This is a genomic window from Marivita hallyeonensis, assembly GCF_900129875.1.
In the GTDB taxonomy this organism is placed as follows: domain Bacteria; phylum Pseudomonadota; class Alphaproteobacteria; order Rhodobacterales; family Rhodobacteraceae; genus Marivita; species Marivita hallyeonensis.
Window position 1 is genome coordinate 57,317 of record NZ_FQXC01000004.1, and the last position, 223,847, is coordinate 281,163.

Annotated in this window: 231 protein-coding genes, 3 tRNA genes and 2 pseudogenes (2 of these 236 running past the window's edge); 107 read left to right on the forward strand and 129 right to left on the reverse strand. The window is 61.0% G+C overall.

All coding sequences use genetic code 11. The annotated features are described in order from the left end of the window. From dxr to pyrH, 5 genes are all read right to left on the reverse strand, one after another. Window positions 1–119, reverse strand: the 5' end (the start) of a protein-coding gene (gene dxr / locus BUA42_RS13120) for a 1-deoxy-D-xylulose-5-phosphate reductoisomerase (protein WP_072778542.1). 1,054 nt of this gene lie to the left of the window's left edge; 119 of the gene's 1,173 nt are visible here — the first part of the coding sequence; its start codon is at window positions 117–119; its stop codon lies off the left edge, out of view. Beyond that, a complete protein-coding gene (locus tag BUA42_RS13125) occupies window positions 116–904 on the reverse strand; it encodes a phosphatidate cytidylyltransferase (protein ID WP_072778543.1) in 789 nt (262 codons plus the stop codon). The genes dxr and BUA42_RS13125 overlap by 4 nt, the downstream gene beginning before the upstream one ends. Beyond that, window positions 901–1,632 carry an undecaprenyl pyrophosphate synthase gene (locus BUA42_RS13130; protein ID WP_072778545.1) on the reverse strand — a complete coding sequence of 244 codons (732 nt, stop codon included), beginning with the start codon at window positions 1,630–1,632 and terminating at the stop codon, window positions 901–903. Before BUA42_RS13130 ends, BUA42_RS13125 begins: the two co-directional genes overlap by 4 nt. A 29-nt stretch (window positions 1,633–1,661) precedes the next feature. Next, window positions 1,662–2,225 (reverse strand): ribosome recycling factor, encoded by a 564-nt coding sequence (gene frr / locus BUA42_RS13135; protein ID WP_072778546.1) that lies wholly within the window; start codon window positions 2,223–2,225, stop codon window positions 1,662–1,664. A 119-nt stretch (window positions 2,226–2,344) separates the two neighbouring features. Then, window positions 2,345–3,082, reverse strand: a complete 738-nt coding sequence (gene pyrH / locus BUA42_RS13140; protein ID WP_072778547.1) for a UMP kinase — start codon at window positions 3,080–3,082, stop codon at window positions 2,345–2,347. A 133-nt stretch (window positions 3,083–3,215) separates the two neighbouring features. Here pyrH and miaA point away from each other — a divergent pair, with 133 nt between their 5' ends. The 6 genes from miaA (at window position 3,216) to BUA42_RS21325 (ending at window position 10,912) form a co-directional block, all read left to right on the forward strand. After that, entirely contained in the window at window positions 3,216–4,118 is a 903-nt protein-coding gene (gene miaA / locus BUA42_RS13145) for a tRNA (adenosine(37)-N6)-dimethylallyltransferase MiaA (protein WP_072778549.1), read from the forward strand. Window positions 4,119–4,319: 201 nt separating this feature from the next. Beyond that, complete coding sequence (locus BUA42_RS13150) at window positions 4,320–5,990, forward strand: ABC transporter substrate-binding protein (protein WP_072778550.1); 1,671 nt, start codon at window positions 4,320–4,322, stop codon at window positions 5,988–5,990. A 113-nt stretch (window positions 5,991–6,103) separates the two neighbouring features. After that, a complete protein-coding gene (locus tag BUA42_RS13155) occupies window positions 6,104–7,150 on the forward strand; it encodes an ABC transporter permease (RefSeq protein ID WP_072778552.1) in 1,047 nt (348 codons plus the stop codon). A gap of 17 nt (window positions 7,151–7,167) precedes the next feature. Beyond that, complete coding sequence (locus BUA42_RS13160; RefSeq protein WP_072778553.1) at window positions 7,168–8,361, forward strand: ABC transporter permease; 1,194 nt, start codon at window positions 7,168–7,170, stop codon at window positions 8,359–8,361. Window positions 8,362–8,461: 100 nt separating this feature from the next. Next, window positions 8,462–10,546, forward strand: coding sequence for a dipeptide ABC transporter ATP-binding protein (locus tag BUA42_RS13165; RefSeq protein WP_072778555.1), 2,085 nt, complete (start codon window positions 8,462–8,464; stop codon window positions 10,544–10,546). A 3-nt stretch (window positions 10,547–10,549) separates the two neighbouring features. After that, entirely contained in the window at window positions 10,550–10,912 is a 363-nt protein-coding gene (locus BUA42_RS21325) for a hypothetical protein (protein ID WP_143152696.1), read from the forward strand. Between the two features lie 6 nt (window positions 10,913–10,918). Here BUA42_RS21325 and BUA42_RS13170 read toward each other — a convergent pair whose 3' ends face one another. Continuing rightward, entirely contained in the window at window positions 10,919–11,488 is a 570-nt protein-coding gene (locus BUA42_RS13170) for a lytic transglycosylase domain-containing protein (protein WP_072778556.1), read from the reverse strand. 224 nt (window positions 11,489–11,712) lie between these two features. Here BUA42_RS13170 and ssb point away from each other — a divergent pair, with 224 nt between their 5' ends. Continuing rightward, on the forward strand, window positions 11,713–12,213 hold the full coding sequence (gene ssb, locus BUA42_RS13175; protein WP_072778557.1) for a single-stranded DNA-binding protein: 501 nt from the start codon (window positions 11,713–11,715) through the stop codon (window positions 12,211–12,213). 7 nt (window positions 12,214–12,220) lie between these two features. On the opposite strand, the gene BUA42_RS13180 is transcribed toward ssb, so the two are convergent. From BUA42_RS13180 to BUA42_RS13190, 3 genes are read right to left on the reverse strand one after another with little or no spacing between them, the layout of a single operon-like run. After that, window positions 12,221–12,442, reverse strand: a complete 222-nt coding sequence (locus BUA42_RS13180; protein WP_072778559.1) for a hypothetical protein — start codon at window positions 12,440–12,442, stop codon at window positions 12,221–12,223. Then, the gene (gene aroB, locus BUA42_RS13185; RefSeq protein ID WP_072778561.1) at window positions 12,439–13,554 is read right to left on the reverse strand and encodes a 3-dehydroquinate synthase; all 1,116 of its coding nucleotides are present in this window, start codon (window positions 13,552–13,554) and stop codon (window positions 12,439–12,441) included. The genes BUA42_RS13180 and aroB overlap by 4 nt, the downstream gene beginning before the upstream one ends. Further along, window positions 13,551–14,099 (reverse strand): shikimate kinase, encoded by a 549-nt coding sequence (locus BUA42_RS13190; protein ID WP_072778563.1) that lies wholly within the window; start codon window positions 14,097–14,099, stop codon window positions 13,551–13,553. Before BUA42_RS13190 ends, aroB begins: the two co-directional genes overlap by 4 nt. 120 nt (window positions 14,100–14,219) lie before the next feature. Between BUA42_RS13190 and BUA42_RS21185 the strand changes: the two genes are divergently transcribed. From BUA42_RS21185 to BUA42_RS13205, 4 genes are all read left to right on the forward strand, one after another. Continuing rightward, window positions 14,220–14,369, forward strand: coding sequence for a hypothetical protein (locus BUA42_RS21185; protein WP_178346905.1), 150 nt, complete (start codon window positions 14,220–14,222; stop codon window positions 14,367–14,369). Beyond that, complete coding sequence (locus tag BUA42_RS13195) at window positions 14,359–15,915, forward strand: hypothetical protein (protein ID WP_072778565.1); 1,557 nt, start codon at window positions 14,359–14,361, stop codon at window positions 15,913–15,915. The genes BUA42_RS21185 and BUA42_RS13195 overlap by 11 nt, the downstream gene beginning before the upstream one ends. Then, the gene (locus BUA42_RS13200; protein ID WP_072778567.1) at window positions 15,912–16,841 is read left to right on the forward strand and encodes a site-specific tyrosine recombinase XerD; all 930 of its coding nucleotides are present in this window, start codon (window positions 15,912–15,914) and stop codon (window positions 16,839–16,841) included. The genes BUA42_RS13195 and BUA42_RS13200 overlap by 4 nt, the downstream gene beginning before the upstream one ends. A gap of 64 nt (window positions 16,842–16,905) precedes the next feature. Continuing rightward, window positions 16,906–18,222 carry an HlyC/CorC family transporter gene (locus BUA42_RS13205; RefSeq protein ID WP_072778569.1) on the forward strand — a complete coding sequence of 439 codons (1,317 nt, stop codon included), beginning with the start codon at window positions 16,906–16,908 and terminating at the stop codon, window positions 18,220–18,222. 156 nt (window positions 18,223–18,378) lie between these two features. Here the strand turns inward: BUA42_RS13205 and BUA42_RS13210 are convergent, their stop codons facing one another. Continuing rightward, on the reverse strand, window positions 18,379–20,793 hold the full coding sequence (locus tag BUA42_RS13210; RefSeq protein ID WP_072778571.1) for a GcvT family protein: 2,415 nt from the start codon (window positions 20,791–20,793) through the stop codon (window positions 18,379–18,381). 149 nt (window positions 20,794–20,942) lie between these two features. On the opposite strand from BUA42_RS13210, the gene BUA42_RS13215 reads away from it, so the two are divergent. From BUA42_RS13215 to BUA42_RS21190, 3 genes are read left to right on the forward strand one after another with little or no spacing between them, the layout of a single operon-like run. Beyond that, entirely contained in the window at window positions 20,943–23,348 is a 2,406-nt protein-coding gene (locus BUA42_RS13215) for a GcvT family protein (protein ID WP_072779316.1), read from the forward strand. Between the two features lie 9 nt (window positions 23,349–23,357). Beyond that, window positions 23,358–23,963, forward strand: coding sequence for a nucleotidyltransferase family protein (locus BUA42_RS13220; protein ID WP_072778573.1), 606 nt, complete (start codon window positions 23,358–23,360; stop codon window positions 23,961–23,963). 28 nt (window positions 23,964–23,991) lie between these two features. Continuing rightward, on the forward strand, window positions 23,992–24,171 hold the full coding sequence (locus BUA42_RS21190; RefSeq protein ID WP_072778575.1) for a hypothetical protein: 180 nt from the start codon (window positions 23,992–23,994) through the stop codon (window positions 24,169–24,171). 2 nt (window positions 24,172–24,173) lie between these two features. On the opposite strand, the gene BUA42_RS13230 is transcribed toward BUA42_RS21190, so the two are convergent. Genes BUA42_RS13230 through BUA42_RS13245 form a run of 4 tightly spaced genes read right to left on the reverse strand, consistent with a single transcriptional unit; the run spans window position 24,174 to window position 28,800 of the window. Next, complete coding sequence (locus BUA42_RS13230) at window positions 24,174–24,728, reverse strand: pyridoxamine 5'-phosphate oxidase family protein (protein ID WP_072778577.1); 555 nt, start codon at window positions 24,726–24,728, stop codon at window positions 24,174–24,176. Further along, entirely contained in the window at window positions 24,721–25,761 is a 1,041-nt protein-coding gene (locus BUA42_RS13235) for a lipocalin-like domain-containing protein (protein WP_072778579.1), read from the reverse strand. The genes BUA42_RS13230 and BUA42_RS13235 overlap by 8 nt, the downstream gene beginning before the upstream one ends. Continuing rightward, entirely contained in the window at window positions 25,751–28,147 is a 2,397-nt protein-coding gene (locus BUA42_RS13240) for an FtsX-like permease family protein (RefSeq protein WP_072778581.1), read from the reverse strand. Before BUA42_RS13240 ends, BUA42_RS13235 begins: the two co-directional genes overlap by 11 nt. After that, entirely contained in the window at window positions 28,144–28,800 is a 657-nt protein-coding gene (locus BUA42_RS13245; RefSeq protein WP_072778583.1) for an ABC transporter ATP-binding protein, read from the reverse strand. Before BUA42_RS13245 ends, BUA42_RS13240 begins: the two co-directional genes overlap by 4 nt. A 99-nt stretch (window positions 28,801–28,899) precedes the next feature. Between BUA42_RS13245 and BUA42_RS13250 the strand changes: the two genes are divergently transcribed. The 4 genes from BUA42_RS13250 to BUA42_RS13265 all read left to right on the forward strand — a co-directional run bounded on the left by BUA42_RS13250 (window position 28,900) and on the right by BUA42_RS13265 (window position 32,374). Continuing rightward, window positions 28,900–29,604: a hypothetical protein gene (locus BUA42_RS13250; RefSeq protein ID WP_084066227.1), complete on the forward strand. Its 705-nt coding sequence runs from the start codon at window positions 28,900–28,902 to the stop codon at window positions 29,602–29,604. Beyond that, the gene (locus tag BUA42_RS13255) at window positions 29,601–30,707 is read left to right on the forward strand and encodes an AAA family ATPase (protein ID WP_072778585.1); all 1,107 of its coding nucleotides are present in this window, start codon (window positions 29,601–29,603) and stop codon (window positions 30,705–30,707) included. Before BUA42_RS13250 ends, BUA42_RS13255 begins: the two co-directional genes overlap by 4 nt. A 2-nt stretch (window positions 30,708–30,709) precedes the next feature. Then, window positions 30,710–31,930 carry a vWA domain-containing protein gene (locus BUA42_RS13260; RefSeq protein ID WP_072778587.1) on the forward strand — a complete coding sequence of 407 codons (1,221 nt, stop codon included), beginning with the start codon at window positions 30,710–30,712 and terminating at the stop codon, window positions 31,928–31,930. Between the two features lie 123 nt (window positions 31,931–32,053). Next, complete coding sequence (locus tag BUA42_RS13265; RefSeq protein WP_072779318.1) at window positions 32,054–32,374, forward strand: hypothetical protein; 321 nt, start codon at window positions 32,054–32,056, stop codon at window positions 32,372–32,374. Window positions 32,375–32,529: 155 nt separating this feature from the next. On the opposite strand, the gene BUA42_RS13270 is transcribed toward BUA42_RS13265, so the two are convergent. Next, window positions 32,530–32,615 (reverse strand) — tRNA-Leu (locus BUA42_RS13270). A gap of 120 nt (window positions 32,616–32,735) precedes the next feature. On the opposite strand from BUA42_RS13270, the gene BUA42_RS13275 reads away from it, so the two are divergent. Continuing rightward, window positions 32,736–33,314, forward strand: a complete 579-nt coding sequence (locus BUA42_RS13275) for a YqaA family protein (protein ID WP_072779319.1) — start codon at window positions 32,736–32,738, stop codon at window positions 33,312–33,314. 20 nt (window positions 33,315–33,334) lie between these two features. Next, window positions 33,335–33,778: a disulfide bond formation protein B gene (locus tag BUA42_RS13280; RefSeq protein ID WP_084066228.1), complete on the forward strand. Its 444-nt coding sequence runs from the start codon at window positions 33,335–33,337 to the stop codon at window positions 33,776–33,778. On the opposite strand, the gene BUA42_RS13285 is transcribed toward BUA42_RS13280, so the two are convergent. Continuing rightward, a complete protein-coding gene (locus BUA42_RS13285) occupies window positions 33,775–34,200 on the reverse strand; it encodes an Lrp/AsnC family transcriptional regulator (protein ID WP_072778590.1) in 426 nt (141 codons plus the stop codon). The two genes, BUA42_RS13280 and BUA42_RS13285, sit on opposite strands and share 4 nt — an antisense overlap. A gap of 117 nt (window positions 34,201–34,317) precedes the next feature. Here BUA42_RS13285 and rocF point away from each other — a divergent pair, with 117 nt between their 5' ends. Together rocF and BUA42_RS13295 are read left to right on the forward strand one after the other, a co-directional pair. After that, on the forward strand, window positions 34,318–35,241 hold the full coding sequence (gene rocF / locus BUA42_RS13290) for an arginase (RefSeq protein ID WP_072778591.1): 924 nt from the start codon (window positions 34,318–34,320) through the stop codon (window positions 35,239–35,241). Window positions 35,242–35,249: 8 nt separating this feature from the next. Continuing rightward, entirely contained in the window at window positions 35,250–36,290 is a 1,041-nt protein-coding gene (locus BUA42_RS13295; RefSeq protein ID WP_072778592.1) for an ornithine cyclodeaminase, read from the forward strand. A gap of 76 nt (window positions 36,291–36,366) precedes the next feature. Here the strand turns inward: BUA42_RS13295 and BUA42_RS13300 are convergent, their stop codons facing one another. The 5 genes from BUA42_RS13300 to purC form a co-directional block, all read right to left on the reverse strand. Beyond that, on the reverse strand, window positions 36,367–37,701 hold the full coding sequence (locus BUA42_RS13300; protein ID WP_072778593.1) for a sigma-54-dependent transcriptional regulator: 1,335 nt from the start codon (window positions 37,699–37,701) through the stop codon (window positions 36,367–36,369). 4 nt (window positions 37,702–37,705) lie between these two features. Then, entirely contained in the window at window positions 37,706–39,469 is a 1,764-nt protein-coding gene (locus tag BUA42_RS13305; RefSeq protein ID WP_072778594.1) for a sensor histidine kinase, read from the reverse strand. A gap of 67 nt (window positions 39,470–39,536) precedes the next feature. Beyond that, window positions 39,537–40,205, reverse strand: a complete 669-nt coding sequence (gene purQ / locus BUA42_RS13310) for a phosphoribosylformylglycinamidine synthase subunit PurQ (protein WP_072778596.1) — start codon at window positions 40,203–40,205, stop codon at window positions 39,537–39,539. Beyond that, window positions 40,205–40,435, reverse strand: a complete 231-nt coding sequence (gene purS, locus BUA42_RS13315; protein WP_072779320.1) for a phosphoribosylformylglycinamidine synthase subunit PurS — start codon at window positions 40,433–40,435, stop codon at window positions 40,205–40,207. The genes purQ and purS overlap by 1 nt, the downstream gene beginning before the upstream one ends. Before the next feature lie 86 nt (window positions 40,436–40,521). Next, entirely contained in the window at window positions 40,522–41,283 is a 762-nt protein-coding gene (purC, locus tag BUA42_RS13320; protein ID WP_072778598.1) for a phosphoribosylaminoimidazolesuccinocarboxamide synthase, read from the reverse strand. Window positions 41,284–41,480: 197 nt separating this feature from the next. On the opposite strand from purC, the gene BUA42_RS13325 reads away from it, so the two are divergent. From BUA42_RS13325 to BUA42_RS13340, 4 genes are all read left to right on the forward strand, one after another. Further along, window positions 41,481–41,795, forward strand: coding sequence for a DUF1476 domain-containing protein (locus BUA42_RS13325; protein WP_072779321.1), 315 nt, complete (start codon window positions 41,481–41,483; stop codon window positions 41,793–41,795). A 76-nt stretch (window positions 41,796–41,871) separates the two neighbouring features. Further along, window positions 41,872–42,531 (forward strand): histidine phosphatase family protein, encoded by a 660-nt coding sequence (locus BUA42_RS13330; RefSeq protein ID WP_072778599.1) that lies wholly within the window; start codon window positions 41,872–41,874, stop codon window positions 42,529–42,531. Between the two features lie 68 nt (window positions 42,532–42,599). Continuing rightward, on the forward strand, window positions 42,600–43,649 hold the full coding sequence (locus BUA42_RS13335; protein ID WP_072778601.1) for a saccharopine dehydrogenase: 1,050 nt from the start codon (window positions 42,600–42,602) through the stop codon (window positions 43,647–43,649). Further along, the gene (locus BUA42_RS13340; protein ID WP_072778603.1) at window positions 43,646–44,773 is read left to right on the forward strand and encodes a saccharopine dehydrogenase family protein; all 1,128 of its coding nucleotides are present in this window, start codon (window positions 43,646–43,648) and stop codon (window positions 44,771–44,773) included. Before BUA42_RS13335 ends, BUA42_RS13340 begins: the two co-directional genes overlap by 4 nt. 398 nt (window positions 44,774–45,171) lie before the next feature. On the opposite strand, the gene purB is transcribed toward BUA42_RS13340, so the two are convergent. After that, the gene (purB, locus tag BUA42_RS13345; protein ID WP_072778604.1) at window positions 45,172–46,479 is read right to left on the reverse strand and encodes an adenylosuccinate lyase; all 1,308 of its coding nucleotides are present in this window, start codon (window positions 46,477–46,479) and stop codon (window positions 45,172–45,174) included. A gap of 161 nt (window positions 46,480–46,640) precedes the next feature. On the opposite strand from purB, the gene BUA42_RS13350 reads away from it, so the two are divergent. From BUA42_RS13350 to BUA42_RS13365, 4 genes are all read left to right on the forward strand, one after another. Beyond that, entirely contained in the window at window positions 46,641–47,069 is a 429-nt protein-coding gene (locus BUA42_RS13350) for a DUF6314 family protein (protein ID WP_072778606.1), read from the forward strand. 69 nt (window positions 47,070–47,138) lie between these two features. Next, on the forward strand, window positions 47,139–47,303 hold the full coding sequence (locus tag BUA42_RS13355; RefSeq protein WP_072778608.1) for a chitin-binding domain-containing protein: 165 nt from the start codon (window positions 47,139–47,141) through the stop codon (window positions 47,301–47,303). Window positions 47,304–47,398: 95 nt separating this feature from the next. Beyond that, window positions 47,399–47,599 carry a hypothetical protein gene (locus tag BUA42_RS13360; protein ID WP_072778609.1) on the forward strand — a complete coding sequence of 67 codons (201 nt, stop codon included), beginning with the start codon at window positions 47,399–47,401 and terminating at the stop codon, window positions 47,597–47,599. A gap of 54 nt (window positions 47,600–47,653) precedes the next feature. After that, complete coding sequence (locus tag BUA42_RS13365) at window positions 47,654–48,724, forward strand: flagellar motor switch protein FliG (protein WP_072778610.1); 1,071 nt, start codon at window positions 47,654–47,656, stop codon at window positions 48,722–48,724. On the opposite strand, the gene BUA42_RS13370 is transcribed toward BUA42_RS13365, so the two are convergent. From BUA42_RS13370 to BUA42_RS13410, 9 genes are all read right to left on the reverse strand, one after another. Beyond that, on the reverse strand, window positions 48,721–49,824 hold the full coding sequence (locus tag BUA42_RS13370; RefSeq protein ID WP_245819016.1) for an ABC transporter ATP-binding protein: 1,104 nt from the start codon (window positions 49,822–49,824) through the stop codon (window positions 48,721–48,723). The two genes, BUA42_RS13365 and BUA42_RS13370, sit on opposite strands and share 4 nt — an antisense overlap. A gap of 113 nt (window positions 49,825–49,937) precedes the next feature. Further along, window positions 49,938–51,203: a glutamate-5-semialdehyde dehydrogenase gene (locus BUA42_RS13375; RefSeq protein WP_072778612.1), complete on the reverse strand. Its 1,266-nt coding sequence runs from the start codon at window positions 51,201–51,203 to the stop codon at window positions 49,938–49,940. A 54-nt stretch (window positions 51,204–51,257) separates the two neighbouring features. Then, a complete protein-coding gene (proB, locus tag BUA42_RS13380; RefSeq protein ID WP_072778613.1) occupies window positions 51,258–52,364 on the reverse strand; it encodes a glutamate 5-kinase in 1,107 nt (368 codons plus the stop codon). Next, a complete protein-coding gene (obgE, locus tag BUA42_RS13385) occupies window positions 52,352–53,386 on the reverse strand; it encodes a GTPase ObgE (protein WP_072778614.1) in 1,035 nt (344 codons plus the stop codon). The genes proB and obgE overlap by 13 nt, the downstream gene beginning before the upstream one ends. After that, complete coding sequence (locus BUA42_RS13390; protein WP_218588633.1) at window positions 53,383–53,952, reverse strand: GNAT family N-acetyltransferase; 570 nt, start codon at window positions 53,950–53,952, stop codon at window positions 53,383–53,385. The genes obgE and BUA42_RS13390 overlap by 4 nt, the downstream gene beginning before the upstream one ends. A 39-nt stretch (window positions 53,953–53,991) precedes the next feature. After that, complete coding sequence (locus tag BUA42_RS13395; protein WP_072778617.1) at window positions 53,992–54,534, reverse strand: GNAT family N-acetyltransferase; 543 nt, start codon at window positions 54,532–54,534, stop codon at window positions 53,992–53,994. 103 nt (window positions 54,535–54,637) lie between these two features. After that, window positions 54,638–54,907, reverse strand: a complete 270-nt coding sequence (gene rpmA / locus BUA42_RS13400; RefSeq protein ID WP_072778619.1) for a 50S ribosomal protein L27 — start codon at window positions 54,905–54,907, stop codon at window positions 54,638–54,640. Window positions 54,908–54,920: 13 nt separating this feature from the next. Next, entirely contained in the window at window positions 54,921–55,601 is a 681-nt protein-coding gene (locus BUA42_RS13405) for a 50S ribosomal protein L21 (protein ID WP_072778621.1), read from the reverse strand. Between the two features lie 191 nt (window positions 55,602–55,792). Continuing rightward, window positions 55,793–56,602: a DUF2059 domain-containing protein gene (locus BUA42_RS13410; protein WP_143152697.1), complete on the reverse strand. Its 810-nt coding sequence runs from the start codon at window positions 56,600–56,602 to the stop codon at window positions 55,793–55,795. A gap of 246 nt (window positions 56,603–56,848) precedes the next feature. On the opposite strand from BUA42_RS13410, the gene BUA42_RS13415 reads away from it, so the two are divergent. Continuing rightward, window positions 56,849–57,655 carry a helix-turn-helix domain-containing protein gene (locus tag BUA42_RS13415; protein ID WP_072778624.1) on the forward strand — a complete coding sequence of 269 codons (807 nt, stop codon included), beginning with the start codon at window positions 56,849–56,851 and terminating at the stop codon, window positions 57,653–57,655. On the opposite strand, the gene BUA42_RS13420 is transcribed toward BUA42_RS13415, so the two are convergent. Continuing rightward, window positions 57,592–58,272, reverse strand: coding sequence for a hypothetical protein (locus tag BUA42_RS13420; RefSeq protein WP_143152698.1), 681 nt, complete (start codon window positions 58,270–58,272; stop codon window positions 57,592–57,594). The genes BUA42_RS13415 and BUA42_RS13420 overlap by 64 nt on opposite strands. Before the next feature lie 246 nt (window positions 58,273–58,518). Here BUA42_RS13420 and BUA42_RS13425 point away from each other — a divergent pair. After that, a tRNA-Ser gene (locus BUA42_RS13425) sits at window positions 58,519–58,608 on the forward strand. A 487-nt stretch (window positions 58,609–59,095) separates the two neighbouring features. Here BUA42_RS13425 and BUA42_RS21330 read toward each other — a convergent pair. From BUA42_RS21330 to BUA42_RS13460, 6 genes are all read right to left on the reverse strand, one after another. Beyond that, window positions 59,096–59,491, reverse strand: coding sequence for a tyrosine-type recombinase/integrase (locus BUA42_RS21330; protein ID WP_143152699.1), 396 nt, complete (start codon window positions 59,489–59,491; stop codon window positions 59,096–59,098). Window positions 59,492–59,523: 32 nt separating this feature from the next. Continuing rightward, window positions 59,524–59,751: a hypothetical protein gene (locus tag BUA42_RS13440; RefSeq protein ID WP_072778630.1), complete on the reverse strand. Its 228-nt coding sequence runs from the start codon at window positions 59,749–59,751 to the stop codon at window positions 59,524–59,526. Between the two features lie 104 nt (window positions 59,752–59,855). Continuing rightward, entirely contained in the window at window positions 59,856–60,269 is a 414-nt protein-coding gene (locus BUA42_RS13445; protein ID WP_072778631.1) for a helix-turn-helix domain-containing protein, read from the reverse strand. 7 nt (window positions 60,270–60,276) lie between these two features. Continuing rightward, window positions 60,277–60,492, reverse strand: a complete 216-nt coding sequence (locus BUA42_RS13450) for a helix-turn-helix domain-containing protein (protein WP_072778633.1) — start codon at window positions 60,490–60,492, stop codon at window positions 60,277–60,279. A 288-nt stretch (window positions 60,493–60,780) separates the two neighbouring features. Then, window positions 60,781–61,365 carry a hypothetical protein gene (locus BUA42_RS13455; protein ID WP_072778635.1) on the reverse strand — a complete coding sequence of 195 codons (585 nt, stop codon included), beginning with the start codon at window positions 61,363–61,365 and terminating at the stop codon, window positions 60,781–60,783. Between the two features lie 166 nt (window positions 61,366–61,531). Continuing rightward, window positions 61,532–62,656, reverse strand: coding sequence for a hypothetical protein (locus BUA42_RS13460; protein ID WP_072778637.1), 1,125 nt, complete (start codon window positions 62,654–62,656; stop codon window positions 61,532–61,534). A 212-nt stretch (window positions 62,657–62,868) separates the two neighbouring features. Between BUA42_RS13460 and BUA42_RS13465 the strand changes: the two genes are divergently transcribed. Beyond that, window positions 62,869–65,565 carry a Calx-beta domain-containing protein gene (locus BUA42_RS13465; protein WP_072778639.1) on the forward strand — a complete coding sequence of 899 codons (2,697 nt, stop codon included), beginning with the start codon at window positions 62,869–62,871 and terminating at the stop codon, window positions 65,563–65,565. 156 nt (window positions 65,566–65,721) lie between these two features. On the opposite strand, the gene BUA42_RS13470 is transcribed toward BUA42_RS13465, so the two are convergent. From BUA42_RS13470 to BUA42_RS13490, 7 genes and pseudogenes are all read right to left on the reverse strand, one after another. Next, window positions 65,722–69,210, reverse strand: coding sequence for a beta strand repeat-containing protein (locus BUA42_RS13470; RefSeq protein ID WP_072778640.1), 3,489 nt, complete (start codon window positions 69,208–69,210; stop codon window positions 65,722–65,724). A gap of 92 nt (window positions 69,211–69,302) precedes the next feature. Beyond that, window positions 69,303–69,830, reverse strand: a complete 528-nt coding sequence (locus BUA42_RS21335; protein ID WP_218588634.1) for a tyrosine-type recombinase/integrase — start codon at window positions 69,828–69,830, stop codon at window positions 69,303–69,305. 146 nt (window positions 69,831–69,976) lie between these two features. After that, window positions 69,977–70,234 (reverse strand): phage integrase central domain-containing protein, encoded by a 258-nt coding sequence (locus BUA42_RS21400; protein ID WP_245819039.1) that lies wholly within the window; start codon window positions 70,232–70,234, stop codon window positions 69,977–69,979. 43 nt (window positions 70,235–70,277) lie between these two features. Beyond that, window positions 70,278–70,481 (reverse strand): annotated as a pseudogene (locus BUA42_RS21405) (Arm DNA-binding domain-containing protein); the annotation flags it as partial. 164 nt (window positions 70,482–70,645) lie between these two features. After that, window positions 70,646–72,514 (reverse strand): DUF4214 domain-containing protein, encoded by a 1,869-nt coding sequence (locus BUA42_RS13480; protein ID WP_072778641.1) that lies wholly within the window; start codon window positions 72,512–72,514, stop codon window positions 70,646–70,648. A 128-nt stretch (window positions 72,515–72,642) separates the two neighbouring features. Then, window positions 72,643–73,647: a hypothetical protein gene (locus BUA42_RS13485; protein WP_072778642.1), complete on the reverse strand. Its 1,005-nt coding sequence runs from the start codon at window positions 73,645–73,647 to the stop codon at window positions 72,643–72,645. Window positions 73,648–73,720: 73 nt separating this feature from the next. Further along, window positions 73,721–74,419 (reverse strand): SIMPL domain-containing protein, encoded by a 699-nt coding sequence (locus BUA42_RS13490; RefSeq protein WP_072778643.1) that lies wholly within the window; start codon window positions 74,417–74,419, stop codon window positions 73,721–73,723. 150 nt (window positions 74,420–74,569) lie between these two features. Here BUA42_RS13490 and BUA42_RS13495 point away from each other — a divergent pair, with 150 nt between their 5' ends. Both BUA42_RS13495 and BUA42_RS13500 read left to right on the forward strand, forming a co-directional pair. After that, the gene (locus BUA42_RS13495) at window positions 74,570–77,101 is read left to right on the forward strand and encodes a hypothetical protein (RefSeq protein ID WP_143152701.1); all 2,532 of its coding nucleotides are present in this window, start codon (window positions 74,570–74,572) and stop codon (window positions 77,099–77,101) included. Between the two features lie 134 nt (window positions 77,102–77,235). Further along, window positions 77,236–79,116 carry a monovalent cation:proton antiporter-2 (CPA2) family protein gene (locus tag BUA42_RS13500; protein WP_072778644.1) on the forward strand — a complete coding sequence of 627 codons (1,881 nt, stop codon included), beginning with the start codon at window positions 77,236–77,238 and terminating at the stop codon, window positions 79,114–79,116. A gap of 48 nt (window positions 79,117–79,164) precedes the next feature. Here BUA42_RS13500 and BUA42_RS13505 read toward each other — a convergent pair whose 3' ends face one another. The 5 genes from BUA42_RS13505 to BUA42_RS13525 all read right to left on the reverse strand — a co-directional run bounded on the left by BUA42_RS13505 (window position 79,165) and on the right by BUA42_RS13525 (window position 84,233). Then, window positions 79,165–79,683, reverse strand: a complete 519-nt coding sequence (locus BUA42_RS13505; RefSeq protein ID WP_072778645.1) for a CarD family transcriptional regulator — start codon at window positions 79,681–79,683, stop codon at window positions 79,165–79,167. 276 nt (window positions 79,684–79,959) lie between these two features. After that, window positions 79,960–80,298 carry a ferredoxin FdxA gene (fdxA, locus tag BUA42_RS13510; RefSeq protein WP_072778646.1) on the reverse strand — a complete coding sequence of 113 codons (339 nt, stop codon included), beginning with the start codon at window positions 80,296–80,298 and terminating at the stop codon, window positions 79,960–79,962. A gap of 49 nt (window positions 80,299–80,347) precedes the next feature. Continuing rightward, complete coding sequence (locus tag BUA42_RS13515; RefSeq protein ID WP_072778647.1) at window positions 80,348–80,728, reverse strand: RNA-binding S4 domain-containing protein; 381 nt, start codon at window positions 80,726–80,728, stop codon at window positions 80,348–80,350. 1 nt (window position 80,729) lies between these two features. After that, complete coding sequence (locus BUA42_RS13520) at window positions 80,730–83,639, reverse strand: helicase-related protein (RefSeq protein WP_072778649.1); 2,910 nt, start codon at window positions 83,637–83,639, stop codon at window positions 80,730–80,732. Window positions 83,640–83,678: 39 nt separating this feature from the next. Then, window positions 83,679–84,233 carry a tetratricopeptide repeat protein gene (locus BUA42_RS13525; protein WP_245819017.1) on the reverse strand — a complete coding sequence of 185 codons (555 nt, stop codon included), beginning with the start codon at window positions 84,231–84,233 and terminating at the stop codon, window positions 83,679–83,681. A 92-nt stretch (window positions 84,234–84,325) separates the two neighbouring features. Between BUA42_RS13525 and BUA42_RS13530 the strand changes: the two genes are divergently transcribed. Next, window positions 84,326–84,616: an SCP2 sterol-binding domain-containing protein gene (locus BUA42_RS13530; protein ID WP_072778653.1), complete on the forward strand. Its 291-nt coding sequence runs from the start codon at window positions 84,326–84,328 to the stop codon at window positions 84,614–84,616. Next, window positions 84,616–85,551: an alpha/beta fold hydrolase gene (locus BUA42_RS13535; protein ID WP_072778655.1), complete on the forward strand. Its 936-nt coding sequence runs from the start codon at window positions 84,616–84,618 to the stop codon at window positions 85,549–85,551. Before BUA42_RS13530 ends, BUA42_RS13535 begins: the two co-directional genes overlap by 1 nt. A gap of 518 nt (window positions 85,552–86,069) precedes the next feature. On the opposite strand, the gene BUA42_RS13545 is transcribed toward BUA42_RS13535, so the two are convergent. Beyond that, complete coding sequence (locus BUA42_RS13545) at window positions 86,070–86,840, reverse strand: HpcH/HpaI aldolase family protein (RefSeq protein WP_072778659.1); 771 nt, start codon at window positions 86,838–86,840, stop codon at window positions 86,070–86,072. A gap of 96 nt (window positions 86,841–86,936) precedes the next feature. Here BUA42_RS13545 and BUA42_RS13550 point away from each other — a divergent pair, with 96 nt between their 5' ends. Genes BUA42_RS13550 through BUA42_RS13570 form a run of 5 tightly spaced genes read left to right on the forward strand, consistent with a single transcriptional unit; the run spans window position 86,937 to window position 92,504 of the window. Further along, a complete protein-coding gene (locus BUA42_RS13550; protein WP_072778661.1) occupies window positions 86,937–87,947 on the forward strand; it encodes a ligase-associated DNA damage response exonuclease in 1,011 nt (336 codons plus the stop codon). After that, complete coding sequence (locus BUA42_RS13555) at window positions 87,944–89,536, forward strand: ATP-dependent DNA ligase (RefSeq protein ID WP_072778663.1); 1,593 nt, start codon at window positions 87,944–87,946, stop codon at window positions 89,534–89,536. Before BUA42_RS13550 ends, BUA42_RS13555 begins: the two co-directional genes overlap by 4 nt. Further along, window positions 89,529–90,389, forward strand: coding sequence for an amidohydrolase family protein (locus BUA42_RS13560; protein ID WP_072778665.1), 861 nt, complete (start codon window positions 89,529–89,531; stop codon window positions 90,387–90,389). Before BUA42_RS13555 ends, BUA42_RS13560 begins: the two co-directional genes overlap by 8 nt. A gap of 54 nt (window positions 90,390–90,443) precedes the next feature. Further along, window positions 90,444–92,264, forward strand: a complete 1,821-nt coding sequence (locus tag BUA42_RS13565) for a M3 family oligoendopeptidase (protein ID WP_072778666.1) — start codon at window positions 90,444–90,446, stop codon at window positions 92,262–92,264. A 45-nt stretch (window positions 92,265–92,309) separates the two neighbouring features. Next, on the forward strand, window positions 92,310–92,504 hold the full coding sequence (locus BUA42_RS13570; protein WP_245819018.1) for a hypothetical protein: 195 nt from the start codon (window positions 92,310–92,312) through the stop codon (window positions 92,502–92,504). Here BUA42_RS13570 and BUA42_RS13575 read toward each other — a convergent pair whose 3' ends face one another. Continuing rightward, on the reverse strand, window positions 92,505–92,774 hold the full coding sequence (locus BUA42_RS13575) for a DksA/TraR family C4-type zinc finger protein (RefSeq protein WP_072779324.1): 270 nt from the start codon (window positions 92,772–92,774) through the stop codon (window positions 92,505–92,507). Between the two features lie 109 nt (window positions 92,775–92,883). On the opposite strand from BUA42_RS13575, the gene BUA42_RS13580 reads away from it, so the two are divergent. Both BUA42_RS13580 and BUA42_RS13585 read left to right on the forward strand, forming a co-directional pair. Continuing rightward, complete coding sequence (locus BUA42_RS13580; RefSeq protein ID WP_072779325.1) at window positions 92,884–93,504, forward strand: class I SAM-dependent DNA methyltransferase; 621 nt, start codon at window positions 92,884–92,886, stop codon at window positions 93,502–93,504. Window positions 93,505–93,555: 51 nt separating this feature from the next. Continuing rightward, window positions 93,556–94,074 (forward strand): glutathione peroxidase, encoded by a 519-nt coding sequence (locus BUA42_RS13585; RefSeq protein WP_072778670.1) that lies wholly within the window; start codon window positions 93,556–93,558, stop codon window positions 94,072–94,074. On the opposite strand, the gene BUA42_RS13590 is transcribed toward BUA42_RS13585, so the two are convergent. The 4 genes from BUA42_RS13590 to BUA42_RS13605 form a co-directional block, all read right to left on the reverse strand. After that, a complete protein-coding gene (locus tag BUA42_RS13590) occupies window positions 94,075–94,311 on the reverse strand; it encodes an HP1242/YdcH family protein (protein WP_072778672.1) in 237 nt (78 codons plus the stop codon). 81 nt (window positions 94,312–94,392) lie between these two features. After that, the gene (locus tag BUA42_RS13595; protein WP_072778673.1) at window positions 94,393–95,124 is read right to left on the reverse strand and encodes a thermonuclease family protein; all 732 of its coding nucleotides are present in this window, start codon (window positions 95,122–95,124) and stop codon (window positions 94,393–94,395) included. A gap of 58 nt (window positions 95,125–95,182) precedes the next feature. Then, a complete protein-coding gene (gene betC, locus BUA42_RS13600) occupies window positions 95,183–96,688 on the reverse strand; it encodes a choline-sulfatase (RefSeq protein ID WP_072779326.1) in 1,506 nt (501 codons plus the stop codon). Between the two features lie 177 nt (window positions 96,689–96,865). Next, window positions 96,866–97,813 (reverse strand): MBL fold metallo-hydrolase, encoded by a 948-nt coding sequence (locus tag BUA42_RS13605; protein WP_072778675.1) that lies wholly within the window; start codon window positions 97,811–97,813, stop codon window positions 96,866–96,868. Between the two features lie 128 nt (window positions 97,814–97,941). On the opposite strand from BUA42_RS13605, the gene BUA42_RS13610 reads away from it, so the two are divergent. From BUA42_RS13610 to kynU, 3 genes are read left to right on the forward strand one after another with little or no spacing between them, the layout of a single operon-like run. Continuing rightward, complete coding sequence (locus tag BUA42_RS13610; RefSeq protein ID WP_072778677.1) at window positions 97,942–98,697, forward strand: SDR family NAD(P)-dependent oxidoreductase; 756 nt, start codon at window positions 97,942–97,944, stop codon at window positions 98,695–98,697. Next, on the forward strand, window positions 98,694–99,527 hold the full coding sequence (gene kynA, locus BUA42_RS13615) for a tryptophan 2,3-dioxygenase (RefSeq protein WP_072778679.1): 834 nt from the start codon (window positions 98,694–98,696) through the stop codon (window positions 99,525–99,527). Before BUA42_RS13610 ends, kynA begins: the two co-directional genes overlap by 4 nt. Window positions 99,528–99,538: 11 nt before the next feature. Next, a complete protein-coding gene (gene kynU / locus BUA42_RS13620; RefSeq protein WP_072778680.1) occupies window positions 99,539–100,732 on the forward strand; it encodes a kynureninase in 1,194 nt (397 codons plus the stop codon). Between the two features lie 9 nt (window positions 100,733–100,741). Here the strand turns inward: kynU and BUA42_RS13625 are convergent, their stop codons facing one another. The 14 genes from BUA42_RS13625 to iscR form a co-directional block, all read right to left on the reverse strand. After that, window positions 100,742–101,524: a gamma-glutamyl-gamma-aminobutyrate hydrolase family protein gene (locus BUA42_RS13625; protein WP_072778682.1), complete on the reverse strand. Its 783-nt coding sequence runs from the start codon at window positions 101,522–101,524 to the stop codon at window positions 100,742–100,744. Window positions 101,525–101,534: 10 nt separating this feature from the next. After that, the gene (locus BUA42_RS13630) at window positions 101,535–101,963 is read right to left on the reverse strand and encodes a GlcG/HbpS family heme-binding protein (protein WP_072778683.1); all 429 of its coding nucleotides are present in this window, start codon (window positions 101,961–101,963) and stop codon (window positions 101,535–101,537) included. Window positions 101,964–101,972: 9 nt separating this feature from the next. Further along, window positions 101,973–103,193 (reverse strand): cysteine desulfurase, encoded by a 1,221-nt coding sequence (locus tag BUA42_RS13635; RefSeq protein WP_072778684.1) that lies wholly within the window; start codon window positions 103,191–103,193, stop codon window positions 101,973–101,975. Next, the gene (locus tag BUA42_RS13640; RefSeq protein WP_072778686.1) at window positions 103,186–103,776 is read right to left on the reverse strand and encodes a YIP1 family protein; all 591 of its coding nucleotides are present in this window, start codon (window positions 103,774–103,776) and stop codon (window positions 103,186–103,188) included. The genes BUA42_RS13635 and BUA42_RS13640 overlap by 8 nt, the downstream gene beginning before the upstream one ends. Next, a complete protein-coding gene (locus BUA42_RS13645) occupies window positions 103,773–104,261 on the reverse strand; it encodes a YIP1 family protein (protein WP_072778687.1) in 489 nt (162 codons plus the stop codon). The genes BUA42_RS13640 and BUA42_RS13645 overlap by 4 nt, the downstream gene beginning before the upstream one ends. Window positions 104,262–104,269: 8 nt before the next feature. Further along, window positions 104,270–105,547, reverse strand: a complete 1,278-nt coding sequence (locus tag BUA42_RS13650) for a SufB/SufD family protein (RefSeq protein ID WP_072778688.1) — start codon at window positions 105,545–105,547, stop codon at window positions 104,270–104,272. Then, window positions 105,547–106,302, reverse strand: coding sequence for a Fe-S cluster assembly ATPase SufC (gene sufC / locus BUA42_RS13655; RefSeq protein ID WP_072778690.1), 756 nt, complete (start codon window positions 106,300–106,302; stop codon window positions 105,547–105,549). The genes BUA42_RS13650 and sufC overlap by 1 nt, the downstream gene beginning before the upstream one ends. Next, window positions 106,302–106,619, reverse strand: a complete 318-nt coding sequence (locus BUA42_RS13660; protein WP_072778691.1) for a P-loop NTPase family protein — start codon at window positions 106,617–106,619, stop codon at window positions 106,302–106,304. Before BUA42_RS13660 ends, sufC begins: the two co-directional genes overlap by 1 nt. After that, complete coding sequence (locus tag BUA42_RS13665; RefSeq protein ID WP_072778693.1) at window positions 106,613–107,410, reverse strand: FkbM family methyltransferase; 798 nt, start codon at window positions 107,408–107,410, stop codon at window positions 106,613–106,615. Before BUA42_RS13665 ends, BUA42_RS13660 begins: the two co-directional genes overlap by 7 nt. Next, window positions 107,407–107,727: a heavy metal-binding domain-containing protein gene (locus BUA42_RS13670; protein WP_072778694.1), complete on the reverse strand. Its 321-nt coding sequence runs from the start codon at window positions 107,725–107,727 to the stop codon at window positions 107,407–107,409. The genes BUA42_RS13665 and BUA42_RS13670 overlap by 4 nt, the downstream gene beginning before the upstream one ends. Beyond that, complete coding sequence (locus BUA42_RS13675) at window positions 107,724–107,927, reverse strand: hypothetical protein (protein ID WP_072778695.1); 204 nt, start codon at window positions 107,925–107,927, stop codon at window positions 107,724–107,726. The genes BUA42_RS13670 and BUA42_RS13675 overlap by 4 nt, the downstream gene beginning before the upstream one ends. A gap of 3 nt (window positions 107,928–107,930) precedes the next feature. Next, the gene (gene sufB, locus BUA42_RS13680) at window positions 107,931–109,454 is read right to left on the reverse strand and encodes a Fe-S cluster assembly protein SufB (protein ID WP_072778725.1); all 1,524 of its coding nucleotides are present in this window, start codon (window positions 109,452–109,454) and stop codon (window positions 107,931–107,933) included. Window positions 109,455–109,473: 19 nt separating this feature from the next. Next, window positions 109,474–110,520, reverse strand: coding sequence for a cysteine desulfurase family protein (locus tag BUA42_RS13685; protein WP_072778726.1), 1,047 nt, complete (start codon window positions 110,518–110,520; stop codon window positions 109,474–109,476). 142 nt (window positions 110,521–110,662) lie between these two features. Beyond that, window positions 110,663–111,121, reverse strand: a complete 459-nt coding sequence (gene iscR / locus BUA42_RS13690; protein WP_072778727.1) for a Fe-S cluster assembly transcriptional regulator IscR — start codon at window positions 111,119–111,121, stop codon at window positions 110,663–110,665. A gap of 172 nt (window positions 111,122–111,293) precedes the next feature. On the opposite strand from iscR, the gene BUA42_RS13695 reads away from it, so the two are divergent. Further along, window positions 111,294–111,947, forward strand: a complete 654-nt coding sequence (locus BUA42_RS13695) for an alpha/beta hydrolase (RefSeq protein ID WP_072778728.1) — start codon at window positions 111,294–111,296, stop codon at window positions 111,945–111,947. A gap of 12 nt (window positions 111,948–111,959) precedes the next feature. Beyond that, window positions 111,960–112,187, forward strand: a complete 228-nt coding sequence (locus BUA42_RS13700; RefSeq protein WP_072778729.1) for a hypothetical protein — start codon at window positions 111,960–111,962, stop codon at window positions 112,185–112,187. A 3-nt stretch (window positions 112,188–112,190) separates the two neighbouring features. Here the strand turns inward: BUA42_RS13700 and BUA42_RS13705 are convergent, their stop codons facing one another. After that, window positions 112,191–112,619, reverse strand: coding sequence for a DUF1801 domain-containing protein (locus tag BUA42_RS13705; protein WP_072778730.1), 429 nt, complete (start codon window positions 112,617–112,619; stop codon window positions 112,191–112,193). Window positions 112,620–112,681: 62 nt separating this feature from the next. On the opposite strand from BUA42_RS13705, the gene BUA42_RS13710 reads away from it, so the two are divergent. After that, on the forward strand, window positions 112,682–113,260 hold the full coding sequence (locus tag BUA42_RS13710) for an HD domain-containing protein (RefSeq protein WP_072778731.1): 579 nt from the start codon (window positions 112,682–112,684) through the stop codon (window positions 113,258–113,260). A 49-nt stretch (window positions 113,261–113,309) separates the two neighbouring features. Next, window positions 113,310–114,053 carry an SDR family NAD(P)-dependent oxidoreductase gene (locus BUA42_RS13715; protein WP_072779327.1) on the forward strand — a complete coding sequence of 248 codons (744 nt, stop codon included), beginning with the start codon at window positions 113,310–113,312 and terminating at the stop codon, window positions 114,051–114,053. A 107-nt stretch (window positions 114,054–114,160) separates the two neighbouring features. Here the strand turns inward: BUA42_RS13715 and lpdA are convergent, their stop codons facing one another. The 3 genes from lpdA to BUA42_RS13730 form a co-directional block, all read right to left on the reverse strand. After that, entirely contained in the window at window positions 114,161–115,552 is a 1,392-nt protein-coding gene (gene lpdA, locus BUA42_RS13720; RefSeq protein WP_072778733.1) for a dihydrolipoyl dehydrogenase, read from the reverse strand. Window positions 115,553–115,717: 165 nt separating this feature from the next. Further along, window positions 115,718–116,176 (reverse strand): DNA polymerase III subunit chi, encoded by a 459-nt coding sequence (locus BUA42_RS13725; RefSeq protein ID WP_072778734.1) that lies wholly within the window; start codon window positions 116,174–116,176, stop codon window positions 115,718–115,720. A gap of 5 nt (window positions 116,177–116,181) precedes the next feature. Next, window positions 116,182–117,657, reverse strand: coding sequence for a leucyl aminopeptidase (locus tag BUA42_RS13730; protein ID WP_072778735.1), 1,476 nt, complete (start codon window positions 117,655–117,657; stop codon window positions 116,182–116,184). 153 nt (window positions 117,658–117,810) lie between these two features. On the opposite strand from BUA42_RS13730, the gene lptF reads away from it, so the two are divergent. The 6 genes from lptF to rsmA all read left to right on the forward strand — a co-directional run bounded on the left by lptF (window position 117,811) and on the right by rsmA (window position 125,263). Continuing rightward, the gene (gene lptF, locus BUA42_RS13735) at window positions 117,811–118,926 is read left to right on the forward strand and encodes an LPS export ABC transporter permease LptF (protein WP_072778736.1); all 1,116 of its coding nucleotides are present in this window, start codon (window positions 117,811–117,813) and stop codon (window positions 118,924–118,926) included. Further along, window positions 118,923–120,017 carry an LPS export ABC transporter permease LptG gene (lptG, locus tag BUA42_RS13740; RefSeq protein ID WP_072778737.1) on the forward strand — a complete coding sequence of 365 codons (1,095 nt, stop codon included), beginning with the start codon at window positions 118,923–118,925 and terminating at the stop codon, window positions 120,015–120,017. Before lptF ends, lptG begins: the two co-directional genes overlap by 4 nt. Beyond that, the gene (locus BUA42_RS13745; RefSeq protein WP_072778738.1) at window positions 120,017–122,170 is read left to right on the forward strand and encodes an LPS-assembly protein LptD; all 2,154 of its coding nucleotides are present in this window, start codon (window positions 120,017–120,019) and stop codon (window positions 122,168–122,170) included. Before lptG ends, BUA42_RS13745 begins: the two co-directional genes overlap by 1 nt. Beyond that, complete coding sequence (locus BUA42_RS13750; protein ID WP_143152704.1) at window positions 122,158–123,387, forward strand: peptidylprolyl isomerase; 1,230 nt, start codon at window positions 122,158–122,160, stop codon at window positions 123,385–123,387. Before BUA42_RS13745 ends, BUA42_RS13750 begins: the two co-directional genes overlap by 13 nt. Further along, a complete protein-coding gene (pdxA, locus tag BUA42_RS13755; RefSeq protein ID WP_072778739.1) occupies window positions 123,384–124,352 on the forward strand; it encodes a 4-hydroxythreonine-4-phosphate dehydrogenase PdxA in 969 nt (322 codons plus the stop codon). Before BUA42_RS13750 ends, pdxA begins: the two co-directional genes overlap by 4 nt. Before the next feature lie 68 nt (window positions 124,353–124,420). Next, entirely contained in the window at window positions 124,421–125,263 is an 843-nt protein-coding gene (rsmA, locus tag BUA42_RS13760; protein WP_072778740.1) for a 16S rRNA (adenine(1518)-N(6)/adenine(1519)-N(6))-dimethyltransferase RsmA, read from the forward strand. A 15-nt stretch (window positions 125,264–125,278) separates the two neighbouring features. On the opposite strand, the gene BUA42_RS13765 is transcribed toward rsmA, so the two are convergent. From BUA42_RS13765 to BUA42_RS13790, 6 genes are all read right to left on the reverse strand, one after another. After that, on the reverse strand, window positions 125,279–125,824 hold the full coding sequence (locus BUA42_RS13765) for a DUF4167 domain-containing protein (RefSeq protein WP_072778741.1): 546 nt from the start codon (window positions 125,822–125,824) through the stop codon (window positions 125,279–125,281). Between the two features lie 200 nt (window positions 125,825–126,024). Continuing rightward, entirely contained in the window at window positions 126,025–126,858 is an 834-nt protein-coding gene (prmC, locus tag BUA42_RS13770; RefSeq protein ID WP_072778743.1) for a peptide chain release factor N(5)-glutamine methyltransferase, read from the reverse strand. Beyond that, window positions 126,855–127,901 carry a peptide chain release factor 1 gene (prfA, locus tag BUA42_RS13775; protein ID WP_072778744.1) on the reverse strand — a complete coding sequence of 349 codons (1,047 nt, stop codon included), beginning with the start codon at window positions 127,899–127,901 and terminating at the stop codon, window positions 126,855–126,857. Before prfA ends, prmC begins: the two co-directional genes overlap by 4 nt. Before the next feature lie 37 nt (window positions 127,902–127,938). Continuing rightward, entirely contained in the window at window positions 127,939–128,346 is a 408-nt protein-coding gene (locus BUA42_RS13780; protein WP_084066232.1) for a DUF1499 domain-containing protein, read from the reverse strand. Between the two features lie 69 nt (window positions 128,347–128,415). Beyond that, a complete protein-coding gene (gene speB, locus BUA42_RS13785; RefSeq protein WP_072778748.1) occupies window positions 128,416–129,378 on the reverse strand; it encodes an agmatinase in 963 nt (320 codons plus the stop codon). Window positions 129,379–129,381: 3 nt separating this feature from the next. Further along, window positions 129,382–130,542: a M20 aminoacylase family protein gene (locus tag BUA42_RS13790; RefSeq protein WP_072778749.1), complete on the reverse strand. Its 1,161-nt coding sequence runs from the start codon at window positions 130,540–130,542 to the stop codon at window positions 129,382–129,384. Between the two features lie 64 nt (window positions 130,543–130,606). On the opposite strand from BUA42_RS13790, the gene mazG reads away from it, so the two are divergent. Next, the gene (mazG, locus tag BUA42_RS13795) at window positions 130,607–131,413 is read left to right on the forward strand and encodes a nucleoside triphosphate pyrophosphohydrolase (RefSeq protein ID WP_072779329.1); all 807 of its coding nucleotides are present in this window, start codon (window positions 130,607–130,609) and stop codon (window positions 131,411–131,413) included. A gap of 121 nt (window positions 131,414–131,534) precedes the next feature. Next, a complete protein-coding gene (locus BUA42_RS13800) occupies window positions 131,535–132,740 on the forward strand; it encodes an NADH:flavin oxidoreductase/NADH oxidase family protein (RefSeq protein ID WP_072778750.1) in 1,206 nt (401 codons plus the stop codon). 60 nt (window positions 132,741–132,800) lie between these two features. On the opposite strand, the gene BUA42_RS13805 is transcribed toward BUA42_RS13800, so the two are convergent. The 3 genes from BUA42_RS13805 to fabD all read right to left on the reverse strand — a co-directional run bounded on the left by BUA42_RS13805 (window position 132,801) and on the right by fabD (window position 135,063). After that, entirely contained in the window at window positions 132,801–133,034 is a 234-nt protein-coding gene (locus BUA42_RS13805; RefSeq protein ID WP_072778752.1) for an acyl carrier protein, read from the reverse strand. Between the two features lie 265 nt (window positions 133,035–133,299). Then, a complete protein-coding gene (fabG, locus tag BUA42_RS13810; RefSeq protein WP_072778753.1) occupies window positions 133,300–134,037 on the reverse strand; it encodes a 3-oxoacyl-ACP reductase FabG in 738 nt (245 codons plus the stop codon). A 90-nt stretch (window positions 134,038–134,127) separates the two neighbouring features. Beyond that, window positions 134,128–135,063 (reverse strand): ACP S-malonyltransferase, encoded by a 936-nt coding sequence (gene fabD / locus BUA42_RS13815; RefSeq protein WP_072778755.1) that lies wholly within the window; start codon window positions 135,061–135,063, stop codon window positions 134,128–134,130. Between the two features lie 160 nt (window positions 135,064–135,223). On the opposite strand from fabD, the gene BUA42_RS13820 reads away from it, so the two are divergent. Further along, window positions 135,224–136,420 carry a cytochrome b/b6 domain-containing protein gene (locus BUA42_RS13820; RefSeq protein ID WP_072778757.1) on the forward strand — a complete coding sequence of 399 codons (1,197 nt, stop codon included), beginning with the start codon at window positions 135,224–135,226 and terminating at the stop codon, window positions 136,418–136,420. 13 nt (window positions 136,421–136,433) lie between these two features. Here the strand turns inward: BUA42_RS13820 and BUA42_RS13825 are convergent, their stop codons facing one another. The 13 genes and pseudogenes from BUA42_RS13825 to BUA42_RS13885 all read right to left on the reverse strand — a co-directional run. Continuing rightward, window positions 136,434–136,925 (reverse strand): cupin domain-containing protein, encoded by a 492-nt coding sequence (locus tag BUA42_RS13825; RefSeq protein ID WP_072778758.1) that lies wholly within the window; start codon window positions 136,923–136,925, stop codon window positions 136,434–136,436. A 160-nt stretch (window positions 136,926–137,085) separates the two neighbouring features. Then, window positions 137,086–137,670, reverse strand: coding sequence for a YceI family protein (locus tag BUA42_RS13830; RefSeq protein WP_072778760.1), 585 nt, complete (start codon window positions 137,668–137,670; stop codon window positions 137,086–137,088). Window positions 137,671–137,803: 133 nt separating this feature from the next. Further along, window positions 137,804–138,019: a hypothetical protein gene (locus BUA42_RS13835; protein ID WP_072778761.1), complete on the reverse strand. Its 216-nt coding sequence runs from the start codon at window positions 138,017–138,019 to the stop codon at window positions 137,804–137,806. A 335-nt stretch (window positions 138,020–138,354) separates the two neighbouring features. Then, the gene (locus tag BUA42_RS13840) at window positions 138,355–139,278 is read right to left on the reverse strand and encodes a hypothetical protein (protein WP_178346908.1); all 924 of its coding nucleotides are present in this window, start codon (window positions 139,276–139,278) and stop codon (window positions 138,355–138,357) included. Window positions 139,279–139,506: 228 nt separating this feature from the next. After that, window positions 139,507–140,649, reverse strand: a complete 1,143-nt coding sequence (locus BUA42_RS13845) for a mandelate racemase/muconate lactonizing enzyme family protein (RefSeq protein WP_072778764.1) — start codon at window positions 140,647–140,649, stop codon at window positions 139,507–139,509. 116 nt (window positions 140,650–140,765) lie between these two features. Beyond that, complete coding sequence (locus tag BUA42_RS13850; RefSeq protein ID WP_072778766.1) at window positions 140,766–142,721, reverse strand: bifunctional 2',3'-cyclic-nucleotide 2'-phosphodiesterase/3'-nucleotidase; 1,956 nt, start codon at window positions 142,719–142,721, stop codon at window positions 140,766–140,768. Window positions 142,722–143,253: 532 nt separating this feature from the next. Continuing rightward, entirely contained in the window at window positions 143,254–143,604 is a 351-nt protein-coding gene (locus BUA42_RS13855) for an OmpA family protein (RefSeq protein WP_218588636.1), read from the reverse strand. 167 nt (window positions 143,605–143,771) lie between these two features. Then, window positions 143,772–144,260 carry a hypothetical protein gene (locus BUA42_RS13860; RefSeq protein ID WP_072778769.1) on the reverse strand — a complete coding sequence of 163 codons (489 nt, stop codon included), beginning with the start codon at window positions 144,258–144,260 and terminating at the stop codon, window positions 143,772–143,774. A gap of 217 nt (window positions 144,261–144,477) precedes the next feature. Next, window positions 144,478–145,038: a hypothetical protein gene (locus BUA42_RS13865; protein WP_072778770.1), complete on the reverse strand. Its 561-nt coding sequence runs from the start codon at window positions 145,036–145,038 to the stop codon at window positions 144,478–144,480. Window positions 145,039–145,229: 191 nt separating this feature from the next. After that, a complete protein-coding gene (gene rplI, locus BUA42_RS13870; RefSeq protein WP_072778772.1) occupies window positions 145,230–145,886 on the reverse strand; it encodes a 50S ribosomal protein L9 in 657 nt (218 codons plus the stop codon). A gap of 12 nt (window positions 145,887–145,898) precedes the next feature. After that, window positions 145,899–146,126 (reverse strand): 30S ribosomal protein S18, encoded by a 228-nt coding sequence (gene rpsR / locus BUA42_RS13875; protein WP_008328567.1) that lies wholly within the window; start codon window positions 146,124–146,126, stop codon window positions 145,899–145,901. A 25-nt stretch (window positions 146,127–146,151) separates the two neighbouring features. After that, complete coding sequence (rpsF, locus tag BUA42_RS13880; RefSeq protein ID WP_072778773.1) at window positions 146,152–146,508, reverse strand: 30S ribosomal protein S6; 357 nt, start codon at window positions 146,506–146,508, stop codon at window positions 146,152–146,154. A gap of 204 nt (window positions 146,509–146,712) precedes the next feature. Next, a pseudogene (locus BUA42_RS13885) lies at window positions 146,713–147,318 on the reverse strand (alpha/beta fold hydrolase); the annotation flags it as partial. A 164-nt stretch (window positions 147,319–147,482) separates the two neighbouring features. Here BUA42_RS13885 and BUA42_RS20850 point away from each other — a divergent pair. Further along, entirely contained in the window at window positions 147,483–147,701 is a 219-nt protein-coding gene (locus BUA42_RS20850; protein ID WP_084066235.1) for a hypothetical protein, read from the forward strand. Window positions 147,702–147,784: 83 nt separating this feature from the next. Here the strand turns inward: BUA42_RS20850 and BUA42_RS13890 are convergent, their stop codons facing one another. The 8 genes from BUA42_RS13890 to BUA42_RS13925 all read right to left on the reverse strand — a co-directional run bounded on the left by BUA42_RS13890 (window position 147,785) and on the right by BUA42_RS13925 (window position 153,426). Beyond that, window positions 147,785–148,279, reverse strand: a complete 495-nt coding sequence (locus BUA42_RS13890; RefSeq protein ID WP_072778774.1) for a hypothetical protein — start codon at window positions 148,277–148,279, stop codon at window positions 147,785–147,787. A gap of 241 nt (window positions 148,280–148,520) precedes the next feature. Continuing rightward, window positions 148,521–149,855, reverse strand: coding sequence for a trigger factor (gene tig / locus BUA42_RS13895; RefSeq protein WP_072779330.1), 1,335 nt, complete (start codon window positions 149,853–149,855; stop codon window positions 148,521–148,523). 167 nt (window positions 149,856–150,022) lie between these two features. Next, window positions 150,023–150,220 (reverse strand): CsbD family protein, encoded by a 198-nt coding sequence (locus BUA42_RS13900; protein ID WP_072778776.1) that lies wholly within the window; start codon window positions 150,218–150,220, stop codon window positions 150,023–150,025. A 66-nt stretch (window positions 150,221–150,286) separates the two neighbouring features. Beyond that, window positions 150,287–150,754 carry a baeRF12 domain-containing protein gene (locus tag BUA42_RS13905; protein WP_072778777.1) on the reverse strand — a complete coding sequence of 156 codons (468 nt, stop codon included), beginning with the start codon at window positions 150,752–150,754 and terminating at the stop codon, window positions 150,287–150,289. Continuing rightward, entirely contained in the window at window positions 150,747–150,956 is a 210-nt protein-coding gene (locus BUA42_RS13910; RefSeq protein ID WP_072778779.1) for a hypothetical protein, read from the reverse strand. The genes BUA42_RS13905 and BUA42_RS13910 overlap by 8 nt, the downstream gene beginning before the upstream one ends. Continuing rightward, the gene (locus tag BUA42_RS13915) at window positions 150,949–151,341 is read right to left on the reverse strand and encodes a DUF4112 domain-containing protein (protein WP_072778781.1); all 393 of its coding nucleotides are present in this window, start codon (window positions 151,339–151,341) and stop codon (window positions 150,949–150,951) included. The genes BUA42_RS13910 and BUA42_RS13915 overlap by 8 nt, the downstream gene beginning before the upstream one ends. 248 nt (window positions 151,342–151,589) lie before the next feature. Then, window positions 151,590–151,674: transfer RNA gene (locus BUA42_RS13920), tRNA-Leu, on the reverse strand. Window positions 151,675–151,770: 96 nt separating this feature from the next. After that, the gene (locus BUA42_RS13925; protein ID WP_072778783.1) at window positions 151,771–153,426 is read right to left on the reverse strand and encodes a bifunctional ADP-dependent NAD(P)H-hydrate dehydratase/NAD(P)H-hydrate epimerase; all 1,656 of its coding nucleotides are present in this window, start codon (window positions 153,424–153,426) and stop codon (window positions 151,771–151,773) included. A gap of 169 nt (window positions 153,427–153,595) precedes the next feature. Between BUA42_RS13925 and BUA42_RS13930 the strand changes: the two genes are divergently transcribed. The 5 genes from BUA42_RS13930 to BUA42_RS13950 all read left to right on the forward strand — a co-directional run bounded on the left by BUA42_RS13930 (window position 153,596) and on the right by BUA42_RS13950 (window position 157,825). After that, window positions 153,596–153,934, forward strand: a complete 339-nt coding sequence (locus tag BUA42_RS13930) for a P-II family nitrogen regulator (protein ID WP_072778785.1) — start codon at window positions 153,596–153,598, stop codon at window positions 153,932–153,934. 50 nt (window positions 153,935–153,984) lie between these two features. Next, on the forward strand, window positions 153,985–155,391 hold the full coding sequence (gene glnA / locus BUA42_RS13935) for a type I glutamate--ammonia ligase (protein ID WP_072778787.1): 1,407 nt from the start codon (window positions 153,985–153,987) through the stop codon (window positions 155,389–155,391). A gap of 212 nt (window positions 155,392–155,603) precedes the next feature. Then, window positions 155,604–155,864, forward strand: a complete 261-nt coding sequence (locus tag BUA42_RS13940) for a hypothetical protein (RefSeq protein WP_072778789.1) — start codon at window positions 155,604–155,606, stop codon at window positions 155,862–155,864. 259 nt (window positions 155,865–156,123) lie between these two features. After that, window positions 156,124–156,888, forward strand: coding sequence for a hypothetical protein (locus BUA42_RS13945; protein ID WP_072778791.1), 765 nt, complete (start codon window positions 156,124–156,126; stop codon window positions 156,886–156,888). 121 nt (window positions 156,889–157,009) lie between these two features. Beyond that, on the forward strand, window positions 157,010–157,825 hold the full coding sequence (locus tag BUA42_RS13950; protein ID WP_072778793.1) for a lytic murein transglycosylase: 816 nt from the start codon (window positions 157,010–157,012) through the stop codon (window positions 157,823–157,825). Here the strand turns inward: BUA42_RS13950 and BUA42_RS13955 are convergent. Next, window positions 157,807–158,571, reverse strand: a complete 765-nt coding sequence (locus tag BUA42_RS13955) for a heme-dependent oxidative N-demethylase family protein (RefSeq protein WP_072778795.1) — start codon at window positions 158,569–158,571, stop codon at window positions 157,807–157,809. The two genes, BUA42_RS13950 and BUA42_RS13955, sit on opposite strands and share 19 nt — an antisense overlap. A gap of 237 nt (window positions 158,572–158,808) precedes the next feature. Here BUA42_RS13955 and dddP point away from each other — a divergent pair, with 237 nt between their 5' ends. Then, window positions 158,809–160,149 carry a dimethylsulfonioproprionate lyase DddP gene (dddP, locus tag BUA42_RS13960; RefSeq protein WP_072779331.1) on the forward strand — a complete coding sequence of 447 codons (1,341 nt, stop codon included), beginning with the start codon at window positions 158,809–158,811 and terminating at the stop codon, window positions 160,147–160,149. Between the two features lie 3 nt (window positions 160,150–160,152). Here dddP and BUA42_RS13965 read toward each other — a convergent pair whose 3' ends face one another. Continuing rightward, window positions 160,153–161,022, reverse strand: coding sequence for an endonuclease/exonuclease/phosphatase family protein (locus BUA42_RS13965; protein ID WP_072778797.1), 870 nt, complete (start codon window positions 161,020–161,022; stop codon window positions 160,153–160,155). A gap of 110 nt (window positions 161,023–161,132) precedes the next feature. Here BUA42_RS13965 and BUA42_RS13970 point away from each other — a divergent pair, with 110 nt between their 5' ends. After that, window positions 161,133–162,341 carry a bifunctional alpha/beta hydrolase/OsmC family protein gene (locus BUA42_RS13970; RefSeq protein WP_072778799.1) on the forward strand — a complete coding sequence of 403 codons (1,209 nt, stop codon included), beginning with the start codon at window positions 161,133–161,135 and terminating at the stop codon, window positions 162,339–162,341. Window positions 162,342–162,481: 140 nt separating this feature from the next. Next, entirely contained in the window at window positions 162,482–163,498 is a 1,017-nt protein-coding gene (gene bmt, locus BUA42_RS13975; RefSeq protein WP_072778800.1) for a betaine--homocysteine S-methyltransferase, read from the forward strand. Between the two features lie 219 nt (window positions 163,499–163,717). Here bmt and BUA42_RS13980 read toward each other — a convergent pair whose 3' ends face one another. Next, window positions 163,718–164,803 (reverse strand): PA0069 family radical SAM protein, encoded by a 1,086-nt coding sequence (locus BUA42_RS13980; protein ID WP_072779332.1) that lies wholly within the window; start codon window positions 164,801–164,803, stop codon window positions 163,718–163,720. Between the two features lie 184 nt (window positions 164,804–164,987). On the opposite strand from BUA42_RS13980, the gene BUA42_RS13985 reads away from it, so the two are divergent. The 3 genes from BUA42_RS13985 (at window position 164,988) to BUA42_RS13990 (ending at window position 166,587) form a co-directional block, all read left to right on the forward strand. Next, window positions 164,988–165,692, forward strand: a complete 705-nt coding sequence (locus BUA42_RS13985; RefSeq protein ID WP_072778803.1) for a corrinoid protein — start codon at window positions 164,988–164,990, stop codon at window positions 165,690–165,692. 96 nt (window positions 165,693–165,788) lie between these two features. Next, window positions 165,789–165,962 (forward strand): hypothetical protein, encoded by a 174-nt coding sequence (locus BUA42_RS21200; RefSeq protein ID WP_178346909.1) that lies wholly within the window; start codon window positions 165,789–165,791, stop codon window positions 165,960–165,962. Continuing rightward, window positions 165,946–166,587 (forward strand): DUF1638 domain-containing protein, encoded by a 642-nt coding sequence (locus tag BUA42_RS13990; RefSeq protein WP_072778804.1) that lies wholly within the window; start codon window positions 165,946–165,948, stop codon window positions 166,585–166,587. Before BUA42_RS21200 ends, BUA42_RS13990 begins: the two co-directional genes overlap by 17 nt. A gap of 6 nt (window positions 166,588–166,593) precedes the next feature. Here the strand turns inward: BUA42_RS13990 and BUA42_RS13995 are convergent, their stop codons facing one another. Beyond that, complete coding sequence (locus BUA42_RS13995; RefSeq protein WP_072778806.1) at window positions 166,594–168,318, reverse strand: divergent polysaccharide deacetylase family protein; 1,725 nt, start codon at window positions 168,316–168,318, stop codon at window positions 166,594–166,596. A 150-nt stretch (window positions 168,319–168,468) separates the two neighbouring features. Between BUA42_RS13995 and BUA42_RS14000 the strand changes: the two genes are divergently transcribed. The 7 genes from BUA42_RS14000 to lexA all read left to right on the forward strand — a co-directional run bounded on the left by BUA42_RS14000 (window position 168,469) and on the right by lexA (window position 174,040). Then, window positions 168,469–169,050 (forward strand): anthranilate synthase component II, encoded by a 582-nt coding sequence (locus BUA42_RS14000; protein ID WP_072778809.1) that lies wholly within the window; start codon window positions 168,469–168,471, stop codon window positions 169,048–169,050. Beyond that, on the forward strand, window positions 169,047–170,063 hold the full coding sequence (gene trpD / locus BUA42_RS14005) for an anthranilate phosphoribosyltransferase (protein ID WP_072778810.1): 1,017 nt from the start codon (window positions 169,047–169,049) through the stop codon (window positions 170,061–170,063). The genes BUA42_RS14000 and trpD overlap by 4 nt, the downstream gene beginning before the upstream one ends. Window positions 170,064–170,157: 94 nt before the next feature. After that, window positions 170,158–170,805: a uracil-DNA glycosylase gene (locus BUA42_RS14010; protein WP_072778812.1), complete on the forward strand. Its 648-nt coding sequence runs from the start codon at window positions 170,158–170,160 to the stop codon at window positions 170,803–170,805. Then, on the forward strand, window positions 170,802–171,605 hold the full coding sequence (trpC, locus tag BUA42_RS14015) for an indole-3-glycerol phosphate synthase TrpC (RefSeq protein WP_072778815.1): 804 nt from the start codon (window positions 170,802–170,804) through the stop codon (window positions 171,603–171,605). The genes BUA42_RS14010 and trpC overlap by 4 nt, the downstream gene beginning before the upstream one ends. Further along, entirely contained in the window at window positions 171,602–172,078 is a 477-nt protein-coding gene (moaC, locus tag BUA42_RS14020) for a cyclic pyranopterin monophosphate synthase MoaC (protein WP_072778817.1), read from the forward strand. Before trpC ends, moaC begins: the two co-directional genes overlap by 4 nt. Continuing rightward, complete coding sequence (locus tag BUA42_RS14025) at window positions 172,075–173,244, forward strand: molybdopterin molybdotransferase MoeA (protein ID WP_072778818.1); 1,170 nt, start codon at window positions 172,075–172,077, stop codon at window positions 173,242–173,244. Before moaC ends, BUA42_RS14025 begins: the two co-directional genes overlap by 4 nt. A gap of 97 nt (window positions 173,245–173,341) precedes the next feature. Next, complete coding sequence (lexA, locus tag BUA42_RS14030; RefSeq protein WP_072778820.1) at window positions 173,342–174,040, forward strand: transcriptional repressor LexA; 699 nt, start codon at window positions 173,342–173,344, stop codon at window positions 174,038–174,040. Here the strand turns inward: lexA and BUA42_RS14035 are convergent. Continuing rightward, entirely contained in the window at window positions 174,034–176,067 is a 2,034-nt protein-coding gene (locus tag BUA42_RS14035) for a ComEC/Rec2 family competence protein (RefSeq protein ID WP_072778822.1), read from the reverse strand. The two genes, lexA and BUA42_RS14035, sit on opposite strands and share 7 nt — an antisense overlap. A 77-nt stretch (window positions 176,068–176,144) precedes the next feature. Between BUA42_RS14035 and gltX the strand changes: the two genes are divergently transcribed. The 3 genes from gltX to BUA42_RS14050 all read left to right on the forward strand — a co-directional run bounded on the left by gltX (window position 176,145) and on the right by BUA42_RS14050 (window position 179,503). After that, window positions 176,145–177,557 (forward strand): glutamate--tRNA ligase, encoded by a 1,413-nt coding sequence (gene gltX, locus BUA42_RS14040; protein ID WP_072778824.1) that lies wholly within the window; start codon window positions 176,145–176,147, stop codon window positions 177,555–177,557. 82 nt (window positions 177,558–177,639) lie between these two features. Next, the gene (gltA, locus tag BUA42_RS14045; RefSeq protein WP_072778825.1) at window positions 177,640–178,935 is read left to right on the forward strand and encodes a citrate synthase; all 1,296 of its coding nucleotides are present in this window, start codon (window positions 177,640–177,642) and stop codon (window positions 178,933–178,935) included. 58 nt (window positions 178,936–178,993) lie between these two features. Further along, window positions 178,994–179,503: a GNAT family N-acetyltransferase gene (locus BUA42_RS14050; protein WP_072778827.1), complete on the forward strand. Its 510-nt coding sequence runs from the start codon at window positions 178,994–178,996 to the stop codon at window positions 179,501–179,503. Window positions 179,504–179,545: 42 nt separating this feature from the next. On the opposite strand, the gene BUA42_RS14055 is transcribed toward BUA42_RS14050, so the two are convergent. Further along, window positions 179,546–180,322 carry an enoyl-CoA hydratase-related protein gene (locus BUA42_RS14055; RefSeq protein WP_072778828.1) on the reverse strand — a complete coding sequence of 259 codons (777 nt, stop codon included), beginning with the start codon at window positions 180,320–180,322 and terminating at the stop codon, window positions 179,546–179,548. 121 nt (window positions 180,323–180,443) lie between these two features. On the opposite strand from BUA42_RS14055, the gene BUA42_RS14060 reads away from it, so the two are divergent. Next, a complete protein-coding gene (locus BUA42_RS14060; RefSeq protein ID WP_072779333.1) occupies window positions 180,444–180,806 on the forward strand; it encodes a VOC family protein in 363 nt (120 codons plus the stop codon). Between the two features lie 4 nt (window positions 180,807–180,810). On the opposite strand, the gene BUA42_RS14065 is transcribed toward BUA42_RS14060, so the two are convergent. The 4 genes from BUA42_RS14065 to BUA42_RS14080 all read right to left on the reverse strand — a co-directional run bounded on the left by BUA42_RS14065 (window position 180,811) and on the right by BUA42_RS14080 (window position 184,462). Then, window positions 180,811–181,278, reverse strand: a complete 468-nt coding sequence (locus BUA42_RS14065) for a cytochrome c-type biogenesis protein (RefSeq protein ID WP_072779334.1) — start codon at window positions 181,276–181,278, stop codon at window positions 180,811–180,813. A 2-nt stretch (window positions 181,279–181,280) separates the two neighbouring features. Continuing rightward, the gene (locus BUA42_RS14070; protein ID WP_072778830.1) at window positions 181,281–183,248 is read right to left on the reverse strand and encodes a heme lyase CcmF/NrfE family subunit; all 1,968 of its coding nucleotides are present in this window, start codon (window positions 183,246–183,248) and stop codon (window positions 181,281–181,283) included. Between the two features lie 75 nt (window positions 183,249–183,323). Then, window positions 183,324–183,848 (reverse strand): holin family protein, encoded by a 525-nt coding sequence (locus tag BUA42_RS14075; RefSeq protein WP_072778832.1) that lies wholly within the window; start codon window positions 183,846–183,848, stop codon window positions 183,324–183,326. Beyond that, window positions 183,839–184,462, reverse strand: coding sequence for a holin-associated N-acetylmuramidase (locus BUA42_RS14080; RefSeq protein WP_072778834.1), 624 nt, complete (start codon window positions 184,460–184,462; stop codon window positions 183,839–183,841). Before BUA42_RS14080 ends, BUA42_RS14075 begins: the two co-directional genes overlap by 10 nt. Window positions 184,463–184,540: 78 nt before the next feature. On the opposite strand from BUA42_RS14080, the gene BUA42_RS14085 reads away from it, so the two are divergent. Both BUA42_RS14085 and BUA42_RS14090 read left to right on the forward strand, forming a co-directional pair. After that, the gene (locus tag BUA42_RS14085) at window positions 184,541–184,999 is read left to right on the forward strand and encodes a cupin domain-containing protein (RefSeq protein WP_072778835.1); all 459 of its coding nucleotides are present in this window, start codon (window positions 184,541–184,543) and stop codon (window positions 184,997–184,999) included. A 13-nt stretch (window positions 185,000–185,012) separates the two neighbouring features. Further along, window positions 185,013–185,486: an acyl-CoA thioesterase gene (locus BUA42_RS14090; RefSeq protein WP_072778837.1), complete on the forward strand. Its 474-nt coding sequence runs from the start codon at window positions 185,013–185,015 to the stop codon at window positions 185,484–185,486. A gap of 10 nt (window positions 185,487–185,496) precedes the next feature. Here BUA42_RS14090 and pgi read toward each other — a convergent pair whose 3' ends face one another. From pgi to BUA42_RS21205, 4 genes are all read right to left on the reverse strand, one after another. After that, complete coding sequence (gene pgi, locus BUA42_RS14095; RefSeq protein ID WP_072778838.1) at window positions 185,497–187,080, reverse strand: glucose-6-phosphate isomerase; 1,584 nt, start codon at window positions 187,078–187,080, stop codon at window positions 185,497–185,499. A gap of 5 nt (window positions 187,081–187,085) precedes the next feature. Then, on the reverse strand, window positions 187,086–187,763 hold the full coding sequence (pgl, locus tag BUA42_RS14100; RefSeq protein ID WP_245819020.1) for a 6-phosphogluconolactonase: 678 nt from the start codon (window positions 187,761–187,763) through the stop codon (window positions 187,086–187,088). Beyond that, complete coding sequence (gene zwf / locus BUA42_RS14105) at window positions 187,760–189,214, reverse strand: glucose-6-phosphate dehydrogenase (protein WP_072778841.1); 1,455 nt, start codon at window positions 189,212–189,214, stop codon at window positions 187,760–187,762. Before zwf ends, pgl begins: the two co-directional genes overlap by 4 nt. A gap of 70 nt (window positions 189,215–189,284) precedes the next feature. Further along, complete coding sequence (locus tag BUA42_RS21205; RefSeq protein WP_178346910.1) at window positions 189,285–189,455, reverse strand: hypothetical protein; 171 nt, start codon at window positions 189,453–189,455, stop codon at window positions 189,285–189,287. Between BUA42_RS21205 and BUA42_RS14110 the strand changes: the two genes are divergently transcribed. The 8 genes from BUA42_RS14110 (at window position 189,433) to eno (ending at window position 196,891) form a co-directional block, all read left to right on the forward strand. After that, entirely contained in the window at window positions 189,433–190,374 is a 942-nt protein-coding gene (locus BUA42_RS14110; protein WP_072779335.1) for a nucleoside hydrolase, read from the forward strand. The two genes, BUA42_RS21205 and BUA42_RS14110, sit on opposite strands and share 23 nt — an antisense overlap. Next, window positions 190,371–190,817 carry a GNAT family N-acetyltransferase gene (locus tag BUA42_RS14115; RefSeq protein ID WP_072778842.1) on the forward strand — a complete coding sequence of 149 codons (447 nt, stop codon included), beginning with the start codon at window positions 190,371–190,373 and terminating at the stop codon, window positions 190,815–190,817. The genes BUA42_RS14110 and BUA42_RS14115 overlap by 4 nt, the downstream gene beginning before the upstream one ends. 50 nt (window positions 190,818–190,867) lie before the next feature. Continuing rightward, a complete protein-coding gene (locus tag BUA42_RS14120; protein WP_072779336.1) occupies window positions 190,868–192,286 on the forward strand; it encodes a protein adenylyltransferase SelO in 1,419 nt (472 codons plus the stop codon). A 156-nt stretch (window positions 192,287–192,442) separates the two neighbouring features. Continuing rightward, a complete protein-coding gene (locus tag BUA42_RS14125; RefSeq protein ID WP_072778843.1) occupies window positions 192,443–193,228 on the forward strand; it encodes a DUF533 domain-containing protein in 786 nt (261 codons plus the stop codon). Between the two features lie 29 nt (window positions 193,229–193,257). Beyond that, window positions 193,258–194,103 (forward strand): DMT family transporter, encoded by an 846-nt coding sequence (locus BUA42_RS14130; protein WP_072778844.1) that lies wholly within the window; start codon window positions 193,258–193,260, stop codon window positions 194,101–194,103. Between the two features lie 76 nt (window positions 194,104–194,179). After that, on the forward strand, window positions 194,180–194,590 hold the full coding sequence (locus BUA42_RS14135; protein ID WP_072778845.1) for a Fur family transcriptional regulator: 411 nt from the start codon (window positions 194,180–194,182) through the stop codon (window positions 194,588–194,590). 52 nt (window positions 194,591–194,642) lie between these two features. After that, entirely contained in the window at window positions 194,643–195,536 is an 894-nt protein-coding gene (locus BUA42_RS14140) for a DMT family transporter (RefSeq protein WP_072778846.1), read from the forward strand. A 77-nt stretch (window positions 195,537–195,613) separates the two neighbouring features. Next, on the forward strand, window positions 195,614–196,891 hold the full coding sequence (eno, locus tag BUA42_RS14145; protein WP_072778847.1) for a phosphopyruvate hydratase: 1,278 nt from the start codon (window positions 195,614–195,616) through the stop codon (window positions 196,889–196,891). Window positions 196,892–196,985: 94 nt separating this feature from the next. On the opposite strand, the gene ccmE is transcribed toward eno, so the two are convergent. From ccmE to BUA42_RS14180, 7 genes are all read right to left on the reverse strand, one after another. After that, the gene (gene ccmE / locus BUA42_RS14150) at window positions 196,986–197,435 is read right to left on the reverse strand and encodes a cytochrome c maturation protein CcmE (protein WP_178346919.1); all 450 of its coding nucleotides are present in this window, start codon (window positions 197,433–197,435) and stop codon (window positions 196,986–196,988) included. A gap of 70 nt (window positions 197,436–197,505) precedes the next feature. Next, window positions 197,506–198,969 (reverse strand): UdgX family uracil-DNA binding protein, encoded by a 1,464-nt coding sequence (locus tag BUA42_RS14155; protein WP_072778850.1) that lies wholly within the window; start codon window positions 198,967–198,969, stop codon window positions 197,506–197,508. 12 nt (window positions 198,970–198,981) lie between these two features. Then, complete coding sequence (locus tag BUA42_RS14160; RefSeq protein WP_072778852.1) at window positions 198,982–200,214, reverse strand: putative DNA modification/repair radical SAM protein; 1,233 nt, start codon at window positions 200,212–200,214, stop codon at window positions 198,982–198,984. 78 nt (window positions 200,215–200,292) lie between these two features. Next, window positions 200,293–201,321, reverse strand: coding sequence for an N-acetyl-gamma-glutamyl-phosphate reductase (argC, locus tag BUA42_RS14165; RefSeq protein WP_072778854.1), 1,029 nt, complete (start codon window positions 201,319–201,321; stop codon window positions 200,293–200,295). A gap of 52 nt (window positions 201,322–201,373) precedes the next feature. Next, entirely contained in the window at window positions 201,374–202,186 is an 813-nt protein-coding gene (murI, locus tag BUA42_RS14170; protein ID WP_072778856.1) for a glutamate racemase, read from the reverse strand. Between the two features lie 26 nt (window positions 202,187–202,212). Further along, window positions 202,213–203,025, reverse strand: a complete 813-nt coding sequence (locus BUA42_RS14175) for a lysophospholipid acyltransferase family protein (protein WP_084066238.1) — start codon at window positions 203,023–203,025, stop codon at window positions 202,213–202,215. 169 nt (window positions 203,026–203,194) lie between these two features. Next, window positions 203,195–206,617 (reverse strand): indolepyruvate ferredoxin oxidoreductase family protein, encoded by a 3,423-nt coding sequence (locus BUA42_RS14180; protein WP_072778860.1) that lies wholly within the window; start codon window positions 206,615–206,617, stop codon window positions 203,195–203,197. A gap of 165 nt (window positions 206,618–206,782) precedes the next feature. On the opposite strand from BUA42_RS14180, the gene BUA42_RS14185 reads away from it, so the two are divergent. After that, the gene (locus BUA42_RS14185) at window positions 206,783–207,703 is read left to right on the forward strand and encodes a LysR family transcriptional regulator (protein WP_072778862.1); all 921 of its coding nucleotides are present in this window, start codon (window positions 206,783–206,785) and stop codon (window positions 207,701–207,703) included. Between the two features lie 170 nt (window positions 207,704–207,873). Here BUA42_RS14185 and BUA42_RS14190 read toward each other — a convergent pair whose 3' ends face one another. Continuing rightward, entirely contained in the window at window positions 207,874–208,884 is a 1,011-nt protein-coding gene (locus tag BUA42_RS14190) for an HWE histidine kinase domain-containing protein (RefSeq protein WP_072778864.1), read from the reverse strand. Window positions 208,885–209,072: 188 nt separating this feature from the next. Between BUA42_RS14190 and BUA42_RS14195 the strand changes: the two genes are divergently transcribed. The 3 genes from BUA42_RS14195 (at window position 209,073) to BUA42_RS14205 (ending at window position 212,412) form a co-directional block, all read left to right on the forward strand. After that, window positions 209,073–209,642 (forward strand): DUF6151 family protein, encoded by a 570-nt coding sequence (locus BUA42_RS14195; RefSeq protein ID WP_072778866.1) that lies wholly within the window; start codon window positions 209,073–209,075, stop codon window positions 209,640–209,642. A gap of 127 nt (window positions 209,643–209,769) precedes the next feature. Then, a complete protein-coding gene (purL, locus tag BUA42_RS14200) occupies window positions 209,770–211,929 on the forward strand; it encodes a phosphoribosylformylglycinamidine synthase subunit PurL (protein ID WP_072778868.1) in 2,160 nt (719 codons plus the stop codon). A gap of 66 nt (window positions 211,930–211,995) precedes the next feature. Beyond that, a complete protein-coding gene (locus BUA42_RS14205) occupies window positions 211,996–212,412 on the forward strand; it encodes a VOC family protein (RefSeq protein ID WP_072778869.1) in 417 nt (138 codons plus the stop codon). 51 nt (window positions 212,413–212,463) lie between these two features. On the opposite strand, the gene BUA42_RS14210 is transcribed toward BUA42_RS14205, so the two are convergent. Beyond that, entirely contained in the window at window positions 212,464–213,714 is a 1,251-nt protein-coding gene (locus tag BUA42_RS14210; protein ID WP_072778870.1) for a vWA domain-containing protein, read from the reverse strand. 61 nt (window positions 213,715–213,775) lie between these two features. Beyond that, window positions 213,776–214,684, reverse strand: coding sequence for an AAA family ATPase (locus BUA42_RS14215; protein WP_072778871.1), 909 nt, complete (start codon window positions 214,682–214,684; stop codon window positions 213,776–213,778). 144 nt (window positions 214,685–214,828) lie between these two features. Between BUA42_RS14215 and BUA42_RS14220 the strand changes: the two genes are divergently transcribed. The 9 genes from BUA42_RS14220 (at window position 214,829) to BUA42_RS14260 (ending at window position 222,895) form a co-directional block, all read left to right on the forward strand. After that, complete coding sequence (locus tag BUA42_RS14220) at window positions 214,829–215,887, forward strand: glycosyltransferase family 2 protein (RefSeq protein ID WP_072778876.1); 1,059 nt, start codon at window positions 214,829–214,831, stop codon at window positions 215,885–215,887. Between the two features lie 110 nt (window positions 215,888–215,997). Then, entirely contained in the window at window positions 215,998–216,945 is a 948-nt protein-coding gene (locus BUA42_RS14225; protein WP_143152706.1) for a phosphoadenosine phosphosulfate reductase, read from the forward strand. Between the two features lie 32 nt (window positions 216,946–216,977). Then, a complete protein-coding gene (gene pyrC / locus BUA42_RS14230; RefSeq protein WP_072778878.1) occupies window positions 216,978–218,021 on the forward strand; it encodes a dihydroorotase in 1,044 nt (347 codons plus the stop codon). Window positions 218,022–218,408: 387 nt separating this feature from the next. Then, a complete protein-coding gene (pufB, locus tag BUA42_RS14235) occupies window positions 218,409–218,567 on the forward strand; it encodes a light-harvesting antenna LH1, beta subunit (protein WP_072778883.1) in 159 nt (52 codons plus the stop codon). Between the two features lie 12 nt (window positions 218,568–218,579). Further along, window positions 218,580–218,900 (forward strand): light-harvesting protein, encoded by a 321-nt coding sequence (locus BUA42_RS14240; protein ID WP_072778884.1) that lies wholly within the window; start codon window positions 218,580–218,582, stop codon window positions 218,898–218,900. 102 nt (window positions 218,901–219,002) lie between these two features. Then, window positions 219,003–220,442, forward strand: coding sequence for a PucC family protein (locus tag BUA42_RS14245; protein WP_084066240.1), 1,440 nt, complete (start codon window positions 219,003–219,005; stop codon window positions 220,440–220,442). Further along, window positions 220,439–221,488, forward strand: coding sequence for a PucR family transcriptional regulator (locus tag BUA42_RS14250; RefSeq protein WP_072778886.1), 1,050 nt, complete (start codon window positions 220,439–220,441; stop codon window positions 221,486–221,488). Before BUA42_RS14245 ends, BUA42_RS14250 begins: the two co-directional genes overlap by 4 nt. A 201-nt stretch (window positions 221,489–221,689) precedes the next feature. Next, a complete protein-coding gene (locus BUA42_RS14255) occupies window positions 221,690–222,160 on the forward strand; it encodes a hypothetical protein (protein WP_072778888.1) in 471 nt (156 codons plus the stop codon). A 60-nt stretch (window positions 222,161–222,220) separates the two neighbouring features. After that, a complete protein-coding gene (locus BUA42_RS14260; RefSeq protein WP_072778889.1) occupies window positions 222,221–222,895 on the forward strand; it encodes an orotate phosphoribosyltransferase in 675 nt (224 codons plus the stop codon). Here the strand turns inward: BUA42_RS14260 and BUA42_RS14265 are convergent. Next, the gene (locus tag BUA42_RS14265) at window positions 222,858–223,598 is read right to left on the reverse strand and encodes a vWA domain-containing protein (RefSeq protein WP_072778891.1); all 741 of its coding nucleotides are present in this window, start codon (window positions 223,596–223,598) and stop codon (window positions 222,858–222,860) included. The genes BUA42_RS14260 and BUA42_RS14265 overlap by 38 nt on opposite strands. Window positions 223,599–223,840: 242 nt before the next feature. Between BUA42_RS14265 and BUA42_RS14270 the strand changes: the two genes are divergently transcribed. After that, on the forward strand, window positions 223,841–223,847 hold the 5' portion of the coding sequence (locus BUA42_RS14270; RefSeq protein WP_072779338.1) for a replicative DNA helicase. 1,484 nt of this gene lie beyond the right edge of the window; 7 of the gene's 1,491 nt are visible here — the first part of the coding sequence; it begins with the start codon at window positions 223,841–223,843; its stop codon lies off the right edge, out of view.

Here is a 223,847-nt window from a genome sequence, read left to right on the forward strand (position 1 = left end):
CGGATGTTTTGGCCCCCGGTCAGCGCCACAACGTCGTAGCTGTCCGGATCGCGTCCAATCAGATCGAGCGTGTTTTGACCGATAGAGCCCGTGGCCCCGAAAATCGTCACCCGCCTCATGATGTGCCCGGCGGAAATCCGATGAGCTGCCCGGCCAGAACGATGAACAACGCAGCCCCGAGCATCCCGTCGAATCGATCGAGCAGCCCACCGTGACCCGGGATCAGGTTGGAACTGTCCTTCACACCCGACCGCCGCTTGATCGCGCTTTCCGCGATATCGCCGATCTGGCTGGCCATGCTGACCGCAATGCTGACCCCGACAAGCCCGATCCCGGCCTGCGTTGATCCCGCGAAAAGCAGGGCCACGATGGACGACCCGACCCACCCGGCCACGGTGCCTGACCACGTTTTCTTCGGGCTGACACGGGGCCAGAGCTTCGGCCCACCGATCAAGCGGCCCGCGAAATACCCGGCGATGTCGGTAACCACGACAACAAGAAGCAACCAGACCATCCATGTCAAGCCGAAATCGTCCCTCAGGGCCATCAACCCATAACCGGCAAGAAGGATCAGAGCAGTGAACACAGCATAGGTCACGCCGCCCTTTTCCATGCGGCCCAATCCGATCATCGACGGCGCAAGCAAAAGCGGAAGGGCAAAAGCACCCGGCAATTCGATTGAAATCATCGCCACCGCGCCCGCTGTCATCGCCAACACAAGCGCGGATTTGCTTCGTTCGGTGTCGAGCATCTTCACAAGCTCCCACACCATCAGGCCAACAATAACCGAGATCATCGCGTGGAACCAAAGCCCGCCCAGCCAAACACCAAGCGCGCCGACGACGACCATGGCCACGGCGGAAAACAGCCGCGGTGCTAGGTCGTCCCACTTGCCTGAACTCATGCGGTCACGGCTCCAAATCGCCGGTCGCGTGTCCCGAAATCGCCAACGACAGAGCGGAATTCCTCTGCCGTGAAGTCCGGCCAGAGCGTGTCGATGAATTCGTACTCCGAATAGGCGGATTGCCACAGAAGGAAGTTGGAAATCCGCGCTTCGCCGCTCGTACGGATCACAAGATCAGGGTCCGGCAAAACACAAGTATCCAAATACTTTGGAAGCGTTTCTTCATCTACTGCTTCAGGATCAAGCTTGCCGGATGCCACGTCCCGGGCCAACCGTTTCGTCGCACGGGCCACCTCGTCCCGCCCGCCGTAGTTGATGGCGATCGTCAGGTTCACGGACCGGCAATTGGCTGTAAGGGCCTCCAGCTCGTCCATCATCGACACGAGTTTTCTGTCAAGACGCACCCGATCTCCGATGAACCGCACGCACACATCATTGGCCTTAAGCGACTTGGCTTCGCGCGTGATATAGCGACGGAACAGGTTCATGAGACCCGCCACCTCGGACTGCGTTCGTTTCCAGTTCTCGGTCGAGAAGGCAAAGACGGTCAGGTAATCAACGCCAAGGTCCGGGCACGCTTCAACGATTTCACGCACGCGCCGCGCCCCAGCCTGGTGACCGAAAAGACGTGGACGCCCCCGCTGCGTCGCCCAGCGACCGTTGCCATCCATGATGATCGCCACATGGCGAGGTCCACTGTCCGGTTGTTTCGGCTGCGGTTGCGCCATGCTACTCGTACCCTTCTTACACGCGGCCCTCAGACCTGCATGATCTCTTCCTGCTTGTTCTCCAAAGCAGCGTCGATTTTCTTGATGTAGGTGTCGGTCAGTTCCTGAACTTCGGTCTCCCAGAACTTCTGGTCGTCTTCCGACAGTCCGTCCGCCTTGGCCTTCTTGATCTGGTCCATGCCATCGCGTCGGATGTTCCGCACGGACACGCGGGCATGTTCTGCGTATTGACCGGCGACCTTGCCCAGTTCACGCCGCCGTTCTTCGTTCAGTTCGGGGATGGGCAGCATGATAATTGTGCCGTTTAGCTGAGGATTGATCCCCAACCCGCTTTCGCGAATGGCTTTTTCGACTTTGCCTACCAGGCCTTTGTCCCACACGTTTACGGTGACCATGCGCGGCTCTGGCACGTTCACGGTGCCAACCTGGTTGATGGGTGTCATGCTCCCGTAGGCATCGACCATCACAGGCTCCAGCATCGACGCGCTGGCACGGCCGGTGCGCAAGGACGCGAATTCGGTCCGCAGGTTGGCCATCGCCCCATCCATGCGCCGCGTCAGATCATCGGTATCGAGAAGAAAGTCGTCTGCCATAAGGCCCTCAAGATCGATTTTTTGTCTTTAGCCAAGCTTCTAAGCGACGCGCACCCAAAAGTATAGCGCCTTGCAGCAGGCCATCGCCGCTCTCGCGACTTCCGCGCAACGCGGTGGTGTCAGGAGCCGTGCACTGTGGTCGACGTGCCCTGACCCGAGAGGATGCCGCGGAAACCACCCGGTTCGTCCAATGAGAAAACGATGATGGGCAGATTATTGTCCCGCGCCAAAGCGATGGCAGAGGCGTCCATGACCTTGAGGTTCTTCTGCAGAACCTCATCGTAAGTCACCTTGTCGTAGCGCTTTGCATCCGCGTGCTGTTTCGGATCTTTGTCGTAAATGCCATCGACCCCGTTCTTGCCCATGAAGATGGCCTCGCACGCCATTTCATTGGCACGTAGTGCAGCTGCGGTGTCGGTGGTGAAATACGGGTTGCCGGTGCCACCCGCAAAAATGCAGACGCGCTTCTTCTCAAGGTGCCGCACCGCGCGGCGGCGGATGTAAGGCTCGGCGACCTCGTTCATGGTGATCGCGGAAATCACCCGGGTGAAGACGCCCAGCCCTTCCAGCGCCGACTGCATGGCCAGCGCGTTCATCACCGTCGCAAGCATCCCCATGTAATCCGCCGTCGTGCGCTCCATCCCCTGTGCAGAGCCTTGCAGCCCCCGGAACACGTTGCCGCCGCCGATGACCATGCAGATCTCGACCCCCAGATCGTGCACCGACTTCACTTCCTGCGCGATGCGCTCCACGGTGGGGGGATGCAGACCGAACCCCTGATCCCCCATCAAGGCCTCCCCCGAGATCTTCAGCATGACGCGTTTATATTTAGGGGTCGGGGTGTCGCTATCCGCCATGTTGCGCTCCGTTCGAACGAGAGTCTAAGGTTGGCGGCAAAATGTCGGAAAACCGACGCAGGGGCAAGGCGATGTGGGACCGCAAACAGCAGGGCACTCGAAGGACAGTCGGGCTGACAGGTAAGCACCTGTAATGGAGCGGATTTCCAAACTCCTGAACCAGCTCGACCCCGCCAAGCCCGTCCTGATCGCCGGTCCGACGGCAAGCGGAAAATCGGAATTGGCGCTACGTATCGCCGAGGCACAGGGCGGAACCATCGCCAATGCCGACGCGATCCAGGTGTACAGCGATTGGCGCGTCCTGACCGCGCGGCCGAGCGCCGAGGACGAAGCGCGCGCGCCGCACGCGCTGTACGGCCATGTTGCGGGGGATGTGCCGTACTCCGTCGGCGACTGGCTCCGCGATCTGGAGCCTTACCTAACCCGCCCGTCGCGCCCCATCATCGTCGGCGGAACGGGATTGTACTTCACCGCGCTGACCGAAGGCTTGGCACAGATCCCCGAGACGGCGGCCCATATCCGCGAAACGGCCATGAAACGGATTGCGGATGAAGGGCACGAAGCGCTGATCGCGGATTTGGACGAAGACACACGGTCGCGCATCGATCTTGCCAATCCAATGCGCGTTCAGCGTGCGTGGGAGGTACAGACCGCCACAGGCCAAGGGATCGCGCAGTGGCAGGATCACACCCCACCACCGCGTTTGCCGCGTGAAAAGACACATGCGTTGCTGGTCCACGCTCCGAAAGACTGGCTGACGCCGCGGATCGAAGCACGCTTCGCAAAAATGCTGGAAGCCGGCGCGCTTGAGGAAGCAGAGGCGAACCGGGCAACATGGTCGCCTTCCCTGCCCTCAGCCAAAGCGATTGGCGCGGCGGAACTGATGGCCGTGCTCGACGGGACGATGACATTGGACGACGCGCAGACACGCGCGACCGTTCTGACGCGCCAATTCGCAAAGCGACAGCGCACATGGTTTCGCGCCCGGATGCGGAACTGGACCGAAGTTGACGCGGCGGCACTGACGGCTTCGTGACCGGTCAACCCTGTTGCCGCGGGGGATATGTCGCTTTACGACAAGGATATTGTCGCATTCAGATCGCAAAAGGTCTAATCTGGCGATTGACGTCGGTCGACGCTTAAGGCGCAATGACGCCTATAACAAAATTCGTGCGCCACACCCTGGACGAAACCAGCCAGACGCACGCAATGACAAACGTGTCACAGGGAGAAACAGATGACGCACCACTCACCGATCAATCGGCTGCATCCGTCAGCCGAAATGTATGCACGCGAATTCAAGGCCGGCCACATGGACCGCCGCGAATTCCTGACGCGTACAACCGCACTGGGTCTGACGACGGCAGCGGCCTACGCCCTCGGCGGGCTGTCGCGCCCGGCCAAAGCCGCTGGCCACGCGCAACAGGGCGGCACGATCCGCTACCAGATGGAAGTCCGCGCGCTCAAGGATCCGCGCACCTATGACTGGACGCAGATTGCGACTTTCACCGCGGGCTGGCTTGAATATCTCGTCGAATACAACAACGACGGTTCCTTCGAGCCGATGCTGCTGGAAAGCTGGGAAGCCAATGACGACGCGACCGAGTACACGCTGAAGGTGCGTCAGGGCGTCAAATGGAACAATGGCGACGACTTCACCGCGGAAGACGTGGCGCGCAACATCATCGGCTGGTGCGACAGCGAAGTCGAAGGCAATTCGATGGCCGCGCGCATGGCATCACTGCAAGACCCGGATACCGGCAAGGCCGCCGAAGGCGCCGTCACCGTGGTTGACAGCCATACCGTGCTGCTCAAGGCCTCTGCGCCGGACATCACCCTGATCCCGGGCATGGCCGACTACCCTGCGGCGATCGTGCATTCCAGCTTTGACGCGAACAACATGCTGGCGAACCCGGTAGGCACAGGTTTCATGCTGCCCGAAAGCCACGAGGTTGGCGTGAAAGGCGTGCTGGTGCGCAACGAAGGCTTTGACTGGTGGGGCTATTCCGCTGGCAAAGGCGGCTTTATCGACCGGATCGAGTTCATCGACTACGGCACCGACCCGGCGGCATTCCTTGCAGCCTACGAGGCCGAAGAGATCGACATGAACTGGGAATCCGTTGGCGAATTCGTCGACGTGTTCGACGCCATCGGTCTGACCCGGTCGGAAATCCCCTCCGGCTTCACCATCGTGATCCGTCCGAACCAGCTGGCCGAAGATGAAAACGGCAACAAGATCTACGGCGACAAGCGGGTGCGTCAGGCCCTCGCAATGGCTGTTGACAATGAAGTGTGCCTCGAACTCGGCATGGCGGGATACGGCATCGCGGCCGACAACTGCCACGTCGGCCCCATGCACCCCGAGCATGATCCAAGCGTCACGCGCATCCCCTATGATCCGGCAGGTGCCAAGGCGCTGATGGAAGAAGCGGGCATGGCCGACTTCGTGCACGAAGTGCAGTCCATCGACGACGATTGGCGGCGCAACACCACGGCGGCGGTTGTGGCGCAATTGAACGATGCCGGGATCCAGGCAACCCACACGGTTCTGCCCGGCTCGACCTTCTGGAACGACTGGACGAAATACGCCTTCTCGTCGACCAACTGGAACCACCGTCCGCTCGGCACACAGGTTCTGGGCCTCGCCTACAAGTCCGGCGTCGCTTGGAACGAGTCCGGATTTGCGAATGATGAGTTCGACGTGCTTCTGGCCGAAGCCAACTCACTGGCAGACGTCGATGCGCGTCGCGAAGTGATGGCCAAGCTGCAGGCGATCATGATCGACGAGGGTGTGACGATCCAGCCGTACTGGCGGACCGCGATGCGTCACCACCGTGACAATCTGGTGGGGGTCGAGAAACACATCGCCGACCTGCCGCAGCTCTACAAGTTCGGCATCAAAGCCTGATCAAACTGAAAGCCGCGCCCCTCGGGGCGCGGTTTTTTCGTCCCGCCGGGGCGACGCGAACCAAAACAAAAAACCGGTCGTGGACTCGACGCAGTCCACAAACAGGGTGAACCATGGGACTTTTCATACTGAGACGGGTTGGCGTCATGATCCTGACGGGTCTGTGCCTGACCTTCCTCGTCTTTACCTTAACCAACCTCTACCCGAACCTGGAAAAGCTCGCCAAGACGCAGGGCAATTTCCGCATGTCGGACGAAGAAGTCACAAGCTTCCTGGAACGAGGCGGCTATCTGCAACCGATGGTCGTGAAATACGGGGAATGGTTGGGGGTTCTGCCATCTTATCGGCACGAAAATGCGGATGGTTCGATCCAGGGCCGATGTATCCTGCCCGGGCAAGCGCCAGAGGAGGCGCCCGAATTCTGCGGCGTGCTGCAAGGCTATTGGGGCTTCTCGACCGTGTTCAAGGACGAGGTGGGCAGCATCGTCGCGACGCGGCTTGGCCTGACCGGCAAGCTGATGTTCTGGGTCATGGTTCTCATGGTGCCTTCTGCCCTGATCCTTGGCGTCTTGTCAGGGATGAATGAGGGTTCGAAAACCGACCGAACCCTGTCGACCGTGGCCATCACAACGACCGCTACCCCGGAATACGTATCCGGCGTTATCCTGATTGCGGTCTTCGCGTCTTCCGCCGTGGGGCTCAAATGGTTCAAGGGAACCGCCACCTCGGCGATGGAGGATGCGAACTTTGAGAACTTCTTCCTGCCGGTTCTGACGATCTCGCTCTACGGAATGGGCTACATCGCGCGCATGACACGCGCGTCGATGGCCGAAGTCATGACCGCACAATACATCCGGACCGCCCGGCTCAAGGGCGTGAGTTTCCCGAACATCGTCGTCAAACACGCCTTGCGCAACGCGCTCATCGCGCCCTTCACCGTCATCATGTTGCAGTTCCCATGGCTGCTGAATGGTGTCGTCATCGTTGAGACGCTGTTCAACTACAAGGGCTTCGGATGGACACTGGTGCAAGCCGCCAGCAACAATGACATCGAACTGCTGCTGGGGGTCTCGGTCGTGTCGGTCTTCGTGGTGCTGGTGACCCAGCTCATATCCGACATCGGCTACGTGTACCTTAACCCACGCATCAGCGTGTCCTGAGCGGAAGGAATAGAGATATGGAACCGCTCAGCTGGATCGAAATCATCACCCGCGTCCTCCTGCAATTCACCCCTGTCTGGTTGTCGCTTGTCATCCTTTTTGTCCTGTCGATCACCTACAAGCGCAAACTTGGCCTTTACGGCAAACTCTTCGACTCCACGATCGGCATGATCGGCTTTGCCCTGGTCATGTTCTGGGTCTTCACGGGTATCTTCGGCTCCTTTGGCATGATCGTAACGCACGATGCCCTGGCACAGGTCTCGGGGATGAAGAACGAGTTGCCCGGAGCGCCGCTCCCCAACCCGGACGAGGGCCAGTACCCGTACTACCTCTTTGGTGGTGACAACCTTGCCCGCGACGTGTTCAGCCGCATGGTCAAGGGTGCGTGGATCGTTGTGCAGATCGCGCCACTGGCCACGCTTTTCGCTTTCATGGTGGGCATCACACTCGGCCTGCCTGCCGGCTATTACGGCGGTCGGCTCGACACGTTCCTGAGCTTTCTCGCCAACCTCATCCTCGCCTTCCCGGTGATCCTGCTCTTCTACCTGCTGGTCACACCCGAGATCGTGGAAACCGGTATCCCGAGCTACATGGCGACGGTGCTCTTCGTGTTCCCGCTGGTGTTTGTCGGCGTATTGCTGAACTCTCGCTACAAGACCCAGCCGAACATCCGCGCGCCACTGCTGATCGGGGTGCTCGGGATCATGGGCTGGCTCTACCTGTCGCTGATTTCCGAGATCGGATCGAAAGTCGCGGTGCTGCCCGGATTCCTTGACCTCTTCGACATTCCGAGCGGCATCCTCGTCGTTTTTGTCTCTGTCGTCTTCGTGAACTCACCGACCGTCTTCCGGATCGTCCGCGGCCTCGCCATGGACATCAAGACCCGCGATTATGTGGCGGCGGCGCAAACACGCGGAGAAGGCCCGTGGTACATCATGCTTTGGGAAATCCTGCCCAACGCGCGCGGACCGCTGATCGTCGATTTCTGCCTGCGGATCGGTTACACCACGATCCTCTTGGGCACGTTGGGTTTCTTTGGCCTCGGCCTCAGCCCCGAAAGCCCGGACTGGGGCACGACCATCAATGACGGGCGCCGCCTGCTGCAGATCTACCTGCACCCGGCAATCGTGCCCGCGCTGTCGCTCCTGAGCATGGTGCTTGGGCTCAACCTGCTGGCAGACGGTCTGCGCGAGGAATCGTTGCGCGATTGATGAAAGACGGTTTGGGGGGCCAGCCCCCCAAACCCCCCGAGGTATTTTTGAAACAGAGAAGCAGGGGACCTGCCCTGCCATCCCAGACGGGAGAGACGACATGAAAGACAGCTACGACGGCCCGATCCTCGAAATCGACACGCTCTCGATTTCCTTTTTCACCCGGCTGCGCGAAATCCCGGCAGTGATGGACTTCTCCGTTTCGGTTATGCCCGGAGAGGCCGTGGGCCTTGTCGGCGAATCCGGCTGTGGCAAATCAACCGTCGCCCTGGGTGTCATGCAGGACCTTGGCAAGAACGGCCGCATCGTCGGCGGGTCGATCAAGTTCAAGGGACGCAACCTCAATGAGATGAGCCAGGAAGAGCTGCGCAAGATCCGCGGCTCCGAGATCGCGATGATCTATCAGGAACCGATGGCCTCTCTGAACCCGGCCATGAAGATCGGCAGGCAGTTGATGGAAGTGCCGATGATCCACCGCGGCTCGTCCGAGAAAGAGGCCTATGAACGGGCGCTGCAAGTGGTCACGGATGTGAAACTGCCGGATCCCAAGCGCATTCTGGACGCGTATCCGCACCAGCTCTCCGGCGGCCAGCAGCAGCGCATCGTGATTGCGATGGCCCTGATGGCGGAACCGTCGCTTCTGATCCTCGATGAACCGACCACCGCCTTGGACGTGACGGTCGAGGCCGCTGTCGTGGAACTGGTGAAGGAGCTCGGCAAGAAATACGGCACCTCGATGCTGTTCATCTCTCACAACCTTGGTCTGGTTCTTGAGACCTGCGACCGGCTTTGCGTCATGTATTCCGGCGAGGCGGTCGAGCGCGGCTCGATCAAGGATGTGTTCGACGAGATGCAGCACCCCTACACGCAGGCGCTGTTCCGCTCGATCCCGCTGCCCGGCGCCGACAAGAACGCCCGACCCCTACGCGCGATTCCCGGCAACTTCCCCCTGCCCCATGAACGCCCGCCCGGCTGCAACTTCAGCCCGCGCTGCGACTATTTCGAGGCCGGGCGCTGCGACGCGCAGGATATCAAGATGCAGGCGGTGCCGGGCAATGATCGCCATGCCACGCGCTGCCTCAAGTTCCAGGAGATCGACTGGAATGCGCCGATAGAGGCAGGCGACCAAACCCAGAAGGGTGAGCCGGGTCGGGTTGTCCTCAAGATCGACAATCTCAAGAAGTATTACGAGGTGGCGGCCAACGCGCTGTTTGGCGGGGCGGGCGAGACCAAGGTGGTGAAGGCCAATGAAACCCTGAGTTTCGAGGCGCGCGAATCCGAAACGCTGGCCATCGTGGGCGAATCCGGCTGCGGCAAGTCCACCTTCGCCAAGGTTCTGATGGGGCTGGAGACGGCGACCGAGGGGCAGATTCTTCTCGACAACCGAAACATCGAGGCGACCCCGATCGAAGCTCGGGATACCCAGACCATCGCGGATGTGCAGATGGTGTTCCAGAACCCGTTCGACACGCTCAATCCGTCGATGTCCGTGGGTCGCCAGATCATCCGAGCGCTGGAAGTCTTTGGCATCGGCAAAAATGAAGGTGAGCGTCGCAAACGCATGCTGGAGCTGTTGGACCTCGTCAAACTGCCCCGTGCCTTTGCTGACCGGATGCCGCGCCAGTTGTCCGGTGGCCAGAAACAGCGTGTCGGCATCGCCCGCGCCTTTGCGGGCAACGCGCGCATTGTCGTGGCGGATGAACCCGTCTCGGCGCTCGACGTGTCGGTGCAGGCGGCGGTGACGGACCTGCTCATGGAGATCCAGCGCGAACAGAAAACCACGCTTCTCTTTATCAGCCATGACCTGAGCATCGTCCGCTATCTCTCTGATCGCGTTATGGTTATGTATCTTGGCCACGTCGTGGAGCTCGGCAGCACCGACCAGGTCTTCTCGCCACCCTATCACCCGTATACCGAAGCGCTTTTGTCCGCCGTGCCCATTGCCGATACGTCAGTCGAGAAAAAGCACATCGTGCTTGAAGGCGACATCCCTTCGGCGATGAACCCGCCTTCGGGCTGCCCGTTCCAGACACGGTGTCGCTGGAAATCCGAGGTTCCGGGCGGTCTGTGCGAGAAGGAAGTGCCACCCGTGCGCCAGTTGGGCGACGGCCACCAGATCAAGTGCCACCTCCCGGACGAGAAGCTGACCGAGATGGAACCGGTGATCCAGATCGCGGCGGAGTAGTTTATGGACGTCTTGTACGGCGTGCGCGAATTGGCGTTAAGTGTTATACTCGTAAACAGCGAATACGGGTTCGAAGTTGCAAATCGCTTCCAGTACTCGGAACCTACAGAGGTATGCTTGCGCTTTGCTTACGGTGAGACGTCTGCATGGTGGAATGCGCCACCAGAAGGGACATTCTACTATCAGGCGACCGGCCTAGAAACTGGCGATGAGCACAAATTGCTTTTCCTGGCGTTCATAGAACGGCCAGGACCAGACATTCGGTTTGATGGCCGCGATCATTGCATCGAAAAGGACGCCAATGAACCAGTGTGGTTCTCAGTTGCACCAAGAAGTGACACCCGTCTTGTGATTGGGCTCCACTAAAGAGCGTTACCGCCCCCAGATTGTCTTCACGTAATTGCGGGTTTCGCGGAACGGGGGGATGCCGCCGTGCTTTTGCACCGCGCCCGGTCCGGCGTTGTAGGCCGCCAGGGCCAGACGCCAGTTGCCGAACTTGCGGTACTGTTCCTTCAGGTAGCGCGCGCCGCCGTCGAGATTCTGTGCCGGATCGTTGGGATCGACCCGCAGATCCCGCGCCGTGCCGGGCATCAGCTGTGCCAGACCGATCGCCCCTTTGGATGAAATCGCGCGCGGATTGAAGTTCGATTCCTGTTGGACAAGCCGCAGGAAGAGGTCTTCGGGGATTCCATGCCGCCGTGCCGCATCACGCGCCATTCCGGCATAAACACCTTTGTAGCGGCCGCGATATTGCGGCATCACGCCGTCCTGTTCCTCCACGCCCCACTTTGTCGGAGTGACGACCTTGGGCGGCTGAAGGCGCACGGAATTCTTGTATTGCTGCGCCGCGCGCGTATCCAGAACACTGGTTTTGCTGGTGAAAAGCGCCGCACGATTCTTGGTGGAGAGGACTTCCGCACTCACGACACCTGCACTGCACATAGCGGTCAGCGACACGACCGCCAGCAATCTCTGTCTTCTCAATCGCATCTCTGCGTAAGCCCCACACTGAGATTTTGGAAAGGTATAGTCGCAAAAATCGCGTCACACCAGCCTTGGTTGGTCAGGATTTCTTAACCACAAGCTGATGCTATCCCACCGGTACGCTGGTATAGAGTCCGGCAAATGGCGCATCGCGCGAGAATCGATACACGGATGGGGGATGCATGGCAGGCTCAGTCAACAAGGTCATCATTGTCGGAAACCTGGGGCGCGACCCCGAAGTGCGTACGTTCCAGAACGGCGGGAAAGTCTGCAACCTGCGGATCGCAACGTCCGAAAACTGGAAAGACCGCAACACCGGCGAACGGCGCGAAAAGACCGAATGGCACAGCGTTGCGATTTTCTCGGAACCGCTCGCCCGGATTGCGGAGCAGTATCTGCGCAAGGGATCGAAGGTGTATATCGAAGGCCAGCTGGAAACCCGCAAATGGCAGGACCAGTCGGGTCAGGATCGCTACACGACCGAAGTCGTCCTGCGCCCGTACAAGGGTGAGCTGACACTCCTCGACAGTCGCGGCGAAGGCAGCGGCGGCGGGGGATACGGCGGCGGCAGCGGTGGTGATTACGGTGGCGACTACGGCGGTGATTACGGTGGAAGCAGCGGTGGCGGCAGTGGCCCCGCGCGGGCCCCGGCGCGCGACATCGATGATGAGATCCCGTTCTAGGATCGGATCACTCCGACCAGCCGAACGCTTCAAGGGCCGCCGCGCAGGCGGCCTCTTTCGTTTTATGTACCTGTAAGGGACGCACCTCTAGAACCCGCCAGCCATGCGGGTCTTCGGGATCGCGGCGGCAAAGCGCGGCGTCGTAGGTTTCATCGTTCAACTGGCGCACGTCGATACAATGCACACCATCCGCCGCCTCGATCGAGGCAAGGACCAGCGGTCGGGTCACACCCGCGCGCGCAGGGCGTCCTGCAGCAACGCGCGCACCGCCTCTTCCGGGACGTCGCTGGTGACGAAGGCCTGTCCGATGCCCCGGGCAAGGATGAAGCGCAACTGACCGTCGATCACCTTCTTGTCCTGCCCCATCAGCGCCAGCAGCGCGTCGGCATCCGGGAGATCACCCGGAATGTCGGACAGGGTCACCTTCATGCCCATGCGGCTTAGAAGTTCGCGCACGCGGCTCGGGTCTTCCTGTGCGCACAATCCCATGCGCGACGACAGATCGAACGCCAAGGCGCAGCCAACGGCGACGCCCTCCCCGTGCAAGAGCCGGTCGGAATAGCCCGTCGCGGCCTCCAGGGCATGGCAGAACGTGTGGCCGAGGTTCAAAAGCGCACGGTCGCCCTGTTCGGTTTCATCCCGGACAACAATCTCGGCCTTCATCTCGACCGACCGTTTGACCGCATAGGCCAATGCGTCGGGATCGCGGGCACGAATGGCTTCGAAGTGCGCATCCTGCCAGTCGAAGAATTCCGCGTCGCCGAGCAATCCGTATTTCACCACCTCACCGTAACCGGCCAGAAAATCACGCTCTGGCAAGCTGTTCAGAACCGCGATGTCCGCCAGCACCAAAGAAGGTTGATGAAACGCACCGATAAGGTTTTTGCCCTGCGGCGCGTTGATACCCGTCTTGCCGCCGACCGAGCTGTCCACTTGTGCCAGCAGCGACGTGGGAACCTGCACAAAGCGGATACCCCGGCGCAAGACAGCGGCAGCAAAGCCGACGAGGTCGCCAATCACCCCGCCGCCAAGCGCAATCACAACATCGCGGCGTTCGATCTTCTGCTCCAACAGCCATTCCACACAGCGCTCGAACTGCGGCCAGGCTTTCGTTGCCTCCCCGGCAGGCAGGGTCAGGCTGACGGCATCAATCCCGTCGGCCGAGAGCGCGTCTGTCAGTTTCTGAAGATGCATCTCCGCGACATTCGCGTCGGTCACGATGGCGACCCTGGGGCGGGCCAGCAACGGCCCGATCTCGGCACCCGCGCGCGCCAGCAAATCAGGCCCGATACGCACATCGTATGCGCGCCCCTCCAGCGGAACATGCACCGTTTGGATCATTCAGTCATCTCCAGAACATCAGGGCGTGTCCGGAGTGCCGCAATCACCCGTTCGGCCATGTCATCTATCGACAAGCCCGGCTCGGACACGACGGTCAGGTCCGCCTGGGCATAGATCGGCACACGGTCGTGATAGAGCTTGGTCAACGCGCTCAGCGGGTCCGGCACGCGCAACAACGGTCGTGTGTCCTTGTGCTTGACCCGGCTCCACAGCAGGTCGAGATCGGCGTTCAACCACACTGACACCCCTTTGCTGGTGATCAGATCCCGGTTCTCGGCCGCCAGAAACGCACCGCCACCGGTTGACAAAACGCCCTTCTTTTCCTCCAGAAGCCGCGCAATCACCTGCCGCTCCTTGACCCGAAAAAAGGACTCTCCATCCCGTTCGAAAATCTCGGGGATGGTCATGTTCGCGGCTTTTTCGATCTCGGCGTCCGAGTCCAGAAATGGCGCGTGCAGGGCTGCGGCAAGGGCCTTTCCGACGGCGGTTTTCCCGGCGCCCATCATCCCGACCATCACCACCGTTTTCTTCAGTCTCGCCCGCATTGCTCGTGTTTCTCGGCCAAGTGCCGCCAATTTCTTGCAATATTCGGCTGAATGACGTGATCTTGTGGAAAAGGCCAGTTATAAGTTGCAAAAAATCAATGAGGCAGGGTGAGGGTGTCCATGGGACGCATCGTGAAATGGCTGATCTATCTGTTGATCATCGGCGGATTGGCGCTTGTCGCCTATGCGTATATCGGCCCCTATTTCGGGGCTAATTTTTCCCCGCCCCAGACCGAGGTTCGGCAACCCGTGACGCTGGATGCGAATTAAGGCGGCACTCATCTGGTTTCTGGCCGGTGCGATCCCCGTAGCGGCGCAGGACGGACCGTTGTCGGCCATCGATTGGTTGGCCGTGCAACGCGAGATTCCGTCCGTGGTGGCCATCACACCGGCGCCAAACGAAGCCCCGGTCGCGGAAACCGCGGCAGTGCCCGATATCGAGGTACAAACCCTCAACGCCCCGTCAGTGGGCGGCACCGGACTTTTACCAAGCAGTATCACGGGACTTCCTCCGTCTCTCTGGCGTGGGAGTACAGAGGCCGATGTGATCGCCGCGCTGGAACCGCTGCGGCGCGGAAAGCCAGCCGTTCCCGCGCTGGACACCCTGTTGCACACCCTGCTGCTGGCCGAAGCCGACCCGCCACAAGCCTCCGACGGCAAGCGCTTGTTCGAGGCAAGGATCGACGCACTGTACGATCATGGCCTCGTCGCACCAGCCGAAGCCATGGTCGATCGCGCCGGTGATCTGACACCAACACTGTTCCAACGCGCGTTCGACCTTGCGCTCCTCACCGGGTCTGACGAGGCCCTGTGTCAGCGCCTCAACGAAAACCCCAGTCTCAGCCGTGATCTCTCCACGCGCATCTGGTGCGCGACCCGCGCCGGGGATTTTTCGCTAGCGATGACCGTGTATCAGACCGGCGTCACTCTTGCGCAATTGTCCGACACGGACGAAGAGCTGCTGCTGAGGTTTCTTGATCCTGAATACGCGGAACAGGTGGATCCGCTTCGGCCACCGGTGCGCCCGACACCGCTTCAGTTTCGTCTGTTCGAAGCCATCGGAGAGGCGCTGCCCACTGCGCCGCTGCCCCTGCCCTTCGCGGTGGTGGAACTCACCGGAGACGCCGGATGGCGGGCCCAGCTTCAGGCCGCCGAACGCCTCGCCCGTGCGGGCGCGATCGACGGCAACCAGCTTTTGGGCGCATACACCCAGCAAATGCGCGCGGCCTCCGGCGGTATCTGGGACAGGGTCGAAGCGCTGCAACGGTTCGAAACGGCGTTGACCACCGGCGATCCCGGCGCGGTCTCCTCCTCACTTGAGCGCGTGTGGCCGCAAATGCGCAATGCCGGGCTTTTGGTACCTTTTGCGAACCTCTTCGCCTCACGCCTGCAAGGGCTGCCCCTGTCGAGCCGCGCTGCGCGCATCGCGGCCTATGCGGCACTGCTGTCGGATGATTACGAAGCTCTGGCTGGCAATTTGGCCGACACCGACGACCCCCAAATCGCCTTCCTCGCCGCGATCGCCAAAGGACAGGCGCCGCAAACGCTGCCGCCCGATATGCCTCACCGCAGATCCCTCGCGGACACCTGGCAGGCAGCGCCTGTTGCCCCGCCGGACATGGCGCGGATGCCGGGGCAAAACCGCCTTGGCGAAGCGCTTCTTAGAACCATCGACACCTTCGAAAACGGCGCCAATGGCAACAGCGCCGATCTTACCTCGGCACTGACCACCCTGAGGGCCTTCGGCCTTGAAGACACTGCACGGCGCAGCGCATTGCAGCTGGCCATCCTCGACCTGGAGCGTGCCAGACGATGAGCGACACCCACTGGATCGCCGCTTTCCTCGATGCCCAAGCGGCAGAGCGCGGTGCTGCCACCAACACGCAACTGGCCTACGCGCGCGATCTGAAAGACTTCACGGATTGGCTCGAGCGGGAAGCTGCGTCACTGGCGACAGCGCAGAAATCGCATGTGGAAGACTATCTGGTCTATTGCGACGCACAGGGTCTGGCCAAATCGACCCGCGCGCGGCGTCTGTCTGCGATCAAGCAGCTCTACCACTTTTGTTTCGAGGAAGGTCTCCGGTCCGATAACCCCGCAGTCCAGATCAGTGGCCCGGGCCGTGACAAGCGCCTCCCGAAAACCCTGTCGACCGAGGAGGTCGACCGCTTGCTCGAGGCGGCCCTCACCCGGGGGCGCAGCCCGGATGACAGATGCCGCAACACCTGTCTGATGCAGTTGCTCTACGCCACTGGCATGCGCGTCAGCGAACTGGTGTCGCTGCCGCTGTCCTCGGCCAAGGGGGATCCGCGCATGCTGCTCATCAAGGGCAAGGGTGGCAAGGAACGTATGGTGCCCCTCTCCCCCCCGGCGCGCGCGGCCTTGCGCGACTGGCTCCAGCTACGCGAAGCGCAGGAGGACGCCGCGCGCGTCGATGGCAAATCCGGATCGACCTTCCTGTTCCCCTCGCGCGGCAAGTCCGGACACCTGACCCGGCACGCGTTCTACATCCTGATCAAGGACCTTGCTGTGACCGGCGGCGTCTCTCCGGCCAAAGTCACCCCGCACACGCTGCGCCACGCGTTTGCCACGCATCTCCTCGCCAACGGGGCTGATCTGCGGGCCATCCAGACCTTTCTCGGCCATGCCGATGTGTCGACCACCGAGATCTACACGCATGTTCTGGAAGAACGGCTGAAAGAGCTGGTGCTCGATCATCACCCACTGGCCCGCGATGCGTGACCGCCCCTTGAACGTGGCCCACCGTGCCCCCATAACCCGATAAACCTGTTTCAACGTTGGACCCATGGAACCCGCATCTACCGCGGCAGACGCCGCTTTCTGGATCACTGCCTCCGCCATCGTCGGATTGCTGGTCCTTTCGGCCTTTTTCTCCGGATCGGAAACCGCGCTGACCGCAGCCTCGCGCGGCAAGCTGCGCACGATGTCCGACAAGGGATCAATGGGCGCCGAACGCGCCCTGACGATCACCGAAGACAATGAGCGCCTTATCGGATCAGTGCTGCTGGGCAACAACCTGGTCAATATTCTGGCGACGTCTCTGGCAACCGCCCTCTTCACCCGGTTGTTCGGCGAAAGCGGCGTTGCCTTGGCGACGCTGGTCATGACCCTGCTTGTTCTGATCTTTGCCGAGGTGCTGCCCAAAACCTATGCCATCACCAATCCCGAAACCGCGGCAAGCCGTGTGTCGCCGGTCATTGCGCTTGTCATCACCGTCTTTTCACCGATCGTCGGTGCCGTTCGCATGTTGGTGCGCGGCGTGTTGCGCATCTTTGGGGTCAAGACGGATCCCGACAGCCACATCCTGGCCGTGCGCGAAGAAATCGCGGGCGCGCTGCAACTCGGACACTCCGAGGGCGTGGTCGAGAAAGAGGACCGCGATCGCATCCTCGGCGCGCTGGACCTGAGCGAACGCACGGTTGAGGAAATCATGCTCCATCGCTCGGGCATCGAAATGATCGACGCCGACAACGATCCGCAGGACATCCTCCGGCAGTGCCTCGAATCCAACCACACCCGCCTGCCCGTCTTCCGCGGCGACCCCGAGAACATCATCGGTGTGGTCCACGCCAAGGACCTGTTCCGCGCCATGTACACGTTCATGCAGGAAAGCGATCGTCCGGCGGACGCGATGAACGAATTCAAATTCGCCGACGTGGCAATGAAGCCGTACTTCATCCCCGAAAGCACGTCACTCGATGACCAGATGCGCCAGTTCCTCCGCCGCCGCACCCACTTCGCACTCGTCGTAGACGAATACGGCGCATTGCAGGGGTTGATCACGCTCGAAGATATCCTCGAAGAGATCGTTGGCGAGATCACGGACGAATTCGACCCCGACGGCGACCACCCGATCAAACGCGGGGACGACGGCAATTTCTGGATCGACGGGTCCATGACAATCCGCGATCTCAATCGCGCACTTGAGTGGAACCTGCCGGATGAAGAGGCCAACACAGTCGCAGGCCTCGTGATCCACGAGGCGCAGATGATCCCCACCATCGGCCAGTGCTTCAGCTTCCACGGGTTCCGCTTCGAGGTCACCGCCCGCGACAACAACCGCATCACCGCGCTGAAGATCCGCCCGCTCGCGCCCGAGTAAGTCAGGCCCCGTTTCCGTCACCGGAAACGCCGCGGCCCGCGCGCGCGGGCCGTCCTCTGCGCCCGGCAGAGGGCCCGTGTCCGTGACGGACACGTCTCCCCGGCTGCGCCGGGGATCAACACTGCGCGGCAGTGTCACGTTTCCAGTGATGGAAACTCACGCGCGCAGGCGCGCGCCGTCCGGGTCAAACGGCGGACGGTCGAGAATGGTCGCGCGGTGCGGGCGGCCGAGGATCATCACCTCCACGGCATCCCCGGGGGCGGCGTCCTTGACGTAGCCAAGCGCAAGCGACTGCCGGACATGGTACCCGTAGCCTCCTGATGTGACCCGGCCAATGCCGACGCCATCCTTGAAGATCGGTTCTCCTCCGGTCGCATCGGCGTTCGATGCGCTCACATCTGCATCGTCCAGCGCAAGCAGAACCATCCGCTCCCGCGGTGACGTGTTCATGGTCTCAACCGCTGCGCCCTTGTTAAGGAAGTCCGTGTCGAGTTTGCACAGGCGATCAAGCCCGCACTCCTGAGGCCAGTATTCCGGGCTGTATTCCCGCCCCCAGGATCCGTAGCCCTTCTCCAGCCGCAAGCTCATCAACGCGCGGCTGCCGACCGGGACGGCCCCGACCTCCCGGCCCGCCTCGAGCAGCGCGCCATACAGCGCCACCTGATCCTCGGCGCGGCAATGCAGTTCCCATCCCAGATCGCCTGTGAAGGACACCCGAAGCGCCATCACCGCGACCCCGGCCACCTCCATCGTCCGGGACCGCATGAACGGAAAACTGTCTGTGTCCAGCGATGTGTTGGTCAGCCGCTGCAAAAGCGCGCGGGCTTGCGGACCCGCAACATTGAAGCCGCACCAGGAGTCAGTCAGGCTTTCAAAAGCTGTCCCCTCGGGCAAAGGCACCTGATCGTAAAAGCGCGTCTGATAGCGCTCAGCCACGCCGGAACTGATGATCCAGAACTCATCTTCGGCCAAGCGCGTCACCGTCGCGTCTCCCGCAATGCCGCCTCGTTTGCCGATCAGCGGCGTCAGACAGGATCGGCCAATCTCGCGCGGCATCCGGTTCGCGAACACCGCATTCAGCCAGTCCTCCGCCCCGGGCCCGGACACCCGGTATTTGGCGAAGTTCGAAATGTCGATGATCCCCGCCGCCTCCCGCAAAGTGCGCGCCTCGTGTCCCACCACGTCCCACCAGGGCTGACGTGTGAACCCCGCGCTGTCGGGCACGTCCTTCGAGAAGTAAAGCGGGTGCTCCCACCCGTAGTTCAGCCCGAACACAGCGCCCATGTCGCGCTGCATCTGATAGACCGGGCGTGTGCGCACCGGGCGCCCCGCCGCGCGTTCCTCGTTCGGGAAATGGATCTTGAACCGATGGGCGTATTGATCACCGACCCGCGCCTTGGTGAACTTGGCATCCGCCCAGTCACCGAACCGCGCCACGTCCCACGCGAACATATCGTACTGCATCTCGCCTTCGATGATCCACTGCGCCACCATCAGCCCCATACCACCCGATTGGCTGAATCCCGGTATGATCCCGTTGCAGCAGAAATAGCCCGGCTTCCCGGGCACCGGACCCAAAAGAACGTTCGAATCCGGCGACCAGATCATCGGGCCGTTGATGACGCGCTTGATCCCGGCCTCACCAACCGCAGGCACGCGGGCGATCGCGCGCATCATGTTGTCCTCGATCCGCTCCAGATCATCGGCGAACAGCTCATGCCCAAAGCCTTGCGGCGTTCCGTCCTCCGCCCAGAAGCGCACGTCTTTCTCATATGCCCCGACCAGCAGGCCCTTGCCCTCTTGCCGCAGGTAGTACTCGCCGTCGCGATCCGCGACCGAGGGCAAACGACGCTCCATCGCGGCGATCTCGGCAATGGGTTCGGTCACGAAGTATTGGTGCTCGGTCGGCAAGAGCGGCAGCGTGATCCCGGCCAGAGCCGCCACCTCGCGCCCCCAAAGGCCGGCGGCGTTCACCACCCAATCCGTACGAATATCGCCCTTTGGCGTACGGACGACCCAGGTTCCGTCCGGCTGCGCCTCGGTCGCCGTCACGGGCGTGAAGCGATGGATCTCGGCCCCCCGCTGCCGCGCACCTGCCGCGTAGGCCGCCGTGACGCCGGACGGGTCGACGTTGCCGCCATCGGGTTCGTACATGATGCAGCGGATGCCGTCGAAATCGACGAGCGGATGCAGCCGCTCTGCTTCGTCCCGCGAGACTTCGTGGAAGTTCATTCCGTAAAGCCGCGCCTTAGCCTCTTGCAGGCGTAACTGGTGTTCCCGCGCTTCGGTCTGCGCCAGATACAGTGACCCCGGCTGGAACACACCGCAGGATTGTCCGGTCTCGGCTTCAAGCTCTTTGTAGAGGGTCATCGTGTAATGCTGCAGGCGGCTGATATTGGTGCTATCGTGCAGCCCGTGGATGTTCGCCGCCGCGTGCCATGTGCTGCCGCTGGTCAGCTCGTCGCGTTCCAACAGGACAACATCGGTCCAGCCCAATTTTACCAGATGGTACAAAATCGAGCAGCCGATAACGCCGCCCCCGATGACAACGGCCTGGGCGTGGGTTTTCATGGCGCATTTCTCCTGCCGAACGTGCCTCCACCCTTTTCCGACAATCGCAGAGAGGGTTGCCAAGAGCCGACACACAGTGTCGTTTTCGGGCAGGCAGGCCCGACACCGGGATGGACATGGTCGGGCAAACGCGAACAGGATCGGACGGTATGAAAACGCAAGCACGTGTGGTGGTCATAGGCGGCGGGGTCGTCGGGGTGTCAGTGCTCTACCACCTGACGAAACTCGGCTGGTCCGATGCGATGTTGGTCGAGCGGTCGGAACTGACCTCCGGCAGCACATGGCACGCGGCAGGCGGGTTTCATACGCTCAACGGCGATACCAACATGGCCGCGCTGCAGGGCTATACGATCCGTCTCTACAAGGAGCTTGAAGAGATCACCGGCATGTCCTGCGGATTGCACCACGTGGGCGGCATCACGCTCGCAGACAATCGCGACCGGTTCGACATGCTGCTCGCTGAACGGGCGAAGCATCGGTATATGGGGCTGGACACGCAGATCGTCGGACCGGAAGAGATCGCCAAGATCGCGCCGATCACCAACACCGATGGCATCCTTGGTGCACTCTACGACCCACTCGACGGCCATCTCGACCCGTCCGGGACCACCCACGCCTATGCCAAAGCGGCGCGTATGGGTGGGGCAACGATCGAAACCCATGTCATGGTGCAGGAAACCAACCAGCGCGCGGATGGCACTTGGGACGTGGTCACCGACAAGGGCACGATCCACGCGGAACACGTGGTCAACGCGGGCGGCCTTTGGGCGCGCGAGGTGGGCGCGATGGCGGGCGTCTACCTGCCGCTGCACCCGATGGAACATCAGTACATCGTCACCGATGAGATCGCAGATATCTACGAGCGTAGCGAAGAACACCCGCATGTGATGGACCCGGCAGGCGAAAGCTATCTCCGCCAGGAAGGGCGCGGCCTGTGCATCGGGTTCTATGAACAGCCCTGCCGCCCGTGGGCGGTCGATGGCACACCGTGGAGCTTTGGCCACGAACTCCTGCCCGACGACTTTGACAAGATCGAAGACAGCATCGCCTTCGCCTACCAGCGCTTCCCAGTCCTTGAGACCGCGGGCGTCAAATCGGTGATCCACGGGCCATTCACCTTCGCCCCCGATGGCAACCCGCTCGTTGGCCTCGTCCCCGGACTGCGCAACTACTGGTCCGCATGCGGCGTGATGGCAGGCTTCAGCCAGGGCGGCGGTGTCGGCCTGATGCTCGCGCAGTGGATGGTCGAGGGCGAATGCGAGCGGGACGTCAGCGCGATGGACGTCGCGCGGTTCGGCGACTGGATCAGCCCGGGCTACACGCTGCCGAAGGTGATCGAAAACTACCAGAAACGCTTTTCCGTCAGCTATCCCAATGAAGAACTCCCCGCTGCGCGACCCAACCGCACGACCCCGATGTACGACATTTTCGACCAGATGGGCGCGGTCTGGGGCGCGCAATTTGGGCTTGAGGTGGTGAACTACTTCGCCAACGACGGCGAAGACCGCTACGAGACCCCCAGTTTCCGCCGATCCAATGCCTTCGACGCCACCGCGCGCGAGGTGAAGGCCGTCCGGGAAGCCGTTGGAATCAATGAGATTCACAACTTCGGAAAGTACGAGGTCACCGGCCCGAATGCCCGCGACTGGCTTGACCGCATCATGGCAGGCCGCGTGCCGAAACCGGGCCGCCTGTCGCTGACCCCGATGCTGTCCCATAAGGGCAAACTGATCGGCGATTTCACCATCTCCTGCCTGTCGGACACGCATTTCCACCTGACCGCCAGCTACGGCGCGCAAGCTTATCACATGCGCTGGTTCGAACAGCACGCGCAGGACGGCGTGACCGTGCGCAATGTGTCGGACACGCTGACCGGATTTCAGATCGCCGGACCGAACGCCCGAAAGGTGCTGGACGCCGTGACCCGCGATGCGACCGACCTGCGGTTCATGGACGTGCGCGCGATGACCATCGGCACGACGCCCTGCCTCGTGCAGCGGGTCAGCTACACGGGCGGCTTGGGGTACGAGATCTATTGCGAACCCGTGGCGCAGCGTCAGCTCTGGCACACGCTATGGAGCTCCGGTCAGGACCACGGCATGCGCCCCTTCGGAATGCGGGCGATGATGTCGCTGCGCCTCGACAAGTTCTTCGGGTCTTGGCTGTCGGAGTTCTCACCCGACTATACCCCGGCCGAAACTGGCATGGATCGTTTCATCGCGTTCAAGAAAAACACCGACTTCATCGGGCGCGCCGCGGCAGAGGCCGAGAGGTCCAATTCGCCCGAACGAACCCTTGTTGCCTTCGAGGTCGATGCGCAGGACGCCGATGTGCAGGGCTATGAACCCGTCTGGGTCGACGGTGAGGTGCGCGGCTTTTGCACCTCGGGCGGGTACTCGCACCACGCGGGCAAGTCTATCGCTCTGGCCCTGATCCCGCGCGACCATGCTCAGGATGGAACCAAAGCGAAAATCGAAATTCTGGGCCAAATGTGCGACGCAACGCTCATCACCACCCCGCTTTACGATGCGGACGGGGCGCAGATGCGCGGCTAGACTGCGGCCATGACCGAAGTTGCCATCCTGATTCCCGCCGCAGGTGCCAGCCGCCGCATGCGCGGCACCGACAAATTGTTGGAAAGGGTCGACGGTCAGCCGCTTTTGCGTCTTGTGGCGGAACAGGCTTGCACCGTGGCAGCCCCGGTGATCGTCACGCTGGCAGAGGACGCTGACACGCGGGCGAAAGCGCTCGATGGGCTGTCCGTGCGGATCGTGCTCGTCAAGGACGCGGCAGAAGGCATGTCGGCGTCTCTGCGTGCCGCCGCGCGGGCGGTACCCGACACGACCGATGGCCTGCTCATCCGGCCAGCCGATATGCCGGACCTCACAGCCGACGACTTGCGCCATGTCATCAGTGCCTTTGTCGAGGCGGGCGGCAAAGACATCGTGCAAGGCACGGGCGCGGACGGGACACCCGGCCACCCTGTGGTGTTCCCGATCAGCCTTGTGCGGGACTTCGACACGCTGTCAGGAGATGCCGGTGCGCGGTCGATCCTGAAGGCGCACCGGAACCGCGTTCGATACGTGCCACTCCCGCAGGACCACGCCCTCACCGACCTCGACACACCCGAAGATTGGGCCGCGTGGCGTGCGCGAAATCCGGGTCGCTAACCTGTAGATAAGTCTGCGGACAAAAAAAATGGAACAGCTCTCCCCAACTGTCCCACCTTTTCCGGTTGCTGCCACTTTCGGGCGCTGCCGTGTGAAATTGTCGCGCGCTCCCCAGCGCTGGACGGACATTACTCAAGTTTTGCTTCAAGGCAAGGCGAAAAGTGACAAAGGCGTGATGTACGGCTTGGCTCTGATCGGCCAAAGATGACCCTACGGCACCCGCCATTCACCCGCCCAGTTGTCAGACGCCTTGAAAACAGCGCGTCTGTGCGGATCGACGAGTTGCATCAGCTCGATCTGATCGATCTTGCATGTCAACACGGTGAACCAGTCTTCGGTCGCCAATTTGGTGTAGGCATCGGCGCGGGGGATCGGTGTTCCGGGCGTGGGTGAGGCCCCATACGCGATGCGAGACCCGTCCGGCACACGTGACCATTTGTGACGCACGTCCTCGCCAGAGCGGATGTCCACCGATGTGGACAACCTGATCTGTAGTTTCGGCTTTACGTCCCAAATATGAAGCTGGGCAAACGGATGCACCGCAAGCGATCGCACCTTGTCCGAGCCGCCATCGGTGTGCACCTCCGCGGTTCCGGCGACACGATCCGCACCGCGCAGAACGACGGTGCGTGCTTCGGGATACCCGTCCGGCGAGACGGTTGCAAAGGTCGGATGCCGGGCGGCGGCACGCTTGTCTGCGACGCCGCGCGACAGGCGCTGCCAGCCAAGGTCGAGGAAGTCGGACAAGGCTTTGGTGTCACTCATAACCGGTCATCTCCAGATACCCTTTGCCCGAATGACTGCCCTCGACGGTCACCGGCCCTTCCCAATACGGGATCGAAACGCCCATCCAGGCATTCGGGTTCAGTGCCTTCACTGTGACGTCCACGTCTCGCTCGGGTAATTGCACCGCCCAACGGGTCGGAATGTCCCGACCCGCGACACGGGTGATGTCCAACGGCTGCGCGCGGAATGCCCCGTTCGGAAAGGCGGTCGTGGTTCCGTCGGGCGCGATCCAGGTGGCCGAGGAGAATGACGTGCCATCGGTCTCGCGCAGGAGGAATCCCATCAATTTGTCGCCGCTGTCAAAGGACAATGAGAACCAATCCCAACCCGATTGGGTGTCCGCCAGAGGTTGCGACGACCATTCCCGGTCAAGCCAGGCGGAACCGGTCACCGCGACCTCACCGCCCGGTAAAGTCAGAGAGCCCGACACACGGAAATAGGGCTGCGAGTAGTAGTAGCTCGCCTGCCCCTGATCCGATTTCACAGAATACCCGGCATCGCCATGAAAGACCAAAGGCCCTTCGGCCAGCAAGTTGAGGTCATAAGCGAACTCGGCTCCGCGTGCGGTCAGCCGCATGTCGTCAAAGGACGGGCCTGCCATACGCCAGTCGTCGATCCACGCATTGAACGGCTGCACGGTGACCCCCGCCTGCCCTATCCCGCCCCGCGCGATGCGTTCGGCGACGTAGTGGGCGTCCTCCGTTGTGAGCGCGGCATGCGCGAACCAGACCTGCGGGTCCCCCCAGCCATCGGCGGTTTCGGGGGCAAGCGCGGAGCGGAAAAGCGTCCATTGTACGCCGTAGGGCGTTCCATCCTCCGCTTCGAGGTTCGCGGTCAGGTACCACCATTCGATCCGAAAATCGGGATGCGGTCCGTGATCCTGCGGGAAGTCGAACCTATAGCCCGCACGCGGGACCGCGAAATCATCAGCCTCGGTACCCAGCCCGGCAAAACCCTGCGCCTGCGCCAATGCGGGCAGCAACAACAGGATCAGAAGAACCCTAGCGATCATTGGCAAAGACCTTGAGCAGACTGGACGGCGGCGTGCGCGACAACCGGAACGCCGGCCAGAGGGCCGCGACCGCAGCGGCTACGATGGCGAAGAGGCTCAGCACAGCGTAGTGGCCCGGGAACAGGTACATCGGCAATTGCCATCCGAATGCTTCAACATTCACATATGCAAGCAGCACCCAAGCAAGGAGCAATCCCAGCGGAATGGCCAGCAGCGTGGTCAGCAAAGCAAGGATGACAGACCGCAACAGCTCCAACCGACCCAGATCACGGCGCGTCATGCCCAACGCCCAGACCGGCGCCAGTTGCGGAACGCGCAAAGAGGCGAGTGTGAGCAGGCTCATCAGAATGGCAAAGGCGGCGACACCAAGCGTGAGCACGTTCAATGCGCCAGTGATGGTGAAGGTGCGCTCGAACACGCTGAGGGAAAACGCCTTGATGCGCGCCTGATCGATGACCGCGGCCGGTGGCAGACCCAAGTCGTCCAGCAAGATGCGCGTCAGCGCCTCCGGGTCCTCGGTCCGTACGCCGAATTGCGTGGCGATCTGGTCTGGATAGATCGAGCGGAACAGCGTTTCCGACATCACCGCCTGCCCCAAGGGATTTCCATAGTCGGCAACAATGCCCGCGATCGGCAACGTGACATCCGGTGCCACACGCACCGGATCGCCGACCCATAGTCCCGCACGCCGCGCCAGTTGCTCACTCACCACAACCGCATCTTCGTCCGCAACCTGTGACCAGACATCACCAGACCGGTCGAGAAAAAGCCAATTCTCGCGGTAGGTTGGCCCGACACGCACTCCGAAGAGGTCGGACGGCACGCCGGCAATCTCGGTTTCGACAGACAGCAGCGGCAGCACTTCCCGCGCCTCGTTGCGCAGCACGGTCTCAACTTCGGCACTCCGCGCCTCATCCTCGATCTGAACGAAAAGCTCGGGCGCCAACCGTTGGTCAAGGAAGTCGACAAAAGTCACACGAAAGCTCGACACCATGGTCGACACGCCGACATTTGCCGCCGTCGCCAGAAGCAGCGCCATCAGCGCAAGGCTCAGCCCCGGCACTTGCTGCCGTGTGTCAGCCCAAAACCATTGCCAGATGACAGTCGTCGAGAGGCGTTCTGCCAGTCCCACTGCGCTGCGCAGCATGAGCGGAAGGATCAAGGCCGCCCCGATCAGAACACAAGCCAGCAAGGCAAAACTGAGCAGCAGCCCCTGCCCCCAGATCGCAATCCCGGCACCAAGACCGAAAAGACCAAGCGCCACTGCGCCCAACCGCGTGGCACCTGACCCGGACGCAACGGACCATGCGCGCGGTCGTGCGCTTTCGAGGATGCTCATATGCGCGATCTTCCAAAGCGCTCCCGCCGCGGCAATCGCGGTTCCGCCAAGGGCAATGGCCATGCCGGACACCCACCATTCCGGACGCAGTTGCAACGTTCCGGCGACCTGTGCGCCGTAAAGGCCCTGCACAGTCGCCGCGACATTCGGCAAAAGCACGGACGCCATCACGTAGCCCAAGGCCACCCCAACCGCGCCCGCCAGCACCGCAAAGACCACCAGCTCGGCGATCGTCAGGACAACGAGCGTCCGCAAAGGCACACCAAGCGCGCGCAATGTCCGCACCATCCCGCGGCGTTGCTCGAACGCCAATGAAATCGTGCCATGGACGATGAAAATCCCGACGGCAAAGCTCAGAAGCCCGAAAGCGGTCAGGTTGAGGTGAAAGCTGTCGGTCAGCCGGTTGGCACCCGCGTCTTGCGCGGGCTGTCTCGTCAGATCGGGCGCAACGGCGCTAAGCGGCGGTAGGCCCATGGGCTGAACGCGGGCAAGCGTCAGACGGCTCAGTTGTCCGTCTGCCTCTAACAGCCTTTGCGCCGCGCCGATATCGGTCACAGCGATGCCCGGCGCGATGCCCTCGTCAATCAGGATGCGCTGCGGGATTTGGCCCTCCAGACGATCCGCCGTTTCGGCATTGGCGAAGACCAGCTCTCCTTCCAGGAACGCACCAAGGTCTGCGTCCGCGTTCATCGCCACCGGCGCCATCGTGCCCGGTGCGGTCAGCGGGTCGATCCCTAAAACGCGCACCCGTCCGCGATCCGCATCCAATCGCCCTTCAAGGATCGGCGACACCTGCCACCCTGCCCGCCTCAACGCGACATACGTATCTTGCGGAACCGTGCCACCCGCACGCGGGACCAGTTGATCGAACTGCCCTTCGCCCAGAGTTGCCGCTGCCGCGTCATAGCTCGCGCGGGCCTCTGCATTGATCGCCTGCACGCCCGACCACAACGCGGTCGCAAGCGCCAGCCCGGCGATCAGCGCGAAGAACTGCAGCCAATTCCGACGCCAGTGGGACAGGAGCGCTGTGAAAACGGTCAACGTCACGCAAGGCGACCCTGGCTCAGGTGTACGTGGCGGCTCATCCGGTCCGCGACGGCCTGCGAATGCGTCACAACCATCAACGCGGCCCCCGTTTCGGTCACCAGCGCAAGCATCTGGTCCAGCACCTCTGCCGCCGTGGCTTCGTCAAGATTGCCTGTCGGCTCATCCGCCAAAACAAGGCGTGGACGGGCGGCCAGCGTCCGTGCAATGGCGACACGTTGCTGTTGACCGCCGGAAATCGCTTCGGGGTATTTCTCGAGATGCGGCGTCAGACCCAGCGCCTTTGCCAGTGCCGCGACCTGCGTCGGATCGTGGCGCCCGGAGAGCCGCGCCTGGAACGCAATGTTCGCGGCCACGGTCAGGGATGGGATAAGGTTGAACTGCTGAAACACCACGCCGACCTCGGACCGCCGCAACGCGGCGCGCGCCGTATCGTCCATCTCTGTGATGTCCTGACCGTTCACGCGGATCACGCCGCTGTCGACCACGTCCAGCCCGCCAACAAGATGCAGAAGCGTGCTTTTTCCCGACCCGGATTCACCGGTGAGTGCCAGTGTTTCGCCGGCCTGCATCTGCAGGTCGACACCGCGCAGCACCGGTGTCGCTCCGTCCGCCCCGGCGAACGATTTGGTCACATTCTCAACGCTCAATACCATGGGGGTCAGGTATCACGCCTGACCGTCAGGGAAAGCCCCACCACGGAAAAACCCGTTGGGCGCTTTGCCGTCCGCATCCAAGATGCTACCTCGCTCAACATGAGTGTGTTCATTCTGACCCCCGACACGGTGCTGAACCCCAAGGCGTTGGAAACCGGTTCGGTTCCCCGAAAAGTCCTGCATCGCATCGCTTTCCTGCCGCGCGGTGGCGGGCTTGGCCTGATTGCGCGGGTCATCATGGAAAACGAGCCGCTGCGCTATTTCATTGCGCTGTCGCCCTTCGTCATCGCCATGTTCATCTGGCGCGACCTCGCGCTACCGATTTCGCAAGCGCCCGTCGCCATGATCATCGTGATCGGCTTTTTCGAGATGAAGGTCCTGCGCATGTCGCCCGAGAAGCGCGCAAAGCTGATGTCTGAAGACGACGCCGACCGTGTGCTGGACATGTTCCGCTACCGCGCGCGTCAGGTATTAAGCAAGATCGCGGCGCACCGGCAGCAGCGCTCTGGCGAATTGATGCTGGTCGTCGAGCAAAGCGAGCTGGCGCATGTCACACCGCTGACTCTTGTCTCTTTGCAGACGTCGAATGGCAAGCCGCGGATTTTGGAACTGGACGGGATCGAACAAACCCTTTTGAAATCAGACCTGTTCGACGACGCCTTCACAGTGCGTGACCTGCACCGCGCCAATCTGCGCGAGGACGTGTTTCTGCGGAGCGAGCGCTTTGACACTCGTGGCGTGTCGGGCCACGCGCGCCTTGCCGCGATCCTGGATCGCCCGTCGTCTCAGGAAGCCCCGGCATGAGCGTAAACGCCGCCACCCTGTCAGCTGGCGACGCGCTTGAGGTGCTGTCAGCCGCCTGGGACGCACAGGTCACCGGTGGTCTGACGACGTCCTGGATGCTGCACGGGCGACCCGGCGTCGGCAAGACCCAGCTCGTCCAGACCCTCGCCCAGCAACGCGACGCAGAACTGTACGATATCCGCCTCACGACCATCGAACCGCAGGACCTGCGCGGCCTTCCCTACTACGATCACGAGACCAAGAAGACGCTCTGGTACCGTCCCGAGGACTTGCCGGACGCCCCGGACCGGCCTGCGGTCCTGTTTCTGGACGAACTGACCGCCGCTTCTCCGTATCTCCAACCCACCGTCTACGGTCTCTTGCAGGAGCGCCGCGTCGGACGGCATCGCCTGCCGGACAGTGTTTTCATCGTCGCGGCCGGCAATACGGTGGAAGACGGCGCGATTGCCTACGAGATGGGAACGGCCCTGTCTGATCGACTGGTGCACCTGCATGTCAAAGCCAGCGCGAAAGACTGGCTGGAACGGTATGCCGTGGATCAACGCCTGCATCCGGCCGTGACAGCCTTCCTGCGCGCGCGTCCCGATTTGCTCGACACCACCGAGGACACCCTGCGGCGGGGCGACATGATTGCCTGCACCCCGCGATCGTGGGAACGCGTCAGCCAGATCATGCACGCCATCCCGGATCGGCGCATGCGCGACGCCATGGTCGCCGGTACGATCGGTATCGCCCCTGCGGCGGATTTCGCCCGCGTGGCGGATGAACTGGACAGCATGGTCACCGTCGCCGACCTGCTGCAGACCCCACGCAGCAAAAGACCGGAATTGTACCCGACATCGATGAATGGCCTTGTCGGCCTGATCTACGGGCTTGTCGCCCAGACCGACGCAGAGACCATCAAGGGCACCATCGAAGTGATGGCCGACATCCGCAGTCTGAAAAGCGATGCCGTATCCGCCCTGCCCCTCGCCGAACTGACCAGCTTTGGGTTCGAGCTTCTGATCCGCAAGGCGCTGGCCAACGGGCTGGAGGATGGCTTCCGCGGATCGGACGCCTACGCCCAGTACGCGGCCGAACGGGCAAAAGCCGAGGCCGGTTGAGCATGCGCCCGAGCCACAGTCGCCGAGCCCAAACCGCGCTGTCACACATGGCCGAGGTCGACCCGGCCGTGGCGGCTTTGGCCCTTTGGTGCGCGCATCGCGACCATGATGACCCAACCTGCACCCAGGGGGATACGATCCTCTACGGTCCCGAGTTCGAGGCGCTGTCTGTTCCCGAACAAATCGGCCTTGCCGCCCATCATGTGCTGCACGTCGCCCTGCGCCATAGCGCGCGGCAGACCGAAATGGCTTCGCGGCTCGGACGGAAATTCAAACCGCTGCTCTACAACCTCGCGAGCGATGCCATCGTGAACGAGGCGCTTCTCAACGGAAACCACGCCCTGCCACGCCCTGCAGTACGCGCCAAGGAGCTCATTGAATTGCTGCCCGGTCTGGACACCGTGGCTCCGGACATCCTTGGGGATTGGGACACCGATCGCCTTTACCACGCATTGGCGCGTCCGCGAGACGGGGATCCCTCCGAAACAAACCCGGCCATCGAGGATTATCTGCTCAAACGCCGGTTTGCGCCGGACCTGACCGCGGAAGGTACGTACGAGAGCCAAAGCGACGTCTGGTCGTCCCGCGTGGACCAGGCGCTCGACATGGGTCGATCTGGCGGGATAGGCATTGGCGTATCGCTTGCGCGGTTCGCGGACCTCCCACAGTCGCGAACACCGTGGGAACTGCGTTTGCGGCGCTTGCTGCTGAAGGCAGCGAGCGATGTGCCGCGCGTGTCACATCGGCGGCCCTCGTCCCGGTGGATCGCCAGCGATGCGCAGGCGCGACAGAGCGGCACTCGGACGCCCGCTTTTGAACCCGGAATGACGCGCGACATCCGTCGCCCGCGCCTTGCCATCGCCCTCGACACATCAAGCTCCGTCACCGATAGGCAGCTTGACCTCTTCGCCAGCGAAGCGGTCGGGATCCAGCGGCGGACCACTGCGGAACTGCACCTTCTCGCGTTCGACACCGAAGTCCACACGCACCAGCGGTTCGACCACGCAGACGACCTGACCCGGATCGACATGCGGCGTGGTGGCGGCACATCTTTCGACCCCGTCATCGCGAAGGCCGGTCAACTCGACCCGTCCTTGCTGATCGTCCTGACCGACCTTGAAGCTCCGCTGGGACCGCAACCCGGCTTCCCGGTGATCTGGGCGGTGCCATCCGCCGTCACGCGCGCTCCATCATTTGGGACGGTTCTGAGTATGCAGCACTAGCCGCGATGTGTCGGCGCGCCGACATCGCGCAGATTGCAAAAACTTCAGAGATCGCGCACGATCGAGATCCAAACACATTATTGCGTGACGGGCCTCAATCGGCTCAAGACGGAGAAGATTTCCATGCCTTCATTCACAAAACTCGCCCTCGGTTTGATCGCCAGCGCTGCTCTGACCGCCTGCGTCGAAGATACTGGGGATGCGGCCCCTCCGGCGGCCACACCTGCAGCAAGCAGTTTCTCTACGCCGGAAGAACGGGCCTGCCTGCGCGATGTAGCGTCGACGACGGGCAACAGTGACGTCTACGTCGTCTCGTCGGAATTCAGCCAGGCCGGCACGAATGTGACGATTGGCGTTGGATCGACAGGTCGTTGGAGCTGTACCGCGTTCTCTGACGGGACAACCGCGAATATCATGTCCACAACGGGTGAAGGGTTCCTCTAGCCTTAGAGGGCGCTCGACCACGCGCCCTCACAAAATTTTCTAGAGAGCCCCCAGAATCTTCGTACGAAGATTCTGCAGCGCGACCAGTAAATTTTGAATGGACGCACGTCGTGTTTCACACGCCGTGCGGCCCAATCGTCAAAGAAAGAAAACCGTGGTGCCCAAGGTGAGACTCGAACTCACACGCCCGTGAAGGCGGGGGATTTTGAATCCCCTGCGTCTACCATTCCGCCACTTGGGCCACGTCCGTTTCCTATCCAAGCTGCCACACCTCGTCCAGCGCAAAAACGCAGGACGCGCCGTGGGCTTGACCACCTCGGAAGCGCGTGGTCTTAGCCATCTCAACACGCGCGGAGCGATCATGATACGACGCCTATACGACTGGACCATGTCCCTCGCGGATCACCCAAAGGCCCTTTGGGTCCTGGCTTGCGTGGCGTTCATCGAAAGCTCTGTCTTTCCCATTCCGCCCGACGTCCTGATGATCCCCATGATCCTCGCCCGGCCGTCGCGGGCCTGGCTGATCGCTCTGGTGGCGACCGTGTCCTCCGTCCTCGGCGGCCTTCTGGGCTACGGGATCGGCTTCTTTTTCTACGAAGCCATCGGAGAGCCGATTCTGAGTGCGCTTGGCAAAGCAGACGCCATGGCCGAATTCAATGACCGCTTCAATGGAGTGGGTTTTTGGGCGGTCCTGATCGCGGGGATCACCCCCTTTCCCTACAAGGTCATCACGATCATGTCGGGCTGGACCGCGATGCCGCTCGCGACATTTGTCGTCACCTCGATCATCGCCCGGGCGTTCCGGTTCTTCATCGTCGCCAGCCTGCTTCGGGCCTTCGGGGCTCCGGTCCGACAATTCATCGAAAAGCAGTTGGGCCTTGTTTTCACGCTCTTCGTGCTGTTGTTGATTGGCGGGTTCTACGTCGTGAGGTTCCTGTGACGCTCAATCGGAAATCACTGATGCTGATTGCCGCCGGTGGATCATTGGCGTTGATGCTTGGCGCTTTTGCCTTTCAGTATCTTGGCGGTCTTCCGCCGTGCAAATTATGCATCTGGCAACGCTATCCGCATGTGATCGCCATCGGCATCGGCCTCATCGCGCTGCGCTTTGGCAATGCCCTACTGGCCTGGCTCGGTGCTCTTGCCGCATTCGCGACCGCCGCGATTGGCGGGTATCACACCGGCGTCGAACGCGGCTGGTGGGAGGGTCCCACCACATGCTCTGCCGGTCCCATTGGTGGGCTTTCGACGGATGAGCTTTTCGACCAGATCATGAATGCCCCGCTCGTGCGCTGCGACGAGGTGCCGTGGGAATTGTTCAGCCTGTCCATGGCAAGCTGGAACATGATCGTATCGCTGGGTCTCATGGCACTCTGGATCGCCGCAGCGCGCAAGTCCGCCTAGGTCCGCTTTCGCGTGGACAGCAGCAGAGACGTTTCCGACTGCGTGACGCCGTCGAACTTCCGGATCTCGAACAGAACGGCGTCAAGCGCTTCGAGCGTCTCCGTCCCCAGTTCTGCGATGATATCCCATCTGCCATTGGTCGAGTGCACGGCGCGCACCTGTGGCAATCCCGAAAGCTGCCGGATGATGCGGTCGGTCCCGCGGCCCTCGATGCCGATCATCATCAGGGCCCGCACCGGGTCTTGCGCCACGTCCTCTTTCAGGACCACGGTGTAACCGACGATATCGCCAGTCTCGCGCAACCGGTCCAACCGCGCACGTATCGTCGCGCGGGACATATGCAACATCGTTGCGAGGTCAGAGACCGACGCACGTCCATTGTGGCGAAGGGCCGAGATCAACTGTCGATCTGTTTTGTCCATAGTGACCAATCTCTATTCTCATTTCGACAAGTTGTATCTCATTTTGCGCACTCTGACCACTTCTCTGCTTCCCGCATTGCAACATATGAGCGTGTGAAACAGAGAACGGACTGAACCATGGATTCGAAAAGCATCGTCCTCGTCGGCGCACCGATGGATTGCGGAAAGGCGCGCAAAGGCTGTCTCATGGGGCCGGACGCCTATCGCACGGCTGGCATCGCACGCGCTTTGACGGATCTCGGGCATCACGTGACCGATGCCGGGGACGTGACCCCCGATGCCAACGACATCCCGGATCGGGATGGCCTGATAAACTTGGGCGAAACCATCGGCTGGACCACAGCGCTGATGCGCGCGGCCGAGAGCGCGATGGCGACGGGTCTGCCCATCTTCATGGGTGGGGACCATGCCTTGTCCCTCGGCACCGTTCCGGGCGTGGCGGCACACGCGGCCAAATCCGGTCAGCCGCAGTTCGTGCTTTGGCTGGACGCCCATAGCGATTTCAACACTCTGGAGACCACGGCCTCCGGCAACCTGCACGGCACACCCCTGGCTTACGCCACGGGTCAAAGAGGGTTCGAAGGGTTCCCCGACCTGCCCGTCACAGTGCCCGCCAGCCAGACCTGCATCATCGGACTGCGCTCCGTCGATCTGCCCGAGCGCGCCTTGATGGAACAAACAGATGTGCGCGGCTACGACATGCGCGCGATGGACGAACATGGTGTGGCGGCACTTTTGGTGCCCTTCCTCGACGACGTGGCCAAGGCCGGTGGCGCGCTGCATGTCTCGCTTGACGTCGACTTCATCGACCCGACGCACGCGCCTGCGGTCGGCACCACGGTTCCCGGCGGCGCCACGGTGCGCGAGGCGCATCTTGTCATGGAACTGCTCTGCGACAGCGGTCTGATGACCTCGCTCGATCTGGTGGAGTTGAACCCGATGCTCGACGAACGCGGGCGCACGGCACATCTGATGGTCGATCTCGCGGCATCTGCCCTTGGTCGACGGATCTTCGACCGCCCCACCCCCCGAATGATGTGAGGTCCACGATGCAACCGTCAGACAAGGCGCTCGTCCCGTTCGTGTCGGTCGACCACATGATGCAGCTTATCCATCGCGTTGGTCTGCCCGAGATGATCCGCCGGATCGCGGATGCCATCGAGGACGACTTCCGCCGCTGGGAAAGCTTCGACAAGACGCCCCGCGTCGCCGCGCACAGCCCTGTTGGCGTGATCGAACTCATGCCCACCGCAAATGACACGCAATACGCATTCAAATACGTGAACGGTCACCCGAAGAATACGGCTGAGGGTTTGCAAACGGTCACCGCGTTTGGGCTGCTGGCCGATGTGGACACGGGCTATCCGGTGCTCTTGTCCGAGATGACGATGCTCACCGCTCTGCGCACGGCTGCGATGTCGGCGCTGGTCGCGAAACACCTCGCGCCAAAGGGGGCCGACACGATGGCGATGATCGGCAACGGCGCGCAGGCGGAGTTTCAGAGCATCGCCATGCAGACCATCTGCGGGATCACCACGGTGCGTCTCTACGACAACGACCCGGACGCGACGCGAAAATGTGCAACCAACCTCACCGGAACCGGTTTGACGGTGGTGCCCTGCGCCACCGCGGAAGACGCCATCGAAGGTGCACAGATCCTGACGACCTGCACCGCGGACAAGCAATACGCAACGATCCTGACCGACAACATGGTCGGCAGCGGCGTCCACATCAACGCCATCGGAGGCGACTGCCCCGGCAAGACGGAACTGGCCGAGGCCATCCTGCACCGGTCATCGATCTTTGTGGAATACCCGCCGCAGACGCGGGTCGAGGGGGAAATCCAGCAGTTGGACCCGGATCACCCGGTGACGGAATTGTGGACGGTCTTCAGCGGTGCGCATCCCGGACGCCGCGATGCGCGTGAGATCACGCTTTTCGACAGCGTGGGTTTCGCCATCGAGGACTTCTCGGCCCTGCGCGTGGTTCATGCGCTGACGGTGGAAACCGGTCTCAACCTGCCGTTGGACTTGCTGGCAGACCCGGACAATCCGCGCGACCTCTACGGTATGTTGATGCGGGCGGGATAGCGGAAGGGCTATCGAAAACCCTTCTCTAATCGGTATCGAAACGGCGTCGGAAAGCGCCGTCTATGGCGCTTTACACTTATAGATAATCCGACCGCTGCAACCCGTATTTCGCCATCTTCTCGTTCAAGGTCCGGCGTGGCAGGCAAAGCTCCTCCATCACCGACGCAATCGACCCGCGATGGCGGCGCATCGTGTTGTCGATCAACATGCGTTCAAACGCCTCGACATATTCCTTGAGCGGCTTGCCCTCGGTCGTCATCACCGGCTGCATCTCGTCATGGTCGGACATCAGCAGCGACGCGATGGTCCCTGTGCCACGGCGCGACTGCAGCACCGCGCGTTCGGCCAAGTTGATGAGCTGACGCACATTTCCCGGCCACGGGGCCTGCAGAAGCTGGGCTGCCTCCTGCGCACTGACCTGCGGCGCGTCGCAGCCGTATTCGTCCGCGAACTGGTCCGCGAGAGCCGTAAAGAGCGTCAGGATATCCTCCCCGCGATTGCGCAAAGGCGGAGCGGTGATCTTGAGCGCCGCAAGGCGGTAGTATAGGTCCGGCCGAAGCGCGTCCTCGCAGGTGCGGCCTTCGTCCTGAAGGTTGCAGATAGCCACGATCCGCGTCTCGGGCGGGGTGCCCTGATCGTTGATCATCGTCAGCAGGCGCGCCTGCGCGGCATCCGACAGCGCTTCGATATCTTCCAGGACGAGCGTGCCGCCCCGTGCCTCTTCCACGGCAGGAAGGCGCACATCGTCCGGCTGCATCGGCCCGAAAAGACGGCGGATCAGCGTGTCCTCGTCCATCGCGGCGCAGGAGATCAGAACGAATTTCTTGCCCGCGCGGCTGCCCACGGCATGAAGCGCATGGGCGACCAGCGTTTTACCCGTTCCGGTTTCCCCGTCGATCAGGACATGCCCGTCCGCCTGCCCCAGATCGAGGATGTCTTCGCGCAACCGCTCCATCGCGGGGCTGGCCCCGATGAGCTTGCGCATCATCTGGTTGCCGTCGCCCAGTTCTCGCCGCAGCGCCCGGTTATCGAGCGTCAAACGACGCGCATTGGTGGCTTTCTTGGCAAGGTCCGACATGCGGTCCGGGTTGAACGGTTTCTCCAGAAAGTCGAACGCCCCGATCCGCATCGCCTCAACCGCAATCGGCACGTCGCCGTGGCCGGTAATCATGATCACCGGCAGCGCACTGTCCGACCCCATGAGTTTGCGCAGAAGCTGGATGCCATCCATGCCCGGCATCTTGATATCGGAAATCACGATGCCCGGATAATCCGGTCCCAGCGTGCCCAACGCCTCTTCGGCGCTCGAGAACGTCTCGGTGTCATAGCCTGACAAGGCCAGCCACTGGCTGATGGACTGGCGCATGTCCTTTTCGTCGTCGACAATCGCAATCTTCATGGCTTTTCCCATGGGTTTACTCCGCAGCCTGCGTCTGGTCGTTCAATATCGGCAGTTGCATCTCGAACACCGCGCCGCCCTGTTCGGCGTTGCGGGCCAAGAGCCTGCCCCCTAGGTCGTTGACGATCCCCGAAGAAATGGCAAGGCCCAGCCCGACGCCATCGCCCGGTTGCTTGGTCGTGTAGAACGGCTCAAAGAGCGCATCGAGGTCTTCGATCCCGTGCCCGTTGTCGCGGATCGCAAGGGTGGCCGTCTCGCCGCTGGCAAGGATGATCTCAAGCTGCGGGTCCGACACGGTCTTGGTGGCATCAAGCGCGTTGCGCAAGAGGTTCACCATGACCTGCTCGATCCGCATCCGGTCCCCCATCACGAGCACCGGATCTTCGGGCAGGATCTTGGTGATCTTGACCTTCCGCGACTTCAGCTGCGGCTCCATCATCGACAGCGACGAGGCGAGCGCTTCACCCATGTTTACAGGCGAAAACGCCTCTTGCCCCTTGCGCGCGTAGCTCTTCAGCTGCCGGGTGATCCCGCCCATGCGTTCGATCAGATCGTCGATCCGGCTGAACGCGGACAGCGCTTCATCCGGCCGGTTGCGGCGCATCAGGAGTTTGGCGCCGGCGAGATAGGTTTTCATTGCCGCCAAGGGTTGGTTCAACTCATGACTGACGGCGGCCGACATCTCCCCCAGGGCCGCCAGTTTCGAGCTTTGCGCAAGCGTCTGTTCGGCGACCGCAAGCGTTTCCTGCACCCGTTCCCGCTCGGCGATTTCCCGCTGTAGCCTTGCGTTCAATGCGCGAAGCTCTGCCGACTCCCGCTGGAACAGCGCCATCCTCAAGGCAGTTTTGCGGCTCAACGCGTAGAACGCCAGCGCCACCAGAATCGCAAACCCCATGATTTCGAGGGCGAGGACGGCATTAACCCGCTCACGCACGCTCGAATAGGTGGTGAAGGTCGTCATGTTCCAGCCTCGGAACGGAATGCGGCCCTCGATCTGCATCACGGCCTCGCCTTGCACATAGGCATCGGCGGGCAAGGCGGTCCAATCGGCGGTCGCGCGGATCGCCCGCTCGATGGCTCCGTCCGGCGGTTGCCGTTCCAGCGCCGTCTGGACGCTCTGACCCCGCCAGCGCGGCTCCGTGGCGAGGATGATCTCGCCCTCGCTGTTGGTCACCAGAACCGCATCCGAGATCCCCGCCCAGGCACGTTCGAACTTCGCAAGGTCCACCTCGACCACGATCACGCCGATAGATTGACCCTGACTTTCGATGCGCCGGCTATAGCTGAAATTAAAGCTGCCAACTTCCTCGCGTTGCGAGGTGAAGACGGTCGCGTTCGACCGAAGCGCTTCGATGAAATAGGCCTGACTGCGGTGTTGCTCGCCCAGCCTCTCTCGATCCGTCGCGGCGACGGTCCGGCCGTCGACGTCGAGCAGCATCAACGATGCCGCACCGATCTCGTCCACGAAGGAAATGAGCCGCTGCGAGCTTTGTGAAAAGTCTCCGGAATTCAATGCCCCGATCAAGGCGGGGTCCCTGGCAAGGAGTTGCGGCACAATAGCGTTGCGGCGCAACTCGGACACGAGGTTGCCGGAATACAGCGCGAGCCGCAGCTCAGCGCGGTTCTTGGTGCTCTCTGTGAACCGGTCGGTCAGGTAGCGATTGGTGAGATAGACCGTCGCCACGGCCACGGCGATCAGAGCACAGAGCGCGGCCCGCACGCGCCAGGACAGAGATCCGGACCGTTTGCCTTTGCTTTCAATGAATGTGTCGCGCGCCATTGCGCGAGAATACGCAGAACCTGCGCCCCTCTCAAGCGCAGGCTGCTCACGCCCGCGTCAACTGGCGCTATGCCGCCGCAAACGCATTGGCGAGACTGGTGAACACTGCCTTGCCATCGGTGCCGCCATGCCCTTCGTCCGCCGCGCGTTCGGGATGCGGCATCATGCCAAGCACACGGCGGTTCGCGGACAGGACACCCGCAATATCGGCTGCAGACCCATTGGGGTTCTCGGCGTAGCGGAATGCGATCCGGTCCTCGGACGCCAATTGCGCCAGAACCTCGTCGGACGCGGTGTAGTTGCCATCGTGATGCGCAATGGGAATGCCGATCTGCTGTCCCACGGTGTAGCCGCGCGTGTAGACGCTGTCGGTGGTGGCGACGATCAACGGCACGGTCCGGCAGATGTATTTCAGCCCTGCATTCCGCAAAAGCGCGCCGGGCAGCAATCCGGTCTCCGTGAGGACCTGAAAGCCGTTGCAAACACCCAGGACGTAGCCACCGCGATCTGCATGCGCCGTCACTTCGGTACAAATGGGAGAGTTCGCAGCAATCGCCCCGCAGCGCAGGTAGTCGCCAAAGGAAAACCCGCCCGGAATGCCGACAAGGTCGATCCCTTTCGGCAGAGCGGTATCCTTGTGCCAGACCATCTCGACCTGAATTCCCGCGTTCTGCAACGCGACAGCCAGGTCCCGATCACAGTTCGATCCGGGGAAAACAATGACCGCGGCGCGCATCAGCTCAGCTCGATCTGGTAGCTTTCGATCACCGTGTTCGCGAGCAGCTTTTCGCACATCTCGCGCACGGTGTCTTCGGAGGTGCCATCGGCGAGGTCCAGTTCGATCACCTTGCCCTGCCGCACTTTTTCGACGCCGTCAAAGCCCAGCCCGCCAAGCGCATGGCGGACTGCCTCGCCCTGGGGGTCCAGAACCCCGTCTTTCAGCATCACATGCACCCGTGCCTTCATCGTGCTCTCCGTTGCGATCAGGGGCGCGGACCCCCGCTTCTTCTTTTTCCAAATATGCCTGCCGAACGGTTCCGGCAGGCGCATCGTCAATTGATCAGCTTTGGCTTCTCCATCGGCGTCGCGTTTGCCGGCATTACGCCGAGGCGCCGCGCCACTTCGGTATAGGCATCGGCCAGATCGCCCAGATCGCGCCGGAACACGTCCTTGTCGAGCTTGCGGCCGGTCTCGATGTCCCACAAGCGACAGCTGTCGGGGCTGATCTCATCCGCCACGATCAGGCGTTGATAGTCTCCGTCATAGACGCGGCCGATCTCGATCTTGAAGTCGACCAGCTTGATACCGACGCCATACATCAGGCCCGACATGAAATCATTCACGCGGAGCGCAAGGCTCAGGATATCGTCCATGTCCTGCTGGCTCGCCCAGCCGAACGCGGCGATGTGTTCCTCGGTCACCAGAGGATCGCCGAGGCTGTCATCCTTGTAGCAATATTCCACGATCGGGCGCGGCAGCGCTGTGCCTTCTTCGATCCCAAGCCGTTTTGCCATCGTCCCAGCGGCAAAGTTGCGCACGATCACCTCGAGCGGGATGATCTCGCATTGCCGCACCAGCTGCTCGCGCATGTTCAGGCGTTTCATGAAATGCGTCGGAACACCGATCGAGTTGAGCCCAACCATGAAGAACTCGCTCAGGCGGTTGTTCAACACGCCCTTGCCGTCGATCACGTCCCGCTTTTCCGCATTGAATGCAGTCGCATCGTCCTTGAAATACTGGACGACCGTGCCCGGCTCGGGGCCTTCGTAAAGGATCTTGGCTTTGCCTTCGTAAATCTTCTTGCGACGGGCCATGTGAGGTCTTTCTGTCCAAAGCGCTCAAGAGCGCGAGAGCGGCTTTCTCGGGCGCGCAAAACGCAACGACCCAACGCCGGTTGCCTGCGTCTTAGTGCATGGGACCGTGTGCCGCAAGCGACGCATCCACTTGAACCATGCGGCGCGTCGGGCCATACCTGACCCAACGCCAACGCTTCTTTTTGGAGACCACACTCATGTCGACCTTTGACGACCGCGAACACGCCTTCGAGAACAAATTCGCCCATGACGCGGAAATGCTGTTCAAGGCCGAAGCCCGCCGCAACAAACTGCTTGGTCTCTGGGCAGCAGAGATCCTCGGCAAGACCGGTGATGACGCGGACGAATATGCGAAAGAGGTGGTCAAAGCCGATTTCGAGGAGGCCGGACACGAAGACGTGGTCCGCAAGGTCTCTGGCGACATGGGAGGCCGGGTGACCGATGACGAGATCCGCGCCAAGATGGCCGAACTCCTGATCGTGGCCAAAGGCCAGATTATGGACGAAGTCTGATCCATCACGCCATTTTGGAACGCGCCCGCGCTCCGGGCGCGTTTTTCTTTGCGTTTCAACCGATCCAAGAGGCGACATGTCCCAGATCGTTCTAGTGCGTCACGGTCAGGCCAATACCGGTGCGCGCGATGAAGCCGACTATGACCGGCTGAGCGATCTTGGCCACAAGCAGTCGCAATGGCTTGGCGCGCATTTCCGGGACAAGGGCGATGTCTTTGCACATGTCTGGACCGGCACCCTGCGGCGCCACGTTGAAACCGCCGAGGGTATCGGAGCATCGACGCCTGCGCATGTCACGCGCGACCCCCGGTTGAACGAACTTGAATACTTTACCATGTCGCAGCTTCTGGCCGAGCAGCATGACATCCATCTGCCGACGACTCGCGAAGGTTTCGTGCGGCATTTGCCGACGCTCTTCCAGTATTGGGAAGACGGCAAGCTGGAAGGCGCGCCCGAAGATTTCGATCATTTCGAGTCGCGTGTTCGGGATGTGATGGAAGAGGTCACGGCGCTGAACGGCCGCAGCCTGCTTGTTACCTCCGGTGGGCTGATCGGGATGGCGATGCGGCTTACGTTGCGGCTCGACATGGCTGCGTTCTGCAACATTTGCCTGTCGATCCAGAACACGTCGCTCAGCAGTTGGTTGCCACTGGAAGGCCATCTGGCGCTGACCCAGTTCAACGCGCTGCCGCATCTCGACACGCCAGACCGATTGTTTGCGCAAACCCATATCTGATGCGAGACCGGCTTTCGCCTGAACGGCGCTGTGACTAGGATGGCCCAAGCGAATACGGGAGGCAGACCATGACCCACCTCTGGGTGCGCGCGGAAAGTCGCGACAATGAAGAACGTGTCGGCATCCTGCCCGATGGCGTCGCCGCGCTGCTGGCGCAGGGGATGGAGGTCACCGTCGAAGACAGCCTGACCCGGGTGATCCCGACCGCCGACTACGCCGCAACCGGCGCGACGATCGCCGCCGAGGGCAGCTGGGAGAACGCGCCAACGGACGCGATCATATTCGGGTTAAAAGAATTACCGGATAATGACACACCGCTGCGCCACAGTCACATCATGTTCGGCCACGCCTACAAGGGCCAACCCGCCGGACAACGTCTGCTCGCGCGGTTCAAGCGCGGCGGCGGGACGCTCTACGACCTCGAATATCTGGAAGACCCGGATGGCCGCCGCGTCGCTGCCTTTGGCTATTGGGCGGGCTACGCAGGCGCCGCGGTGTCGCTTCTGGCCTTTGCGGCGCAAGGCATTGGTCCCTGCCCATCCGTGACGACGTGGCCTTCGTCGGAGGCGATGCGTGACGACGTCAGAACCGCTCTGAACGGAGCCACGCCCAATGCGCTGGTCATCGGGGCTTTGGGCCGCGTCGGCACCGGTGCGACTGACCTCTGCGAAGCGTTGGGGCTTGCTGTCACCAAGTGGGACATGGACGAAACGGCTCATGGTGGGCCCTTCCCCGAAGTGCTTGACCATAAACTGTTTTTCAACTGCATCCTGGCCCGCCCCGGTACTCCTGTCTTTGTCCCCGCTGACGCCTGCACACGTCCCCGCAAGCTGCGGGTGATTGGGGACATTGCCTGCGATCCGGACAGCGATTTCTCTCCGATCAAGGTCTACGACCGGGTGACAAGCTGGGCCGAACCGGTGGTCCGGGCGTGCGAGGATCCGCCGCTCGACGTGATGGCCATCGACAATCTGCCATCCCTGTTGCCGAAGGAGTCATCCGACGACTTCGCGGCGCAGCTTCTGCCGCATCTGAAGACACTGGACGCGCTGGACAGCAGTGTTTGGGGCCGCGCGAAGCGGTATTTCGACGACCACATCCAAAAGGTGACGATATGACCATTCACTGGTGCGGCACAGGGCTTTCCTCGGTCCCCGGCCTGAGGCGGCTGATACAGGACGGGTATTCCGTCGTGGTATGGAATCGCACCGTCGAGAAGGCCCGCGCGGCTGTGGGCGACCTGATCGACGACGTGCGCGCCTTTGACACCGAGGCGCTGGCCAGCGCGGTCACTGCCGGTGACGTGATCGTGTCGATGCTGCCGGGCGACTGGCATGTACCGCTGGCGCAGATCGCCATCGACAAGGGCGCGCATTTCGTTTCGTCTTCTTACATAGCGCCGGAGATGCGCGCGCTGGACGCGGCGGCGAAAGAGGCCGGAGTCGCTTTGGTGAACGAAGTCGGGCTGGACCCCGGAATCGATCACCTGATGGCGCATCACCTTGTCGCCGAGTACCGCAAGAGTGCGGCGTATCACGTTGAAAACACGATCTCTTTCAAGTCCTATTGCGGTGGCGTCCCGAAGGAAACCAACGCCTTTCGCTACAAGTTCAGCTGGGCGCCGGTTGGCGTTCTGAAGGCGCTCCGCTCGCCTTCGAAATCCATCCGGCACTTCACCGAACTGACCGTCGCGCGACCGTGGGATGCGATCAGCCGCTACGACGCGCCGTTGCCGCAACCCGAGACATTCGAGGTCTACCCGAACCGCGACAGCCTGCCCTTCATGCAGGACTACCAATTCGACGGACGGTGGCCGGTCAAGGAATTCGTGCGCGGCACGCTACGCCTCAACGGCTGGGCTGACGCGTGGTCGGACATCTTTGCCGAAGTCGGCACCGCCGACGACGCGCGACTGACCGAAATGGCCGATGCGCTGCTGGCCGACAACGCCTACGCGCCGGGCGAAGCTGATCGCGTTGTCCTGTGTGTCGATTTCCTCGCCGAACGGGACGGCACGCCGGTCTGGCACAAGACGTATGTGATGGACGCATGGGGCGACGCACGCGGCACCGCCATGGCCCGGCTGGTTTCTGTGCCCGTGTCGCTGGCCGTGGAAGCCGTGCTCGCCCATGAGATCCCGCCAGGTGTCAACCCCGCCCCGCACGACCCCAAGCTGGTCGCGCGTTGGCTGGACGAGGTGCAGACGCTGGCGCAACACCTGATGGTCGTGGATCACTTGTAGGTCGGGCAGCATTGTCCGACCTACGGGCACAGTGAATGGACATCCTCGGGCCTTCGCCGGAGGATGACAGTTGGTTTATCGCAGGCCGGGCTTCAACCCGGAAGCTCATTATAAAGAGAAGAAGCGGCGCCGCCCCATGGGCCTGACGGTTCTCTCAACGTCCCCGATTCAACGGGCGACCTGTACTTGGGGGATACCCAAGCCTGTTCGGAAACCGGTCTCTCATGGTCAGCCTTCCGGCGTGTGAGAGAATGCGTGTCGCAAAACACGCGGGTCAGAAAAGTCGCGGCATGGGAGTGACCCTTCCCGCTCGATGCGCATCGTGGGCGGGTGTGTGCCCCAGAGGTGGTTAACTGAGGACCAACGGGGCGCACGGTGGCATGGCCGTTTGATCGAGCTTAGTCCTCTCCGAACACCCGTACGAAGATCGTGTCGACATGTTTCGTGTGGTAGCCGAGGTCGAACTTCTCTTCGATCTCATCCACGCTCAGCGCCGCCGTCACGTCGGGATCGGCCAGAAGCTCGGCTTTGAAATCCGTGCGGTTTTCCCAGACCTTCAACGCGTTGCGCTGCACGTAGGTATAGGCGTCTTCCCGGCTGACCCCGGCTTGGGTCAACGCCAGCAAGACGCGCTGGGACATCACGAGGCCCGGGAACTTGTTCATATTTTCCAGCATGTTCTCGGGGAAGATCAGCATCTTGTCGATAACCCCGGTCAATCGCGCCAAGGCGAAATCAAGCGTGATCGTCGCATCGGGGCCGATCATCCGCTCTACCGAGGAGTGCGAGATATCGCGCTCGTGCCAAAGGGCCACGTTCTCCATCGCCGGGATCACCGCAGAACGCACCATGCGGGCGAGGCCCGTCAGGTTCTCGGTCAGGACCGGGTTCTTCTTGTGCGGCATGGCGGACGAGCCTTTTTGCCCCATGGAGAAGAACTCCGCCCCTTCCAGCACCTCGGTCCGTTGCATGTGACGGATCTCGATGGCGATGTTTTCGATCGACGACGCGATCACGCCAAGGGTGGCAAAAAACGCGGCGTGCCGGTCACGCGGGATGACCTGCGTGCTGATCGGTTCCGGCACCAGGCCCATCTTGTCACAGACATGTTCTTCCACGCGCGGGTCGATATTGGCAAAGGTGCCCACGGCGCCGGAAATCGCCCCCGTCGCGATCTCGGCCCGGGCATCGCGCATGCGGCTGAGGTTGCGGTCCATCTCGGCGTAGAAGCGCGCAAAGGTCAGGCCCATGGTCGTGGGTTCGGCGTGAATACCGTGGGACCGTCCGATGCGCAGCGTGTCTTTATGCTCGTACGCACGCCGCTTCAGCGCTGCCAACAGACCTTCGAGGTCGGCGATCAGAAGGTCCGCCGCACGCGTCAGCTGCACGTTCAGCGTCGTGTCGAGCACGTCGGACGAGGTCATGCCCTGATGCACGAACCGCGCTTCTTCTGCGCCGACATGCTCTGCCAGATGGGTCAGAAACGCGATCACGTCATGCTTCGTCACCGCCTCGATCTCGTCGATGCGCGCCACGTCGAATTCCACATCCTTGGCCTTCCAGACGGCCTCGGCGTTCTCCCGCGGGATCACCCCCAGATCCGCCATCGCGTCGCAGGCATGGGCCTCGATCTCGAACCAGATGCGGAACTTGGTGGCGGGTTCCCAGATGGCGACCATGTCGGGGCGGGAATAACGGGGGATCATGCGGGCGATCCTTTCATCGACTGACTTGCGGAATTTGCGCGCACTCCTAGACTGCACGCCCGATTGCCACAAGAGACCCCACCCCGGATGAGACGCTTTGCCCTGATCGCACCCGCCTGCCCGTCCGGCATCATCCGTGCCCGGACGCTGGATCGCCGGAAATGACGGACACGCTGACGCTGGATCTCGACCGGTTTCTTGGCGCTTGGGATCTGCATCGCACCATTGCCGACCGCCTGACGTCTTCTGACAGCCGGTTCACCGGCACGGCATCCTTTGAAACGCGGGACTGCGGTCTGCTTTACGCCGAAACCGGAATCCTGCACATGGTCGGCCAGACGCCGTTCAAGGCAGAACGCCGATACCTCTGGCGGCAAGAGGACGACCGTATCGTCGTCGATTTCGAGGACGGCCGTCCCTTCCACAGCTTTGCACCCGGCGATCCTACGGCCATGCATTGGTGTGATCCCGATACCTACAAGGTGGTCTACGATTTCACGAACTGGCCCGCGTGGCAGAGCACGTGGCGGGTGTCGGGGCCGAGGAAAGCCTACACCATGGTCAGCACCTACGCGCGTGCAGCGCACTGACGAAGACCTTTTTGCCAAATGCCAAATCCGTGCTACCGTTGCGTCACGCAACACGCAGGAGACTGACTGATGACCATCAAGACACTTCTGACCACCGCAGCCCTGACGCTGGCCACCGCGACCTCCGGTTTCGCAGCGTGCCAATGGGGCGACCACGACACGGCCTCCATGACCTGCGCCGCGGGCACGGTCTATGACGCCGAAACGAACACCTGCAAGGTTGTCAGCGGCTGATTCAAGCCTCGACAAAGTAACCTTAGAGGCGGCCGGGCTGGCCGTATTTTTCTTGTGCGCAAATTGCCTCTTGTCTAATCCATGACGTCAAACATGTGCCGCTTGCTTTTGACATAAACATTGAGCCGGACAGCCTTCTGGCGCGGTGTTATCTTGGGCAAGCGTTTGTCGAAGCGGGCAATGTCGAACTGGCCCAGCTTCAGCTCAGCGAAATCCGTCAGGGTGGTGGTCGCTCAACCTGGCCCGAAATGCAGCTGCACATGGCGATTCAATTCGGTCAGGGCTACAGCTACTGAGACTTTATTAACCCTGCTCCGCTATCCGGTGAGTGATCAACCGAATGACGGAGCATGGGCGTGACACAACTTCCTCAGGTTGCGGGGGTAAAGGCGGGCACTCCGCAGCCCGCGCCAGTCAAAAACCTGTCCCGGCGCGCCAAGGCGGCCATCGTTGTCCAGTTCATTCTCAAGGAAGGCGCGGACGTACCGCTGTCTTCACTCCCCGAGGACCTACAGGAACAGCTGACGCATCTTCTGGGCGAAATGCGCTATATCGATCGCAACACAATGAATGCAGTCATTTCGGAATTCACGGAAGAGCTTGATTCGGTTGGCCTTTCTTTCCCGGGCGGCATCGCTGACGCGTTGTCGGCTCTGGACGGGAAGATCAGCGCGCAAACCGCGTCACGCCTGCGAAAGGAAGCCGGTGTCTGCCAGATCGGTGATCCGTGGAAGCGGATCGCCGCGTTGCCGCAGGCAAGATTGAAGGATCTGGTGCGGTCCGAATCCATTCACGTCGTGGCGGTTCTGGTCTCAAAGCTCGACGTCACCAAAGCCGCCGAATTGCTTAGTAGCCTGCCCGGCGAACAGGCAAGGCGTATCACCTATGCCATGTCCATGACCGACGCCGTCACCCCCGACGCAGTGGACCGGATCGGCATCAGCCTCGCCACCCAGTTGGACGCTGAACCGCCGAAGGCATTCCGCTCACAACCGTCCGAACGCGTTGGCGCGATTCTGAACTTCTCGCGCGCGGCCAAGAGGGACGAATTGCTGACCGCATTGGATGAAGAGGACAAGGATTTCGCCGAGGAGGTCCGCAAATCCATCTTCACCTTCGCGCATATCGCGGAGCGGATGAACCCGATAGACGCGCCAAAGCTGACGCGGGACGTGGATCAGGACACCCTTGCCCGCATAATCAAAGGCGTCGAGACCGAGCAGGATCAGGCTGTGGTCGATTTCATCTTGTCGAATATTTCCAAACGGTTGGCAGAAGGCCTTCGTGAAGCAGCTGAAGATTTGCCGCAACTCAAACCGAAAGATGTCGAAGCGGCTATGAACGCTGTGGTACTGGCCGTTCGAACTCTGGAAGAGGCCGGCGAGATCACTTTGAACTCGCCTGAAGAGGGTGATGATTAGGGGCGGATCACCGACCCGCTGTCCTTGCGAAACACGAAGCAGCGGTCGCGTCGTACGGTCAGCCACATCACCGTTCCGGGTTTCGGCAGAAAGACATTCGGCACCGTGGCGCGAATGACGCTTTGGTCATGATCCATGCGAAACTCAACCAGGCTCTCTGACCCCATGAAGCGTGCCCGCTCCACCGTGCCGCGTGCCGGAGCGCCCGCCAAAGGTGTCGGGTTTGGGCCCCGCCCGTCGCGGTCGAAGTCGATGCCGACATGCTGCGGCCGGAACACGATCTCGACCTCGCCTCCATCCGGGACACCGGGTGCAAGAAACTGACCGAACGGCGTGTCGGTCAATGCGCCGCGCACGGTGCCGCTCAGGAGGTTTATGTCGGAAAAAAACGCCACGGCCGCCTTATCCGCCGGAGCATTGTAGATGTTGTAGGGCGCCCCGCGCTGGACGATCTTGCCGTCGCGCATCAGCGCGATTTCATCGGCCATGCGCATCGCCTCTTCCGGTTCGTGCGTCACGAGCAGGACAGAGGTGCCCTCTTCTTTCAGAAGCGCCAGCGTTTCATCGCGGATTCCGTCGCGCAGGCGATTGTCGAGACCGGAAAACGGTTCGTCCATCAGCATGATGGACGGCCGCGGCGCAATCGCGCGGGCCAGCGCCACACGCTGTTGTTCGCCACCGGACAACTGATGCGGGTATTCGTTGACGTAATGGGACAGCCCGACCCGTTCCAGCAATTCACCGACGCGCGGAGCCCTGTCCCGACGAGATCCGCTGAGACCGAACCCCACATTGTCGCCGACCGTGAGATGCGGAAACAGCGCAAAATCCTGAAAGATCAGACCGATAGAGCGCTTTTCCGGCGGCACGCGAAACACCGTGTCGCACACAAGCTGACCGTCGACATGGATCGTGCCGCTTGTCTGCATGTCCACACCGGCGATGATGCGCAGCGTCGTCGATTTCCCACAGCCCGAGGGACCGAGCAGACAGGTCACCTTGCCGGGGTCGATCGCCAGCGACACGTCATTCACCACGCGCTTGCCTTCGAAGTCGCGCACGATGTTGCGTATTTCGAGCCGGGGATGGGTGCCGGTCACCGGTGCCTCACGTATTTTCCGAGTGAAAGTGTCGGATTATCAGAGGTCAGGTATCAGTCGAACGCCCGGCTCGCAAGCCCCGAGAAAGGCTCGCGGAACCGGTGTAACCGCGATTATGGCCGCGTCGTGCCGTCGCCGACGACGATGTATTTGAAGCTTGTCAGCTGCTCTGCTCCGACCGGACCGCGCGCGTGCATCTTGCCCGTTGCGATGCCGATCTCGGCCCCCATGCCGAACTCGCCACCGTCGGCGAACTGCGTGGATGCGTTCCGCATCAGAATGGCGCTGTCCAGCCGCTCAAAGAAATGATCCGCCGTCGCATCGTCCTCGGTCAGGATGCAATCCGTGTGATTGGACCCGTATTTGCGAATATGCGCGATTGCGGCGTCCACGTCCTCCACGACCTTCGCCGCGATGATTGTGTCGAGGTATTCGCAGCCCCAGTCGTCGTCCGTGGCGGCAACGGTGCCTTCGATCGCGCGCAGCGTTTCGTCCGCGCGGACTTCGACGCCCGCGTCCAGAAGCGCACGGATCACGCCCTGCCCGATGGTCTCGACCGCATCGCGGTGAATCAGCAGGCATTCCGCCGCACCGCAAATCCCGGTGCGTCTGGTCTTGGCGTTGAGGATGACGTTCAGGCTTTTGACCGGGTCGGCGTCCTTGTCGACGTAAATGTGCACGATCCCTTCCAGGTGCGCGAAGACCGGCACCCGTGCCTCGCGCTGAACGAGACCCACAAGGCCCTTGCCGCCGCGCGGGACGATGACGTCGACGTAGTCCGTCATGGTGAGAAGCTCGCTCACCGCTGCGCGGTCGCGGGTGGGCACAAGCTGAATGGCATCTTCGGGCAACGCGGCGGCCTGTAGCCCTTCGATCAGACAGGCATGGATTGCGGTAGAGGAATGGAAGCCTTCGGACCCGCCCCGCAGGATCACCGCGTTGCCCGCCTTCAGGCAGAGCGCGCCCGCATCGGCGGTCACGTTGGGGCGGGATTCGTAGATCACCCCAATCACGCCGAGGGGCGTTCGCACCCGTTTGATGTGCAAGCCGTTCGGACGGTCCCATTCCGAGATCACGGCCCCCACCGGATCGGTCTGCTCAGCCACCGCGCGCAGGCCGTCGACGATGCCGCGCACGCGGTCTTCGTTCAGCATGAGCCGGTCCATCATGGCACCGCTCAGCCCCTTCTCGCGCCCGTATTCAAGGTCCTGCTTGTTGGCCTCGACGATCGCCGCGCGGTTTTTCCAAACCGCCTCTGCCGCGCCGATCAAGGCCGCATGTTTCCGCTCCGCGCTTGCGAATGCCAGCTCGGCAGCGGCTGCCTTCGCGCGGGCGCCGATGTCGGCCATGATTGCGGGAATGTCTGTCATGTCTTTCATATCGCTGGCCTTCTTGGCGGATGTCGCGTTGGCATATTTGAAAAAAGAAGAAGTTCAGACCGCCATATCGTCGCGGTGTATTACCACGGCGCGGCCCGGGTAGCCCAGAATTTCTTCGATCTCGGCGGAGTTGTGCCCCTTGATCGCCTGCGCTTCTTGCGCGGTGTAGCGGCTGAGACCCATCCCAAGCGTGCGGCCTTTGCCGTCCCGGATCATCACAGGCTCACCGCGCCCGAAGCTTCCCGACACGGCGGTGATCCCAGGCGGCAAAAGCGACGTGCCCCGCGCCAGCGCGCGCGCAGCACCATCGTCCACGGTGAGCGTCCCCTGCGGCTTCATGGCCGAAATCCAGCGCTTGCGGGCCGCGTGCGGGTCAAGCTGAGGCGTGAACCACGTCGCCCGCGCCCCGTCTTCCAGTGCTTGAAGCGGATGCAGCCGCGATCCTTCGGTGATGGCCATCGCACAGCCCGATGCCGTTGCGGTTTTGGCGGCCATCAGTTTCGTCTTCATGCCCCCTTTCGACAGCCCGGATCCGGCATCGCCCGCCATCGCCTCGATCTCGGGTGTGATGGCATCGATCACGGGGAAATGCGTGGCGGTGGGCACCTCGTGCGGATTGGCGTCATAGAAACCGTCCACATCGGAGAGCAGGACCAACTGGTCCGCCCCGACGGTAGCGGCGACCTGCGCTGCGAGGCGGTCATTGTCGCCGTAGCGAATTTCGTCGGTGGCGACGGTATCGTTTTCGTTGACGATGGGGATGACGCCAAAGCCGATCAGCGTCTCCAGTGTTGCCCGGCTGTTCAGGTAGCGGCGGCGGTCGGTGCTGTCCTCTAGCGTCACCAGAACCTGTGCTGTGGTCAGGTCATGCGGGGCCAGAGCCTCTTCATAGGCGCGGGCCAGCCGGATTTGTCCGACGGCGGCGGCGGCTTGTGACTGTTCAAGCGGCAGCACGCTGTGCGGCAGGCGAAGCACGCCCCGCCCCAGCGCGATCGAGCCGGAGGACACGAGGATCACATCCGTCCCGCGCGCCTTGATCCGCGCCACGTCTTCTGCCAGCGAGGTCAGCCAGTCACGGCGCAAAGTGCCGTTCGACTTGTCGACCAGTAGCGCCGACCCGATCTTTACAACGAGGCGACGCGCGTCGCTCAGGGTTGCCACGGCGCCTGCTCCTCTGTGGCCTGTTCGCGCTTGCGGGTGGTTCTCACGTGCTTGCGCAAGGCGCGCAGCACCTCTGTCAGCCCCTCGCCCGACACACCGGACATGAGCATGACGTCGTGCCCCGCTTTGCGTTCCAGCTCTTCCTTCAGGAACGCGCGTTCCTCGTCGTCCAGCGCGTCGATCTTGTTGAGCACCGTCACGCGGGGTTTGTCTGCCAATCCCGCACCATAGGCTTCGATCTCGTCGATGATGGTCTGGTAGTCTTCGAGCAGCGTGCCGGAGGTGCCGTCGATCAGATGCAAAAGCGCCGCACAGCGTTCGACATGGCCGAGAAACAGATCGCCCAGCCCCCGCCCCTCATGCGCGCCTTCGATAAGACCGGGAATGTCGGCAACCACGAATTCCGCGTCATCCACGCCGACGACGCCAAGATTAGGGTGCAGGGTGGTAAACGGGTAGTCCGCGACCTTGGGGCGGGCGTTCGAAGTTGCGGCGAGGAAGGTGGATTTGCCCGCGTTGGGCAGACCCAAGAGCCCGACGTCTGCAATGAGTTTCAGCCGCAGCCAGATCGTGCGCTCCACGCCCTCCTGCCCGGGATTGGCGCGGCGCGGTGCCTGGTTGGTGGAGGTTTTGAAATGCAGGTTGCCCCAGCCGCCGTTGCCGCCCTTGGCAAGCAGCACCCTCTGACCCAGTTCTGTGAGATCCGCGATGACGGTCTCTTCGTCTTCGTCGAGGATCTCCGTTCCTACGGGCACACGCAGAACAATATCGTCGCCATCCGCGCCGGTGCGCTGGCGGCCGGCTCCTGGCCGTCCGTTTTCCGCGAAGAAATGCTGCTGGTAGCGGAAGTCGATGAGCGTGTTGAGCCCATCCACCGCTTCGACCCACACATCGCCGCCGCGTCCGCCATCGCCGCCATCGGGACCACCGAATTCGATATACTTCTCGCGCCGGAAGCTGATGCAGCCATTCCCCCCCGATCCAGAGCGGATATAGACCTTGCAGAGATCGAGAAATTTCATGACGTGATGCCTTCCTTGGCGTCGGTGGACCGCGCAAAGCGCAGGCCCGTGCGATCTACATCCCCCCAGCTTTGGCGGTCAAGCCGGACCCGCACAACAGGGACATCTCGACCATGGAAATGCGCGTAAATCATCCGCACTTCCCCGGTTTCCTGAAACCCCAGCTTGCGGTGCACGCTTTCAGAGCCCGCGTTTTGCTGCATCCAGCCACTTGCCAGAACAGTGTGCCGGTCGAAGTGCCAATCGATCATCGCCGCCGCAGCCTCGGTCATCAGCCCGTGCCCCCACGCTTCACGGCACAGCCAAAAACCAATCTCGTGCGCCGCACCATCCCCATCCTTGGGCGTGATCGACACCACGCCACAACGGGTCCCGTCCCGTTCAATCATGCGGTAACCGGGACAATCGCGCACGCGGTCGATGTAACCCCGGGCGTCTTCCAGCCGATACGGGCGCGGCGGCGATGTCAGCCATTGATGGACCTCGGGCCGAGCGATCTCGGCCGCGAGCCAATCGGCATCGTCCGGGCGGAGCTGCCGCAGGATCAAGCGTTCTGTTTCGAGCATGGCGGTCATTTCGATATGTCCAAGCTGACCGCCGCGCGATCAGCTCATTCGTTTGAGATAGGTCCAGGTTTGGACGGTTGCATTTCGCGCGACAGAGAAGCTTTCCGCGTCGCCGATGTATTCAAAGCCGCAATGCGTCAGGACACGGGCCGACGCCGGGTTGTCCTGAAACACACTGGCGAAGATCGTGTCATTGCCAAGCGGATTGGCCGTGACCAAAGCCTCGACCGCGTCGGAGGCAAGGCCGGTATTCCAGAACGGTGGCCCGACCCAATAGCCGATCTCCGACTGGTTGCGGTCCATCCGTTCGAGCGAAATCAGACCCATAACCTCTGGCCCGCCAACCGCCGTGCCATCCATGGCCCAAACGTCTTCCAACCGGTCCGGTGCAAGTGCGCGATCGACAAAGCTCTGCGCCGCGCCCGGCGGCAAGGGATGCGAAATCGTGGTTGTCATGTTCGCAACACGCTTGTCGGCGGTGTAGTGTTCGATCAAGCCGACATCGGATGGCCTCAGCGGGCGCAGATCAAAGCGGTCTGTTTTCACCGCGGTTTGCGGTTCGGTCGTTGTGTCCAGTGACATCTGCTCGCTCCTCCTCGCAGATAGATCGGCTCCCCCAAGCCAACGAAAAAGGGACCGGCGTTTCCGCCGATCCCCTTGTTTTGTCCAAAACCTTAAGGTCGGCTTACTCAGCGGCCTCCGCCGCTGGCATGACAGAAATAAACGTGCGGCCCTTGAGACCTTTGTGGAAGGTCACGTTACCGTCGATGGTCGCGAAGATCGTGTGATCCTTGCCCATGCCCACGCCTTCGCCCGGCCAGAACTTGGTGCCGCGCTGACGCACGATGATGTTTCCTGGGATCGCGGACTGGCCACCGTAGAGTTTGACGCCAAGACGGCGTCCGGCAGAGTCGCGACCGTTGCGGGATGAACCGCCTGCTTTTTTATGTGCCATTGGTCAGGTCTCCTTACTTCGATGCCAGTTCTTTGGCCTGTTCGATCCAGCCTTCACGCTCGATCCGGCCCTTGAACGACAGCTTCTCGCCGAATTCCTCGACGTCTGCCTCGGTCCATGCAGCGATCTGGGCGAAGGTGGTGATACCAGCTTCGTGCAGCTTTTTCTCGAGCGCCGGGCCGACGCCGGAGAGTTGCTTGAGATCGTCTGCGCCAGCCGCCGCTTTCGGTGCTTCGGCTTTCTTTTCTGCTTTCGGGGCCGCGTCCGCCTTGGGTGCAGCCTCTTTCTTCGGTGCGGCCTTCTTCGGAGCCGCAGCGGCAACCGCCGCACCGGACACGGAGCCCGCGCCGATCGCCGCTTTCACGCCGGACTTGTCGGCGTCAGAAGCGAGGATGTCGGTCACACGCAGAAGCGTCAGTTGCTGGCGATGGCCAACGGTGCGCTTGGAGCTGTGCTTCCGGCGACGCTTGACGAAGTTGATGACCTTCTTGCCTTTGATCTGGTCAACGACCTCGGCCTGAACGGCGGCGCCGTCAACCAGAGGGGACCCGACAACAGGCTTATCACCGCCAAGCATCAGAATTTCATTGAACTGGACTGTTTCGCCTGCATCGGCTGCCAGCTTTTCGACGCGCAGTGTGTCGCCCGATTGGACCTTGTACTGCTTGCCGCCGGTTTTCATCACCGCGAACATGGTGGTCTTCCTTTGTTACCCGCGTCCTGTGGCCCCGGTCGCCCGGCGTTTCGGGGGTAAGCCCCGCCTCGAACAGCGCGCCCTTTTCGGGGCGAAGTTGTCTCAAAAAACAAAAGGCGGGACCGAAGCCCCGTCTTTGCGTGTCGCGGCTTATGCTGGGTCGCACCGCATTTGTCAACGGGCTTTGCGCCCTAAAGCTCTTGCACCTGCATCTGGCGCGCAACCGCAATGCCAAGCGCGTAAGAGATGTCATCGTACATCTTGTTGAACCCTGCGAACAGCGCACGATTCAAAGCCCGGCCCGGTTCGGTTTTCGACAGAGCCGTGTATTCCTCGACCACGCCGTGTTCGAGCGGCCGGTACGCCATCAGCAGAAATGCATACACCCACTCGCGCGTGTCGATGCGCGTTTCTTCCTCGGACGACCAGACTTCTGTCAGAATGTCCGCCTCGGACATCTCGAGTGCGCCTCCATCCACCATGCCGAGGTAGAACTGGTAGTTGGCGTTCATCGCCCCCACGAGATTGGCCTCGACAAGGTCATTGGTGTCGACGAAATCCGTGATTGTCGCCAGCGTCTCTGACTCCGTTCCCTCAAGATCCCGGAACGCTGCACGCGCGGCGTCTTCGATCTCTTGCTCCCGCATCGCGGTCCGGGCGCTGAGTTCCAGATCGATCACTTGTTGTCCGGTGTCCGAGGTGAAGAACTCCAGAAGTTGGGAGGTATCCGCGTCGCCGAATTCCTGCGAGAACACGCCGCGCACGGTCTCGAGCATCCGCGCCTCGTCGTAAATCCGCTCGATCGTTGCCTTCCAGCTGTCGGTTGCACCACCTGGCACCATGTCAGCGGCGAGCGTGTCGCCGTATTCGATACCCTCGGCCTGCATGATCTCAACAATTTGCGGCACACCAAGCGCATTCAGCAAATCATCGACATCGTCGGCATGGGCGGGTGCGGTCCAAGAGGCCAGAACCACCCCGGTCACTGCTGTCGCGAACATTTTGCGCATCATGGTCTCACCCCGTCTTTCTTGCCTCTGTCATACCTATGGCGCATGTCATGCAATGCCAACCCACTCCACCGTGATCGCAATGTCATGCCGTCAGATGACATTGCGACGTGAAGACCCGTATCGGCGACCAAGCAGACGGGACATGGGCAATGTCGATTTGTCTATACACGCATGACGGGTCTGACTAAGCTTTCGCCATCCTGTGCATATACGCCAATCAGACCGAGACGCACCATGAGTACGGTCCATTCCGACGACGCAATTCTGAAGAACTTCAAAACCAATATCGAGCTCATGCTGGTGAAACACGGCCTGACGGACGTGGAACTGTCAGAGCGCGCCGGGTTCGACGACAAGGGTCAGGTGAACGCCATCCTGAACAGCACGTCTTTGCCGAACATGGCCGTGCCCATGCGTCTGGCAGACGCGCTGCGCGTGCCGGTGGAGACGCTGCTGCGTGATCCGAAAGAGCACCTGTCGCAGAAGTTGGAGGTGCTTCCCCTGCAGGACGTGGACGCGCGGGCTGCACAGTTGATGACCGCCATCTTCAAGGCGACCGAAAAGACGCTAGAGCGCTTTGGCGACCGACCGACCATGGATTCGATCATCGCGTGGTGGAAGGAAACCGGCGGCAGTCTTGTTCAGTGCGATCAACTGTCACCGCATTTCGACCTTGTCGAGGCGAATAGCAGCGGCGGCGTTCCCGGTGTCCAGCACATGGGTGCCATGGGATTGTCCGCCACGACCCTTAGATCGCAGCAGAGCGCACGTCTCGAACAGTTTCTTGCGACACTGAACAAAACGGATCTCGATGAGCTCAATACGCATATCCGGACGGTCAGCCATTCGGGCGTGGGGATGATCTCCCCACAGACCCGTGTGGTCGAGCTGCCCGAGCTTGGTGATCCGATCGAAGTCAGCTTCGTGCGCCTCATGCTTCCGGTCACCGATATCAGCGGCCAGCCCTACGTGTTGAACTACTCGACGCTCTTGAGCGAATCCACGCCCAGGAGGCAGGAAGGCCGCATTCTGAAGAACTGAGCCATGCGCGCCAAATCCTCGGACGGCAGGGCGACAAGGTATTCACCCTCTGCCCTTCCGGCGGGACGCGTCTTCCAGGTATGCGCGCCGGGATATTGACGGGTGAATCCGTACTCGGAGGCATAGCCCAGACGAACATCGTCGGCGCGGACAAAGGCGTAAAGCCAATCCGGCTGCCAACGCAGGGCGCAATAGGCGAACAGCAGATGCGTATAAAGAGACAACAGGTTGCGCGACCCGCGGGCGGATTTGGCGATGAAGAACTCCCCCATATACACCACGTCCCCGGTGATCTCGTCGCAGTTCCGTGATCCGTCCAAAACGCCCGAGCCGTCATACAAACGCCGGTAGCTGCGCGCCCAGAACTCGGTCAGCCTTTCCGTCCAGAGCGTATCCAGCCGCGCGGCAACGCCACCGATATCGGTGCCGTCCCGTTGCAATATCAGCCACACGGCGCGGTCTTTCGATAGATCGTTGAACTCGGACGACAACATCGGTGTGAACGACGTCTTCCCGATCGCGGTCATCCGCGCTTCGGCGGCACCGAAGTCAGACGTCTCGTCGATGCTGATCCCGCGCTCTGCAAGACCGGCTTGGCACATACTGAAAAGGGTCATCACATCAAGATTGGCTATGGGGGTCATGGTAGAATCCACCTATGGTTGTTAACAGCCTGACGAGTGCAACTCATTCATGCCGGTTAACCAACCCTCGGGCCGTCAACTGCTTTTCAATCGGTGCTTTCCTGTGCCGTTGCTCCGACCCCGGATGCAGCGCCCCGCTTCACCGCCCGCCGGAATGCACCAAAATGAGTGAAACAGGGCTTGCAGTCGGCTTAGGAAAACTCTAGTGACGCCAACCGTGGAGAGGTGCCGGAGTGGTCGAACGGGGCGGTCTCGAAAACCGTTGTGGGTGCAAGCCCACCCAGGGTTCGAATCCCTGTCTCTCCGCCATATAACCACTTTAAAGTTCTTTAAATTAGTAAGTATCTCGACCGCAAACTAATGTGTTCCCACACTTGTTCCCACGTCCGGCGCTTTCTTCCAAAATGCGCCGCTAGCTATCGAGAACATCGTTAACCGACTCGCCGGTAATCAATTCTCGCTGCCGTTCGCGGCTGAGCTGACCATAGCTGCGCAAAGTGGTTAATACGTCCGTATGGCCAAGGTTCTGGGACGTCGCAACGATTTCAGCCACAGAGGTGCAAGTTTTGGCTGCGTGACGGGCGAGCATGTGAGGGAAGGCGTGAGGACCGAACGCCGGAAGACTTGCATTCTCAAACGCGACGTTGACAATTTTGCGCACAGGCTCGGTGCTTTTCCAAGGACGGCGTTCAAAGCCCTCGACGATGAAGCCGGTATTGGACTTAGGCGCAACAGCCGTTGCAGGAAACAGCGGGTCGTCCGGGCCGTAGAACGCTTTGTCGCCGAGGTAGGTTAACTATGCGCGCAATGCTTCTTCGGCCTCTGGGAAACCTCCGGCGAAGAAGGTGTCGATGCTCTTGCCAAACTTGGTTGCCACTTCGCGTGGGTTTTGGGTTACGGATTTCTCGTCCAGATCGATGCGTTTGATGCGCAAGGTGACTAGAGCCCCAACCCGAATGCCAGTCAGGCACAGAAGAGCAAAGACCGCCTTGTCGCGCATCTCGCGTACGGTTGTCATAGGCATACTCTCAAGGGCGCGTTTCGCTTGTTTGATGCTCGGCGCTGGGCGCGACGGAGCAGTGCGAGCTTCGGCTTCGTCGCGTCGTGAAAGTTTGAAGTAGTCTGCATCTGACGCTCGGATACGACTGCGAAACCCATCTTGCTGAGAAAGCCAGAGCGTGAACTCGCGCAAGGTTGCAAGGATCGCGCGCGTGGTAGACTTGCTCAAAGGCTTGCCGGTTGCAATCCTGGCTTATTGAGCTCGGCTCGGAAGCCCATGGCCCATTCGATGTGGAACCTCGCAAAATCCTTGCGCCCGTTCCAGATATCAAAGCGTTCAAGCGCGGCAAGCTCCCTGTCGAGAGACTTGTCGGAAAGCTGACGTGCGTGCTTGCGATAGTCCACGAACCGGCGCTTGAGGCGTTCGTTTTTCTCGTTCGGACGTTTGGTCACGGGAGCCTCCTTTTAGGCATAAAAAGCAAGGAAATCAGGTGCCGAAAGGGCATGTCGGGAAGTGGAAAAACAAGGGGGAGCACTGTCCACCACCTTAATGTTCGCTATAGCAGCGTGATTTTGAGATCGAGGGTCCGGGCAATTTCAGGGATAAGACTCTCGGCAACCGGCTTCGATACAACTGTTTCGTAGGTCTCACAGAAGGCCGTTAACTTGGCCCGCCCCTGTTTGACTTCACAGTCTACAAAGCCTTCGGCTGCGCGCCGTTCCTTCCGGCACTTCACACAGTAGAAAGCGTCGATCCGCGTTCTTACGGAGAGGCTTTTCCGCTTCGACTTGATGTAGTCGCGCAGGTCGTCGCCCCGGATCAACGCAGGTCGCGTGCCATTCATGACATGCAGCCCGTCTGACGCCCAGTTGCGGATTGTGCGGAGAGAGACGCCGGCAACCTCCGACGCCTCTCCGATGGTGTTGCAATAGAACGACTTGATCCCGCTCAGGCGGGCTTGCTTTGGCATGCGAACCTCACTCGCCCGCAGGGGACTCGTTGCGCTTCAACCAATCGCGCAAGGCACCAATTGTGATCAGGCGTCGCGTCCCGATTTTGACGCTTTTCAACTCGCCCGACGACAGCGCCGCATAGAGAGACGTGCGCCCTATGCCGCACAGGCGCGCGGCTTCGTTCGGCGACACCGCAAGGATTTGCGCTGGGTGATTGATGATGTCCGTTGCGTCCGTCATGGCCCATACTCCTTTGCTTGGGTGTATGGGAACGGTGGCGAACGCTGGTTGGGCAGAAAAAGCCGGTGGATAATTGACCAGTTATTGACCAGCCCTGACCTTGCTGACGTAGTCTTGCACGCGTGAAAGCGACGGCAACTTAAGACCCGGGTATTCTCTTTGGAAAATCGAAAGAACGGCCTTCACTTCTTCGTTGCGCCCGGTCAGGGCTTCGCTGGAGTCAATCCGTGATTGAATGATGCCAATGAGCAGTTTGCCGTATCTATTGGGCGCGCCGGACTTTTTGCCTTAGGGCACATCACCCAGTGTGCAGAGATCAAATTGAGGAATGAGGCAACCGTTTCTCGGTGACATTTCCACCAGTTCGTTCAGCGTGACCGTCATGGCTATGGAGATCGGCAATTGGCCTTCTGCGGACACGACCAAACGTGACGGTGCATGCACTTCTCTTGAAAGCGCATCTGCGAGTTGTCGGGCATCGTCCTCGTCGGACAAGCGAGGCAGAAAACAGAGCACGATGTCGCCTTGATCGGTTGATACTGACCCAATCCGCCAGGTCTCACCATACACGGGCGTTGCCTTACGACGTTTGCAGTCGAAAGCATCAGCTAGTTGGCCGATCAAGAATGGGAGGTTGGGCGTCACCGTATTCATTCGCTCTCGCGCGAGTTCGACGAAGCAAAGCTCAGGGCAATAATAGCCGTAAGTGCTATCTTCAAATTTAATTTGGGCGGTGTGAGGATCGCTGCACTCGGCGCACACAACGGCGGAAATAGCCCCGGTTTCCCTGAAGAAGCCGAACCCCAAAAGGTCGTTGTAACCTTGGCGATGGCGCAACGAGTGGGTTGGCGCCGCAGCTTCAAGAGCGATCATTTCGCTCAGCAAATCAACGGGGTTCAATTCACCGCCTCAACGACATCCACGTCCGGAAGTGGCGGAGCCAACAGTTTCCAGCGCTCCAAAAGGTTGAAGACAAAATGGCGATCCGCCTCCGTTTTGTTCGGTAGAGTAGTGGTGTTCGGTAAGCACAGAGTTACCGTCAGCGTACGACCGCGTTTCCATCTCTTGCTTTGAGAAATATTCGCAGCGTGGCACCGTAGATTTGCCATCCGCCTGCCCGAAGTGGTGAACAAGCCCCAAACCTTCGATCGAGAAAATCGTAGAGAGTTTCGTCATCGCCCCGCTTCTCGATGCGGGTGAAAGCTTGGCAGGATGAGAAGAAATCCAGTGACGACACTTCGACGCGCTCAATCCCGTCAGCGAACGCAGTCTCAAACTCGGGCAACTTGCGAAGCGTATCAAGTAACACCTCGCGTCTTGGTGTTTTGACCGGGGCGGCTGAGTGCGGCGCAAAGTTGTTGGCGAAAGACAAAGCGTATTCGTCCAAAAACTTTTTCCCGCCACTGGCCGATATCTCTACGATCCGGGATTTCAAATCGCAGGCGAAACCGACTTCCAGCACTTTCTGGACGAGTTGACGTTCCAACGTCTCAGCTTCGCCAAACGCCAATTCGCTGGCGGCTTTTTCCTCAACGTAGATGGTCGCGTGCAACAATGCTGCTTTTTCACCTGTGATTGGGTCGACGCGGATAGACTCGTACCAATCTGCTTCGCTTCTGCGATGATCCGGGACGTCCAGAATGCCTAGAACGTCGTTTAGAAAAGCACGACGCGCGTGTTCATCCTCCAGCTTCCATGGGTGGCCATCAACATCAAACTGGAACGCTGCCCAACCCCTTCCGCCAGTACGTCGCATGAGGGAAGTTTGCGCTGCGATACGGTCGATGATCTGCGGGAAATGGATAGCAAGCATCAGCAAAGTATGCTGAACGCTCTCAAGCCCCTCAAGATCGACGCCTTGTCCTGCGCATATTTGCTCCACTGCGAGGAGGCCATTTTCGTCCGCGATGCTGGCAAAGAGGTCTAAATCGGCTTTCAATTCGTCCTGTTTCCGATCGGGGAGGCCTCTTAGCAATTCTTCAATCGCTCGAACAAACTTGGTGCCACGCCCCTCGCTGTTCCAATCAAAATCATCAGGCGCTTGAATGCACCGGCATTCTAGAATGTTCAGACGCCGAGCAGTCGGTGATTTGCGGAGAAATCCGCTGAAAGATGTCACATCTGTGCCGCTTGAGATGAATAATTGAAAATATGTGGTTTCCACTTGTTTCGTTCAAGTTGATTGTGTTCGTCGCCGTCGTTGAATTTGGCTTGACGGCCAACTTAAATTTTAGTGGTAGCGATGTTTGCGCAAGCTGCGAAGATGAAAGGAACTAAGCGGTTTACGAATCGCAAAAACTGTGGGCCCTATTCATCAGTAAGAGCCGCGTTTTTCGCAACTCTCAAAGGTTATTAATCAGATACAAGAGGTGAATCTTGCCAGATATATCAATTGTCGGTGGCAGCGTAGCTGAGGACAGATTTAACTTTATTGAATTCACAGTCACGTTGTCGGAGCCTGCACTTGACGCGATATCAGTCTCATATCGCACCTTGCGCGACACAGCGCTTGATTTTGACTTGGACGACTCGCTTACCAGCGCTGACTATAATGGCACCTTGACCTTTGCACCGGGCGAGACATCGCTGTCGATCTTCCTCGAAGCTGGAAGCGACACGCTTGACGAGTTGGACGAGAATATCACGCTTGAATTATTCAATCCGACGTCGAATGCTGTTTTCGCAGGGGGAGCACCTGTACTCAGGAGCACTGGAGTTATTTTGGACAATGACGGCGTTGGTTCAAATCTCGCAGTTTTTGTCTCCGATCCTGTTCTCGTTGAGGGCGACAGTGGACAAAGTGAGGCTGTCTTTGAAGTGCGACTTTCGCAACCTGCGCCGACCGGGTTTACGTTCACGTATGAAACGGCCGATATTTCTGCGAAAGCCGGCGCGGACTACATCGCAACCAGTGGGACGCTAAGCTTTGCAGCCGGTCAGGAGGTGGCGTCTGTATCTGTCCCAGTCCTCAACGATACGATTGGCGAGGCCGATGAGCGATTTGCTTTGGTGGTCACGCCACCTGCTTCGCCTGTCATAGGTACGGATGGCGCGGTTGGCGAAGCACTTATCCTCGATACCGACACCAGCCCCCTTCCCGAGATCAGTGTGGAAGGTGATGTTGTAACTGAAGCCCGCTTTGACTTCCTCCGCTTCACAGTCACGTTGTCGGAGCCTGCACTTGACGCGATATCAGTCTCATATCGCACCTTGCGCGACACAGCGCTTGATTTTGACTTGGACGACTCGCTTACCAGCGCTGACTATAATGGCACCTTGACCTTTGCACCGGGCGAGACATCGCTGTCGATCTTCCTCGAAGCTGGAAGCGACACGCTTGACGAGTTGGACGAGAATATCACGCTTGAATTATTCAATCCGACGTCGAATGCTGTTTTCGCAGGGGGAGCACCTGTACTCAGGAGCACTGGAGTTATTTTGGACAATGACGGCGTTGGTTCAAATCTCGCAGTTTTTGTCTCCGATCCTGTTCTCGTTGAGGGCGACAGTGGACAAAGTGAGGCTGTCTTTGAAGTGCGACTTTCGCAACCTGCGCCGACCGGGTTTACGTTCACGTATGAAACGGCCGATATTTCTGCGAAAGCCGGCGCGGACTACATCGCAACCAGTGGGACGCTAAGCTTTGCAGCCGGTCAGGAGGTGGCGTCCGTATCTGTCCCAGTCCTCAACGATACGATTGGCGAGGCCGATGAGCGATTTGCTTTGGTGGTCACGCCACCTGCTTCGCCTGTCATAGGTACGGATGGCGCGGTTGGCGAAGCACTTATCCTCGATACCGACACCAGCCCCCTTCCCGAGATCAGTGTGGAAGGTGATGTTGTAACTGAAGCCCGCTTTGACTTCCTCCGCTTCACAGTCACGTTGTCGGAGGCAAGTTCGGAGGCGATATCGATTGATTATCAGGTCATCGAAGGCTCGGCGAACTCTTCTGACTTCGATGACGGGTTGTCGAATGGAACCCTTACGTTTGCACCCGGTGAGACAACTCGTTCCATTTTTGTTGAAGCTGGGTCAGACACATTAGATGAGCGCGACGAAAGTGTCTTTCTTCGCTTAGAAAATGCGGTCAATGCCGTATTTCCATTCGCCAACTCTCAGGCGTTTGCCACCGGCTTCATTCTAGACGATGACGGTGTTGGACCGAATATCGCAGGTGCAATCCAGCCCACCATCGTACGCGAAACGGGCTCAGAGTTTACGGACTACAGTGTCTTGGTCCATCTGTCGCAAGCATCGTCAACCGAACTCGTCTTTGACGCCACACTCCTGTCGGGCTCTGCAACCGTCGGCCAAGACATCCAACTTCTGGATAACACGCTCACGTTCGCACCTGGGGCCACCACAGCAGCATTAGATGTGCGTGTTCTGGGAGATGAAGCCACATCTGAAGGCAATGAAACACTTGAGTTGGCTCTCGTCCCTGCATCAGGCACGCCATTCGTTGGATCAATCGACAACGGTGAGATACTGATCTTGGATGGGCCAGCTTTTTCAGGCGAACCTTTTCCAGAGCCAGAGCCAGAACCGGAACCGGAGCCAGAACCCGAACCGCCAACTGACCCGGTTTCCAGTAACCTCGATGGCGCGGACTCCAACATAAACGTTGATGGTTTGATAAACGTATTCATCGATTTTGGCGGTCAGGACACCTACACGTTCCTGAGTTCGCTCGGGGCGGACGTTACAATAACCGACAATAATACGAGTACTATCAACCTTCCTGAAGGGATCGTAGTCACATCGGCGCTCTTTCTTGCTGATGGGGCCCAGTTTACGATCAACGGTAACACGGTGACGTTGTTGGGGAACCCGGCGAGCTTTGACTTCATTTTCGGAGGGACGCCGCTAGACCCGAATGCTGGCACGGCCTTGACCTTTACGCAAACCGCGAGCGCCTTCGGGACAACCGTTCCGTCTCTCGGTGGCGCGCCGAACGAGGCAACGGTGACCGGATCGGTGCAGATCGACGGCACGATCGGAGTGACCGCTTCGTCCGCCATGCTTCTAGGGATACAGGACACTGGGCCTGGCAGTGAATTTTCAATGGTTTAAGTGAAAAGAGAGGAGCCTTTTCGTACTTTATTCTGGAACGAGCGAAGAAAGTGCGAAGATGTGATTTGGGAAAAAGGTGCGTCAATAATATTAAATGCTAGTTTGTCGAAAGCATTCAAACCGCCCCGGAAATCCCGGAGCGGTTTTTCTTTTGGGTCAGAAAATCGCCTCTTGCACGGGAGCTAGGCTTGAACCAACGATTTGAGTAGCCGAGTTAAGGCTACCAGCTCCCGAAAAGTCTACGGTCAGCGTCGTGCCATCAGTCGCAAAACCCAACTCTATTGAATTACTTGCAGCCGCAGTCAAAGCTGCGGAGTCCACCTCAGTCAGCGAGTTGGCGTCGAATTCCACAAGCTGAACCGAGAAACCGCTATTGACCGTTATGCTGCTTCCTGTGACCAGATCAGCAGTAAAGCCGTCGAGATTAGTAATGCTGGATGCAAGAACATATAAAATGCCATCAAGCACCACGTCGCCCGACGCGGAGTAGGTATCATGTTCAATCAAGACGCCACCGCTAACCAGAAAGTCAAAGCCAAACCCACCGGTGTTCACAGTTAAGTCGCCATTGATCGTCAGGTCTTCTATTCCGGATGAACTGCGCAGGATGTTATCCTGAATGACATCAGCGTTCAGTTGGCCGCCACTGGTCACGTCCAAAATGCCATTATTGACGATCTCATCGCCTTCGAGGGTACCGCCGTTGCTGACGGTGACAATCGCATTGCCGCGCGCTCCAGGTGAATCTTCGGATAAGGATGCATCTGCACCGAAGTCAAAGACGCTGCCTGAGCCATCGACATTCAAGATACCTTCGGAACCATCATTCTCTGCCAAGATGAAAATTCCATCAGGATCATTGGTAATGATCCCGCCATCGAGCACATTGATTGTGCCGCTTGACCCGGCTTCGGCACCCGCACGGATAAACCCTGTCTCACCACCGTCGATGTCGATGTTGTCGGCGCCGTCAATGGAAATTGTCGACCCCGCGCCAGTGACGGTGAGCGTGCCGACACCTCCATCGTTTCGTCCTACTTGAAACCCGGGAAAATCGCCTCCGTCGCCAGTGATCGTAATGTCGGCTCCGTCACCCACCAAGATGCTGCCTTCTGCGTTGCGAGCCACATCCAGAAAGGCTCCGAACTCATTGCTGACTGTGGAACCTGCCAAGCTCAGCGTAGTGCCTTCTCCTTCGAAGACAGTGGCTGCCATACCATCTCTGCCAGAGGAAAAGAAATTAGCTTCAACATCCGCGCCGTCGGACACTGTGAAAGTGGACGAGCCTACGTTTCGACCAACTTCGATGGAGCCTTTGCCTGCAACGAGGAGTGTTCCTTCGCCGGTAATCTCCGCACTTGCTGTCCCACCATCACGATCACTTCCACCGGACAACTGCATACCGCCGCCGAACTCTTCACCTGCAAGAAGATGTATCTGAGCGCCGTCGCGAAGGATGAAAGAGCCAGTTCCTCCCTCTTCCGCAACACGCATGAAACCATTGTCGCCGACTCCGGAGGCGCTTCCAAGCGTCACCATCGTCCCAAGTCCCTCGACAATCAGAGTACCGTCAGCCGTCGCACCTTCCACGTTGTTGGCGTCACCGATTATAATTGACTGTCTCAGGCTGACGCTTGCGCCATCGGAAATGGTCACTGTGCCTTCAGCCACCGGGTCACCGTCGCCCACGACGTCCTGCCCACGAATTTCCGCGATGCCCATGCCGCCTTGCTCGCCATAGGATAGCGTCACAATCGTACCTTGCCCGGTGATCGTTGTAGTACCGGTACTGTTGATCGCAGTGTTGATGCCTTCTGCCGTTACGCTGGCACCGTTGGAAACAGTGAGTGTCGCGGTCCCAACGTTTCGGCCAACTTCGATATAGCCATCCTCAACCAGCAGTTCAGTACCAGACCCTGTGACATCGAAAGTTGCCGTGCCGCCTATACGATCGCTGCGGCCTGACAATTGGATACCCGCGCCGAACTCTTCGCCGGAAAGCAGGTCAAGTTGAGCACCATCGCGGAGCACCAAAGAGCCCGTGCCGCCGTCCTCTGCGATGCGCAAAAAACCATCTCTGCCAACACCACTCTCGCCGCCGAGAGTAACGTTGGTGCCAGCGCCCTCGATCGTTATGGATGCAGTCCCATCTTCCGCCGCGATTATGTCTCCCGCGAAAACAGTAGCACCGTCAGACACAGTGAACTCGGCCTGACCAGACCTATGGCCCACAAAAATACCGCCCTCTTCGACCAAGAGCGACGTGCCAACACCAGTGAAGAGAGCGGTAGCTGTGCCATTCTCGTCGCTTCCGCTCGATAGGTCGAGAAAAGCGCCGAATTCATCACCTGCGAAAAGACGCATTTCAGCACCATCCCGCAAAATGAGTTCACCATTGCCGCCTTCTTCGGCTACATTGATCCCGCCAGACCGACCTTCGTTTGTCGCCAGGCCGGCTGTGAACAACGTACCGTTACCTTCGACAATCAAAGTGCCGTTTGCGACAGCACCAGCCACGTTGTCGGCGTCCGCAATGCTCACAAAGTTGCGCACGTTGACTTCGGCGCCATCCCGGATGATCACCAAGCCATCAGCGGTTCGGTTCTGTGTTGTGTCGGTAACGCCGTCTTCGCCACTGCTGATGTTTGCTATTGTTAGAGACCCTCGTTCACCACCACCGGAATTTATGACCGATACCGTGGTCTGCGCCCCTTCGATCACCAAATTCCCCACAACGCTTTGGCCCCCGGGGAGCAACACGTCGTTTTCGATTTCCGGGCCTGAGTTACGGGCAATTTCGATGGACCCACGTGAGTCAGGGTCAAAGTGGTCAACTATTACTTGGGCTCCGTCGTTGATAAAAAATGTTCCCGTGGTCGAACGTCCATCACTTGTTGAAACCCTTAGCTGTGAGCTTCCACTGAACTCCGTACCGGGAAGAGTTACCAAAGTCGAAGGACCTGTAAGCGAAAAGACGCTATCTCCGTCACTGATCTGGAAGTCATCGCCAACCGTCAGTTCAGCGTTCTTCACAACAAAACTGGAGGGCGTTCCCGTTGCCGCAAAAATATCGCCGTTTGTTTCCAATTCCAGCAAGCCTTGTGGAGTGTCGCTACTGGTACCGGTATCTGTCGTGAAGAAAACATTCTCGAAGAAGATGCCATCTGGACTGTTCAATCCTGGATCGCTGGGCAAGTCGAACCCTACTTCGCCGACCGACCCATCGGCGTTGATTTCCCCCGTTTGAGTTGCTTCATTAGGCGGCTCTCCCTGCGCAGGCACACTTGTCCCAAAAGCAGCCGCTGTGTCGTCGAAATTCAGAGCGGTTCCTGCATTGGCATCAAGCGGTGTTCCGCCGAAGACAAATTGAGACAGCTGCGGGGTGCCGATGAAGGTCACGACGAAACCATTGACCTCAAATTGAACGCCATCGGAAAGAAACCAAGCATCCGTGATGCTCATGCCTTCAGGCAATAGTATTCGACTTTTCTGAACATCTGTGATCGTCACGTCACCGCTCAACGTAGGCAGGATTGTGTAGGTGTCGGTGCCGCCAAAATCCGTGAATTCGGTAATGGAGCCGTCAATGTTGATATTGTCGTTTGATGATCCAAGGTTTGCTATAAATTCCCCTTCCCAATACAAAATGGACTTACATTGAAAGCTAAACCGATTCTCCCACGTTCAGTGAAGAGTTTTTGAGTTTCAGTTTTGGTCTATTGGCATTGCGAAGAATTTCAGGCGGCCACGTGAACTCTTACTGCAGCCGCCCACGCTTCCATGAACTTCCGCCGTTTAACAATATGATCAGACCGTGCGTATGCTGCCTCGGCCTTGTCCTTGAGGCCGTGGGCCAGTGCAGTTTCGATGACTTCACGTGGAAAGCCCGTTGTCTCACCTGCCCAGTCCCGGAAGGTTGAGCGGAAGCCGTGAACCGTGATGTCCGAGCGGTTCATGCGCCGGAGCACCGCGGTCATTCTCATGTCGGAGATCGGTTTGCCAGGTGTCGCCTCGCTCCCATAGATCACGGCATCGTCGGGCATGGCTTTGCCGCTTTGTCCCAGTAATGCGATGGCGGCCTCGGTGAGCGGAACGCGATGCTCCTTTGCCGCTTTCATCCGATGCGCGGGGATGATCCAGAGCCTCGCCTTCACATCGACTTCGCCCCATGTCATGCCGCGCGTCTCGCCGGACCGCGCCGCCGTGAGGACCGTGAAGGCTAGCGCGCGCGCTGCAACGCTCTGTCGTTCCGCCAAATCGCGCATGAAGTCGCCAATCTCTGCATGGGGCAAAGCTGGGTGATGTCTGATCGCACAAACCTTCTTAGGTTTTGGCAAGAGATGGTCAAGATGACCGCGCCAATGGACCGGATTGTCACCGCTGCGAATGCCGAGTGCTGAGGCATAGTCGATTACTGCCTCGATACGTTGGCGGTCTCGGGTGTTTCCGCCCAAATCGGCGTGAGCGTTGCAATGACATCCGCCGTCTCGACCTTTGCCACCTGAACCGCGCCGATCTTCGGGAAGACATAGGCTTCAAGCGTCGAAGTCCACTGCGCGGCGTGCTTGGCGTTCTTCCAGCCGGACCGCTTGCTTTCGATCAGTTCCAGCGCAGCATCTCGGAACGTCTTGGGCTTGGCTCGCCGTTTCTGGGCGATTGGGATCGCCACCTTCCGCAATCAGTCTTCGCGCCTCCGCTGCGCGATCGCGGGCCATGGCGAGGCTGACATCGGGATTTGCACCTAACCCCAGATCACGCCGCCGTCCCTGTATTTGATAGCGGAGTACCCAAGAGCGAGCACCGGAGGGTTTGACATAGAGAAAAAGGCCTCGTCCATAGCCGTGCCGTCCGGGTCCTGCTGTTTCCACCTTTCGAGCGCTGAGCGGCACGACGTTCCCACATTCGTTCCTACACATAGCCACGATTCAGGGTGAACGTGCGCGGACTGCAATGGGAAGAGGTGAAGTTAATTGTCTGTTTTAAATTACACAATCCGACCAAACCCGAACGCGGTCAAACATGCAAGACCGTGGATTCTACGGACTGTCTCTCCGCCATCATTTTCAGGCTGTGCCGGACGTCAGACGACGACGTCGAAAGGATTGTCCAGTACTCCGATGAGCGGCGCGAGGAATGCACCGGTGTCCGGATCAAGCGCCTCGCCGTAGTACTGTTCGATCTCGGTCAGAGCTGCGTTTGTTCCTGCCTGCGTACCGTCGACGAGCGACATCACCTGAATGGCGTCTTCCACGTCCGACAAACCGCGATGTACCGCATAGAGTGCGCCGATATCCGTTTTGGTGGCGAGATAATCGCGATCGGCCAATTGCTGCTGGATGAAGTCCTGTGTTGCATCTGGAGCCGGATTGGACTTTGCGCCCTGAAGAACGGACAGAATGAACTGATCGCGCGCCACAGCTCCTGACTCCAGCGCGTTGACCCAGAATTCGTAACCAAGCTGGTCCGGAATGCGGCCCAGCACATTCTTGTAAACAGCCTCTGCGAAATCCGCGTTGCTCAGGTCAGACGGGTATGTTGCGCGAGTTTCTTCCTGGTCGTTGAAATGTGCCGCCATTTCGGTGAGTGATGTTCCGTCCGCGAAAGTGTTTCCCCAAAACCAGAGGCCGGTGGCATCCGGTGCGCGGTTGAAATATGCTATATACAGCTCGATAAACGACTCTAGGTCCTCTGCCAGCAGGTCTGTTGGGCCACCAAATTGCGTAAGGTCCAGGACTTCCTCTTCCGGATCACCATAAAAGACAAGATGTTCGATCTGTTCGACCGTATCCGTGCCGGTCCCGTCACTGCGCCGATCACGAACGGTCGTTCCAGTGGGGCTGTAGCTCACCGTGTAGCTTGATTTTTGTCCATCGAAGTATGCGGTGTCGACCCCGCCTTGACCGTTCAGAAAATCGTCACCCGCGAACCCTTCGAGCGAGTCGCTTCCGTTTCCGCCAAGCATCACGTTGGCAAAGGCATTTCCTCGAAGATCATCTGCGAACGGCGTGCCCGTGACGTTTTCAATGTCCCCTACCAACCAAACCAACTCTTTCGGACGTGAATTCGCAAGCGCACCTTCGAGCTGTTCCAGCGGCAGGGCGAACCCAAACATAGCGTCGACAAGCGGCGTAGCCCGCGTGTCCGGCAAGGACACCCGCCATCCCTGTGAAAGACCGGAAGCATCGACGCGATCCTTTCCGGACGCATCCCAGATCGTGTAGTAGTAGTTCGTGTTCTCCAACACATGATCGGTATTGCCCGCGTGGGTCATCGTGTTTGCGCCATACATGTACTGCAGGGCAAGCACATCAAGGAGCATTGGCGTTCCGGGATCCCACCTTTCCAGCTCACTTGTGTACTGGTCCTCGTAAGACATGATCGAGAACCAATCCATGTCTAGGATGTCGCTTCGATTGAGGTCTTGAATGGAGGGTCGACCGTCGTTGTTCTCGAAGGGGTGACGCAATCCCATAGCGTGACCTAGTTCATGAATGACGGTCAAAAACCCTTCCGATCCTGTCGCGTAACTGGACCCCGAAATCAGCGGGTCCGAGAAGTTCATGAAGATGTCACCGCCTTCATTCGGATTCCGTTCCGGTCGCGGATGATCCCTGTCCGGATAATAAGCGTAGGCCAAGGTGCCGTCGTTAGCGACGGTATTGTCCACGGAGTAGACAATATCCGCCCCCGCATTCCCTGCGGCGATCGGATCGTCGAACGTGCCAAGATATGAGAACTCTACTTCAATGAACGCCGCGAAACTCTCCACAGCACGGGTAAAGTGTTCAATGGCTGCCGAACTGTCATTCCAGACAAACCCGTCAAATCCATCCGACAGAGCCCAGGTGATCGTATTTGACTCAGACAGATCCCACTTTTGCCCACCAAAGAGGATGTCGATAATCGGATCGTTCGTCGGGCCAAAAAATTCGGCAGTGAGAAAGGCCATAATTGGCTCCCGTGGCGGATAGGTCGAAAAGCAAACACGTGGAATATGGGGGGTTTTGGTGAGTGCCGACGATCAGCCTATCCAATTGCTTAGGCGAGTAAATGGCTATGTTTTGAATAATCGGAGGCCTACACCATCCAGAAGCCGTTCTTCTTGATTTTCTGGCGGATGGGTTGTTCGCGTGACGGGAGGTTTTCCCTATCGAACAAGGCGCGGACCTTGTGACCGCGTTTCTGGTAGATCATGCGTTTGAAAGGCTCGTAGCCTTTGAGAAGCTTCTTCACCTGGTTTGGAGCGCTGATCTGTTCCAGCAGGGCGACGACGCCGTCGCTCTCGCGTGCGTAGAGCAAAGGCATGTTCCGGTAATGCACGCTTGTTTGGCCGTCGATGTATCCTTCGGGGAGGGTATCTCGACCGCCTCCCAGTTTGTGGATCACCAGCGGCAACGCGATCTGGTCGAGCCACGGGCTGAGCGGTTGGCAAACCAGTGCATCGGGGGGATCGTCCCGGATCGACAGCGCCATGTCGAGGAAACACTGCCCGAACTCATGTGGACATTTGTAGAAGAAGAAGCCCGCGTTGAAATACATGTATCGCCGCCAGTACTCATCCGGCTGGCTACGATCTAGCGAGCTTTCGAAATCGAGGTCGAAGCGGTCATAGAGCGACTTCCAGATCTCGGAGTATCCGGGGCCGTAGAGTTCGATCTGCGGCCACGTGCCTTCGACGCGCCGGGACGCGGTCGGACGCGCGAAGTCGAACGGCACGTCGCCCAGGTTTCCGGTGATCAGCGTATCGGTGTCGAAGAAGATAAACGGTTCACCCTTTGGGAGAGCAAAGAGCGCTTCAATCTTGTTTCCAAATGGATAATTGCTTCCGAAATGTTTGCTCTCGAAGGGGAGAATTTCACCTCCCTGCGCCTCGATCATGGCGCGCAGCTCGCCCGGCTTGATGGTTGGATCGTTGGGCCACAAAGCCCCGGGTTGAGGTTCGGCAACGAAGAGCCGAAACCGCGGGTCGGGTGTGTTGGCCTTGAATGACAGCGCAAAGAGCAGCGCTTCATAGGCCAGGCGGCCCATCTGCCCCACGATAAGCACATTTACGGTGTCGGATCCGGCCTGGCGGCGTGCCATGGTTTTCCTTTGGCGGAACTGCTCTTGTTTTCCGCCACTATACCGGCCCTCGGCGGCCGCGCAACGATTGCAATCAGGGGGTGCTGATCTCGTAGACGAGTGTGACGCTGGCGCGCAGTTCGGTCTCGCCCTGGGCGATCGGCACCCCCGCATCGGCAGCCCGCGCCATGCCCAGCATTTCGGGTTGAGGCATCGCAACGCCCGCCTCGCTTAGTGATATCAACGCACCAAGCTCCACCCCCGCCGCCTCGGCGAAAAGCTCTGCCTTCGCCCGCGCGTTGGCCACTGCAAGCCTGCGGGCGTCGTCAGTCAATGGATCGGGATCCGAGAGGGTGAAGTGCAGTCCGCCCAGGCGGTTCGCGCCATCCGACAGGGCCGCGTCGAGGATTTCGCCAAGTCGGTCCAGATCGCGCACGCGGGCCGTCACACGATTAGAAGCCTGATACCCATCGATCTGCGGACTGCCGTCGTTGCCGCCACGATTGCGCCAGACGGGCGACAGGGACAGGTCCGAGGTCTGTACATCGCGCGGTTCTATTCCGAACTCTGTCAGCCGGGTCAGAATCGCCGCCGTGATATCTGATGTCTGCGCCATGGCGTCTTGGGCTGTTTCCGCCTGTGATGTGGCGCCCATGGTGATGACGGCCATGTCGGGCACGGCTGCGACGCGCCCTTCCCCGGTCACCGTCAATCGGCCCTCTGTCTGCGCCGCCGAAGCCGATACACTCAGGATCAGGACAAACGTCGTTAATAAACCGTGCACCCACTGCATGTTAGCCTCATTCGATTACACCACGCAGGACAAGCATCCCGGCTGACCGCGTGCAACGCAAGTTCTGATTTTCCCCTGCGCGGCGGCTCGCTCTTCCGGCAGGATAGCGACGGTTTGAGACTCCCATCCCGGATCATTGGCTGTTAAAATATGAATATGACTCCAGCGTTCGCCCTGACACTCTCGTTTGACGGAATTTCACTGCTACGCCGCGTGCCGACAGGTTGGGCACGGGTTGGCGATGTGGCTCTTGACGCTGACGATCTGCGGGGCGCGCTCGCGGACCTGCGGACCGAGGCTGATACGCTGTCGCCCACTGGCGGTCAGGTCAAGCTTGTGATTCCGAACGAGCAGATCAAGTACCTCGCGCTGCCCGACACAGGGCTTAGCGGGCAGGCTCTGACCGCTGAGATTCGCAGCGCTCTGGATGGTGCCACGCCCTACGCTGTAGATGACCTCACGTTTGATTGGGTTCAAAAGAACGGATCGCTGTACGTCGCGGCCGTCGCGAACGAGACGCTGGACGAGGCCGAAGCCTTCGCCAAGAGCCATCATTTTGAACCGGTGTCTTTCGCGGCCAACGCACCCGACGGAGACTTCGTGGGCGAGGTTTTCTTCGGCGCCGCCGCAAGTTGGAGCGGTGCAGCACCGGAGAAGGATGACCATCCGTTCGACATCGTCACCGCTGTCGATCCGGAGCCGAACGCAACCACCACCGACACGGATGATCCGGACACTGCGTTGGCGGATTTGGTCGAGGACACGAGCGAGGACTTGAGCCTCGATCCCGAAGAGTCAAACGACGGATCGGAGTTCAAGAACGCCGAAGAAAACCTAGACGAGCGGGACGCGCTCGCACCCGGAGCGGCGGATGAGGCTGAAGCCGAAGAAACGCTTGCGCCGGAGACCATCACGTTTAAAGCATCTGCCAAGACGCCGGACGACACGCCCGCCCCGGTCTTCGGATCGATCCGCGCCTCGCGCGACGCACCGCCGACGGTGGCGCATAGCGCGACGCCGGCACCCGCGGTCAATGCGCCGGATGCACCGGTGACATCCCGGTTGAGGCTCGGCGGAGTTCGAAAATCGTCGAGCGATAGCGATGTCACCGCCCCGGTGCTTCAGGTGGAAACGTCAGACGCTGCCAGCGATCGCAAGATTTCCGGCTTTTTCAGCCGCCGGAAACCTGCAGAGACACCGTCACCTCCTGCGGAACCGCCGGTTTCGAAACCGAAGACCGAAGCGTCGCCCGCGCCCAAGGTTGAACCTCCGAAGCACGATCCTGCCCCGGCGCGTGCCGCCGTCGCGCGGATCGCCGCCATGCGCGCCGGTCGCGACACGGACATGCACGCGTCGTCTGACCAGGCCGCGGTGATCCCGGATGAACGCGAACGGATGACGATTTTCGGCGCGCGGACCGAGCCACAGGTCGGGGGCAAGCCACGTTTCCTTGGGCTGATGCTGACCAGCGCGCTGTTGATTTTCCTCTTGGCCGTGGCGGCGTGGGCCAGTGTCTTCCTCGACGAAGGCATATCGCGATTCTTTGATCGCAATGATGAGACACCGTCCATCGCCCGCATGCCGGATGTTGAGCTTGCGCCGCTCGACGGGTCGATTACCGAGCCGCTCGTCGAAGAGGATGGCGTTCAACTCGCCTCGCTGGAGCAACCGGATATCAGCGCGCCTGCGGAAGATGGTCTGTCCGACCTGTTACCGCCACCCGCCGCGATGACACCGGAGGAAATCGAAGCGACCTATGCTGCAACCGGTATCTGGTTGCACTCGCCCGAGGCGCCGTCTGCGCCCACGCAAACCAGCCTTGATGACCTTTATATCGCATCGATTGATGGCCGCGTGGAACAGTTCGACGCCGTAGCCCTGCCAAGCGCGCAGATGCTGCGCAATGATGAAGCCTATCTGTCGCAGCCCAACCCTTCGTTGCCCGGAACGCGGTACGAATTGGACCAGCGCGGTCTCGTCGTGGCGACGCCCGAGGGCACGGTGAACCCCGAAGGCGTTCGCGTCTTTGCCGGGCTTCCACCCGTCGTGCCCCCTGCCCGACCGAATGCGCCGGAGGTTGTGCCACAAGCGGATGACGCGGAAACGGTCGTCAACGCGGCACTGCAAGCGTTTCGGCCGCGCACGCGCCCGGGTGGCCTTTTGGAAGGCAATGAACGCGCGCAGCTCGGGGGACGAACCCGTGCCGAATTGGCAGCCCTTCGTCCCAACGCGCGGCCTGCCACGATCAAGGCGGTGGAAGAAGAAGCGCAGCCCGAAGCGACCCAATTCGCCGTGGCGCAATCGGTGGCGCCGGTCACGCGTCCGCGCAACTTCTCCCGCATTGTCGCCCGCGCGCAGGAACTTCGGCAGGTGCAGTCGACCCAGGTGACACAAGTGGCGTCCATTGCTCCCCGCACGGTGCAGCCACGCATTCCATCGAGCGCCAATGTGGCCCGGCAAGCCACCGTCACAAACGCCATCAATCTGCGGCGCATCAACCTGATCGGCGTCTATGGCAAACCGTCTTCGCGCCGCGCGCTGGTGCGCCTTTCCAATGGCAGATACCAGAAGGTGCAGGTGGGGGATCGTCTTGACGGTGGCCGTGTCGCAGCCATTGGCAACAGCGAATTGCGGTACACGAAAAACGGGCGCAACATCGTGCTCGACATGCCGGACGGTTGAGCCGGGCAATCCTTGCACAGACGCTGATCGCTCGTCACGAAATTGCCAAATAATACGGCGTTATTCGCATGGTCCGGTTGCCAAGACCCACGCCGAACCGCCATGCTGCCCGCAAATGATCAGGCAATTTAATTATGGGTGAATTTCTTTTCCTGGCTTCCGTGTTTTTGCTCGCGGCGGTGATCGCTGTTCCAATCGCGGCGCGGCTGGGACTGGGGTCTGTGCTTGGCTATCTGCTGGCGGGTGTTGCCATCGGACCCGGCCTCGGTCTTGTCGCGGACACCACCGACCTGCAGCACTACGCCGAGATCGGCGTTGTAATGATGCTGTTCCTGATCGGGCTCGAACTCGAACCGCGCGCCTTGTGGGACATGCGCCACCGATTGATCGGGCTGGGCGGATTGCAGGTCGGGATCACCATGCTCGCCGTCATGGTCGCGGCCATGTTAATGGGTCAGACATGGCAGATCTCGCTTGCCATAGGCATGATCTTTGCGTTGTCGTCGACCGCAATCGTCCTGCAAACGCTAAGTGAGAAGGGCCTGATGCAGACCAGCGGCGGTCGATCTGCGTTTTCGGTTCTGCTGACGCAGGACATCGCCGTCATTCCCATGCTGATCTTCTTGCCCTTGCTCGCTGTCCCGATCGGTCCGACGCTAAGCGACGACGGATCAATTCAGCGCAATCTGGCCGATCACGGCGAAGAAGCACACGGGCACGCCATGTCGTTGGTCGAAGGGCTGCCGGGTTGGGGCGTCACGCTTGTTACCTTAAGTGCCGTGGCGCTGATCATCCTTGGCGGCATCTACGGGGCCCGTCCGATTTTTCGCTACATCCACGCCGCGCATCTGCGCGAGATGTATACGGCTCTTGCCCTGCTTATCGTGATCGGGATCGCGTTCCTGATGACAGCGGTCGGTTTGTCCCCGGCCCTCGGCACCTTCCTCGCCGGTGTGGTTCTGGCAAACAGCGAATTCCGGCACGAACTCGAATCCGACATCGAGCCGTTCAAGGGTCTCCTTCTTGGCCTGTTCTTCATCACGGTGGGCGCAGGGATCAACTTTGATCTGCTCTTGTCCGAACCGCTCGAAATCCTTGGCCTCGCTCTTGGGGTCATGCTTCTGAAAGGCGTGATCCTATATATTCTAGGCCGCGCATTCCGATTGCGTGGGCGGGATCAGTGGCTGTTTACACTTGGCCTCGCGCAGGCGGGCGAATTTGGATTTGTGCTGATCTCGTTCTCGTTTCAGCAAGACATCCTGCCCGAGTTCCTGGCGAACCGGTTGCTGTTGATCGTCGCCCTATCGATGCTCATCACGCCATTGGCCTTCATCCTGTATGAGGTGCTGTCGAAGCGTATGACCGATGGCGGCGACGCACCCGAGCACGACCAGATCGATGAACAAGGCGCCGTCATTATCGCCGGGATCGGTCGGTTCGGGCAAATCGTGAACCGGCTTGTGCAGTCCGTCGGTGCAAAAACCGTCGTGATCGATAACAACCTCCAAACAATTCAACTGATGCGACGCTTTGGGTACCAAGGCTTTTTCGGCGATCCGCTCCGCCCTGATCTGCTGCACGCGGCGGGGATCGAAAAGGCGCGCGTGCTGATGGTGGCGCTGGATGATCCGAAAGCGGCAGAGCGACTTGTCAAATATGCGCGCCGCATCCGTCCCGATATCCATATCGTGGCCCGCGCCCGTGACAGGACACACACCTACCGTCTGTACCAGGCCGGAGCTGACGATATCGTCCGCGAGTTGTTCGACGGGTCGCTACGTGCGGGACGATACGTTCTGGAAAACATTGGACTGACGGAATTCGAAGCGTCGGAGGCAGAGAAACTGTTCTACCATCACGACCGTCACACCGTGCGTGAGTTGGCCTCGCTCTGGGATCCGAATACACCGTCCGCCCAAAACGACGCCTACATCGCGCGCGCGAAAGAGCTTGAGAAGGAGCTTGAGGCGTCCCTGCTTGCAGCGCTTGAAAGCAAATCAGACGACGCCGCATAAAAAAACGACCCCGTGACGGGGTCGTTTCTCAAACGTTCGGGAATTTGCTTAAGCAGCTGCCGGTGCGCGTGACATGAGCACCTCGTTCACCTGCTTGGCCGCGGAAAGCTCATCGCCGCCCGAAGTGGCCGCAACTTCACGTGTGAGGCGTTCAAGTGCCGCCTCGTAAAGCTGACGCTCGGAATAGCTTTGCTCACGCTGATCGTCGGCGCGGTGCAGGTCGCGCACCACTTCGGCGATGGCGATCAGATCGCCGGAGTTGATCTTTTGCTCATATTCCTGCGCCCGGCGCGACCACATCGCGCGCTTCACCTTGGCCTTGCCCTTCAGCGTTTTCATCGCCTGGTTCACCACATCGGGCGAACTCAGCGACCGCATGCCGATTTCCGTCGCCTTATGTGTCGGAACGCGCAACGTCATCTTGTCCTTTTCGAACGAGATGACAAACAGCTCCAGCGTGATACCAGCGATCTCTTGCTCTTCGATCGAGATGATCTGGCCAACGCCATGCGCGGGGTAGACGACATAGTCGTTCGGGCGGAATTCGGATTTCTTAGACTTGGTCATTCAGAACCTTTCTTGACATGCACCGGTGGAACGACCGACAAAAAGAACGCACGGAGGCAAAGCTTCCGTTCGTTTTAAGGTCGATCAAAAGAACAAGCTAATGTCAGCTTACCCGCGCCAGTCTCTGAAGCGCATGTCCCACTTTTGGCAGTTACAGCGGTAAGTCTACCATAAAATCGGCCGCCCCGGTAGGGGCCGAAGAACGGCATGAATTCATCAATTTTTCAGTAGGTTAGACGAGAATCGCGCGAGTTGCCCAACAAGTGCCTCGATTCGTCAACCGCCCTCGCCCGGAGCTTCGGAAAAGTACTTTTCGAGCTTTCCCTGCTCTCCATCACGCTCCTCTGCCCCCGGCAGCGGATCCTTTTTCGTGATGATCACCGGCCACATCTCGGAATACTTCCGATTGAACTCTACCCACTTTTCCATGTCCGGTTCGGTGTCCGGGCGGATCGCGTCAGCGGGGCATTCCGGTTCACACACGCCGCAATCGATGCACTCGTCAGGGTGGATGACAAGCATGTTCTCGCCTTCATAAAAACAATCGACCGGGCATACTTCGACGCAGTCGGTGTATTTACAGGCAATGCAAGCATCGTTGACGATATAGGTCATGCGGCGCGTCCGTTTGGTTGTTTTCCGCTAGCTAAGCGACTGGCGAAAATCATTCAAGCGCGTCCGTTCTGGTTTGTAGCAAAGCGCGACGATCTTTCTTGGTCGGCCTGCCTTTTCCGTCGAAACGAGGCACTTGAGGCGCGGCCTCCCTTGGTTTCGGCGGGTCGAGATCATCGTACAACAGCTGCGCTTCCGGAGCCGGCCCGCGTCGGACGCCCATCGCGACGATCTTGATCACGCGCACTTCTTTTGCCTGAGGAAACGTCAGCACATCGCCCGCACAGACAGAATAGGCCGGTTTCGAGATCGGCTGGCCATTGACGCGTAACTTGCCACCGGAAACAATCTTGGCGGCCAGACTGCGGGTTTTGAAAAACCGCGCATGCCACAGCCACTTGTCGATACGCAGCTTATCGGCTGTTTCGCTCAACTCAGTCCTTGTCCTTCAGCCCCATCAAGGCCGCCGCGAAGGGGTTGTCCGGATCGATGGCCTTTTCCTTTTTCGGCGGCTTGGACGCAAAGGTCTTTGGACCCGTATCGCGGACCTTGCCCTTACCCTTCGGCTTGCCGCCTTTGCCGCGCGGACGGTCGCCCTGCGGTTTGCCACCATCGCGACGTTGGCGATTGCCATCGCGGTTGCCTTGGCGGTTCGGGCGGTTCCCCCGCCATGTGAAGGTGTAGAACACCTCAAGCTCCGGTCCGGCCAGCGCTTCATCGGGCGCGGCACCCGGATCAATCTCGGTCTCGGAGTTCGTGGCGACCGGTTCCTCTGCGGGGGCCTCGACCGGCGTTTCGGTCATTGCGGATTGTCCATCGTCCGCGATCTGCGCTTCCGACTCGGTTGGTACCGGATCGACCGTTGCGCCCGGTGCCGCTTCGGCAGCCGCATCCATCACAGGCGTCTCTTCGGTTCCGGCGTCCGGTGTGGCGGCATCAGCTTCGGGAATGACGGCATCGACGGGACGCACCTTTTCCCGGTCGCCCTTTTCAGCTTTGTAGCCCAGACCTTCCATGAGGTCCGCGAACTGATCCAGCGTCAGACCAGTGATAGACAGCATATCCGGGTTCGCCTCGAACCCGCTCCGGCTGTCCTGCCCGCGCAGAAGATCGGCCAACCGCTCCAGCATATCGATGCGGATCGCACGCTCGCCAGCCGCTCGATAGCCTGACACCGTATGGTGCTCTGCGGGTGTGCCTTTGGGATTGGGAACGGTCACGAGACCCGGCGGCGGCGCTTCCGGGAAGACGTCCGCACCCTTGGACAGGCTCCACAATACAAGGCGAAGCCGCGTTGGCGCGGGCTTCAGCAAAAGTGGCATGAAGATCGTGAACTGGCCGAAACGAATGCCATGTTTGCGCAGCAGTCCGCGCGCATCCTGGTCCAGGGCCTTCACATCCTCTGCAACGTCGGCGCGCGGCAGAACGCCCATGCCCTCGACCATGCGGAACGCGAAGCCCCGCGCGAGACCGGTCAGCGTCTCGTCCTTCTGCAGGTTGATAAGCGGTTCGAACAGCGACGCGATCTTGCGGTCGATGAAATGCTGCAAACGGCGCTCGACCTTCTGCGCCACCTCCGCTCCTGCCTCATCATCGACGAAGGCCACGATACGTGGCTTGAGCGGATCATCCCCGGCGGCAAGTTTGCCGACCGCCTGATCGCCCCACATGAGGCCACCCTGTTCGGTGAAGTCCATCTCGGTATCGGGCGCGTTGTAGAAGCGGTCGGCGCGCAAATGAAAATGCGGCGCCAGGGCCTGCAGGGACGCGGACTTGAGTGTCTTTGCCTCCTGCCCGGTTGCGTCCTTGTCCTGGCGGAACCGGAACCCTTCCAACCGACCGACAAATTCGCCTTCGACGGTCACTTCACCTTGATCGTTCACTTCGGCCAAGAGGGCCTCCTTCTGTTTCAACCGCCGCAACAGCACGGATGTCCGCCGGTCGACAAATCGTTGTGTCAGACGCTCGTGCAGCGCGTCAGATAGCCGGTCTTCTACAGCGCGCGTCTGGTCACGCCAATGGCTTTCGTCATGAACCCAGCCTTTCCGCTGCGCGACGTAGGTCCATGTGCGGATATACGCCAAGCGTTTCGACAATGTGTCAATGTCACCATCGGTGCGGTCGATCCGGTTGACCTGCCGTGCCAGAAAGTCGTCCGGAATGCGCCCGCGTTCGTGCAGATGCCCATAGATAACTTCCAAAAGCCCAGCATGTTCCGAATGGCTGATCCCGCGGAAATCCGGGATACGACAGACATCCCACAAAAGTTGGACGGATTTCGGGTCCGAGGCCCGCGCGATCACCTCGGCCACCTGACCGAGCGCCTTCAGCGCCTGCAGATCGTCCGCCTCCCGTGCCTTGACCAGGCGCTCATCCGTTGGCGCGGCCTCCAACGAGGCGACGAGCGTGTCGATGGAACCGAACCGCAGATCGGCACTCCGCCAGTTGAGCTTTCGCAGCGGCGTGAAGCGGTGGTTGCAAATCGCATCGGCAACCTCTTCGTGCAGCGGGCTCGCCTCACCGGTGACGCCAAAGGTCCCGTTCGACATGCCACGCCCGGCCCGCCCGGCGATCTGCGCCAATTCGTTGGGCATCAAGGGCCGCATCCGCCGTCCGTCGAACTTTGAAAGCGACGAAAACGCCACGTGATTGATATCGAGGTTGAGCCCCATGCCAATCGCATCAGTGGCCACAAGGTAGTCCACCTCACCGTTCTGGTAGAGATCCACCTGAGCGTTCCGGGTCCGGGGGCTGAGCGCGCCCATGACGACCGCAGCCCCGCCTTTCTGGCGGCGCAACAGTTCCGCGATGGCATAGACGTTCTCGACCGAGAACCCGACAATCGCCGTGCGCGGCTGCAGGCGGCTGATCTTTTTCGATCCGGTGTAAGTGAGTTGGCTCATCCGTTCGCGCCGCACGAACTCGCAGCGCTCGACCAATTCGGAGATTGGCCCGCGCATGGTGTCGGACCCCATGAAAAGCGTCTCGTGCAAGCCGCGCATCCGCAACAGGCGGTCGGTGAAGACGTGGCCCCGCTCGGGATCGGCGCAAAGCTGGATTTCGTCAACCCCGACGAAATCGCAGCCCATGCCTTCGGGCATCGCTTCGACCGTGCAAACCCAGTACTGCGCCCGCGGGGGGACGATACGCTCTTCTCCGGTCACCAGCGCCACGACAGACGGACCGCGCGCCGCGACGATCTTGTCATAGACCTCGCGCGCCAGAAGTCGCAGGGGCAGACCGATCATCCCGGTCCGGTATCCCAGCATCCGTTCTATGGCGTAATGGGTCTTGCCTGTGTTGGTGGGGCCAAGAATGGCCGCAACCCGCGCTTGTCCGGCCATGTTGCCTGCCTTATGCCGCCCTGCTCAGGCGTCCGATGTTCAGAGTGTCTGGCCGTTCACCCGACGTTCCAACCGCTCCAACGCGTCGATCACGTCCGAGTCGTGCGGCCGAAGGGTCAGTACCCGCGAATAGGCGTCATAGGCAAGCGCAGGCTTGTCGACCTGTTCGAAGATCGCCCCAAGGCCACGCAACGCGCCGAAATGGTGCGGGTTGAGCGCCAGGGTCCGTTCCAGCGCATCCGCTGCCGGTCCAAACATCTCGGCCCGGTAATAGACCAGCGCGAGGCTATGCCAGCCTTCCGCGAAATCCGGGGCGTGATCCGTGAGCGCCGTGAGATGCTCCATCGCGGCGTCGATGTCATCGACATCCAATGCGTCCTGCCCCCGCTTCAACAGCAAATCCATCGTGGCAGAGCCAGACTTGGCCCACTCCTGTCGCACTTGCCGCTCAAGCCGGTTGGCCGCCTGTTCCGTCTCGGCCTGCGAAAGCTCTTCCATGAGCTGCGCCGCAACGTCGTCCTCGGCCGCCGCCGGAAGCGCCAAGGAAGACGCGGCAAATAGAAATGCCGCAACGGCAGATTTGTAATTGCGCATGGTGAACCTCATAACCACCTCTAAGTTTAGCGTGAGGTTCGGTGAATGCCAGACCTTACACCCCACGCGCGATCACGAAGGAGAAAGAGCGTATGAGCGACGTAGTGGCAGAAGCGGTAACGGCCCTGAACGAAAAGCTGGGCGGTGAAGGAATCGACGGCACCGCACAGTTCAATGTCGAAGGCGAAGGCAGCCTCTACGTGGATGGCGACGGCGCGCATCCGGGCGAAGCGGACGCGGATGTGACCTTTACCGCGGACGCCGACACGCTGAAGGAAATCTTCGAAGGCTCGCTGAACCCCACCAGCGCATTCATGTCGGGACGTCTGACCATCGACGGCGACATGGGGCTTGCGATGAAACTGGCGTCCACCCTCGCCTGATGGCGGACCCTGCCCCGTACCGCGCGGATCTGGCCCAAGGGCCGGACACGAATGCATTCTGGCTGCGCACCTCTGACGGGGTGCGCATTCGCGTGGGGCATGCGGCAGGCAATCACCTCAAGGGAACGGTCTTCATCCTGCCCGGCCGCACCGAATACATCGAGAAATACGGCTACCCATCGCAGGATTTCGTCGAAGCCGGTTTCGACACGCTGACCATCGACTGGCGCGGGCAAGGCATGGCCGACCGGCTCGGCGCGAACCCGATGGTGGGTCACGTGGACCGCTTTCAGGACTTTCAGAAAGACTGGTCCGCGATGCGCAGCTTTGCCGCTGCGCAAAACCTGCCAAAACCGTGGTTCATGGTGGCGCATTCGATGGGCGGCTGCATCGGCCTGCGCGCCCTGATGCAAGGGGCCGACATGAAGGCCGTGGTCTTCACCGGCCCGATGCTGGGCATCAGCATGGGTGCCCATATGCGCCCGCTGGCCTGGGCCGTCCCGAGAGTAGCCGAGCTTTTGGGGATGGGTCAGCGTCTGGCGCCCTTCACCTCTATCGAAAGCTATCTCACCGCGGCACCGTTCGAGGACAACCTGCTGAGCTCGGACCCCGAGATGTTCGCCTACATGCGCCGCCACGTGGAAGCCGAGCCGCAATTCGGCCTTGGCGGCCCCTCGCTCACATGGCTGAAATCCGCGATGACCGAGTGCAAGGCGTTGGCCGCCAAACCCTCTCCCGCGATCCCGGCGCTGTGTTTTGTCGGCTCACACGAACGCATCGTCGACACGACGGCGATCCGCCACCGCATGACCGGCTGGCCCGGCGGCAAACTCATGATCGTCGACGGCGCGGAACACGAGGTGCTGATGGAAGGCGAAACCATCCGCAAACAGATCACCGGGTCGGCCATTTCGCTGTTCTCAAGTTTGGCGTGAGCTCAGGCTGTCTTCGAAATGAAGCAGCGAAGGTCTGGAATGAGCCCAGACCTACCACGAGAGCTTGAAGTACATTTCTATGGAAGTAAATCTGACAAGGGATTGGTACGGGTGCTGGCACGCCATGCAAACATCAGAAGCTCCAGAGAGAGTTCTAGAAGCTTTGAGGCGATTCTTCGGGAATGACCTCCGAGTAGAAGATGTCAAAGCGGACACGCAGATCGTTACCGATCTGGGTATCTACGGCGACGATTTTTCCGAATTTTATGAAATACTTAGTGAAGTTTATGGCACCGAATTCCTTGTGCCCGCTGAGTGCATTCCAGGCGAATTCAGTTGGATGAGGTATCTGCGAGGGTGGTTGCCCTTTGTAGAAACGAAACGAGCCGTTCCAGTAACTTCCCTGACTGTAGCGGAATTGGATGCGATAATGTGTGGTAGAGGAAATCACGCAAACCAATAGGTGGAAGCTCTATTGGCAGCATTGTCCGCTCACCGTAAACTCACTCAAACCCGTGCTACACTTTCCCGATCTCGTGCACGCCCCTCGCCTCTGCCGTTGCACCCGCGCGCATCCAGGAATGCTCGGATGAGATGAAGAAACAGCTCATTCCGTATTGCGACCAGTCCTGCGCCTTCTGTGCGTTGGCGACCCAGGACACGTAGGCTTTCCCTGCGGCTCCTGCCGCCTTGCCGACACGCTCCATCGCGTGCGCAAGGTCGTCCGAGGTCTGGTTGTCATGCCCGTACCCGACAGACAGATCAGCGGGACCCAGGAACAGAGCGTCGACTCCGTCGGTCTCGGCGATTGCATCGGACGCGTCCACGCCTTCCGGTTCTTCGATTTGCACGATGACCACGGTCTCATCCTGCGATTTCTTCAGGAGGTCCGGCATGGACTGGGTCGCATACCCGGCCCAGCGGGTCGAACCGGCATAGCCCCGTCCGCCCCGCCCGAAGCGTGCGGCGCGTGCCACGTCCGCCGCCTTCGCGGCGCTGTCCACATGAGGCACCACGATTCCCACCGCGCCGCAATCCAGCGCCTGCAGGATCTCGCGGGCGGAACTGTCGCCGACACGCACCAGAACCGGGAAATCCAGTGCCCGGCCCATCGCGCAGCATGCGTCAATGGCGCTCCGGTCGAACGGTGCGTGTTCGGCATCGAGGCACACGAAATCCAACTCCGACTGCGCCAGGACCTCGATCAATTGCAGCGCCGGGGTCTTCAGAAACGTGCCCGCCAACGGCACGCGTGACAGCAAACGTTGGCGAAATCCGGCGATCTGCATGGGAGGCTCCTCGTGGTCTGGTCGGCCTACACTACGCCCCGGGCGCGCGGTGGCAAGCCTCTGGCGAAGGCAGGCACGGGTTCTATAGTGAGAGGCATGACCGATCCCGTCCTCAGCTTTACCGACCGTGGCATCTATTGCGCTGCGGGCGATTTCTACATCGACCCGTGGCGTCCAGTGGACCGCGCGCTTATCACACACGGCCATGCCGACCACGCGCGTCCGGGTCATCGGCGGTATCTCTGCACCGATGCCTGCGCCCCGGTGATGCGCCATCGGCTGGGAGAGATCAGCGTCGAAACCGTGCGCTTCGGCGAACAACGCAGGATCGGCGATGCACTTGTGTCCTTCCACCCGGCAGGCCACCTTCCCGGTTCGGCGCAAATCCGGGTCGAGGTTGGCGGAGAGGTCTGGGTCGCGTCCGGCGATTACAAGGTCGTGCCCGACGGTATTTCGGAGCCGTTCGAACCGGTGAAATGCCACAGCTTCATCACCGAATGCACCTTCGGCCTGCCCGTTTTCAAATGGGACGATCAGTCGGTTGTCGCCAAAGAACTGAACGACTGGTGGGCCAGCACCGCCGCCGACGGTAAGACGGCGATCCTCGGGGCCTATTCGCTGGGCAAAGCGCAGCGGCTCCTGTCGATGCTTGATCCGGATATCGGCCCGATCCTCACGCACGGCGCGGTCGAAAACACGAACGCCGTCCTTCGCGAACAAGGTTACGCGCTTCCCGACACCATTTACGTGACACCCGATCTGAATCCGAAGGACTTTCCCGGCGCTTTGGTCATCGCGCCGCCCTCGGCGCTCGGTTCGCAATGGTCGCGGCGGTTTGGCGCCGCATCCACCGCCTTTGCGTCGGGCTGGATGCGCCTGCGCGGTGTGCGGCGCAGACGGGCGGCGGATCGGGGGTTCGTCATTTCCGACCACGCCGATTGGGCGGGCCTGATGCAGGCGATCGAGGCGACAGGCGCAGAAAGTGTATATGCGACGCATGGATACACGGACATCTTCGCGCGATGGCTGAATACGCAAGGCTACAACGCACAGGTCGTCCCGACCGAATTTGGCGGTGAGGATGACGAGGCGGAGGAAGCGGCATGAAGGATTTCGCCGCCCTCTTCACCGCCGTCGATCAGACCACCAAGACCACCGCCAAAACCAAGGCGCTGGCGGAGTTCTTCACGACGGCCAGCGACGACGACAAGCTGTGGACCATCGCGCTCTTTTCCGGCCGACGCCCCAAGCGCGCTGTCACCACAACGCAGTTGCGCGAATGGGCTGCCGAGGTTGGTGGCGTCCCGCTCTGGCTGCTGGAGGAAAGCTATCCCATCGTCGGTGATCTGGCCGAGACCATCGCCCTCACCCTGCCGCCGCCGACCCGCGAAAGCGACCTGCCGCTCACCCATTGGATCACCGAACTCAAGTCCCTCGCGGCGCTGGACATTGATCAGCGCAAGGCACGCATCCTCGACGCGTGGGATCAGCTTGATCCGATCGAGCGGTTCCTGTTCAACAAGCTCATCACCGGCGGCTTCCGCATCGGCGTCAGCCGCAAGCTGATGACCCGCGCGCTGGCGCAGGCCACCGGGCAGGACGAACCCAGCCTTGCGCACCGCCTTATGGGCGGCTGGACGCCCGAGACGACCACGTTTCACGATCTGATTGAGGCCGAGGATGCCGAAGCAGACGATAGCCGCCCCTACCCGTTCTACCTCGCATATCAGCTGGAGGACGCGCCAGAGGACCTCGGATCACCCGAAGATTGGCGAGCGGAATGGAAATGGGACGGCATCCGCGGTCAGGTCATCCTGCGCAGCGGCACGCACCACGTCTGGTCACGCGGTGAAGAACTGATGACCGACCGCTTTCCCGAATTCGCCCGCCTGCCGGATTTTTTACCGGATGGTATAGTTGTCGATGGAGAGATCGTTGCGTGGGACGGTACTCAGCCGCATCCGTTCAACACGCTTCAGGCGCGGATCGGGCGGAAGACAGTGCCGAAAAAGCTTTTGAAAGAGGCGCCGGTGATCCTTCTGGCCTATGACCTTTTGGAAGAAAGCGGCGCAGACCTCCGCGATCTGCCCCTGCAGGACCGCCGCGCCCGCATGGATGCCCTGCTCCAAAACCTGCCCGACGACGCGCCCATTCGTCCGGCGCCTCCTTTGGCGTTTGACGATTGGGACTCACTCGCCAACATCCGCGCCACCGCCCGCGATCACCGCGCTGAGGGGGTGATGCTGAAACGGCTGGACAGCCCCTATCTCTCGGGGCGCAAAAAGGGCGACTGGTGGAAATGGAAGCTCGATCCGCTGACCGTCGATGCAGTGATGATCTACGCGCAGCAGGGCTCTGGACGACGCGCCAACCTCTTCACCGATTTCACCTTCGCGGTCTGGAACGGCAACGACCTTGTGCCCTTCACCAAAGCCTATTCCGGCCTCACGGACGAGGAATTCCGCAAGATCACGGCCTGGGTGCGCAAGAACACGCAGCAGCGTTTTGGACCGGTGCGGCAGGTGAAACCGGAACACGTCTTCGAAATCGCCTTCGAAGGCATCCACGCCTCGCCGCGCCACAAGTCCGGCATTGCACTCCGCTTTCCCCGCATGTCGCGCTGGCGTCATGACAAACCGCTGCAAGAGGCGAATACGCTCGACGATCTGAAAGACCTGTTGGAGACCTATGGATAAGCCCACCGCCATCGCACCGCCTGTGCAGATCACGCCGCCCAGCGCCACGTTGCCCGTGAATGCCTGCGATGCGCATGTGCACCTGATCGGCGATGACTTCGCTCTGTGGGACGGCCGGATCGAGAATCCGCCGCCCGGGACAATCGACACTTGGCTCGACCGCTATCGCGCGCATCTCGCAGCGCTCGGCTGCTCGCGTGGCGTCATCGTGCACTCCATCCTCTACGGCGGCGACAACAGTATCACGCTTGAGGCGACCCGACGTATGGGCGACCAGTTCCGCGCGGTCTGTCTGATTTCCGACAACGCGACCGAGGCCGAAATCGCTGCACTCGCCGGGAAAGGCTGCAAGGCGGTGCGGCTCAACTATGTGCACGGCGGGCTTTTGTCCTGGGACGGCATGAAGCGCCTCGCGCCGAAGCTCGCCGATCACGGGCTGCATGTCGAAATGCTCGCCCATTCCCACCTGCATCTTGAAGAGCTTGCGCCGCAAGTGCCACACCTGCCCGTCCAGGTCGTCTTCGACCACTGCGCGTGGCCCGACCCGAAGCTGGGCGTCACGGACGGGCACAAAGCTCTCGAACGCCTGCTGGCCGACGGCCACGCCTGGACCAAGCTCAGCGCCACCTACCGCCACACGCCAGAGCCGCAAGACCTGATCCGGCGTCTGGCCAAGGCCAACCCCGACCGCATCCTCTGGGGCAGTGACTGGCCGCATCTGATGCTGAACGGTGTGCTGATGCCCGATGCGGGCCAGCAACTGAACCTTGTCCTCGACGCAATCCCCGACGACACGACACGCCAGAAGCTCTTTACCGACAATCCGGCGCGCCTCTACGGCTTTGCCTCTTGAACCTTGGCCGCGCGCGGCACAGGTTCCACAGCAACAAGGAACAGGAGACGACCCATGCTGCGCACCCCTACCCCCGTATTCGATGCCAATGCCAAGACCGGCACCAAAGACCTCGGGGACCTGCCGGAATGGGATCTGACAGATCTCTATGCCTCTGACGAGGCTGCCGAGTTGAAGCGGGATCTCGACTGGTTGGAGGCAGCCTGCAAAAGCTTTGCCGCAGATTACGAAGGCAAGCTGGGCGATCTGACCGCCGAGCAATTCCTCGAAGCGATCCACCGTCACGAGAAGATCGAAAACATCGGCGGGCGCATAATGTCCTATGCGGGTCTGCGCTACTACCAGCTGACCACCGATGCCCAGCGCGCGAAGTTTCTGTCGGACCATCAGGAGAAGGTGACGATCTACACCACGCCGCTCGTCTTCTTCACGCTGGAACTCAACCGCATCGAAGACGCCAAGATCGACGCGCTGTTCGAGGCGAACGCAGACCTTGCCCGCTACAAACCCGCCATCCGCCGCATCCGCGCGATGAAACCCTACCAGCTGTCCGACGAGATGGAGAAGTTCCTGCACGATCTCGGCGTCGTCGGCGACGCGTGGGAGCGGCTGTTCGACGAAACCATCGCCGGGCTGGAATTCGAAGTGGACGGGGAGCCGCTCAATATCGAGGGCACGCTCAACCTGCTCACCGAACAGGACCGCGCAAAGCGCGAGGCGGCCGCGAAAGAGCTGGCCGCCGTCTTTGCCGAAAACATCAAGATCTTCGCCCGCGTCCACAACACGCAGGCCAAAGAGAAAGAGATCATGGACCGCTGGCGTGGCATGCCCACCGCCCAGACCGGGCGGCACTTGTCGAACGATGTGGAGCCCGAAGTGGTCGAGGCGCTGCGTGATGCGGTGGTGGCCGCCTACCCAAAACTCAGCCATCGCTACTACGAGCTGAAACGGAAGTGGCTCGGCCTCGACAAGATGCAAGTCTGGGATCGCAATGCGCCGCTGCCGATGGAAGCGACCCGCATCGTCAATTGGGACGAGGCGACCGAGACCGTGATGAACGCCTACAACGCCTTCGACCCGCGCATGTCAGAGATCGCCAAGCCGTTCTTCACCGATGGCTGGATCGACGCGGCGGTGAAACCGGGCAAGGCGCCCGGCGCGTTCGCCCACCCGACCGTCACGACCGTGCATCCTTACGTGATGCTTAACTACCTCGGCAAACCGCGCGACGTGATGACCCTCGCACATGAGCTGGGCCACGGCGTGCATCAGGTGCTGGCCGCCGATCAGGGCGAGATGCTGGCGTCGACGCCTTTGACGCTAGCGGAGACCGCCTCCGTTTTCGGCGAGATGCTCACCTTCCGCCGGATGCTCGACAACGCGAAGGACGATGCCGAGAAGAAGGTGCTTTTGGCCAGCAAGGTCGAAGACATGATCAACACGGTCGTCCGCCAGATCGCGTTCTACGATTTCGAATGCAAACTGCACGCCGCGCGGCGTGGCGGCGAACTCACCCCCGACGATATCAACACGCTCTGGATGTCCGTGCAGGCCGAGTCGCTCGGCCCTGCGTTCGAGTTCATGGACGGGTACGAGACGTTCTGGGCCTACATCCCGCACTTCGTGCACTCGCCCTTCTACGTATACGCATACGCCTTCGGTGACGGTTTGGTGAACGCGCTCTATGCGGTCTACGAAGAAAACCCTGAGGGCTTCCAGGACAAGTATTTCGACATGCTCAAGGCGGGCGGCTCTAAGCACCACAAGGATTTGCTCGCCCCGTTCGGCCTCGACGCCAGCGACCCGAAGTTCTGGGACAAGGGTCTCAGCATGATCTCGGTCTTCATCGACGAATTGGAGGCGATGGAAGACTAAGGCTTGCCCAGGGGTAAAACCGCTCAATTCAGCTGGCGCACCCGTTTGCGCCGGCTTCTCGTACGGATCCGCGCCCGTGTACCACCGGGATTGCGGCTTGTCCTGGGGCTCCTTTTGATCGTTGGCGGCATCCTCGGCTTCCTGCCGGTTCTGGGCTTCTGGATGATCCCCCTCGGATTCGCGGTGGCGGCACTCGATGTCGTTCCGGTCTGGCGATGGCTCAAGCGCAGACGGGAATGATCACTTCAACTGGCTGTCCTTGGACCCACGGCGGTTGATCCCCGCCCGCGCCTTGAAAGCTCCGTCGCGCTCTTGCTGGCAGTCGATGCAGAGCTTCACCCCCGGGATCGCGATGCGGCGCTTTTCGGGGATTTCCTCGTCACATTCGGCGCAATGGGTCAGGCTTTCGCCTACCGGTGATTTCCGCGCTTTCAGCCGCGCCAGTTCGTCCTGAATCGACGCGTCGATCTGATCTTGCACCGCACCGTCGCGGGTCCAACCGCCTGCCATGTCGCTTGCCCGCCAGTTTACACATTCACGATGGGCAGTGCGCCGGGCCGTTGCAAGAGGCTTGTCCGGTCCCGCGTCTCGCGCCATGGTTCCCACTTGGAGGTTTCTCATGCCCGATTTCGATCTCGAAAAGGCCTATGCCATCGACGGCGCAGAGGATGCCAAGGCGTTCTACGACACATGGGCCGCCGCCTATGACAGTGGGTTCAGCGACCGGCACGGCTATGTCGCGCCGCGCGAAATCGCACGTGTTTTCAAATCGCTCTCTGACGGCAATGATCCCATCCTCGATATCGGTGCAGGCACCGGATTGGTGGCGGAGCATCTGACCGGCTGCGTGGTTGACGGGATCGACATTTCCGAAGGTATGCTGGCCGAAGCGACGGCAAAGGGTGTCTATCGCACCTGCATCCAAGCGGACCTCACCAAGACGCTGCCCGTGGACGATGCAAGCTACGGTGGCTTCGTGTCCTGCGGGACGTTCACGCACGGTCATGTCGGCGCGGACGTCCTGCCGGAGCTGATCCGCATCGCGAGACCGGGGGCGCTGTTCACCTGTGGGGTGATCCCGTCCGTGTATGACGGGGCCGGGTTCGGATCGCGTTTGGCCTTGCTTGTCGCCACAGACGCGATCACGCCGGTCGATTTCCGCGAGTTCGCGATCTACGAAAACGCCACGCATGATCACGCCGACGATCGCGGGCTCGCCATGATTTTCCGCCGGCTCTGAGGCTTTCCTTTGGCGCAACCGCGCCTAGCTATTGCGCAAAGGAGAGACCCCATGCGCGTTTTGCTGTCCGCCCTCATCGTCTGCTGCGCCACGCTGGTTCACGCGGCGATGCCGAGCTTCACGTTCCCGTCCATCGACGGCGGCGATATCGATCTGGCGGACTGGCGTGGTCAGCCGGTTCTGGTTGTGAACACTGCATCCCGATGTGGGTTCACGCCGCAATACGACGGGTTGCAGGCGCTCTACGACCGCTATCGCGATCAGGGATTGGTCGTGCTGGCGGTGCCATCCAACGACTTCCGGCAGGAGCTGGCATCAAACGACGAGGTGAAGGACTTCTGCGAAGTGAATTTCGGCCTCGACATTCCGATGACGACGATCACGCCCGTGCTGGGCGAGGACGCGCATCCGTTTTACACATGGGTCCGCGAGGAAGCCGGGTTTGCGCCCGCTTGGAATTTCAACAAAATCCTGATTGCGCCAGATGGCAGTGTGGCCGCCACGTTCGGATCGAACGCGCGGCCACTGTCCCGTCCCGTCATCTCTGCGATAACGGCGGTTTTGAACTGATCACTTCTGCAGATAGGACCAGATTTCATCCTTGAGAGCACCGCGCTGCTTGCGCAGGTCGGTCTCGGCAAATGAATCTATCGGTTCGACATTGGTCTCGGCCCGGTGCACCGCGCGATTGACTTCGTGATAGCTGTCAAAAAGCTTGGCAAAATGCGCGTCCGACTGCTTGAGCGCGCTCATCTGTTCCACGTGGTCCGGGAATTCCTCGGCCAACTCGTGCGGGGTGTGTGACATGGGTTCACTCCTCTCCTGATGTCTTTCGACACAAGATGTCAGAGCCGTACACCTTTCACTTTGACCCGGATCAAACCGCTGTCATTTCCGCGCCTTGCGCCATCCCGCAGCCTGCGCCTCCGCCTCGGTGCAGAACCAGCGTTCGCCCTTGGTCAGTGAGATGCGGGTCTTGTCGTAATACTCCTGACCCGGAACATGATAGATGCGTTCGCCACTGTTGGGACTGACATTGCCTTTGATGGTGCAATTGGAATTGAGGGCATTGGGTAAAAGGCGTCTTCGTTCCGGCGCGCCGCGGTTGACGGTGACGGTCTTTGCACCGGTCTCCGTCGCGGGACGCGCGCGCGCACGCTGCGCGGACCGAAAAGCGGCCGGGGACATCACGCCTGTCGCGTGAAGCCCACGCGCGTTCACCGCCGCGCCTTTCTCCGCAAGATCATAGTCCATCCCGTAGCGACGATAAGCGAAGGCAAGCCCTTCGCTCACCAGAACTTCACCCGCATCACGCCCGTCGATTGTGCATGTTCCAACGGTGCGCCCGTACCGATCGGTGTCAGTGGCAGTGCAGCGGGCGTACCTGCCGTGGAACAGCGCGCGTGTCTCGGCACGCACCCACTCTCCGCAGGGCCACGCAGGACTGTTCGCATCGCCGCACATCTGATCGGTTTCTGGCGCGTCGATGGCGTGCAGACGCACGGTTGTGCCACCGACCTCGAACGTGTCGCCATCGATGACGCGAACCGTCCCCTCTGGCCCCGCCTGAGCGAGATGTGCCGTAAAAACGAGAGCGGAAATGCAGAAGAACCTTAACATACCGTTAAGATTGCCAGCAAAATCCGGCGGAACAATGGAATTCGTTGAGAAAGGTTAATTATTCCCCACGCGGGAAGCGCTGGCTGTCTTCGAGCACGTTCAGGTCCATGTGGTTGCGCATGAACCGCTCGGATGCATCGCGCAGCGGCTGGTAGTCCCAGGGGTAATACCCGCCCTGGCGCAACGCTTCATACACAACCCACCGCTTCGCCTGACTTGCGCGCACCTCAGCATCAAAGCGATCGAGATCCCAGCGCGCCTCTGATTTCGCGCGCAGGGTTTGCAGCGTGCCTTGGTGCTTGGGCGTGTCGGCCAAATTGGTCAATTCATGTGGATCCGCGTCAAGATCGAACAACTGGTCCGGATCGAGCGCGCAACGGGTGTACTTCCACTTGCCATAGCGCAGCGACACCAGCGGCGCGAAAGATGCCTCGGCCGCGTATTCCATCGCGACCGGGCTGGTGCGCTCCCCACCCTGCCCCAATGGCACCAGCGACTCGCCCGTGGTCCAGGGCATGACTTCGTCCATGCTGACCCCGGCCAGATCGCAAAGCGTCGGGCAGACATCGATGGTCGAGACCGGGTCAGCGACAAGGCCCGGCTTCATCCCCGGTGCCGAAATCATCAGCGGCACGCGCGCGGAGCCCTCGTAGAAGCACATCTTGAACCACAGGCCGCGCTCACCCAGCATGTCGCCGTGATCCGAGACAAACAGAATGATCGCCTCCTGCCGCGTGTCATCGAGCACTTGAAGGATCTCACCGATCTTATCGTCGAGATAGGAGATGTTGGCGAAATACGCGCGGCGTGAGCGGCGAATGTCGTCCTCTGTGATGTCGAAATTGCGCCAGTCATTGGCATCGAAAATGCGCCGAGCATGCGGGTCGTGGTCGTCATAGGCCATGGCCGGGACCTCGGGCAGCAGATGGTCGCAGTCTTCGTAGAGATCCCAGTATTTGCGACGCGCCACGTAAGGGTCGTGCGGGTGGGTGAAACTGACTGTCAGGCACCAGGGCCGCGCATCCTTGCCGCGCGCCAGATCGTAGAGCGCGAGTTTCGCCTGATACGCCACCTCGTCATCGTATTCGAGCTGGTTGGTGATCTCGGCCACGCCGCTGCCCGTGACCGAGCCCATGTTATGGTACCACCAGTCGATGCGTTCACCCGGTTTGCGGTAATCCGGTGTCCAGCCGAAATCCGCCGGGTAGATGTCGGTGGTCAGCCGCGCCTCGAACCCGTGGAGCTGGTCGGGGCCGACAAAATGCATCTTGCCCGACAGCGCCGTATAGTAGCCCGCGCGGCGCAGATGGTGCGCGTAGGTGGGGATGGACGACGGAAACTCGGCGGCATTGTCATAGACCCCCGTCGCCGAAGGCAGCTGCCCGGACATGAAGGCCGCCCGTCCCGGCGCACACAGCGGGCTGGCGGTATAGGCGTTGCGAAACCGGGTGGAGCGTGCGGCAAGTCTTTTCAGGTTCGGCGCGTGCAGCCAGTCGGCGGGGCCATCGGGAAACAGGGTTCCGGCCAGTTGGTCCACCACGAGGATCAGGATATTCGGTTTCATGGCGTCTCCGCGTGCCGCTTCTGGCGCGACACTGATCCGAACCGCCTGCAGCGTCAATCATGCGCGGGTGAAGATGCGCCGACGCATCTTCGCGTTTCCTTCGCCGGAAACGCATTGGGGGTCAGCCCCCAAACCCTCGGGAATATTTTTGAACCAGAGAAGTTCAGGACGACGAGCTTATTCCCATTCCATTTCTTCGAAAACGCGACCTGCATTGCGCGTTGCGAGTTCCTCGAACGTGTCGAGATGAGCCCAGCTCGACTGATCGACATAATACGCGCCCGCAAGATCGCCGCCCTCGTCAATATGCGTCCCGATCTTGGCGCGCAGGTCTTTAATATAGTCAGACGTATAGCGCGTGACCTGCGCCATGTTGGTCGGGTGGCCGTGGCCAGGGATGACGTAAGTGGCGTTCAGCTCGGTAAACGGGCCGTCGAATGTCTCGATCCAGCAGCTGGTGCACGTGTGCTCAAAAATCGGCGGCATGCGTTCGTGAAACGCGATGTCGCCTGCGATCACGATGTCCCATTGGGGGATCCAGACCTGCACGTCGCCCGGATCGTGCGCGGGGCCGAGATGCAGCACCTCAAGCGTTACATCGCCCATCTCGACGACGTGTTTGTCGGAAAAGCTGAGGTTCGCGGGGACGACCTCTGTGCCCTTCGCCTTGTCACGGTTGTAGCGTTTCATGCCTTCGAGGATGAAATGCCCATTGGCCTCGACCTCTGCGATGGCATCCTCGTGGGCGAGGATATCGACCCCGAGCGCCGCCCAGTAGGAATTGCCAAGCATTGCGTGGCCTTGCCCGTTCTCGTTGATGACCAGACGGACAGGCTGGTCCGTCACCGCTTTGATCTCTTCGTGCAACGCGGCGGCCAATCGCGCCGACGCGCCGCCATTGATGACGATCACACCGTCGCCGGTCACGACGAAACTCAGGTTGTTGTTGTGTCCCGAATTCTCATAGGTCGGCGGCGCGGTCGCGCCGATGGCCGAAAAGACATGCGGGATCACCTCGACCGGTTTGTCGTACAATTCGGATTGCGGGTATTTGTCGGGGATGTCTTCGCTCGCCACGGCGGTGGTCGCCATCACGGCTGCGGCTACGGTCATCGGGTATCGCATCGGGGTCTCCTTCTCTTGCGGTCACATTCACGAATATGAATGAGAAAATCAATCACCATCTGAGCCGATGACTTGCCACCACCCGTAGGCACGTTACGCTCCTTCACTGAGCGTGAGGGAGGATCGTCATGACACTGGCAGGCAAACACGCCCTGGTCACCGGCGGCGGCACCGGGATCGGATTGGGCATCGCAAAAGCGTTGCAGTCTGAGGGGGCCATCGTCACGATTACCGGACGCCGCGCCGACGTGCTTGAGACAGCGGCCAGGGATAACGGCCTGCATCCGCTTGTCATGGATGTGCAGGACGAGGATGCCATCGTCACTGGCGTGGCCAGTGCGGTGGATCAGCGTGGACCGATTCAGATCTGTGTGCCGAATGCGGGCATTGCCGAGGGACGCGCGTTGCACAAGACCGATTATGCCTTCTGGCGCAACATGATGGCGACCAATCTCGACGGCGCGTTTCTGACGATCCGCGAAAGCCTCAAGTCAATGCATGAAACCGATTGGGGCCGCGTCATTGCGGTCAGTTCCATCGCGGGCTTGCGCGGGTTGAAGGGCGCGCCCTGTTACACGGCATCGAAACACGCGATGATCGGTCTGATCCGCGGGCTGGCGGCGGATTACGCGGGCAAGCCCTACACGTTCAACGCGCTCTGCCCCGCCTATGTCGACACAGACATCGTGTCGAGCAACGCCGCCTCCATCGCCGCGCGCACCGGCATGGATGAAGACGCGGCGCGGCAGCTCATGGTCGACGTGAACCCGCATGGCCGCCTCATCGCGCCCGAGGAAGTGGCCGAGACAGCGCTCTGGCTCTGTGGTCCGCATTCGGGCAGCATCAACGGCCAAGCCATCCAGATCGCTGGAGGCGAGGTGTGAGCGACCCCTACGATCCTTCTGGTGAGGGTGCACAGATGGCCTTTGACGGGCGCATGTCCTACGGCGACTACCTTGGCCTTGACGCGCTTTTGTCCGCGCAACATCCGCTCAGCACGGCGCATGACGAGATGCTCTTCATCATCCAGCACCAGACGTCAGAGCTTTGGATGCGTCTTGCCTTGCACGAACTCAAGGCCGCACGGGAAACGCTGGCGCAAGACGACATCCGTCCGGCGTTCAAACTGCTCGCGCGGGTCACCCGCATTTTCGAGCAATTGAATTCCGCATGGGACGTGTTGCGCACGATGACACCCAGTGACTACACGACCTTCCGCGCGGCACTTGGCCAAAGCTCGGGCTTTCAGTCGGCGCAATACCGGGAGATCGAGTTTCTGTTGGGCAACCGCAATCCGGCGATGATCCGGCCACACGCGCACCGACCAGAGATCACAGCCCGGCTGGAGGCGGAACTCGGGACACCATCGCTCTACGATTGCGCGGTTGGTCGGCTGGCACGGTCCTTCCCCCTTACCGAAGCCGACATGAACCGCGACCGCTCTCTGCCCCATGCGCCGAACGACGCCATTCAGGCCGCCTGGGCCGAGGTCTACCGCGACCCGACCACGTATTGGGACCTGTATGAACTCGCAGAGAAGCTGGTCGATTTGGAGGATTACTTCCGTCGCTGGCGCTTCAACCATGTCACAACGGTCGAGCGCGTGATCGGTTTGAAACGCGGCACTGGCGGCACCGGAGGGGTGTCCTATCTCAAGCGGATGCTGGAGGTGGAGTTGTTCCCCGATCTCTGGCATCTGCGCACGCGCCTCTGACAGGACCTGACATGACCGATTTCTCCGCCACACGCGCCGCGTTCCATATCCCCGACGGGGTGATCTACCTTGATGGCAATTCGCTTGGGCCGCTCCCAAAGACCGCCGCGCGCCGCGTGTCCGAGGTCGTCACGCAGGAATGGGGCGATCACCTGATCAAGGGCTGGAACGATTGCGGTTGGATGGACATGCCAATGCGTCTAGGCGACCGGATCGGACGCCTGATTGGCGCGGAACCGGGTCATGTGGTCGTTGGCGACACCCTGTCGATCAAGGTCTTTCAGGCCCTGGCCGCCGCGATCAAGCTGAACCCGGACCGTCGCGTGATCCTGTCCGACACCGGGAATTTCCCGTCCGATCTTTACATGGCCGAAGGGCTGATCAGCCTCCTTGGACCTGACTACGACCTGCGGCTTGTCGCGCCAGAAGACGTAAGCGCGGCCATTACCGAAGAGATCGCCGTTACGCTGATCACCGAAGTGGATTACCGGACCGGGCGCAAACATGACATGGCCGCGCTGACCAAGAAAGCGCGGGCGCATGGCGTCGTCACTGTCTGGGATCTGGCGCATTCTGCGGGGGCGATCCCGGTCGATCTGCGCGGCGTCGGCGCGGATTTTGCGGTCGGGTGCACCTACAAGTACCTCAATGGCGGTCCGGGTGCGCCAGCGTTCATCTACGTGTCACCAGACCATGCGGAAAAGGCCCTTCCGGCGCTATCCGGTTGGCTTGGCCATGACAGCCCGTTCGCCTTTGATCTCGGCTACCGTGCGGGCGCGGGCGTCAGTCGCATGCGCGTCGGCACGCCGCCCATCGTGCAGATGGCCGCGCTCGAGGCGGCATTGGACATCTGGGACGGTGTCGATCTGCAAGATGTGCGCAACCGGTCGATTGACCTGTCGGAACGCTTCGTCGCCGGGGTCGAAGCGCACTGCCCGGGTCTGGTGCTGGCCAGCCCCCGCGATCCGGCACAGCGCGGCAGTCAGGTCAGCTTCCGATTTGAGCACGGATATGCCGCGATGCAGGCCTTGATCGCGAACGGCGTGATTGGCGATTTCCGCGCTCCGGACATGATGCGGTTTGGGTTTGCGCCGCTTTATCTCGACGAAGACGACATCGACGCGGCGGTCGACACTCTGCGTCGGGTGATAACGGACCGGCTGTGGGAGACGCCTGAATTTCAAAGGAAAAAGGCTGTCACCTGACCCGTGCGATCAGCTTGCCTTCGCCTGCGGATGTGCCGTCGTGAGACCCTTTGTCCAGTCGCGAACCGCATCGCCAAACGCCTGGAACAGCGGGCGTGAGACCGGGTCGTTCGCAGCATCCCATTCAGGGTGCCACTGCACCGACAAGGTGAAGCCGGGTGCATCCTTCACGTAGATTGCCTCGGGCGTACCGTCCGGCGCATGCCCTTCGATGACAATCCGCGCGCCGGGCGTCTTGATCCCCTGCCCATGCAAGGTGTTGGTCATGACCTCGGTCGCGCCGAAAACCTTGTGGAACACACCGCCCTCGACAACGGTCACGATGTGGCGAAGAGCAAACTTCTCCTCCAGCGTGCCATCGGGCGGCATCCGGTGGTTCATGCGCCCGGGCAAATCGCGGATCTCGGGATAAAGCGTGCCGCCCATTGCGACATTCACCTCTTGGAACCCACGGCAAATCCCCAGGATCGGTTGACCGCGCTCCACGCAGGCACGGATGAGGGGCAGCGTGATCGAATCCCGCGCCCGGTCAAAATCGCCATGCGCATCCGTGGCGGCCTCGCCGTATTCCTCCGGATGCACGTTCGGGCGCCCGCCGGTGAACAAAAACCCGTCGCAGGTTCGCAGAAGCTCGTCCACCGACACGAACCGGGGATCCGCAGGCACCAGAAGCGGCATGCAGCCCGCCACCTTCGAAACCGCCTCGGAATTCATCGTCCCGCCCGCATGAGCTGGATACTGATCGTTGATCAAATACTGGTTGCCGATGATCCCAACGACCGGGCGTGTCATGTGCGCCTCCCTAAATCTCGGCGGTGAGTCCAACCGCTTCGATCCCGGCGGTCGCCGCGATGGCATCATTGTCCGAGCTGTCGCCCGTGACGCCCACAGCCCCCAGCACGCGGCCCTTGGAATCGCGCACCAGCACACCGCCCGGCACCGGGATCAACTGACCGCCATACGCGCCATTCGCTGCGGCAATGAAATAGGCCTGCGCCTCGGCGCGTTGCATCTGCGCCGTACCCGCCATACCCAGCATGACCGCGCCATAAGCCTTGCCATGCGCGATCTGGAACCGCCCCGGGGACGCGCCGTCTTCACGCTCGAAGGCCTGAATGTTTCCGCCCGCATCGAGGACAATCACGGACAAAGGCTTCATCTCGGCCTCGCGGCCTTTCTCAAGCGCTTTGCGGATGATGGTGCGCGCCCGGCGCAGCGAAATCGATGCCATATGTCCCCCTCAGGCAAACAAATCATGCGCCAGTTCAAGCGCGTCGACCAGAACGTCCACTTCTTCTTCGGTGTTGTACAGACCAAAGGACGCGCGGCAGGTCGCCGTGACGCCCAAATGATCCATCAACGGTCCGGCACAGTGATGCCCCGCGCGTACCGCTACACCCTTCTTGTCGAGGATGGTCGAGATGTCATGTGCATGGCCAGCGCCATCCAGCGTGAAACTGAAGATCGCCGCTTTGTCCGGTGTCGTGCCTTGCACCTGCAACCAGTTCAGCCCATCCAGCCGGGTGCGCGCATAATCGCGCAGCTTCTTCTCATGCGCGGCGATGTTCTCCATCCCAAGCGACATCATGTATTCCAGCGCCACGCCCAGCCCGATTTGCTGAACGATTCCGGGGGTTCCCGCCTCGAACTTCATGGGCGGATCATTCCACGTGATCTCGTCTTTATGGACCTCACGGATCATGTCACCGCCGCCGATGAACGGCTCCATTTCGGCCATGCGCTCTTTCTTCATGAAGATCGCGCCAGAAGCTGACGGACCGTAGAGCTTGTGTCCAGTGATCGCGTAGAAATCACAGCCCAGTGCGTCGACATTGACCGGCATATGCACCGCGGCCTGCGAGCCATCGACCAACACCGCAACACCCTTGTCATGTGCGGCGTCCACGATAGTCTTCACATCAACAACGGTTCCCAACACATTGGAAAGATGCGTGATCGCGATCAACTTTGTGTTTGGCGTGATCGCATCGATCACCGCCTGCGGATCAAGATACCCCGTCGAATCCACATCGACCCATTTGATCACAACGCCCTGACGCTCGCGCAGGAAATGCCACGGCACGATGTTCGCGTGGTGCTCCATCACCGACAGGATGATCTCATCCCCAGCCTGCATCCGTGGCATGGCCCAGCCATAGGCCACGGTGTTGATCCCCATCGTCGTGCCGGTGTTCATGACGATCTCGTCTTCGTCCTTCACACCCAGGAACTTCGCAATGATCCCGCGCGTACCCTCGTATTTCTCGGTCGCGAGGTTCGACAGATAATGCAGACCGCGATGCACGTTGGCGTATTCCTCGCCATAGGCACGGCTGATCGCGTCGATCACCACCTTCGGTTTCTGCGCGCTCGCCCCGTTGTCGAGGTAGACCAACGGCTTGCCGTTCACCTCGCGCGATAGGATCGGGAAATCGCCGCGAATTTCGTTCACGTCATACATATCCAGGAAGTCCTCCGGTCTGTACGCCCAGCAAGCTGAAAATCATGCTCAGCCCCAGCATCATGCCGACGACCGCAAGCAAGAGGATCAACCCTGCCTTGAGCAAACTGCCCATCTCGTGCGCGACGTCGATGAAATTGACAAAGATCCAAATGCCCAGAACCGAGGCCGCGCTGATCACCACCCCCGACAGGAAAAGACTGGCAGGCCCGATCAGCACCACGGCCGCCTGCATCACAGCGCGCAGGGCCTGAAGCCAGATCACCAGCACCGCGATCTGCGCATATGTCGCGCGCCCGCCCAACGGGCGGCCGCAAAGCGTGACCGCAAAGATCAGCGCCGCCACCGATACCGCCAGCATGACCCCGAACACCATGGGGCTACCCAACACCGGACCAATAAGATCATTCGACGGGGTCGTGAGAAGCGACAGCGAGAACATCAGCGTGTTCAGCACCACAACCAACGCAAAGGCCAGCCACAGCGCCTGCTTGGGCAGGTTCATTGCCAGCAACAACCGCGCCACATCTCGTGGCGCAGTCACCGTGTTGATGGCCAGTTTGAAGAACCCGGGAACCGTCACGCCTCTGCCTCGCGATACACAGCCAGCATGCTGGCCAACCAAAACCACATGAACACCGCAAACCAGAGCACCCCGACGATGGTCAACTCGATCCCTGGCCCAATGAAGCCGGCCACTAGACCGTTCAGCAGAACCAGAGGCGACGACGCCAGCAAACTCCAAAAAAGCGAAACGCGCGCGTCGTAGGCGGACCCCTTCCCGCGCAGCAGCCGCGCGATCCAATGCGCGATCAATGCCAACCCGTAGAACAGAAGCGGCGCGAAAAAGATCGTCGCCATCAACGTGCCCCCAAGGAGCATGTTGAGTTCCTGCCCCTCAAGATGTGCTTGCCGTGCCAAGGCAGGCCAGCGCGCGATGAACAGGATCACACAGGCCCCCATGAGGATCGCCAGTGCACGATCCTCACGCGGTACGCCGGAGACAAGCCGACGCACCACTGTGCCCGGCCCCCGATACGTGGCCGCGATATCCCGGGTTAACGGCATCCTACCCCTTATCCGCGGCGACGCGTCAGCCAGGCTTCGACGCGGCCGTTGATTTCGTCTTGCAGGCTCTCGTCCTCGATCTCCATCACCGCTTCGGCCAGGAAAGCGAGCGTCAAGAGGTCGGTCGCCGGGCCTTCTTCGATCCCGCGCGAGCGCAGGTAGAACAGCCCCTCCTCGTCGATCGCGCCCGAGGTCGATCCATGCGAGCACGCGACGTCATCGGCGTAAATCTCAAGCTCCGGCTTGGCGAGGAACTGGCTGTCCTCGTCCAGAAGCAGCGACTGGCTGATCTGGTAGCCGTCGGTTTTCTGCGCGCCTTCTTTCACGAGGATCTTGCCCTGGAAAACACCCGTTGCCCCGTTGCGCAGCACCTTCTTGAACACCTGACGGCTCTCGCAGTTAAGCGCGTCGTGGGTGATAAACACCGTGTCGTCATGGTGGAAGTCGCCGTCACCGACGCAGGCTCCGGCCACATGCGCAATCGCATCGTCGCCTGTCAGTTCGACCACCATCTCATTGCGGGTCAGTACGCCATTGGCGGTGAGCGTAAAGGATTTGAAAACCGATTCCGAACCCAACCGCACGAACATCGCGGTCGCCGCGCGACGCTCTGGGTCCCGGCCCTGTGCGCGGACGTGGTGCAACACACCGCCGTCGGCAATGTCGATCTCCATGCACTTGTTGAACCGCGCCGCCGCCGGTCCGTTTTCAAGGATGGTCAGCTCGGCCCCGCTTTCGACCTTCACCACGTGGTGCAGGATCGCGTCGGACGTTTCAGATTCGTGACGGTAGATCAGGCTGACCGGCTTTGGCGCCTTGCCTGTCACATGGATCAGCACGCCGTCAGTGGCAAAGGCGGTGTTCAACGCCGCCAAGGGACGGTGCACCGGCGTCTGACCGCGTGTTTCGAGCACACCGTACAGGTCCTTGGCCCAGTGAATATCCGCAGCATCGGCAAGACGATCGATGGTGACGTGCTCCATCGCCAGATCGTCCGAGGCCTCGGCGTCGAACACACCGTCGACGAACACGATCTTGAGGCGGTCCACTTCGCCAAACACCGGTGTTTCTTCCGCTTCGAAGAGCGCGGCCTTCGGCGCGTCGGGCTGAACGAGCGTATCGGGCCGGGTGTACTTCCAGTACTCGTCCCGCGCGCCCGGCAACCCCATGTTCCGCACCCGCGCAACGGCCTCCTGGCGCGCTGTGTCAGACCATCCACCATCGGGCAGTGTCAGCGCGGCGAGCCGCGCATCCGTGGCATCCTGTTTGATCTGAGGCAGCGCCATTACGCCACCTCCGCCAGCAGATCTGCGTAGCCGTTGTTTTCGACTTCAAGTGCCAGCTCGGGACCGCCGGTCTTGATGATCCGACCATCTGCCATGATGTGCACCACGTCCGGCTTTATGTGATCGAGAAGCCGCTGATAGTGCGTGATGACAAGGAACCCACGGCCCGCATCGCGCAGCGCGTTCACACCATCAGCCACCAGCTTCATCGCATCCACATCAAGGCCCGAGTCGGTCTCGTCGAGAATGCACATCTTCGGCTCCAGCATCGCCATCTGAAGGATCTCGTTGCGCTTCTTCTCGCCCCCCGAAAACCCGACATTCACGGGACGCTTCAGCATATCCGCGTCGATCTTCAGCTCCTTGGCTTTCGCGCGGATCATCTTGAGAAAATCGGCCGCCGACATCTCTTCTTCACCGCGCGCCTTGCGCTGGGAATTCACGGCAGTGCGCAGGAAGGTCATGTTGCCCACGCCTGGAATCTCGACAGGGTACTGAAACGCGAGGAACAGCCCCGCCGCCGCGCGCTCTTCCGGCTCCATGTCAAGGATGTCCTCACCTTCGAGCGTCGCTTCGCCTTCGGTCACCTCATAGCCATCACGGCCCGACAGCACATAGGACAGGGTCGACTTGCCAGACCCGTTCGGCCCCATGATCGCATGCACCTTGCCCGCCTCGACGGAGAGGTCCACACCTTTGAGGATCTGCTTGTCCTCTTCCTCAAGTTTCACGTGCAGGTTCTTGATTTCCAGCATTATGAAAGTCTCCAGCTTGTGTCTTCCCGATGCACGAGAAGATGGTTTTCGTTTGTTCTGTACCGTGTGTTCTGCGCAATCGTAGCGCCGGCGGACGCCATCAGCATCGCATCGCCGACACCGGCGAAACCGACGTCGCCCACGGTCGCTTCGTGGCCCTCGCGGTTGATCGGTGCATAGGTCAGTGCAGACTTGAGCGACGCGTTCGGCGCGGCAATCGCAAGCACATTGCGCGCTTCGACAGGCAGGTCAAAGCCCGTCAGGGCCTGATTGTCGTGCCCCTCCAGCTCCGTATGAGGGTTCCGGATAGTCAACATGTCCACGAACCCCAGGTCTGATCTTCCTCATGGATGAGAAGAAAGTTTCTGTTCGGGTTGTACTTTTTACGTCTCGAATACGCCGTGTATCCGTGTTCACTGACCCAGGCTTCGAAAGCCTCGCGATTTTCGCGATCAACTTCGATGAGCATACGTGGTTTGCAGCGTTTGACGGTCTCCTTGAGAGACCGCAGAACATGCATCTCCATGCCTTCGACATCGATCTTGATGAAGCTGGCAGCGCGATCCCCGATCACGTCATCTGCGGGCACGACGCTGATGTCTCCGGCCCCTTCCACAAGACGTCCGGCACCGACATTGCTCATATGAAAGTCGAGGCCGAAGGTATCCACAGCCGCTTCGGCGATACCGTAGCCCAACCAAGTCATGTCCACGACATCGTCCACGTGATTGAGCAACACATTGCTGACCAGCACCTTGTAGGCGACCGGATTGGGCTCGACCACAACCACCTCGGACGGGCGCAGAAACTTGGCAACGAATAGCGCATGGTTTCCAACATTTGCGCCGATATCGATGTAGATGCCCCCCGGGGGAAACGCACGCCGCAGGATTTCTAGTTCTTCCTGCTCATAGAACACGCCGTTCGCGTGATATTTATTCTGGATGAGGTCGCGACGCGCCGCGACCGTGAAGAACACAGTCTCTCCGTTCACTTCCGACCGCACAATCGTCCCTCCGGGCAACCGAAAGATGCCCGGCGCGACCGTGAGTTCAGCCAACTCCGATGCGGCGATGGGGTTGAGAAGGTCCTTCGCCAAGATTGTCACCCCCGGTCCGTCAGAACAGCCGTACCGCTCGCGGACACCATCAACATTGAGTTGCCAACAACTTCGTAATCAAGATCGACCCCGATCACCGCATTGGCCCCGACAGCCGCTGCACGCTGTTCCAATTCGGACAGAGCGACATCGCGCGCGTCCTGCAACTTGGCCTCGTACGCACCGGACCGCCCACCGACGATATCGGTGATCGACGCAAAGATATCGCGCACCACGTTCGCGCCCATGATCGCTTCGCCGACCACGATCCCTTTATATTCAAGGATCTTGCTGCCCTCGATGCTGTTTGTCGTTGTCACGATCATTGACGTCGCTCCATCCACAATTTTACCAGAATGCCTGCCACCCCGCCGCTCACCCCGCCGGCAATCGCAAGCGCAAGGATCGTGCCGTCAGCCCACAGCGGCATCGACAGCATCATGACCACCAAGGTCAGGATCCCGGTCAGAATCGCATATCGGCCTTTCGGCTCTGCCGGAGTGCTCAGCCACTGCCACAGGGTCACGGGTCAGCCCACCGAACCTTCCAGCGAAATCGCGACAAGCTGCTGCGCTTCCATCGCGAATTCCATCGGCAGCGCCTGCAGCACGTCCTTGCAGAACCCGTTGACCACAAGCGCCACGGCCTCTTCCTCGTCCATGCCGCGCTGGCGGCAGTAGAAGAGCTGATCGTCATCCACCTTGGACGTCGTGGCTTCGTGCTCCACCCGAGACGAGTTGTTTTTCACCTCGATATACGGCACCGTATGCGCGCCGCACTTGTCGCCGATGAGAAGACTGTCGCACTGCGTATAGTTGCGCGAATTCTTCGCCTTCGGGTGCATCGACACGAGCCCGCGATAGGTGTTCTGCGCCTTGCCCGCGCTGATCCCCTTGGAGACGATCCGCGACTTTGTGTTCTTACCCAGATGCACCATTTTCGTGCCGGTGTCGGCCTGCTGCATGTTGTTGGTAATCGCGATCGAGTAGAACTCGCCCTGGCTGTCGTCGCCGCGCAGGATGCAGGACGGGTACTTCCACGTCACCGCCGACCCGGTCTCGACCTGCGTCCACATCACCTTCGCCCGGTCGCCCCGGCAGTCGGCGCGCTTCGTGACGAAGTTGTAGATGCCGCCCTTGCCGTTCTCGTCGCCCGGATACCAGTTCTGGACAGTAGAATACTTCACCTCCGCGTCTTCCTCGACGACGATTTCGACCACCGCCGCGTGAAGCTGCGCAACATCGCGCTGCGGCGCGGTGCAGCCTTCGAGGTAGGATACATACGACCCCTTGTCCGCGATGATTAGCGTCCGCTCGAACTGTCCCGTGTTCTCGGCATTGATCCGGAAATAGGTCGACAGCTCCATCGGACAGCGCACCCCCGGCGGGACGTAGACGAACGATCCGTCCGAGAACACCGCGCTGTTGAGCGTCGCGTAGAAGTTGTCGCTGACCGGAACCACGGACCCCAGGTACTTCTTGACGAGTTCGGGATGCTCCTTGATCGCCTCGGAGATCGAACAAAAGATCACGCCGGCTTTCTTCAGCTCTGCCTGAAAGGTCGTGCCCACGGAAACCGAGTCGAACACCGCATCCACAGCCACTTTACGGCCCTCTGCAGGCGCGTCCTCGGCCCCTTCCACACCGGCCAGGATCAGCTGCTCCTTGAGCGGGATACCCAGCTTTTCGTAGGTCGCCAGCAGCTTCGGATCGACCTCGTCCAGCGACTTCGGCTTCACCTCCATGCTCTTAGGGCGCGCATAGTAATACTGGTCCTGAAAGTCGATCTCGGGATAATCGACCATCGCCCAGGACGGCTCTTTCATCGAAAGCCACCGCTCATAAGCCTGAAGGCGCCACTCGGTCATCCACTCCGGCTCTTCGTTCTTTTCCGAGATCAACCGCACGATATCCGGCGTCAGCCCTTTCGGGGCGTATTCCATCTCGATATCGGTTTCCCAGCCGTATTTGTACTTGCCGCCGACCTGGCGCACCGCGTCAACGGTTTCCTGGTCCACGCCTTCCTTGACGGTCACATTGTCCAAAGCAGCCATTTGATGCCCCTTCACATTATCACGCGGCCCGCGCGCGGTGTTTTTCCCGTTTCGCCAGCCACGTCTCCGCGAACCGGCCGATATCGTCTTCTGTCGTTTCCGGACCAAGGCTCACGCGGATCGCGCTGCCGGCCGTCGCTTCGTCGAACCCCATTGCGGTGAGTACCGCGCTGGCTTTAACCTTTCCGCTGGAGCACGCGCTCCCGGCGCTGATCGCAAAGCCTGCCAGGTCCATCTGCATCACCTGCGTTTCGCCCTTCCAGCCGGGGGTCGCGAAACAGGACGTGTTCGGCAGGCGTTTCGCCTCTTTCCCGACAAAAATAGTCTCTTTTGCGCTGGCCTCAATAGACAATTCTAGAATGTTTCTAAGTTTTTCGACGCGGTGCCAGACACCCGCCTCCAAATCCCGCGCCGCAGCTTCAGCCGCAGCACCAAATCCCGCGATGCCAACGACATTTTCGGTGCCGGATCGCCGCCCCATTTCCTGACCGCCGCCCCTGATCTGTGCCGCAAGGTCAGTGCCGCGCCGCATCACCAACGCGCCAACGCCCTTCGGACCGCCGATCTTGTGCGCCGAAATCAGCGCCATCCCGCAGCTCATCCAGTTGAACGCCACGGGCAATTTGCCGAAGGCCTGCGTCGCATCCACAACCGCCAACCCCTCTGGCAGGTCCTGAACCACCCCGGTTTCGGAATTCGCCGCCTGCAATGCGGTGCCGCCGGGGTCGATCACCGACACACGCCCGACTGCATCGACCGGTAGGACCGGATCGATCCAGGCCCGCACCGCGTCATGCTCCACCGCGGCTCCGACAAGGCCGCGCCCCGCACAGGCCAAAGCCGCCGCTTCCGTCGCACCGGACACGAAGACCACATCCGCCCCATCCGCCCCGAAGGCCGCGGCCACCTGCGCCCGCGCGCGCTCGATCAGACCCTTGGCCCTGCGCCCTTCCGCATGCACAGATGACGGGTTGCCCACCACGTCCATCGCCGCGATCATCGCCTCACGAGCTTCGTGCCGCAGCGGCATGGTGGCGTTATGATCCAGATAGACCCGGTCCGTCACCGCACCGACCCCATCAGCTTCTCTGTTTCAAAAATACCTCGGGGGTGAATTGGCCAAAGGCCAAGAGGGGGCAGCGCCCCCTGCGCGTGCGTTTGCACCGCAAACGCACGTCCGTCGGATTGGCGCAGCCAATGCGACACCATCAGTCATCCACCACGGCAAACAGCGTCGGAACCGCCGGACAGGGGGCCAGGCTGTTGCCCACCACATCCGACAGCCGAGTTTGATGCAGAAAGACATAGACATGCGCCGACAGGCCTTCCCACAACCGGTTTGTCATGGATTGCGCGCGGCTACCGGACAATCCGCCCGATGCGCCGGCGCCCTTGTGCATCGCGTCCACGGTTTCATCCACCGCCGCGAGCACATCGACCACCCGGATCTCGCTGGCCGGTTTCGCCAGCCGATACCCGCCCCCGGGCCCCCGGACCGAGGCCACGAGACCGGCACGACGCAGCTTGACGAATAGCTGTTCGAGATAGGGGAGCGACACATCCTGTCGCTGCGCGATATCGCCAAGCGTGACAAGGCTGTCCTCGGGCTGCAGCGCGATATCGGCCAAAGCAACCATGGCGTAGCGCCCCTTCGTGCTCAACTTCATGGCAATCCCTCGCCGAATTCTACCTGCAATTGACCTTGCGCGGTCTATTGCCTATGTGCGGATAACCCAGATCCGGACAGGCCGGATTTAGAACCGTTCTAAGAAGCCTGAGCGAAGCTGTCAAGATTATCTGGCGGTGCCGGTCAGCGCCAAAGCAGGAGTCCCCACCCTCATGCCCGAGGTGATTTTTCCCGGACCAGAAGGCCGCCTCGAAGGCCGCTACCATCCGCAGAAAGAAAGCGATGCGCCCATCGCGATCATTTTGCACCCGCATCCCCAATTCGGCGGGACGATGAACAACAAGGTGGTCTACAACCTGCACTACGCATTCCACAAAATGGGGTTCACGGTGCTGCGCTTCAATTTCCGGGGTGTCGGCCGCAGCCAGGGTGAATACGATCAGGGAGTGGGAGAGCTGTCGGATGCGGCGGCGGCGCTCGACTACCTGCAATCCATGAACAACAATTCCAAGCACTGCTGGGTCGCCGGGTTCAGCTTCGGCGCGTGGATCGGCATGCAGCTTCTGATGCGGCGACCAGAGATCACCGGTTTCATCTCGGTCTCTCCACCGGCGAACATGTACGACTTCTCCTTCCTCGCGCCCTGCCCGTCATCGGGTCTCATCATCAACGGCACCGGGGATCGCGTGGCGCCGCCGGCCGACACCACGGCCCTCGTGGCAAAGCTGGCCGAGCAGAAGGGCATCACGGTCACCCATACCGAGATCGAAGGTGCGGACCATTTCTTCAAAGAGCCGCATATGGACACGATGATCGACCACGTGACCACCTACGTGAAACGCCGCCTGACCGAAAACACGCGCTAAGAGGTCTGTCCGATGTCCATGGTTGATGAACTGGCGGAACGCCTGGCCGACGACACGCTCAAGGCCATGAAGCATCTTGATGATGACCGCTTCTTCATGGAAGTCGCGGCAGAACTCGGCGCCGCCTCCACCACCTTGGAAGAGGCGTTCCTGACGGCGGTCCGTGTCCGCCTCGCCGAGCGTAAGGCGCGGGCCTTTATCAAGGGCCGGATCGACGGAACGATCAAGAAACCGGGCTGACGCTCAGGTCGGCTGCACCGGCCATCTTTTTCCCAGATCCGTTAACCCCGCCCGGACAATCCTGCGCAGCACGTCCAGATCGATCTTCGACAGGCGACCGACATAAAGGCACGACGCGCCGGTCTTGTGCGGGCCGAGATCTTTCAGCAGTTCCGAATAGTCCTGGTACCCCGGCATGATGTAGATCGACATGTTGGCCTTGCGCGGTGAAAACCCGGTCGCCAGGAAATCGCCCTCGCGACCGGACGCGTAGACATAATGGTACTGTCCATATCCGATTATCGACGGCCCCCACATGCGCGGCTGGAACCCGGTTTCGTCGCGAAACAGCTGATCCAGCACCCGCGCATCCTCGCGGCGCCCCGCATGGGTGACGCTGTCAATGAACGCCTCGACCGAGGCATCTGTCATGGCCGTGACATTGGACGACATGGCACATCTCCTGTTACATCCCCATACCGGTAGCACACCTGACCCAAGCAGCGGAGGACGGCATGTCGCGTCTCGACAAACAAATCGCATTTCTGACCGAGGCGGATCGCCTGAAGACCGTCCTGCGCGCCACGACCCTCTGCGACGGATCGCGGATCGAAAACAGTGCGGAGCATTCATGGCACATCGCGCTTTACGCCATGGTGCTGGCTGAGCATGCCGAAGAAGACGTGGACGTCTTGAAGATCCTGAAAATGCTTCTGCTGCACGATCTCGTTGAAATCGACGCAGGCGACGCTCCGGTCTTCGGCGATCACGACGAAGAGGCGCTGGCGGCTAAAGAGGCTGCTGCCGCCGAGCGCATTTTTGGTTTGCTCCCGGACGATCAGGCCAAAACCTTCCGCGCAATCTGGGAAGAGTTCGAGGCCAACGAAACTCCGGAAGCGGAATTCGCCAAGTCCATCGACCGGTTGCAGCCGCCGATCCAGAACCTGCAATCGGGTGGCGGGTCCTGGACGCAGTTCGACGTCACCCTGTCGCGGTTCGAAGCGCATATCGGACCAAAGATCAATCGCGGGGCGCCCGGCATCTGGGAGTGGCTTCGCCCGCAGGTCGCGGCCTTCTTCAACGCCAGGCTCTAGACAGCGCTTTCCCCTCGCCCTGCCCGAAGCGATGGCCTACGGTGGACGCATGGACTCCGCCCCGTCGCAACGCACGCTTCTGCTTACCGGTGCCAGCCGTGGCATCGGCCATGCGACCGTCAAGAAATTTGCAGCTGAAGGCTGGCGCGTCATCAGCTGCTCGCGCCAGGCGTTTGCGCCCGAGTGTCCGTGGCCCGGCGGGGAACGCAATCACATCCAGGTTGATCTGAGTGACCCGCAACAAACGATGACAGCGGTGGAGACCGTGAAGGAACGGCTGGACGGAGGTCGCCTGGACGCGCTGGTCAACAACGCAGGTATTTCGCCGAAAGCGCCGAACGGCGAACGGCTCAGCACGCTCGACACCGACCTGCGCGACTGGGGTAAGGTGTTTCACGTCAATTTCTTTGCCTCGGTTGTTCTGGGCCGCGGTCTTCGGGATGAATTGGCGAAGGCACAAGGCGCCATCGTCAATGTCACCTCGATCGCCGGATCACGGGTGCATCCGTTTGCCGGTGCGGCTTACGCGACCTCCAAGGCCGCCCTCGCGGCACTAACGCGGGAAATGGCGCATGATTTCGGACCGTTGGGCGTGCGCGTGAATGCCATCGCACCCGGCGAAGTGGAAACGAGCATTCTGAGCGAAGGCACCGACAAGATCGTCGAAAAGTTGCCCATGCGGCGCTTGGGTCAACCGAACGAAGTGGCGGATGTGATCTATTTCTTGTGCTCACACCCAAGCGCATATGTGTCCGGCACAGAGATCGAAGTGAATGGCGGTCAGCACGTCTAGCGTTTCACAAAATTTACTAGCGGGCCCCCAGAATCTTCGTACGAAGATTCTGCAGCGCGACCAGTAAATTTTAAATTGACGCGGGTTGGCCCGAGCTACGGCCAAACTCAATAATGGATCGCCCGCCCCCAGGCATCGAGCACCGCCTCGTGCATCATCTCTGACAAGGTCGGGTGCGGAAACACTGTCTGCATCAGATCTTCCTCGGTCGTCTCCAACTGCCGACCGACGACATAACCTTGAATGAGCTCCGTCACCTCGGCCCCCACCATATGCGCGCCCAGCAAAGCGCCGGTTTTCGCGTCGAATACCGTCTTCACAAGACCTTCCGGCTCGCCCAGGGCGATCGCCTTGCCGTTCCCGATGAAGGGGAACCGCCCGACCTTCACGTCGTAGCCTTGTTCTTTCGCCTGCGCTTCGGTCAGACCGACGCTGGCGACCTGCGGCAGGCAATAAGTGCAGCCCGCAATGCTGTCGGCGTCCACGGCATGCGGATGGCCGCCCGCGATCAGCTCGGCCACCATGACACCTTCGTGGCTCGCTTTGTGCGCCAGCCACGGAGCACCGGCGATATCGCCAATTGCGTACAGCCCATCGACACCGGTCCGGCAGCGCACGTCGGTCACGACATGGGTGCGATCCACGTTCACACCCAAAGCCTCCAGCCCCAGCCCTTCGGTATTGCCGACAATCCCGACAGCGGAAATCACGGTGTCGAATTCTTCCTTCGTCACCTTACCAGCTGCTTCGATATGTGCCGTGACCTTGCCCTTGCCACGATCAAGCTGCTTGACCATGGCCTTCTCGCGGATCGTCATGCCTTGCTTTTCAAACTGTTTCTTGGCGAACGTGCTGATCTCGGCATCTTCGACCGGCAGGATGCGATCCATGACCTCGACCACGGTCGTCTCGGATCCGAGTGCGTTGTAAAAGCTTGCGAATTCGATGCCGATGGCGCCGGAACCGATCACCAAAAGTTTCTTGGGCATGCGTTTTGGCACAAGCGCGTGTTTGTAGGTCCAGACCAGATCGCCATCCGCTTCCAGCCCGGGCAACTCGCGCGCGCGGGCGCCAGTGGCGAGGACGATGTTGTTGGACGTCAATTCCTCGGTGCCGTTTTCGGTTTTCACGGACACCTTGCCCTTGGCAGGCAGCGTCGCTTCGCCCATCAGGACGGCGACCTTGTTCTTCTTCAGAAGGTGCCCGACCCCCGAGTTCAGCTGTTTCGCGATGGCGCGCGAGCGTTTCACGACAGCGTCGAGGTCATAGCCGATCCCCTCGGCCTTCAACCCGAACTCCTTGGCGCGGTGCATGAGGTGAAACACTTCGGAGGTGCGCAGCATCGCCTTGGTGGGAATGCATCCCCAGTTGAGGCAGATGCCACCCAAATGCTCGCGCTCGACGATGGCAACCTTCAAGCCCAGCTGCGCGCCACGGATGGCGGCCACGTAACCGCCCGGGCCTGCGCCGATCACGATCATGTCGAAGCTTTTGCTCATCGCCCACTCTCCTCCCAAAGGGTCTGCTGTCGCGTGAGCCTAGGCGAAAGGCAATTGGCCGACAATGGGATCCGCGCGGATGGGTCCGAAACGGACCTTATGTTTCGCGCGCGAAACAATGGGTCAGCGCCACTGCCCCTTTAACCAATTGTTTAGAAACCGACTTCAGGCCTCCGCCTTCTTCTCCCAGCGACCTGACTCTTCGGACCAGTACTGCGCCGAACAGCCTGCGCCGGTCAGGTTGCGCCATTGCGTCCGCGCGACTTCGACCGCCGCCGGATCATTGCCGTCGAAAAGCACGCACACCCGGTCAAGTGCGTTCACGTCGTCCGCTTCCACTTCTGCACCGTCGACCGTCATCAGGCACTGCGGATCGTTTGCCGCCGCGTGCTCCGTGGTCAGAAGGACCGGCTGCATCGCGTCGTGCGGACCGCCCGCCAACCCGTGTGGCAGGAACCCCTCTTCGGGACCGAGCCAGAGTTTCTGGTCCAGCCATTCCATCCGCGCGGCGTCGGTGCCGCGCACCGCCACGCGCCAACCGACGTCGAGCGCCTTGCCCAAAAGCATAGGCAACGTGGCCTCAAGCGGCTTGTTGGTCAGGTGATAGAAATAGGCCGCGCCCATAGAGGTCAGTCCTTTGACTCGAACCCATCGGCAATCAGCCGGTCAAGCGCCCGCACACCCCAGCCTGTCGCACCTTTCGGCGACAGCTCAAGATCACGCGATACATGAGCAACGCCCGCGATGTCCAAGTGAATCCACGGCAAATCGTCTTTGACAAATCGCTTCAGGAACATCGCAGCGGTCACAGAGCCGGCTGGACGGCCGCCCACGTTCTTCATGTCCGCGACCGGCGATTTCAGCATGTCGTCATAGGATTTGCCCAACGGCATCCGCCATGCCCCTTCCTGTTCCGCCTCAGCTGCCTTGAGAAAGGCGTCGGCCAGTGTTTCATCGTTCGAATACACGGCGGCGTTTTCGTAGCCGAGTGCCACAATGCAGGCACCGGTGAGCGTCGCGAGGTCGATCATCGCGGCAGGCTTTTCGGTTTCCTGTGCGTGCCACATCACATCGCAGAGCACGAGACGCCCTTCGGCGTCGGTGTTCACCACTTCGATCGTGTCGCCCTTCATGGAGGTCACAACGTCCCCCGGGCGCACGGCGGCCCCTGAGGGCATGTTTTCGACAAGTCCCACCATGCCGACCACGTTGGCATTGGCTTTGCGTTTGGCGATGGCGTGCATCACCCCGGCCACCACGCCCGCGCCGCCCATGTCCATGGTCATGTCTTCCATGCCCGCCGCGGGCTTGAGAGAAATGCCGCCGGTGTCGAACACCACGCCCTTGCCGATCAGGGCCAACGGCGCGTCGCCCTTCTTTCCGCCTTTCCAGCGCATGATGACCACCTTGGACGGGCTTTCGGACCCCTGCCCGACGCACAGCAGCGCGCGCATACCCAGCTTTTCGAGCGCTTTCTCCTCAAGGACTTCAACCTCGACCCCAAGCGCGCTGAGCGCCTCAAGTCGGTTGGCGAATTCCGTAGTGGTCAGCACATTGGCAGGCTCGTTCACCAGATCGCGTGTAAGGTGTACCCCCTCGGCGACGGCGAGGCGCGGCGCCGCTGCGGCATCGGCCTCTTCCGGTTTGGCGCACATAAAAGTCGCCACACCCAAGAGTTCGCCTTTTTCGGTCTTGTGGGCGTCGAAGCCGTAGCTGCGCAACGTGAGCCCGAGCGCGATCTCTTCGCACCGTTTTGTGCCCTCGATGAGAACTGTCGTTTCTGCAGGTCCGGCCACCACCGCCAGGCTGGCCCCGGCCTTGCGCGCCAGTTCCGGGGTTGGACGACGCGGCAGTTTCACGAGGTCGACCGCCTTCGCCTCAAGTCCGGCAGGCCAGTTGAGCGACATGACTTTGCCTTCGCCCAGCTTTTCCCACGCCTCGGACGCGGTTGCGCGGGCCAGCGCGCCCTTGGTCAGCCGGTTCAGGCGCCGCGCGCCTGCGCTGAGTTTGAGATCGGGGGTGATGAATACCGCGATCCGACCTTGTGCCTTGGGCAATGCGTCCAGATCGACAGCCGTGAAAGCCACTGCGCGAAGTTCTGCCATGTTCCGCTCCGTTTCCCTGTTTCATCATAGGGGTAGCGCCGGTGCGCGCGGTTGACCAGAGGCGGGTTTTCCCGCAAACCCTAGGGTGTGAGGCGACGTCGCCCACCTTATGTCGTGTGAAGGGGTCATCGCGTGCCAAGATTCGACAGATACATGCTGTCGCAACTCATGGTCCTGTTTGGATTCTTCGCACTTGTGCTGGTGGCCGTCTACTGGGTGAACCGCGCGGTGGTCCTGTTTGACCGGTTGATCGCGGACGGGCATTCGGCGGCGGTCTTTCTTGAGTTTTCCGCCCTCAGCCTGCCCGGTGTGATCGCGCTTGTCATGCCGATGGCGTCGTTTGCCGCTGCGGTCTATGTGACCAACCGGTTGATGGGCGACTCGGAACTGACCGTGGTGCAGGCCACCGGGTACAGCCCGTGGCGTCTCGCGCGGCCGGTTCTGATCTTCGGTGTGCTGGTCGCTGTGATGATGTCGGTTCTCACGCATTTTCTTGTTCCCGCCTCCATCGCGCAGTTGAAGCAGCGCGAGGTGGATATCTCGGGCTCGGTCAGCGCACGGCTGTTGCGCGAAGGTACGTTTCTGCATCCCGGCCCCGGAGTGACGTTCTTTATCCGCGAGATCACGCCGGAGGGCGAGTTGCGCGACGTATTCCTGTCGGACCGCCGCCAGGACGACCGCGAGGTCACGTACACGGCGGAACGCGCCTATGTGGTGCAGGCCGAGGAAGGACCGAGGCTGGTGATGATCAGCGGTCTTGCGCAGACCCTGCGGCCGGAGACCGGGCGTCTGTCGACCACGATCTTCGAGAACTTCACCTACGACATCAGCAACATGATTGTTCAGAACCAGAACCTGAACCTGCGCCCGCGGCACCTTGCCACCATGGACCTGATCACCCGGCCGCAAGAGATGGCGGACCTTACCCGAACGACAGTGGCGCGGATCAATGAGGAATTGCACGGCCGCTTTCAGCAAGCCGTGCTTGGATTGGTGGCGGCCTTGATCGGGTTTTCTACGCTTTTGACCGGAAGCTTCAGCCGGTTCGGTGTGGGGCGTCAGATCGTGGTCGCGATCTTTTTCCTGGTCGTCGTCAAACTTGTCGAAAGCGCGGTCACGGAACCCACTCGCAGCAATGCGATGTTGTGGCCGCTGGTGTATCTCCCCTCCGTCGTTGGCCTTGCCATCACCTGGGTTGTCCTGCACATCGCCGCGCGGCCGTTCCGGCAACCGCGCAGTGCCGCAGAGCCGGTGGAGGGGGCGACATGACCCTGCACCTTTACTTTGCGCGGCGCTTTCTTTGGACGTTTCTCGGCATCTTTGGCGTGTTCTTCCTGTTCCAGATGCTGCTCGACCTCGTTGAGCAAATCCGGCGCTTGGACAGTTCGGTGAGCTTCGGGGAGGTGATGAAGCTGACGCTGCTGAACACGCCGGAGGGTATGTATCAGATCCTGCCGCTGGTGATGATCCTATCCTCCATCGCGCTTTTCGTGTCGCTGGCCCGTTCGTCCGAGCTTGTGGTGACGCGCGCGGCGGGACGATCCGGTTTGATCGCGCTGGTGGGACCCTTGGCGGTGGCGGCGATCATCGGCGGGCTGGCGGTCGGCATGGGCAACCCGATTGTTGCTGCGACCTCCAAGGCTTATTCCGATTTGCGCGAGACCTACCGCACGGGCGGCGCATCAGCTTTGTCCATCGGCGCGGAAGGATTATGGCTTCGTCAATCCGATCCGCGCGGCCAGACGGTGATCCGGGCGGCCCGGGCCAATCCAAACGGCACTGTGCTCTATGACGTGATGTTCGTGGCCTACGCCGAAGGCGGCGGACCGATCCGGCGGATCGAGGCGGCGGAAGCCGCGCTGCGTAACGGCGCATGGACGCTGAAAGACGCCAAGGTCTGGCCGTTGGTTGCCGGGATCAATCCCGAAACCAACGCGGCGGCGCATGACGAACTGATCGTGTCCTCGACCCTCACCGAAGAAAGCATCCGCGACCGCTTTGGCCGACCCTCGGCGATTTCGGTCTGGGAACTGAGCGGCTTCATCACCGATCTTGAAGATGCCGGGTTTTCCGCCCGACGGCACGAGGTCTGGTTACAGATGGAACTCGCGCGTCCGGTGTTCCTGATGTCGATGGTGCTTATCGGTGCGGCCTTCACCATGCGGCACAGTCGGATGGGCGGCACGGGTGTCGCGGTTCTGTCGGCGGTGCTTTTGGGATTCTCGCTTTATTACGTGCGCAACTTCGCGCAGATCCTCGGCGAGAACGGGCAGTTGAATGCGTTGGCGGCGGCGTGGGTGCCGCCTTTGGCGTCGGTGCTTCTGGCGCTCGGTCTCATCCTGCACCGGGAGGACGGGTAGTGCGACGCGCGCTTCTGGCTTGCCTGGCTGCTGCGGCACTTTGGGTGAGTCCGGCCCGCGCGCAGGACGGCAGCGTGCTGCTGCTGGCCGATACCGTGCTGGTCGAGGCTGGCGGCGACACACTGATTGCGAGCGGCAATGTCGAGGCGCTTTACGAAGGCACCCGGCTGACCGCCTCGACCATCATCTATGATCGCACCAGCAACACTTTGGACATTCAGGGGCCGATCCGGATCACTCAGCCGAACGGTGACGTTCTGACGGCAACCCGGGCGGAGCTGGATCAGGGGTTCGAGAACGGACTTCTGGAAAGTGCGCGCTTCGTGCTGGATGAACAGCTCCAGATCGCCTCAGCCCGCGCTGCGCGGGTCGGCGGGCGCTATACCGCGATGAGCCGGATCGCCGCGACGTCCTGCCAGGTCTGCGGCAGCGACCGACCGCCGCTTTGGGCCATTCGTGCGTCCCGCGTGGTGCACGACGCGGAGGAGCGGCAGATCTACTTCGACGACGCGCAGTTCCGCATCCTTGGCATGCCGGTCTTCTACCTGCCCCGGATGCGCCTGCCCGACCCGACGCTTGAGCGCGCACGGGGGTTCCTGATCCCGGAACTGAAGACGTCGACGCTTCTCGGCTTCGGGATCAAGCTACCCTACTTCATCCCGCTCGGGGACCATGCCGATCTGACGCTGACGCCGTATTTGTCGCCAGTGACGACGACGCTTGAATTGCGCTACCGGCAGGCCTTCCGCAACGGCGATCTCACCGTGAATAGCGCGGTCAGCCGGGACAGCCTTGATCGCGACCAGCCGCGCGGCTTTTTGTTCGCCAACGGGGCCTTTGATTTGCAGCGCGGATATCGGCTGTCCTTCGATATCGAAGCGGTCACCGATGAGGCTTATCTCAACGACTACAACAGCACCTTCAAGAAAGACCGTCTGGACAGCGCGGTGACCCTGTCCAGGACCCGGCGCAACAGCTTTTTCTCGACCAGCGTGATCCATTACGAAAGCCTGACAGATGGCGAGAACAACGCCACGCAGCCGACCATTATTGGCGATGTGCGCTACAACCGCCGGTTCTTTCCGCAGCGGCTTGGCGGCGAGGTCCGTCTTGGCGTCGCGGCGCACGGGCACTACCGCTACTCGGATCGGGACGTCGACGGGTCGGATGCGGACACCGTGGTCGATGGCCGCGATGTGGCCCGGCTGAACATCGACCTAAGCTGGCGGGATCGCTGGACCCTGCCAGGCGGGCTGCGCGCCGGGGCGCTGACGCAGGTGTGGGTTGACCAGTTCGACGTACGGCAGGACGCTGGTGCAGAAGGCACCTACTCCGAGATCACCCCCGCTGCATCGGTGGAGCTGCGCTGGCCGTTGGCCCGCACCACCGAGACCGGTGCGCGCATACTGCTTGAGCCTGTGGCGCAGCTTGGCTGGATCGGTGGGGAACGCACCGGGGTGCCGAACGACGAAAGCACGCGCGTCGAGTTCGACGAGGGCAATCTGTTGGCCCTGTCCCGCTTTCCCGCTGCCGACCGTCGCGAACGCGGCCTGATAGGCGCGGCTGGTCTGCGCTGGATGCGCGACGATCCCGATGGTTGGCGTGCGGCGCTCACCGTGGGGCGGGTGTGGCGCGAGGAAGAGGATGACAGCCTCTCTCGGTCGTCTGGCCTTGATGGCACGGAATCGGACTGGTTGGTGTCAGGTCAGTTTCAACACGAAACCGGCATCCAGCTTTTGGCGCGCGGTCTGTACGATGCCAGTGACCTGCGGTTCACGAAGGCCGAGATTCGCGCCAACGTTTCGCAGGAGCGCTATTCGCTTGGGGCATCCTACATTCTTCTGACCACCGATCCGGACGAAGACCGCGACGATGCGCAGTCACAATGGCGTCTGAACGGGCGGTACAATATCGACCGCCAATGGACCGCCACCGGCAACACCCGCTACGACATCGCCGAAGGGCAGTTCCTGACCGCCGGGATCGGCGCCGAGTATCGCAACGAATGTGTCATCGTGGACTTTTCGGTCTCGCGCAGCTTTGCCTCTTCCACTAACTTGGAACCATCGACAGATTTTGGCCTCACCGTCGCGCTGACCGGGTTCAGCACTGGCGGCAGCGGCAAGGAGTATCGCCGTTCATGCAGCAACTGAGCATTTCGATCCGCAAACTGAGCGCTCTTGTCCTTGGGGTCGCGCTGACGCTGGGAGTCGCGCCCGTTCAGGCGCAAAACCTCTTTGCGCCGGCGATCCGCATCAACGACTCTGTGGTGACTGCCTATGAGCTGGACCAGCGGGCGCGTATGCTGGCGGTGCTAAACGCACCCGGAAATCCGGAAACCCTCGCGCGGCAGCAGCTGATCGACGACCGTCTGCGGCTGCAGGCGGCAGAGGACGCCGGCATCGTGCCGTCGACCGAGGAAGTGCTGGACGGGATGAGCGAATTTGCCGGACGCGCCAACCTGACCCGCGACGAATTCATCCAGGCGCTTGAGGCGAACGGAGTGGCCGCGCAGACCTTCCGGGATTTCGTGCGGGCGGGTCTGAGCTGGCGCCTCTTGGTGCAGGCGCGCTTCACCAGCCGGATAAACCTTTCCGAAGACGAGATCGACCGCGCCTTGGGAGCATCGGGCGGATCGTCCGTGCGGGTGCTCTTGTCCGAAATCATCATGCCCGCCCCGCCGCCGCAGGCCGATGCAGTTCGGGAACGGGCTGAACGGATCAGCCAGATCACGTCCGAGGCTGCGTTTTCGGCGGAAGCGCGGCGCTTTTCGGCCACGGCAACCCGTGGCGCTGGGGGGCGTCTGCCGTGGCAGAACCTCGAAGACCTGCCGCCGGTGCTGAGGCCTCTGGTTCTCGCGCTCGCGCCGGGCGAGGTGACGGATCCGATCCCGATCCCGAACGCCATCGCCCTGTTCCAGTTGCGCGATATCGAGGAAACCGGCTTTACGTCTCCGACCTACGCCGCCATCGAATACGCCGCCTATTACATGCCGGGCGGGCGCAGTGAGACAACGCTGGCGCAGGCACGGGTGCTGGCGAGCCGCGTGGATCGCTGCGATGACCTTTACGGCGTGGCGCAGGGGCAACCCGAGGAGGTTCTGGAGCGGCAGGCCCTGCCGCCGTCCGAGATCCCGACGGATATCGCCTTCGAGCTGTCGAAGCTCGACCCGGGCGAGGTGTCCACCGCGCTGACGCGGTCGAACGGGCAGACGCTGGTGTTCCTGATGCTCTGCGGTCGGACCGCCGAAATCAACGAGGATGTGGACCGCGACCAGTTCGCGCTTGGCTTGCGCAACCAGCGTCTTGCGTCGCTGGCCGAAAGCTACCTTGCACAGTTGCGCGCCGACGCCCGTATCATCGAGCAATGACCGCAGCTCCGATTGCCCTGACCATCGGGGAACCCGCGGGCATCGGCCCCGAGCTTGCGGCGGCGGCGTGGCAGAGGTTGCGCGGCGAGGTCCCGTTTTTCCTGATCGGAGACCCGACCCATCTGCCGGATGGCACCGACTGGGTCGAGATCGCCGCGCCCGACGAAGTCAGACCGGACGGCACAGCCCTGCCCATCCTCCCCCATCCGTTCGAGAGCCCACGCATCCCCGGCAAAGCGCGTCCCGCGCATGCAAAGGACGTGATCGCGGTAATCGAAAGAGCGGTGGCGCTCGCAGCCTCGGGCAAGGCAGGCGGGGTTTGCACTTTGCCGATCCATAAGCAGGCTTTGCAGGACGGTGCCGGTTTCGGCTTTCCCGGGCATACAGAGTTTCTTGCGCATCTCTGCGACACGCGTGACGTGGTGATGATGCTGGCCAGCCCTGCCCTGCGGGTCGTGCCGGTGACGATCCATATCCCTTTGTCGGAGGTGAAGCTGGCATTGACAGCGCAGCTTCTGGAGACGCGCATCCGCATCACACACACGGCGCTGCGCGATCAGTTCGGTATCGCAGAGCCACGGCTTGCGGTGGCCGGGCTGAACCCGCATGCGGGCGAAGGCGGCAAGATGGGGACCGAGGAACAGACGCTTATCGCGCCCATCGTGGAGACTCTTCGCAACGAAGGCTTTCATATCGAAGGCCCGATGAGCGCGGACACGATGTTTCATGCGGCGGCGCGCGAGACCTACGATGCGGCGATCTGTATGTACCACGATCAGGCGCTGATCCCGATCAAGACACTGGATTTCGACCGGGGTGTGAACGTCACGCTGGGCCTGCCCATCGTGCGGACCTCGCCCGATCACGGCACGGCTTTCGACATCGCGGGAACGGGTCAGGCCAACCCGTCCTCGACCATCGAGGCGCTGCGCATGGCGTGGCAACTGGCGAGCGGTTCGGCCTGACGTTGCGCGGATTGGAAGGTCGGTTGATGCATATTTTTGAAAAGAAGAAGCAGGGGGCGCGCGCTTAGATGGCCGCCATCGACTCCCTGCCGCCGTTGCGTGACGTGATCGCCACCCACGGATTGAGCGCCAAGAAGGCGTTGGGCCAGAACTTCCTGCTCGATCTGAACCTCACGGCCAAGATCGCGCGTCAGGCGGGTGACCTGACCGGCATGGATGTGCTGGAAGTCGGCCCCGGCCCCGGTGGTCTGACGCGCGGGCTGTTGGCAGAAGGGGCGCGCAAGGTGATGGCGGTCGAGAAGGACGCCCGCTGCCTTCCCGCACTGGCCGAGATCGCGGCGGCCTATCCGGGACGACTGGACGTGATCGAAGGTGACGCGCTGGCGCTGAATGTGTTGGACCGACTCACGCCGCCGATCGCGATCTGCGCAAACCTGCCTTACAATGTCGGAACGGAGCTTCTGGTGCGCTGGCTCACGCCCGAGGTTTGGCCACCGGTCTGGGACAGTCTGACGTTGATGTTCCAGAAAGAGGTGGCGCAACGGATCGTGGCCCAGCCCGGTTCGAAGGCGTACGGACGGCTGGCCGTGCTTGCGCAATGGCGGTGCGAGGCACAGATCGTCATGCATCTCCCGCCAGAGGCCTTTACACCACCGCCGAAAGTCGGCTCTGCCGTGGTGCATATCAAAGCTTTGCCGAAGCCGAAATTCGACGCCGACGCAAAGGTTCTGGAACGGGTGGTGGCGGCGGCGTTCAATCAGAGGCGCAAGATGCTGCGCGCGTCCTTGAAAGGGCTGACACCGGATATCGAAGCGCGTCTGGCTGAGGTCGGCATCGCGCCTACGGAGCGGGCGGAACGCGTATCGGTCGAAGGGTTCTGCGCCCTCGCGCGATCCGTCGCCAAAGCTTAAGGAAAGCTTGGGATATTATTCCGCCGCGTCAGGCGCGGGTGTGTCCTGTGCCACCTCTGCCTGCGGCTCGGGCTTTTTGCGCGGTTTGCGCGGAGCACGGGGCTTCTTGGGCTTTTCGTCGGCCTTGGCCTCGGGTGTTTCGACCAGACCGCTGTCTTCATCCTTGGTGATGTCCACCACATCCGGCTGCGGTGCGCTTGACGGGTCGTCAGATTGTGGGTCGTTATCCTGCCGCGCGGCGCGGTCCGCGTCACGCTGCGCCTGGCGTTCGCGGTTTTCACGCTCCTGCTGTTCGCGGCGCGCGTCCTGTTCGCGCTGTGCCTCGGACAGAAGGCGCATGTAGTGTTCTGCGTGTTGCTGGAAGTTTTCGGCATTCACGCGGTCATTGGAAAGCTGCGCATCTCGGGCAAGCTGGTTGTATTTGTCGATGATCTGCTGCGGTGTGCCGCGCACTTTGCCTTCTGGGCCAGAGCTGTCGAACACACGATTGACCACATTGCCCATGTTTCCAGAGCGGTTGCGGTTGCTTTTGTTCCGCGAACGTTTGTTTGAAGAGCGCATTTTTAAATTTTCAGCCTTCTTTCAGCTGTTTTTGCGATTGCGGTGTGCGCTTCTTGCGCGAATATTCTGCAATTGCATCCATGTTTGGGCTTACCATCGCGCGAGAGGGTTAAGCGTCCTCGACCGCTGCGATATACCTGAGTAAGCATGTCCACCCCCTTCTTACAAGGGCAATTTGCGAAAAAACCGTTACAGGTCCGCTAATTCGTCGCGTTTTGTGGCGGGAACACGCCGGAAACCACCCGATCACGCCCGTCGAGGTCCGGATGAACGGTGACATCGGTAAAGCCGTGTGCTGCGAAAAGATCCGAGACGGCAACGGCCTGGGTCGGGCCGATCTCGACCAAAAGCCTGCCGCTTGGTTTGAGAAAGCGGCCGGCACCCGACGTGATCGCGCGGTAGGCGGTCAGCCCGTCGGCTTCATCGGTGAGCGCGAGGCGCGGCTCGAAGGAGAGTTCGGGCGCGAGGTCGGGCATCTCCACCTCTGCGATATAGGGCGGGTTCGACACGATCAGGTCAAACTGACCCTCGACCTTGTCGAACCAGTCCGACACCAGCAACGTTACTCGATCTTCGACGCCGACCCGCTGCGCATTCTGCCGCGCGATGTCGAGGGCTGGCTCTGACACGTCCACCCCAACCCCGGTCGCCTCTGGCACTTCGTAAAGCAAGGACAGCAGGATGCACCCCGACCCTGTGCCTAGATCAAGCACCCTGGCGAAAGACGTATCCGACGCGACGCTGACCAGCGTCTCGGTCTCGGGGCGCGGGTCGAGAACGGCGTCGGTGACGATGAAATCGTGCATCCAGAACGCGCGTTTTCCGACGATGTGGCTGATGGGCTCGCGCCGCGCGCGGCGTTGAATGTAGCGGTTCAACTCGGCCAATTGTGCGTCGCTGAGCGGGGTCCACGGTGGGGCGTCCCCTTGCACCTTGTCCATCAGCGCGCTGGCATCGCGTGCGGGGCTGGGTGAGCCTGCGATCTCAAGCTGACGGCGCGCGTCTTGCAGAGCTTCTTTCGGGTCGTGGCTCACTTCATCTCGGCCAGCATGGTGGCCTGTGCATCCGCCGTCAGCGCGTCGATGATCTCGTCCAGATCGCCGCCCATCACCGCGTCGAGTTTGTAGAGCGTGAGGCCGATACGATGATCGGTCAGACGGCCCTGCGGGAAGTTGTAGGTTCGGATGCGCTCGGACCGGTCGCCGGAGCCGACCTGGCTCTTGCGGTCGGCGGAACGTTCGCTGTCGATCTTCTGGCGTTCCAGATCGAACAGCCGTGTACGCAGCACTTGCATGGCGATCTCGCGGTTGCGGTGCTGGGACTTCTCGGAACTCGTGACGACGATCCCGGTGGGCAGATGCGTGATGCGCACGGCGGAATCGGTTGTGTTGACGTGCTGGCCTCCGGCCCCGGAGGATCGCATCGTGTCGATGCGAATGTCGTTTGGGTTGATCTGAATGTCCACGTCTTCGGCCTCGGGTAAAACAGCCACGGTGGCGGCAGAGGTGTGGATGCGCCCACCCGACTCCGTCTCAGGCACGCGCTGCACGCGGTGGACGCCGGATTCGTATTTGAGCCGCGCAAACACGTTGTCGCCAGTGATATGCGCGACGACTTCCTTGATGCCGCCGATCTCGGTCGTCTGTTCCTCGACAATCTCGAAGCGCCATCCGCGCGCTTCCGAGTAGCGTTGGTACATCCGCAAAAGATCTCCTGCGAAGAGCGCTGCTTCCTCGCCACCCGTCCCGGGGCGGATTTCCAGCATTGCAGGCCGCGCATCCGCCTTGTCACGCGGCAGGAGCGCCAGTTGCAGCGCGTGTTCGACCTCCGGCAACCGGGCCTTCAGGCTGGGAAGTTCCTCCTGCGCCAGTTCCCGCATCTCAGGGTCGTCAAGCATCGCTTCCGCGTCGGCGATATCGGCGGTGACCTGTTTCCATTCGGCGATCTGATCGACCACGGGTTTCAGGTCGGAATATTCCTTACCAATCGCGGCAATGTCGCCCGACCCTTCGGCCATCTGGGCTTCAAGGTATTCGAAACGTGACGTGATCTGGTGCAGGCGGTCTTCGGGGATCATGCGGTTCTGTCGGGCATCCGACGCGGTCGGTCAAGCGTTATCCGCGTTGGCCATCAAGCATTTGCAACCACCCCTCGACGCGCTGTTTGTTCACGCCCATGTCGGATTGTCCGAACCGCAGCCGGGCATGTAGCTCCAACACGTCCTCGTTGCGCATGACGGTGGTGTAGTCGGGAAATCCCATCCACTGGGACCGGGTGATGTAGGTAACCTTGCCGTCCTCGACGCTGCCCGCCAGCACTTCGGTGCGAGGCGTGGCGAGGATGATGCGGTCGAGCGCTTCGAACGTGCCGTCTTCGGCCGGAATGCGGCGGCGGACGCCACCGGCGAGGTCCTGATCCGCGGTGACCTGTGGATCCACATGCCAGACCTCTGGATCGGACGGTGCGAACCGGATCCAGGCCAGACCTGCCACAACGATGAGGACGATTGTCCAGAAGAACATTTTCACGACGCCTTTTCCCTGCCTCGGTTGGGCCTACCCCGGCCCAGATGGTCACATGTACCGAACGTTTCAACCGCGGCGGGTCCATCCCCAGAGAGAGAGAATCTCTGTCGCCACATGTGCACCCGCAATCGCCGTTGCGCCCGATGTATCGAAAGGCGGGCTGACTTCAACCACATCGCCTCCCATCAGCTCGATCCCGGCGATATTCCGCAGGATCGCCGCGATATCGGCGCTGGAAGGGCCACCCCAGACAGGAGTCCCGGTGCCGGGCGCGAAGGCCGGGTCGAGACAATCGATGTCGAATGTGAGGTATGTCGGGTAATCTTTTAGAATTTCGCAGATTTCCTCGGCCACCGCTTCGGGGCCCATGCGCTGCATCTCACGCGCGTCGATGATGTTGAAGCCCAGCGTGTCGGGGTTGTCGGTGCGGATGCCGACCTGAACGGAGCGGCTTGGATCGACCAAACCCAGCTTCACCGCCTTGTAAAGAAACGTGCCGTGATCGATGCGGTCCATGTCATCATCGACCCAGGTGTCGCTATGCGCATCGAATTGGAGAAGTGAGAGCGGCCCGTATTTCTCGGCATAGGCTTCGAGGATCGGCAAGGTGATATAGTGATCCCCACCAAGGGTGACCGTGGCCGTGTCCTGCGCAAGGATACCCGCGATGTGCGACTTCAGCGCCTCGGGGAAGTCCGAGACCTTCGCATAGTCGAAGGCCAGATCGCCGTAATCCGCAATCGCGAATTCCTCCAACACGTTGTAGCCCCATCCGAACGGCGCATCTGGCGATTGCAGGGCCGAGGCCTCCCGGATTCCGCGCGGACCGAAGCGTGTCCCGGGGCGGTTCGTCACCGCCTGATCGAACGGCACGCCGGTGACGGCCACGTCCACCCCTGTCAGGTCCTTCGTGTACCGCCGCCTCAGGAACGACGGCGCGCCGCCGAACGTGTTCTCGAAACTCGCGCCCTTCAGGTCATCGCGGGTGAAGGCGTGGTCGATTTGGGTTTTGGCGTCTTCGAGGGACATGGCTTACACCCCGTGTCGCGTTTCGATCAGGCGCGCGAAAAAGCTTGCGCCGATGGCCGAGACGTCATCGTTGAAGTCGAACGCCGGGTGGTGGCAGGACGGGCCGATCCCCTGCCCCAGCATCAGGTAGCTGCCTGGGCGGGCCTGCAGCATGTAAGCAAAATCCTCGGCCCCCATCTCGGGGTCACGTTGCGCGTTGACCTTGCCCGCGCCCGCCACATCGGCGGCGACTTGGGTGGCGAACTCTGTCTGGGCGTCATGATTCACTGTCGCGGGGTAATTGCGCTGGTACTCAAGATCCGCCGTCACACCGAAGCTCGCCGCCTGTCCGGCGACAATGTCGTGAAACCGCTTTTCGACCAGATCACGCAAATCGGGGTCGAAGGTGCGCACTGTGCCGCCCAGTTTCACCGATTCCGGGATCACATTCGTCGCATGACCCGCGTTGAAGATGGTCAGCGACACCACAAGCGCGTCACGCGGCGGCGCGTTGCGCGAGGCGATGGTCTGCAGCGCCTGCCCGATGGAGAGCGCACAGGGAACCGGGTCGATACATTCATGCGGAAACGCGCCGTGCCCGCCCTTGCCGGTAAGGGTAATGTGGAAATCATCGACCGCCGCCATGATCGGCCCGGGCGCGGTCGAAAACACACCTTCCTCGGTGAACGGATCGCAGTGAAGCGCGTAGACCTCTTCGATGCCGAACCGGTCCATAATGCCTTCCTCGACCATGATGCGTCCGCCGCCGATGGTTTCCTCGGCCGGTTGGAAGATGAGCGCGGCGGTACCTTTGAACTTGCGCGTCTCTGCAAGGTAGCGCGCCGCGCCAAGCAGCATCGTCGTGTGCCCGTCATGGCCGCAGGCGTGCATCTTGCCGGGGATGGTGCTGGCATAGTCCGCGCCGGTTTCTTCCTCGATGGGCAGCGCATCCATATCGGCGCGGAGCCCTGTCACGGCGCCGTCGCCCTGTCCGCGGATCAGCGCAACCACGCCGGTCTGCGCGATGCCTTCGTGGATCTCGTCCACGCCGAACTCCCTCAGACGCTCGACCACGAAACCCGCCGTCTCGTGACAATCGAGGCTCAACTCAGGGTGCATATGCAGATGCCGTCGCCAGGTTTTCATGTCCTCGGCGAATTCACCGATCCGGTTCACGATGGCCATGTCTGGACTCCTGCGCTCTGATCCCCCATCCCTGCCACAAGAGCAGTATTTCATGGGGGCCGCAATGCGTGATGATCTGATCCATGACCCGAAGGGCGGGATGCCCAGACTTCTGGAAATCATGCGCCGCCTGCGGGATCCGGACACCGGGTGCCCCTGGGACATCGAACAGGATTTCGCGTCCATCGCGCCCTACACGATCGAGGAGGCCTACGAGGTCGCCGACGCCATCGAGCGCGAGGCGTGGGATGAACTGAAGGGCGAATTGGGTGATCTTCTCTTGCAGTCGGTCTACCACACCCAGATGGCGGAGGAAGCCGGGCTGTTCAGTTTCGACGACGTGGCGAACGCGATCTCGGACAAGATGGTGGCCCGGCACCCGCACGTCTTTGGCGATGAGAGCCGGGACAAGAGCGCAGAACAACAGGTGCAGGACTGGGAGAAGATCAAGGCGAAAGAGCGCGCCGGAAAAGCCCAGAAAGGCGTGCTTGATGGTGTGGCCAAAGGCCTGCCCGCGCTCACCCGCGCCATCAAGCTCCAGAACCGCGCCGCGCGTGTCGGCTTTGACTGGCCCTCCACGGACGAGGTGCTCGACAAGATCGTCGAGGAAGCGCAGGAGTTGCGCGAGGTCACATCAGAGGACGCACGGTTCGAAGAGTTCGGCGACCTCTTGTTCGTGATGGTCAATCTTGGCCGCCACATGGGCCTCGACCCGGAGGCCGCCCTACGCGCCGCCAACGCCAAGTTTACTCGCCGGTTCGAGTCCATCGAAGCCGCCCTCGCCGCCGAGGGACGCGAGCCCAAGGACAGCACTTTGGAAGAAATGGATGCGCTTTGGGATGCTGCAAAGATGGCGGAAAAACAGGCGTGACAGACGATTGAAGCACGTATGGCGGCGGAATCCCGGCGCGGTTGTCGCGCACGCTTTGACAATCGCGGGTCGGGCCTGAAGTGTCCAGAAGACACGCGAGCAGCGGAGAAATGCATCGGCCATGGATCGTCTCAGCACACAGGGTCTGTTTGATCCCTTGCGCCTGCCATGCGGCACCGTGCTCAAGAACCGACTTGCGAAATCCGCGATGTCGGATTCGCTGGGCGATGGTCGCGGCGGGCCGACGGATGCGCAAATCAGGCTTTACGAACGGTGGGCCAATGGTGGTGTCGCGCTGTCGATCATCGGAGAGGTTCAGGGCACACCAGACTTCCCAGAGAAACCGGGCAATCTGGTTCTTGACGCACGGTCCGACCAGCAACGGTTTGAAACCCTTGCGCGACGCGGGTCCTCCAACGCCGCAAGCCTCTGGTTACAACTCGGCCATGCAGGCGCCATGGCGGATGCTCAGATCAGCAACCCGAAAGGACCAAGCGCGCTCGAGGTGCCGGGTCTCACCTGCGGTGCGCTTTCGCCCGACGAGATCGCCTCTCTGCCCGCCGCCTTTGCCCGCACCGCCGGACGTGCGAAAGCGCTTGGCTTCGGCGGTGTCGAAATCCATGCAGCACACGGCTTTCTTCTGAGCCAGTTTCTTTCGCCGCTCTTCAACACACGCACCGACGATTATGGCGGCAGTCTTGACAACCGCATGCGCCTGACGCTCGAAACCGTGGCGGCTGTGCGTCGCGCGGTGGGTCCTGATTTCCCGGTCGGACTGAAGCTGAACGCAACCGACCAGCTTGACGGTGGATTCCAGCAGGATGAGGCACTTGATGTTATCGCTGCGCTCGATCAGACGGGTCTCGACCTGATCGACATCAGCGGCGGTACGTATTTCCCCGGCGCGCCGTCCTCTTCGGAACGGGCCGGGTCAGGACCCTATTTTGTTGATTTTGCCGATCGCGCCCGCACGAAGACGACGATACCCCTTATGGTGACAGGTGGATTCAAGACGTTCGAGCAGGCGGATGCTGCTATTCGTGATGGCAAAGCCGACATCATCGGACTTGCGCGCGCGCTGATCGTGGATCCGGACCTCCCCGACAAATGGCGGAACGGAACGGCACGCAGCCCGTCATTTCCACGTTTCGATCGACCGCCCGAGGGCGGCGTGACGGCCTGGTACACGATGCAGATGACGCGGATTGCAAACGCGAAACCTGCCCTGCGCCCTGACGCGCTTGTCAGGGCGATCGCCGATTATGAAGCGCGCGATGAGGATCGCGGAAAGATCTGGACCAAACATTTCGACAGCCTGCAAGCATGACGAAAAAAACGCGCCCCGAGCTGGAGCGCGTTTTTTTGAATTCGTCAGACGTGAGGCGCGTTACTGCGCGTCTTTGATGAACTTCACCGCGTCGCCAAAGGTCTGGATGGTTTCGGCAGCGTCGTCCGGGATCTCGATGCCGAACTCTTCTTCGAAGGCCATGACCAGCTCAACGGTGTCGAGGCTGTCCGCGCCGAGGTCGTCGATGAAAGATGCATTCTCTACGACTTTGTCTTCTTCCACACCGAGGTGCTCGACAACAATTTTCTTAACGCGATCTGCGACGTCGCTCATGTTTTCTTCCTCACAGTTTCGTCGGCACGGAGGCCGGGTTCGCCCTTGCCCGGGCAGTCATTGGTCGTGCCCACACGGGCGCCGGTTTATATCACACTGAATTGTGTCGACCAGGGATACCCCTCGCGAGGCTGGTCCAAAACCTGCGCCGCTATAGCACATGGGAACCGGATGGCAAACGCTTTCGGCGCAAAGAATTGCCTTCGATTTTCGCAGTGAAAACAGCGGTTTCTGCATCTGCGAAACGTCGGTTTTCCGTTTGAAGTCAGAGCATTGCCATACCGCCGTTCACGTGAAGTGTGGTGCCCGTCACGTAGGCTGCCTCCGGGCTTGCCAAATATAGAACGGCCGCTGCGATCTCTTCCGGTGTCCCCATCCGTCCCGAAGGAATCTGTGTCAGGATGGCAGATTTCTGATCGTCGGTCAGCTTGTCGGTCATGGCCGTTTCAATGAACCCCGGAGCCACCGCGTTAACGGTGATTCCGCGGCTTGCGACCTCGTAGGCCAGCGATTTGGACATGCCGACCATGCCCGCCTTGGCGGCGGCGTAGTTGCCCTGCCCCGGGTTTCCGGTTGCGCCCACCACCGACGAGATGTTGATGATCCGCCCCCAGCGGGCCTTCATCATCCCGCGCAGCACGCCCTTGCACAGGCGGAAGGTCGAGGTCAGGTTGACGTCAATGACACTTTGCCATTCCTCGTCCGACATCCGCATGAAGAGGTTGTCGCGCGTGATGCCCGCGTTGTTGACGAGTATGTCGAGGCCACCCATCGCTTCGACCGCCTGTTTGGGCAGGGCTGTCACGGCCTCGGCATCACTCAGGTTGCAAGGCAGCACATGGGCGCGGTCGCCAAGCTCTGCAGCCAGCGCGTCGAGCGGTTCGGTGCGCGTGCCGGACAGCCCGACGGTTGCGCCGGCCTGATGAAGATGCCACGCGATGGCACCTCCGATACCGCCTGATGCGCCTGTGACCAGAGCGGTCTTGCCGGTCAAATCGAACATGGTGGGGTCCTCTTCATGATTTCTTCACCGAGCGCTGACAGAAAATTCGTACGAATTTTCTGGGCGCTCTCCAGTAAATTCTGTTGCGCGTCAGGCGGCCTCGGTGGCGGCTTTCACGTCCTCCGCCGTGCCCACGGCGCGCGTGGTCGCGGCGCGGTCGATGCGGCGCACCATACCGATCAGGGCCTTGCCTGCTCCGATCTCCCAGAACTCATCGACTCCTTGCTGCATCATCCAACTGACGGATTCCCGCCAACGCACCGCACCGGTGATTTGCTGGACAAGCAATCCCCGGATGGTCGACGGATCACTCACCGCCTCGGCCACCACGTTCGCGACCACGGGAACAGCGGGTTCCCCGATCTCGACACGGTCAAGCACGGTTGCCATGACATCCGCTGCAGGCGCCATCAGGGCGCAGTGGAACGGGGCGCTAACGGGCAACATCACCGCGCGTTTCGCGCCCGCGTTTTTCGCGAGATCGACCGCACGTTCGACCGCCGCCTTGTGGCCCGAGACCACCACCTGGCCGGGGTCGTTGTCATTTGCCGCAGCGCACACATCTCCGGCGCAGGCCTGTGCCGCCACCGATTGCACCGTCTCAAGATCGAGGCCAAGGATGGCCGCCATTGCCCCTTCGCCAGCCGGGACCGCCTTTTGCATCGCCATCCCGCGCGCGCGCAACAACCGTGCCGCATCCGCCACCGAAAGCGCCCCTGCGGCGGTCAGGGCGGAATATTCCCCCAGCGAGTGTCCCGCGACATAGGCAGCGGAGGTGATCGCGATACCTTCGGCCTCCAAGGCGCGCAGCGCGGCGATCGAAGTCGCCATCAGTGCGGGTTGCGCGTTCTGGGTCAGGGTCAGCGTCTCCAGGTCGCCCTCCCAGATCAGCGCGCTCAGCTTTTCGCCCAGCGCCTCATCGACCTCGTCGAACACGGCCTGCGCCGCCGGATAAGCGTCGGCCAGGTCTTTCCCCATGCCAATGGTTTGCGCCCCCTGCCCGGGAAAAAGGAAAGCTCGGCTCATCTGGCGTCTCCGTCTCTGGTCTTCTGTCCTTGGGAAGCCCTTACATTTTGCACCGATCCGACGCAACGTCCGCGCAGGCTTTCTGTGCATCTGCGAAGATTGCGCTGCGGGGGCGATGGCTTAGGTGTTCGGCCAAGTCGTTGAAAGGAAGACACACTCCATGCCCGTATCCAATACCACCGCGCAATATGGTTCTGTCGCCAAGGTCTTTCACTGGCTGACGGCGCTTGGCATCTTTCTTGTCATCCCGCTCGGGATCATTGCAAACGACTTGCCCTATGACACGGCAGAGGAACTGGCGCAGAAGGCGTGGCTCTTCTCACTGCACAAGACGGTGGGCATCACCATCTTCTTCGTCGCCCTTGCCCGCATCGTCTGGGCGCTGACGCAGCCCAAACCCGCAGCCTTGCACCCCGATCGCAAGGAAGAGTCGCTGGCGGCTGAAACCGTACATTGGTTGCTCTATGGCTCTCTGGTGCTTGTACCGCTCTCGGGTTGGGTGCACCACGCCGCTACGGAAGGCTTTGCGCCGATCTGGTGGCCCTTCGGACAAAACCTGCCGCTGGTTCCCGAAAGCAACACCGTCGCCGAGGCTGCCGCCGGTCTCCACATTGTGTTTGAACGGGTTCTGATCCTTTCACTGCTGTTGCACATTGCGGGGGCGGTTAAACATGCTGTCATAGACAAGGACGGCACCCTGTCCCGCATGTGGTTCGGCGCAGGAAAAGCCGAAGGCAAAGAGGCACCCCGCAAGCATGGCCTGCCTGCCGCCCTCGCCATCGTGATCTGGGCCGCGGCGCTTGGCATCGGTGGGACGCTGGGCGTCTACCAAAAGGGCTCTGTCGCGGCTGCAGTTGCGCTGCAGGAAGTGGAAAGCGACTGGCAAGTGCGGGACGGCACGCTCGCTATCACCGTGCAACAAATGGGATCGGCAGTGCGCGGCGAGTTCGCCACTTGGACCGCACAGATTGCGTTTGACGACACGGTCACGGAAGGGGTCGCGGGCAACGTCACCGTCGAGGTGGCCATTGCGTCACTGTCGCTCGGGTCCGTGACCAATCAGGCGATGGGTGCGGATTACTTCAACGCGGAGGCTTTCCCAACCGCGCAATTCACCGCTGATATCCTCAACACGGCAGATGGCTACGTCGCCGAAGGGACGCTTGCCCTGAAGGGCGTCGAGCAGCCGATCACCCTGCCCTTCGAGCTGACGCTCGACGGACCCTTGGCGACGATGGAAGGCAGCACGACGCTCAACCGCCAGAATTACGGCATCGGCGACGGCATGACGGATGAAAACCAGCTGGCCTTTGATGTGGTGGTGAACGTTGCACTCACGGCGCAGCGGGGCGAGTGATCTGCACAACCGGTCACTTCTTGCCCACTGAGCCGCCCAGTTCTTGCAGATCGCTGTGTTCGGCCACCGTCCAAGGCAGACCGTCATTGCGGAAGATGCGCTTGCCCTGCCGCGGATAGTCACCCACGTCATGGGCCAACCTTTCCCCCACGACCAGACAGCGCAGCGTCTCGTCCCCGGTGTTGCGGATCGAATGCGCCAGCCCGCCCTTCCGGTAGCCGAGAAAATCGCCCGGACCGATGGGGTGCGCCTCGTCCCCGAGATACGCGGTTGCGTGTCCACTAAGAACATAGACGCATTCGTCCTCGTGGTGATGCAGATGGTGCTCGGTCGTCTCATGGCCCGGGGCGACCTCGACAAGGTGAACGCCAATCCCTGTCAGACCGGTGGCATCGCCCAGCGACTTGTTCAGGCGTTTCGCATTGGCGTTCAGAAAATGCGTCTTGTCGGTACCCGGCATCGCCGCGATGTCGGACTGTTTGAGGATATACGGTGTCTCGCCCATTCGTTGTAACCTTCTGCGGTGGTGGTGACAGGAGCAAGCCCGATCCGATCACCGGATGCAACACACCGCACGGACCGGCAGGCTTTTGCCTTCGCGCAAAAAAAATCCCCGGGCGTGATCGACCGGGGATTTCCGTGAGTGGTGGTTTATCGGGTGTGCGTCAGCTCGCGTCTTCCATCACCTTGGAGGCTTCGATGGAAATCTGGATGTCGACCTCATCGCTCACGAAGGGGGCGAAATTGCCGACGTTGAAGTCGCTGCGCAGGATGGTCGTCGTGGCGTCGAAACCGGCCCAGGGCTGGTTCGCCATCGGGTGTTCGCTTGCCTGGTTCAAGGTCGCTGCGAGGGTGACCGGGCGCGTCACTTCGTTCAGCGTGAGATCGCCGGTGATGTTGGCGGTATTGTCGCCGGTCACTTCGATGGACGTGGACGTGAAGGTCACCATCTCGTCTTCACCTGCGCCGAAGAAATCTTCGGACATGAAATGGTTGAAGCGCGCTTCCCAGCCGGTGAACATGGAACGAACCGGGAAAGACACGGTCACAGTCGAATTGGCCGGGTTGTCCTGATCGAAGCTGATCTCGCCGTCAAAGCCCGAGAACATGCCCCAGGTCGTGGAGTATCCAAGGTGATCGTAGGAGAAAAGAATTTGGCTGTGGCTGGCGTCGAAGACATAGGCTTCCGGTTCGGCCTGGGCCGCGAAGGGTGCGGCGACCAGCGCTGCAGCGAGGAAAGTCTTTTTCATGGGTCCGTCCTGTTTAAGGTTGCGATGCTTTGAAATTGTCTCAGCCCGCAATGATCTCAACTGGCGGAAATCCCACAGTTTCTGTGTTCAAATGAACATAAGCGGCGATTTGCCGATGTGCCGTGCGGAATTGTCAGCGTCGGCCCACAAAGCACAGGCCCGCAATGCCCATGACAACAATCGACAGCGCCAGACCCAGGATGCGGGCCTCGGGCAGCGCGTCCTGCACGGCAATCCAGATACCGGGTACGGCGATCAGGCAAGCCACCCCGAACAACCGCCGCGTCCACCGGGACACCGATCTTGCCGGACGGGCATTTCCGAAAAACGGATCGTTGAACTCAACCATGTCTCACTCCTCACAGCGCCGGAATTGTCTCCGACTTGCAAACAGTGTGTTTTCAGAATGGGACAAGGTTACGACACCGACGGGACTGTTGCGTGCCAATCAGAGGGCGAAAATACGGCGCCGAACTCAGATGACGGGTTTGAGCCCCTATTGACCGATGCTGTGCATCGCATGAACGGCCGTGAAGCGCTGAGCGTCGACTTTTTTGCTAGGGCCTAAACAACGCCGTGAAATGGGCTTCGTGATACTGCAGTCGCAGTCTTTGTCGACGCGATTCACTTCACGCCACATTTGCGCCTTTCTCCAACGCAAAGAGTCCAAGTAATCTAGATGGTTCAAAAGACTGGAAAAATCAGCATATTGTTTAAGGCATCAATAACCGCGGCGGTATTTGCCAGATCCTGCATAATGCTATCGACGGTCACGCAATCACGACTCAAACCTACGGTTGCACATCCGACCCCAACCAATTCAACCCCACCTCCAATATGGAATTCTATATGTGGCATATCCATTCTATCGTCTCGGTCTTGCAGAGTATGGACATCACAGGTTGCCTTATAGCACTTTGCATACAGATAGCGCCCTGTAACCAATGGCCGGTTCGACAGGAATTCCTGAATGTCTGTAATGCGATCGCCATTTAACTTATAACGATGTGTCACGCGCCGGAAATGGTCATTATATTCCTCAAGAAATTCCGTCGGGGGTGCGCTAGGGTCCAACACAAGATCAGTTTCTGAACTGACCCGATCATACAATTGCGCGCCAAGCAAATTCTGGCGCTTGGTTGTGCCGAGCCATATCACCTTCTCGATCATTAGATCGCGCCGCCTGTCCGCGCCGAGGCCCAGTTCGCTGAAAAGTTCGTCAGTCAAATGAAGCACCTCAAAACGACGTCCGGCGTAGTATCGGCGCAAAAGGCGGCCATTGCCGTCAAATTGGTCGGCTTTTCGTGGGTGCCCCCATCCCGATGCGATAGGATGGCCCAGCTCATTCAGAGGCACATACAAGCGAGCGCGGCGCTCAGAAGGTGTGTCGTACATACCTGGCTCTAACTGGATCGTGAAGAAATCCATCGGCAAGGTGTTGCAATCAACCTCCATACACAGGCGCGTCCAAGACTGATTGCGTTCAGCCAGTGTAGGTGCCCAGTCTAGTTTTTCGGGACTGGACGGCTGATCGGGCAGAGCAAGTAAAAGCGTCACCGCCCACATACACACAGCGCCAAGCAAAATTGATCGCCAAAACAAAATCACTGAACAGCTCCATTCGATCTGTCAGCCATCGTCAAATAGTTTTCTGGCTTGAGCATGGCAGGTTTGCGGAAACAATAGTCAGTTCAAGCATAGCTGTTTTCGTGAATGCTGTGCCAAGCAAGAGCTGCCGGTAAGCACGCAAAGCGGTCTCTGTGTACAGGGATCAAAAGGCGGTTTCGTCCCGCAAAGCGACAAATGATAGTGCACCGCCATGCCATGTATGTGCCGCTACCGAACGAGTGTGTGATTGGCTGTCTGATAGCTCGCGACGGAGTCGGGCAATTCTGAGATCCCAAGGCCCGGCGCGGCTGAGATCTTCATTACTCCGCGTGTCTCCGTGTCGCCCCAGGGCGCAAAGGCATCACGCAGCGGGTTGGGATTTACGTCCACCTCCAAAAAGCCATCCCCGCCTGCCGCCGCCAGAAGATGGGCCGAGGCGATCAGGCCGATGCCGCCGCCAAGGAAATGTGGGCAAAAGCGCAGCCCGCTCTGGCGGATCGCTTGTGCGACCTGCCAGCAGCCTGACAGGCCGCCCCATTTTGCGATATCCGGTTGCAGGACGCTGAAGACGTCTGAGCCAATCGCGTCGCTGAACCCGCCAAGGCCGGTAATGTTCTCGCCCCCGGCCAAAGGCACATGTGCTGCCTTACGCAACGCCTGCCAGTCGGGCAGAGGCGCGTCCGCGGGTAATGGCTCTTCCAGCCAGCCAAGGGGCAAGTCGGTGGTCCGGTCGAGAAAGTCTTTCGCCGCGCTGAAATCCCACGCCTGATTGGCGTCGGCACAAAGCGTGTCGCCCTCCTTCAGACCGTCAAACGCTGCGCTTAGCAGGGCGACATCGCGGTCCGCGTCGAACCCGACCTTCACCTTGAAGGCCGAAAACCCGGCGGCGCGGCTTGCCGGGATTTCCGTTGCGGCCTGCGCGATGGCGATGCCGCTGGCGTAGCAGGGCACCTCGGGCGCGGCGTCCGGGTTCAGGAACCGGGCGACCGACACGTCGGCACGACGGGCCAGCAGATCGACATAGGCCGTATCCAGCCCCGCGATCACCTGTCGGAACGGCCCCCATTCCCCGCATTGCAGCGCGCGGATATGGGTCTTCCGGGTGAGCGTGTCGAAGAGGCCCGTCAGACCATTGAAGCTCTGACTGATCAGCAGGTCGGCAAAGTCCTCTGCCACCAGCCGCGCGCGGTGTTCGGCTCCGGCGGCGGGCCAGTTGGCGAAGATCTCACCAAAGCCGAACGCGCCGTCGCTGTCCTCCAAACGCACGAACACTGCAGGGCGGTTGGTCATCACGCCAAAGGACGTGGCTACTGGCGTGTCGATGGGAGCGCGATAGGCCGAGACGTCGATGCGGGTCAGAGTGATAGGCATGGGCCAAGAGGATCAGAGCGCGCAGCGGTCGGCAAGGTTTGATATGCCTGTCGCGCATGCGTCAGGCACACGTCCGCGCCCGTCCCACGGCGGGCGCTGAGCGCTGATATGGCCTTTCAGAGCTGCATGCGGAACAGCGCAAAGCCGTCGTCGTTGGTCCCGGCCTCTTCCAAAGTCATGCCCTGTAGCTCGCTGGCGTATTTCGCGCCCGACGGTCCGGTCTCGAAGATCACCGACGTGCCCTCCATCGGCTTGAACCGCCAGTTGAAATCGGCGCGGGGGCTAACGGTGCCTTGCTCCACGATAAAACGCACGATCACGTCGCGGTTGGTGTCGGGACCTTCGAAGACAATGGTGTCGCCCGTGCCCGGGAAACTGCCTCCGCCACCCGCGCGATAGTTGTTGGTGGCGATGATGAACTCGGCGTTCGGGTCGAGCGGCGCGCCATTGTAGCTCAGGTTCACGATACGGTTGGCGTCCGGGTTGATGACTGCCCCGTCGCGGTCGAACTTCGATGGCTGACTGAGGTCGATCTCGTAGGTGACTCCATCGATCACGTCGAAATTGTAGCTCGGGAAATTGGCGTTCAAGAGCGGCGCGTCGGCAGCCCCGGCCTCGACCTGGTTGAACATGCCGGCCGAGCGTTCGAGCCAATCTTTCACCTGCGCGCCCGTCACGCGCACGGCGCGCACCGTGTTCGGGTAGAGGTAGAGGTCCGCCACATTCTTGATGGCGACATCGCCGACCGGCACATCGGTGTAGTAGTCGGGGCCGCCCCGGCCTCCCGCTTTGAAGGGTGCGGCGGCCGACAGGATCGGAAGGCCCTCATGCGGCGTGCCTTGCATCATTTGTTCGATATACCAACGCTGGGCGTTCGATACGATCTGCACCGACGGGTCGTCCGCCACCAGCGCGAAATAGCTGTGCAGCGCGGCGTCGGTCTTGCCTACCGCGCGGCGGACATAGGCGAGTGTTTCTTCATGGTCCTGCGCGGTTGCCTCGAGCACGGGCTGGAAATCCTCGACCAGTGCCGTGATCGAGCGATCTTCATTGCGCTGGTAGATCGGGCGCGCCTCAGAGGTGTGGCTGACCACGCGCCAGCCACCGCCGTCACGTTCGAGCAGGAGATCGACCAGCCCCATATGGCTTCCCCAGAATCCGGCCATGACCCCCGGCTTGCCGCCGATGGTGCCCGCGTCAACGTCGAGACCCGGTGTCTCGGCATAGGTGGAAGAGGGGAAGACGAGGTGCGAATGCCCCGACAGGATCACGTCGATCCCGTCGACCCCGGCCAGCGGGATCGAGGCGTTCTCCATCATGTCCTCGGCTTCTGCCGCACCGATGCCGGAATGGGACAGCGCGATGATGATATCGGCCCCTTCCTCGCGCATTTGCGGGACGTAGGCGCGCGCGGTCTCGAGGATATCCCGCGCGGTGACATTGCCTTCGAGGTGGCGACGGTCCCAGGTCATGATCTGCGGTGGCACAAAGCCAATCAGACCGACGCGGATCGGATGCGCCTCGCCTGCGCCATCGACCAGCATCCGGTCGAGGATCGCGTAAGGCGGAACGAGTGTGTCGTCCTCGCGCGGCGTGGCGCCAGCCGTCTTGGCGACATTCGCGGTGACAACGGGGAAGGACGCGCCTGCAAGCGCCTTCATCAGGAAGTCGAGTCCGTAGTTGAATTCGTGGTTGCCCAGCGTCGAGCCTTCAAACCCCAACACGTTCATCGCAGTGATGATCGGGTGCATATCACCCTCCTTCATTCCGCGCTCGTAGGCGATGTAGTCGCCCATCGGATTGCCCTGAAGGAAGTCGCCATTGTCGAGCAGGAGGGAATTCCCCGCTTCGGCACGGATGCCTTCGACAATGGACGCGACGCGGCTCAGGCCGACCCGGTCGCTCGGTCTGTCGGCGTAGTAGTCATACGGATGCACGTGGACGTGAAGGTCCGTTGTCTCCATGATCCGCAAATGCGCTTGATTGGTGGACGCCTGGACGGCGTATGGATGCAGCGCGATGAAACCCGCCGTAGAGGCCAGGAATCCGCGACGATTGAGTTCGATCGGCATGGTGAGTCCCCCTGTTGGAATAGAACAAGGGTACTGCCGAATAGTCTCGGTCACATAGCAATTTCATCACGCTGGCATGAAACCGCGCTGCTCGATGCGTTGGGGCTGAAAAATCGTGCCGCTGTTTTTTGGGCAAGAGCCTGGACCTTGCGCGGCCTGAAGTCCTTGGGTCTTCGCCCGTGAACAATATTAACTGGTCCAGAGGACCGGAAAAGCAGGTGACGTCACCTCAGTTGAGTGGACATCCTCTCCCCTATGCAGAACCGACAAAGCGGCTCCGAACCTGTGCCCCTGACGAGGCCTATGAAACGCGTCTCTCATGGTCTGAACGCACCATGCGTCCGCAGAGAGAGGGTGGTCACTTGGGGTGCTCCATCGACAGACGAAACGGGTATCGGATCCAATGCGGCGGAGTATTGGACCGAATGGTTATCGTGGAAGAAACACGGCGTGCGGTCTTCGAAAAATTGCGCATGCCCTTGATGTTTTCTTGAGAGCTTAAGACAGCCGAAACAAGCCACCTGACAATGGGTCAACGGCGCAACAACACCTCGACTCGTCTGTTTTTTTGGCGCCCGATAGGGTTGTCGCGGCCCTCTGGGGTCACGTTTGGCGCGACTGGGGCGCCTTCACCAAGGCTTTCTGTCTTTAGCCGTCCGTCGTCTATCCCAAACCGTTGCGTCAAAGCCTGCGCCACCGCATCCGCACGGCGTTGACCAAGCTGGAGGTTGTAGCTTTCATCGCCTTTGGAATCCGTGTGCCCCCGAATAAGAATGTCCGCCGGTTGCTCTTCCATGATTATTTTGGCGAGCACACGCAGGCTCGGTAAGGCCGATGCCCGCAATACGGATTTGTCGAAGTCGAACAGAATGTCGCCTGGCATCGCCATCAAGAGCCCTTGAGGCGTTTCGGTCAGCGAGAACTGGCTCTCGTCAAGTGTTGCCAGTGTCGTGCCCGACGGCGCGGCGTCGGATAGAACTATGACGGATTTGGGAACGGGAATCGTCGTTGATGTGGAAGTCGGAACCGGAGTGAAAACACCAGAACTTGTCAGTTTTTTTTTGACCCTTCGGAAAAGGTGCCTTCGGGGAGAGCGATCGTGATTTCAAACCGAGGTGTGTGCGAGTTTTCGGATGAACTGCCAGCATCATCGTTGAGGACAAAAGTCACGTTATCAGTCTCTGGCAAGCGCCCCAAGAAAACAAGCTCACCCTCGAGTTTGGTCATCGCTGGAAGCTCAAACCGTTCGTTGTCCTCTGGCGGTGAGAGGAACAACCGTGTGCCATCTTCACTTGCAATGAAGCTGTCGTTCCTTCTGCTCAGCAAGCGGATTTCGCGTTTGAAGCCGTTGATCACCTGCACAGAAACCACTGTTTCCGATAGTCCGGCCTGCACGCTGCTGACTTGGAGAATTACTCCATTGGGGTGGGTTTGCTGGAGATCGACAAGGATTGGATTGCCGTCCGCAGCCAATGTTTGTGCTTGTACCTGTGCGCCTGCAAGGAGTGACAGAACCAGCGGCACAATCAGTTTAAACATCGGTCGAGCCTTCCCTTGAATCCGAGGAAAATATTAGGCCAATTCTCAAAATTTCCTAGCTATCGTCTCGCGAAGCAGCGTTTGAAGGCGTTTTTTGGCTCATTGAAGGGGTGCGGCAAGCTCTGAATAAAAGGGCACTCTGACAATGCGTAATTCGCGACCTTGGCTTCGTCTTCTAGGTGATGAGCGGGGAATGCGCCTTGAAAGGCGCTTGCCGCTATTCCCCTGACGTCCAGTTCGCGCGGATACGCCGTCCCGTCTCCGGCGTGATCACCAAGGGAGGCATGTGCACGTAACCGTTTTCCGTTTGAACAGACACAACGTCATCCGCGGCATTCCGTGCGCGAGTGGCGCTGGGATGACCATGGAAAGCAAGACCTCCGTGATCGTCATTGTGAAGGCCACAGCAGTGGATCAATTCGTGAAACGCGATCACCAACCGCACGGGACGTCCCAAGGCGCGCATCTGGGAATATTGCCCGGGCGTGGATGGAAGAAAGACGTGGGCCATTTCCATGCGGCCACCAATCGAAAAAGTCCGCGTGTTGCCAGCGCTTGCATTTCCGCGCAGGTTCACCGTGGTTGTCGTGCCGGCAAAAGAGGTCGACCGCGTGCCGTCGACGTTCCAAACGATGACGTTGGCCTGGTCCTCTGCGGCCTCGTCGACAAAGCTCACGCCCAGAGTTCCGCGCGTACTTATGCTGTTGAACTCGGTCATCGCGTCGGCCACGACACTGCGCCAGTCCCCAACAAGTGAATCCGTGCAATGAATTTTCAATCGACCGGACGCACGAACAGTGTCTTTCCAAGGTGTAGGCATCGGCATAACCCCCTGCGCGGCGCAGAGACGAGCATACCACAAGTTTGGGCTTTCAGGTAATCGACGTGAACAGACGCGCCCGCGTGTTGAAACAAAAAAACGCCCCGCCGAGGGGGGCGGGGCGTTGTATGTTTCGAAAGGAGGCGCGATCAGTCGTCGTCGCTGTCCAGCTTTTCGTCCAGCTCGGCTTTTTCCTGAACGGCGGGTTCGCCGGTCTGCTGTTCGACTTCGGTCTCCAGCTCGTCAAGCTGGGCGGCACCGATATCGTCGAATAGCTCTTGGATTTCGAACTCGGCCTGCGCTTCTTCTTCTGCGGCCAGTTCCTGAATGGACTTGCCAGAGGCCTGAAGTTCGGCTTCCTCGGGCGAACGAGCCACGTTCAACTCGATGGTGACCATCACCTCGGGGTGCAGGTGCACCTCGACCTCGTGCAGACCAAGCGTCTTGATCGGCTGACGAATGATGACCTGCTTGCGGTCGATGGTGTAACCTTCGGCAGTGGCCGTCTCTGCCGCGTCACGGGTGGTGACGGAGCCGTAGAGGTTGCCGCCGTCGGAGGCCTGACGAATCACGATGAACTGCTGTCCCCCAAGACGGTCGGCCATGGCTTCGGCCTCTTTCTTGGTCTCCAGGTTCTGCGCTTCGAGCTGAGCTTTCTGGTTTTCGAACGACGCGATGTTCTCTTTCGACGCGGTCAGCGCCTTGCCCTGCAGGAGCAGGTAGTTGCGCGCGAAGCCGGGCTTTACGTCGACGACGTCGCCCATCTGGCCCAACTTGGCCACGCGTTCCAGAAGGATAACTTGCATGTCAGTCTCTCCTTACTTCACTGCGTAGGGCAGCAGGGCGAGGAAGCGGGCGCGCTTGATTGCGCGGGCCAGCTCACGCTGTTTCTTGGCCGACACGGCCGTGATACGCGACGGCACGATCTTGCCGCGCTCAGAGATGTAGCGCTGCAGCAGCTTGGTGTCTTTGTAGTCGATCTTGGGTGCGTTGTCGCCCGAGAAGGGGCACACCTTGCGACGGCGGAAAAATGGTTTTGCAGCCATGGTTTAGCGTCCTTTCTTCAGGCGATCAATTACGACGTTCGCGGCGGTCGCCACGTTCGTCTCTCTTTTGCATCTGAACCGACGGACCTTCTTCGTGTTCGTCGACCTTGATGGTCAGAACCCGCATCACGTCGTCATGCAGCCGCATCAGGCGTTCCATCTCCTGCACGGCCTCTGCCGGGGCATCGGTGCGCAGATAGGCGTAGTGGCCCTTGCGGTTCTTGTTGATCTTGTAGGCCATCGTCTTGACGCCCCAGTACTCCTGTTCGACCAGCTTGCCGCCGTTGTCGGACAGGACCGTACCGAAATGTTCGATGAGACCTTCAGCCTGCGCGTTGGACAAATCCTGGCGCGAGATAAAAACATGCTCGTAAAGCGGCATGTGCACTCCGTTTCTGTTCTGGCGCATTTCAAAGGACAGGCGGTTGACCCTTTCGCACCTGCCCACGAGAGACTGCGCGGTAAAATCGTCTTGCGAAAGGAAGCGCCCGTATACACGGAATGTGCGGGGGATCAAGCCAAAGTGACGGTGCCCCGAGCGGCGCGGTGGTCGATGCCCGCGCTGCGTGACCTTCAGGCCGTTCAATTAAGCGTAAGAAGATAGAACGAAGCGCCGGATTTCGGCGTAAGCCTCGTCAGGTTTGTCAGCGATCACACCATGACCGCATTTTGAATACTTGACGTATGTCAAGTTGTCCCGCGAAAGACCCGCCGCGATTTCTTCACTGAAGACGGGCGGAGTGATGGGATCTTCGTCACCCACAAGCAACAGCGTCGAGCACTCAATCCGGCGGGGGTCCGATCGAAAGTCCATGCGCCCATGTTCATTTTTGGGCCCTTTGAACCAAAGCGCAGTTTCGTTTCGCCAAAGAATGCGGGTTTGCCAGTCAGACGAAACAGACTGATCATAATTGTAGAGTGGCACACAGCGATCACGGTAGAGGGCCCTACCCTCGGTTGTCGGGGCTTCCCAATAGGCTTTCGCTATATCGCGCATTTCGCTACCGCCGAGGCGCTGGAAGGCTTGGTACACGCTTTCGAATTCAACTTTCGCCGCAGTGCTGATGAGGACCAGTCCTGCAGCGTTTCTACGATACCGCGTAGCATAGGAAAGGGTTACAAATCCGCCGAAGGAAGTGCCAATAACGATAGGTTTCTCGATGCCAAGCTCATCACAGAGACCTTTGAGATCATCACCCCAATGCGCAAGATTCTAGGTCGACTCATCGCATAACTGGCTGCGTCCATTTCCCCGGTGGTCATTGTAAATGACCTGAGCAACATCAGTAAGCTGCGAAAAATCGGACTTGGATACAGTGTGATCAGCACCAGGGCCTCCATGAACCATGATCACAGTTGGCTTCTGACGCATCGACGGGCTATCAGGCGGCAGGCGGGGATGGGCTCTTGGAGGTTGACATCAATCCGAACCCTCTGCGGGATGCCTTTGCGCCATGGGGCAACACGGAGACACGCGGAGAAATGAAGATCTCAGCCGCGCCGGGCCTTGGGATCTCAGAATTGCCCGACGCCATCGCGAGCTATCAGACAGCCAACCACACACTCGTTCGGTAGGGACTGAAACGTGGCGTTCGCTGTGCATTTTCTTGTCGCGTGGCGGACATAGTGGCCGGTCGCTGCGTCCGCGCCAATGTCCCCTATTTGAGGCGCAAGTCTTTTGGGTTTTGTCGAACGACCAAAGCGACGCGCCACGCGTGGGCAACTCTACTCGCTACGAAAAAGAAAGGCGAAAGGACTCCATGTTCTTTGGCCTTTCGATCCGACAGGACGCGTTGCGCAGGAAAGTGTCCGTGGGATGCCGCCGAAATCAGGAACCGTTCGGCTTTGTCTGCTTCGCCACGATCTGCCATCGTCCGATAGACATAGTAGCCCATTGCAGGATCACCGGCATCTTCCAGCCAGCCGACAACTTTGTGTACGGTGGGTATGTCTTCTGCAGCCAAGGACAGCATGACCACCTCTCGCAGAACCGCGTTCAGGTCTCCGAACCTCGACGTGATCAACACGTTGCGCCTTTGGATCAGTTCGTCGTGATCGCCCGCAAAACTGCGCAAGCCTGCCCGGCCATATTCCAAGAGGGTCGCCAGGTCCCATGCCTCAATTTCCTCTTCGGTTGGGAGTCGTGTTGGCATGACAAACCTCTCGAAAAGCTCCGACCTCTAAATGTGCCACCTTGCCGATCAGCAATCTTCAGCTTCAAAAAGTCTAAAGTTGACGGGACTTTATGACAACGCCGGCATCGCCAAGACAACATTGGCTGCAATAGGACAGTCTTGCAAAACAAGGTTCACAGCGGCCGGACACAGTGACCACTTTCAAACAAAGAAGGCCGCCCACCGGGGCGGCCTTCTTTGAATTCGTATGATGCGACGCTTACTCGTCGTCCTCAAGCGCCTCGACCGCCTTCTGCAGATCGTCTTTGGAGACCTCTTTCTCGGTCACCGTCGCCTGCTCGGCGACGTGATCGACGACCTTGTCTTCGAAGATCGGCGCGCGGAGTTGCTGTTGCATCTGCTGGTTCTGGCGCACGAAGTCGAAGAACGCGCGCTCCTGACCCGGGTATTGGCGGGCCTGGTTCATGATGGCTTGAGTCATCTCCGCATCAGTTACTTCGATCTCGGCCTTCTGACCCAGTTCGGCCAGCAACAGACCCAGTTTCACGCGGCGCTCGGCGAGTTTGGTGTGCTCGTCCGTCGGCTCGACCTCGGGGTGATCGTGACCTTGCACGTCCGGGTTGTCTTCGTGCCAGAGCTGATGCGCGATCTGCTTGGCCTCGGCTTCGACGAGCGACGGCGGCAGGTCGACGGACACTTTCTCGTCCAACTGATCGAGCAAGTCGCGCTTCATGACCTGACGGGCGGCACCCGCGTATTCGGCCTCGAGGCGCTCGGCAATCTGGGTCTTCAGCGCGGCCAGGTCTTCGGCCCCGAACTTCGTCGCCAACTCATCGTTGATCTCGGCTGCGACGGGTTCTTTGACGGCTTTCACGGTGCATTCGAACACTGCCGCCTTGCCCTTGAGGTTTTCTGCGCCGTAATCGTCCGGGAAGGACACTTCGACGTTCTTTTCCTCACCGGCCTTCACGCCGACGAGCTGCTCCTCGAAGCCCGGGATGAACGAGCCGGAGCCCAGCACAAGCGGATAGTCCTCTGCGGCACCGCCGTCAAAGGCCTCGCCATCCACTTTGCCGAGGAAGTCGATCACAACCTGATCGCCGTCCTTCGCCTTGGCGTTCTTCTTGCGGTCTTTGAAATCCTGCGCGGTTTCGGCGAGGTTCTGAAGCGCTTCGTCCACCTCGGCGTCACCCGCCTTGACCACCATTTTTTCCAGCTTCAGCGCCGACAGGTCGACCTCGGGCATCTCGGGCAGCTTTTCGTAGTTCATCTCGACCTGGATGTCGTCGCCCTCTTTCCAGTCCTCGTTGGTCATCTTGACCTCGGGCTGGAGCGCCGGGCGGTCACCCGAGTCCTCGAAATGCTTCGACATCGCGCCGTCGATGGTTTCCTGCATCGCCTCGCCCAAAAGGCGCTGGCCGAATTGCTTTTTCAGAAGCGGCATCGGCACCTTGCCTTTGCGGAAACCTTTCATCTCGATGTCCGGCTGCGCTTCTTTCAGCTTGTCATTCACCTTTGCGTCCAGTTCCTCCGCCGAAACGGTGATCGAATAGCCGCGCTTGAGGCCCTCGTTGAGGGTTTCTGTGACCTGCATGTCGTCCTTATCCATTGCATAGGGGCCGCGGAGGCGTCCGCGGCGGTCAAAATCTGCGCCCTTCTATTGAGCGCCCCCCAGCTGTGCAAGGCGGATATGCCGGTCACGGGCGTGAAAACATGAAAAAACCGGCCCCACGCGGGGCCGGCCTTTGGAATGAACTGCGCTTAGATATCTGCGAGCACACGGTCCACGGTTTTACGGACCTCGTCCTTCGATTTGCCAAGCTTCTGTTCCAGCTTGCCGATCATCTGTTCGCGATCGCCCTTGGCTTCTTCGATGTCGTCGTCAGTCAGATCACCGTAGGCTTCACGCAGGCGGCCTTTGATCTCGGTCCATTTGCCGGAAATGCGATCCTTATCCATATCTGTCTCCTTCTTCGGTGTTGAGCACGGTTGTGTCCGTGCGGGAATTGCCGCGTCCGTTGATCCTCAGGCGTCAGTCAACGCGTCGGACAGTGCGGCCTCGATATCTTCGATCGGATGGTTCGTGAGCACTTTCGGCACGTCGAGGATGACCCTGTCGGCCACCTCTTTGTGCATCTCGTTTCTGAGTTCCGAGAGGACCACGCGGCTGGCCACGATGGCCAAGGCGTCGAAAGCACCCTTGTGAGCGTAACCGTATAACCGATCCGAGAGCTCCTTCGCGAACCGTTCCTTCTCAAGCTCGTGCCAGTCGGTGTCATCAACGGCTGAGCGTTGGACGCCCGGACCGTCATTAAACCGGCCGGGCCGGTTTTCGGCCCAGTCCTGCGCTTTCGGATTGTCCTGCTCGTCTTTGCGCAGCACGTCGAGGTTCATGTCCTGTTCGTCGCCGCGGTTGACAAGAAAGAGCGCTTTCTCGCCATCTGCGATGAGCACCCATGCGCCTGCGGGCAGTCCTGGCAAACGCTTAGTCATTGTCGGCCTCGTCTTTTTCCATCGATTTGGTGACGCGTGTCGCACCTGCGGGACGCTCTGCACTGCGCTTCAGCTCATCCTGGGTGCCGACGTCGCGAGGCAGACGCCCGCCGGTGCGACCGGATTGCGCTATGGCGCCCTCGGCTCCTAGGGTCTCCTCAGTTTCCTTCCGACCATCTTTAGATCGAGCACGTTCAGGCATATTTTTTCTCCTCTGCGGTAAGTGGCGCGTGTCGGCCAAGATCGGCTTCGACAAGCGCGAGATTGCGGCGGTTGGCCTTGAAGAAGAGGTCAAAGGCATCACCGATGACAGGCACGCCACCCAAAACAAAGTCAGCCGCTGCATTCGCGCCCATCCGGATCAGCGTCCGCTTGCGAACACCGAGGCGGTAGGCTTCGACGATCATGAGAGCGGCAGGTCCAACTGTGATCAGATCACCGAGCCCCGGCACGAGGCCGAGAACCGAGTCCCAGCCGAAGCGAATGCGCGTGCCCGGAATGCGAAATTGACTGTCCAGGCGACGCGCCAATGTTTGCATACGCGCCAAGCGGCGGTCCTTTTCGGATGCAGTGAGTGGCGCAGGCATTGGGCCCCTTTCCAGCGTTCCTTGCGGCGTCGAGGCTCTGGACCTGCGTGAGCAGGCCTCGACACATGCCAAGTTAGCAGGTCAACGCAGCGGTGGCGCGGTCCGTTCCAAAGTTATGTGGTAACGCGCGGTACAGATGAGAAGCGGTTGACGGCCGTCCGCGAGCTCTCCGTCGTGAACAGATGCGGCACGGTCCGTGGACACATGAGCGCGTTTTGCAGTGCTGCCGATCATGACAAGGAGAGTCATGGTGCGGGTGAAGGGACTTGAACCCCCACGCCTTGCGGCGCCAGAACCTAAATCTGGTGCGTCTACCAATTCCGCCACACCCGCATCGAGCGCGTCTCTAGCAAACCTGCGCGACAGAGGCGAGTGGATTTTTGCCCAAGAATTTACTGGGGAGCGTCAAGAATCTTCGTACGAAGATTCTTAGGTCGCGAGGGTTGAGAAAACCTTAGGCAGCATGTCGGGGAGGTCTTCTGCGATCAGCCCCGGTCCAAATTGCAGAGCCGCCTCGCAATGGAGCCACACCGCCGCCTCAACAACGCAGAAGAGATCAGGCGAGGTCGGCATCGCCGCAAGACCAGCGATCAAACCGGCCAGAACATCCCCTGCCCCAGCGGTAGCCAGCCACGGCACAGAACGAGGTCCAGTGGCGCTGTGCACGCTCGCCCCGCCACCGGGTTGCGCGATCACCGTGTCGACGCCTTTCAGCAGGACGATGCACCCCGCGCGGTCCGCAGCGATACGCACCGCATCGACCTTGGACAGATCGCCGCGCTCGGCTTGGGACAGGTCCGGGAACAGCCGGGCGAATTCTCCTTCGTGTGGCGTCAGCACCGTGCGAGCATGGGTATCTGCAAAAAGCGTCGCCGGGTTCTCCTCGAAAGAGATCAACGCATCGGCGTCAAGCACGATAGCGGTCTCGCGCCAGGCCCGATCACCGCCGGAATGGGCCAAAGCGGCCCGAACAAATGCGCGTGTACCAGGTCCGACCCCCATTCCGGGGCCAAGACAAAGGGCCGTGACGCGATCATCCGCGATCTGGCGAAACGCGTCCGCATCGGCGCAAGGGCGCAACATGACGGCATTCAGGTGACAAGCGTTTTCCTGCAACGCGTCCGGTGGACAAAGCAGCGTCACCAATCCCGCCCCAGCGCGCAGGGCAGTTCGGGCTGCCATCCGCCCCGCGCCGCCGCGACCCGGACCACCGGACAGGACCATCACATGTCCAAAGTCGTATTTGTGCCCGCCAACCTCCTTGGCGACGCAGGACCCTGGCCAGAAGCGGGTCGGCAGCGGTTTCTGCACAAAAATCGGATCGATCAGCCGAACGCGCTCTCGGTCCGGTGGGAGCCCGATCATGCTGCGCTCGGTGGCATCTTCACCGGTCAGACCAATGTCCACCACCTCCACCGTTCCGCAAACCGCTGGCCCCATGCCGATCTTGTGGCCGAGTTTCAGGCTGTGAAAGGCGACGGTCAGATCGGCGCAATTCATTTTGGGTACGAACAAAGCGTCTTCATCTTCGTCCTTGTCCGGCTGCGGCAACATCCCTGTGTCGAGGTTCAGGCCGGATGGGCAATCGATGGCGAGACGCCGTATCTTGTGGCTACCGCGCCACTTCCGCATGACTTCCGCGTCCAAAGCGTCCGCCAAGGCATCGGGGAGCGGCCGGGTGAGACCGGTGCCGAACACCGCATCCACGAAGAGGTCCGGTTTTCCGCAGGCGCGCATCGCGTCGTGGTCCAGCGGTGTCACGGTACCCTGCTCTGTCCACAGGTCATGATTGATCTTGGCGTCTGGTGGCAGCTTTTCCGCATCTCCGAATAGAAAAACGTCTATGTCCCAGCCTCGGTCTTTCAACCGCCGCGCGATGACGAAACCGTCGCCGCCATTGTTGCCCGGGCCGCAGAGGATCATGGCGCGATGTGCGCCCGTGGCCAGCTCGGGCCACCGCGCCAGCGCCGCCGCAACAGCGCCCCGCCCTGCCCGCTCCATCAGCTGCAATCCGGTGACCACCCCCGAGTCGATTTCGGCCAGTTCAATCGCGCGCATCTGCGCCGAGGTGAGCAATTCCGTCACTCAAAACACTCCCATAGATTCAATTTTGCCCTAAATTAAGGCAAACTGCATAATTTTTAGGCAACTCGTTTCAATCCACCAAACCGCCCCGGTTCTGTGCAGTCTAGTCGATTGTCGCCCTCGAACAGAAGTGGTCTCACCACCTCACTGCTGGAGCGAGGGACCTGCCATGAAAAAAATCGAAGCGATCATCAAGCCATTCAAACTTGATGAAGTCAAAGAAGCGCTGCAAGACGCAGGCATTCAGGGTCTCAGCGTTGTGGAAGTGAAAGGCTTTGGTCGCCAGAAAGGCCACACAGAGCTCTACCGCGGAGCCGAATATGTCGTTGATTTTCTGCCCAAAGTGAAAATCGAAGTGGTGCTCGACGACGATCAGGTCGACGGCGCTATCGCAGCGATCGTCGACGCAGCCAAGACCGACAAGATCGGCGACGGCAAAATCTTCGTCTCCCCCGTGGAGCAGGCCATCCGCATCCGCACCGGTGAGACCGGGTCCGACGCAATCTGACCCGACATCTATCACACAATTATACACTATCAGTGAAAGGGAACGAGAGAATGAGCACTGAAGCGCTTCTCAAAATGATTAAGGACGAAGATGTCGCTTACGTGGACATCCGGTTCACCGATCCACGTGGCAAACTCCAGCACGTGACGGTGATGGCCGACCAGGTGGACGAGGATTTCCTCGACGAAGGGTTCATGTTCGACGGCTCCTCCATTGCGGGTTGGAAGTCCATTGAAGCGTCCGACATGAAGCTCATGCCCGACACTGAGAGTGCCTATCTCGATCCGTTCTATGCCGAAAAGACCGTCTGCGTGCACTGCTCGGTTGTCGAGCCGGACACCGGCGAGGCCTACGAGCGCGACCCCCGTGGTACCGCCGAAAAGGCCGAAGCGTATCTGAAGTCCTCCGGCATCGGTGACGTCGCCTATTTTGGCCCGGAAGCGGAATTCTTCCTGTTCGACGACGTGCGCTTCTCGAACTCGATCAACAAGGTGTCCTACGAAGTCGACGCGCTGGACGCGTCCTGGAACACAGACACCGAATACGAAATGGGCAACACGGGCCACCGTCCGGGCGTCAAGGGCGGCTACTTCCCCGTGAACCCGATCGACGACGGTCAGGACATTCGCTCTGAGATGCTGTCCACGATGAAGCGTCTGGGCATGAAGGTCGACAAGCACCACCACGAGGTGGCGTCGTGCCAGCACGAGCTGGGCCTGATCTTCGACAGCCTGACCAAGCAGGCGGACGAGCTCCAGAAATACAAGTACGTCATCCACAATGTGGCACAGGCCTACGGCAAGTCGGCGACCTTCATGCCGAAGCCGATCTACGGCGACAACGGCACCGGCATGCACTGCAACATGTCGATCTGGAAAGACGGTAAGCCGCTCTTTGCGGGCGACAAGTACGCGGACCTGTCGCAGGAGGCTCTTTACTTCATCGGCGGCATCCTGAAGCACGCGAAAACGCTGAACGCCTTCACCAACCCGTCGACCAACTCTTACAAGCGACTGATCCCGGGCTTCGAAGCGCCAGTTCTGCGTGCCTATTCCGCGCGTAACCGGTCTGGCTGTGTCCGTATTCCGTGGACCGAAAGCCCGAAGGCCAAGCGCGTCGAGGCCCGCTTCCCCGATCCGTCGGCGAACCCGTATCTCTGCTTCGCGGCACTCCTGATGGCCGGTCTCGACGGCATCAAGAACAAGATCGATCCGGGCGAAGCCATGGACAAGAACCTCTACGATCTGCCGGCGGAAGAACTGGAAAGCATTCCGACCGTCTGTGGGTCGCTGCGCGAAGCGATCGACTGCCTGAAGGCCGATCACGACTTCCTGCTGGCTGGCGACGTGTTCACCAAGGACCAGATCGACGGCTATATCGAGCTGAAGATGGAAGAGATCGAACTCTACGAGCACACGCCGCACCCCGTCGAGTTCGGCATGTACTACAGCTGCTAATCCAGCACGGCGATCGCTGACGCCGAGAGAGACAAAAGGGCACCCCGACGGGTGCCCTTTTTTTGCTGCAAAGTGCCGTGCCGTATCCCGCAGCCGTCACGGCCCACAAATCGCCATTGTTGTGTCCATCGCGCGCCGCATCCGTTTGCGAGTCAGAAGCATCGCCTGGAACTTGGGCGTCGGTTGTAAGACACGAGCCACGGGATAGACCGATGAACGCTGATTTCGAACGTCGCATCGCGCGCCTTCAAGCAAAGGCCGAAGCAGAGATCCCGCAACCGGTCGCTGCGTCGAGGCGCCAGAGCGACATGCCGCGCGAATCAAGCGAAGCTCCCAAGCGAAATCTGCTCAAAGCGGTGGCTTTGGGGGCGTTCCTGATCATTCTGATCCCAACCCTGGCCATTCTCGGGACGATTTTTTTCTCGGAGAACGGTGACACGCTTTTGCAGATCATCGCGCATCTGGCATCGTGATCGCTGCGTCAACGGTCCGATTTTTGCCGCAAAGGCAACCCTGAATTATATTTAATTTCAAACAGTTAATGACCTGGCGCGAGCCTGAGGACGCATCGACTTTTGTGACAAACGGCCTTCCCCTGACCCGAAACTCCGCACGAGTTCGTCAAAAAAAGCACCAAGTTTACGTTTCCGTCAAATTGTCACCCGATTTCGAACACATTCTCACAGCAGAAGGTATTACGAAATAGTTAATCTGCACCTGAGAGGTTGTGAAATGTCTCGACAAGAAGTCACTGCAATCAGTCTGGTCACGCCGAAGACCCGCGATCATGTTGTTCGGTCCCTTATTCCCAATGTCGGTCGCGCCCTGGCCAGCCAGCGCGCCACCTATCACCGTCTGCCGCTGACCGGTGACAGCATCGACTGGGTCGTGAACGGCTCGGATGAGCTGACCGTGGCGCTTGATGATAGCAAGGATGACTGTGTGATCCTTGTTGCATCGCGCGGTGCAGAGACAGAAGACTGCACAACCCGCCTTGCCAATGTCGCCGCTGATCTGTGCCGTGATTTCGACGCCCACACAGTATTCTTGAACGGCGCGCAACAGCCAATTCCGGCAGCCGACTTCATCAACGCGGGCGACGCCGCGCAGGCTCGTGGTGCCAATCGCAGCCGGATCATTCCGCGCAAGGTACGCGTTGCCACCTCTCGTCGCCGCGAAGAGCGTGCGCGTCTGGCCAAGCAGGACAATCTGACGATGGCCGCGATGCGTTCACATTTGCTGAAGGCAAACTCAGAAGAATTCGAGCACCTTGAACTGGAAGAGCGTCGCGCGAAATCTGCGCCGCTGCGCCTGTCGGCATGGGCGATGTCGTTCTCGACCGCGTTGATCGCCGCACCGCTGGCGATCCCTTTGCTGGTTCACAATCTGGTGCGCGGTGAAGATGTGAAATCCGGTGCGATGGCACTTGGTGTGGCCGGGCTTTACGCCGCTTTGGCCCATACGGGCATGGCGCCTGGTCTGACCGAGCTTCTCTAGAACTCGTTTCGGATGCTGCGGAATGGCGGCCGTTCCTCGCGGAGCGGCCGTCAAGCGCTTGCCGATCACACGATATTTGCTAACGTCTGCCCCAACTGTTTTCGAGTTGGAGTGTTTCATTATGCGTCGCCTGATCGCTGCCGCCTGCCTTGTCGCCTGCACCACCCTGCCCGCTGCGGCGGCCCAGTGCATCACCAGCAAAAATGCCTTCAGCCAGTACAAGCAGACGCTGGCACGACAGGCATCTGCGGCGGGGGTCGGGCAACGCGGATTGTCGGCGCTGCAGAACGCCCAGTTGTCGAACATCACCTGGCGATTTGAATCGAACCCCAGTAACCAGACCGGGACATTGCAGGGCGACCCAGCGCGTTTCCTGGCGAAGCGGTCCGGCAGTTCGGCGGACGCCTTCATCAACCAGACCCGCCGCAAGATCGCGAACAATCCGAACACCTTCGCCGCGTTGGAGCGCAATTTCGGCGTTCCGGCCTCCATCCTTGCGACGATCTGGGGATTGGAAACCAGCTGGGGCGGATATCTTGGTGGCACGTCGGTCGTGGACGGGGCGGTCACGCTGTCCTCCTACTGCCGACGCCATCCCCGGTTCGAGCCGCACGCCATTGCGGCGTTGCAGATGGTGGATCAGGGGATCCTCTCACCTTCGACCAAGGGTGGACCCTCGGGTGAGTTGGGGCATATGCAATTCCTTGCCGGGAACTGGATGCGCTACCGCGTCGACGGCAATGGCGACGGCCGGGCAGACCCGTATAACGCGGTCGATGCGCTGGCGACGGCAGCGAACATGCTGCGCCAGAACGGCTGGCAGGCGGGGCAACCCTACGGCGAAGGGACGCGCAATTTCAACGTGTTGTCGGTCTGGAATGACAGCGGCAACTACTTGCGAGCCATCGTCTATTCCGCTCAGCGCGCGGGCAGCTGATCCGCAGGTGCAAACGCAGTCGCAACGGCCGCGCGTGGGATGACGAACGTGTGGATGGTGAAAAGCACGCCGCCGCTTTTCGGCAAGCGCCAGATCACCTGCCGTTCGCTCCGCAAGTAGGGGGCCGAGGTCTTGTCAGTCAGCTCGCGAGGGGTGTCGGACGAGCGCGGCTGGTGCAACTCCGGATCCGCGTACCAAAGTGCGTTGAACCGCCAGATCGCACGACCCGGCCGCACACCGTCGAACAGGCGTTGCACCCGTCGCGCGAGTTGGGCGTCGTAGTCTGGCACGGGCATGTGGATATGCGTTAGCGGATGTCCGATCTTTTCTGACAATCGCCAACTGGCCGGAAAACACAGCACCGCGCCGGTCAGGACGTGTTCATCGCCGCGCTTTTCCAAAAGGCAGACGTCTTCCTGCAGGATACGGCCCAACGTACGAAACGGCTCCGCGCGGTCGATGGGAACTGAGCGGCCATCGGGGCAAAGCACGGTGTCCTCCGCAATGCGGAATCCACTGGGCAAATGTGCGAGAACCTCGCTTAGCATCTCGCCCAGCGCCGCCTGTGACGGGGCATCCGTCGCCAAAACGTCATCTGCGCGCGTCGCCAAAAACGCTTCGCGATGCGCCATCTGGCCCGCGTAGGCGTCATCCACGATGAACCACGGATCGTCGCCGATCGGCGCAACGCCGGGCAGCGGACGCGGCGCAAAGACGTCGTACGGAAGAGCGGTCTGAAAGATCATGAAGTCGGCTTAGCAAGCTTTCCGGGTCAGCGAAACCGCAGGTCATCGCGATGCAGCGCCGCGCCATCGAGTAGCTTTCAGCGAGGTTTGATTGCGGGCGTGCAAACGGGAGGCAAACGGGTTTCTGGTGCGATGCACAGAAAACGGGCGCTTTTGATCATGCGCCGTGTCGCAAACTGGCATGAGCGCGGGCGCGGCACAGGTCAATTTGCAGGTCAGGCCTTGGAAGTCCTGCCCATGAACACGCATTTCCGCGACACGCGCAAAATCGACCCTAACCGCGGGGCGGTGACCGGCGACAACACCCCGAACGATCAGGACCGGATCGAGATCGGACCCACCCAACTTGCTTACGCGGAATGGGCGGCGGCGGGATTGGACCTTCCCGATCTGCAAGAGATGCGCCGCTACCGGTGGTCTCGATTGACGCAGCACATCGTGGACCGGGGGTATGGGGGGCTTTTACTGTTCGATCCGTTGAACATCCGCTACGCGACCGACAGCACCAACATGCAGCTCTGGAACACGCACAACCCGTTCCGCGCGGTCCTGCTCTGTGCCGATGGTTACATGGTGATGTGGGATTACAAGAACTCGCCTTTCCTGAGCAGTTTCAATCCCTTGGTCCGCGAACAACGCTCTGGCGCGTCGATGTTCTATTTCGCGAACGGCGACCGCAGTGATCTTGCTGCAGAGGCGTTTGTCGGAGAGATCGCAGATCTGATCCGGGACCACGGTGGCGGCAACAGGCGACTGGCCGTCGACAAGATCATGATCGCCGGATACCGCGCACTGACATCGGTCGGGTTCGAGGTGATGGAAGGCGAAGAGGTCACCGAGAAGGCCCGCGCGGTCAAGTGCCCGGACGAGATCAAGGCGATGCGCTGTGCGTCCCACGCCTGCGAAGCGGCGATGGTCGAGATGGAGCGCTTTGCGCGGCGCGAGGTGCCGCAAGGGCAGACTTCGGAAGACGACATCTGGGCCGTCCTGCACGCGGAAAACATCAAGCGCGGCGGCGAATGGATCGAGACGCGATTGCTGACATCTGGCCCGCGCACCAACCCGTGGTTCCAGGAATGCGGTGGCCGGATCGTGCAGAACAACGAAATCGTGGCCTTCGACACAGACTTGGTCGGCAGCTATGGCATTTGCGTTGATATCAGCCGGACGTGGTGGATCGGAGATCAGCGGCCGCGCCCCGACATGATCGACGCGATGAAACACGGGGTCGACCATATCATGTCCAATATGGAGATGCTGAAGCCCGGCGTCATGATCCCCGAACTGACCGCAAACACACATGTGCTGCGGCCAGAGTTCCAAAAAGGCAAATACAGCTGCCTTATGCACGGGGTTGGTCTGTGTGACGAATGGCCTTTGGTCGCCTATCCTGATCAAGCGGTGCCGGGGGCGTTCGATTACCCGCTTGAGGCTGGAATGACACTCTGCGTCGAGGCCTTGATCAGCCCCGAAGGCGGTGACTTTTCGATCAAGCTTGAGGATCAGGTTCTGGTCACCGAAGACGGGTTCGAAAACCTCACCAAATACCCGTTCGATCCGGCGTTGATGGGTGAATGAGTTTCATTCGAAAACAACGACTTCTGCCAGCACCCCGCTGTGATCGGACCCGGCCAGTGCACGCGGGCCGGCGCGGCCTCCTCCGGGGGCGAAGACATGGTCGATGGGCAACGGCGCTCCGGCCTTGCGCAGCGTGGGGAATAAAGGACCGGCGCGTGCGGTATCGGTGGTGACTGCGATCTGGCGCAGGGCATGAGACCACGGCACCATGTTGAAATCGCCGGCAAGAACCACCGGGTCGTCAAGCGTGGCCAGCACCGGCAGAACCACCTCCAACTGATCTGCCTGCCCATGCGGCCAAGGCCAGAACGCATGCAGGCTGAACGCCCAGAATGTGCCATCGGGAGAGGTGACACGCAGCCCGACCAGTCCCTGATTTTCCACGCAGATCTCACCCTCGACCGGCCAGCGCGACAGGACCGCGACACGCGCCCAGGTGGTCAGCGCACAGCTTGCCTGATGGGGATAGGCGTCGCGCAGCTGCTGGACGAGCGGCGCATTGCGCGAGGTGAGTTCCTGCAAGGCGATGACATCCGGGTTTGCCGCGACAATGTCGGCATAAAGCGCGTCGACCTGATTGTTCTCGAACAGCAGGTTCTTCTGATACACGACAACCGACCCCGGCGGATGCGCCGTATATTTCTGCGCCACGATCTGCCCCATGGCCCCAAGGCACAACACCGCCACGCTCCATCGCAACGCAGCAGGCCACGGCGACCAGATCACGACCAAAGCAAGCAGCGCCGCGATGGGCAGACGGAACACAGCGAAACTGTCTCCGGCCGGGTGCACAGCCCCCAGAAACCCGCCCACAAACGCGGCTGTCAGCGCCAGTGCAACAAAGATCACCAGCACCTGCCCTGCTCTCACCATCCTGTGACGCCTCCGACACATTGCTTGCTAAAGGGCCACACTGCCCACACTGTCTACCACACCGAAACCGCCAAAAGGGCCGCCTAGCCCGGCCCTGAAGGACCAAGACCATGACGACCGAACGCATCACATTCCCAGGCCATTCCGGCGACACACTGTCGGCGCGGCTCGACCTGCCCGAGGGGCCGCACCTGGCCACTGCCCTTTTTGCGCATTGCTTCACCTGTTCCAAGGACATTCCGGCGGCGCGGCGGATCGCTGCGCGATTGTCGGCCATGGGGATCGCGGTGCTGCGGTTCGATTTCACCGGTCTCGGCCATTCCAAAGGCGAGTTTTCAAACACCACGTTCACCTCGAATGTCGGGGATTTGCACGCAGCCGCCGCCTATTTGCGGGATCGCAACATGGCGCCGTCCATGCTGATCGGTCACTCCCTTGGTGGCGCGGCGGTGTTACGCGCCGCCGGGGATATGGAGGGCATCAAGGCGGTCGTGACTATTGGCGCCCCTTTCGATCCAGAACATGTGACGCATAATTTTGCGGATGCGCTGGAAGACATCGACCAGAAGGGCCAGGCCGAAGTCGATCTTGGCGGGCGTCCGTTCACAATCGGCAAGGCCTTTGTGCAGGACGTGAAAGCGCAGGCTCTGGCCCCGATCATTGGCAATCTGAAAGCGGCTTTGCTGGTCATGCACGCGCCGCGCGACGCCGTGGTGGGCATTGAAAACGCAACGAATATCTTCGTCGCCGCAAAACATCCCAAGAGTTTCGTCACGCTGGACGACGCAGATCACCTCGTGACCCGGGCAGAGGACGCGGAATACGCGGCGGATGTGATTTCGGCCTGGGTGGGGCGCTATCTGGGCCTGACCCCGCCCGCCCCGCCTGTGGGCGCGCCCGAAGGTGTGGTGCGCGTGTCCGAAGCGGATGTGAACGGGTTTCTGCAGGATGTGCAGTCCGGCCCGCATCACCTTCTGTCGGACGAACCGCTGGCCTATGGCGGCACCAATCGCGGGGTGTCGCCCTATGGTCTGCTGGCCGCCGGACTTGGTGCATGCACGTCGATGACGTTGCGCATGTACGCGCGGCGTAAGGGCTGGCCGATGACGCATGTTTCGGTCGATGTGAGCCACGACAAGGTCCACGCGCAGGATGCGGGCACGCAGACGGACGAGAATATCGACCTGTTCCGGCGACGCATCGCCGTCAGCGGTGATCTGGACGCCGAGCAACGGAAAAAGCTGCTTGAGATCGCCGATAAATGCCCGGTTCACAGGACGTTGGAAGCCTCTTCCCGGGTAGAGACAGAGCTGGTCTGACGCAGGTCTGCACGCGTCTTGGCGTATCACGCGACTGCGGTTCATCGGTTGCTTCATAATCGTGTTGAGAATTATGAATTTGTCTCAATACCCGCGCTGTGTCAGTGAAGATCACATCTTCCCTCTCATTACGGCGCGCCATGACCCAAGTTTTGCAAGACCTTCTGTCCAAACGTGACTGGCTTCTGGCCGATGGGGCCACGGGCACCAACCTGTTTAACATGGGGCTTGCCAGCGGTGATGCGCCGGAGCTTTGGAACGAGACCGAACAAAACAAAATCCGCGCGCTCTATGCCGGGGCGGTGGACGCGGGCAGCGATCTTTTCCTGACCAACACCTTCGGGTCCAACGCGTCGCGTCTCAGGTTGCACGATGCCGGTCACCGCGCGCATGAGCTGTCGCGTCTGGGGGCAGAACTGGCGCGCGAAGTTGCCGATGCGGCGGGACGTCCCGTTGTCGTGGCCGGGTCCGTGGGACCGACCGGAGAGATCATGCAGCCCGTTGGCACGCTGTCACACGCGAATGCGGTCGAGATGTTTCACGAACAGGCAGAGGGGCTGAAGGCTGGCGGGGCCGATGTGCTCTGGGTAGAGACCATCAGCGCACCGGAAGAGTATCGCGCGGCGGCAGAGGCCTTTGCGCTGGCGGACATGCCGTGGTGCGGGACCATGAGTTTCGACACCGCAGGTCGCACGATGATGGGCGTGACCTCGTCCGCGATGGTGGAACTGGTCGACAGCCTGCCCAACCCGCCCGTCGCCTTCGGCGCGAATTGCGGGACCGGTGCATCCGATCTTTTGCGCACGGTACTTGGGTTTACCGCCACCGGCACAGAGCGGGCGATCATCGCAAAAGGCAATGCGGGCATACCGAAATATGTGGACGGGCACATTCATTATGACGGCACGCCGGACCTGATGGCGCGCTATGCGGTGCTGGCCCGCGACGCAGGTGCGCGGATCATTGGGGGCTGCTGTGGAACCATGCCGGAACACTTGAAAGCCATGCGTGAAGCGCTTGAAACAGAGCCCAAATCCAGCGCGCCTACTCTGGACCTGATCGTGTCGGAGATCGGGCCTTTCAGCTCGGACAATGACGGCACCGGCGACCAGAGCGGAGCGCCAAAACGCGAACGCCGCGGGCGGCGCCGTGCGTGATCGCTTCCGATTGACGTCATGTGTTCCGACCCGGGCCCAGCCATGCGGGAATACGAAGTGACTTCGCCCCTGCCCGCACTGCCGAACGCGCGCCCGGATTGGATCGGTCTTGAAGTGACCTCGGCCCACGCCGCTATCGCGCCGCGCTCAGCCGCCGCCACGTGCTCGACTTTTTCCAAGTCGACGAGGCGAGACCCTTCAAAGGGTCTCTACGACACCTCAGAACAGCGACAGTTGATCGCCCAGTGCGGGCGGTGGCGCGAAGCGCGTGCAATCAGGCATGGGCAGGGTTTGATCCAGACCAAGGCGTTTTCGGGCCTTCGTGAACCGGTGCGCAATCAATTGGGCAAATGCCCCCTCGCCTCGCGTGCGTTTGAACCACTCTGCACTGTAGACCTTCCCGCCGTGCATCTCGCGCAGTTTCGACATCACACGCGACTTTCGGTCGGGATAATGGGCGTCCATCCACTCCTCCCAAAGCGGCGCAACCTCGTGCGGAAGGCGCAGCATCGCCCAGGTCGCGGCAACCGACCCGGCGTCGCGCGCTGTTTCAAGGATCGCCTCGATTTCGGGATCGGTCAGCCCGGGCACGACGGGAGAGACCATCACACGGACCGGAATGCCCGCGTCGGTCAGCTTGCGGATCGTCGCCAACCGCCGCTTCGGGCTTGGCACGCGCGGCTCCATCCGGCGGTTCAAGTCGGCGTCCAGTGTCGTGATCGTGATGCCGACACGCACCAGATTTTGCGCGGCCATCTCGGACAGGATATCGAGATCGCGCTCGATCAGCGTGCCTTTGGTGGCAATCATCACCGGGTGGCGAAAGTCACTGAGTACCTGCAGGCAGGCACGCATGATCCCGCGATCCCGTTCAATCGGCTGGTACGGGTCGGTGTTCGTCCCGATGGCGATCGGCGCGACCTTGTAGCGCCGCCGCCGCAATTCATGCGCCAAAAGCGCCGGGGCATCGGGGCGGGCCACCAGCTTCGTCTCGAAATCCAGCCCCGGCGACAGACCAAGCCAGGCATGGGTTGGGCGGGCAAAGCAGTAGATGCAGCCGTGCTCACACCCCCGGTACGGGTTGATCGTCCGGTCAAAGGACAGGTCCGGCGAGTTCACGTAGTTGATCAGGCTGCGCGGGCGTTCTTCACTGACCTCGGTGCGCAGGGTGCCCAGCTCTTCGGGGATGTCCCATCCATCACCCTCATCGACGTGCCGAAGACGTTCGAACCGGCCATTGTCCCGGCTCAATGCACCGCGCCCGCGACGGACGTCGGCATCGACTGTACGTTCAGACCGTGCCATGACCGCGATGTAGAACACATTAGGAACATCGACAAGAGCGAGCGTCGAGGCGGCCTGGCATCCAGGGGTTTCGTCGGTAGAGCGCGTGGCAATGTCGGAATTCTGCAACTGAGATCGCAAGAAAACCTCAAATAGTCGAAAAGAAACGCGCCCAGCCACGTGGCCGGGACCTGGAGTGACTCATATGGCTGACGAAGAAGACGATATCGTTCTGTCGGAATTGGATGACGATGAACTTGTCGAACAGATGTTCGACGACCTTTATGACGGTCTCAAGGAAGAGATTGAGGAAGGGGTCAACATCCTGCTGGAGCGTGGTTGGCAGCCATATGACATCCTGACCAAAGCGCTTGTCGGTGGGATGACCATCGTCGGAAAGGATTTCCGCGATGGCATCCTCTTCGTACCCGAGGTGCTTCTGGCGGCGAACGCGATGAAGGGCGGCATGGCCATCCTGAAGCCTCTTCTGGTCGAAACCGGCGCGCCCCGTGTGGGCAAGATGGTGATCGGCACCGTGAAGGGTGACATCCACGATATCGGCAAGAACCTCGTCTCGATGATGATGGAAGGCGCCGGGTTCGAGGTGGTGGACCTGGGGATCAACAACCCGGTGGAAAGCTACCTTGAAGCGCTCGAAACCGAAGCGCCCGACATCCTTGGCATGTCCGCGCTTTTGACCACGACGATGCCGTATATGAAGGTCGTCATCGACACGCTGGTCGAGAAAGGCCTGCGCGACGACTACATCGTTCTCGTGGGCGGTGCGCCGCTGAACGAAGAGTTCGGTAAGGCCATCGGCGCCGACGCCTATTGCCGGGATGCAGCGGTAGCGGTCGAGACGGCCAAAACCTTCGTCGCACGCAAACACAATCAGCTTGCCGCTGGGTAAGCATGCGCATTTTGACGCTTTTTGGGCCTCGCTTTCCGGCGAGGCCTTTTCTTATGCATGAAACTGCCCCATATTTTAAGGACAAAGGAGGGCAGCATGCCAGTGACCACCTTCGTTACCATGATTTTGGCCGTCTTTATGGCATCCGGTCTGACCGTCTGGGCGGTTGCAGAATTCGGACTTCTCAAGGTGCTTCCGGCTTTGATCGCGCTCGCTCTGCTCGCACGGTGGGGCATGGCGCATGTGCCCGGCGATGACGAGCCTGCCTGACGACACCACGCTGAGAACCGAAGGATTGGATGCCCGCGGCAGTGGGCGTGTGCTTGTTATTGGCTGCGGCGCGATTGCCCGCGAAATCCTTGCCATCCGGGACCGGAACGGCTGGTCGCATCTTGATCTGACCTGTCTGCCCGCGATCCTCCACAATCACCCCGAGCGCATCACCGATGCCGTGCGCACGGCGGTGACTGCGCACCGGGCAGATTACGAGACGATCTTCGTAGCCTATGCCGATTGCGGCACTGGCGGCCAGTTGGAGGCGGCCTGTGCGGAGATCGGTGTCGAGATGATCGCCGGGCCGCATTGCTACAGTTTTTTCGAAGGCAACGAGGTTTTCGCGGCGCGGGACGAGATAACGGCGTTCTACCTTACCGATTTCCTGGTGCGTCAGTTCGATGCGTTTGTGTGGAAGCCGCTGGGCCTCGACCGCCATCCCGATCTGCGAGACATGTATTTCGCGCATTACGACCGATTGGTGTATCAGGCGCAGACCGACGACCCCGCTTTGACCGACAAGGCAAAGCGCTGCGCAGAGCGTCTTGGCCTGCCATTTGAGCGGCGGATGACCGGGTACGGCGATCTGCAGGACACGTTGGCGCGATGGGCGCAGCGCTAGCTTACGCTACTGCGTCTGCTCCATCAGCACGGCCGACACCGGAACCATCGACACGCGCGCGGCACGGTCCTGCAGGCTCCAGAGAAGGAGCGCGGACACCGTGTCGGGTGTCAGCCGTCCCAGCATTACCGCTGACCCGTCCTGACGCGCGCGGAACGCAGCGCCATCGAGGAACCGGCGCTTGGTCCGGGCATCCTGCCCCTCCCCATCGAAATCACGCAAGACGCTGACCGTCGCGACATTTTCCCGGCGCGCGATGGCTTCGGCGGTGTTCAACCCGTTCGGCATGAACACGAGGCCGTGGCCGCTTTCGGCGGCGAAGCTCGTAATTTGCTCGGTTGTTGTGCGCGAGGACTGCAACGCGCCGGACGGAGCTTCGATCAGGGCCACAGAGTCAGGCAAAGCCGCGACCGCTCCGGCCAGAATCTGTTCCACATCCGTCGGCTGTGCACCCTCTGGCAGGTCCGCGAGGGTCGCAACCTCATAGCCAAGCGCCCGGTATGCCCGCATCCGTTCGGCCGCGCCGCTTTGCGTCGGATCAAGCGCGAAGGTGACCGGGAACGGGAAGTTTTCGAGCGTGTCCGGCCCAAGCGGCCCCGATCCGTCATCGATGAGCACGATGGACATCAGCGGCAGGTTTGGATCGGCAAGATCCACCTTGGCCGCGTAGCGCTGCAGCGGTGGAAGACTGTCATCAACCGGTGGTGTCTCTGAAGTCTCGGGCGTTGTGCCGTCAGTGACACTTGGCAATCGTGAAGCGCTTTCTCCGTCCCGTTCAATGAGAGACCCCGCCGGTCGCCCAATCGAAGGCCGCGTGAGAACTGCGGTATCGACAGACCCTTCGTCCGTCGCGTCCGGAGCCGGTGTGTCAGGGACAAGCCGACGCACCTGCGGGCGCTCGGGCGCCTCCCCGGGCGTCGTAGCCGCCGAGGCCTCGGGCTCAGACGCGTCGGGTGCATCCTGCGTCTCAGTGTCGGGTTCCGGGTCCGGCACAAGCGCCGTTTCGACCTCGGGCAAGGAGGGCACCGGCGGTTGTGCAGGTTCGGTCGATACCGACAGTCCAATCTCGCTATCCGGCGCGTCGAGCGTGGGTGCGGACGGCGGTGTTGGTGTGGCCGCGTCTGACGACGGAGTTGGCTGGGTGGCAGGTGTCTCCGGCGTTTCAGGTGTCGTCAGGGCCGCGACAGCCTCACCGGTTTCGGGCGCAGGCGTCGGGTCTTGCGCGACATTCTCTGGCGACGCATCGGCTCCCGCTGCAGGCGTGTCCAGTGCAGGCGCATCGGTTTCCGTCGTGACATCGGTTACATCCGCCGGGCGGCGTCCCGGCTCGGACGTGACGCCGGGATCGGGGGCGTCGGCTGTGTCGACCTCGGTCGGCGTCGTCTGTTCTGTGGTATCCGCCGGTTCGGCCGGTTGATCGGCATTTTCGGAAGTGATGGTTTCCGGCGTGGGTTCTGCGGTTTCCGTTGCTTCAGTCACCGCCTCGGATTCAACCAGTTCCGGCTCTTGCGTAGGCGGCGTCTGGTTCTCGCCATCGGACGCCGTCTGATCCGGCTCCGGTGTCTCTACGACTACAGCGGTGTCTTGTTCGGGTGCGGGTGGCGCGTCTACCGCTTCCGCCATCGCCTCGCGCCGCTCGGCCTCTGTGGAGTTGAGAACCGACAGCGCCCCCAGGGTTCCTACGGAAAGAACCGTGCCCCAGATGGCCCCTGAAACAAACCCTCTTGCCATGCTCTTTGCCCTCGTCTTGCCGTCTCACGCCTCTCCGGCATCATCGCTGCACCGGTTGTCGATCCGCGCCCTTGACGCGCTTTCGTCTGCCTGTGCATGTATACCGCGATTGACCCCTGCCCCACCAGCCCTGTCAGAGAAGAAACGACCATGCTGCTGCTCATCGATAACTACGACAGCTTCACATACAATTTGGTGCACTACCTGGGTGAGCTGGGCACAGACGTGAAAGTGGTGCGAAACGACGCCATCGACGTACAGGAAGCGATCGGCCTGAACCCGGCGGGCATCCTTCTGTCACCCGGACCTTGCGATCCGGACCAGGCGGGGATTTGCCTTGCTCTGACACTTGCGGCAGCGGAGACAAAAATACCCTTGATGGGCGTTTGCCTGGGCCACCAAACGCTTGGCCAGGCCTTTGGCGGCAAAGTGGTGCGCCATTCCGAAATCGTGCATGGCAAGATGGGGATCATGCATCACACCGGCAAAGGCGTTTTTGCGGGTCTGCCCTCGCCTTTCGAGGCGACGCGGTATCACTCGCTTGTGGTCGACAAGGACAGTGTACCGGAGTGTCTTGAGGTCACCGCCTGGCTTGAAGACGGCACGGTGATGGGTCTCAGCCACAAAGAGTTGCCAATGCATGGCGTGCAGTTTCATCCCGAAAGCATCGCCTCTGAGCATGGGCATGCCTTGCTGCAGAATTTCGTGAACGAACTAAAGGTACTCGCATGAGCGACGCGATGAAGCCCCTGATCTACGCCGCCTCCGAAGGGCCGTTGAGCCGCAGCCAGGCAGAACAGGCGTTTGAGATACTGTTCGCGGGTGAGGCGACACCTGCCCAGATGGGTGGTTTCCTGATGGCGCTGCGCGCGCGCGGCGAGGCGGTGTCGGAATATGCCGCCGCAGCGGCGGTGATGCGGGCCAAGTGTACGGCGGTCAAAGCCCCCGAAGGCGCCATGGATATCGTGGGCACCGGCGGCGATGGGATGGGCACGCTCAACATCTCGACCGCGACGGCATTTGTTGTGGCGGGGGCCGGGGTGCCGGTGGCCAAACACGGCAACCGGAACCTGTCGTCCAAATCCGGCGCGGCGGACGCGCTGACCGAGATGGGCGTGAACGTGATGGTCGGACCAGAGGTGGTGGAACGTGCCATCACCGAGGCCGGGATCGGTTTCATGATGGCGCCGATGCACCACCCAGCAATGAAGCACGTCATGCCGGTGCGGCAAGAGCTTGGGTCGAAGACGATCTTCAACATCCTCGGGCCACTCACCAACCCGGCGGGTGTGAAGCGGCAATTGACCGGAGCGTTTGCCATCGACCTGATTTTCCCGATGGCGGAAACCCTGAAGGAACTCGGCGCCGAGAAAGCCTGGCTGGTGCATGGCGATGATGGAACCGACGAGATCTCGATCTCGAAACCAACACAGGTCGCAGTCCTTGAGGACGGGAAAATCCGCGGCCGCGAGGTGCACCCCGAAGATGCGGGCCTGCCAGCGCATCCGTTTCGGGACATCCTGGGCGGAACACCGTCAGAGAATGCCGAAGCCTTCCGCGCCTTGCTGGACGGCACAAAGTCCGCCTATCGCGATGCCGTGCTGTTGAATGCGGCCGCGGCGTTGATCGTCGCGGACAAGGCCGACGATCTGGCCTCGGGTGTAGAGATGGCAACCGAGAGTATCGACAGCGGCGCAGCAAAAGCCCGTGTCGAAGCGCTTGCCCGGATCACGCAGGGGGCGTGACACGCGCATCTGCGATGGATGACCGGCCTATGGACTGGGGCTCTGCCCCAGACCCCGAGATATTTTTGAACCAGAGAAGCAAGGGACGCGCGCCATGTTGACGCCGCCGCCTGCTTGGAGCGATTTGCCGTTCTTCCGTGAGACGCTGCCGGACATTCAGACTGCTCTGGCCGACGACACAGGACTGGTTCTGCCGCCACCAGAGCAGGTTTTCGCGGCCTTGGAGCGAAACGCGCCAGAGGATGTGCGCGTCGTCATTCTGGGTCAGGATCCCTATCCCACACCCGGGCACGCGCATGGGCTGGCGTTTTCGGTCGATCCTCATGTCGCACCCCTGCCTCGGTCTTTGATTAATATTTTCAAAGAGTTGTCCGAGGATATTGGCCCCGCACCGCCAAATGGCGACCTGCGCTTTTGGGCGGACCAAGGGGTTCTGCTTTTGAACGATGTGCTGACGGTCCCGGTCGGCGCGGCACGCGGGCACCGGAGGCTTGGATGGCAGACGCTGGTGCCGCAGGTTCTGGACAGATTGGCAGACGCACCGCGCGCCTTCGTGCTTTGGGGGAACGACGCACGCGCGCATTCGCCCCGGCTCGATGGGCATGGTCACCTTGTCCTCGAAAGCGCTCATCCCTCGCCGCTCTCCGCGCGGCGCGGGTTTTTCGGCTCCCGCCCCTTTTCCAAGGTGAACGCGTGGCTTAAAGAACAAGGCCAACCGCCGATCAACTGGACAACGCCATGAGTGCCACCATTCTGGACAAGATCAAAGCCTACAAGCTCGAGGAGGTCGCCTCCGACAAAGCGCGCGTGCCCCTGTCAGAGGTCGAGGCAGCGGCAAAAGACGCGGGCCCGGTACGTCCGTTCGGCACGGCACTTCGCAAGGCGCAGGCGGATGGGTACGGTTTGATCGCCGAGGTCAAGAAAGCCTCTCCTTCAAAGGGTCTGATCCGTGCCGATTTCGATCCGGCAACGCTGGCACAGGCCTATGAGGCCGGTGGCGCGACATGTTTGTCAGTGCTGACAGACACGCCCAGCTTTCAGGGCGCAAAAGAGTTTCTTGTCGCGGCCCGCGCGGCGACTGCACTGCCGGCTTTGCGCAAGGATTTCATGTATGACACCTATCAGGTGGCCGAGGCGCGCAGCTTGGGCGCGGATTGCATCCTGATCATCATGGCCAGCGTGTCTGACGCGCAGGCGGCGGAACTGGAAGCGGCTGCGTTCGATTGGGGTATGGATGCGCTGATCGAGGTGCATGACCGGGCGGAACTGGATCGGGCGCTGAACTTGAAGTCGGACCTGATCGGTGTAAACAATCGTAACCTCAAGACGTTCGAAACCACTCTTGAGACAACACGTGAACTTTCCAGATACGTACCGAAAGACCGGCTTTTGATCTCGGAATCAGGGCTGTTCACCCCCGCCGATCTCGCCGACATGGCCGCATGCGGCGCGCGCAGCTTCCTGATCGGCGAAAGCCTGATGCGTCAACAGGACGTGGCGGCAGCGACACAGACGCTTCTGGCCGATCCGGTGGCGGCATGAGCGGTCTCACCCATTTCGACGCCAAGGGCGATGCGCATATGGTCGATGTGTCCGACAAGGCCGTGACATCGCGCATTGCCGTAGCGGAAGGCCACATCAAGATGGCGCGGGAAACCTTTGATATCATTTCGGAAGGCCGCGCCAAGAAAGGCGACGTGATCGGCGTCGCGCGGTTGGCCGGAATCATGGGAGCCAAGAAGACACCAGAGCTTATCCCGTTGTGCCATCCGCTTCCGATCACGAAGGTTTCGGTGGAGTTGACGCAGGACCCTGACCTGCCCGGCCTGCGTATCGAAGCGACGGTGAAAACCACCGGACAGACCGGCGTCGAGATGGAGGCTCTGACTGCGGTGTCCACCGCCGCGCTGACGGTTTACGACATGGCGAAGGCCGTCGACAAAGCCATGGAGATCGGCGGCATTCGCGTCGTGCTCAAGGACGGCGGCAAATCCGGGCGTTACGAGGCCGTATGATTTCGGTCGCCGAGGCGCTGGAGCAGCTATTCGCACTGGCATCGCCGCTTGAGGTCGAAACGGTTCCACTTTTGCAGGCCAATGGCCGCGTCCTGGCACGGGATGTTGCCGCCACACGCAACCAACCCCCGTTCGACGGCTCTGCCATGGACGGCTACGCGGTGACAGAGGCCGCGCCGGGACTGCGATTGCGGGTGATTGGCGAATCCGCTGCTGGCCACGGATTTTACCAAACGGTCAAAAACGGCGAAGCGGTCCGGATTTTTACCGGCGCACCGGTCCCGGATGGTGCGACGCGCGTCGTGATTCAAGAGGATGTCACGCGCGACGGAGACTGGATCACCCTCGGCGATGCGCTTGATGCCAGCACACATATCCGGCCCGCAGGCGGCGATTTCCGCGTTGGAGACAAAGTGCAGGCCGGCCGGGTTCTGGGGCCCAACGACATCGCCCTGCTGGCGTCGATGAACATACCCGAAGTTCCGGTTACCCGCCGTCCGGTGGTGGCCCTGATCTCGACCGGGGATGAGTTGGTGATGCCGGGAGAGTCCCCCGGCCGGGACCAGATCATCGCGTCGAACACGCTGGGGCTGCACGCCCTGATGCGCGATCTGGGGGCGGAACCGCGCCTCCTGCCCATCGCGCGGGACAATGAGGCCTCCCTGCGCACGGCGCTGGAAATGGCAGCCGCGACGGACCTGATCCTCACCATTGGCGGTGCCTCTGTCGGCGATCACGACGTGGTGGCCAACCTCGCACCGAAGCTCGGGTTGACGCAGGCCTTCTACAAGGTGGCGATGCGGCCGGGTAAACCGTTGATGGCAGGGCGCTTTGGCGATGCGATGATGATCGGCCTGCCGGGAAATCCCGTCTCTGCGATGGTGTGCGGTCATGTTTTTGTGGCCCCGGTGATCCGCGTCATGCTGGGCTTGCCCGCCCAGCCCGCGCCACGCGTCAAAGCCACGTTGGCCGAACCCCTTTCCGAGAATGGCCCGCGTGAACACTACATGCGCGCGAAACGGACCGAGGCTGGGCTTGTCGCCTTTGGCGCGCAGGACAGCTCGCTACTCAGCATCCTGAGCGATGCCGACGCCCTGATCGTGCGCCCACCGCGTGACGCGGCGCGGTCCGTGGGCGACAGAGTCGACTGCATCAATATTCGCTAAAACTTTACCTTTTCGCGCCACTCTGCCTGTGATTGTTGACACAAAACAGGAACATCCGTAGAACAAACGGTGAGGATCATGTGAGCAGAGGCGAAAAATGCTGACGAAAAAACAACTGGATTTGCTGGAATTCATCAACAAGCGCGTCGCGCGCGATGGGGTGCCGCCCAGCTTTGACGAAATGAAAGAGGCGCTGGATCTGCGGTCGAAATCGGGCATTCACCGCCTGATCACCGCGTTGGAAGAGCGCGGTTTCATCCGACGTCTGGCGCATCGCGCACGGGCCATCGAAATCGTGAAGCTTCCCGATACGCTCGCGGCCAAGCAACCGGGGTTCAACCCCGTGGTCATCGACGGCGATCTGCCGGATCAGCCAGCGCCCGCGAACGCGGTGGACATTGAAACCACCGATGCCGTGGGTCTTGACCTGATGGGCCGCATCGCCGCCGGTGTTCCCATTCAGGAAATCAACGATGTCCCGCCGAAGGTGACGGTGCCTGGAACCATGCTCAGCGGCAGCGGAAAGCACTACGCGCTTGAGGTCAAAGGCGATTCCATGATCGACGCCGGGATCAACGACGGCGATGTCGTGGTCATTCGCGAAAGCTCGTCCGCCGACAATGGCGATATCGTCGTGGCGCAGGTCGAGGGCTATGAGGCGACGCTCAAGCGGTACAAGCGCAAGGGCGAGAGCATCATCCTCGAAGCGGCAAATCCGGCTTATGAGCCGCGTATTCTACCAGTCGGCGATGTGAAGGTGCAGGGTCGGTTGGTGGGTCTTATTCGCACTTACTGACCTCTGCGCACAGTCGCATCGTTCCACAGGCGCGCGCCGGATCGGTCGCGCGCCGTTTCTATGTGATACCCGCCATCGGCGTCGACCCTGATGGCCAGACTGCCCGTCTGCTTCAGGTCGTCCGGCGCGAAGACCAGACAGGGCAGCGTGTTGGTGTCCATCGGCAAGTCAGAACTCGCGATCAGGACCTGCCGCGTTGTGCATCCGTCGAATTGGGCGGCGGCTTTCTTGCCGTGCACATGTCGAATACTCTCGGGCGGCGCGCGGTCCCAAAGCGAGGCGGCGAAAGCCTGATCCCTGCCCTGTCCGTCATTTTCCAGCCAGACACCCGCGATGAACCCGGACCCCTTTGCGCGGGACACCGCGCGTCCATCCGGCGTCATGACACCGACCAGCGTGCCGCCTTCTGCCACGAGAATGTCGGGGCGGTCCGACGCGCCCCAAAGCGCAACGGCGACGCCACACGCCACCAAGCCTCCCCATCGCGCACGACCTTTCCACAGGATCACCCAAAGCGCCCCGAGTGCAATCAGGGGCAAAACCGCAGGATCGGGCGTCACGACGGGACGCACCGCATATGTCCAATCATCGAGGGTCTGGGCGACGGCGAGGATCCACTCCAGCCCAAGCCCCATGAGTGTAAGGCCGATCTGTTCCAGGCCGACCGGTATCGCCGCCACAGCAAAAACCGCTGACGGGATCACCAGAACACCCATCAGGGGCACCGTGGCAAGATTGGCGATCAGCCCGTATTGCGCGATCTGGTTGAAATGCGCCATCGCGAACGGGGCCGTGGCGGCACCGGCGACCGCAGAGGACAGGATGACAGAAGCCACGTTGCGGGCCAGCTTGTGCCGTGGGAGCTCTGCCGGGCCATCCCGGAGCGCACCGAAGACAGCCACCAACGCGGTTGTCGCGGCGAAGGACATCTGGAAACCGGGGCCAAGCACCGCTTCGGGGCGCAGCACCAGCACGACCAGCGCCGCCAATGCCACCGCGCGGAGAGATATCGCGCGGCGGTCGCACATCACGGCGAGTAACATGACGGACACCATGACGAAGGCCCGCTCTGTCGCCACATTGCCTCCGGACAGGGCAAGATAGATGGCGGCGACGCAAAGCGCCCCTGCCGCTGCGATCTTCTTGATAGGCCAGCGCAGGCCGACGGGGGAAATCAGCAGTGCAAGACGGAGCGTGGCGAACACGAACGCGCTGACAAGTCCCATGTGCAGACCCGAGATCGCAAGAAGATGGGCGAGGTTGGTGTCACGCAGGGCTTGCAGGATGTCCTTGGGAATGGCGCTGCGGTCGCCGGTGATGATGGCCGTCGCAACGCCCCCTGTTTCGCCGGGCAGCGCGGTCTGTATGCGTTGCGACAGCGCCATGCGCGTGCGAAACAGCGTTTGCCCGTGCCCCGCCTCCTCCCACAAGACCAAAGGCACCCGAGTATAGCCAACCGCGCCAAGCCGCAGGAACCAGGCGTGGCGGCGGAAGTCGAACCCGCCCGGTTCGACAGCACCGCCCGGCGGGCCGAGATGACCTGTTGTCATGACGATCATCCCGGGCTCCGGGGCCATCCCCGGCGTCTTGCTGTGCAGCGACAACCGCACGCGGGTTGGCGTTTGCGCGGCATTCACGTCCGTCAGCCAAACCTGATCGAGTGTGACCCGCAAGGCATCCGACGCGGATCGGTCCAGCGCCACAACGCGGCCGGTGATCGGCCCGTAGTAGCGCCAATCGAGCACCGGACCGGCCACCAAATGCGCGCGCACCCCGGCAAGCGAGAATCCGAGCGCCACCATGGCAACCGCGCAAAGAAGGGGCGCACCCACAGATGCGCTGCGCCAGTAAAGCACAAGCGCGATCAGCCCCGCCGCACCGCTTGCGCCCAGCAACTGCCATGAGGGTTCGAACAGCAGGCTGAAATAGAGGCAAATCCCGATGCCGAGGAAGACAGGCACCCACGGAAACAGCGCCCCACGTTGCGCGAGCAATGCATCGGTCAGCAAAGACCAGACCCGCGCCATGCTTGCCCCCGTCCAAGGTGCTGGTTAAGAGACCGGTAAGATATCTCCCTCATGGTGAATGAAAGGTAAACGCCCGCATGTCAGGCCAGATCGTCACCCGTTTTGCTCCGTCGCCCACCGGTTTCCTGCATATCGGCGGGGCGCGCACGGCCTTGTTCAACTGGCTTTATGCGCGCGGGCGCGGCGGCAAGTTCCTGCTGCGGATCGAGGATACGGATAGAGCGCGGTCCACGCCGGAGGCGACAGACGCCATCCTGAAAGGCCTGGAGTGGCTGGGGCTCGACCATGATGGCGAGGTCATCAGTCAGTTCGCCCGCGCAGACCGACATGCCGAGGTGGCGCATGACTTGCTTGCCAAAGGCGCGGCTTACAAGTGCTTCTCGACCCAGGAAAAGATCGAAGCCTTCCGGGAACAGGCGCGGGCCGAAGGCCGATCCACCCTCTTCCAGAGCCCGTGGCGCGATGCGGACCCGTCAACCCATCCGGACGCACCTTTCGTCATCCGCCTGCGGACACCGCAGGACGGGACAACGGTGATCCGCGATCAGGTGCAAGGGGACGTGACCATCCGCAACGATCAGCTGGACGACATGGTGCTGCTTCGTTCTGACGGCACGCCGGTCTACATGCTGGCGGTGGTGGTCGATGACCATGACATGGGCGTCACCCATGTGATCCGCGGAGACGATCATCTGAACAACGCCGCGCGGCAGATGGGCATCTATACCGCGATGGGTTGGGATGTGCCGGTCTGGGCGCATATCCCGCTGATCCATGGGCCGGACGGCAAGAAGCTGTCCAAGCGGCACGGCGCGCTCGGGGTCGAAGAGTATCAGGTCATGGGCTACCCGGCTGCGGGCATGCGCAACTACCTCGCACGTCTTGGCTGGAGCCATGGCGACGATGAGTTTTTCACCGACGCGCAGGCGAAGGAGTGGTTCGATCTGAGCGGCATCGGCAAGTCCCCGGCCCGGTTCGACTTCAAGAAACTGGAGAATCTCAGTGGGCAACATATCGCGGCGGCGGACGATGCTGCACTGCTGCATGAATTGAAGGGTTATCTCGCTGCGGCGAAATTGCCCGCGCTGACAGACGCGCAGGAAGACGGGATGGGTCGTGCGATGTATTGCCTCAAGGAGCGGGCGCGCACCTTTCCAGAACTTATTGAAAAGGCTGAATTTGTTCTGGCTTCACGACCCATTCGACCTGACGAGAAAGCGGTGAAACAGCTTGATACGGTATCCCGTGGTATACTGGGATCGTTGACGCCGCAGCTGCAAAATGCTAGCTGGACGCGCGACGAGCTTGAAGCCGTCACATCCCGAATTGCAGAGGAGCACGGGACCAAATTCGGCAAGCTGGCCGGCCCGATGCGGGCGGCGCTGGCGGGCCGGGCTGTGACGCCGAGCGTGTTCGATATGATGCTGGTTCTGGGGCGAGAGGAAACAATCGCACGCCTGACGGATGCATCCGCCGAGGGGGGCAACTGACTTCAGATCAGTGGACCCGATTGGCGAGAGGGATAGCTGGCTTTGAACTTCCGTTCAAAGCATTGAGACGAAGGGACCACGAATGTCTGACACCTCCAAATCCGCGACGCTGACCATTGGGAATAACTCCTATGATTTGCCGATCTATTCGCCCACCGCCGGGCCGGATGTGATCGATATTCGCAAACTCTACGGCCAGGCGGGGGTGTTCACCTACGACCCTGGTTTCACATCGACCGCGGCATGCGACAGCACCATCACCTTCATTGACGGTGACAAAGGCGAGCTTCTGCACCGCGGTTATCCGATTGATCAGTTGGCGGCGAAATCGCACTACCTCGAAGTGTGCTACCTGCTGCTGTACGGCGAATTGCCATCTGCGAAGCAACTCGAAGAGTTCGAGAACACGATCACGCTGCACACGATGATCCACGAGCAGATGCACAACTTCTTCCGTGGGTTCCGTCGCGACGCGCACCCGATGGCGGTCATGGTGGGCGCTGTGGGAGCAATGGCAGCGTTCTATCACGACTCGACTGACATCAACGATCCGCGCCAACGCGAAATCGCCTCGCACCGCCTGATCGCAAAGGTGCCGACGATCGCGGCGATGGCGTACAAATACTCCATCGGCCAACCGTTCGTGTACCCGCGCAACGACCTCGATTATGCGGCCAATTTCCTGCACATGTGTTTCGCTGTTCCGGCCGAGGAATATCAGGTCGATCCGATCCTCGCCCGTGCGATGGATCGGATCTTCACCTTGCACGCCGATCACGAACAGAATGCGTCGACCTCGACCGTGCGTCTGGCCTCGTCGTCAGGGGCGAACCCGTTTGCCTGCATCGCTGCGGGTATCGCTTGTCTTTGGGGGCCTGCTCACGGCGGTGCGAACCAGGCCTGCCTCGAGATGCTCAAGGAAATCGGCACGCCAGACCGCATTCCAGAATTTATCGCTCGCGCCAAAGACAAGAACGATCCGTTCCGTTTGATGGGCTTCGGCCACCGGGTCTACAAGAACTTCGACCCACGCGCGACGGTCATGAAGCAATCGGCGGACGAGGTTCTGGACCTTCTGGGTGTAGAGAACAATCCGATCCTCGCGACCGCGAAGGAATTGGAGCAAGCCGCCCTGGCCGATCCCTATTTCGCCGAGAAGAAGCTCTTCCCGAACGTCGATTTCTATTCCGGCATCATCCTCGAAGCGATGGGCTTTCCGACGTCGATGTTCACGCCGATCTTCGCCCTGAGCCGGACCGTTGGCTGGGTGTCGCAGTGGAAAGAACAGCTCACCGACCCGCAGATGAAGATCGGCCGCCCGCGTCAGCTCTACCAGGGTGAAACCGCACGCGATTACGTGGATATCGAAAAACGCTGATCCGGCACTTGCGTGAATCACGTTGACTTTCAGGCCGCCTTCGGGCGGCCTGTTGCGTATGGGTGTGTTGAAAACAGAGCGATTGGTCCTGCGTGGACCTTCCTTGGATGACGTCGACGATTTGTTTGCCGTCTATGGCGATCCCCGGGTTATGCGCTATTGGTCCGAACCGCCGCATGCGGATCGGTCCGTCACCGAAACGATGGTGAAACGGCATATCGCTGCGTTTGATCATGCGCCGCTCTATTTCGTGATAGAACACAAAGGGCGCGCCATCGGACGTGGCGGTGTTCATGATGGGGACGAGGTCGGGTTCATCCTAGGCGCCGATTACTGGCAGCAGGGTCTGATGACCGAGGCGCTGTTCGCGATGATCGACCATTTCTTCGAAGACCTACGCTTTCCGCAACTGACCGCCGATGCGGACCCCCGCAACGCGGCTTCGGTCGCGACGCTGCAGAAGGTGGGATTTGTGCAGACGGGCGAGGCGAAGAACACGTTTTGCGTGAACGGCGAATGGTCCGACAGCGCATATTTCACGCTAAAAGCGCCACGGGAAGCGGCCTGAATTTCATCCGTGGATCAACGTCCCGGGATTGAGGCTATTGTCTCAACGACCCTCGTACTGCGCCGGACGCTTTTCCAGAAAGGCGACCACCCCCTCCTTGAAGTCCCGTGTCTTGCCGCACTGGCCTTGCAGTTTTGCCTCCAGAGCCAACTGTGCTTCCAGATCATTGTCGAAAGACCCGCGGATGGACTGCTTCACGCGTTGGTACGCTGCGGTCGGGCCTTTGGCGAGGTGCAGCGCACGCGCGCGCCAGTGGTCCGAAAAGCTGGCATCAGCCACCGCTTCCCAGATCATGCCCCAGTCGTCGGCTTGTTTCGCGGTGATCTTGTCGGCGAAAAGCGCCGCGCCCATCGCCTTTGCGAGCCCCATTTGCCGCGGCAGGTAATAGGTCCCACCGGCATCGGGGATGAGGCCGATCCGCGTGAAGGCTTGGAGGAAGAACGCCGACTCGGTCGCGATCACCACATCGGCTGCCAGGGCAAGGTTCGCCCCTGCCCCCGCCGCCGCACCGTTCACCGCGCTGATCGTCGGCACCGGGCAATCGAAAATCGCCCGCAGCATCGGCACGTATTCATCGCGCAAGGTCCGCTCCAGATCGAGGTTCGCGGCATTGGCCCGGTCGCCCAGGTCCTGGCCAGAGCAGAACGATTTGCCCGCCCCCGTCAAAACGACGACACGGGCGGTCTTGCCCGCGGTCAGGACCGCGTCGGTGATCTCTGCCCGCATCTGGGTGTTGAGCGCGTTCATCACCTCGGGCCGGTTCAACGTCACGGTCGCAATATCGTCGGTGATGTCAAATGTGATGGTGTCATAGTCCATGCCGCGCGCACTCCTTGAAACGGTTGCGCGCATCAAACACGGAAGTCGCAGGATTGGCAAAGCTGAACGCGGCGTCACGACCGCGATTGCCCGAAGGTCGAATGTGACGCATCATGTTACCATGAGTTATAAACCCGACGGCTATACTGATCTTGCCCCCTACCTCGTGATCCCTGATCCAGAGTCCGAGCTCTCGTTTTGTGAAACCGTGTTCGGGGCCGAGCGCCTGCGGGTCATTCCGGATGGCGACAGGATCATGCATGCCGAGTGCCGGATTGGCGACACGGTGCTGATGATGGGCGGGGCCGACGGTACGCCAGCGATGCTGCATCTCTACCTGCCCGACCCTGATGCCGCTTACGGCCGAGCGATCGAAGCCGGTGCAACGTCGATTGAGCCGATGTCTGAAAAAGGTGATGGCGACCGGCGTGGGGGATTCACGTCACCGAGCGGCACGCAGTGGTACGTGTCGAAACAGGTCTGAGCGGTCAGTCTTTCAGAAGCTCTTCAAGGCGCTTCTTCTCGTCCTCCGAAAGCGCCGCTTCGGTTGGTGCCACGGCACTTGCCCGTCCGCGCACATACGTGACGCCGACGCCGAGCGCGATCAGAAAGAGCGCCGGTCCCGACAGCCAGAGGATCAGGTTCCACCCATCGGTGCGGGGCTTCATCAGGACAAACTGGCCGTAACGTTCGACAAGGTAGTCGAGCACCTCGCTATCGCTGTCACCATCGACCAAACGTTCGCGCACCACGAGGCGCAATTCGCGCGCGAGGTCCGCATTGGATTCGTCGATGCTTTCGTTCTGGCAGACCACACACCGGATGCCCTTGGACAGCTCCCGCGCCCGCTCTTCAAGCGCAGGGTCGTCCAGCATCTCGTCCGGTTGAACGGCGAGTGACGGCACTGCCGCGAAAGCTATGATCAGCGACAGCAGAACCGCTTTCAGTGCCCGCATCGTCATTCTGCGGGCACGCCTTGCGGTGCGCGGACCTTCTTTTCACCAGCGGCAACGCGATAGCGACGATCCGAGAGCGACAGGAAGCCGCCAAGCGCCATGAGGATCGATCCCCCCCAGATCCAGTTGGCAAGCGGTTTGATGTAGGTGCGGATGACCCACCCGCCATCATCCTGCTGATCGCCGATCACCACGTAGATGTCGCGCAGGAACCGGTAGTCGATAGCCGCCTCGGTTGTGGGCATCTGAGCCACGGGGTAATTGCGCTTTTCCGGTTGTAGAACGATGATCTCTTCTCCGTCCTGGCGCACGGTCACGTCACCCATGGTCGAGAAATAGTTCGGCCCACGTACGTCGTTGACGGCTGTCAGCTCCAGCTCGAAATCGCCGACTGTGAACGGCTCACCGATTTGCGCGACGCGGATATCTTCGTCTTGCCATGCCATGAGGCCAGCGACGCCGATAAACGTGATCCCAAGCCCGGTATGCGCCACCGCCTTGCCCCAGTCGGCACGCGGCAGGCGCATCAGACGCGACAGGTCGCAGGTTTGGCCGGTGCGGTTCATCAGGTCCATCACCGCGCCCGAGATGATCCACGCCCCAAGGAACATTCCTACGGGGCCAAGCAGGCTGCGGCCTGTCTGCATGGTCCAGAATAGGCCAAGAAGCGCAAGGCACAGCCCGAACGCGGGCAGCATCTGGCGAACCGTGCGGCCCACCTTGGCCCGTTTCCAACTCAGCATGGACCCGATAGGCAGAAGTAGCCCGAGGAGCACCATGAACGGCGTGAAGGCCATGTTGAAGAAGGGCGGACCGACGCTCAGCTTCGTGTCGAAGAACATTTCGGCCACGACGGGCCACATGGTTCCGACGAAGACAACAAAGCAGCTCACGGCGAGAAGGACGTTATTGGCCACCAACGCACTTTCCCGGCTGGCCACACTGAACACACCTTTGGCTTCCATCGCGCTGGCGCGCGCCGCGAAAAGCGTGAGCGCGCCGCCGGTGAAGAAGACCATGATCATCAGAATGAAGACGCCGCGTTCAGGGTCATTGGCGAAGGCGTGGACAGAGGTCAGAAGGCCGGATCGGACAATGAAGGTGCCGATCAGCGAAAAACCGAATGCGAGGATGGCCAGCAGGATCGTCCAGCTTTTCAGCGCCTCGCGTTTCTCGACCACGATGGCCGAATGCAGTAGCGCGGCGGCAAGAAGCCACGGCATGAAGGATGCGTTTTCGACCGGGTCCCAGAACCAGAAACCGCCCCAGCCCAGCTCGTAGTAGGCCCACCACGATCCGAGCGCGATGCCGATCGTCAGAAAGGTCCACGCGGCCAAGGTCCATGGCCGGACCCAGCGGCCCCAAGCGGCGTCGACGCGCCCCTCGATCAGCGCGGCCACGGCAAAGCTGAAGCAGATGCTGAGGCCCACATAGCCGAGGTAGAGGAACGGCGGGTGAAAGGCGAGGCCCGGGTCCTGCAGAAGTGGATTGAGGTCCTGCCCGTCAAAGGGTGGCACCGCGAGGCGCAGGAACGGGTTGGAAGTGAAGAGGATAAAGGCAAAGAACGCGACCGCCACAGCCGACTGAACGGCCAGAACGCGCGCGCGCAAGGTCGGCGGCAGGCCTTTGCCGAACCACGCGGCCATCGCACCGAAGAGTGTCAGGATCAGCACCCAGAGGAGCATCGACCCTTCGTGGTTCCCCCAGACACCGCTGATCTTGTAGAGCATCGGCTTTGCGGAATGGCTGTTCAGCCAGACGAGCCGTAGTGAAAAGTCAGAGATGACAAACGCATAGGTCAGCGCGGCGAAAGAGAACGCGGTCAGCAGGAACTGCACGGTCGCCGCAGGTTCAGCGACAGCCATCCAGCCGGGCCAGCGTTTATGCGCCCCAACCAACGGTACGACGGATTGCACGATCGCGACCAGAAACGCGAGGATGAGGGCGAAATGTCCGAGCTCTGTAATCATGCATCGGAGTATAGGTGCAGCCGGGGCCACGGCCAATGCGATTCACCCAATGCCCCGGTTCACATTGTCGCGGGCTTACCGCCGATGTCGTCGCCAGTCCTCCAATGCGGCGTTTCCGTCGGCTTCGACCTCGGTTTCGCGCGGTTCGTCAGTGTCCCGTTCCGGCAGAACGGATTGGACCTTCGACAGGCGCTCAACAAGGTCACGCTGGAAATCTTGCCCCTTGGCCTGATGTCGTGCACCGAAATAAAAGCTGACAATCGCACCCAGCAACCACCAGAGCGGCTCCGGCACCAAGGCGATCCCCGCCATGCGCGCCGCAAACCAAACCGGATCGACCATCGCGGCGATGAACAACCCCAGCGTCCCCAACGCAAGTGCCGGACGTGGTACGCGGTTGAGCGCGTCCATGAACCGGTCAAACCAGCCGCGCTGTGGTGCGTAGAATTCCTCTGCAAACTGACGAAGGGACGCGCCATGCAATTCTTGGTCCCGTCCGGCTTGCGCCTCGGCATTGGGGCGGAAAACCTCCGCCGTTTCGCGGATCACGTTACGACCCGAACCGAAGACGAGAGAGAACACCTGTTCGATCAACCCCATTGCGCGACCCTTTCTTTGAATGCCCTGTCCGAGAGGTGATAGCGCGGCGCGATGAACTCTTCGGCGCGCTTGATCCATCCGCCCTTCCCGCCTGACCGGCTTTGGGCATATTTCCGGCTTTTGGGGCGTCGGTCCGCCAAAGCGAAGTAGTAATTGCGCCGTTCGATCCCGTAGGCATCCACGATATGATCGGACGCAGCCGCATGCGCGCGCGCCGTCGCCGCGATGGTTTTGGGTCCGATGGCCCCATCGACCCGAACCGGGAATCCCATCTTGCCCAGCAGACGCTGCAGGATGTTCACCGCATTCCCTCCGGCGTTCACGTACATGTCGAACACCGTAGGCTGCAGAGGCTCGGGCAGTTCGGCGATCCGCGGGCGCATGAAATAGTGATCAAGGAAAATGCCAATCGCCTGCTCGCGGCTCAGCCGCTGGACGTCGCGCGGCGTGACCCGGCCGTCGCCATCCAGATCCAGCCCGAGCCGCCGCATCGTGTGGATCGTGACCCCATGATTGGTCGCGCCACCCGGATCATCCGGATCGTTCACGTAGCCGCCTTCGCGGCGCACGATCTCTTCCGCGATTGCGCGCACCCGACGTGTTTCCTGTGCCATTTTCGCCCCGCATTGCCCAACCGCGCAAACCCTGCGAAGCTTTGGTTAACGGAACGAGAAGACACCGGACGGCACATCATGATCGGCACGCAAAATTCTGATATTGATAGAAAATCTGCTCAGAAAGTTATTAAGCATCTCGATCTCAGACCGCATCCCGAAGGCGGCCACTACCGGCAAACGTGGATGGCCGACAACGAAGGTCGCGCGACGGGCACATGTATCTACTTTCTTTTGGCGGCCGGAGAAGCAAGCCACTGGCACCGAGTCGATGCCGCCGAGATTTGGCACTACTACGCCGGCGCGCCGCTCATCCTGTCCATGTCCGACACCGATGCCGGGCCGGCGCAGGACCTCACGCTCGGACCAGATCTTTTCGCCGGGCAAGCGCCACAGATCATCGTACCAGCCCATCATTGGCAGGCCGCGCGCAGCACTGGCGATTGGACACTGGTCGGCTGTACCGTTAGCCCCGGCTTCGAATTCAACGGGTTCGAACTGGCCGCACCCAGATTTGACATTCCCCGCGCGGATTGAGACTGAGAATGCCATGACCTCCTATCTTTACCACACGCCCTTGTCCGATGAACAACAACACACGTTCGGCGTGGTTGAGGCCTGGCCTTTCGCACTTGCCGACCGTGTGCGCTTTGCCGAGCTTGACCCGCTGAACCACGTGAACAACGTGGCGTACCTGACATGGTTCGAAAGCGCGCGGGTCGCGTATTTCAAGCATATCGGCCTGTCGACATACCGCGACGGCGCCCACGAGCCGCGCATCGTGATCCGCCGAGGCGAGATGGACTGGCTGCAGGAAATGCGCGCGGACGAAGACTATGCAGTGCTGACCAAGGCCATCAACTACCGCAACACCAGTTTCACGTTGATGCAACAAATCTGGTCCGGTGGTACGAAACGGGCGGAGTTCCTGTGCGTCATCGTCCTTTTGACCGCGGATGGATCACAACGGATGCCGATCCCGGACACCATCCGCCAGCTGTTCGACGCAGAAATCGAAGGTTAATAAGACCCGGCTACGAGCGCCGTTTGACGTAGGCCAAAAGCGCCTGCGTGCTGCCGTCTTTTTCATCCGCCGGCGCATCGCCGCTGACAAGCGGTCCAAGCGACGTGGCAAGTTCCTTGCCCAGTTCGACCCCCCACTGATCGAACGAATTGATGCCAAGGATCACACCTTCGACAAACACGCGGTGTTCATAAAGAGCGATGATCTGGCCCAGCGCTTCGGGCGTCAGCTTCGGGATCATCAGCGTAGTTGACGGGCGGTTGCCCGGGAAAACCCGGTGCCGCGCTTGTCGCTCCAATTCCTCCCCGGTCAGCCCCTTTTGCGCCATCATCGCGCGCGCCTCGTCCAGGGATCGGCCCCGCATCAGGGCTTCAGACTGTGCAAGGCAATTCGCGATCAGAAGCGCGTGATGGTGCCTCAAGTCTGTCTCGTGCCCTTCGGCCGCCACCATGAACTCACAGGGGACAACGCGCGTGCCCTGATGGATCAACTGGTAGAACGCGTGTTGTCCGTTGGTACCGGGCTCGCCCCAGACGACGGGTCCCGAATTGACCGGAAGCCCCCGCCCGTCCATGGCAACCGATTTGCCATTCGACTCCATTTCGAGCTGTTGCAGGTAGGCCGGCAGACGTGACAGTCGGTTGTCGTAAGGCAGCACGGCGCGCGTCGCGTGGCCCAATCCCTGATTGTGCCAGATGCCGACCAGCGCCAGCATCACCGGCATATTTTCGTGCAAGGCGGCGGACTTGAAGTGCCGATCCATCGCCTGCCCTCCGCGCAGGAAGGCTTTGAATGCATCCGGCCCTATCGCGACCATGAGCGACAGGCCAATCGGCCCCCACATCGAATAGCGCCCTCCGACCCAGTCCTCGAAGCCGAGGACACGCTCAGCCGGAATACCCCACTCCGCTGCCGCCTCGGCATTGGAGGACAGTGCGATGAACCGACCGTCGGTGGACACCCCGTGATCCTGCAGCCACGCCCGCGCGGTACGCGCATTGGTCATGGTTTCGATAGTGGTGAAAGTCTTTGACGCCACGATGAACAGCGTCTTCTCGGGATCACAACCGCGCAGCGTGTCGGCAATATCTGCTGCATCCACGTTCGACACGAAATGGCATCGCGGGCCGTCGCAATAGGGTGCGAGAGCCAGGTACGCCATGGCGGGGCCAAGATCCGATCCGCCGATGCCGATATTGACCACGTCGGTGATGTCTGAATCCCGCACTTCTTCCGCAACGCGCACCATGCGATCCAGCGTGTCCAGAACGCCCGGCATAACGTCCTGTCCGTCAACGAAGACGGCATCCCCATCAAGATTGCGCAGCGCCGTGTGCAAGACCGCGCGGCCCTCTGTTTCGTTGATGATATCACCTGCGAACATCGCGTCCCGGCGCGCTTCCACGTCAGCGTCGCGCGCCAGCGCAAGCAAGACGTCGCGCGCGCCATCATCGATCTGCATTTTCGAGTAATCGAACAGCAAATCCAGCGCGGTCACGCTGAACCCCTCCGCCCGTCTCGCGTCCTCTGCGAACAAGTCCAGGATCTTGCGATCTTCGGCCGCCTTGGCCGCCGCTTTCAACTCAGTCCACATGTCGTCTACTCAGCCCAGTGTACAATTGCGCCGCTCAGAACCGCGTTGATCGGCGCGTCTTCCAGCCGCTTGCCTTGCGCATTCTCCAACGCTTTGCGTTTGTCGTCTCCGAAGATCAGGACATGCTTGCGCATCGCTTCGTTGAGCACACGTGCGCTCAACGTAACCCGCGGCTCCGGAGCGCCCGGAGCGCGCATCGCCACAAGAACCGGCGCATGTGGATCCAAGGCTTCCGCCAGCTGGTCCGCGCCCGGGAAGATCGACGCAGTGTGCATGTCGGTGCCCATGCCCAAAAGCACAACGGCAAGGGGGAGTGCGTTGGCGATCTGCACCTCAATCTCGGCGAGCACTTCCTCCGGCTCATGCGCCGGGGCGTATATGGGCAAAAGCCGCGCTTTGGCCGCGCGGTCGACCAAAAGACGTTCGCGGATCAGCCGCGTGTTCGAGCGGTCGCTGTCTTCGGGCACCCAGCGTTCATCGGTCAGCATGACATCGACCCGGTCCCAGTCGAGGTCGGCGGCACACAGCACGTCGAACACCGGCCCCGGCGAAGTACCGCCTGGCACCGCCAGTACGACACGGTCTTCGTGTGTCAGGATGCTGCGCAGGTCGCCCGCCAGGTTGTTGGCAAGATCCATGGCAAGCATGTCGCGGTCTGGATACGTCTGCAGGTCGTAGCTCACGCCTTGATCTCCCGCCATTTGCGTCCGTCCCGGTGCATAAGCATGAGCGCGTCCTCTGGTCCCGCCGTTCCCGGCTCGTATTCCTTGGGCACATCATTGCGCGTCTGCCAGCCTTCGATCAAGGGATCGGTCCAGGCCCAGGCGGCTTCAACCTCATCACCCCGCATGAAGAGTGTCTGGTTTCCACGGATCACATCCATGATGAGACGTTCATACGCATCGGGCGCTTCTTCCGCATCCGGCCCCAGGGCATCGGCAAAACTCATGTCGAGCGGCACGTCCAAAAGGCGCATGCCCCCCGGTCCCGGTTCCTTGATCGTCACATCGAGCGTCATGCCCTCGTTCGGCTGCAAGCGGATCGCGAGCACGTTGCGGTGGCGTCCTGCATCCACCCCAAAGATCGAATGCGGCGCGTCCTTGAACACCACGGCGATCTCGGACGTGCGCGCCTTCAATCGTTTGCCCGTCCGCATATAGAAAGGCGTACCCGCCCAGCGCCAGTTCGAGATGTGGCACTTCATGGCAATGAAGCTCTCTGTGCGCGATTTCGGGTCTTCGACATCGTCACGATAGCCCGGCCCGTTGTCATCTGCACCGTACTGGCCGCGCACGATGTGGTGCCAATCCACCGGCTCCAACGCACGGATCACCTTGAGTTTTTCGTCCCGCACCGCGTCCGGATCGAACTTGGCGGGCGGCTCCATCGCGATGAGGCAGAGAAGCTGCATCAGGTGGTTCTGCACCATATCCCGCATCGCGCCAGACTTGTCGTAATACCCGCCGCGCCCTCCGACGCCGACCGTTTCGGCGACGGTGATCTGGATGTGGTCGACGTATTGTGAGTTCCAAAGCGGCTCGAACAGCATGTTACCAAAGCGGACGGCCATCAGGTTCTGGACAGTTTCCTTGCCGAGGTAATGGTCGATCCGGTAAATCTGATGCTCGTCAAAATGTTCCGCCAGCGTGGCATTCAGCGCCTTCGCGCTTTGCAAGTCGTGTCCAAAAGGCTTTTCAACCACGACGCGGCTGTCGGGCGTGGTAAGCCCGAACGTGTGCAGTCGTTCAGCCAAATCGCCGAACAGCGACGGGCCGACGGAAAAGTAAAACGCCCTCACAACGCCATCGCGCAGCGTCGCCTGAAGCTCCTTCCAACCGCCGTCGCCTTTGGCGTCGCTTTTCACGTAATGGATGCGATGCAGAAACGCGTCGAGCGACGCGCTTTCACGGGACAGGACACCACCGAACTCGGCGATGGCCTCCGCGACCATGAGCCGATACTCCGCATCATCCAGATCGGACCGCGCCGACCCGATGATTTGCGAACCTTCTGGTACCTGACCAGCGCAGAAGCGGCGATAAAGCCCGGGCAGGATCTTGCGACGCGCCAGGTCACCTGTGCCGCCGAAGATGACAAGGTCAAAGGGATCAACTGGGATAACTCGAGACACCATGGCGCTGTCCTTCCGATTCTGGCGTGTCCGCCGCTTTGTTAGCGCTAACTATGCAGATGTAAATCCGTTTTCACAAAATCAGGCGCAGAGTACCACGCGACCGTGGCGCTGCAATCGACTTGCCCAAAGAAGCGGCAATCCCCCGCGCGGCCGTGATGATGCCGCTTGATCCTGCCCGGTCGCCATGCGACGACGCCGTCACCGACACGGAGACACCCATGGCAGCGCGCAAGATCATCATCGATACCGATCCGGGACAGGACGATGCGGTCGCGATTCTCCTTGCGCTCGCCTCTCCGGAAGAGATCGAGGTGCTCGGCATCACTGCGGTGGCAGGCAACGTACCTCTGCCGCTGACCGAAAAGAACGCGCGGATCGTGTGCGAACTGGCCGGCAAGCCCGAGACACGGGTCTTTGCTGGTTGCGACACGCCAATAGCACGCAAGCTTGTAACGGCAGAGCATGTGCACGGCAAAACCGGGCTGGACGGTCCAGAGCTTCCCGATCCGACGATGCCGTTGCAAGCGCAACACGGCGTCGATTTCATCATCGACACGCTTCGTTCAGAGCCTTCGGGAACAGTCACTCTGTGTCCGCTCGGCCCGCTTACCAACATTGCGGTGGCGCTACAGCGTGCTCCGGACATCGCTGGACGCATTCAGGACATCGTGCTCATGGGTGGCGCCTATTTCGAGGTCGGCAACATCACGCCCGCTGCCGAGTTCAACATCTACGTCGATCCGCAAGCCGCTGATATCGTATTCAAATCTGGCGCCCCGATTACGGTCATGCCACTTGATGTGACACATAAGGCGCTGGTGACGAAACCGCGCAACGATGCGTTTCGCGCAATTGGCAGCCCGGTTGGCGTCGCCGTCGCGGAGATGACGGATTTCTTCGAACGCTTCGATAAAGAGAAATACGGCAGCGCTGGCGCTCCACTGCACGATCCGTGTGTGACCGCCTATTTGATCAACCCCGATCTTTTCACCGGGCGGCGGATCAACGTGGAGATCGAGACGCAATCCGAACTGACCCTTGGCATGACGGTCGCGGACTGGTGGGGTGTCACCGACCGCCCACCAAACGCGATGTTCATGGGCGACATCGACGCCGACGGCTTCTTTGCGCTTCTCACAGAACGGCTGGCCCGCCTATGAGATCGCTTCACCTCGCCACCGTCGAAGACCTGCCCAAGCTCCTCCCCCTTGTTGCGGCGTTTCACGAACACCAGGGCTTCGACACGACGCCGACGCATCAGCACGACGCGATACTCCCGTTGCTCGAAGGCCTTCCGCATGGCGCGGTCTGGTTGATCGGACCACGTCGCGCGCCGGTGGGTTATGTGGTCGTCTCCTTCGGCTGGTCCGTCGAATACGGTGGGATGGATGCGATCGTTGATGAGCTTTACATCCGCACAGCGGTGCGCAAGCGCGGGATGGGGTCGGAAGCGATCAATGCGCTGGCCAGAGCGCTGAAAGACGGCGGCATCCGCGCGCTGCATCTCGAAGCGGATCAGGACAATCAGACGCTCGTCAAGTTTTACGAGCGCCTGAAGTTCGAGACGCGGAACGGCTACGCCTATATGTCTCGGATCTTGTAGGATCTCGCGCGGGGCTGGAGGCTGTGCCGCCCAGCCCCTATATGTCGGACATGACCCTGCACATCCCGTTCGACAACAGCTACGCCGCCCTGCCCGACAGCTTCTATGCCCGCGTCGCGCCGACGCCGGTGCGGGCGCCGGAACTGATCGCGTTCAACACCGATCTGGCAAAGACGCTTGGGATCGACGGGGCCGAAGATCCGGCTCTCGCCTCGGTTTTCGCGGGCAATACCCTTCCAGACGGCGCTACGCCGATTGCCCAGCTCTACGCCGGGCACCAATTCGGCCAGTACAATCCTCAACTGGGCGACGGCCGTGCGGTTCTGCTGGGCGAAACCATCGGGACCGATGGCATCCGGAGGGATATTCAGCTCAAGGGATCGGGACAGACGCCGTTCTCCCGCATGGGCGACGGTCGCGCGTGGCTGGGACCGGTCCTGCGCGAATATGTGGTGAGCGAGGCGATGCACGCCTTGGGCGTCCCGACGACGCGAGCGCTCGCAGCAGTCCGCACCGGGGAAACGGTGGTGCGGGAAGCGCCCCTGCCCGGCGCCGTCCTAACCCGCGTGGCGCAAAGTCATCTGCGTGTCGGCACGTTCCAGGTCTTCGCCGCGCGGGGCGACATCGACGGGTTGAAAACACTGTTCGACTACGCCGTGGACCGCCACGCGCCGGACGCCACCGATCCGGCCAGCTTTCTTGACACCGTGATGCGCAAACAGGCGGCATTGGTGGCACAGTGGCTGAGTCTTGGGTTCATCCATGGCGTGATGAACACCGACAATTGCAGCATTTCGGGCGAAACCATCGACTACGGGCCGTGCGCCTTCATGGACAGCTATCACCCCGAGACGGTCTATTCATCGATCGACCGGTTCGGGCGCTATGGCTATGCTGCGCAGGCCGACATCATCGTGTGGAACATGGCCCAGCTTGCCACCGCGCTACTCAACCTGATGCCGGACCCCGAAGCCGCCGTTGAACCGTTCACCGCGCAGATCCACGGCATGCCCGAAATGATCCGCGCAGAGTGGCTAAAGCAGTTCGGGGCGAAGATCGGCCTCAGCGCACCGACGCAAGATGACGCGCGCCTAATCGTCGATCTGCTTGCCGCAATGCAAGAGGTGGAGGCCGATTTCACCAATACCTTCAGAGGGCTGATTGACGGGAGCGCACGCGACCATTTCCCCGATCCCACTTTGTACGACGCTTGGTCGGACCGCTGGCAAGCCCGGCTTGAGGCCGAAGAAGACCCGCACGCGGTGATCCGCGCGGCCAATCCGGTGCTCATCCCGCGCAATCATCGCATCGAAGAGATGATCGCGGCGGCGGTCGACGGTGACGACACGCTATTTCACCGCTTGGTTGCAGCTTACGCCAAGCCCTACGATGACACGCAAAGCAACATCGATCTGCGCAATCCGCCCGCACCGAACGAAGTCGTGCAGGCAACGTTCTGCGGGACTTGAGCGCGGACATTCCAGGCGGGTTTGAGACCTGAGACTGGCACCCCGACCACTGCAAGCGCCAATGCCGAACGAACCCGTCGTGCCGCGACCGTTGCGCATGTCGCCAGACACGGCCGAATCTGTCATCGTGCCAACAACCAACACGGGAGACACGACATGAGCCTCATGGGAACCTTGGCAAAAGTAGCCATCGGATATGCAACTGCACGCGGGGTGGATCACCTGTCCGGCGGCAAGGGTCTTGGCGGGCTCATGGGAGGTGCGCAGGTGCCGGGCGACAATCCGATGGCGCAAATCCAGGCCCAGATGGGCCAGATGATGGGCGGCGCAGGGGGCGAAAACCCGCTCGCGGGCATCATGGAAAAACTGCAATCGGGTGGCCTCGACCTGTCCTCGCTCATGGGCGGCGGCGCGGCAGGGTCCGATCAGGGTGACAAGGGTGGGCTTCTCTCCTCACTTGGCGGCGGAGGTGGCGCAGGACTCGCCGGCCTTCTGGCAGCCGCAGGTGGTATGGCCGCGATGGGCGGCAAGAATATGGGCGGCATGATGGACCAGTTCGCAAAATCCGGCGCCGCTGCACCCGAGGCCGAGGCGACCGCCGCGCTCATGTTGCGCGCGATGATCCAGGCGGCAAAGTCCGACGGAGGCATCGACGAGGCCGAGCGCGCCAAGATTATCGACACCGTTGGCGATGATGCGGATGCCGAAGACATCGCCTTTGTGCAGGATCAACTTGCAGCGCCCATCGATGTCGAAGGGTTGGCAAATGACACGCCTGCCGCACTGCGCACCCAGGTCTACGCGGCGTCTCTGATGACGATTCGCCTCGATACCCAGCCCGAGGCACAGTATCTGGACGCTTTGGCCCGGGCGATGGACCTCGATCAACCGACCGTCAACGCGCTCCATATGCAGATGGGGGTTCAGCCGCTCTACAGCTGACGCGGTCCATCAAACCCTGACCTGCCTCGATGAAAGGCATCCTACTTGCCTGTCTCGGCGTGCTCATCCTCACGCCGGACGCGCTGTTGATACGCCTGTCCGAACTCAGCGCAGCGCCTTTGGTGGCATGGCGCGGCTTGGCAATGGGCACGTTCTTCCTCGTCGCGGCGCTTCTGATCGGTCAGGCCCGGCACTTACCGCGCCTTGCTTCCGGCGTCGGCGTTGCCCTGATCCTTGCGCAATGGGCCAATGCCGCGCTGTTCGCCCCGGCCATTTCGCTCGCCCCTGTCGCGCTGGTGCTGATTGCCGTGGCAACCGTACCGATCTGCGCCGCGCTCTGGTCGTGGCTGCTCTATCAGCAGCCAACGCGGCCAGTCACATGGGTGACCATTGCGATCGTCACCTGTGGTATCGCCTTCGCCATGTCCGGCAAGGGCGAAGTGGCTCTTTCAGGGAACTGGGTCTTGGGTGTCCTCTGCGGGATCGGGGTTGCGCTGAGCCTGTCGCTCAGCTTCACGCTTCTGCGTCACAACCCGGAGATGCCATTGCTGTTGGCCGTGGGCATCGGTGCCCTCCTGTCCGGGTCAAGCGCATTCCTGTTCACCAGCCCGGCCGAGATGGCCAGCGGCACCACATGGGCCATCGCTCTTGCCAGCTTTGTCGTACTTCCGCTGTCCTTCTACCTGATGTCCGAGGCTTCGCGTCATACGGCATCCGTCAATGTCAGTCTGGTGCTTTTGCTTGAAACGATCCTCGGACCGCTTTGGGTCTGGGCCGGGATCGGCGAAGCCCCCACCGCGCGCATGGTGATCGGCGGCGCGATCGTGATCGCCACGCTCGCTGTCTATCTCTGGCACCTGCGCCGCAGCGTCTGATTTTTCGAGCTGCTTTATGTGGCCTTGCGGCGCGCCATTGGCTAAACCGTCCCGCGCGAGCTTGAGAGACGGGATCATGTCCGACACCATCATTTCACGTTGCGAGGCCAAGGGCCTCCGCCTGACAGACCAACGGCGCACCATTGCGCAGGTTCTTGAAGACGCGGATGACCATCCCGATGTCGAAGAGCTTTATGCCCGCGCCTCCGGCATCGATCCCAATATCTCGATTGCAACCGTATACCGGACGGTAAAACTCTTCGAAGAGGCCGGGATCCTCGAAAAAGTCGACTTCGGTGACGGGCGGGCGCGGTACGAAGACGCCGAACGCGACCACCATGATCACCTGATCGACCTGCAATCAGGCGAGGTGATCGAATTCGTCGACCCCGAAATCGAGGCCCTGCAGGAAAAGATCGCGGCCAAGCTTGGGTACCGTCTCAAGGGTCACAAGCTCGAACTCTACGGCGTGCCGATCAAGAAATAGCATTCGCGCGGAACAACTGGTGTCCGTCGGCGAAACGGCGTAGCTGCTGGGGATGCAAACAATCCGCGCCATCCTCCTGATGATCCTCGCGATGGCGCTTCTGGCGCTGAGCGACATGTTCATCAAGCTGTCCTCTCGCGATCTGTCCCCGGGGCACGTGATGTTTTTCCTGAGCGCTGGCGGAACGCTGTGCTTCGTTCTCATCGCGAAATGGCAGGGAGCCAAGCTGATCACCCGCGATGCGCTGCACCCTTGGGTTCTGGCGCGAGGCGGTTTGGAAATCATCGGCGGGCTCGGCCTTGTTTTGTCCATCGGAAAGATCCCGCTCTCGCTCTTCGCCGCCATCATGCAGATGGCCCCGCTGGTCGTCACATTGGGTGCTGCGGTGTTTCTCAAGGAAACGGTAGGCACCCGGCGCTGGATCGCCATCTTCGTCGGCATCTTCGGGATGCTGCTGGTGATCCGACCCGGCGCCGAAGACTTCGAACCGGCAGCGCTTTTCGCGGTGATGGGAGTGTGTGGCCTTGGATTGCGCGATTTGATCACGCGGCTGGCCCCGCGCCATATCCCATCCATTTCGCTGGCCACCTGGGGGTTTTCCGCCACCATTCCAACCGGGCTGATCTTGGTCCTTGCCCTCGATGCACAGGCCAACATCAATGCAACCTCATCGATGAACATGCTCGGCGCGATCATCGTCACGGCCCTTGGGTATTATGCGGTTACCCAAGCCATGCGGATGGCGCCCGCCAGCATCGTCTCTCCCTTCCGCTACACGCGCCTCGTCTTCACCATGAGCTTGGGCATACTCGTGTTTGCCGAACAACCCGACGGTCTGACGCTGCTTGGTGCGGGGATCATTCTCGCCGCAGGCCTCTATGCGCTCTACCGAGAACGCCAGCTCGCGCTTGCCGCCGAGAAAACCGCCGAAGGAACACCACGTTAGCGCTACCAGCGATAGTTTACTTCGCGTCCATCCCTGATATACCGCCGCCAAACGCAGCTTAGTCAGGACCAGACGCCATGAGCACCATCATCGACATCTTCGCCCGCGAAATCCTCGACAGCCGGGGCAACCCCACTGTCGAAGTCGACGTCACACTGGAGGATGGCACCATCGGCCGCGCGGCCGTTCCGTCGGGCGCGTCGACCGGCGCTTATGAGGCAGTCGAGAAGCGCGATGGCGACAAATCCCGATACATGGGCAAAGGCGTGCTTGAAGCGGTAGCTGCCGTGAACGGAGAGATCGCAGAAGAGATCGTCGGCATGGACGCCACCGAACAGGTTGGCATCGACATGACGATGATCGAACTGGACGGCACCGACAACAAGGCGCGCCTTGGCGCAAACGCGATCCTCGGGGTAAGCCTCGCTGTCGCAAAAGCCGCCGCTGACTACACCACCCAGCCGCTGTTCCGCTATGTGGGCGGCACCTCGGCGCGCATGATGCCGGTTCCGATGATGAACATCATCAACGGCGGCGAACACGCGGACAACCCGATCGACATTCAGGAATTCATGATCATGCCGGTCGCGGCTGAGAACATCCGCGATGCGGTGCGCATGGGGTCCGAAGTGTTCCACACGCTCAAGAAAGAGCTTTCCGCCGCCGGAATGTCCACCGGTCTGGGCGACGAAGGAGGTTTCGCGCCTGAGCTCGGCTCCACCCGCGATGCGCTCGATTTCATCCTGAAATCCATCGAAAAGGCCGGATACAAGCCCGGAGAGGACATCTACCTCGCGCTCGACTGCGCCGCGACGGAATATTTCAAGGACGGAAAGTACGAGATGAAGGGCGAAGGCAAATCGCTGACCTCGGACGAAAACGTCGCCTACCTTCAGGGGCTTGTCACCGATTACCCGATCATCTCGATCGAGGACGGCATGTCCGAAGACGACTGGGACGGCTGGGCGAAGCTCACCGAAGTGCTGGGCGATCAGGTGCAGCTTGTCGGCGATGATCTGTTCGTCACCAACCCGGTCCGCCTTGCCGATGGGATCGCGAAAGGTTGTGCCAACTCGATGCTCGTGAAGGTGAACCAGATCGGCACGCTGACCGAGACCTTGCGCGCCGTCGATATGGCCCATCGCGCACGCTACACAAACGTGATGAGCCACCGCTCGGGCGAGACGGAGGACGCCACAATCGCCGACCTCGCCGTGGCCACCAACTGCGGTCAGATCAAGACCGGATCGCTAGCGCGCTCCGATAGGTTGGCGAAGTACAACCAATTGATCCGCATCGAGGAAATGCTGGCAGAATCAGCCGAGTACGCTGGGCGGTCGATCCTGAAAGGATAAATGCTTCGAATTTTCCTTCGGAAAATCCGACAAGCCGGGCGCTGCGCGCCCGGTTATTTGCATATTTGGAAAAAGAAGAAGCCAGGGGCGGGTTTCAGCTTCCGGCGTCCGGTTCTTTGTAGACGCCTTGCTCTTTCAGTGCGTCGACGACCTCAGCCGGCATATATTCCTCGTCGTGCCGCGCGAGGATCTCCTGGGCCTGAAATACGCCGTCAACGAAGCGGCCCGTGCCGACCATGCCTTCGTTTTCGTTGAAAAGGTCCGGCAGAACACCCGTATAGACGACCGGAACGGTTGCCCCACCATCGGTGACGCGGAACGACACCGCCTCGCCCTGCCCGCGCACGATAGACCCTTCTTCGACCAATCCACCAATCCGGAACACCTCTGTCGGAGCGGGCGGTTCGGCAACAACCTGGCTGGGCGAGCGGAAGAAGTTGATGCCATCGCGCATTGCGTACCCAATAAGCACCGTCGAGATGACCAAAGCCAGCGTCGCCAGTGCGATCACCTGAATGCGTCTTTGCTTCTTGAGCGATTTCAGTGCCATGGCGTCCTCGTCTCCTCGCTGACGTACATATAAGCACAAAAGCGCGCGTGAAAACTGCGACAGATCAAACTGTGGCGGATTGGGTCGCCATGCGGGCCGCAATCTCGGCAGCGGCTTTCAGGTCGGCGTGAAACGCGCGCTCCTCCCGCTGCCGCTGCTCGGCATCGCGCAATCGCAGAAGGTAGCTCGGGTGGACGGTGACGAAGATGGGCTGGCCGCCCGACATCTCGACCTTGCCACGCCGCTTGAGCAAGCCGTCGCCGTTTCCGGTTAATCCGCGCAGCGCGGTCGCGCCGAGGGCGACGATCAGCGCAGGGCGCACGCGTTCCCGTTCCAGATCGAGCCACCAGCGGCAATGGTCGATCTCATCACGGTTCGGAGACTGGTGCAGCCGCCGTTTGCCACGCGGCACGAATTTGAAATGCTTGACCGCGTTTGTGAGATACACCTCGGACCGGACGATACCCGTCGCTTCTAAGGCACGATCCAAAAGCTGCCCCGCCGGGCCGACAAAAGGCCGGCCTTCAAGGTCCTCGCGGTCGCCCGGCTGTTCGCCCACGAACATGAGCCGCGCGTCGAGCGGTCCCTCGCCCGGCACCGCCTGTGTCGCATCCTGCCAGAGTGGGCAGCGGCGGCAGGATGCCAGAGCGTCGGTCATCCGTTCTTCGCCGCCCGATGCACGCGCTGCGCCCAACATGTCCGACACCCGTGCCGTAACCTTTTCGGCGCGAAGCGGTGGCAGGGTTGGCGCGGCGGCCTGCATCTCGGCCGCCCGCGCCCGCGCGCCAGCGATCATCTCGGGCAGATGCGCGGTTTCTGGCATGTTCTTCCAGTATTTCTTCGGCATCTCGGCCTGCATCGCCTTCAGTTTCACGCGCGCCGGATTGAAGATGTTGCGGAAATAGGTGCCCCAGAGCTCTTCTGTGGCGTCTTCCGGCAGCGGAGGCTTCTCGACACCCGGTTCAAACCGCACCTTCCCGCCCTCGAACACCGCCGTCAGATCCGGTGTGAAGATCGTCCAGTCCATGTCGCCGAACCGCTTTGCGAAGAAGGGCGCCGTCGGCTCCACGATGTGGTGCGACGGCTCAAACCACGCGGCAAAACGACGGCGCGGCGCGGTACGGTCACCGATGTCCCGAAAGCGCACGAACGCGGTCATCTTGTGTTTGTCGCGCCCGACCTCTTTGGCCAGCGCATTGAGTTTGGCGACACGCGGGTCACCACAGTCCTCGAACAACCGTGGCGTCGATTGCAGGTCCCAAAGCACCGCGTAGGCGCGGGAAAATCGCTCTGGATCGCGATGCCACAGGGCCAGTTTCACAGTCGACAGATAGGTTTTCGGCACAGTGAAGCCAGCCTGCGCCGCGACATCCGGCAAAGCCGCGCTTTCCGTACCGAAAAGGTCGACCTCGCCCGCCCCCCTCTGCCAGATCACGGTCTCTGGCGGGATCGACGCGGCGAGCGCTCGGCGGGCCGCGTCGCGCCAGGCGTCGAAGGTGCCGATCTCGGGCAAGGTGATGCGAAACATGGGCCGCGCCTGTCAGAACAGCGCGAGTTGCTCGGGCGGCGGCGCGAAGCGGGCGCGCAGATCGGCAGCATCGAGACCCTTCGCCTGCCACCCCGGCAACGAGATGAACGACCGTGCGGATTTCAGGTTAGCCCCCATGCGTGTGAGGTCTTCCCACCGCACGGTGCGATGCCGTCGCGTCGCAAGGAGGCGCCCCACCGTGCGCGTCCCGAAACCCGGCACGCGCAGTAGCATATCCCGATCGGCACGGTTCACGTCCACCGGAAACAGCGCTCGGTTTTCCAGTGCCCAGGCGAGTTTGGGATCAAGCTCCAGATCCAGATTGCCGTCAGACCGCGCCGCAGTGATTTCCTTCGCATCGAAGCCGTAGAAGCGCATCAGCCAATCCGCCTGATACAAGCGATGTTCGCGCATCAGGGGCGGCTGGATCAGCGGCAATGTGGCCGAGGCATCCGGGATCGGTGAGAACGCCGAATAGTAGACCCGCTTCAATCGGTAGCCCGAGTAAAGCCGCGTCGAGGTCCTCAGGATCGTCGCATCATTCGCGCCATCGGCACCCACGATCATCTGCGTCGATTGCCCCGCCGGCGCAAAGCGTGGTGCGCGGCGGCCACGATAGGTCTTTTCCTTCCGCGCCTCTTTCAAAACCCGCACATCCGCCATCGCGCGGCGAATTTGGCTGGGGTCCTTCTCGGGCGCATATGTCTTCACCGCCGAGTCCGTTGGCAGTTCGATATTGATCGACAGGCGATCCGCGTATTTTCCAGCCTCTTCAATCAGGTGCGGCGAGGCGTCGGGGATGGTCTTGAGGTGCACATAGCCGCGAAAGGCGTGCTCTTCCCGCAAGCTCCGCACGATGCGCACCATGTCCGCCATGGTGTCATCCGGCGACCGGATGATGCCCGAGGACAAAAACAGCCCCTCGATGTAATTGCGGCGGTAGAACTCCAACGTCAGTTCCACCACCTCTTCCGGCGTGAACCGCGCGCGTTCCACGTTCGAGCTCACCCGGTTCACGCAATAGGCGCAATCGTAGATGCAGAAATTGGTCATCAGGATCTTGAGCAGGCTGATGCAGCGCCCGTCAGGCGCATAGGCGTGGCAGATACCCGACCCGGTGGTCGAACCGATCCCCTTACCGTCTTTCGAGTCGCGCTTTTGCCCCCCGCTGGACGCGCACGAGGCATCGTATTTGGCTGCATCCGACAGGATGGCGAGCTTCTGTTGCAGTGTGAGCCTGGACATAATGTTCACATTATGTTCCACACCCGTCAAACGCAAGACGCGCCGCGCTCACATCCGCAACAGCGGATCAGCCGCGTGTCAGGGGAAACAGGGCGCGAGCATCAGACCGGTGGTTTCCTCGACCCCCAACATCAGGTTCGCGTTCTGCAGCGCCTGTCCCGACGACCCTTTCGTCAGGTTGTCCAACGCCGCCACAACGATGGCACGTCCGTCGATCCGGTCCCCCGTCACGCCGATGTGGCAGAAGTTCGATCCGCGCACGTCATGGGTCGAGGGCGTCTGGCCGAACGGCAACACCTGAATGAACGGCTCATCGGCATAGGCAGCGCTGAGAGCCTTATAGATCGCCTGCGCCTCGCCGCTCACATAGCAGGTGGCCAAAATACCCCGGTTCGCCGGGATCAGGTGGGGCGTGAACTGGATACGCACCTCTTCACCCGCCAAGGCACTGAATTCCTGATCGAATTCCCCCAAATGCCGATGCGTGCCGCCGACCGCGTAAGCGTTGGTGCCTTCCGACAATTCGGCATGCAGCAGGTTCTCTTTCAACGACCGCCCTGCCCCCGACACCGCGCATTTCAGGTCGAGGATGATGTCCGTGAGACCGATCACCCGTTTGGCGATCAGCGGCCGCAGCACGTACTGCCCCGTCGCAGCGTTACATCCCGTCCCCGCCACAAGCCGCGCACCGCGGATGTCCTCGCGGTAGAATTCGGTCAGGCCATAAACGGCCTCTTTCTGCATCTCGACCGCCGCGTGTGGGTTGCCGTACCACTTTTGATAAACCTCCGGGTCACGCAGCCGGAAATCTGCGGACAAGTCGACAATCTTCAAGTTGGTCGGAAGCTTCGAAATCACCTCTTGGCTTGTCTTGTGCGGCAAGGCGCAGAAGCACAGGTCAATCTGCGAAAAATCGATCTCTTCCCAGGTCACAAGGGTTGGCAGGTCGAGATGCCTCAGGAACGGAAAAACCTGCGCGATGGTCTGCCCCGCCTTGGAATTCGCGGCCAGCGCGGCGATTTCCATTTCGGGATGGGTGGCGATGAGGCGCAGCAATTCGGCTCCGGTATAGCCGCTGGCACCGATGATGGCGATTTTGTAGGGCATGCGAACCTCCTTCAGGACGCAAATATCAGATCAGATTGGAAAATGTCGGGCGTCAGGCCGCTTCAAACGTGATCTGTCGTCGCAAAAACTGCGTCGCGTGATCCGACACTTTTTTCGGATCACCGGTTGTCAGGAACGTGGATGTCTCTCCAGAGCCCAGCATGTTCGGATGCCGGTCCAGATAGTCGGCCAAGGAATCGGCCACCAGATTGGCCTGCGAATAAACCGCCACATCCTGCCCCAGCGCATCCTGAAAGACGTCCTGCATCAACGGGTAATGCGTGCAGCCAAGAATGGCCGCTTCCGGGTCCGGCATCTTGCGCTTGAGCGCATCGACATGGGACCGCACCAACGCCTCGGCGAGGATCATGTCGCCCTCTTCGATGGCATCGACTAGCCCACCACAGGCCTGTGCTTCGACGTCGACCCCAATCGCACGGAACGCCAGCTCGCGCTGGAACGCCCGGCTGCGTACCGTTGCAGGCGTCGCGAAAAGCGCGACGTGCTTCACAGCCACTTCGCGCGGTGGGGAATTGTCGCCCCATTGCCGCTCTGTGAGCGCTTCGATGAGCGGGACAAACACACCCAGCACACGCTTGTTGGGAGGAATCCAGCTTTCCTGCATCCGCCGCAGAGCGGCCGCAGACGCGGTGTTGCACGCAAGAATGACCAGATCGCACCCGGCCTCCCACAGCCGTTCCGTCGCGGCACAAGTCAGGTTATAGACGTCATCCGCGTCGCGCACACCGTAGGGCGCGTGTTTGCTGTCTCCGAAATAGACAAACGGCACGTCGGGCAGGCGCTTGGAGACGGCATCCAGCACCGTCAATCCGCCCAATCCGCTGTCGAATACACCAACCGCCATGTCGCGACCCCTGTCGGGTGCTCGCGTTAGCGGGTCACCCGGTGTTTTTCATCAAACTCAAAGCCATATTCCTTGAAGGGAACTGGCGTTGGAGACAGCTCATACGTCGCTTCGCGCAGAAAATCCATGAGCTTCCGCGCGTCTTTTTGGCGTGTGGCAATCTCGTGCGATGGAATGGGGTCTCCGATCGATACATGAACCGGCGTATCCACCCGCGCGCGGAACTCGTGGATGAGAAGCCCCATGCGCAGATTGGCATGCAAATGGCTCGCCAACTGGAACATCCGGCTGGTGTGGCCGTGAAAATAGATCGGCAGAACCGTCGCCCCGGATTTGGCAATCATACGTGCCGTGAAGCTGCGCCAGCCCGGATCCACCGGATGGTCGAACGGTCGCGCCGCGGTGGACACCGTCCCGCCTGGGAAGACCCCGACGCAGCCCCCGTCGGCAAGATAGGTCAGAGCCGCTTTTCGAGTGGCGATATTCTGTGCCACTGCCTCTTTCGTCTCGTCGAAATTCACCGGAAGAATGACGCGCTTGAGGTCCTCCGCCTTCCGGAACACGTGATGCGCCAGAACCCGGAAATCGCCGCGTGCGACGGACAGGATATGCCCAAGGACAAGCCCGTCGAGAATGCCGTAGGGATGGTTGGCGATCACGATCAAAGGGCCGTTCGACGGGATATTCGACAAACACCCCTGCACCACGTCAAGCTCAAGACCGTAGCGGTCGACCATGACCTCCCAGAAATCGCGGCCCTGCGCGACTTCGCGCTCATACCCGGCGGCGCGCCGGATCAGGCCCATCCGCCCGGTCGCGTTCTCCATCAACCGGATCATCGCGCGGCCGGGTCGGGACCGGGCCACATGGGCATACGAGATGTCGCGGGCGACGGACTGCGCGGAACGGGATAGCACCGGGTACGGCTCCGAAAACGGTTTGCGGCCTGCTACCGCGCCCGTGTGCTACCGCAAAGCTGTAACAGTCGGATAACGGTGATTTGCCGCATCACTCCGCCGCTTGCTGTGTCACCGGCCCGCCGGCGCGCAACACTGCGATCAGCTCTTCCCGCCGCTTGGCCGCCTTGCGTTCGTTGGCTTCTTTCACCGGCCCAAAACCCCGGATCTGCAGGGGCAACTCGGCCAAAGCGACCAGCGCGTCCATGCTCTCGGGCGTTGCTTTCGGCAGCCACTCGACCATATCCGCCTCGTACTGCTTGATCAGCGCCCGCTCCATCCGCCGCTCCGCCGTGCGTCCAAACGGATCAAGCGGAGTGCCGCGCAGCTTCTTCATCCGCGCGAGCAGCGCGAAGGCCCGCAACATGCCTTCACCGTATTGCTTCTTCAAAGGACGACCGTCCGGCCCCTCCTTGCTCAGCATCGGCGGGGCAAGATGGAATGACATGCGGAAATCACCGTCGAACTGCTCTTTCGCCTTTTCGCGGGTTTCCAGATGCAGGCGCGCGACCTCGTATTCGTCCTTGTAGGCAAGAAGCTTGTGATACCCCTTCGCAACCGCCTCTTTCAGACGCGGATCGGACACCTGGTCGACCAGCCGTTGATACCGCTTCGCGTAGCGCTTGCTCTGATATTTTACCAAATGGTCAAATCTGTACCGAATACGATCATCCAGCGTCTTCGGCATCGCCACCACATTCGGCGTGATGAGCCGCGCCGCATCCTCGGGATGCGTGACCGCCCAGCGTCCAACTTCGAACGCGCGCTGGTTCTTCTCTGCTGCCGCGCCGTTCAGTTCCACCGCCTTGAGGATGGCCTCCCGGGTCAGCGGAACCAACCCACGCTGCCACGCGGCGCCAAGGATCATCATGTTGGAAAAGATCGAGTCGCCCATCACGGCCTTCGCCAGTTCGGACGCATCGAACAGGTCCAGACGATCCCGCAACCGCGCTTCAAGAGCAAGTTGTAACCGCTCAGACGGCAACGAAAATTCCGTGTTTCGTGTAAAGTCACCTGTGATGATTTCGTGGCTATTCACGACCGCACCCGTGCGCCCCGATTTCATCAGCCCAAGCGTTTTGGCCCCGGCACTGACCACCAGATCGCCGCCAATCACCGCATCCGCTTCGCCGGTCGCGACGCGAATGGCGCTGATGTCCTCGGGCTGCTCGGCCAGCCTCAGATGGATATGCACCGCGCCGCCCTTCTGGGCCAGACCTGCCATCTCCATCATGCCCGCGCCCTTGCCGTCGATCTGCGCCGCCTGCGCGAGAACCGCGCCGATAGTTACGACGCCTGTGCCACCGACGCCGGTAATGACCATATTCCACGTGCCGTCGATCGCCGGCAGCGTCGGCTCGGGCATGTCGGGCAAATCCAGAGAGGCCGTCGCGGCCTTCTTCACCGTTGCGCCCTCCAGGGTCACGAAGGACGGGCAAAACCCTTTCAGACAAGAGAAATCCTTGTTGCAGGAAGACTGGTCAATGGCCCGTTTGCGACCAAGCTCCGTCTCTTCCGGCACGATGGACACACAGTTCGATTGCACCCCGCAATCGCCACAGCCTTCACACACGTCGGTGTTGATGAAGACGCGCTTGTCCGGGTCGGGAAACTTGCCCCGTTTGCGGCGGCGGCGCTTTTCGGCGGCGCAGGTCTGGATGTAGACAATGGCGCTTACGCCTTCGGTCTTTGCAAACTTCTCCTGCACGGTTTGCAAATCCGCACGCTCTGCAAATTCAATGCCTTGCGGGAAAGCCTTCAGGTCGACATCTTCTTTTTCGTCGTAAACAACGGCCAGATGCTTCACCCCCATCGCGCGCAATTCCGCCGCGATCTGCTGCGGCGTCAACCCGCCATCGTTCTTCTGCCCACCGGTCATCGCGACTGCGTCATTGAAAAGGATTTTGTACGTGATCGTCGTGCCCGCCGCGATGGCGGCGCGGATCGCCTGCACGCCCGAGTGGTTATACGTCCCGTCACCGAGATTCTGGAACACGTGGTCCCGCTTGGAAAACAGCGACTCGCCGATCCAGTTCGCGCCCTCGGCTCCCATATGGGTGAAGCCAAACGTCTCGCGGTCCATCCACTGCACCATGAAATGGCACCCGATCCCGGCATACGCGCGGCTGCCCTCCGGCACCTTGGTTGACGTGTTGTGGGGACAGCCCGAACAGAAATACGGAAGACGCGCCGCGATCTCCTCGGCGTTATCCGCTTTCTGAGCTTCATCAATCGCTTGTAGACCGGCCTTGATGCGATCGGTGTCGCGACCTTCTTCGATAAGGATCGTGCCGAGCTTCTTTGCGATCATGATCGGATCAAGCGCCCAATGCGTCGGGAACAGCTCTTCCCCGTGCATCGACCCCGCGCCGCCGCCTTTATGCCAGCCGTACACCCGCCGTCCGCGCCGGTCGTCGAATATCGCTTCTTTGATCTGTACCTCGAGCAGCTTCCGCTTCTCTTCCACCACGACAATCAGGTCGAGCCCCTCGGCCCAATCGTGGAAGCCGCGCATATTCAGGGGCCAGGTCTGCCCCACCTTGTAGGTCGTGATGCCAAGCCGTTCGGCCTCGTCAGCGTCGATGCCCAAAAGCGACAGAGCGTGAACAAGGTCGAGCCAGTTCTTGCCCGCCGCCACAAACCCGATCTTGGCCCCCGGCTTGCCCCAGACGCGCTTGTCGATCCCGTTGGCATCGGCGAACGCCTCAGCGGCGAAGCGTTTGTATTGGATCAGCCGCGTTTCCTGCAGGTAACGGTCGTCGACAAGCCGGATGTTGAGCCCGTCTTTCGGCATGTCGAATTCAGGTGTCACGAAAGACATGCGGTCCGGCCGTCCATCGACAACGGCAGTCGCCTCCACCGTATCTTTCATCGTCTTGAGGCCAACCCAGAGACCGGAAAACCGCGACAAGGCAAAGCCGTAGAGGCCGAAATCCAGGATTTCCTGGACGCCCGCCGGCGACACCACTGGCATATAGGCGTCGACCATCGCCCATTCGGACTGGTGCAGCACGGTCGACGATTCACCGGTATGGTCGTCGCCCATGGCCATGAGCACACCGCCGTGTTTCGACGTGCCCGCCATATTGGCATGCCGCATGGCATCGCCCGAGCGGTCCACTCCGGGGCCTTTGCCGTACCAAAGGCCAAAGACACCGTCATGCGTACCTTCGCCCCGCAACTCGGCCTGTTGCGTGCCCCAGATTGCGGTGACGGCGAGATCCTCGTTCAGACCTTCCTGAAACACCACATCCGCCGCTTTGAGGTACTTTTCGGCGCGGTGCATCTGCATATCGACCGCGCCCAGTGGCGATCCGCGGTACCCGGTCACATAGCCTGCGGTGTTCAGCCCGGCGGCCAGGTCACGCGTCTTTTGCATGAGCATCAAACGCACCAGCGCCTGCGTTCCGTTCAGAAGAACAGGCGATTTGGACAGATCGAAACGGTCGTTCAGCGAAATTTCCGGCTTGCTCATTTGACGCCTCCCCGCGCGAAATGTGCATGTTGTATATCTAAATTTAGGTCATAAATTCTGACCTTACCACCAAAATCTACGTGATTTCGGTCAAGTCGCAAAACTTGTCGTTCATATATTTCTTTGTGTCATGTAGACCGCCGTCAACGAAGGAAAGCGAATACCATGGACTGGGACAAGCTCAGAATCTTTCACGCCGTTGCCGACGCCGGAAGCCTGACGCATGCCGGAGACGCGCTGCACCTGTCGCAATCTGCGGTGTCGCGGCAGATCCGGACGCTCGAAGAATCACTCAACACTGTCCTCTTTCACCGCCACGCGCGCGGTCTCATCCTCACGGAACAGGGTGAGCTTCTGTTCGACGCCACGCGCTCCATGAACAAGCGGATCGAGGCCGCGACGGCGCGCATCCGCGACAGTGAGGAAGAGGTGTTCGGCGAGTTGCGCGTGACCACGACGATCGGTTTCGGCTCTCTCTGGCTGGCCCCGCGCCTGCCGAAGCTCTACGAAAAGTATCCCGATCTGAACATCGACCTGATGCTAGAGGAACGCGTCCTCGATCTGCCGATGCGCGAGGCGGACGTTGCCGTGCGCATGAAAGAACCGAGCCAGGCTGACCTCATCCGCAAGAAGCTGATGACCATCCGCATGCGGCTTTACGCGTCGCCGGAATACCTTGCTCAGAACGGCGCACCCGAGCGGATCGAGGACATGGCACGGCATCGCCTGATCTGCCAGAATCCCCGGGCTGCACAGGTGAGCGCCGGCATGATGCTGGTGCAAGAGCTATTAACCTATGACATTCACTCAACACTGACGGTGAACAATTACTTCGGAGTTCTCCAAAGCGTTTTGTCCGGCCTCGGTATCGGCGTTCTGCCTGACTACGTGATCGAGGATTTCCCGAGCGTGCAGCGCGTGCTACCGAACGTTGAGTCCGTGGAAGTGCCTGTTTTCCTTGCCTATCCTGAAGAGCTCCGGCAATCGAAGCGCATCGCGGCCTTCCGCGATTTCGTTCAGGAGGAGATCTTCGCACACCGGCAGACGCGAAAAGCGCTTGAGGCGGACGCTGCGTCCAAGGTGTGACCCATGCGCCTCACGCATATCGGGATTGCCACCGGTAAAGGTACATATCACTTGATATGAATCAGACTGATGACATATTTGGCATATGTGAGATGAAACGCCGAATTGCGCATCATCTTCATACCTCCCTGTTGGACTTCGGCCGAGCTTTTGCTCGGCCTTTTTTTTGCTCAGGGAGCTAACGCGGAGTCGGGCAGGCTCATGCGGTAGGTGAAACCGCTTTCGTCATAGGAAACGGCCACATCCGCCTCGAGCGAGAGCTTCGGCAGTGTCTCCAGAACTTGGGTCCCGAATCCTCGGCGCGACGGTGACGTCACCTTGGGTCCGCCTCGCTCTTTCCAGACAAGCGCAGCATCTGAGTGAGCGAGCTCACCACCCCAATTCACCGAAACGCGCCCGCCCTGTTTGGACAACGCGCCGTGCTTGACGGCGTTGGTGGCGAGTTCATGCACAACCATGCCTACAACTTGCGCCGCCGCCGCGTTCAGACGCAACCTCGGCCCTGTCATCTCGACCCGCGAGGTCAACTCTTCATCGAACGGGGCAAGCTGCGACCGCAGCAATTCGCTCAACTCAAATGACCCGGCACCTTCCTTGACCATGGCGTCCTGATTTCGGACCAGCACCATCAGGCGTTTGTTCAGTTCCTCCGGAAACTCTTCGGGTGACACTGTACGAGCCAGAAGACGGCTGATGCCCTGAACGACCGTGATCAGATTTTTGGTCCGGTGGTTCAACTCGCCAATCAGCAGATTCGTCTGCTCTTTCGCGCGCATGTATTCGGTCACATCGACGACGGCGAAGACACCTTCGATTGGCCCCTCCGGACGTACCGCCCGGTCAAAGAACACGCGTTTGCGCGCGTTGACCCATCGCACCTGCCCTCCCGGTTGCAGGATGCGGTGCGTCAGATCAATCACATCCGGCAGTTCCGGCGCCAGAAGGATGTCCACTTCTCGCTCTACCACCGGCCAGTCGTCGGGATGAATGCGGGAATGAAACTCCGATCTTGGAATATCCACGTTGTCCGGAAAGCCGAAAAGCTCTGCGCTCAGCCCATCCATCCGCACGGTGTCTTTGAGGTAATCTACTCGTCCGATGCCCACGCGGGCAACTTCCAGTCCGACCTGCATTTCGGTCGATGACAAGTGGCTATACTGTGGTGCCACTTTGGTCGTCATAGTCTAAGGTCTCCTACGGCCCCAATCGTAAATTTAAAGTTACACCCTCATTGTATCTTTGTCTTGACAGATTGGCTACCGGGTAGTTCGGCGCATCTGAGGCTCTGAAGACAAAAGGCCGCCGGTTTGCATAATTGAGGCATCTCTGCTTGCTTCTTACACAGCCTGCCAAACAACGGAGCATCTGAATGACGGATGACAGACACCACACATGCCAATGCGGCAAGATGGAGTGGCGGATTGCCCCCACAGCTCCCGGGACACATTTGGTATGCTACTGCGCCGATTGCCAGACCTATGCCAACGTTCTGGACCACGGCGCAACGCGTGTGGATTCCGATGGCGGCACCGAGATCTTCCAGACACTGCCCGCGAATTTCGAATTCCTTCGCGGCCAAGACCACCTTGCCGTCCTGCGGCTTAGCCCGAAAGGCATTCTGCGATGGTACGCGGGGTGCTGCGGCACGCAGATCGCGAACACGCTACCGGGTCCCGGTCTGCCCTTTGTCGGTGCGGTCTTGCCGCCCGGCGCGAAAGGCTATGGCCCCATCACGGCGTTGCTCAGCACCGTTGGCACAGCCCCACATATCAAGGAAACCGGCGTGCTGAAGGCTCAGCTCTCGGTCATCGGGCGCATCCTGGGCGGCGTCTTTTCGCCCTCAAAGCGCGCATCACCGTTCTTCAACGACGACAAAACACCCGTCGTGGCCCCTCGAGTACTCAGCAAGTCCGAAAGGAACGCGGCGCGGCCGCAGTGATCGTCTGCCCCTAATGCTCGTTTCGACGGGGTGTGTGCGACCGGCAAATCGCAAAAGCTGCGGCACGAGGCCTTTCCCCCGGCGTCACGGTGTCCTAAACACCGCGTGCCAAGCTCAGGGACCCACGATGCAAGACCCAGCCATCACCGAAGACTTGATCGCCGCACACGGCATCAACGCAGATGAATACGCCGAAATCCTGAACATCATGGGTCGTGAACCAACTTTCACCGAGCTGGGGATTTTCTCGGCCATGTGGAACGAGCATTGCTCGTACAAATCCTCCAAGATCCACCTCAAGACCCTGCCGACCACCGGTCCGCAAGTGATCTGCGGTCCCGGAGAAAACGCTGGCGTGGTCGATATCGGCGACGGTCAAGCGGTCGTCTTCAAGATGGAAAGCCACAACCACCCGTCGTACATCGAGCCCTATCAAGGTGCCGCGACTGGCGTCGGCGGCATCCTGCGCGACGTGTTCACCATGGGCGCCCGCCCAATCGCGGCGATGAACGCGCTCAGCTTTGGTGAAAAGGATCATCCGAAAACGCGTCAGCTGGTGCATGGCGTCGTCGAGGGCATCGGCGGATACGGCAACTGCTTCGGCGTGCCGACGGTGGGTGGCGAAGTGCGCTTTCACCCCGCCTATAACGGCAACTGCCTTGTGAACGCATTCGCGGCGGGCCTCGCAGACGCGGACAGCATCTTCTACTCGGCGGCCAGCGGCGTGGGCCGCCCGGTCGTCTACCTTGGAGCCAAGACGGGCCGCGACGGCGTGGGCGGCGCGACGATGGCTTCGGCGGAATTCGACGACAGCATCGAGGAAAAACGCCCCACGGTTCAGGTCGGCGATCCATTTACCGAAAAGCGCCTGATGGAGGCGTGCCTCGAGCTGATGCAAACCGGCGCGGTGATCTCGATCCAGGACATGGGCGCAGCCGGACTGACCTGTTCGGCAGTCGAGATGGGCGACAAGGGTGGGCTTGGCATTCGGCTCGACCTTGAAAAGGTGCCGCAGCGCGAAGAGAACATGACTGCTTACGAGATGATGCTCTCGGAGTCACAGGAGCGGATGCTCATGGTGCTCGACCCCGCCAAAGAGGCCGAGGCGCGCGCGGTATTCGACAAATGGGACCTCGACTTCGCCATCGTTGGGGAAACAATCGCGGAAGATCGTTTCCTGATCATGCACAACAACGTGACCAAGGCTGACATGCCGCTATCGAAGCTCAGTTCTTCCGCACCGGAATACGACCGCCCCTGGGTGCCGACCGAAGCACCCGCACCGATGGAACCTGTGTCTGCAGTCGATCCCATCGAGGCGCTGAAAACGCTGATCAGCAGCCCGAACTATTGCGCCCGAAACTGGGTCTACGAACAATATGACACGATGGTCATGGCCGACACAGTGGAGGGCCCCGGTTGGGGCGCCGGGGTGATCCGTGTCCACGGGACCGACAAGATGCTTGCCTTCACCGCCGACGTGACCCCGCGCTACGTCAAGGCCAATCCCATCGAAGGCGGCAAACAGGCGGTGGCCGAGGCCTATCGGAACCTCTGCGCGGTCGGCGCCAAGCCGCTGGCGACCACGGACAACCTCAATTTCGGCAACCCCGAAAAGCCCGCGATCATGGGCCAGTTCGTCGGCGCGATTCAGGGGATCGGACGGGCCTGCGAAACGCTGGACATGCCCATCGTCTCCGGCAACGTCTCGCTCTACAACGAAACCGACGGTCAGGGAATCCTGCCCACCCCCACCATCGGTGCCGTGGGCCTGATCGCGGCGGGCGAAGAACCGATCCTCGGCCGGGCGCGAGAAGGCCACATGGCCCTCCTCATCGGAGACACCGCGGGGCATCTCGGCCAAACCGCACTGCTTGCCGAGGTGTTCAAGCGTGAAGACGGCGACGCCCCGGCGGTCGATCTTCTGGCCGAACGCCGCAATGGTGAATTCATCCGCGCCAATCGCGATGTGATCAAAGCCTGCACGGATCTCAGCGACGGCGGTCTTGCGCTTGCCGCGTTCGAAATGGCCTGCGCGTCCGGCGTTGGTGTCCAGATCGACGAGACCGATCAGGCAATGCTCTTCGGCGAAGACCAGGCCCGCTACCTTGTCGCCTGCAATTTCGATCAGGCCGAGGCGCTGTTTATCGCCGCCGGACAGGCCGACGTGCCGATCAAATCCGTGGGTCGCTTCACCGGCAACACGGTCAAACTCGGAGGTTCCGAGGCGTCTTTGGAGGCATTGTCCGAGATGCATGAAAACGCATTCGCCGGTCACTTCGCCTGATGGCCGGGGCTGCCAAACGGGCATGGGGGCCGCGGGCACTGCTGTCTGGCGGGTTGGAGAAAGCCAATGAAGCTTGAATTTCATCACATCAATTACGTCTCGAAAGACGTTGATACGATGCATGATTTCTACACACGCGTACTGGGACTGGACAACATCGCACAGGAGAACTTCCCGCGCACCGAGGCGAGCGCTTCTGCGGGCTATGACGGCAAGATCCGGTTCGCCACCGATGGCGGCATGCAGATGCATTTGGCAGAGCGCGACTTTTCCGTCGCCTTCAAAAACGGGCAGGTCATCAATCCCGTCGATCAAGGCCACATCGCCTTTCGCACCGATGACCTTGCCGCGTTCCTGGCTGTGCTCGACGCCGAGGGGATACCCTATTCCGACTACGGCACGACCTTCGCAAAGGAATGGCATCAGGTGTTTTTCCAGGACCCCGAAGGCAATGTCATCGAGGTGCACCAGCAGGTCGGATAACACTCCGCGTCATAGCAGAGTGCGCGTTCCGATAACGGAAAGCCGCTCCGATCAGAGCGTTGCCATCAATCTGGCCTTCTCCCCGAGATCATCTGGACGCGAGATCGCCTCGGCCAATTCCTCGAGCGACTGGATCGAATGCCCGGCGCGAAAGCTGTCCACATGGGGCAGCATCGCCCGGATCCCGGTTGCCTTGGGTGCAAACCCGTCCCAGCGCAAAAGCGGGTTGAGCCAAATCAGGCGACGCGAGGACAGGTGAAGGCGCTCCATCTCTTTTTCCAGCGCACCGGCATCGTCCCGGTCGAGCCCGTCAGTGATCAAGAGCACAACCGCGCCCTGCCCCATGACACGGCGCGACCAGTCTCGATTGAAGGCGTGCAGGCATTGACCGATCCGGGTGCCGCCTTCCCAATCCTGTGCCTCCGCGCCCGCGGCCTTCAAAGCCGCGTCCACGTCGCGGGTGGCCAGGTGCCGGGTGATGTTCGTCAGCCGCGTGCCGAAGGTGAAGGCGTGCACTTTGGCCCAGCCCGCGCCTTTCTCGTTCGCCACCGCGTGCAGGAAATGCAGCACCATCCGGGAATACTGGCTCATCGACCCAGAAATGTCGCACAAGACCACCAGATTGGGCCAGCGCAAGCGAGGCGTCTTGCGCGAGATTGACCGGATTTCTCCGCCGTAGCGCATCGACCGCATCAGCGTTCTCCGGTAATCCGCCTGCCGCCCCAGCACCGACGCCTTGCCCCGCCGTGAGGGGATGGGTTTCACAGGCAGTTTCAAACGTGCCAGCATGCGTTTGGCCTCTGCCATCTCGGCCGTGGACATCTGTTCGAAGTCGAGCGTCCTGAGCTTTTCCTCGGCCGACATGGTCAGAGTCGATTTGACCTCGATCTCGGTACCTTCCTCGGACTGTTCGTTTTCCGGCACCTCGGGCAAAAGATCGTCCAGAAGCGCCTGCGCCGCGCGTTTTTCGCCGGAGGCTGCCGATTTCTCCTCCTGCACGCCGCGAATGGCCGGCAGCATCATCGACATCATGTGCTCAAGGTAACGCGGATCGCGCCAATACAGGCGGAAGACCTGTGCAAAGATCACGCGGTGCTCTGGCCGGTTCACGAAACAGGCGTGCAACGTCCAGAAAAAATCCATCCGCTCCGTGAAGCCTGCGGCCTCGACCGCGCGAATGGCGTCGATCACCCGTCCCGGCCCGATGGGCAAACCCGCCCGGCGCAGGGCGCGGGCGAAATGGATGATGTTCTGCGCCAGACGCGGATTATCCGGCAGTTCGAGGGGGATGTATTCGGCCATTACATGGCCGACTGGAGGCTCTGCCTCCAGACCTCCGGCATATTTGTAAAAAGAAGAAGCATCAGGCCGGTTCGAGCGACGCCTTGGCCTCGTCCAGCAGGCGTTTGGCCTCGGAGCCTTGCAGTTTCTGGATGTCGTCCTGGTACTTCAAGATCGCGCCCAATGTGTCGGAGATCACTTCGGGCGATAGGTCGATCACGTCCAAAGCCAGCAGGCACTTGGCCCAGTCGATGGTTTCGGCCACGCCCGGTTTCTTGAAGATGTCCTCGGTGCGCAGCCGCTGAACGAAGGCGACGATCTCGCGGCTGAGCGTCTCTGCCGCCTCTGGCGCGCGGGCGCGCAGGATTTCCACTTCGCGGTCGAATTGCGGGTAATCGACCCAATGGTAAAGACAGCGCCGCTTGAGCGCGTCATGCACTTCGCGCGTGCGGTTGGAGGTCAGGATCACGATCGGCGGCTCGGGGGCCTTGATGGTGCCCATCTCTGGAATCGTGACCTGAAAATCCGACAGCGCCTCAAGCAGAAACGCTTCGAACGGCTCATCGGTGCGGTCCAGCTCGTCGATGAGCAGGACGGGCGCACCGTTGGCGTCGGGGCGCATGGCCTCGAGCAAGGGGCGTTCGACCAGGAAATCCGGGCCGAAGAGTTCCCGCTGCAGCATCTCGCGGTCGGCATTGCCCGCCGCCTCGGCAGTGCGGATGGCGATCATCTGTGCCGGGAAATTCCATTCGTAGACTGCGCTAGAGGCATCCAGACCCTCGTAGCATTGCAGCCGGATCAACTTGCGCCCCAGCGATGCCGCCAGCGCCTTGGCGATCTCGGTCTTTCCCACACCCGCTTCGCCTTCAAGGAAAAGTGGTCGGCCCAGCTTCAGCGACAGGAACACCACCGTGGCAAGCGCGCGGCCGCAGACATAGCCGGTCTCTGCCAGCATGGATTGAACGGCGTCGATACTGTCTGGGGTTTGCATGGGGCGTGCTCCTTGTTCCGACGTTGCTGCCCGTGCGGGCCAGCGAGGTCAATAGCCCCATAGTCGCAGGATCACGGGCGATTTGACGGCTGCGGGCCCGCCTGACACTGTGCGCGCAACGACCTGAACCCTGGAAGCGCTTTCGTGAAAATCACCGTCGTTCTCTGTGTCCGCAACGAAGCGGCGTTTCTTCTGGATTGGCTGGCCTGGCACCGAAGCGTTGGAGTGACGGATTTTGTTGTCGTGTCGAACGAGTGCGCTGACGGCACGGACGACCTGCTGGACCGCCTCGCAGAACTGGGGTGCCTGACCCATATCCGAAACGCTCCGCCTTATGGCAAAGGCGGCATTCAGTTCTCTGGGCTGAAACTGGCGAACAAGGCCGAGGCCGTGCGCAAGGCAGATTGGCTTTTGACGCTGGATATCGACGAATTCGTGACGGTCCATGCCGGCGACGGCACCCTTCCCGACCTGATCCACGCGCTGCCCGAGGCGACGGCCATCACCCTGACATGGCGTGTGTTCGGAAACTGTGGCGTCGTGGAGTACGTCGATGATCCCGTTCCGGTGCAATTCACCCGTGCCGCGCCGCGCACCGTCGGATGGCCCTGGCGTCTGGCCATGTTCAAGACTCTGTACCGAAACGACAAAACCTATCGTGCGCTCGGTGTCCACCGGCCGCGCAACCCGGTCGAGGACAGGCTACCAAACGCGCGCTGGTACGATGGAGAGGGTCGCCGCCTTGGGTCGGAAATGGCCACGGGTCGGCTCTTTTCGGACTACACGCAAAACAATAACAAGCTGGTCCAGTTGAACCACTATCCGCTGGGGTCGATCGAAAGCTATGTCCTCAAATCGGATCGCGGGCGGGCGGTCCACAGCGCGGACAGCCTGGGACTGGACTACTGGGTCGAACGCAACCTGAACACTGACGAAGACCGCTCAGCTGCCGATCTCTGGCACCGCGCGCAACCCTTTCGGGACGCCTTTGCAGCTGACCCGGTTGTGGCAGAGCTTCACGCCAAGGCCGTTGACTGGCGCAAGGCAAAGCTCGAAGAGCTTTTGCGGCAGGATCGGTTCCGCGATCTCTACGGTCGCCTGCTGATGGCACAGCCCTCGCGCGCACTGTCGAAGCAGGACGCAGCCCGATTGACGCGGGCGGCACAAAGATCGCGCGACGCATCGCGGGTGACGGGCACGTAATCTTCATAGAGTTCACTGTATTTTGGCTAAATTATGCCTAAATCCAACTCTAGCTTTGCGTTCAACAAATGACCTGAAACCGGGCGTAGAGTTACGAGGACATGTCGATCATGCAGGATACATCGGATCCGTTTTCCATAACTTTGACCGATTTGCGCCCCGTCCAGTGGTTGCAGGCGATGAAAGCACATGGCGACTCCTACGGGTTTTTCGAACCGCTCGGGCGCGATCACAACGCGGTCTTCATCGAAGACGGAGACACGCTTCTCGTCACCTTCGAAACCCTGCCCGCCATTCAGGCCCTGTCCGAAACGGCACGCCCCATCGGATTTGATCTTGCACGCGAAAAAGGCTGGTCCTGTTTGTCGGTCATCAGCAATCGCGACACATGGTTCCGCGATCCCGGGATTTTCGGATTTTTCGACCAGATGACCGATGACGATTTCTTTGAGGATTTCGACCAAGTGATCTTCTACGGTGCCGGACCATGCGGCTACGCGGCCTGTGCGTTTTCGGTGGCCGCGCCGGGCGCGACCGTGATCGCGCTTGAACCGCAGGCCACTCTCGACCCGCGGGTGACCGAGTGGGACGACCGGTTCACAGACATGCGGCGGCTCGATTTCACGGACCGTTACGGCTATGCGCCCGACATGCTGGAAGCCTCGAAAGCGGCCTACGTGGTCTATGACCCGCAAGAGCCGCTGGATGCCATGCACGCGGCGCTGTTCGAACGCAACGGCACGAAACGCTTTCGCGCGCGCCATCTTGGCGGCGGTATGCAGGCCCATTTCGACCTGATGGGTGTTCTGTCGCCGCTGGTGCAAAGCGCCGCTGCAGGAACTCTGGATGATGAAGTCTTCGCCGCGCTTTATCGCAGGCGGCGCGACCATGTCGCCTACTGCAAGAAGCTGTTCAGCAAGGTCGAGGCACAGGGACGTCATTGCCTCGCCGAAGCCGTTTGCGCCTATATCTGCGAGAAATGGGGCGCGCCGCGCTACCGGCGCAAACTCAAGGCCATGCGTCAGGCCCGCACACACGATGAGGCGGCTGAGGCCTAGTCTCAATCAGCGGCGCGTGCTACGCCCGCGATATGACCAAGACGATCACGCTTCGCACCCCCGACGACTGGCACCTTCATTTGCGCGACGGCGATATGCTGCGCGCTGTAGCGCCTGAGACAGCCCGCCACTTCGCCCGCGCCATCATCATGCCCAACCTCGTGCCGCCGGTGGTTACAGGGCGTGATGCTGCCGCGTATCGCGACCGGATTCTGAACGCCCTGCCCGCCGGGTCGACCTTTGACCCGCTGATGACGCTCTACCTAACCGAAGACACCGATCCGGACGATCTGGAAGCGGCGCATAAAGACGGGCTTGTGACAGCGGTGAAGCTTTATCCCGCTGGCGCGACAACCAATTCTGCGAGCGGCGTGCGTGACTTCGACAAGGTGCGGCCGGTGTTGGAACGGATGGCCGAAATCGGCTGCCCGCTCTGCGTGCATGGCGAAGTGACGGACAGCGATATCGACATCTTCGATCGGGAAGCCGTGTTCATTGAACGTGTGCTCGATCCGATCCGTCGTGGGACACCGGGCTTGCGTGTCGTTATGGAGCACATCACGACCATGCAAGGCGTGGAATACGCGTCAGAGAGTGGTCCCGACCTTGGCGCGACGATCACCACGCATCACCTCGTCATCAATCGCAACCATATCCTCGCCGGTGGAATCAAACCGCACTATTACTGTCTGCCGGTCGCCAAGCGCGAAGAACACCGGCTCGCTTTGCGCAAAGCGGCAACGAGCGGCGACCCGAGCTTCTTTCTTGGCACCGATAGCGCGCCGCACACGGATGCGAACAAGCTTTTGCCCTGCGGCTGCGCCGGATGTTTCACCGCAACCAACACCCTGTCGATCCTCGCCGAAGTGTTCGAGCAGGAAGACGCGCTGCACCATCTTGAGGCCTTCACATCTCTGAATGGCCCGAAATTCTACAGACTGCCGGTGAATGACGGCCAGATCACCCTGACCAAGGGAGACCCGGTCGCCTATCCCCCTCAGATCGAGACGACAGACGGCCCGGTCACCGTCTTCGACCCACAAATGCCGCTGCACTGGTGGGTCGAAACCGACTGACCTGACGGGGTCTCAGCGCTCCAACTCTTACGCCTGCGATGGATGAAACTGGCGCTTTGGCCGGGTTTTGACGTGCGGCCGCACGCTACCTAAGCGGCCGCGCGCCATTGTTTCAGTGTGCTTTCCAAACGCGAACCGCAATCAACTCATTGCTTTTACTTGAAAAAGACCGCGAATACGGCAGTTCACCTGCAAAACGAATAGTGTAAACTAAAGCTTACATTTGATTGTGTCAGATTAATGTGACAATATTTCGCATAGAAATTAGAATCTGGACGCCGGTGGTTGTTGGAGCGCTCGCCGGAGGTCTTGGGCCTGGTTCAGCCAACGGGTCCCCCATTTCAGCGCTCCGTGACCAATTGCAATCATCCTGAGGAGGATCCACCCATGGTTACTGATGACGAAGACAAGGTTTGGCCCACCGGTCTGACCCTGAAGGAAGCTGAGGAAGTTCACAGCTATCTCATCGACGGCACCCGAGTATTTGGTGCCATCGCTCTTGTGGCGCATTTTCTCGTCGCCGCTGCCACACCCTGGCTCGGATAACGGAGGCCCACCATGAATAACGCAAAAATGTGGTTGGTCGTCCCCCCCGCAGTGGGTGTTCCGGTCTTCCTGGGTGCCGTTGCCGTTGGCTCGTTCGCAGTACACGTGGCCGTTCTCAGCAACACGTCCTGGGTGTCCGATTTCCTCTCAGGTCAGGAACTTGGCTCAGGCGACATGGAAGCCGCAGCACGGATTGCGCCCGAGGCCAACACGGCCAAGGCGAGCTACGCCGTGGAACGCGCGGATGGAAGCCTCGAAGTGACGATCATCCTTCCGGATGGCAGATCGACGACGGCGCTCATTCAAGCGCCACCCTTGCAGCCAGAGTTATAACGCTTTTCGCAGGCCCAGTCGTTTCGAGTCGGGCCTGCGTTTTCCTTTTTCCGATTGAGCCCCGTCGCTGGGTGCTCGGTGACCCCTGATAAGGTGACCCGAATGCTCGACTTCCGCCGCATCGTTCTGCACCGCATCGCGACCGTTGGTCCGCGCTATTTCCCATTTGCCGATGTGGCAAGCAAGAACGTGCCGCTGTCCCGCCTCCTGCGTCTGGCGCTGTTTCAGGTCACCGTCGGCATGGCGCTGGTGCTTCTTGTAGGCACGTTGAACCGTGTGATGATTGTCGAACTCGCGGTCCCGGCGGGCCTTGTCGGTTCGATGCTGGCCTTGCCCATCGTCTTTGCCCCGTTCCGCGCGCTGATCGGTTTCAAATCCGACACTTACAAATCCGCGCTCGGTTTGCGCCGCCTGCCTTACATCTGGAAAGGCACGCTGTACCAGTTCGGCGGTTTTGCCATCATGCCTTTCGCGCTGCTCGTCCTGTCGGGCTACGGCGAGTCCTACGACGCCCCGAGATGGGTGGGCTACAGTTCTGCCGCGCTGGCCTTTCTGTTGGTCGGTGCGGGTGTGCATATTGTCCAAACCGTCGGTTTGGCTCTGGCAACCGACCTTGTGAAAGAGGCGGACCAGCCCAAGGTCGTGGGCCTGATGTATGTCATGCTTCTTTTCGGCATGGTGGTCAGCGCGATCGTTTTCGGGATGCTTCTTGAAAACTACTCGCCCGGCCGCCTGATCCAGGTGATCCAGGGCGCCGCCGTCGTGACCGTCGCACTTAACTTCATCGCCATGTGGAAACAGGAAGCGCGCGACCGGGTGCGCGCCCGCGCGATGGAAGCTGCGCCGGACATCGCCTTCGGCGATGCATGGGCCAAACTGATGGAACACCGGGGAATGCTCCGGCTGTTGCTTGTTATCGGCTTGGGAACCTTCGGCTTCGGCATGGCCGATGTGCTTCTGGAACCCTACGGGGGTGAAGCGCTTGGCCTGTCGGTGGCCAGCACGACAAAACTCACTGCCCTTCTTGCCGGTGGTACGCTTCTTGGCTTCGGCGTCGCATCGCGCGTCCTTGGCCGAGGCACTCCGCCATCGGCCCTGTCGCTCAGCGGTGCGCTGATCGGCATACCCGGTTTTGTCAGCATCATCTTCTCGGCCTATGGCGGCGGCACCACAGCCTTTCTAGCCGGCACCTTGATGATCGGCATCGGTGCCGGACTGTTCGGTCATTCGACCCTCACCGCTACGATGCGCGCCGCACCGAAAGACAATGTCGGCCTCGCGCTTGGTGCGTGGGGCAGTGTTCAGGCGACCGCGGCCGGTGTCGGCATGGCGCTGGCCGGATGGGTCCGCGATCTTATCATCGCCCTGCGCCCTGAAGGTGGGTTGGCGGTCGAAACGCCCTATCTGGCCGTGTTCTCAATAGAAATGGTCTTCCTCGCCCTGGCCGTTCTGATCACCCTTCCGCTCGTCACCCGCAGCACCCATTCAAACACGACGCGATCCGCACCCAACGCGCAATCCAGCCCAGTGGAGGCCCCATGACAACGATCATCACGAGGTATTTCGAAAACGCGGATCACGCGCGATCTGTTGAGCATGACTTGATTTATGACCACCAGGTCTCTCCGAGGATCATCAGTATCTACGACAACGCCGATGGGCTGGCCGATCGGCTGATCGCGGCGAACGTCCTGCCCGATACCGCGCAGGCGTACCAGGACAGGATGACCAAAGGTGGCGCGATCCTTTTGGTCCGCGCTGGGTACAAACCGCTCGGCGTAGCCAAGATCACCCGTCGCGTCGCAGATGAAGGCGGCGCTGCCGACATGGGATCTCTGGACGAATCCGTGTTCTTCAAAGACGAACGGAAACGCAGTCTGAGCGTCCTGACCGAGCATCCTTACATGCTGTCGCGGATGCGCAGCAGCAAAAGCAAGACCTACCATATGGCCGACTGGCCGATCCCGCTCATCAGCCGCCGCAAGCCGGCCGACGCCTTTGCGTTTCCCCGTCATGCCCGAATGGCTAATTTCCCAATCCCTCTGATCAGCAAACGCAAACCATCCGACGCCTTCGCCTTTCCACGCCACGCGCGAATGGCAAACTTTCCGATCCCTCTGATCAGCAAACGGAAGCCTTACGACAAGTTCGCCTTTCCACGGCACGCGCGGATGGCAAACTTTCCGATCCCGCTGATCAGCAAACGAAAGCCATACGACAAATTCGCCTTTCCGCGCCACATGCGCATGGCAAATTGGCCCTTCCCGCATCTGATCGACGGCGAAACGGGCACCAACGCCATTGTTCCCGGCCACCCGCATATGGCGAATTTTCCGATCCCCCTGCTGAGCGACCGGAAGCCATATGACAAATTCGCCTTCCCCCGCCACGCGCGAATGGCAAACCTGCTGATCCCGTTGATCAGCCGCCGCAAGCCGGTCACCAAATCGATCATCCCGCGCCATGCGCGCATGGCCGATGCCATTCTGCCGTTGGTGATCCGCCGGTCCGAGACGCGAAAATCCGACGGCGGACAAGGGTTTTCCTTCTCCAAATGGCTCGGCATGCCGACGATCAAGCGTCGCTGACCACGAACCAATGACACACATAGACCACCCAGGCTGACACGCTCGGCTGGCCTGTGCCGTTCCATACGTCACACGGCGTCGAAACCGCCCAAAAGGCGCGCAACCCTGTGTCTGCTGCGCAGCAGCTGCGACAATCTCTACGACTTTGGTCGTATAAGCCCTATTCTGATCTCGGGAGGATCAGAGCGAGAGGGCCTCCCGATGGAGATATTGATCGACGCGCTGCTCGATTGGATTGCGGATCACAGCGACTATGTCACCGAAGACCTGCCACACCCCGTGGTGCTGCAACTGACCCCCGAAGAGCTGACCACCGAGTATTACACCGGTGTTGCGCATCTCATGCCAGAAGATGGCGTTGATGAGCGGCTGAACGCGCTCTACGCGGCGACCGATGGCGCATACGGGACGATCTACTTGCGTGCCGCCGCAGGGTTCGATGAATCGGAGCATTTCGAAGATCCGACCGAAAACCCGCTCTGGCGTGAAGTTCTGCTGCACGAGCTGGTGCATCATGTGCAGTGGCAAAGCGGAGAGGCCCAGACATGGCACTGCCCGGCACAAGGGGAACGCGTCGCGTATCATCTGGGTGGGATCTACCTCGCTGAATCACACGTGTGGGACCCGATGGGCAATCGGGCGTTCTGGGCACACATGTATTCGCGCTGCTGACACTTCAAACTGCGCGCAGGATGGCGTAATGCGGCCTCACACCGTTTCAGGAGGCGCGCCATGATCCCGACATCCTATCCGCCAAAAGACGAAATCGCCCGCCTGACAGCCCGGATGCTGCTTGAAATTGGCGCGGTGAACTTTCGGCCGGACGATCCGTTCATCCTCGCGTCCGGCAAGCCTTCGCCCACCTATATCGACTGCCGCAAACTGATCTCCTTTCCGCGCATCCGTTCAACGCTGATGGATTTCCTGACGGTGACCGTCATGCGCGACGCCGGGTTCGAAGCGTTCGACAATATCGCCGGTGGTGAGACGGCAGGCATCCCCTTTGCGGCACTGGTCGCGGAACGCATGGCCTTGCCCATGACCTATGTGCGCAAGAAACCCAAGGGCTACGGCCGCAACGCCCGCATCGAAGGCGCCATGTCCGAAGGCGAGCGTGTGTTGCTCGTGGAAGATCTGACAACCGACGGTGGATCGAAACTCAGCTTCGTCGACGCGATCCGGGACACCGGCGCGACCTGCAGCCACACGGCGGTGATCTTCTATTACGATATCTTCCCCGAAACCGAAAAGACCCTTGGCGATCATGGGGTGACACTGCATCACCTCTGCACGTGGTGGGATGTTCTGGCCGAGGCACGCGCGCAAGCAGCGTTTGACGAGGACACTTTGACCGAGGTCGAAACGTTCCTCAAAGCGCCCCGAGCCTGGCAGGACGCGCGGGCGTAACCTCGCTGAGCACCTGACACCCAAGGGTCTGACGCAACGCGCCGATCAGATCGTCCAGCGTTTCGGTGTGCACATACATCCCCCCGGTGCGATCCGCGAGGCACCGGGCGACAGGTTCGATCATCATGTTTTGCGGCTGGTCCGGCCAGTTGAAGTGTTCGCCCCGCACACGAAATCCGATCACATGGACGGTCAGATCCGCCCCCGCCGCAAGGTCTGCCGCCAATTGGCAAGGCGACCCGCCGCAGGTTTCCTTGCCATCGGTGACAAGCACGATTTCTCCGGGCTTGTGTTCGTAATCCAGCACCCGCGCCGCTTCGGCAATGGCTTCGGTCAGCGGGGTCTCGCCCGCCGGATGAAGACGGTCGATCTCGGCAATGATCCGGTCAGCCGCATCCGGTTCTGGAGGGAAGCGCACAACAACACTGGAACAGCTTTCCTGCCGCCCGAACCCGTAAGTCACAAGACCCATCCGCCGTACCGGCGCAACCTGGGGCATGACAGTGCGCACGGCGCGGCGCGCGTCGAAAATGCGCGGTTCGTCCATCAGGTTGAACCCCATCTCGGCCATCGATCCCGACCCATCGAACACCACCATCGCGTCGCGGGTGCAGGTCTCCTGCGCTGCGACCGGCGTGATCGCCACACCAAGAGCCGTGACGCCACTCAGAATCGATTTCGCAGTTTTTGACGTCGCCCACATGCAGGTCAGCTTCGCACGCGCCTGTGTCGTCTGTAAACGAATTCTCAAACCACGCACTGGCGACTTGCTGCGTGTCTCTTGTGTCACAGCGAAGCGCCCATTCCACAATATGTTGACGAATGGCGTCTTCGCAGCGCAAGATGCACCCTCAGCAGACGCTCACAGCTTTTCCACAGGATATACATTTTGCGCTTCCAGCGACGCATCGCTACGCAAGGCCCGGGATCAACGGGGGTAACGAAATGAACG

Bases quoted from the DNA above. Each gene is read 5' to 3' on its own strand.
- BUA42_RS13125 (WP_072778543.1), bottom strand. From the start codon at position 904: ATGAGTTCAGGCAAGTGGGACGACCTAGCACCGCGGCTGTTTTCCGCC.
- BUA42_RS13130 (WP_072778545.1), bottom strand. From the start codon at position 1,632: ATGGCGCAACCGCAGCCGAAACAACCGGACAGTGGACCTCGCCATGTG.
- frr (WP_072778546.1), bottom strand. From the start codon at position 2,225: ATGGCAGACGACTTTCTTCTCGATACCGATGATCTGACGCGGCGCATG.
- pyrH (WP_072778547.1), bottom strand. From the start codon at position 3,082: ATGGCGGATAGCGACACCCCGACCCCTAAATATAAACGCGTCATGCTG.
- miaA (WP_072778549.1), top strand. From the start codon at position 3,216: ATGGAGCGGATTTCCAAACTCCTGAACCAGCTCGACCCCGCCAAGCCC.
- BUA42_RS13150 (WP_072778550.1), top strand. From the start codon at position 4,320: ATGACGCACCACTCACCGATCAATCGGCTGCATCCGTCAGCCGAAATG.
- BUA42_RS13155 (WP_072778552.1), top strand. From the start codon at position 6,104: ATGGGACTTTTCATACTGAGACGGGTTGGCGTCATGATCCTGACGGGT.
- BUA42_RS13160 (WP_072778553.1), top strand. From the start codon at position 7,168: ATGGAACCGCTCAGCTGGATCGAAATCATCACCCGCGTCCTCCTGCAA.
- BUA42_RS13165 (WP_072778555.1), top strand. From the start codon at position 8,462: ATGAAAGACAGCTACGACGGCCCGATCCTCGAAATCGACACGCTCTCG.
- BUA42_RS21325 (WP_143152696.1), top strand. From the start codon at position 10,550: ATGGACGTCTTGTACGGCGTGCGCGAATTGGCGTTAAGTGTTATACTC.
- BUA42_RS13170 (WP_072778556.1), bottom strand. From the start codon at position 11,488: ATGTGCAGTGCAGGTGTCGTGAGTGCGGAAGTCCTCTCCACCAAGAAT.
- ssb (WP_072778557.1), top strand. From the start codon at position 11,713: ATGGCAGGCTCAGTCAACAAGGTCATCATTGTCGGAAACCTGGGGCGC.
- aroB (WP_072778561.1), bottom strand. From the start codon at position 13,554: ATGATCCAAACGGTGCATGTTCCGCTGGAGGGGCGCGCATACGATGTG.
- BUA42_RS13190 (WP_072778563.1), bottom strand. From the start codon at position 14,099: ATGCGGGCGAGACTGAAGAAAACGGTGGTGATGGTCGGGATGATGGGC.
- BUA42_RS21185 (WP_178346905.1), top strand. From the start codon at position 14,220: ATGGGACGCATCGTGAAATGGCTGATCTATCTGTTGATCATCGGCGGA.
- BUA42_RS13195 (WP_072778565.1), top strand. From the start codon at position 14,359: ATGCGAATTAAGGCGGCACTCATCTGGTTTCTGGCCGGTGCGATCCCC.
- BUA42_RS13200 (WP_072778567.1), top strand. From the start codon at position 15,912: ATGAGCGACACCCACTGGATCGCCGCTTTCCTCGATGCCCAAGCGGCA.
- BUA42_RS13205 (WP_072778569.1), top strand. From the start codon at position 16,906: ATGGAACCCGCATCTACCGCGGCAGACGCCGCTTTCTGGATCACTGCC.
- BUA42_RS13210 (WP_072778571.1), bottom strand. From the start codon at position 20,793: ATGAAAACCCACGCCCAGGCCGTTGTCATCGGGGGCGGCGTTATCGGC.
- BUA42_RS13215 (WP_072779316.1), top strand. From the start codon at position 20,943: ATGAAAACGCAAGCACGTGTGGTGGTCATAGGCGGCGGGGTCGTCGGG.
- BUA42_RS13220 (WP_072778573.1), top strand. From the start codon at position 23,358: ATGACCGAAGTTGCCATCCTGATTCCCGCCGCAGGTGCCAGCCGCCGC.
- BUA42_RS21190 (WP_072778575.1), top strand. From the start codon at position 23,992: ATGGAACAGCTCTCCCCAACTGTCCCACCTTTTCCGGTTGCTGCCACT.
- BUA42_RS13230 (WP_072778577.1), bottom strand. From the start codon at position 24,728: ATGAGTGACACCAAAGCCTTGTCCGACTTCCTCGACCTTGGCTGGCAG.
- BUA42_RS13235 (WP_072778579.1), bottom strand. From the start codon at position 25,761: ATGATCGCTAGGGTTCTTCTGATCCTGTTGTTGCTGCCCGCATTGGCG.
- BUA42_RS13245 (WP_072778583.1), bottom strand. From the start codon at position 28,800: ATGGTATTGAGCGTTGAGAATGTGACCAAATCGTTCGCCGGGGCGGAC.
- BUA42_RS13250 (WP_084066227.1), top strand. From the start codon at position 28,900: ATGAGTGTGTTCATTCTGACCCCCGACACGGTGCTGAACCCCAAGGCG.
- BUA42_RS13255 (WP_072778585.1), top strand. From the start codon at position 29,601: ATGAGCGTAAACGCCGCCACCCTGTCAGCTGGCGACGCGCTTGAGGTG.
- BUA42_RS13260 (WP_072778587.1), top strand. From the start codon at position 30,710: ATGCGCCCGAGCCACAGTCGCCGAGCCCAAACCGCGCTGTCACACATG.
- BUA42_RS13265 (WP_072779318.1), top strand. From the start codon at position 32,054: ATGCCTTCATTCACAAAACTCGCCCTCGGTTTGATCGCCAGCGCTGCT.
- BUA42_RS13275 (WP_072779319.1), top strand. From the start codon at position 32,736: ATGATACGACGCCTATACGACTGGACCATGTCCCTCGCGGATCACCCA.
- BUA42_RS13280 (WP_084066228.1), top strand. From the start codon at position 33,335: ATGCTGATTGCCGCCGGTGGATCATTGGCGTTGATGCTTGGCGCTTTT.
- BUA42_RS13285 (WP_072778590.1), bottom strand. From the start codon at position 34,200: ATGGACAAAACAGATCGACAGTTGATCTCGGCCCTTCGCCACAATGGA.
- rocF (WP_072778591.1), top strand. From the start codon at position 34,318: ATGGATTCGAAAAGCATCGTCCTCGTCGGCGCACCGATGGATTGCGGA.
- BUA42_RS13295 (WP_072778592.1), top strand. From the start codon at position 35,250: ATGCAACCGTCAGACAAGGCGCTCGTCCCGTTCGTGTCGGTCGACCAC.
- BUA42_RS13300 (WP_072778593.1), bottom strand. From the start codon at position 37,701: ATGGGAAAAGCCATGAAGATTGCGATTGTCGACGACGAAAAGGACATG.
- BUA42_RS13305 (WP_072778594.1), bottom strand. From the start codon at position 39,469: ATGGCGCGCGACACATTCATTGAAAGCAAAGGCAAACGGTCCGGATCT.
- purQ (WP_072778596.1), bottom strand. From the start codon at position 40,205: ATGCGCGCCGCGGTCATTGTTTTCCCCGGATCGAACTGTGATCGGGAC.
- purS (WP_072779320.1), bottom strand. From the start codon at position 40,435: ATGAAGGCACGGGTGCATGTGATGCTGAAAGACGGGGTTCTGGACCCC.
- purC (WP_072778598.1), bottom strand. From the start codon at position 41,283: ATGGCCCGTCGCAAGAAGATTTACGAAGGCAAAGCCAAGATCCTTTAC.
- BUA42_RS13325 (WP_072779321.1), top strand. From the start codon at position 41,481: ATGTCGACCTTTGACGACCGCGAACACGCCTTCGAGAACAAATTCGCC.
- BUA42_RS13330 (WP_072778599.1), top strand. From the start codon at position 41,872: ATGTCCCAGATCGTTCTAGTGCGTCACGGTCAGGCCAATACCGGTGCG.
- BUA42_RS13335 (WP_072778601.1), top strand. From the start codon at position 42,600: ATGACCCACCTCTGGGTGCGCGCGGAAAGTCGCGACAATGAAGAACGT.
- BUA42_RS13340 (WP_072778603.1), top strand. From the start codon at position 43,646: ATGACCATTCACTGGTGCGGCACAGGGCTTTCCTCGGTCCCCGGCCTG.
- purB (WP_072778604.1), bottom strand. From the start codon at position 46,479: ATGATCCCCCGTTATTCCCGCCCCGACATGGTCGCCATCTGGGAACCC.
- BUA42_RS13350 (WP_072778606.1), top strand. From the start codon at position 46,641: ATGACGGACACGCTGACGCTGGATCTCGACCGGTTTCTTGGCGCTTGG.
- BUA42_RS13355 (WP_072778608.1), top strand. From the start codon at position 47,139: ATGACCATCAAGACACTTCTGACCACCGCAGCCCTGACGCTGGCCACC.
- BUA42_RS13365 (WP_072778610.1), top strand. From the start codon at position 47,654: ATGGGCGTGACACAACTTCCTCAGGTTGCGGGGGTAAAGGCGGGCACT.
- BUA42_RS13375 (WP_072778612.1), bottom strand. From the start codon at position 51,203: ATGAAAGACATGACAGACATTCCCGCAATCATGGCCGACATCGGCGCC.
- obgE (WP_072778614.1), bottom strand. From the start codon at position 53,386: ATGAAATTTCTCGATCTCTGCAAGGTCTATATCCGCTCTGGATCGGGG.
- BUA42_RS13390 (WP_218588633.1), bottom strand. From the start codon at position 53,952: ATGCTCGAAACAGAACGCTTGATCCTGCGGCAGCTCCGCCCGGACGAT.
- BUA42_RS13395 (WP_072778617.1), bottom strand. From the start codon at position 54,534: ATGTCACTGGACACAACGACCGAACCGCAAACCGCGGTGAAAACAGAC.
- rpmA (WP_072778619.1), bottom strand. From the start codon at position 54,907: ATGGCACATAAAAAAGCAGGCGGTTCATCCCGCAACGGTCGCGACTCT.
- BUA42_RS13405 (WP_072778621.1), bottom strand. From the start codon at position 55,601: ATGTTCGCGGTGATGAAAACCGGCGGCAAGCAGTACAAGGTCCAATCG.
- BUA42_RS13410 (WP_143152697.1), bottom strand. From the start codon at position 56,602: ATGTTCGCGACAGCAGTGACCGGGGTGGTTCTGGCCTCTTGGACCGCA.
- BUA42_RS13415 (WP_072778624.1), top strand. From the start codon at position 56,849: ATGAGTACGGTCCATTCCGACGACGCAATTCTGAAGAACTTCAAAACC.
- BUA42_RS13420 (WP_143152698.1), bottom strand. From the start codon at position 58,272: ATGACCCTTTTCAGTATGTGCCAAGCCGGTCTTGCAGAGCGCGGGATC.
- BUA42_RS13445 (WP_072778631.1), bottom strand. From the start codon at position 60,269: ATGCCAAAGCAAGCCCGCCTGAGCGGGATCAAGTCGTTCTATTGCAAC.
- BUA42_RS13450 (WP_072778633.1), bottom strand. From the start codon at position 60,492: ATGACGGACGCAACGGACATCATCAATCACCCAGCGCAAATCCTTGCG.
- BUA42_RS13455 (WP_072778635.1), bottom strand. From the start codon at position 61,365: ATGATCGCTCTTGAAGCTGCGGCGCCAACCCACTCGTTGCGCCATCGC.
- BUA42_RS21335 (WP_218588634.1), bottom strand. From the start codon at position 69,830: ATGCGCGATTTGGCGGAACGACAGAGCGTTGCAGCGCGCGCGCTAGCC.
- BUA42_RS13480 (WP_072778641.1), bottom strand. From the start codon at position 72,514: ATGGCCTTTCTCACTGCCGAATTTTTTGGCCCGACGAACGATCCGATT.
- BUA42_RS13485 (WP_072778642.1), bottom strand. From the start codon at position 73,647: ATGGCACGCCGCCAGGCCGGATCCGACACCGTAAATGTGCTTATCGTG.
- BUA42_RS13490 (WP_072778643.1), bottom strand. From the start codon at position 74,419: ATGCAGTGGGTGCACGGTTTATTAACGACGTTTGTCCTGATCCTGAGT.
- BUA42_RS13495 (WP_143152701.1), top strand. From the start codon at position 74,570: ATGAATATGACTCCAGCGTTCGCCCTGACACTCTCGTTTGACGGAATT.
- BUA42_RS13500 (WP_072778644.1), top strand. From the start codon at position 77,236: ATGGGTGAATTTCTTTTCCTGGCTTCCGTGTTTTTGCTCGCGGCGGTG.
- BUA42_RS13505 (WP_072778645.1), bottom strand. From the start codon at position 79,683: ATGACCAAGTCTAAGAAATCCGAATTCCGCCCGAACGACTATGTCGTC.
- fdxA (WP_072778646.1), bottom strand. From the start codon at position 80,298: ATGACCTATATCGTCAACGATGCTTGCATTGCCTGTAAATACACCGAC.
- BUA42_RS13520 (WP_072778649.1), bottom strand. From the start codon at position 83,639: ATGGCCGGACAAGCGCGGGTTGCGGCCATTCTTGGCCCCACCAACACA.
- BUA42_RS13525 (WP_245819017.1), bottom strand. From the start codon at position 84,233: ATGCGCAATTACAAATCTGCCGTTGCGGCATTTCTATTTGCCGCGTCT.
- BUA42_RS13530 (WP_072778653.1), top strand. From the start codon at position 84,326: ATGAGCGACGTAGTGGCAGAAGCGGTAACGGCCCTGAACGAAAAGCTG.
- BUA42_RS13535 (WP_072778655.1), top strand. From the start codon at position 84,616: ATGGCGGACCCTGCCCCGTACCGCGCGGATCTGGCCCAAGGGCCGGAC.
- BUA42_RS13545 (WP_072778659.1), bottom strand. From the start codon at position 86,840: ATGCAGATCGCCGGATTTCGCCAACGTTTGCTGTCACGCGTGCCGTTG.
- BUA42_RS13550 (WP_072778661.1), top strand. From the start codon at position 86,937: ATGACCGATCCCGTCCTCAGCTTTACCGACCGTGGCATCTATTGCGCT.
- BUA42_RS13555 (WP_072778663.1), top strand. From the start codon at position 87,944: ATGAAGGATTTCGCCGCCCTCTTCACCGCCGTCGATCAGACCACCAAG.
- BUA42_RS13560 (WP_072778665.1), top strand. From the start codon at position 89,529: ATGGATAAGCCCACCGCCATCGCACCGCCTGTGCAGATCACGCCGCCC.
- BUA42_RS13565 (WP_072778666.1), top strand. From the start codon at position 90,444: ATGCTGCGCACCCCTACCCCCGTATTCGATGCCAATGCCAAGACCGGC.
- BUA42_RS13575 (WP_072779324.1), bottom strand. From the start codon at position 92,774: ATGGCAGGCGGTTGGACCCGCGACGGTGCGGTGCAAGATCAGATCGAC.
- BUA42_RS13580 (WP_072779325.1), top strand. From the start codon at position 92,884: ATGCCCGATTTCGATCTCGAAAAGGCCTATGCCATCGACGGCGCAGAG.
- BUA42_RS13585 (WP_072778670.1), top strand. From the start codon at position 93,556: ATGCGCGTTTTGCTGTCCGCCCTCATCGTCTGCTGCGCCACGCTGGTT.
- BUA42_RS13590 (WP_072778672.1), bottom strand. From the start codon at position 94,311: ATGTCACACACCCCGCACGAGTTGGCCGAGGAATTCCCGGACCACGTG.
- BUA42_RS13595 (WP_072778673.1), bottom strand. From the start codon at position 95,124: ATGTTAAGGTTCTTCTGCATTTCCGCTCTCGTTTTTACGGCACATCTC.
- betC (WP_072779326.1), bottom strand. From the start codon at position 96,688: ATGAAACCGAATATCCTGATCCTCGTGGTGGACCAACTGGCCGGAACC.
- BUA42_RS13605 (WP_072778675.1), bottom strand. From the start codon at position 97,813: ATGCGATACCCGATGACCGTAGCCGCAGCCGTGATGGCGACCACCGCC.
- BUA42_RS13610 (WP_072778677.1), top strand. From the start codon at position 97,942: ATGACACTGGCAGGCAAACACGCCCTGGTCACCGGCGGCGGCACCGGG.
- kynU (WP_072778680.1), top strand. From the start codon at position 99,539: ATGACCGATTTCTCCGCCACACGCGCCGCGTTCCATATCCCCGACGGG.
- BUA42_RS13625 (WP_072778682.1), bottom strand. From the start codon at position 101,524: ATGACACGCCCGGTCGTTGGGATCATCGGCAACCAGTATTTGATCAAC.
- BUA42_RS13630 (WP_072778683.1), bottom strand. From the start codon at position 101,963: ATGGCATCGATTTCGCTGCGCCGGGCGCGCACCATCATCCGCAAAGCG.
- BUA42_RS13635 (WP_072778684.1), bottom strand. From the start codon at position 103,193: ATGTATGACGTGAACGAAATTCGCGGCGATTTCCCGATCCTATCGCGC.
- BUA42_RS13645 (WP_072778687.1), bottom strand. From the start codon at position 104,261: ATGCCGTTAACCCGGGATATCGCGGCCACGTATCGGGGGCCGGGCACA.
- BUA42_RS13650 (WP_072778688.1), bottom strand. From the start codon at position 105,547: ATGGCGCTGCCTCAGATCAAACAGGATGCCACGGATGCGCGGCTCGCC.
- sufC (WP_072778690.1), bottom strand. From the start codon at position 106,302: ATGCTGGAAATCAAGAACCTGCACGTGAAACTTGAGGAAGAGGACAAG.
- BUA42_RS13660 (WP_072778691.1), bottom strand. From the start codon at position 106,619: ATGTTGACTATCCGGAACCCTCATACGGAGCTGGAGGGGCACGACAAT.
- BUA42_RS13670 (WP_072778694.1), bottom strand. From the start codon at position 107,727: ATGATCGTGACAACGACAAACAGCATCGAGGGCAGCAAGATCCTTGAA.
- sufB (WP_072778725.1), bottom strand. From the start codon at position 109,454: ATGGCTGCTTTGGACAATGTGACCGTCAAGGAAGGCGTGGACCAGGAA.
- iscR (WP_072778727.1), bottom strand. From the start codon at position 111,121: ATGAAGTTGAGCACGAAGGGGCGCTACGCCATGGTTGCTTTGGCCGAT.
- BUA42_RS13695 (WP_072778728.1), top strand. From the start codon at position 111,294: ATGCCCGAGGTGATTTTTCCCGGACCAGAAGGCCGCCTCGAAGGCCGC.
- BUA42_RS13700 (WP_072778729.1), top strand. From the start codon at position 111,960: ATGTCCATGGTTGATGAACTGGCGGAACGCCTGGCCGACGACACGCTC.
- BUA42_RS13705 (WP_072778730.1), bottom strand. From the start codon at position 112,619: ATGTCGTCCAATGTCACGGCCATGACAGATGCCTCGGTCGAGGCGTTC.
- BUA42_RS13710 (WP_072778731.1), top strand. From the start codon at position 112,682: ATGTCGCGTCTCGACAAACAAATCGCATTTCTGACCGAGGCGGATCGC.
- BUA42_RS13715 (WP_072779327.1), top strand. From the start codon at position 113,310: ATGGACTCCGCCCCGTCGCAACGCACGCTTCTGCTTACCGGTGCCAGC.
- lpdA (WP_072778733.1), bottom strand. From the start codon at position 115,552: ATGAGCAAAAGCTTCGACATGATCGTGATCGGCGCAGGCCCGGGCGGT.
- BUA42_RS13725 (WP_072778734.1), bottom strand. From the start codon at position 116,176: ATGGGCGCGGCCTATTTCTATCACCTGACCAACAAGCCGCTTGAGGCC.
- BUA42_RS13730 (WP_072778735.1), bottom strand. From the start codon at position 117,657: ATGGCAGAACTTCGCGCAGTGGCTTTCACGGCTGTCGATCTGGACGCA.
- lptF (WP_072778736.1), top strand. From the start codon at position 117,811: ATGCTGTCGCAACTCATGGTCCTGTTTGGATTCTTCGCACTTGTGCTG.
- lptG (WP_072778737.1), top strand. From the start codon at position 118,923: ATGACCCTGCACCTTTACTTTGCGCGGCGCTTTCTTTGGACGTTTCTC.
- BUA42_RS13750 (WP_143152704.1), top strand. From the start codon at position 122,158: ATGCAGCAACTGAGCATTTCGATCCGCAAACTGAGCGCTCTTGTCCTT.
- pdxA (WP_072778739.1), top strand. From the start codon at position 123,384: ATGACCGCAGCTCCGATTGCCCTGACCATCGGGGAACCCGCGGGCATC.
- rsmA (WP_072778740.1), top strand. From the start codon at position 124,421: ATGGCCGCCATCGACTCCCTGCCGCCGTTGCGTGACGTGATCGCCACC.
- BUA42_RS13765 (WP_072778741.1), bottom strand. From the start codon at position 125,824: ATGCGCTCTTCAAACAAACGTTCGCGGAACAAAAGCAACCGCAACCGC.
- prfA (WP_072778744.1), bottom strand. From the start codon at position 127,901: ATGATCCCCGAAGACCGCCTGCACCAGATCACGTCACGTTTCGAATAC.
- BUA42_RS13780 (WP_084066232.1), bottom strand. From the start codon at position 128,346: ATGTTCTTCTGGACAATCGTCCTCATCGTTGTGGCAGGTCTGGCCTGG.
- speB (WP_072778748.1), bottom strand. From the start codon at position 129,378: ATGTCCCTCGAAGACGCCAAAACCCAAATCGACCACGCCTTCACCCGC.
- BUA42_RS13790 (WP_072778749.1), bottom strand. From the start codon at position 130,542: ATGGCCATCGTGAACCGGATCGGTGAATTCGCCGAGGACATGAAAACC.
- mazG (WP_072779329.1), top strand. From the start codon at position 130,607: ATGCGTGATGATCTGATCCATGACCCGAAGGGCGGGATGCCCAGACTT.
- BUA42_RS13800 (WP_072778750.1), top strand. From the start codon at position 131,535: ATGGATCGTCTCAGCACACAGGGTCTGTTTGATCCCTTGCGCCTGCCA.
- BUA42_RS13805 (WP_072778752.1), bottom strand. From the start codon at position 133,034: ATGAGCGACGTCGCAGATCGCGTTAAGAAAATTGTTGTCGAGCACCTC.
- fabG (WP_072778753.1), bottom strand. From the start codon at position 134,037: ATGTTCGATTTGACCGGCAAGACCGCTCTGGTCACAGGCGCATCAGGC.
- fabD (WP_072778755.1), bottom strand. From the start codon at position 135,063: ATGAGCCGAGCTTTCCTTTTTCCCGGGCAGGGGGCGCAAACCATTGGC.
- BUA42_RS13820 (WP_072778757.1), top strand. From the start codon at position 135,224: ATGCCCGTATCCAATACCACCGCGCAATATGGTTCTGTCGCCAAGGTC.
- BUA42_RS13825 (WP_072778758.1), bottom strand. From the start codon at position 136,925: ATGGGCGAGACACCGTATATCCTCAAACAGTCCGACATCGCGGCGATG.
- BUA42_RS13830 (WP_072778760.1), bottom strand. From the start codon at position 137,670: ATGAAAAAGACTTTCCTCGCTGCAGCGCTGGTCGCCGCACCCTTCGCG.
- BUA42_RS13835 (WP_072778761.1), bottom strand. From the start codon at position 138,019: ATGGTTGAGTTCAACGATCCGTTTTTCGGAAATGCCCGTCCGGCAAGA.
- BUA42_RS13845 (WP_072778764.1), bottom strand. From the start codon at position 140,649: ATGCCTATCACTCTGACCCGCATCGACGTCTCGGCCTATCGCGCTCCC.
- BUA42_RS13850 (WP_072778766.1), bottom strand. From the start codon at position 142,721: ATGCCGATCGAACTCAATCGTCGCGGATTCCTGGCCTCTACGGCGGGT.
- BUA42_RS13855 (WP_218588636.1), bottom strand. From the start codon at position 143,604: ATGCCAGGCGACATTCTGTTCGACTTCGACAAATCCGTATTGCGGGCA.
- BUA42_RS13860 (WP_072778769.1), bottom strand. From the start codon at position 144,260: ATGTTTAAACTGATTGTGCCGCTGGTTCTGTCACTCCTTGCAGGCGCA.
- rplI (WP_072778772.1), bottom strand. From the start codon at position 145,886: ATGCAAGTTATCCTTCTGGAACGCGTGGCCAAGTTGGGCCAGATGGGC.
- rpsR (WP_008328567.1), bottom strand. From the start codon at position 146,126: ATGGCTGCAAAACCATTTTTCCGCCGTCGCAAGGTGTGCCCCTTCTCG.
- rpsF (WP_072778773.1), bottom strand. From the start codon at position 146,508: ATGCCGCTTTACGAGCATGTTTTTATCTCGCGCCAGGATTTGTCCAAC.
- BUA42_RS13890 (WP_072778774.1), bottom strand. From the start codon at position 148,279: ATGCCAACACGACTCCCAACCGAAGAGGAAATTGAGGCATGGGACCTG.
- tig (WP_072779330.1), bottom strand. From the start codon at position 149,855: ATGCAGGTCACAGAAACCCTCAACGAGGGCCTCAAGCGCGGCTATTCG.
- BUA42_RS13900 (WP_072778776.1), bottom strand. From the start codon at position 150,220: ATGGATAAGGATCGCATTTCCGGCAAATGGACCGAGATCAAAGGCCGC.
- BUA42_RS13905 (WP_072778777.1), bottom strand. From the start codon at position 150,754: ATGACTAAGCGTTTGCCAGGACTGCCCGCAGGCGCATGGGTGCTCATC.
- BUA42_RS13910 (WP_072778779.1), bottom strand. From the start codon at position 150,956: ATGCCTGAACGTGCTCGATCTAAAGATGGTCGGAAGGAAACTGAGGAG.
- BUA42_RS13915 (WP_072778781.1), bottom strand. From the start codon at position 151,341: ATGCCTGCGCCACTCACTGCATCCGAAAAGGACCGCCGCTTGGCGCGT.
- BUA42_RS13930 (WP_072778785.1), top strand. From the start codon at position 153,596: ATGAAAAAAATCGAAGCGATCATCAAGCCATTCAAACTTGATGAAGTC.
- glnA (WP_072778787.1), top strand. From the start codon at position 153,985: ATGAGCACTGAAGCGCTTCTCAAAATGATTAAGGACGAAGATGTCGCT.
- BUA42_RS13940 (WP_072778789.1), top strand. From the start codon at position 155,604: ATGAACGCTGATTTCGAACGTCGCATCGCGCGCCTTCAAGCAAAGGCC.
- BUA42_RS13945 (WP_072778791.1), top strand. From the start codon at position 156,124: ATGTCTCGACAAGAAGTCACTGCAATCAGTCTGGTCACGCCGAAGACC.
- BUA42_RS13950 (WP_072778793.1), top strand. From the start codon at position 157,010: ATGCGTCGCCTGATCGCTGCCGCCTGCCTTGTCGCCTGCACCACCCTG.
- BUA42_RS13955 (WP_072778795.1), bottom strand. From the start codon at position 158,571: ATGATCTTTCAGACCGCTCTTCCGTACGACGTCTTTGCGCCGCGTCCG.
- dddP (WP_072779331.1), top strand. From the start codon at position 158,809: ATGAACACGCATTTCCGCGACACGCGCAAAATCGACCCTAACCGCGGG.
- BUA42_RS13965 (WP_072778797.1), bottom strand. From the start codon at position 161,022: ATGGTGAGAGCAGGGCAGGTGCTGGTGATCTTTGTTGCACTGGCGCTG.
- BUA42_RS13970 (WP_072778799.1), top strand. From the start codon at position 161,133: ATGACGACCGAACGCATCACATTCCCAGGCCATTCCGGCGACACACTG.
- bmt (WP_072778800.1), top strand. From the start codon at position 162,482: ATGACCCAAGTTTTGCAAGACCTTCTGTCCAAACGTGACTGGCTTCTG.
- BUA42_RS13980 (WP_072779332.1), bottom strand. From the start codon at position 164,803: ATGGCACGGTCTGAACGTACAGTCGATGCCGACGTCCGTCGCGGGCGC.
- BUA42_RS13985 (WP_072778803.1), top strand. From the start codon at position 164,988: ATGGCTGACGAAGAAGACGATATCGTTCTGTCGGAATTGGATGACGAT.
- BUA42_RS21200 (WP_178346909.1), top strand. From the start codon at position 165,789: ATGCCAGTGACCACCTTCGTTACCATGATTTTGGCCGTCTTTATGGCA.
- BUA42_RS13990 (WP_072778804.1), top strand. From the start codon at position 165,946: ATGACGAGCCTGCCTGACGACACCACGCTGAGAACCGAAGGATTGGAT.
- BUA42_RS13995 (WP_072778806.1), bottom strand. From the start codon at position 168,318: ATGGCAAGAGGGTTTGTTTCAGGGGCCATCTGGGGCACGGTTCTTTCC.
- BUA42_RS14000 (WP_072778809.1), top strand. From the start codon at position 168,469: ATGCTGCTGCTCATCGATAACTACGACAGCTTCACATACAATTTGGTG.
- trpD (WP_072778810.1), top strand. From the start codon at position 169,047: ATGAGCGACGCGATGAAGCCCCTGATCTACGCCGCCTCCGAAGGGCCG.
- BUA42_RS14010 (WP_072778812.1), top strand. From the start codon at position 170,158: ATGTTGACGCCGCCGCCTGCTTGGAGCGATTTGCCGTTCTTCCGTGAG.
- trpC (WP_072778815.1), top strand. From the start codon at position 170,802: ATGAGTGCCACCATTCTGGACAAGATCAAAGCCTACAAGCTCGAGGAG.
- moaC (WP_072778817.1), top strand. From the start codon at position 171,602: ATGAGCGGTCTCACCCATTTCGACGCCAAGGGCGATGCGCATATGGTC.
- BUA42_RS14025 (WP_072778818.1), top strand. From the start codon at position 172,075: ATGATTTCGGTCGCCGAGGCGCTGGAGCAGCTATTCGCACTGGCATCG.
- lexA (WP_072778820.1), top strand. From the start codon at position 173,342: ATGCTGACGAAAAAACAACTGGATTTGCTGGAATTCATCAACAAGCGC.
- BUA42_RS14035 (WP_072778822.1), bottom strand. From the start codon at position 176,067: ATGGCGCGGGTCTGGTCTTTGCTGACCGATGCATTGCTCGCGCAACGT.
- gltX (WP_072778824.1), top strand. From the start codon at position 176,145: ATGTCAGGCCAGATCGTCACCCGTTTTGCTCCGTCGCCCACCGGTTTC.
- gltA (WP_072778825.1), top strand. From the start codon at position 177,640: ATGTCTGACACCTCCAAATCCGCGACGCTGACCATTGGGAATAACTCC.
- BUA42_RS14050 (WP_072778827.1), top strand. From the start codon at position 178,994: ATGGGTGTGTTGAAAACAGAGCGATTGGTCCTGCGTGGACCTTCCTTG.
- BUA42_RS14055 (WP_072778828.1), bottom strand. From the start codon at position 180,322: ATGGACTATGACACCATCACATTTGACATCACCGACGATATTGCGACC.
- BUA42_RS14060 (WP_072779333.1), top strand. From the start codon at position 180,444: ATGAGTTATAAACCCGACGGCTATACTGATCTTGCCCCCTACCTCGTG.
- BUA42_RS14065 (WP_072779334.1), bottom strand. From the start codon at position 181,278: ATGCGGGCACTGAAAGCGGTTCTGCTGTCGCTGATCATAGCTTTCGCG.
- BUA42_RS14070 (WP_072778830.1), bottom strand. From the start codon at position 183,248: ATGATTACAGAGCTCGGACATTTCGCCCTCATCCTCGCGTTTCTGGTC.
- BUA42_RS14075 (WP_072778832.1), bottom strand. From the start codon at position 183,848: ATGGGGTTGATCGAACAGGTGTTCTCTCTCGTCTTCGGTTCGGGTCGT.
- BUA42_RS14080 (WP_072778834.1), bottom strand. From the start codon at position 184,462: ATGGCACAGGAAACACGTCGGGTGCGCGCAATCGCGGAAGAGATCGTG.
- BUA42_RS14085 (WP_072778835.1), top strand. From the start codon at position 184,541: ATGATCGGCACGCAAAATTCTGATATTGATAGAAAATCTGCTCAGAAA.
- BUA42_RS14090 (WP_072778837.1), top strand. From the start codon at position 185,013: ATGACCTCCTATCTTTACCACACGCCCTTGTCCGATGAACAACAACAC.
- pgi (WP_072778838.1), bottom strand. From the start codon at position 187,080: ATGTGGACTGAGTTGAAAGCGGCGGCCAAGGCGGCCGAAGATCGCAAG.
- zwf (WP_072778841.1), bottom strand. From the start codon at position 189,214: ATGGTGTCTCGAGTTATCCCAGTTGATCCCTTTGACCTTGTCATCTTC.
- BUA42_RS14110 (WP_072779335.1), top strand. From the start codon at position 189,433: ATGGCAGCGCGCAAGATCATCATCGATACCGATCCGGGACAGGACGAT.
- BUA42_RS21205 (WP_178346910.1), bottom strand. From the start codon at position 189,455: ATGATGATCTTGCGCGCTGCCATGGGTGTCTCCGTGTCGGTGACGGCG.
- BUA42_RS14115 (WP_072778842.1), top strand. From the start codon at position 190,371: ATGAGATCGCTTCACCTCGCCACCGTCGAAGACCTGCCCAAGCTCCTC.
- BUA42_RS14120 (WP_072779336.1), top strand. From the start codon at position 190,868: ATGACCCTGCACATCCCGTTCGACAACAGCTACGCCGCCCTGCCCGAC.
- BUA42_RS14125 (WP_072778843.1), top strand. From the start codon at position 192,443: ATGAGCCTCATGGGAACCTTGGCAAAAGTAGCCATCGGATATGCAACT.
- BUA42_RS14130 (WP_072778844.1), top strand. From the start codon at position 193,258: ATGAAAGGCATCCTACTTGCCTGTCTCGGCGTGCTCATCCTCACGCCG.
- BUA42_RS14135 (WP_072778845.1), top strand. From the start codon at position 194,180: ATGTCCGACACCATCATTTCACGTTGCGAGGCCAAGGGCCTCCGCCTG.
- BUA42_RS14140 (WP_072778846.1), top strand. From the start codon at position 194,643: ATGCAAACAATCCGCGCCATCCTCCTGATGATCCTCGCGATGGCGCTT.
- eno (WP_072778847.1), top strand. From the start codon at position 195,614: ATGAGCACCATCATCGACATCTTCGCCCGCGAAATCCTCGACAGCCGG.
- BUA42_RS14155 (WP_072778850.1), bottom strand. From the start codon at position 198,969: ATGTTTCGCATCACCTTGCCCGAGATCGGCACCTTCGACGCCTGGCGC.
- BUA42_RS14160 (WP_072778852.1), bottom strand. From the start codon at position 200,214: ATGTCCAGGCTCACACTGCAACAGAAGCTCGCCATCCTGTCGGATGCA.
- argC (WP_072778854.1), bottom strand. From the start codon at position 201,321: ATGCCCTACAAAATCGCCATCATCGGTGCCAGCGGCTATACCGGAGCC.
- murI (WP_072778856.1), bottom strand. From the start codon at position 202,186: ATGGCGGTTGGTGTATTCGACAGCGGATTGGGCGGATTGACGGTGCTG.
- BUA42_RS14175 (WP_084066238.1), bottom strand. From the start codon at position 203,025: ATGATCCGGTTGATGGAGAACGCGACCGGGCGGATGGGCCTGATCCGG.
- BUA42_RS14180 (WP_072778860.1), bottom strand. From the start codon at position 206,617: ATGAGCAAGCCGGAAATTTCGCTGAACGACCGTTTCGATCTGTCCAAA.
- BUA42_RS14185 (WP_072778862.1), top strand. From the start codon at position 206,783: ATGGACTGGGACAAGCTCAGAATCTTTCACGCCGTTGCCGACGCCGGA.
- BUA42_RS14190 (WP_072778864.1), bottom strand. From the start codon at position 208,884: ATGACGACCAAAGTGGCACCACAGTATAGCCACTTGTCATCGACCGAA.
- BUA42_RS14195 (WP_072778866.1), top strand. From the start codon at position 209,073: ATGACGGATGACAGACACCACACATGCCAATGCGGCAAGATGGAGTGG.
- purL (WP_072778868.1), top strand. From the start codon at position 209,770: ATGCAAGACCCAGCCATCACCGAAGACTTGATCGCCGCACACGGCATC.
- BUA42_RS14205 (WP_072778869.1), top strand. From the start codon at position 211,996: ATGAAGCTTGAATTTCATCACATCAATTACGTCTCGAAAGACGTTGAT.
- BUA42_RS14210 (WP_072778870.1), bottom strand. From the start codon at position 213,714: ATGGCCGAATACATCCCCCTCGAACTGCCGGATAATCCGCGTCTGGCG.
- BUA42_RS14215 (WP_072778871.1), bottom strand. From the start codon at position 214,684: ATGCAAACCCCAGACAGTATCGACGCCGTTCAATCCATGCTGGCAGAG.
- BUA42_RS14225 (WP_143152706.1), top strand. From the start codon at position 215,998: ATGCAGGATACATCGGATCCGTTTTCCATAACTTTGACCGATTTGCGC.
- pyrC (WP_072778878.1), top strand. From the start codon at position 216,978: ATGACCAAGACGATCACGCTTCGCACCCCCGACGACTGGCACCTTCAT.
- pufB (WP_072778883.1), top strand. From the start codon at position 218,409: ATGGTTACTGATGACGAAGACAAGGTTTGGCCCACCGGTCTGACCCTG.
- BUA42_RS14240 (WP_072778884.1), top strand. From the start codon at position 218,580: ATGAATAACGCAAAAATGTGGTTGGTCGTCCCCCCCGCAGTGGGTGTT.
- BUA42_RS14245 (WP_084066240.1), top strand. From the start codon at position 219,003: ATGCTCGACTTCCGCCGCATCGTTCTGCACCGCATCGCGACCGTTGGT.
- BUA42_RS14250 (WP_072778886.1), top strand. From the start codon at position 220,439: ATGACAACGATCATCACGAGGTATTTCGAAAACGCGGATCACGCGCGA.
- BUA42_RS14255 (WP_072778888.1), top strand. From the start codon at position 221,690: ATGGAGATATTGATCGACGCGCTGCTCGATTGGATTGCGGATCACAGC.
- BUA42_RS14260 (WP_072778889.1), top strand. From the start codon at position 222,221: ATGATCCCGACATCCTATCCGCCAAAAGACGAAATCGCCCGCCTGACA.
- BUA42_RS14265 (WP_072778891.1), bottom strand. From the start codon at position 223,598: ATGTGGGCGACGTCAAAAACTGCGAAATCGATTCTGAGTGGCGTCACG.